The 228,717-nt window shown below is 71.3% G+C and carries 203 protein-coding genes, 6 tRNA genes, 4 pseudogenes and 1 riboswitch (1 of these 214 running past the window's edge); of the genes and pseudogenes, 106 read left to right on the top strand and 107 right to left on the bottom strand.

Translation table 11 applies throughout. From position 1 onward, the window contains the following. The 3 genes from ACIRQY_RS14625 to ACIRQY_RS14615 form a co-directional block, all read left to right on the top strand. Nucleotides 1-625: the 3' portion of a response regulator transcription factor gene (locus ACIRQY_RS14625; RefSeq protein ID WP_351783435.1), read on the top strand. It extends 35 nt beyond the left edge of the window; the window shows 625 of its 660 coding nt (coding positions 36-660); the start codon falls outside the window, past its left edge; its stop codon occupies nt 623-625. 186 nt (nt 626-811) lie between these two features. Next, on the top strand, nt 812-1,294 hold the full coding sequence (locus ACIRQY_RS14620) for a pyridoxamine 5'-phosphate oxidase family protein (RefSeq protein WP_351783433.1): 483 nt from the start codon (nt 812-814) through the stop codon (nt 1,292-1,294). Nucleotides 1,295-1,309: 15 nt separating this feature from the next. After that, nucleotides 1,310-2,389: a phosphotransferase gene (locus ACIRQY_RS14615; RefSeq protein WP_403925237.1), complete on the top strand. Its 1,080-nt coding sequence runs from the start codon at nt 1,310-1,312 to the stop codon at nt 2,387-2,389. 149 nt (nt 2,390-2,538) lie between these two features. Here the strand turns inward: ACIRQY_RS14615 and ACIRQY_RS14610 are convergent, their stop codons facing one another. Beyond that, on the bottom strand, nt 2,539-4,143 hold the full coding sequence (locus tag ACIRQY_RS14610; protein WP_403925234.1) for a protein kinase: 1,605 nt from the start codon (nt 4,141-4,143) through the stop codon (nt 2,539-2,541). Nucleotides 4,144-4,421: 278 nt separating this feature from the next. Between ACIRQY_RS14610 and ACIRQY_RS14605 the strand changes: the two genes are divergently transcribed. Next, nucleotides 4,422-6,053: a protein kinase gene (locus tag ACIRQY_RS14605; protein ID WP_403925231.1), complete on the top strand. Its 1,632-nt coding sequence runs from the start codon at nt 4,422-4,424 to the stop codon at nt 6,051-6,053. A 315-nt stretch (nt 6,054-6,368) separates the two neighbouring features. Here ACIRQY_RS14605 and ACIRQY_RS14600 read toward each other — a convergent pair whose 3' ends face one another. Continuing rightward, on the bottom strand, nt 6,369-6,803 hold the full coding sequence (locus tag ACIRQY_RS14600) for a hypothetical protein (RefSeq protein WP_403925229.1): 435 nt from the start codon (nt 6,801-6,803) through the stop codon (nt 6,369-6,371). A gap of 55 nt (nt 6,804-6,858) precedes the next feature. On the opposite strand from ACIRQY_RS14600, the gene ACIRQY_RS14595 reads away from it, so the two are divergent. From ACIRQY_RS14595 to ACIRQY_RS14575, 5 genes are all read left to right on the top strand, one after another. Continuing rightward, on the top strand, nt 6,859-7,290 hold the full coding sequence (locus ACIRQY_RS14595; protein WP_403925226.1) for a hypothetical protein: 432 nt from the start codon (nt 6,859-6,861) through the stop codon (nt 7,288-7,290). 96 nt (nt 7,291-7,386) lie between these two features. Continuing rightward, nucleotides 7,387-8,160 carry a PadR family transcriptional regulator gene (locus ACIRQY_RS14590; RefSeq protein WP_403925223.1) on the top strand — a complete coding sequence of 258 codons (774 nt, stop codon included), beginning with the start codon at nt 7,387-7,389 and terminating at the stop codon, nt 8,158-8,160. A 235-nt stretch (nt 8,161-8,395) separates the two neighbouring features. Continuing rightward, nucleotides 8,396-9,130, top strand: coding sequence for an ABC transporter ATP-binding protein (locus ACIRQY_RS14585; protein WP_351783422.1), 735 nt, complete (start codon nt 8,396-8,398; stop codon nt 9,128-9,130). Further along, the gene (locus ACIRQY_RS14580; RefSeq protein WP_403925220.1) at nt 9,127-11,991 is read left to right on the top strand and encodes an FtsX-like permease family protein; all 2,865 of its coding nucleotides are present in this window, start codon (nt 9,127-9,129) and stop codon (nt 11,989-11,991) included. The genes ACIRQY_RS14585 and ACIRQY_RS14580 overlap by 4 nt, the downstream gene beginning before the upstream one ends. Nucleotides 11,992-12,088: 97 nt before the next feature. Then, nucleotides 12,089-12,634 (top strand): bacterial proteasome activator family protein, encoded by a 546-nt coding sequence (locus ACIRQY_RS14575; protein WP_351783418.1) that lies wholly within the window; start codon nt 12,089-12,091, stop codon nt 12,632-12,634. Nucleotides 12,635-12,874: 240 nt separating this feature from the next. Here ACIRQY_RS14575 and ACIRQY_RS14570 read toward each other — a convergent pair whose 3' ends face one another. The 7 genes from ACIRQY_RS14570 to pdhA all read right to left on the bottom strand — a co-directional run bounded on the left by ACIRQY_RS14570 (nt 12,875) and on the right by pdhA (nt 21,513). After that, nucleotides 12,875-13,861, bottom strand: coding sequence for an NAD(P)H-quinone oxidoreductase (locus ACIRQY_RS14570; protein WP_403925217.1), 987 nt, complete (start codon nt 13,859-13,861; stop codon nt 12,875-12,877). A 59-nt stretch (nt 13,862-13,920) separates the two neighbouring features. Beyond that, on the bottom strand, nt 13,921-15,006 hold the full coding sequence (locus ACIRQY_RS14565) for a potassium channel family protein (RefSeq protein ID WP_403925214.1): 1,086 nt from the start codon (nt 15,004-15,006) through the stop codon (nt 13,921-13,923). Then, the gene (locus ACIRQY_RS14560; protein WP_403925211.1) at nt 15,003-16,508 is read right to left on the bottom strand and encodes a molybdopterin molybdotransferase MoeA; all 1,506 of its coding nucleotides are present in this window, start codon (nt 16,506-16,508) and stop codon (nt 15,003-15,005) included. The genes ACIRQY_RS14565 and ACIRQY_RS14560 overlap by 4 nt, the downstream gene beginning before the upstream one ends. Next, on the bottom strand, nt 16,505-17,353 hold the full coding sequence (locus ACIRQY_RS14555) for an NTP transferase domain-containing protein (RefSeq protein ID WP_403925208.1): 849 nt from the start codon (nt 17,351-17,353) through the stop codon (nt 16,505-16,507). The genes ACIRQY_RS14560 and ACIRQY_RS14555 overlap by 4 nt, the downstream gene beginning before the upstream one ends. Nucleotides 17,354-17,900: 547 nt before the next feature. Then, nucleotides 17,901-19,310: a dihydrolipoamide acetyltransferase family protein gene (locus tag ACIRQY_RS14550; RefSeq protein WP_403925205.1), complete on the bottom strand. Its 1,410-nt coding sequence runs from the start codon at nt 19,308-19,310 to the stop codon at nt 17,901-17,903. After that, nucleotides 19,310-20,356 (bottom strand): alpha-ketoacid dehydrogenase subunit beta, encoded by a 1,047-nt coding sequence (locus ACIRQY_RS14545; protein ID WP_351783407.1) that lies wholly within the window; start codon nt 20,354-20,356, stop codon nt 19,310-19,312. The genes ACIRQY_RS14550 and ACIRQY_RS14545 overlap by 1 nt, the downstream gene beginning before the upstream one ends. Continuing rightward, the gene (pdhA, locus tag ACIRQY_RS14540) at nt 20,356-21,513 is read right to left on the bottom strand and encodes a pyruvate dehydrogenase (acetyl-transferring) E1 component subunit alpha (RefSeq protein WP_403925202.1); all 1,158 of its coding nucleotides are present in this window, start codon (nt 21,511-21,513) and stop codon (nt 20,356-20,358) included. The genes ACIRQY_RS14545 and pdhA overlap by 1 nt, the downstream gene beginning before the upstream one ends. Before the next feature lie 177 nt (nt 21,514-21,690). On the opposite strand from pdhA, the gene ACIRQY_RS14535 reads away from it, so the two are divergent. After that, complete coding sequence (locus ACIRQY_RS14535; RefSeq protein WP_403925199.1) at nt 21,691-22,281, top strand: Lrp/AsnC family transcriptional regulator; 591 nt, start codon at nt 21,691-21,693, stop codon at nt 22,279-22,281. Between the two features lie 360 nt (nt 22,282-22,641). Here the strand turns inward: ACIRQY_RS14535 and ACIRQY_RS14530 are convergent, their stop codons facing one another. Next, nucleotides 22,642-23,235 (bottom strand): TetR/AcrR family transcriptional regulator, encoded by a 594-nt coding sequence (locus ACIRQY_RS14530; protein WP_351783405.1) that lies wholly within the window; start codon nt 23,233-23,235, stop codon nt 22,642-22,644. Then, on the bottom strand, nt 23,232-24,794 hold the full coding sequence (locus ACIRQY_RS14525) for a 3-hydroxyacyl-CoA dehydrogenase (protein ID WP_403925195.1): 1,563 nt from the start codon (nt 24,792-24,794) through the stop codon (nt 23,232-23,234). The genes ACIRQY_RS14530 and ACIRQY_RS14525 overlap by 4 nt, the downstream gene beginning before the upstream one ends. 124 nt (nt 24,795-24,918) lie before the next feature. Here ACIRQY_RS14525 and paaN point away from each other — a divergent pair, with 124 nt between their 5' ends. Beyond that, nucleotides 24,919-26,616 (top strand): phenylacetic acid degradation protein PaaN, encoded by a 1,698-nt coding sequence (paaN, locus tag ACIRQY_RS14520; protein ID WP_403925192.1) that lies wholly within the window; start codon nt 24,919-24,921, stop codon nt 26,614-26,616. Between the two features lie 159 nt (nt 26,617-26,775). Here paaN and ACIRQY_RS14515 read toward each other — a convergent pair whose 3' ends face one another. From ACIRQY_RS14515 to ACIRQY_RS14505, 3 genes are read right to left on the bottom strand one after another with little or no spacing between them, the layout of a single operon-like run. Next, on the bottom strand, nt 26,776-27,453 hold the full coding sequence (locus ACIRQY_RS14515) for a TrmH family RNA methyltransferase (RefSeq protein WP_403925189.1): 678 nt from the start codon (nt 27,451-27,453) through the stop codon (nt 26,776-26,778). After that, on the bottom strand, nt 27,450-28,898 hold the full coding sequence (locus ACIRQY_RS14510; protein ID WP_403925186.1) for an HTTM domain-containing protein: 1,449 nt from the start codon (nt 28,896-28,898) through the stop codon (nt 27,450-27,452). The genes ACIRQY_RS14515 and ACIRQY_RS14510 overlap by 4 nt, the downstream gene beginning before the upstream one ends. After that, a complete protein-coding gene (locus tag ACIRQY_RS14505; protein WP_403925183.1) occupies nt 28,895-29,752 on the bottom strand; it encodes a DUF5819 family protein in 858 nt (285 codons plus the stop codon). Before ACIRQY_RS14505 ends, ACIRQY_RS14510 begins: the two co-directional genes overlap by 4 nt. A gap of 150 nt (nt 29,753-29,902) precedes the next feature. Here ACIRQY_RS14505 and paaA point away from each other — a divergent pair, with 150 nt between their 5' ends. The 6 genes from paaA to ACIRQY_RS14475 all read left to right on the top strand — a co-directional run bounded on the left by paaA (nt 29,903) and on the right by ACIRQY_RS14475 (nt 35,081). Next, entirely contained in the window at nt 29,903-30,886 is a 984-nt protein-coding gene (gene paaA, locus ACIRQY_RS14500; protein WP_403925366.1) for a 1,2-phenylacetyl-CoA epoxidase subunit PaaA, read from the top strand. Beyond that, on the top strand, nt 30,883-31,170 hold the full coding sequence (paaB, locus tag ACIRQY_RS14495) for a 1,2-phenylacetyl-CoA epoxidase subunit PaaB (protein ID WP_055599070.1): 288 nt from the start codon (nt 30,883-30,885) through the stop codon (nt 31,168-31,170). Before paaA ends, paaB begins: the two co-directional genes overlap by 4 nt. Next, nucleotides 31,167-32,054, top strand: a complete 888-nt coding sequence (paaC, locus tag ACIRQY_RS14490) for a 1,2-phenylacetyl-CoA epoxidase subunit PaaC (protein WP_403925179.1) — start codon at nt 31,167-31,169, stop codon at nt 32,052-32,054. Before paaB ends, paaC begins: the two co-directional genes overlap by 4 nt. Continuing rightward, nucleotides 32,048-32,545 carry a 1,2-phenylacetyl-CoA epoxidase subunit PaaD gene (paaD, locus tag ACIRQY_RS14485; protein WP_403925176.1) on the top strand — a complete coding sequence of 166 codons (498 nt, stop codon included), beginning with the start codon at nt 32,048-32,050 and terminating at the stop codon, nt 32,543-32,545. The genes paaC and paaD overlap by 7 nt, the downstream gene beginning before the upstream one ends. After that, entirely contained in the window at nt 32,546-33,634 is a 1,089-nt protein-coding gene (locus ACIRQY_RS14480; protein ID WP_403925173.1) for a 2Fe-2S iron-sulfur cluster-binding protein, read from the top strand. A gap of 313 nt (nt 33,635-33,947) precedes the next feature. Next, nucleotides 33,948-35,081, top strand: coding sequence for an acyl-CoA dehydrogenase family protein (locus ACIRQY_RS14475; RefSeq protein WP_403925170.1), 1,134 nt, complete (start codon nt 33,948-33,950; stop codon nt 35,079-35,081). Between the two features lie 32 nt (nt 35,082-35,113). Here ACIRQY_RS14475 and ACIRQY_RS14470 read toward each other — a convergent pair whose 3' ends face one another. The 5 genes from ACIRQY_RS14470 to ACIRQY_RS14450 all read right to left on the bottom strand — a co-directional run bounded on the left by ACIRQY_RS14470 (nt 35,114) and on the right by ACIRQY_RS14450 (nt 41,555). After that, nucleotides 35,114-35,458: a rhodanese-like domain-containing protein gene (locus tag ACIRQY_RS14470; RefSeq protein ID WP_351783383.1), complete on the bottom strand. Its 345-nt coding sequence runs from the start codon at nt 35,456-35,458 to the stop codon at nt 35,114-35,116. A gap of 55 nt (nt 35,459-35,513) precedes the next feature. Then, complete coding sequence (locus tag ACIRQY_RS14465) at nt 35,514-36,551, bottom strand: hypothetical protein (RefSeq protein ID WP_403925363.1); 1,038 nt, start codon at nt 36,549-36,551, stop codon at nt 35,514-35,516. A 651-nt stretch (nt 36,552-37,202) separates the two neighbouring features. Further along, nucleotides 37,203-38,660 (bottom strand): DUF2252 domain-containing protein, encoded by a 1,458-nt coding sequence (locus ACIRQY_RS14460; RefSeq protein ID WP_403925167.1) that lies wholly within the window; start codon nt 38,658-38,660, stop codon nt 37,203-37,205. A gap of 457 nt (nt 38,661-39,117) precedes the next feature. Next, the gene (locus ACIRQY_RS14455) at nt 39,118-39,777 is read right to left on the bottom strand and encodes a response regulator transcription factor (protein ID WP_351783377.1); all 660 of its coding nucleotides are present in this window, start codon (nt 39,775-39,777) and stop codon (nt 39,118-39,120) included. Nucleotides 39,778-39,815: 38 nt separating this feature from the next. Continuing rightward, complete coding sequence (locus ACIRQY_RS14450; protein ID WP_403925163.1) at nt 39,816-41,555, bottom strand: sensor histidine kinase; 1,740 nt, start codon at nt 41,553-41,555, stop codon at nt 39,816-39,818. A 714-nt stretch (nt 41,556-42,269) separates the two neighbouring features. Here ACIRQY_RS14450 and ACIRQY_RS14445 point away from each other — a divergent pair. After that, nucleotides 42,270-44,576: a peptidoglycan recognition protein gene (locus ACIRQY_RS14445; RefSeq protein WP_403925360.1), complete on the top strand. Its 2,307-nt coding sequence runs from the start codon at nt 42,270-42,272 to the stop codon at nt 44,574-44,576. A gap of 421 nt (nt 44,577-44,997) precedes the next feature. Here the strand turns inward: ACIRQY_RS14445 and ACIRQY_RS14440 are convergent. Beyond that, nucleotides 44,998-45,081, bottom strand: a tRNA-Leu gene (locus tag ACIRQY_RS14440). A gap of 520 nt (nt 45,082-45,601) precedes the next feature. Here ACIRQY_RS14440 and ACIRQY_RS14435 point away from each other — a divergent pair. From ACIRQY_RS14435 to pknB, 6 genes are all read left to right on the top strand, one after another. Further along, nucleotides 45,602-46,459, top strand: a complete 858-nt coding sequence (locus ACIRQY_RS14435; RefSeq protein WP_403925160.1) for an FhaA domain-containing protein — start codon at nt 45,602-45,604, stop codon at nt 46,457-46,459. Between the two features lie 10 nt (nt 46,460-46,469). After that, nucleotides 46,470-46,991, top strand: a complete 522-nt coding sequence (locus ACIRQY_RS14430) for an FHA domain-containing protein (protein WP_351783371.1) — start codon at nt 46,470-46,472, stop codon at nt 46,989-46,991. A gap of 206 nt (nt 46,992-47,197) precedes the next feature. Then, nucleotides 47,198-48,682 (top strand): Stp1/IreP family PP2C-type Ser/Thr phosphatase, encoded by a 1,485-nt coding sequence (locus ACIRQY_RS14425; protein WP_351783369.1) that lies wholly within the window; start codon nt 47,198-47,200, stop codon nt 48,680-48,682. A 26-nt stretch (nt 48,683-48,708) separates the two neighbouring features. After that, nucleotides 48,709-50,148: an FtsW/RodA/SpoVE family cell cycle protein gene (locus ACIRQY_RS14420; RefSeq protein WP_351783367.1), complete on the top strand. Its 1,440-nt coding sequence runs from the start codon at nt 48,709-48,711 to the stop codon at nt 50,146-50,148. Then, complete coding sequence (locus tag ACIRQY_RS14415; protein WP_403925155.1) at nt 50,145-51,611, top strand: peptidoglycan D,D-transpeptidase FtsI family protein; 1,467 nt, start codon at nt 50,145-50,147, stop codon at nt 51,609-51,611. Before ACIRQY_RS14420 ends, ACIRQY_RS14415 begins: the two co-directional genes overlap by 4 nt. A gap of 142 nt (nt 51,612-51,753) precedes the next feature. Further along, nucleotides 51,754-53,802: a Stk1 family PASTA domain-containing Ser/Thr kinase gene (pknB, locus tag ACIRQY_RS14410; RefSeq protein WP_403925153.1), complete on the top strand. Its 2,049-nt coding sequence runs from the start codon at nt 51,754-51,756 to the stop codon at nt 53,800-53,802. 189 nt (nt 53,803-53,991) lie between these two features. On the opposite strand, the gene ACIRQY_RS14405 is transcribed toward pknB, so the two are convergent. The 6 genes from ACIRQY_RS14405 to ACIRQY_RS14380 form a co-directional block, all read right to left on the bottom strand. Next, a complete protein-coding gene (locus tag ACIRQY_RS14405; RefSeq protein WP_351783362.1) occupies nt 53,992-54,666 on the bottom strand; it encodes a class E sortase in 675 nt (224 codons plus the stop codon). A gap of 40 nt (nt 54,667-54,706) precedes the next feature. Next, on the bottom strand, nt 54,707-55,894 hold the full coding sequence (locus ACIRQY_RS14400; RefSeq protein ID WP_403925150.1) for a class E sortase: 1,188 nt from the start codon (nt 55,892-55,894) through the stop codon (nt 54,707-54,709). Then, nucleotides 55,891-56,529 carry an aminodeoxychorismate/anthranilate synthase component II gene (locus ACIRQY_RS14395; protein ID WP_351783358.1) on the bottom strand — a complete coding sequence of 213 codons (639 nt, stop codon included), beginning with the start codon at nt 56,527-56,529 and terminating at the stop codon, nt 55,891-55,893. Before ACIRQY_RS14395 ends, ACIRQY_RS14400 begins: the two co-directional genes overlap by 4 nt. Next, nucleotides 56,526-56,687 carry a hypothetical protein gene (locus tag ACIRQY_RS14390; RefSeq protein ID WP_351783356.1) on the bottom strand — a complete coding sequence of 54 codons (162 nt, stop codon included), beginning with the start codon at nt 56,685-56,687 and terminating at the stop codon, nt 56,526-56,528. Before ACIRQY_RS14390 ends, ACIRQY_RS14395 begins: the two co-directional genes overlap by 4 nt. A 64-nt stretch (nt 56,688-56,751) precedes the next feature. Further along, nucleotides 56,752-57,438 (bottom strand): class E sortase, encoded by a 687-nt coding sequence (locus ACIRQY_RS14385; RefSeq protein WP_403925147.1) that lies wholly within the window; start codon nt 57,436-57,438, stop codon nt 56,752-56,754. 64 nt (nt 57,439-57,502) lie between these two features. Further along, entirely contained in the window at nt 57,503-58,270 is a 768-nt protein-coding gene (locus tag ACIRQY_RS14380) for a DUF881 domain-containing protein (protein WP_403925144.1), read from the bottom strand. Nucleotides 58,271-58,410: 140 nt separating this feature from the next. Between ACIRQY_RS14380 and crgA the strand changes: the two genes are divergently transcribed. Further along, complete coding sequence (crgA, locus tag ACIRQY_RS14375; protein ID WP_306329356.1) at nt 58,411-58,665, top strand: cell division protein CrgA; 255 nt, start codon at nt 58,411-58,413, stop codon at nt 58,663-58,665. Between the two features lie 361 nt (nt 58,666-59,026). Here crgA and ACIRQY_RS14370 read toward each other — a convergent pair whose 3' ends face one another. Then, the gene (locus tag ACIRQY_RS14370) at nt 59,027-59,911 is read right to left on the bottom strand and encodes a rhomboid family intramembrane serine protease (RefSeq protein ID WP_351783350.1); all 885 of its coding nucleotides are present in this window, start codon (nt 59,909-59,911) and stop codon (nt 59,027-59,029) included. Nucleotides 59,912-59,934: 23 nt separating this feature from the next. Next, nucleotides 59,935-60,462, bottom strand: coding sequence for a peptidylprolyl isomerase (locus ACIRQY_RS14365; protein ID WP_384853650.1), 528 nt, complete (start codon nt 60,460-60,462; stop codon nt 59,935-59,937). Between the two features lie 208 nt (nt 60,463-60,670). Here ACIRQY_RS14365 and ACIRQY_RS14360 point away from each other — a divergent pair, with 208 nt between their 5' ends. Together ACIRQY_RS14360 and ACIRQY_RS14355 are read left to right on the top strand one after the other, a co-directional pair. After that, nucleotides 60,671-61,372, top strand: a complete 702-nt coding sequence (locus ACIRQY_RS14360) for a DUF5324 family protein (RefSeq protein WP_351783346.1) — start codon at nt 60,671-60,673, stop codon at nt 61,370-61,372. Between the two features lie 57 nt (nt 61,373-61,429). After that, nucleotides 61,430-61,597 (top strand): hypothetical protein, encoded by a 168-nt coding sequence (locus ACIRQY_RS14355; RefSeq protein WP_403925139.1) that lies wholly within the window; start codon nt 61,430-61,432, stop codon nt 61,595-61,597. 541 nt (nt 61,598-62,138) lie between these two features. On the opposite strand, the gene ACIRQY_RS14350 is transcribed toward ACIRQY_RS14355, so the two are convergent. Beyond that, entirely contained in the window at nt 62,139-62,522 is a 384-nt protein-coding gene (locus ACIRQY_RS14350) for a DUF6344 domain-containing protein (RefSeq protein WP_351783344.1), read from the bottom strand. A 178-nt stretch (nt 62,523-62,700) separates the two neighbouring features. Then, nucleotides 62,701-62,967, bottom strand: coding sequence for a GlsB/YeaQ/YmgE family stress response membrane protein (locus tag ACIRQY_RS14345; protein WP_351783342.1), 267 nt, complete (start codon nt 62,965-62,967; stop codon nt 62,701-62,703). 171 nt (nt 62,968-63,138) lie between these two features. On the opposite strand from ACIRQY_RS14345, the gene ACIRQY_RS14340 reads away from it, so the two are divergent. Further along, nucleotides 63,139-63,504 (top strand): hypothetical protein, encoded by a 366-nt coding sequence (locus ACIRQY_RS14340; protein ID WP_351783340.1) that lies wholly within the window; start codon nt 63,139-63,141, stop codon nt 63,502-63,504. Between the two features lie 375 nt (nt 63,505-63,879). Here the strand turns inward: ACIRQY_RS14340 and ACIRQY_RS14335 are convergent, their stop codons facing one another. From ACIRQY_RS14335 to ACIRQY_RS14320, 4 genes are all read right to left on the bottom strand, one after another. Next, nucleotides 63,880-64,884, bottom strand: coding sequence for a hypothetical protein (locus ACIRQY_RS14335; RefSeq protein WP_403925134.1), 1,005 nt, complete (start codon nt 64,882-64,884; stop codon nt 63,880-63,882). A 331-nt stretch (nt 64,885-65,215) separates the two neighbouring features. After that, complete coding sequence (locus ACIRQY_RS14330) at nt 65,216-65,629, bottom strand: PIN domain-containing protein (RefSeq protein WP_403925131.1); 414 nt, start codon at nt 65,627-65,629, stop codon at nt 65,216-65,218. Next, nucleotides 65,611-65,895: a hypothetical protein gene (locus tag ACIRQY_RS14325; RefSeq protein WP_351783334.1), complete on the bottom strand. Its 285-nt coding sequence runs from the start codon at nt 65,893-65,895 to the stop codon at nt 65,611-65,613. Before ACIRQY_RS14325 ends, ACIRQY_RS14330 begins: the two co-directional genes overlap by 19 nt. Before the next feature lie 207 nt (nt 65,896-66,102). Continuing rightward, nucleotides 66,103-66,175 (bottom strand) — tRNA-Ala (locus ACIRQY_RS14320). Between the two features lie 129 nt (nt 66,176-66,304). Between ACIRQY_RS14320 and ACIRQY_RS14315 the strand changes: the two genes are divergently transcribed. Together ACIRQY_RS14315 and ACIRQY_RS14310 are read left to right on the top strand one after the other, a co-directional pair. Continuing rightward, entirely contained in the window at nt 66,305-66,853 is a 549-nt protein-coding gene (locus ACIRQY_RS14315) for a DNA-binding protein (protein ID WP_351783332.1), read from the top strand. A gap of 56 nt (nt 66,854-66,909) precedes the next feature. Then, nucleotides 66,910-67,265 (top strand): annotated as a pseudogene (locus ACIRQY_RS14310) (hypothetical protein); the annotation flags it as partial. A 546-nt stretch (nt 67,266-67,811) separates the two neighbouring features. Here the strand turns inward: ACIRQY_RS14310 and ACIRQY_RS14305 are convergent. From ACIRQY_RS14305 to dnaA, 10 genes are all read right to left on the bottom strand, one after another. After that, nucleotides 67,812-67,946, bottom strand: coding sequence for a DLW-39 family protein (locus ACIRQY_RS14305; RefSeq protein ID WP_003958712.1), 135 nt, complete (start codon nt 67,944-67,946; stop codon nt 67,812-67,814). A gap of 157 nt (nt 67,947-68,103) precedes the next feature. Beyond that, nucleotides 68,104-68,177 (bottom strand) — tRNA-Ile (locus ACIRQY_RS14300). A gap of 98 nt (nt 68,178-68,275) precedes the next feature. Further along, nucleotides 68,276-68,938 carry a DUF3566 domain-containing protein gene (locus ACIRQY_RS14295; protein ID WP_403925127.1) on the bottom strand — a complete coding sequence of 221 codons (663 nt, stop codon included), beginning with the start codon at nt 68,936-68,938 and terminating at the stop codon, nt 68,276-68,278. Nucleotides 68,939-68,942: 4 nt separating this feature from the next. After that, nucleotides 68,943-71,564: a DNA gyrase subunit A gene (gene gyrA, locus ACIRQY_RS14290; protein ID WP_403925124.1), complete on the bottom strand. Its 2,622-nt coding sequence runs from the start codon at nt 71,562-71,564 to the stop codon at nt 68,943-68,945. A 41-nt stretch (nt 71,565-71,605) separates the two neighbouring features. Further along, a complete protein-coding gene (gyrB, locus tag ACIRQY_RS14285; RefSeq protein ID WP_351783326.1) occupies nt 71,606-73,633 on the bottom strand; it encodes a DNA topoisomerase (ATP-hydrolyzing) subunit B in 2,028 nt (675 codons plus the stop codon). Nucleotides 73,634-74,467: 834 nt separating this feature from the next. Further along, on the bottom strand, nt 74,468-75,019 hold the full coding sequence (locus ACIRQY_RS14280; protein WP_351783324.1) for a DciA family protein: 552 nt from the start codon (nt 75,017-75,019) through the stop codon (nt 74,468-74,470). Next, on the bottom strand, nt 75,016-76,137 hold the full coding sequence (gene recF, locus ACIRQY_RS14275) for a DNA replication/repair protein RecF (protein ID WP_351783322.1): 1,122 nt from the start codon (nt 76,135-76,137) through the stop codon (nt 75,016-75,018). Before recF ends, ACIRQY_RS14280 begins: the two co-directional genes overlap by 4 nt. A 57-nt stretch (nt 76,138-76,194) precedes the next feature. Further along, nucleotides 76,195-77,073 carry a phosphogluconate dehydrogenase (NAD(+)-dependent, decarboxylating) gene (gnd, locus tag ACIRQY_RS14270; protein WP_351783320.1) on the bottom strand — a complete coding sequence of 293 codons (879 nt, stop codon included), beginning with the start codon at nt 77,071-77,073 and terminating at the stop codon, nt 76,195-76,197. Between the two features lie 170 nt (nt 77,074-77,243). After that, entirely contained in the window at nt 77,244-78,374 is a 1,131-nt protein-coding gene (gene dnaN / locus ACIRQY_RS14265) for a DNA polymerase III subunit beta (RefSeq protein ID WP_403925118.1), read from the bottom strand. A gap of 1,180 nt (nt 78,375-79,554) precedes the next feature. Then, nucleotides 79,555-81,300 carry a chromosomal replication initiator protein DnaA gene (gene dnaA, locus ACIRQY_RS14260; protein ID WP_351783316.1) on the bottom strand — a complete coding sequence of 582 codons (1,746 nt, stop codon included), beginning with the start codon at nt 81,298-81,300 and terminating at the stop codon, nt 79,555-79,557. A 396-nt stretch (nt 81,301-81,696) separates the two neighbouring features. Between dnaA and rpmH the strand changes: the two genes are divergently transcribed. The 9 genes from rpmH (at nt 81,697) to ACIRQY_RS14215 (ending at nt 88,407) form a co-directional block, all read left to right on the top strand. Further along, nucleotides 81,697-81,834, top strand: a complete 138-nt coding sequence (gene rpmH / locus ACIRQY_RS14255) for a 50S ribosomal protein L34 (protein ID WP_006381191.1) — start codon at nt 81,697-81,699, stop codon at nt 81,832-81,834. A gap of 22 nt (nt 81,835-81,856) precedes the next feature. Further along, nucleotides 81,857-82,228, top strand: a complete 372-nt coding sequence (gene rnpA, locus ACIRQY_RS14250) for a ribonuclease P protein component (RefSeq protein WP_351783314.1) — start codon at nt 81,857-81,859, stop codon at nt 82,226-82,228. After that, entirely contained in the window at nt 82,225-82,551 is a 327-nt protein-coding gene (gene yidD, locus ACIRQY_RS14245) for a membrane protein insertion efficiency factor YidD (RefSeq protein ID WP_403925113.1), read from the top strand. Before rnpA ends, yidD begins: the two co-directional genes overlap by 4 nt. A gap of 3 nt (nt 82,552-82,554) precedes the next feature. Further along, the gene (gene yidC / locus ACIRQY_RS14240) at nt 82,555-83,865 is read left to right on the top strand and encodes a membrane protein insertase YidC (protein WP_351783310.1); all 1,311 of its coding nucleotides are present in this window, start codon (nt 82,555-82,557) and stop codon (nt 83,863-83,865) included. Nucleotides 83,866-83,894: 29 nt separating this feature from the next. Next, nucleotides 83,895-84,404 carry a R3H domain-containing nucleic acid-binding protein gene (locus ACIRQY_RS14235; RefSeq protein WP_351783308.1) on the top strand — a complete coding sequence of 170 codons (510 nt, stop codon included), beginning with the start codon at nt 83,895-83,897 and terminating at the stop codon, nt 84,402-84,404. A 117-nt stretch (nt 84,405-84,521) separates the two neighbouring features. Next, nucleotides 84,522-85,238, top strand: coding sequence for a 16S rRNA (guanine(527)-N(7))-methyltransferase RsmG (gene rsmG, locus ACIRQY_RS14230; RefSeq protein ID WP_351783306.1), 717 nt, complete (start codon nt 84,522-84,524; stop codon nt 85,236-85,238). 237 nt (nt 85,239-85,475) lie between these two features. Continuing rightward, nucleotides 85,476-86,555, top strand: a complete 1,080-nt coding sequence (locus tag ACIRQY_RS14225) for an AAA family ATPase (RefSeq protein ID WP_351783304.1) — start codon at nt 85,476-85,478, stop codon at nt 86,553-86,555. After that, on the top strand, nt 86,552-87,631 hold the full coding sequence (locus tag ACIRQY_RS14220) for a ParB/RepB/Spo0J family partition protein (RefSeq protein WP_403925108.1): 1,080 nt from the start codon (nt 86,552-86,554) through the stop codon (nt 87,629-87,631). The genes ACIRQY_RS14225 and ACIRQY_RS14220 overlap by 4 nt, the downstream gene beginning before the upstream one ends. A 158-nt stretch (nt 87,632-87,789) precedes the next feature. Then, nucleotides 87,790-88,407 carry a GNAT family N-acetyltransferase gene (locus ACIRQY_RS14215; protein WP_351783300.1) on the top strand — a complete coding sequence of 206 codons (618 nt, stop codon included), beginning with the start codon at nt 87,790-87,792 and terminating at the stop codon, nt 88,405-88,407. A gap of 129 nt (nt 88,408-88,536) precedes the next feature. On the opposite strand, the gene trxA is transcribed toward ACIRQY_RS14215, so the two are convergent. The 7 genes from trxA to ACIRQY_RS14180 form a co-directional block, all read right to left on the bottom strand. After that, complete coding sequence (gene trxA, locus ACIRQY_RS14210; RefSeq protein WP_351783298.1) at nt 88,537-88,869, bottom strand: thioredoxin; 333 nt, start codon at nt 88,867-88,869, stop codon at nt 88,537-88,539. A 47-nt stretch (nt 88,870-88,916) separates the two neighbouring features. After that, the gene (trxB, locus tag ACIRQY_RS14205) at nt 88,917-89,882 is read right to left on the bottom strand and encodes a thioredoxin-disulfide reductase (protein ID WP_351783296.1); all 966 of its coding nucleotides are present in this window, start codon (nt 89,880-89,882) and stop codon (nt 88,917-88,919) included. Nucleotides 89,883-90,020: 138 nt separating this feature from the next. Next, nucleotides 90,021-90,971: a hypothetical protein gene (locus ACIRQY_RS14200; protein ID WP_403925103.1), complete on the bottom strand. Its 951-nt coding sequence runs from the start codon at nt 90,969-90,971 to the stop codon at nt 90,021-90,023. Next, nucleotides 90,968-91,678, bottom strand: a complete 711-nt coding sequence (sigM, locus tag ACIRQY_RS14195; protein ID WP_403925100.1) for an RNA polymerase sigma factor SigM — start codon at nt 91,676-91,678, stop codon at nt 90,968-90,970. Before sigM ends, ACIRQY_RS14200 begins: the two co-directional genes overlap by 4 nt. 105 nt (nt 91,679-91,783) lie before the next feature. After that, complete coding sequence (locus ACIRQY_RS14190; protein ID WP_403925097.1) at nt 91,784-93,508, bottom strand: protein kinase family protein; 1,725 nt, start codon at nt 93,506-93,508, stop codon at nt 91,784-91,786. Between the two features lie 117 nt (nt 93,509-93,625). Then, complete coding sequence (murJ, locus tag ACIRQY_RS14185) at nt 93,626-95,980, bottom strand: murein biosynthesis integral membrane protein MurJ (protein ID WP_403925094.1); 2,355 nt, start codon at nt 95,978-95,980, stop codon at nt 93,626-93,628. Nucleotides 95,981-96,025: 45 nt separating this feature from the next. Next, nucleotides 96,026-98,437 (bottom strand): DUF6049 family protein, encoded by a 2,412-nt coding sequence (locus ACIRQY_RS14180; RefSeq protein WP_403925091.1) that lies wholly within the window; start codon nt 98,435-98,437, stop codon nt 96,026-96,028. Nucleotides 98,438-98,652: 215 nt separating this feature from the next. Here ACIRQY_RS14180 and ACIRQY_RS14175 point away from each other — a divergent pair, with 215 nt between their 5' ends. Next, nucleotides 98,653-100,119, top strand: coding sequence for a CCA tRNA nucleotidyltransferase (locus ACIRQY_RS14175; protein ID WP_403925088.1), 1,467 nt, complete (start codon nt 98,653-98,655; stop codon nt 100,117-100,119). Between the two features lie 101 nt (nt 100,120-100,220). Here ACIRQY_RS14175 and ACIRQY_RS14170 read toward each other — a convergent pair whose 3' ends face one another. The 3 genes from ACIRQY_RS14170 to ACIRQY_RS14160 all read right to left on the bottom strand — a co-directional run bounded on the left by ACIRQY_RS14170 (nt 100,221) and on the right by ACIRQY_RS14160 (nt 103,366). Next, entirely contained in the window at nt 100,221-101,480 is a 1,260-nt protein-coding gene (locus ACIRQY_RS14170) for an MFS transporter (RefSeq protein ID WP_351783281.1), read from the bottom strand. Nucleotides 101,481-101,555: 75 nt separating this feature from the next. Continuing rightward, nucleotides 101,556-102,638 carry an inositol-3-phosphate synthase gene (locus tag ACIRQY_RS14165; RefSeq protein ID WP_351783279.1) on the bottom strand — a complete coding sequence of 361 codons (1,083 nt, stop codon included), beginning with the start codon at nt 102,636-102,638 and terminating at the stop codon, nt 101,556-101,558. Between the two features lie 47 nt (nt 102,639-102,685). Further along, nucleotides 102,686-103,366 carry a helix-turn-helix transcriptional regulator gene (locus tag ACIRQY_RS14160; protein ID WP_403925085.1) on the bottom strand — a complete coding sequence of 227 codons (681 nt, stop codon included), beginning with the start codon at nt 103,364-103,366 and terminating at the stop codon, nt 102,686-102,688. Nucleotides 103,367-103,738: 372 nt separating this feature from the next. Here ACIRQY_RS14160 and ACIRQY_RS14155 point away from each other — a divergent pair, with 372 nt between their 5' ends. Both ACIRQY_RS14155 and ACIRQY_RS14150 read left to right on the top strand, forming a co-directional pair. Continuing rightward, entirely contained in the window at nt 103,739-106,492 is a 2,754-nt protein-coding gene (locus tag ACIRQY_RS14155) for a transglycosylase domain-containing protein (RefSeq protein WP_403925082.1), read from the top strand. A 118-nt stretch (nt 106,493-106,610) separates the two neighbouring features. Next, nucleotides 106,611-108,107 carry a glycosyltransferase family 87 protein gene (locus tag ACIRQY_RS14150; protein ID WP_403925079.1) on the top strand — a complete coding sequence of 499 codons (1,497 nt, stop codon included), beginning with the start codon at nt 106,611-106,613 and terminating at the stop codon, nt 108,105-108,107. A gap of 15 nt (nt 108,108-108,122) precedes the next feature. Here ACIRQY_RS14150 and ACIRQY_RS14145 read toward each other — a convergent pair whose 3' ends face one another. From ACIRQY_RS14145 to ACIRQY_RS14135, 3 genes are all read right to left on the bottom strand, one after another. Continuing rightward, nucleotides 108,123-109,154 carry an alanine racemase gene (locus ACIRQY_RS14145; protein WP_351783271.1) on the bottom strand — a complete coding sequence of 344 codons (1,032 nt, stop codon included), beginning with the start codon at nt 109,152-109,154 and terminating at the stop codon, nt 108,123-108,125. Between the two features lie 82 nt (nt 109,155-109,236). After that, the gene (locus tag ACIRQY_RS14140; RefSeq protein WP_351783269.1) at nt 109,237-110,355 is read right to left on the bottom strand and encodes a peptidoglycan bridge formation glycyltransferase FemA/FemB family protein; all 1,119 of its coding nucleotides are present in this window, start codon (nt 110,353-110,355) and stop codon (nt 109,237-109,239) included. Nucleotides 110,356-110,474: 119 nt separating this feature from the next. Continuing rightward, the gene (locus tag ACIRQY_RS14135) at nt 110,475-110,789 is read right to left on the bottom strand and encodes a hypothetical protein (RefSeq protein WP_351783267.1); all 315 of its coding nucleotides are present in this window, start codon (nt 110,787-110,789) and stop codon (nt 110,475-110,477) included. A gap of 285 nt (nt 110,790-111,074) precedes the next feature. Here ACIRQY_RS14135 and rpsF point away from each other — a divergent pair, with 285 nt between their 5' ends. The 4 genes from rpsF (at nt 111,075) to rplI (ending at nt 112,798) form a co-directional block, all read left to right on the top strand. After that, nucleotides 111,075-111,365, top strand: a complete 291-nt coding sequence (gene rpsF, locus ACIRQY_RS14130; RefSeq protein WP_015034882.1) for a 30S ribosomal protein S6 — start codon at nt 111,075-111,077, stop codon at nt 111,363-111,365. 74 nt (nt 111,366-111,439) lie between these two features. After that, complete coding sequence (locus ACIRQY_RS14125) at nt 111,440-112,039, top strand: single-stranded DNA-binding protein (protein WP_403925074.1); 600 nt, start codon at nt 111,440-111,442, stop codon at nt 112,037-112,039. Between the two features lie 57 nt (nt 112,040-112,096). Then, on the top strand, nt 112,097-112,333 hold the full coding sequence (gene rpsR / locus ACIRQY_RS14120) for a 30S ribosomal protein S18 (protein WP_003956534.1): 237 nt from the start codon (nt 112,097-112,099) through the stop codon (nt 112,331-112,333). Nucleotides 112,334-112,351: 18 nt separating this feature from the next. Continuing rightward, nucleotides 112,352-112,798 (top strand): 50S ribosomal protein L9, encoded by a 447-nt coding sequence (gene rplI, locus ACIRQY_RS14115; RefSeq protein ID WP_351783263.1) that lies wholly within the window; start codon nt 112,352-112,354, stop codon nt 112,796-112,798. Nucleotides 112,799-112,945: 147 nt separating this feature from the next. Here the strand turns inward: rplI and ACIRQY_RS14110 are convergent, their stop codons facing one another. Beyond that, nucleotides 112,946-114,283 carry an MATE family efflux transporter gene (locus tag ACIRQY_RS14110; protein WP_403925070.1) on the bottom strand — a complete coding sequence of 446 codons (1,338 nt, stop codon included), beginning with the start codon at nt 114,281-114,283 and terminating at the stop codon, nt 112,946-112,948. 422 nt (nt 114,284-114,705) lie between these two features. On the opposite strand from ACIRQY_RS14110, the gene dnaB reads away from it, so the two are divergent. Continuing rightward, nucleotides 114,706-116,187, top strand: coding sequence for a replicative DNA helicase (gene dnaB, locus ACIRQY_RS14105; protein WP_351783259.1), 1,482 nt, complete (start codon nt 114,706-114,708; stop codon nt 116,185-116,187). A gap of 84 nt (nt 116,188-116,271) precedes the next feature. After that, on the top strand, nt 116,272-117,651 hold the full coding sequence (locus ACIRQY_RS14100; protein WP_403925358.1) for a serine hydrolase domain-containing protein: 1,380 nt from the start codon (nt 116,272-116,274) through the stop codon (nt 117,649-117,651). Between the two features lie 47 nt (nt 117,652-117,698). Here the strand turns inward: ACIRQY_RS14100 and ACIRQY_RS14095 are convergent, their stop codons facing one another. From ACIRQY_RS14095 to ACIRQY_RS14085, 3 genes are all read right to left on the bottom strand, one after another. Next, nucleotides 117,699-118,151: a GNAT family N-acetyltransferase gene (locus tag ACIRQY_RS14095; protein ID WP_403925067.1), complete on the bottom strand. Its 453-nt coding sequence runs from the start codon at nt 118,149-118,151 to the stop codon at nt 117,699-117,701. Nucleotides 118,152-118,254: 103 nt separating this feature from the next. After that, the gene (locus ACIRQY_RS14090; protein WP_351783253.1) at nt 118,255-118,713 is read right to left on the bottom strand and encodes a MarR family transcriptional regulator; all 459 of its coding nucleotides are present in this window, start codon (nt 118,711-118,713) and stop codon (nt 118,255-118,257) included. Nucleotides 118,714-118,868: 155 nt separating this feature from the next. Continuing rightward, nucleotides 118,869-119,732, bottom strand: a complete 864-nt coding sequence (locus tag ACIRQY_RS14085) for a GNAT family N-acetyltransferase (protein WP_351783251.1) — start codon at nt 119,730-119,732, stop codon at nt 118,869-118,871. Between the two features lie 100 nt (nt 119,733-119,832). Here ACIRQY_RS14085 and ACIRQY_RS14080 point away from each other — a divergent pair, with 100 nt between their 5' ends. Continuing rightward, a complete protein-coding gene (locus tag ACIRQY_RS14080; RefSeq protein ID WP_403925063.1) occupies nt 119,833-120,486 on the top strand; it encodes an HAD family hydrolase in 654 nt (217 codons plus the stop codon). A 106-nt stretch (nt 120,487-120,592) separates the two neighbouring features. Continuing rightward, entirely contained in the window at nt 120,593-121,897 is a 1,305-nt protein-coding gene (locus ACIRQY_RS14075) for a globin domain-containing protein (protein ID WP_403925060.1), read from the top strand. Here the strand turns inward: ACIRQY_RS14075 and ACIRQY_RS14070 are convergent. From ACIRQY_RS14070 to ACIRQY_RS14050, 5 genes are all read right to left on the bottom strand, one after another. Further along, entirely contained in the window at nt 121,840-122,319 is a 480-nt protein-coding gene (locus ACIRQY_RS14070) for an NUDIX hydrolase (RefSeq protein ID WP_351783247.1), read from the bottom strand. The genes ACIRQY_RS14075 and ACIRQY_RS14070 overlap by 58 nt on opposite strands. A 35-nt stretch (nt 122,320-122,354) precedes the next feature. Continuing rightward, entirely contained in the window at nt 122,355-123,251 is an 897-nt protein-coding gene (locus tag ACIRQY_RS14065; RefSeq protein WP_351783245.1) for a LysR family transcriptional regulator, read from the bottom strand. Nucleotides 123,252-123,487: 236 nt separating this feature from the next. Continuing rightward, complete coding sequence (locus tag ACIRQY_RS14060; RefSeq protein WP_403925356.1) at nt 123,488-124,618, bottom strand: cystathionine gamma-lyase; 1,131 nt, start codon at nt 124,616-124,618, stop codon at nt 123,488-123,490. A gap of 11 nt (nt 124,619-124,629) precedes the next feature. Continuing rightward, nucleotides 124,630-125,121 (bottom strand): low molecular weight protein-tyrosine-phosphatase, encoded by a 492-nt coding sequence (locus ACIRQY_RS14055; RefSeq protein WP_351783243.1) that lies wholly within the window; start codon nt 125,119-125,121, stop codon nt 124,630-124,632. A 9-nt stretch (nt 125,122-125,130) separates the two neighbouring features. Further along, nucleotides 125,131-125,520, bottom strand: coding sequence for a phage holin family protein (locus tag ACIRQY_RS14050; RefSeq protein ID WP_403925056.1), 390 nt, complete (start codon nt 125,518-125,520; stop codon nt 125,131-125,133). Between the two features lie 51 nt (nt 125,521-125,571). Between ACIRQY_RS14050 and ACIRQY_RS14045 the strand changes: the two genes are divergently transcribed. From ACIRQY_RS14045 to ACIRQY_RS14030, 4 genes are all read left to right on the top strand, one after another. Then, complete coding sequence (locus tag ACIRQY_RS14045) at nt 125,572-125,889, top strand: cupin domain-containing protein (RefSeq protein ID WP_366445286.1); 318 nt, start codon at nt 125,572-125,574, stop codon at nt 125,887-125,889. 221 nt (nt 125,890-126,110) lie between these two features. Continuing rightward, nucleotides 126,111-126,323, top strand: coding sequence for a DUF5326 family protein (locus ACIRQY_RS14040; RefSeq protein WP_403925053.1), 213 nt, complete (start codon nt 126,111-126,113; stop codon nt 126,321-126,323). A 238-nt stretch (nt 126,324-126,561) separates the two neighbouring features. Then, nucleotides 126,562-127,332: a helix-turn-helix domain-containing protein gene (locus tag ACIRQY_RS14035; RefSeq protein WP_351783235.1), complete on the top strand. Its 771-nt coding sequence runs from the start codon at nt 126,562-126,564 to the stop codon at nt 127,330-127,332. A 136-nt stretch (nt 127,333-127,468) separates the two neighbouring features. Beyond that, the gene (locus tag ACIRQY_RS14030; RefSeq protein WP_351783574.1) at nt 127,469-127,912 is read left to right on the top strand and encodes an SsgA family sporulation/cell division regulator; all 444 of its coding nucleotides are present in this window, start codon (nt 127,469-127,471) and stop codon (nt 127,910-127,912) included. Between the two features lie 224 nt (nt 127,913-128,136). On the opposite strand, the gene ACIRQY_RS14025 is transcribed toward ACIRQY_RS14030, so the two are convergent. Further along, the gene (locus tag ACIRQY_RS14025) at nt 128,137-129,519 is read right to left on the bottom strand and encodes a YibE/F family protein (protein WP_403925050.1); all 1,383 of its coding nucleotides are present in this window, start codon (nt 129,517-129,519) and stop codon (nt 128,137-128,139) included. Between the two features lie 71 nt (nt 129,520-129,590). Continuing rightward, a riboswitch (TPP riboswitch) is annotated at nt 129,591-129,738 on the top strand. On the opposite strand from ACIRQY_RS14025, the gene thiC reads away from it, so the two are divergent. After that, nucleotides 129,732-131,513, top strand: coding sequence for a phosphomethylpyrimidine synthase ThiC (gene thiC / locus ACIRQY_RS14020; RefSeq protein ID WP_351783231.1), 1,782 nt, complete (start codon nt 129,732-129,734; stop codon nt 131,511-131,513). It overlaps the preceding riboswitch by 7 nt. A 54-nt stretch (nt 131,514-131,567) precedes the next feature. On the opposite strand, the gene ACIRQY_RS14015 is transcribed toward thiC, so the two are convergent. The 3 genes from ACIRQY_RS14015 to ACIRQY_RS14005 form a co-directional block, all read right to left on the bottom strand. Then, nucleotides 131,568-132,209, bottom strand: coding sequence for a hypothetical protein (locus ACIRQY_RS14015; RefSeq protein WP_403925046.1), 642 nt, complete (start codon nt 132,207-132,209; stop codon nt 131,568-131,570). A 161-nt stretch (nt 132,210-132,370) separates the two neighbouring features. Then, entirely contained in the window at nt 132,371-133,822 is a 1,452-nt protein-coding gene (locus ACIRQY_RS14010; protein ID WP_403925043.1) for a metallophosphoesterase, read from the bottom strand. Between the two features lie 298 nt (nt 133,823-134,120). Beyond that, a complete protein-coding gene (locus ACIRQY_RS14005) occupies nt 134,121-135,227 on the bottom strand; it encodes a LacI family DNA-binding transcriptional regulator (protein ID WP_351783227.1) in 1,107 nt (368 codons plus the stop codon). A gap of 415 nt (nt 135,228-135,642) precedes the next feature. On the opposite strand from ACIRQY_RS14005, the gene hisC reads away from it, so the two are divergent. The 5 genes from hisC to ACIRQY_RS13980 all read left to right on the top strand — a co-directional run bounded on the left by hisC (nt 135,643) and on the right by ACIRQY_RS13980 (nt 145,592). Continuing rightward, on the top strand, nt 135,643-136,740 hold the full coding sequence (hisC, locus tag ACIRQY_RS14000; protein ID WP_403925040.1) for a histidinol-phosphate transaminase: 1,098 nt from the start codon (nt 135,643-135,645) through the stop codon (nt 136,738-136,740). Between the two features lie 579 nt (nt 136,741-137,319). Continuing rightward, complete coding sequence (locus ACIRQY_RS13995; protein WP_351783223.1) at nt 137,320-138,828, top strand: cytochrome ubiquinol oxidase subunit I; 1,509 nt, start codon at nt 137,320-137,322, stop codon at nt 138,826-138,828. An 18-nt stretch (nt 138,829-138,846) separates the two neighbouring features. Beyond that, complete coding sequence (gene cydB / locus ACIRQY_RS13990) at nt 138,847-139,848, top strand: cytochrome d ubiquinol oxidase subunit II (RefSeq protein ID WP_403925037.1); 1,002 nt, start codon at nt 138,847-138,849, stop codon at nt 139,846-139,848. Between the two features lie 19 nt (nt 139,849-139,867). Further along, nucleotides 139,868-143,590 (top strand): thiol reductant ABC exporter subunit CydD, encoded by a 3,723-nt coding sequence (gene cydD / locus ACIRQY_RS13985; RefSeq protein WP_403925033.1) that lies wholly within the window; start codon nt 139,868-139,870, stop codon nt 143,588-143,590. 247 nt (nt 143,591-143,837) lie between these two features. Continuing rightward, a complete protein-coding gene (locus ACIRQY_RS13980) occupies nt 143,838-145,592 on the top strand; it encodes a GAF domain-containing sensor histidine kinase (RefSeq protein WP_403925030.1) in 1,755 nt (584 codons plus the stop codon). Between the two features lie 20 nt (nt 145,593-145,612). Here ACIRQY_RS13980 and ACIRQY_RS13975 read toward each other — a convergent pair whose 3' ends face one another. The 4 genes from ACIRQY_RS13975 to ACIRQY_RS13960 all read right to left on the bottom strand — a co-directional run bounded on the left by ACIRQY_RS13975 (nt 145,613) and on the right by ACIRQY_RS13960 (nt 149,405). Continuing rightward, nucleotides 145,613-146,473, bottom strand: coding sequence for an HAD family hydrolase (locus ACIRQY_RS13975; protein WP_403925027.1), 861 nt, complete (start codon nt 146,471-146,473; stop codon nt 145,613-145,615). A gap of 256 nt (nt 146,474-146,729) precedes the next feature. After that, nucleotides 146,730-147,440, bottom strand: a complete 711-nt coding sequence (locus ACIRQY_RS13970) for an NAD(P)-dependent oxidoreductase (protein WP_403925024.1) — start codon at nt 147,438-147,440, stop codon at nt 146,730-146,732. Next, nucleotides 147,437-148,495, bottom strand: a complete 1,059-nt coding sequence (locus ACIRQY_RS13965) for an SGNH/GDSL hydrolase family protein (RefSeq protein WP_403925021.1) — start codon at nt 148,493-148,495, stop codon at nt 147,437-147,439. The genes ACIRQY_RS13970 and ACIRQY_RS13965 overlap by 4 nt, the downstream gene beginning before the upstream one ends. 4 nt (nt 148,496-148,499) lie before the next feature. Continuing rightward, complete coding sequence (locus ACIRQY_RS13960) at nt 148,500-149,405, bottom strand: DUF4386 domain-containing protein (protein ID WP_403925018.1); 906 nt, start codon at nt 149,403-149,405, stop codon at nt 148,500-148,502. Nucleotides 149,406-149,473: 68 nt separating this feature from the next. Between ACIRQY_RS13960 and ACIRQY_RS13955 the strand changes: the two genes are divergently transcribed. Continuing rightward, nucleotides 149,474-149,992, top strand: a complete 519-nt coding sequence (locus ACIRQY_RS13955; RefSeq protein ID WP_351783207.1) for a MarR family transcriptional regulator — start codon at nt 149,474-149,476, stop codon at nt 149,990-149,992. A gap of 523 nt (nt 149,993-150,515) precedes the next feature. Here ACIRQY_RS13955 and ACIRQY_RS13950 read toward each other — a convergent pair. The 6 genes from ACIRQY_RS13950 to ACIRQY_RS13925 all read right to left on the bottom strand — a co-directional run bounded on the left by ACIRQY_RS13950 (nt 150,516) and on the right by ACIRQY_RS13925 (nt 156,803). Next, nucleotides 150,516-151,409: an LLM class flavin-dependent oxidoreductase gene (locus tag ACIRQY_RS13950; RefSeq protein ID WP_403925014.1), complete on the bottom strand. Its 894-nt coding sequence runs from the start codon at nt 151,407-151,409 to the stop codon at nt 150,516-150,518. Between the two features lie 420 nt (nt 151,410-151,829). Beyond that, a complete protein-coding gene (locus ACIRQY_RS13945) occupies nt 151,830-152,282 on the bottom strand; it encodes a hypothetical protein (protein WP_403925012.1) in 453 nt (150 codons plus the stop codon). Nucleotides 152,283-152,297: 15 nt separating this feature from the next. Next, nucleotides 152,298-152,873: an RNA 2'-phosphotransferase gene (locus ACIRQY_RS13940; RefSeq protein WP_403925009.1), complete on the bottom strand. Its 576-nt coding sequence runs from the start codon at nt 152,871-152,873 to the stop codon at nt 152,298-152,300. A 125-nt stretch (nt 152,874-152,998) separates the two neighbouring features. Beyond that, nucleotides 152,999-153,946, bottom strand: coding sequence for a MerR family transcriptional regulator (locus tag ACIRQY_RS13935; protein WP_403925006.1), 948 nt, complete (start codon nt 153,944-153,946; stop codon nt 152,999-153,001). Nucleotides 153,947-154,095: 149 nt separating this feature from the next. After that, entirely contained in the window at nt 154,096-155,958 is a 1,863-nt protein-coding gene (locus ACIRQY_RS13930) for an SDR family oxidoreductase (RefSeq protein WP_403925004.1), read from the bottom strand. Then, entirely contained in the window at nt 155,958-156,803 is an 846-nt protein-coding gene (locus ACIRQY_RS13925; RefSeq protein WP_403925001.1) for a M24 family metallopeptidase, read from the bottom strand. Before ACIRQY_RS13925 ends, ACIRQY_RS13930 begins: the two co-directional genes overlap by 1 nt. Before the next feature lie 283 nt (nt 156,804-157,086). Between ACIRQY_RS13925 and ACIRQY_RS13920 the strand changes: the two genes are divergently transcribed. From ACIRQY_RS13920 to ACIRQY_RS13905, 4 genes are all read left to right on the top strand, one after another. Next, complete coding sequence (locus ACIRQY_RS13920) at nt 157,087-158,052, top strand: ABC transporter ATP-binding protein (protein WP_351783570.1); 966 nt, start codon at nt 157,087-157,089, stop codon at nt 158,050-158,052. Then, nucleotides 158,049-158,960 carry an ABC transporter permease gene (locus tag ACIRQY_RS13915; protein ID WP_351783183.1) on the top strand — a complete coding sequence of 304 codons (912 nt, stop codon included), beginning with the start codon at nt 158,049-158,051 and terminating at the stop codon, nt 158,958-158,960. The genes ACIRQY_RS13920 and ACIRQY_RS13915 overlap by 4 nt, the downstream gene beginning before the upstream one ends. A 79-nt stretch (nt 158,961-159,039) precedes the next feature. Beyond that, entirely contained in the window at nt 159,040-159,951 is a 912-nt protein-coding gene (locus ACIRQY_RS13910) for an ABC transporter ATP-binding protein (protein WP_351783180.1), read from the top strand. Between the two features lie 14 nt (nt 159,952-159,965). After that, on the top strand, nt 159,966-160,685 hold the full coding sequence (locus ACIRQY_RS13905; protein ID WP_403924996.1) for an ABC transporter permease: 720 nt from the start codon (nt 159,966-159,968) through the stop codon (nt 160,683-160,685). Nucleotides 160,686-160,776: 91 nt separating this feature from the next. Here ACIRQY_RS13905 and ACIRQY_RS13900 read toward each other — a convergent pair whose 3' ends face one another. Together ACIRQY_RS13900 and ACIRQY_RS13895 are read right to left on the bottom strand one after the other, a co-directional pair. Beyond that, entirely contained in the window at nt 160,777-162,045 is a 1,269-nt protein-coding gene (locus ACIRQY_RS13900; RefSeq protein WP_403924993.1) for a CynX/NimT family MFS transporter, read from the bottom strand. Between the two features lie 200 nt (nt 162,046-162,245). Continuing rightward, nucleotides 162,246-162,926 carry a FadR/GntR family transcriptional regulator gene (locus ACIRQY_RS13895; protein WP_403924990.1) on the bottom strand — a complete coding sequence of 227 codons (681 nt, stop codon included), beginning with the start codon at nt 162,924-162,926 and terminating at the stop codon, nt 162,246-162,248. Between the two features lie 121 nt (nt 162,927-163,047). Between ACIRQY_RS13895 and lpdA the strand changes: the two genes are divergently transcribed. After that, nucleotides 163,048-164,451: a dihydrolipoyl dehydrogenase gene (gene lpdA / locus ACIRQY_RS13890; protein WP_366445316.1), complete on the top strand. Its 1,404-nt coding sequence runs from the start codon at nt 163,048-163,050 to the stop codon at nt 164,449-164,451. Nucleotides 164,452-164,590: 139 nt separating this feature from the next. Next, nucleotides 164,591-165,208, top strand: a complete 618-nt coding sequence (locus ACIRQY_RS13885; RefSeq protein ID WP_351783568.1) for a rhomboid-like protein — start codon at nt 164,591-164,593, stop codon at nt 165,206-165,208. 132 nt (nt 165,209-165,340) lie between these two features. Here ACIRQY_RS13885 and ACIRQY_RS13880 read toward each other — a convergent pair whose 3' ends face one another. The 9 genes from ACIRQY_RS13880 to ACIRQY_RS13840 form a co-directional block, all read right to left on the bottom strand. Further along, complete coding sequence (locus ACIRQY_RS13880; protein ID WP_351783165.1) at nt 165,341-166,147, bottom strand: HAD family hydrolase; 807 nt, start codon at nt 166,145-166,147, stop codon at nt 165,341-165,343. Continuing rightward, nucleotides 166,144-167,433, bottom strand: a complete 1,290-nt coding sequence (serS, locus tag ACIRQY_RS13875) for a serine--tRNA ligase (RefSeq protein ID WP_351783162.1) — start codon at nt 167,431-167,433, stop codon at nt 166,144-166,146. The genes ACIRQY_RS13880 and serS overlap by 4 nt, the downstream gene beginning before the upstream one ends. 509 nt (nt 167,434-167,942) lie before the next feature. Next, the gene (gene pheA, locus ACIRQY_RS13870) at nt 167,943-168,878 is read right to left on the bottom strand and encodes a prephenate dehydratase (protein ID WP_351783159.1); all 936 of its coding nucleotides are present in this window, start codon (nt 168,876-168,878) and stop codon (nt 167,943-167,945) included. A gap of 27 nt (nt 168,879-168,905) precedes the next feature. Further along, complete coding sequence (efeB, locus tag ACIRQY_RS13865) at nt 168,906-170,183, bottom strand: iron uptake transporter deferrochelatase/peroxidase subunit (RefSeq protein ID WP_403924985.1); 1,278 nt, start codon at nt 170,181-170,183, stop codon at nt 168,906-168,908. 3 nt (nt 170,184-170,186) lie between these two features. Continuing rightward, nucleotides 170,187-172,172: a copper resistance CopC/CopD family protein gene (locus ACIRQY_RS13860; RefSeq protein WP_403924982.1), complete on the bottom strand. Its 1,986-nt coding sequence runs from the start codon at nt 172,170-172,172 to the stop codon at nt 170,187-170,189. A gap of 44 nt (nt 172,173-172,216) precedes the next feature. Then, nucleotides 172,217-172,693 carry a copper chaperone PCu(A)C gene (locus ACIRQY_RS13855; RefSeq protein ID WP_403924979.1) on the bottom strand — a complete coding sequence of 159 codons (477 nt, stop codon included), beginning with the start codon at nt 172,691-172,693 and terminating at the stop codon, nt 172,217-172,219. Next, nucleotides 172,690-173,430 carry an SCO family protein gene (locus ACIRQY_RS13850; RefSeq protein WP_403924976.1) on the bottom strand — a complete coding sequence of 247 codons (741 nt, stop codon included), beginning with the start codon at nt 173,428-173,430 and terminating at the stop codon, nt 172,690-172,692. The genes ACIRQY_RS13855 and ACIRQY_RS13850 overlap by 4 nt, the downstream gene beginning before the upstream one ends. Before the next feature lie 48 nt (nt 173,431-173,478). Next, nucleotides 173,479-174,225 (bottom strand): YcnI family protein, encoded by a 747-nt coding sequence (locus ACIRQY_RS13845; RefSeq protein ID WP_403925353.1) that lies wholly within the window; start codon nt 174,223-174,225, stop codon nt 173,479-173,481. Nucleotides 174,226-174,434: 209 nt separating this feature from the next. After that, complete coding sequence (locus ACIRQY_RS13840) at nt 174,435-175,223, bottom strand: hypothetical protein (RefSeq protein WP_403924974.1); 789 nt, start codon at nt 175,221-175,223, stop codon at nt 174,435-174,437. Nucleotides 175,224-175,436: 213 nt separating this feature from the next. On the opposite strand from ACIRQY_RS13840, the gene ACIRQY_RS13835 reads away from it, so the two are divergent. After that, nucleotides 175,437-175,907, top strand: coding sequence for an ATP-binding protein (locus ACIRQY_RS13835; protein WP_351783141.1), 471 nt, complete (start codon nt 175,437-175,439; stop codon nt 175,905-175,907). Between the two features lie 236 nt (nt 175,908-176,143). Here ACIRQY_RS13835 and ACIRQY_RS13830 read toward each other — a convergent pair whose 3' ends face one another. Both ACIRQY_RS13830 and ACIRQY_RS13825 read right to left on the bottom strand, forming a co-directional pair. After that, complete coding sequence (locus ACIRQY_RS13830; RefSeq protein ID WP_351783138.1) at nt 176,144-177,604, bottom strand: aminopeptidase P family protein; 1,461 nt, start codon at nt 177,602-177,604, stop codon at nt 176,144-176,146. Nucleotides 177,605-177,737: 133 nt separating this feature from the next. Then, entirely contained in the window at nt 177,738-179,189 is a 1,452-nt protein-coding gene (locus ACIRQY_RS13825) for a PP2C family protein-serine/threonine phosphatase (RefSeq protein ID WP_403924970.1), read from the bottom strand. Nucleotides 179,190-180,152: 963 nt separating this feature from the next. On the opposite strand from ACIRQY_RS13825, the gene ACIRQY_RS13820 reads away from it, so the two are divergent. Both ACIRQY_RS13820 and ACIRQY_RS13815 read left to right on the top strand, forming a co-directional pair. Beyond that, nucleotides 180,153-180,719, top strand: coding sequence for a bifunctional DNA primase/polymerase (locus ACIRQY_RS13820; protein WP_403925350.1), 567 nt, complete (start codon nt 180,153-180,155; stop codon nt 180,717-180,719). Nucleotides 180,720-180,893: 174 nt separating this feature from the next. Continuing rightward, on the top strand, nt 180,894-181,640 hold the full coding sequence (locus tag ACIRQY_RS13815) for a hypothetical protein (RefSeq protein ID WP_403924967.1): 747 nt from the start codon (nt 180,894-180,896) through the stop codon (nt 181,638-181,640). Between the two features lie 220 nt (nt 181,641-181,860). On the opposite strand, the gene ACIRQY_RS13810 is transcribed toward ACIRQY_RS13815, so the two are convergent. The 3 genes from ACIRQY_RS13810 to ACIRQY_RS13800 form a co-directional block, all read right to left on the bottom strand. Further along, nucleotides 181,861-182,838 (bottom strand): DUF5926 family protein, encoded by a 978-nt coding sequence (locus ACIRQY_RS13810; protein WP_351783129.1) that lies wholly within the window; start codon nt 182,836-182,838, stop codon nt 181,861-181,863. Between the two features lie 546 nt (nt 182,839-183,384). Beyond that, a complete protein-coding gene (locus ACIRQY_RS13805; protein ID WP_403924964.1) occupies nt 183,385-183,987 on the bottom strand; it encodes an ATP-binding protein in 603 nt (200 codons plus the stop codon). 137 nt (nt 183,988-184,124) lie between these two features. Then, nucleotides 184,125-184,946 carry a glycerophosphodiester phosphodiesterase gene (locus ACIRQY_RS13800; protein ID WP_351783123.1) on the bottom strand — a complete coding sequence of 274 codons (822 nt, stop codon included), beginning with the start codon at nt 184,944-184,946 and terminating at the stop codon, nt 184,125-184,127. A gap of 208 nt (nt 184,947-185,154) precedes the next feature. Between ACIRQY_RS13800 and ACIRQY_RS13795 the strand changes: the two genes are divergently transcribed. Next, entirely contained in the window at nt 185,155-186,822 is a 1,668-nt protein-coding gene (locus ACIRQY_RS13795) for a S1C family serine protease (protein WP_403924961.1), read from the top strand. Between the two features lie 85 nt (nt 186,823-186,907). Here the strand turns inward: ACIRQY_RS13795 and ACIRQY_RS13790 are convergent, their stop codons facing one another. Next, complete coding sequence (locus ACIRQY_RS13790) at nt 186,908-187,777, bottom strand: MHYT domain-containing protein (RefSeq protein ID WP_351783118.1); 870 nt, start codon at nt 187,775-187,777, stop codon at nt 186,908-186,910. Between the two features lie 200 nt (nt 187,778-187,977). Between ACIRQY_RS13790 and ACIRQY_RS13785 the strand changes: the two genes are divergently transcribed. The 3 genes and pseudogenes from ACIRQY_RS13785 to ACIRQY_RS13775 form a co-directional block, all read left to right on the top strand. Beyond that, nucleotides 187,978-188,064, top strand: a tRNA-Ser gene (locus ACIRQY_RS13785). Nucleotides 188,065-188,231: 167 nt separating this feature from the next. Beyond that, nucleotides 188,232-188,618: a hypothetical protein gene (locus ACIRQY_RS13780; protein WP_403924958.1), complete on the top strand. Its 387-nt coding sequence runs from the start codon at nt 188,232-188,234 to the stop codon at nt 188,616-188,618. A 174-nt stretch (nt 188,619-188,792) separates the two neighbouring features. Continuing rightward, nucleotides 188,793-189,140 (top strand): annotated as a pseudogene (locus ACIRQY_RS13775) (hypothetical protein); the annotation flags it as partial. On the opposite strand, the gene ACIRQY_RS13770 reads toward ACIRQY_RS13775, so the two are convergent. Further along, nucleotides 189,110-189,643, bottom strand: a complete 534-nt coding sequence (locus ACIRQY_RS13770; RefSeq protein ID WP_403924955.1) for an NUDIX hydrolase — start codon at nt 189,641-189,643, stop codon at nt 189,110-189,112. The pseudogene ACIRQY_RS13775 and the gene ACIRQY_RS13770 sit on opposite strands and share 31 nt — an antisense overlap. A gap of 548 nt (nt 189,644-190,191) precedes the next feature. Between ACIRQY_RS13770 and ACIRQY_RS13765 the strand changes: the two genes are divergently transcribed. From ACIRQY_RS13765 to ACIRQY_RS13715, 11 genes are all read left to right on the top strand, one after another. Then, entirely contained in the window at nt 190,192-190,425 is a 234-nt protein-coding gene (locus tag ACIRQY_RS13765; RefSeq protein WP_351783115.1) for an antitoxin, read from the top strand. Nucleotides 190,426-190,775: 350 nt separating this feature from the next. Continuing rightward, a complete protein-coding gene (locus ACIRQY_RS13760; protein WP_403924952.1) occupies nt 190,776-191,300 on the top strand; it encodes an O-acetyl-ADP-ribose deacetylase in 525 nt (174 codons plus the stop codon). Nucleotides 191,301-191,705: 405 nt separating this feature from the next. Further along, nucleotides 191,706-192,011, top strand: coding sequence for a hypothetical protein (locus ACIRQY_RS13755; protein WP_351783109.1), 306 nt, complete (start codon nt 191,706-191,708; stop codon nt 192,009-192,011). A 393-nt stretch (nt 192,012-192,404) separates the two neighbouring features. Continuing rightward, on the top strand, nt 192,405-193,571 hold the full coding sequence (locus ACIRQY_RS13750; protein ID WP_403924949.1) for an acyl-CoA dehydrogenase family protein: 1,167 nt from the start codon (nt 192,405-192,407) through the stop codon (nt 193,569-193,571). Continuing rightward, nucleotides 193,568-194,626 carry a bifunctional MaoC family dehydratase N-terminal/OB-fold nucleic acid binding domain-containing protein gene (locus tag ACIRQY_RS13745; protein WP_403924946.1) on the top strand — a complete coding sequence of 353 codons (1,059 nt, stop codon included), beginning with the start codon at nt 193,568-193,570 and terminating at the stop codon, nt 194,624-194,626. Before ACIRQY_RS13750 ends, ACIRQY_RS13745 begins: the two co-directional genes overlap by 4 nt. Nucleotide 194,627: 1 nt before the next feature. Further along, the gene (locus ACIRQY_RS13740; protein ID WP_403924943.1) at nt 194,628-195,866 is read left to right on the top strand and encodes an acyl-CoA dehydrogenase family protein; all 1,239 of its coding nucleotides are present in this window, start codon (nt 194,628-194,630) and stop codon (nt 195,864-195,866) included. Further along, on the top strand, nt 195,863-196,246 hold the full coding sequence (locus ACIRQY_RS13735) for a MaoC family dehydratase (RefSeq protein ID WP_351783101.1): 384 nt from the start codon (nt 195,863-195,865) through the stop codon (nt 196,244-196,246). Before ACIRQY_RS13740 ends, ACIRQY_RS13735 begins: the two co-directional genes overlap by 4 nt. Beyond that, nucleotides 196,243-197,409 carry a lipid-transfer protein gene (locus tag ACIRQY_RS13730; RefSeq protein WP_351783098.1) on the top strand — a complete coding sequence of 389 codons (1,167 nt, stop codon included), beginning with the start codon at nt 196,243-196,245 and terminating at the stop codon, nt 197,407-197,409. The genes ACIRQY_RS13735 and ACIRQY_RS13730 overlap by 4 nt, the downstream gene beginning before the upstream one ends. A gap of 53 nt (nt 197,410-197,462) precedes the next feature. Further along, nucleotides 197,463-198,842 carry a glycoside hydrolase domain-containing protein gene (locus ACIRQY_RS13725; RefSeq protein WP_403924939.1) on the top strand — a complete coding sequence of 460 codons (1,380 nt, stop codon included), beginning with the start codon at nt 197,463-197,465 and terminating at the stop codon, nt 198,840-198,842. Between the two features lie 324 nt (nt 198,843-199,166). Then, nucleotides 199,167-199,712, top strand: a complete 546-nt coding sequence (locus ACIRQY_RS13720) for a SigE family RNA polymerase sigma factor (RefSeq protein ID WP_403924937.1) — start codon at nt 199,167-199,169, stop codon at nt 199,710-199,712. A 124-nt stretch (nt 199,713-199,836) separates the two neighbouring features. After that, a complete protein-coding gene (locus ACIRQY_RS13715; RefSeq protein WP_403924934.1) occupies nt 199,837-201,489 on the top strand; it encodes a long-chain fatty acid--CoA ligase in 1,653 nt (550 codons plus the stop codon). 227 nt (nt 201,490-201,716) lie between these two features. On the opposite strand, the gene ACIRQY_RS13710 is transcribed toward ACIRQY_RS13715, so the two are convergent. Together ACIRQY_RS13710 and ACIRQY_RS13705 are read right to left on the bottom strand one after the other, a co-directional pair. After that, complete coding sequence (locus ACIRQY_RS13710) at nt 201,717-205,688, bottom strand: PAS domain-containing protein (protein ID WP_403924931.1); 3,972 nt, start codon at nt 205,686-205,688, stop codon at nt 201,717-201,719. Nucleotides 205,689-205,890: 202 nt separating this feature from the next. Further along, on the bottom strand, nt 205,891-206,319 hold the full coding sequence (locus ACIRQY_RS13705) for an SSI family serine proteinase inhibitor (RefSeq protein ID WP_403924928.1): 429 nt from the start codon (nt 206,317-206,319) through the stop codon (nt 205,891-205,893). Nucleotides 206,320-206,608: 289 nt separating this feature from the next. On the opposite strand from ACIRQY_RS13705, the gene ACIRQY_RS13700 reads away from it, so the two are divergent. Continuing rightward, nucleotides 206,609-206,699 (top strand) — tRNA-Ser (locus ACIRQY_RS13700). A gap of 243 nt (nt 206,700-206,942) precedes the next feature. Beyond that, a tRNA-Arg gene (locus ACIRQY_RS13695) sits at nt 206,943-207,015 on the top strand. Nucleotides 207,016-207,111: 96 nt separating this feature from the next. Here ACIRQY_RS13695 and ACIRQY_RS13690 read toward each other — a convergent pair. Further along, a pseudogene (locus ACIRQY_RS13690) lies at nt 207,112-207,438 on the bottom strand (tyrosine-type recombinase/integrase); the annotation flags it as partial. Here ACIRQY_RS13690 and ACIRQY_RS13685 point away from each other — a divergent pair. The 3 genes and pseudogenes from ACIRQY_RS13685 to ACIRQY_RS13675 form a co-directional block, all read left to right on the top strand. Beyond that, nucleotides 207,431-207,556, top strand: a pseudogene (locus tag ACIRQY_RS13685) (GntR family transcriptional regulator); the annotation flags it as partial. The pseudogenes ACIRQY_RS13690 and ACIRQY_RS13685 sit on opposite strands and share 8 nt — an antisense overlap. A gap of 67 nt (nt 207,557-207,623) precedes the next feature. Beyond that, entirely contained in the window at nt 207,624-208,088 is a 465-nt protein-coding gene (locus tag ACIRQY_RS13680) for a DUF6086 family protein (protein WP_403924925.1), read from the top strand. 172 nt (nt 208,089-208,260) lie between these two features. After that, the gene (locus ACIRQY_RS13675; protein ID WP_403924922.1) at nt 208,261-208,491 is read left to right on the top strand and encodes a hypothetical protein; all 231 of its coding nucleotides are present in this window, start codon (nt 208,261-208,263) and stop codon (nt 208,489-208,491) included. 104 nt (nt 208,492-208,595) lie between these two features. On the opposite strand, the gene ACIRQY_RS13670 is transcribed toward ACIRQY_RS13675, so the two are convergent. Further along, nucleotides 208,596-209,576: a LuxR C-terminal-related transcriptional regulator gene (locus ACIRQY_RS13670; RefSeq protein ID WP_403924919.1), complete on the bottom strand. Its 981-nt coding sequence runs from the start codon at nt 209,574-209,576 to the stop codon at nt 208,596-208,598. A gap of 501 nt (nt 209,577-210,077) precedes the next feature. Between ACIRQY_RS13670 and ACIRQY_RS13665 the strand changes: the two genes are divergently transcribed. From ACIRQY_RS13665 to ACIRQY_RS13640, 6 genes are all read left to right on the top strand, one after another. Continuing rightward, a complete protein-coding gene (locus ACIRQY_RS13665; RefSeq protein ID WP_351783081.1) occupies nt 210,078-210,278 on the top strand; it encodes a hypothetical protein in 201 nt (66 codons plus the stop codon). Beyond that, nucleotides 210,275-210,553 carry a hypothetical protein gene (locus ACIRQY_RS13660; RefSeq protein ID WP_351783079.1) on the top strand — a complete coding sequence of 93 codons (279 nt, stop codon included), beginning with the start codon at nt 210,275-210,277 and terminating at the stop codon, nt 210,551-210,553. The genes ACIRQY_RS13665 and ACIRQY_RS13660 overlap by 4 nt, the downstream gene beginning before the upstream one ends. 247 nt (nt 210,554-210,800) lie before the next feature. After that, nucleotides 210,801-211,361, top strand: a complete 561-nt coding sequence (locus tag ACIRQY_RS13655) for a stress protein (protein ID WP_351783077.1) — start codon at nt 210,801-210,803, stop codon at nt 211,359-211,361. Between the two features lie 98 nt (nt 211,362-211,459). After that, nucleotides 211,460-211,972, top strand: coding sequence for a stress protein (locus tag ACIRQY_RS13650; RefSeq protein WP_403924914.1), 513 nt, complete (start codon nt 211,460-211,462; stop codon nt 211,970-211,972). Between the two features lie 256 nt (nt 211,973-212,228). Then, complete coding sequence (locus tag ACIRQY_RS13645) at nt 212,229-212,594, top strand: PH domain-containing protein (RefSeq protein WP_327163245.1); 366 nt, start codon at nt 212,229-212,231, stop codon at nt 212,592-212,594. A 127-nt stretch (nt 212,595-212,721) separates the two neighbouring features. After that, entirely contained in the window at nt 212,722-213,546 is an 825-nt protein-coding gene (locus ACIRQY_RS13640; protein ID WP_403924911.1) for a BRO family protein, read from the top strand. Between the two features lie 28 nt (nt 213,547-213,574). Here ACIRQY_RS13640 and ACIRQY_RS13635 read toward each other — a convergent pair whose 3' ends face one another. The 3 genes from ACIRQY_RS13635 to ACIRQY_RS13625 form a co-directional block, all read right to left on the bottom strand. Next, nucleotides 213,575-213,796, bottom strand: a complete 222-nt coding sequence (locus ACIRQY_RS13635) for a hypothetical protein (RefSeq protein WP_403924908.1) — start codon at nt 213,794-213,796, stop codon at nt 213,575-213,577. Nucleotides 213,797-213,886: 90 nt separating this feature from the next. Then, nucleotides 213,887-214,657 (bottom strand): transposase, encoded by a 771-nt coding sequence (locus ACIRQY_RS13630; RefSeq protein ID WP_403924905.1) that lies wholly within the window; start codon nt 214,655-214,657, stop codon nt 213,887-213,889. Nucleotides 214,658-214,697: 40 nt separating this feature from the next. Next, nucleotides 214,698-214,847, bottom strand: coding sequence for a hypothetical protein (locus ACIRQY_RS13625; RefSeq protein ID WP_403924902.1), 150 nt, complete (start codon nt 214,845-214,847; stop codon nt 214,698-214,700). A 27-nt stretch (nt 214,848-214,874) separates the two neighbouring features. On the opposite strand from ACIRQY_RS13625, the gene ACIRQY_RS13620 reads away from it, so the two are divergent. The 9 genes from ACIRQY_RS13620 to ACIRQY_RS13580 all read left to right on the top strand — a co-directional run bounded on the left by ACIRQY_RS13620 (nt 214,875) and on the right by ACIRQY_RS13580 (nt 225,833). Continuing rightward, a complete protein-coding gene (locus ACIRQY_RS13620) occupies nt 214,875-215,747 on the top strand; it encodes a DUF2797 domain-containing protein (RefSeq protein ID WP_403924899.1) in 873 nt (290 codons plus the stop codon). A 233-nt stretch (nt 215,748-215,980) separates the two neighbouring features. After that, the gene (locus tag ACIRQY_RS13615) at nt 215,981-216,322 is read left to right on the top strand and encodes an antibiotic biosynthesis monooxygenase family protein (protein ID WP_403924897.1); all 342 of its coding nucleotides are present in this window, start codon (nt 215,981-215,983) and stop codon (nt 216,320-216,322) included. Between the two features lie 190 nt (nt 216,323-216,512). Next, nucleotides 216,513-217,391: an amidohydrolase family protein gene (locus tag ACIRQY_RS13610; protein ID WP_351789916.1), complete on the top strand. Its 879-nt coding sequence runs from the start codon at nt 216,513-216,515 to the stop codon at nt 217,389-217,391. Nucleotides 217,392-217,555: 164 nt separating this feature from the next. Beyond that, complete coding sequence (locus ACIRQY_RS13605) at nt 217,556-218,311, top strand: response regulator transcription factor (protein WP_351789666.1); 756 nt, start codon at nt 217,556-217,558, stop codon at nt 218,309-218,311. Nucleotides 218,312-218,317: 6 nt separating this feature from the next. Beyond that, nucleotides 218,318-219,847 (top strand): sensor histidine kinase, encoded by a 1,530-nt coding sequence (locus ACIRQY_RS13600; protein WP_403924894.1) that lies wholly within the window; start codon nt 218,318-218,320, stop codon nt 219,845-219,847. Nucleotides 219,848-219,872: 25 nt separating this feature from the next. Next, entirely contained in the window at nt 219,873-221,144 is a 1,272-nt protein-coding gene (locus ACIRQY_RS13595; protein ID WP_403924891.1) for a glycosyltransferase, read from the top strand. Then, nucleotides 221,141-223,408 (top strand): ArnT family glycosyltransferase, encoded by a 2,268-nt coding sequence (locus ACIRQY_RS13590; RefSeq protein ID WP_403924888.1) that lies wholly within the window; start codon nt 221,141-221,143, stop codon nt 223,406-223,408. Before ACIRQY_RS13595 ends, ACIRQY_RS13590 begins: the two co-directional genes overlap by 4 nt. 77 nt (nt 223,409-223,485) lie before the next feature. Then, nucleotides 223,486-225,012, top strand: a complete 1,527-nt coding sequence (locus ACIRQY_RS13585; protein WP_351789677.1) for an MFS transporter — start codon at nt 223,486-223,488, stop codon at nt 225,010-225,012. Nucleotides 225,013-225,047: 35 nt separating this feature from the next. Next, a complete protein-coding gene (locus ACIRQY_RS13580; RefSeq protein WP_403924884.1) occupies nt 225,048-225,833 on the top strand; it encodes a TetR/AcrR family transcriptional regulator in 786 nt (261 codons plus the stop codon). Nucleotides 225,834-226,064: 231 nt separating this feature from the next. Here the strand turns inward: ACIRQY_RS13580 and ACIRQY_RS13575 are convergent, their stop codons facing one another. Beyond that, nucleotides 226,065-227,663 (bottom strand): MDR family MFS transporter, encoded by a 1,599-nt coding sequence (locus ACIRQY_RS13575; protein ID WP_403924881.1) that lies wholly within the window; start codon nt 227,661-227,663, stop codon nt 226,065-226,067. Between the two features lie 15 nt (nt 227,664-227,678). Further along, nucleotides 227,679-228,122, bottom strand: coding sequence for a MarR family winged helix-turn-helix transcriptional regulator (locus tag ACIRQY_RS13570; protein WP_351789685.1), 444 nt, complete (start codon nt 228,120-228,122; stop codon nt 227,679-227,681). A gap of 223 nt (nt 228,123-228,345) precedes the next feature. Here ACIRQY_RS13570 and ACIRQY_RS13565 point away from each other — a divergent pair, with 223 nt between their 5' ends. Then, nucleotides 228,346-228,582, top strand: coding sequence for a hypothetical protein (locus ACIRQY_RS13565; protein ID WP_351789688.1), 237 nt, complete (start codon nt 228,346-228,348; stop codon nt 228,580-228,582). The last annotated feature ends 135 nt before the right edge of the window (nt 228,583-228,717 follow it).

The following is a 228,717-nucleotide window of genomic DNA, read 5'->3' as shown; positions in this document are numbered from 1 at the left end:
GGACGACCATGAAGTCGTCCGGCGCGGCGTCCACGAGCTGCTCTCCGTGGAGGACGACATCGAGGTGGTCGGCGAGGCCGGGACGGCGGCGGACGCGCTGGTCAGGATCCCCGCGACCCGCCCGGACGTCGCGGTTCTCGACGTGCGGCTGCCGGACGGCAGCGGTGTCGAGGTGTGCCGTGAGATCCGCTCCCAGGACGAGAGCGTCAAATGCCTGATGCTGACCTCGTACGCGGACGACGAGGCGCTCTTCGACGCGATCATGGCCGGTGCCTCGGGATACGTCCTCAAGGCCATCCGCGGCAACGAGCTGCTGAACGCGGTGCGGGACGTGGCCGCGGGCAAGTCGCTGCTCGACCCGGTGGCGACCGCCCGCGTCCTGGAGCGGCTGCGCGACGGCAACAACCCCAAGCGCGACGACAAGCTCTCCAACCTCACCGACCAGGAACGCAAGATCCTGGACCTGATCGGTGAGGGCCTGACCAACCGGGTCATCGGCGAGCGGCTCCACCTCGCGGAGAAGACCATCAAGAACTACGTCTCCAGCCTGCTGTCGAAGCTGGGCATGGAGCGGCGTTCCCAGGCCGCCGCGTACGTGGCCCGGCTCCAGGCCGAACGCCGCTGACGTGACCCCGCCGCCCGGAAGCCACCGAAGGCTCCGGGCGGGACGGCGGCACCGAAGGGCCCCGGGCCCCTCAGCACGGCCGGTGGCCGCGCCGGCGGGCCCACGGCGGGTTTCGGGACCTACGTCCCCAGAAAGCGGGGCCGGGGCCCCTTTCCCGACGGGCCCCGGTGGCGGAGAGTGGTGACCATGTCCACCACCGACGAGATCCGCGCCCTAGAGCTGCTCAGCCGCGTGTCCTACGGCCGGGTGGCCACCAGCATGCGGGCGATGCCGTTCGTCGCCCCCGCCCGGCACATCGTGTCCGGCGGACGCGTCCTGTTCCGTCTGCACGAGGGGCTCGGCTACCACCGTGCCTGCAACGGCAGCGTCGTCGCGTACGGCGCGGACAACTTCAACTCCGGCGACGTACGGCTCTGGTCCGTGCAGTTCACCGGCACCGCCGAGATCGTCGAACCCACCGCGGCGGAGCTGGAGGACTTCGGCACGGCACCGGACACCGTCGACGGCGAACCCTTCGTCCCGGTCTTCATGCGGGTCGAACCGCAGTTCGTGACGATCCACGCGCTCGACTACCCCGGCGAGACCTCCATGGGCCGACCGGCCGGAGCCCTCGCCACCCGACCGGCCGCCGACCGTTCCGTACAGCGCCATCTCCACCACGTAGCGTGATCTACCATCTGGCGGGTGCCGCGCTCATCTGAAACGCTCACCCCGCCGACCGCCCACCGGGCATCCCCCGCCCGGCCCGTGGCCGCCCCGCCCCTCGGGGCCCTCATGCGACGCCACCGGCACGCAGGAGAGGCCCTCTCCTGCGTGCCCGTCACCGAGGGGCTGCTCAACCGGGGCTTCCGCCTCTCCACCAGCCGCGGCACCTACTTCCTGAAACAGCACCTGGACGCGCCCACCGCCGACCGGGCCACCATCGTCCGGCAGCACCGCGCGACCCAACGGCTGCACGCCCTCGGCCTGCCCGTCGCCCCGCCCCTCGCCGACTCCACCGGCCGCACGGTCACCGTCGTCGACGGCCACTGCTACGCCCTGCACCCCTGGATCGACGGCCGGCACCGCGACGGCGCCCAGCTCTCCACCTGCTGCTCCCAGCGCCTCGGCACCCTGCTCGGGCAGGTCCACACCGGCCTGGACCAGGTGATGGGCCACTCGGGGCAGGACGGACACCCTCCCGACCAGGAAGCCTGCGCGAGCGCGGACCTCCCGGACACCTTCCGGGAGGTCGAGGAACTGCTCCGGCTGGCCCGCGCCCACCGCCCCCGCGACGGCTTCGACGCGCTCGCCGAGCACCGCCTCAGGGAGCGGCGCAGGCTACTGGCCCGGCACGCGCACCACCGCCCGCCGCCCGCCGCCGCCACCGCCTGGGTGCACGGCGACTTCCATCCGCTGAACCTGCTCTACCAGGGCGCCGAACCCGCCGCGATCATCGACTGGGACCGGCTCGGGTTACGCCCCCGGGCCGAGGAGGCGGTCAGGGCGGCGGCCATCTTCTTCGTACGGCCGGAGGGCGAGCTGGCCCTGGACAAGGTGCGGGCCTACGCGCGCGCGTACCGGCGGGCGACGGGCGCCGGACGGGCCGAGCTGGCGGAGGCGGCCCACCGGGTGTGGTGGGAGCGGCTCAACGACTTCTGGATCCTGCACTGGCGCTACCGGCTCCACGACCGGCGGGCCGATCCGCTGTTCCCGGTGGTGTCGGCGCTGGCGGTGTGGTGGACCCGCGAGTACGAGGCGGTACGGGACGCGTTCACGGGGTGACCACGGCCCGGGCCCGTACGCTCCCGCGAAGTCCCGGCCCCGGCCCGTACGCTCTCGCGGTTCCCTGCCCCGGGCCCACCGGGGCCCGGACAGCACGAACCCCCGGCCCGCGACGGCGGGTCCGGGGGTCAGGGGGCTGGCGGGGCCGGTCAGCCCGTCTGGGAGCCGTTGCCCGGGGACTGGGTGCCCGGCTCGCCCGGCGGGGTGGTCGTCGGATCCGGGGTCTCCGGCGGCGTGGTCGTCGGCGGCTGCGTCTCCGGCGGGGTGGTCGTCGGTTCCTGGGTGTCCGGCGGGGTGGTCGTCGGATCGCCCGTCGGATCCTGGGTCTTCGGCGGCTCGGTCGTCGGGTTCTTCTTGGTCGGCGGGGTCCACGGCTGCTGCGTGGAGTCGCCGTTCGAGGAGCCCTGGTCCGTCGACCGGTGGTCGGACGGCTCCTCCGAGGGAGTGGGCTCCTCCGAGGCGGTCGGCGGTGTGCCGGTGACCGTCGGCTTGGTGTCGCCGGTCTTGCCCCCCGTGCCGCCCGTCTGGTCCAGGGCGAAGACGACCCCGGCGACGACCGCGATCAGCGCGAGCGCGGCGAACAGCCACACCTTGCCGCGCCTGCCGTTGCCACCGCCGCCCTGACCGTAGGGACCGCCCTGGCCGTAGCCCCCGGTGCCGCCCGTGCCGCCGTCGTAACCGCCGTACCCGCCGTCGTCGGGGTTCATCGGCGGAAGGATCGGGCCCTGCGCGGTCTCGCCGTGCATCGGGTGACCCATCGCGGTCGTCGCGGTCATCCCGGCGGCCGGGGTGTGCCCGCCGCTGTGCGTCTCGACCGGTCCGGTGTTCCACGTGCCGGTGTGGCCGCCCTGGTGCTGGAGCATCTGGAGGCCGTACTGGATGAGGCCGCGCATCTCCTCGGCGCTCTGGAACCGGTCGTCCGGGTCCTTCGCCAGCGAGCGCATGACCAGGCCGTCGAGCTCCGGCGGCACGGCGTGCGTCACCTCGGACGGCGGCACCGGGGCGTCCTGGACGTGCTGGTACACCACGGACAGCGGGGTCTCGCCGGTGAACGGGGGCCGCAGCGCGAGGAGCTCGTAGAGGAGGCAGCCCGTCGCGTACAGGTCGGAACGGTGGTCGACGGCCTTGCCCAGCGCCTGCTCGGGGGAGAGGTACTGAGGGGTGCCCATGACCATGCCGGTCTGCGTCATCGTCGACTGCGCGCCGTGCAGGGCACGGGCGATGCCGAAGTCCATGACCTTCACCGCGCCGCTGTTGGTGATGATCACGTTGGCGGGCTTGATGTCCCGGTGCACGATCCCGTGCTGGTGCGAGTAGGCCAGCGCCTCCAGCACCCCGGAGACGATGATGAGGGCCTGCTCGGGGCCCGGTGCCTCGGCACTGAGCAGCAGCTCACGGATGGTGCGGCCCTCGACCAGCTCCATCACGATGTACGGCACGGGACGGCCGCCGACGAAGTCCTCGCCGGAGTCGTACACGGCGACGATCGCGTGGTGGTTCAGGCCCGCGACGGACTGTGCCTCGCGGGTGAAACGGGCCTTGGAGACCGGGTCCTCGGCGAGGTCCGCGCGGAGCAGCTTGACGGCTACGGTGCGGCCGAGCCGTACGTCCTCGGCGGCGAACACCTCGGCCATGCCGCCGCGGCCCAGACGGTGGGTCAGGCGGTAGCGCCCGTCACCGACGACCCCGCCGACGCCCCAGGACTCCGCTGCCGAGTCCGGCACACCGCCGCCTGCTCCGGATTCGGGTGCCATCAGTCCTCGCCGTCGTCTGTCGTGCCGTGTCCAGTCGTCACGCTACAGGCTTCGTACGACATCACGGTCCGAGGTGGACCGGCCATCCAACCCCGTTCACGTACACCTGTGCAAATTCGGTGGGATTCCTCCGCCCCGGTGAAATCGCCCCGGGGGACCTTCCTGTGCGGAGGGTCACGGAACGGGCACCCCGCTTGACGTGGCGATGCCCTGGGGCAGACTTGGCCGGGAAATACGGGATCGACGCCGCCACGCGCGCGTAAATGGGGGAAGCACAGATGAGCCAGGACGGCGCACGGGGCCGCTACGCGGGCGGTTCGGTCGCGGGCGGCCGCTACCAGCTGCGCGACCTTCTCGGCGAGGGCGGCATGGCGTCCGTGTACCTGGCCTACGACAGCGCCCTCGACCGGCAGGTCGCGATCAAGACGCTGCACACGGAGCTGGGACGCGAGCAGTCGTTCCGCGAGCGGTTCCGGCGCGAGGCGCAGGCGGTCGCCAAGCTGTCGCACACCAACATCGTCTCGGTCTTCGACACCGGCGAGGACACCCTCGACGGCGCGGTCATGCCGTACATCGTCATGGAGTACGTGGAGGGGCAGCCGCTCGGCTCGGTCCTCGCCGACGACATCCGGCAGTACGGGGCGATGCCCGCCGACAAGGCGCTGAGTGTCACGGCCGACGTGCTCGCCGCCCTCGACGTCAGTCACGAGATGGGCCTGGTGCACCGGGACATCAAGCCGGGCAACGTGATGACGACCGGGCGGGGCGTCGTCAAGGTCATGGACTTCGGCATCGCGCGGGCCATGCAGTCCGGCGTCACGTCGATGACGCAGACCGGCATGGTCGTCGGCACCCCCCAGTACCTCTCCCCCGAGCAGGCCCTCGGCCGCCCGGTGGACGCCCGTTCCGACCTCTACTCGGTCGGCATCATGCTCTTCCAGCTGCTGACCGGCCGTCTCCCCTTCGACGCCGACTCTCCGCTGGCCATCGCCTACGCGCATGTGCAGGAGGAGCCGGTCGCACCGTCGTCCGTCAACCGTGCGGTGACGCCCGCGATGGACGCGCTCGTCGCCCGCGCGCTGCGGAAGAACCCGAACGAGCGGTTTCCGAGCGCCGCGGCCATGCGTGACGAGTGCCTGCGGGTCCTCGCGGCGGGCCGGACCGGTGCGCCGGTGATCGTCCAGGGCGGCCCGGTCAGCAGCGGCGCGGGCGTCGGTTCCGCGGTCTTCCCGCCGGTCGGCCAGACCCCGCCGCCGGGCCCCTACACCGGGCCGCAGGTCCACCAGCCGTACCTGCCGCCCGCACCGCAGCCGGGTCCCTACGGTCCCGCGACCCCGTCGCCCGCCCCGGCGTACGGCTATCCGCAGCAGGCGCCGACGCCCGCGCCGGCGTACCAGGCACCGGCCCCCGCGCCCTACGCGCCGGTGCACACGCCCGCGCCCGCCCCGGCGGGCGGCGGCCCCCGGCGGAACACCCGGGTCCTCGTGGGCGCGGTCGCCGTCGCCCTGCTCGCGGTCGGCGGCCTGCTCTACTCCCTCGACCTGATCAAGAAGGATCCGGACCCGAAGGCGGGTGACACCGGCGGCACCTCCCAGGACCGGACGGCGGCGCCGGGCCACAGGGGGCCCGATCTGAGCAAGACGATCGACCCGAAGAAGTGCACGCAGCCGACCGAGTCGAGCGACGACCCCGAGAAGTTCGAGGTCCCCAACTTCACGTACAAGAACATCCAGTCGGTGAAGGACTGCGTCCAGGCGGCGGGCTGGAAGATCATGACCCAGACCCCGGTGGACGAGGCGACCTACGGCGAGGGCACGGTCCTGGAGCAGTACCCGCCGGCCGGTGAGGACATCGCCGCCAAGGACGCCGAGTTCACGCTCAAGATCTCGACGGGCAACCCGCCGCAGTGACGGGAGCCTCGGAGGCCCCGGGCTCCGAGGTGCTTGGGGGCTCGGTCGGCGGGACACCCTGGGTCTCCGGTCGGTAGGGCGCTCTGGGCCTCTGTCGGCGGGGCCTCGGCCGCCGTTTCTCCCTTTCTCCCTCGTCATCCCCCTTCATCCCTCTTCGTGACCGGGCAGCCGATCCCCTTCGTCTCCTCGTGACCGGGCGGCCGACCCTCCTTCGTGGCGGGGCAGCCGTCCCCCCTCCGACCCGTCCCGGATGCCGGGGCCGTTTCGCCATGTGACGCTGGGCGGACCACCTCGGCGGCTCGGTACGGGAGGGGGTCACCCGGTGACTCCAGCACTCCGCAGGACGCGGGCGCGGGCCCTCGGACCCGCGCTCACCTGCGCTTTCGCCTGCGCGTGCACCTTGTACGGGGCTCCGGCCGGGTACGGAGCGGCCACGGGGGTCCCGGTACGGAGCGCGGCCGGAGCCGTCTCCCCCGGGAGCGCCTCCGCCCGGGGGATCCCGATGGGGAACTCCTCCCCCAGGAGCGTCCCCGTGGAGGACTCCTCCGCCAGGGGCGGCGCGGGACGGTCCACCGCCGTGCGCGAGGCGACCGGTGAAGGGGGCGGCTCCGCTCCCGGGAGGCTTCGGGCCGAGGCGCCCCGGGCCACCTCGACGGCCGCGGCCTCGGCGACCGCGCCAGCCGGAACCGTACCGGCGCGGCCCCACTCCACCACCGCCCGCCCGCCGTCGGCCGCACCGTCCTCGACCACGGCCACCACCGTTCCCGCCGTCCCTCCCGGGCGTACCGGGAACGCCGGAGCACCCGTGGCGCCCGCGCCCGCCGGGACCGGTTCCGCCGCGCCGAGCGCCGAGCCCACCGACGCGCCCGCCCCCAGCGGCTCCGCCTCCCTGGCCGGACGGCCCGCCGCGGAGGGGCGCGACCGGCCAGGACGCCCGCCGGCTCCGACCGTCTCCGCGAGCGCCCCGGCCGCCCCTCCCGATGTCTCCCGTACCGAAACCGCTACAGAATCGGGGCACCACCGGAGCGGCGAGGAGGAGGACGGGGCGGTACGCGAGGAGGACATGGTCCTTCCGGAGAAGCCGCCCGCCAGCCGCCCGGCCGCCGCGCCCCGACTGCTCGCCGAAACCCCCGAACCCTTGGGCGACCAGGGAGTTCCCGTGCGCACCCTGGGTGTGGGGCTCACTCTGATGGGCCTGGGGATCGGGTTCCTCGGGCTGCGGATGCGGCGGCGCTGAGCCCTCCGGAACCGCCTCGGTCCTCCTTGAGACGGACCCGCCCCTTCCGTCTCAGGACGGTTGTCGCTCTCCCCATACCCGGTATACATACTGAGTATGTCGATCCGCCATGGGCTTCTCGCCCTCCTTGAACGCGGCCCTCGCTACGGCTCCCAGCTCCGTACGGAGTTCGAGTCGCGCACCGGCTCCACCTGGCCGCTCAACGTCGGCCAGGTCTACACGACCCTCAGCCGTCTCGAGCGCGACGGCATGGTCGCCCAGGGCGGCGAGGACGCGGCCGGGCACGCGCTCTACGCGATCACCGACACCGGTCGCGCCGAGCTGCGGACCTGGTTCGGGAAGCCGGTGGACCGCACCAGCCCCGCCCGTGACGAACTGGCGATCAAGCTCGCCATGGCCGTGGGCGCCCCCTGTGTCGACATCCGTGACGTCATCCAGTCCCAGCGCCGCCACACCGTGCAGGCGATGCAGGACTACACCCGCCTCAAGGCCCAGGCGCTCGTCGCGGTCGAGAGCGGCGGGGCCCGGGAGCGGGACGACGTGGCCTGGCTGCTCGTCCTGGAGCAGCTGATCTTCCAGACCGAGGCGGAGGCCCGCTGGCTCGATCACTGCGAGTCCCGGCTGATCCGCCTGTCGACGACCGGCGGATCGGCCGCGACGGCGACCGGCACGGTGACGGGCCGGGCCACGCCCCCGCGCCCCGAGCCGCACTCGGGGACAGGGACCGGAACGGGGACAGGGACAGGAGCGGGGACGGAGTCCGGCCCGGCCGGTCCCGTCGGTCACGCAGGCCCCACTGACCCCACCAGCCCTGCGAGTCCCATCGGCCTCTCGGTCTCGGTGGCACCGTCGGCGTCACCGAGTCCATAGGCCCCGGCACCACCAGCACCACCAGCACCGCCGGGCTGTCGGCACCGGCGACACCAGCAGCACCGATACCACCCGGCCCGGTGGCCGGGCCTCCGCGTCCGGCACCGAAGCCCGGCTCCTGAGCGGGCACGCGCCGACCGTACGGTCGCGCCCCGCCCGCACCTCTTCCGCACCACCTTCCACCGCTCGCTCCCGTACCCGGCGACCGCCGCGTACGCCCAAGGGGGGACCCCTCATGTCCGCACCGCAGCCCGTGCTGCAACTCAAGAACCTGACCCGTGTCCACGGCTCGGGCGCCACCGAGGTGCACGCCCTGCGCGGCATCGACCTCGCCGTGTACCCGGGCGAACTCGTCGCCGTGATGGGTCCGTCCGGTTCCGGGAAGTCCACGCTGCTCACCATCGCGGGCGGGCTCGACGTCCCCACCTCGGGACAGGTCGTCGTCGAGGACACCGACATCACCACCGTCGGCGCCAAGCAGCTCGCCGCCCTGCGGCGGCGCAGCATCGGCTACGTCTTCCAGGACTACAACCTCATACCGGCGCTCACCGCCGCCGAGAACGTGGCCCTGCCCCGCGAGCTGGACGGCACCTCCGCCCGCAAGGCACGCGTCGAGGCCGTACGGGCCCTGGAGGAGATGGGGCTCGGCCACCTCGCCGACCGCTTCCCCGACGAGATGTCCGGCGGTCAGCAACAGCGCGTGGCCATCGCCCGCGCACTGGTCGGCGACCGTCGGCTCGTCCTCGCCGACGAGCCGACCGGTGCCCTGGACTCCGAGACCGGCGAGTCCGTGCTGGCCCTGCTCCGCAGCCGCTGCGACGCGGGCGCCGCCGGTGTCCTCGTCACCCACGAGCCCCGTTTCGCCGCCTGGGCCGACCGGGTCGTGTTCCTGCGGGACGGCGCCATCGTCGACCAGACCGTGCGCAGCGACGCCGACTCCCTGCTGTCGGGCCGGGTGGCGGAAGCGTGAAGACCTGGTTCCACTCCTGGCGGGCCGCGATCCGCATCGCCCGCCGTGACGCCTGGCGTTCCAAGGGCCGCAGCGCCCTCGTCCTCGCCATGATCGCCCTGCCGATCCTGGGCGTCAGTGCCCTGGATCTGACCTTCCGCAGCTCGGAGCTGTCCCCCGCCGAACAGGCCGGGCGCCAACTGGGCGCGGCCGAAGCCCGGTTCGTGGACCCGGACTACGACGGCGTCCCGATCCTCCAGGACCCGTCCGGCAACATGAGCGCCCCGGCCAAGGACTACAAGGACCAGATGTGGCCCAGCGGGCCCACCGACATCACCAAGGTCTTCCCCTCAGGTTCCAAGATCCTCAAGGACACCACGGGCAACGCCAAGCTGACGACGGTGCACGGTCTGCTCCCCACCGAGATCCGTGAGCTGAAGGCGTCCGACCCGATGGCCCGGGGCATCATGACGCTCCTGGAGGGGCGCCACCCCGAGAAGAACGACGAGGTCATGGTGACCTCTCAGTTCCTGGAGATCAGTGGTCTGAAGATCGGTTCGACCCTTTCCGCCCGCAACTTCGACCGCGCGTACCGGATCGTCGGCGCCTACGAGATTCCCGACTCCCTGAAAAGCCCCCAGGTCAACGCACTGCCGGGTGCTTTCCTGGCGCCGTACAAGAAGGCCTCCGACAAGGCCGGTATGCCCGGTCCGGGCAGTTCCACCACGTATCTGGTCGGCAAGTCCGGTGGTTTCACGTGGAACATGGTCCAGGAGATCAACACCAAGGGCGTGGTCGTCACCTCGCGTGCGGTGCTCATCGACCCGCCCGCCGATTCCGAGGTGCCGATCTACCAGAAGGACGGGTGGGGCAACTACAACGCCGGTGGGGCGGCCAGTGCCGTCGAACTCGCCTCCCTGGTGACCGTCGTGGGTCTGGCGATGCTGGAGATCTGTCTGCTGGCCGGTCCCGCCTTCGCGGTCGGCGCCCGTCGCTCGCGCCGTCAGCTCGGTCTGGTCGGGGCCAACGGCGGTGCCCGCAGCCACATCCGGGCCATCGTCCTCAGCGGCGGTCTGGTCATCGGTGTCGTCGCGGCGGTCCTCGGCACGAGCCTCGCCGTCGTCCTCACCCTGCTTCTCCAGCCGTTCCTGGAAGACCTCATGGGGCAGCGGTTCGGCAGTTTCGACATTCGGCCGCTCGAAATCCTCGGCATCGCGCTGCTCGCCGTACTGACCGGTGTGCTCGCCGCGATCGTCCCGGCCATCACCGCCTCCCGGCAGACCGTCCTGGCCTCGCTCACCGGTCGTCGCGGTGTCCGCCGCGGCAGCCGGGTCCTGCCCCTGATCGGACTCGGCGCCCTCCTGATCGGCGCCGCGGTGGCCCTCTTCGGTTCACTGGTCTCGCAGCAGGTCGCCCTCGTGGCGCTCGGCTCGGCCCTCGCCGAACTGGGTGTCGTCGCCATGACCCCGGCCCTGGTCGGCCTGTTCGGACGGGTCGGACGCTGGCTGCCGCTGTCGCCGCGCCTGGCCCTGCGCGACGCCGTGCGCAACCGGGGCCGTACGGCTCCCGCCGTCGCCGCCGTCCTCGCCGCCGTCGCGGGCACGGTCGCCGTCTCCACCTACATGGCCAGCCGCGAGGCCGGGAACAGGGCCATGTACGAGGCCAAGCTGCCGCACGGAGCGGTCTCCGCCACCATCATGGAGGAGGGCGGCCGGGACGTTCCCGCCGTCCGCGAGGCCATCCAGCGCTACTTCCCGGTGGCCGTGCGCGCCGATGTCGACCGCGTCTCGGTCGGCAAGCCCGGCTGCGACCCCTGGGGCCGCGCCGCGGGCTGTGGCCGCTACGAGATCGTCATTCCTCCGGCCCACGAGTGCCCCCTGTACGTGGCGAGCGCGGACGGCAGCGACCCCTCGGAGAAGTTCACGCCCGAGCAGCGCCGGAAGCTGCTCTCCGACGACTGGCGCTGCGCGCAGTCGTCCGGTGGGGGCAACGTCATCACCGACGCCGGTCTGATGATCGGTGACGCCAAGCTCCTCAAGGTCCTCGGCATCCAGGACGCAGGCGCCGAGAAGGCCCTCGCCGAAGGGAAGATCGTCAGCTTCTCCCGCACCCAGGTCGCCAAGAACGGCACCGTCGGCATCAAGCAGGTCACCGACCTCGCCGCCGCCGACAAGGCCATGGAGAAGAACCTCCCCACTCCCGGGAAGGTCAGCTCCATCCCCGCCTACCAGGTGCCCGGCAACCCGAACAGCTTCGGACTCCAGGGTCTGATGACCCCGGCCACCGCCAAGGCAGCCGGTCTCGCCACGGTCCCGCTGGGCACCTACGTCACCACCGAGCAGATGCCCGACAGCGAGGCGCGCCAGAAGCTCGCCGGCGAACTCACCAAGCTCGGCAGTGACGTCCAAATGCACCTGGAGGAGGGGTTCGTCGAGGAGTACACCCTGGTCCTCATCGCACTCTCCCTCTTCGCGGGCTTGGTCACCATCGGGGCCGCCGGGATCGCCACCGGTCTCGCGCAGGCCGACGCCGAGGCCGATCTGAAGACGCTCGCCGCCGTCGGCGCCCCGCCCCGGGTCCGCCGCACCCTCAGCGGATTCCAGTGCGGAGTCGTCGCCGCGATGGGTGTGGTCCTCGGATCGGCGGCCGGAATGCTGCCCGCGATGGGCCTCCGGCTCACCGAGCAGCGCGACCAGATGCGCTTCTACGAGATGAGCCTCGCCGAGGGCTGGGCGGGCGACACGCCCCCTCCGTACGTCCCGATCGTCGTCCCGTGGGAAACCCTTCTGGGCCTGCTCGTCGCCGTACCGCTCGGTGCCGCGCTGCTCGCCGCCCTCGTGACGCGCTCGCGCGGCGCGCTGGCCCGGCGCGAGGCGACCTGACGATCTCTGTTTCCGTCCTGTGCCCCTGTACGAGGGTGGATCACCCTCGTACAGGGGCACACCTCGTGATGACTCATGTGTACGAGAGAATGGCGGCATGGAGATGCCGAGGAATGACAGGTCGCAGGAGAGCCCCCCGATCCTCGTCGTGGGACAGGACGGGATGGCGCTCAGCGGCATTCAGGGCGACGACGAACCCCGCGAGGTCCCGGTGACGGAAATGGTCGAGCAGCCTGCGAAGGTCATGCGCATCGGCAGCATGATCAAGCAGCTCCTGGAGGAAGTACGCGCGGCACCTCTCGACGAGGCCAGCCGCGTCCGCCTCAAGAACATCCATGCCAGCTCCGTGAAGGAACTGGAGGACGGGCTCGCGCCTGAGCTGGTGGAGGAGCTGGAGCGGCTCTCGCTGCCGTTCACGGACGAGGCGATCCCCTCCGAGGCCGAGCTGCGCATCGCGCAGGCGCAGCTGGTGGGCTGGCTGGAGGGCCTCTTCCACGGCATCCAGACGGCGCTGTTCGCCCAGCAGATGGCGGCCCGCGCCCAGCTGGAGCAGATGCGCAGGGCGCTCCCGCCCGGTTCCGGTCACGACGATGACGACGACCAGGGCCACGGACACGCGGTCCGCTCGGGCCCGTACCTGTAGCGGACACGGACGTCCGGGCAGGTCTGGGGGTCAAGGCCCGGCGGGGCGGGAACCACCCGGCTCGTACGACCGGCCCCGACCCGCTCGTGTCACCGGCTCTGACCGACCCGTGCCACCCGCTCGCAGGGGTGGTGGGACCCGTGGGCTGGTGGGACCTGTAGAGCTGGTGGGCTCACAGAGGCTCATGGAAAGGGGCCCGGCATCTCGTGTGCCGGGCCCCTTCCGTCTGTCCGTTCCCCGTCAGTCCTGGGGCGCGAGCAGCAGGACCTTGCCGACATGGGCGCCGGACTCCAGTGTCCGGTGCCCTTCGGCCGCCTCCACGAGCGGCAGCGTCCGGTCGACGACCGGACGGACCGTACCGGCGGCGATCAGCGGCCAGACGTGCTCCCTGACGGCGGCGACGATCGCCGCCTTCTCGTCCGCCGGACGGGACCGCAGCGTGGTCGCCATGACGGCGGCACGCTTCGCGAGCAGTGCTCCGAGGTTCAGTTCGCCCTTCACCCCGCCCTGGAGTCCGATCACGACGAGACGGCCGTTCACGGCCAGCGCCTTCACGTTCCGCTCCAGGTACTTGGCGCCGACGATGTCCAGGATGACGTCCGCGCCCGCCCCGCCCGTCGCACCGGCCAGCTCCGCGACGAAGTCCTGCTCGCGGTAGTCGATGAGGACGTCCGCCCCGAGTTCCGCACAGCGCGCCAGCTTCTCCGGGCTTCCGGCGGTCACCGCGACCCGTGCCCCGACCGCCTTCGCCAGCTGGATCGCCATCGTCCCGATCCCGCTCGCGCCACCGTGCACCAGCAGGGTCTCCCCCGGCCGCAGGTGCGCGATCATGAAGATGTTGGACCAGACCGTGCAGGCCACCTCGGGCAGCGCGGCGGCCGTGACCAGGTCCACGCCTTCCGGCACGGGCAGCAGCTGCCCCGCCGGGACGACGACCTGCTGCGCGTATCCGCCGCCCGCGAGCAGCGCGCACACCTCGTCGCCGACCGCCCAGCCCACCACCCCGGGCCCGAGTGCGGTGATCCGCCCCGAGCACTCCAGACCGGGGTACGGGGAGCTGCCCGGCGGCGGGTCGTAGAAACCCTGCCGCTGGAGCAGATCGGCGCGGTTGACGGCACTGGCCACCACCTCGACGAGGACCTCGCCCTCGCCGGGTACGGGGTCGGGCACTTCGGCCCAGACGAGGGCCTCGGGGCCGCCGGGTTCCGGAATCGTGATCGCGTACATGGCGGCGAGGCTACTCCCGCCGCCGCGCCCCGGCACCGGACTCCCCGCTCGGTCCCCGCTCAGTCCTCGGGCGGGGTGCTGAGCGGGGTGACCGGCGCCGCGCGCACGATGGTGATCACCCGGTCGGTGAGCTGGAGCGGGCTGGCGGCGGGATCGTCGTAGCTGAGCAGCCGGTGGCCGCGCAGCACGCTCACCACCAGGTCGCCGGTCTCCCGCACGCTCTTGCCGACCTCGCTCTTGGTCACCGGTCGTTCCACCAGGTCGAGGCCGGAGCCCTGCTGGATCAGGTCCTCCATCACCGTGCCCGCGCTGGGGCTCAGTACGGAGAGGCCGAGCAGCCGCCCGGCGGCGCTGGCGCTGGTGATGACCGCGTCGGCACCGGACTGGCGCAGCAGCGGCGCGTTCTCCTCCTCGCGGACCGCCGCGACGATCTTCGCGCCCCGGTTGAGCTGGCGTGCGGTGAGGGTGACCAGGACGGCCGTGTCGTCGCGCTGGGTGGCGATGACGACCTGCCGTGCCCGCTGCACCTCGGCACGGAGCAGGACGGCGCTGCGGGTTCCGTCGCCGACGACACCGACGAACCCGTCCGCGTTCGCCGTCTCGATGACCTTGCTGGAGGGATCGACGATGACGATCTGCTCCTTGCTCAGGCCCGTCGCGCAGAGGGTCTGGATCGCGGACCGTCCCTTGGTGCCGAAGCCGACGATGACGGTGTGGTCGCGCAAGGTGGACCTCCAGCGGTTCAGCCGGAACTCCTCCCGGGTCCGCTCCGTGAGGACCTCGAGAGTGGTACCGACCAGGATGATCAGAAACAGCACGCGCAGGGGCGTGACCAGCAGGATGTTGGCGAGTCGCGCCGTGTCGCTGTACGGGACGATGTCGCCGTATCCGGTGGTGGAGAGCGTCACGGTCGCGTAGTAGGCGCAGTCGAGGAAGTCGAGCGTCTCGTTGGCGTTGTCGTGGTAACCCTCGCGGTCGATGTAGACGATCACGACCGTCACGGCGAGCACGGCGAGTGCCATGAGCAGCCGGATGGCGACCTGCCGCAACGGCCGTTCGACGACCCGGCGGGGCAGCCGGATGTTCGAACCCGCGATCCGTTCGTCCGCCCGGCGGGCCATCACGTCACGACTGGGAAGTTTCACGTGAAACACGCTCCTTGGGCCGCCGTCGCGGCCCTTTCGTCCAGGGGCCGGGGAAGGTCGAGGACGTCCAGTTCCTGGCCGACGGCCGCGCCGCCGGGCGGGACGACGGCGAGGCCGTCGGCGGCGGCGATGCCGCGGAGCATGGCGGGTCCGTTGTAGCGCAGCGGTACGGCCCGGCCGCCCCGGCGGACGACGGGGACGAGCCGGGTGTCGTAGGGATGCCCCTGCACCTCGTCCTGGACGGGCACACGGGCGGGGGTACGGGTTCCGGGGCGCTGCTGGAGACCACTGCCCGGGGCCTTCTCCGGCTCCGGGGTCGGGGTCGCCTCGGGACCGGGGACCGCCTCCCGTCCTGGGGTCGCCTCCCGTCCTGGGAGCTGCTCGGGGCCCGGGGGCGTCTCCGCGAGTGCTTCGAGAAGGGGTGCGGCGAGGGTGAGGAGGCCGGAGACCGCCGCGAGCGGGTTGCCGGGCAGTCCGACCAGGTGCCGGACGGACGTGGGGCCGTCCGGTCCGGCGCCGAGGCGGGCGAGCAGCATCGGGTGGCCCGGCCTGACCTTCACCCCGTCGACGAGCAGGGTCGCGCCCGCCCTGCCGAGCACGCCGTGGACGTGGTCGACGGGACCCGCGGCCGTTCCGCCCGTGGTCACGACCAGGTCGGCGGTGGAACCGGTGACGGCCGCGTACAGCTCCTCGGCGTCGTCGCCGATGCGACGGGTGCCGAGGACGTCGGCACCGAGCGAGGTGAGCCAGGGCCCGAGCATCGGGCCGAGGGCGTCCCGGATGAGCCCCTCACGGGGGAGTCCCGCCGTCAGCAGTTCGTCGCCGAGGACCAGGATCTCCACCCGGGGGCGGGGGAGCACGACGAGCCCGTCGTAGCCCGCCGCCGCAGCGAGACCGAGGACGGCGGGGGTCACCAGGGTGCCCGCGCGGAGCAGTTCGTCGCCGGAGCGGCACTCCTGGCCCCGGGGACGGATGTCCTGGCCGGGCACGACCTCGCGCAGGGCGCGCAGCACGGGGCTCCCGGCGCGGTCGTCCGAGCGGGGTGCCTGGGCGCGGGACGACGCCGCGTGGGGTTCCTCGGTGCGGGCGTGCTCGGTGCGGACGACCGCGGTGGTGCCGGCCGGGACGCGGGCGCCGGTGGCGATCCGTACCGCCTCGCCGTCCGCGGGCTCCGGCACCGACCCGGTCCCGGCGGCGTGCCCGGCGAGTACGGCGGTCTCCGCGCGGACCGTCCAGGGGCCGGGGCCCGCGACGGCCCAGCCGTCCATGGCCGAGGTGTCGAAGGGCGGCAGATCGGTGAGCGCCGTCAGCGGCTCCGCGAGGACCCCGCCGAGCGCCGACCCGAGCGGTACGGCCGACGCCTTTCTGGCGTCCCGCGCGTGGGCCCCGGCGCGGGCGGCGACGGCCCGCGCCTCGGGCCAGGCGGTGGCGCGGTGGGGACGCGGTACGGGCGCGCCGCCCCCGGTCCCCGGGGTCACCGGGGCGGACTCCCGCAGGCTCATCCGGCCTCGTCCTGCTCGGCCGCCCAGCGCTGGGCCAGCGCGGCGGCCTTGCGGGCGGCCTCGGCGACCGCCTCCGGTCCGCCGTCGGCGCGCGCCGCCGCGTACCCGACCAGGAAGGTGGTCAGGGGCGCGGCGGGCCGGGCCACTCCGTGGGCGGCGTCGCGGGCCAGGTCCAGCAGTACGCCGGTGTCGACGGCCAGGTCGATGCCCAGTTCGTCCTTGACTGCGGTGATCCATTCGTCCAGCACGGTCCCATGCTCCCTGATCCGGGCGCGGGCCGTGGCGATGTCCTCCCAGGTGTCGCAGTCGAAGGACGCCAGCGGGCCCGCCGGGACCCGGACGGCCCGGAGCAGCGCCGTGAGACGCCGCAACGGCAGCTGGGCGAGGGTCCCGTGGTCCCGCGCGAGGGCGTCGAGCGCCCGGCGCAGCGGGCCGGACCGGTACGCGGCGACGAGCGGCTGGTCCCGTCCACCGGCGTCGGTCAGGAGTGCGGCGTCGGCCCCGGGGTCCTCGTCGAGGGCCGCCAGGAGGTCCCGGACGGTGGTGTCGTCGAGGAACGGCAGGTCGGCGGAGAAGACCAGGAGGACTTCAGCACGGGTCTCCCGGACTCCGGCGCCGAGGGCGGCCGTCGGGCCGCCGCCGGGCGGTTCCTCCCTGGTCCAGCGGACGGGGCGGAGTGTCGGGCGGGGGTCGCCGACGACCACGGTCCGGCCCGCGTCGGGGCAGGCGGCGAGGACCCGGTCGAGCAGGGTCCGGCCCCCGATCCGTACCCCGGGTTTGTCGGAACCGCCGAGGCGCCTGGCGGCTCCTCCGGCGAGCACGACGACATCATGTGCGGTGGTCACCCCAGCAGTATGGGCCGCCGGGGTCTCCGGACGTCCGGCCCACCCACCCGGGAGACGCCCGGGGGCCGGGGACGACCGGCGGGGTTCGGGGCCGGGAACGGCCCGGCGAGGTGGTGGGACGGGCCTGACGGAGGGTCGGGACCGGCCCGGTGGAGTGCGGGGGCGTCACGGCGAAGTGCGGGGCGGGCTCGGAGGGACGCAGGGACGGACCTGACGGTGGAGGGGCGGGACGGACCTGACGGAGGGGGGCCGGGACCGCCCACGGCACGGTGGCGCGCGGGGGACGGAGCCCGGCGCCGTGCCCTGGCGATGCGCCCGAGTGCTGTCGCCCCTCACTTGGTGCTTGGGGACGGCCCCGACGGGGTGCAGGGAGCGGAATCAGCAAGGTGGAGGAGCGGGTCGGCCGGGTGCCGGAGTGCCTCCACCGAAGGGGACCCGGTGAGGTGCCGGGCCCCCTCCGGAGCGGGCCGGACGGGTGCCGGGCCCGTTCCCGTGGGGGGTCGGAAGGTGCGGAGGGGCAGCGGACCGCGCGGAGGGACGGGGGGTGTCAGAGCGTGCGGAGCAGGACGGCGGGCTGTTCGACGCAGTCCGCCACGTACCGCAGGAATCCGCCCGCTGTACCGCCGTCGCAGACCCGGTGGTCGAAGGTGAGGGAGAGCTGCACGACCTGCCTCACGGCCAGTTCGCCCCGGTGGACCCAGGGCTTCGGAACGATCCGGCCGACGCCGAGCATGGCCGCCTCGGGGTGGTTGATGATCGGTGTGGACCCGTCGACCCCGAACACCCCGTAGTTGTTGAGGGTGAACGTGCCGCCGGTCAGGTCGGCCAGGGTGAGCGCGGAGTCCCGGGCGGCCCCGGTCAGCCGGGCGAACTCGGCCGTCAGCGACTCCGCCGTGCGGGAGCCCGCGTCCTTGACCACGGGCACCACCAGGCCGCGCGGGGTCTGGGCGGCGAAGCCGAGGTGCACGTCGGGGAGCCGGACGATCTCCCGCGCGGCGGTGTCCACGGTCGAGTTGAGCTCGGGGAACCGGGCCAGGGCGTGGACACAGATCCGGGCGAGCAGCGCGAGCAGCGAGATCTTCGGCCCGCCCGCCGCGTTCATCGCCGCCCGCGCGGCCATCAGCTCGGTCGCGTCGGCGTCGACCCAGCAGGTCGCGTCGGGGATCTCCGTACGGCTGCGGGACAGCTTCTCGGCGACGGCGCCACGGACCCCGCGCAGCGGAATCCGCTCTCCGGCCCGAGCGGCGCCGACAGCGGCGGAGACGGCGGCCGGGGCGGGCATCGCGGTGACGACGGCCGGGGCGGCACCGGTGGCCGTGGCCTCGGGGGCCGCGAGGGCCCGTTCCACGTCAACGCGCAGGATCAGGCCCTCGGGCCCCGAGCCGCGGACCTCCCGCAGGTCGAGCCCCTGGTCCCTGGCCAGCTTCCGTACGAGGGGCGAGATCACCGGCACCGGCCCGTGCCCGGCGACGGCCACGGCGACCGGCAGGGGCGCCTGAGCGGGCGCAGGAGCGACGGGAGCCCGCACGGCGGAGGTCCGTGTCACCGCCGGGTTCGCGGGGCGCACCCGGCGGCGGCGGGCGGCGGGCCCCGCCGTGCCGTAGCCGACGAGCACATTGCCCGAGTACTCCGAGGAGACGGCCGCGTCGGCGGCGGTCTCACCGGGCGCGGCGGGCGTCTCGTCGCTCCCGGGGGCCTCCGTCGGCTCCGTACCGCCCACGGCGACCGTCAGGAGCGGGGCGCCGACGGGCAGTTCGGTGCCCTCCTCGCCGTACCGGGCGGTGACCACGCCACCGTACGGGCAGGGCACCTCGACCATGGCCTTGGCCGTCTCGACCTCGACGACCGGCTGGTCGACGACGACGACGTCGCCGACGGCGACCAGCCAGCGCACGATCTCCGCCTCGGTGAGTCCTTCACCGAGGTCGGGCAGCTTGAACTCAAGGACCTGGGCCATCAGTTCTCCGTCTCCCACTGGAGCCGCGCGACCGCGTCCAGGATCCGGTCCACGCCCGGCAGGTGGTGGCGTTCGAGCATCGGCGGCGGGTACGGGATGTCGAAGCCCGCGACCCGCAGCACCGGTGCCTCCAGATGGTGGAAGCAGCGCTCGGTCACCCGCGCGGCGATCTCCGCGCCGGGGCCGCCGAAGCCGGTCGACTCGTGGACCACGACCGCGCGGCCGGTGCGCCGCACCGAGGCGCAGACGGTCTCGTCGTCGAAGGGCACGAGCGAACGCAGGTCCACGACCTCCAGGTCCCAGCCCTCGGCCTGCGCGGCCTCGGCCGCCTCCAGGCAGACCGGCACGGAGGGGCCGTAGGTGATCAGGGTGGCCCCGGTGCCGGGGCGGCGGACGACGGCCCGGCCGATCGGCTCGACGGGCGCGGGCGCCTCGGGGGACCAGTCGGACTTGGACCAGTAGAGCCGCTTGGGCTCCAGGAAGACGACCGGGTCGTCGGAGGCGATGGCCGCGCGCAGCAGTCCGTAGGCGTCCTCGACGGTGGCTGGGGTGACGACGTGGAGCCCCGGCGTGGCCGTGTAGTAGGCCTCGGACGAGTCGCTGTGGTGCTCGACGCCGCCGATCCCGCCGCCGTAAGGGACCCGGATGACGATCGGCATCGGCATCGCGCCACGGGTGCGGTTGCGCATCTTCGCGACGTGCGAGATCAGCTGCTCGAACGCCGGGTAGGCGAAGGCGTCGAACTGCATCTCGACCACCGGGCGCAGCCCGTACATGGCCATGCCGACGGCCGCGCCGAGGATGCCCGCCTCGGCCAGCGGGGTGTCGGTGCAGCGGTCCTCGCCGAACTCCGCGGCGAGCCCGTCGGTGACGCGGAAGACACCGCCGAGGGTGCCGACGTCCTCGCCCATCACGTGGACGGTGGGGTCCTCGGCCATGGCATCGCGCATGGCGCGCTGGAGCGCCTGCGCCATGGTGGCCGGCTTGGCCCGTCCTGCGGCCCCGGCGGTCCTGCCCGCCGTGGGTCGGGTCGTCGCCGTCGTCATCACGCCTCACCCTCGGCTTCGAGCTCGGCGCGCAGCTGCGCCGCCTGTTCGCGCAGCTGCGCGGTCTGCTCCGCGTACACGTGGGAGAAGAGGTCCATGGGGTCGAGCACCGGGTCGGCGTTCATCCGTTCGCGCAGGTCGGCGGCCATCGTCTCGGCGGCGTCGGCCGCCGCGCGCCGGGTGTCCTCGTCGAGGAGTCCGCGCGCGTCGAGTTCCCGTTCGATGAGGAGGATCGGGTCGTGCGCCCGCCAGGTCTCGACCTCGTCGGCCGGACGGTAGCGGGTGGCGTCGTCGGCGTTGGTGTGGGCGTCGATCCGGTAGGTGACGGCCTCGACGAGGGTGGGGCCGCCGCCTCGCCGGGCGCGGGACACGGCCTCGGTGAGCACCTGGTGCACGGCGACCGCGTCGTTTCCGTCGACGAGGCGGCCGGGCATCCCGTATCCCACGGCCTTGTGGGCGAGGGAGGGGGCGGCGGTCTGCTTGGCCAGCGGGACGGAGATCGCGAAGCCGTTGTTCTGTACGAGGAAGACCACCGGCGCCTGCCAGACGGCCGCGAAGTTCAGGGCCTCGTGGAAGTCGCCCTCGCTGGTGCCGCCGTCGCCGACCATGGCGAGGGCGACGACGTCGTCGCCCTTGAGGCGGGCGGCGTGGGCCAGGCCCACCGCGTGCGGGAGCTGGGTCGCCAGTGGGGTGCAGAGCGGCGCCACGCGGTGCTCCCGCGGGTCGTACCCGGTGTGCCAGTCGCCGCGCAGCAGGGTCAGGGCCTGGACGGGGTCGAGGCCGCGGGCGACCGCCGCGAGCGTGTCGCGGTACGAGGGGAAGAGCCAGTCCCGGTCCTCCAGGGCGAGGGCGGCGGCGATCTCGCACGCCTCCTGCCCGGTGGTGGACGGGTACACGGCGAGTCGGCCCTGCTTGGTCAGGGCGGTGGCCTGCGCGTTGTACCGGCGGCCGCGGACCAGTTCCGCGTAGAGCCGGAGCAGCAGCGCGGGATCGGTGTCGGCCACGGCGTCCGTGCCGAGCACGCGCAGCGGCTCGGCGTCGGGCAGCAGCGGGGCGGGGTCGGTGCGGGGCTGCCACGCCGGGGGCGGGACGGGCCGGGTCGGGACGGCACCGGGCGGCTCTTGGACTGTCGAACTGCGCTGTTGCAACGAGTCCACCTCCTCGTGGGAGCGGGCATAAGACCCGAAGGCGGGTGGCGCGAGTGTGGCGCGCCTCACCTACCGATTGTTCGGTCGTGGAGGCATTTTGGCTACAGGCACCTCCAGCCTGTGGACAAACGGTTCTCCACAGCCTGGGATGGGTGCAGGTCGTCCACCGGAGAGAGGCGGGGGGACATGGCGGATGAACAAATGGCCGTCGGCCGGGACGGGGTCCCGGCGGACGGAGCGGGCGGCGGTCCCGGCGGGGCGGGGGGCGAGGTGCCGGGGGAGACCCTGAGCACCCCGTTCGACATGCCCCCGGCGAGCCTCCCGGCCCGGCCCCTGGACGCGATCGACCGCGACATCCTGCGGTTGCTGCAAACGGACGGGCGGGCCTCGGTGCGCTCCGTGGCCGAGCGGGTGCACGTCTCGCGGGCCAACGCGTACGCGCGCATCAACCGGCTGATCGACGACGGGGTGATCCGGGGCTTCAGCGCCCGCGTCAACCACGAGCGGGCGGGGCACGGCGCCTCCGCCTACATCACGCTCAAGATCGTCCAGAACTCCTGGCGGACGGTCCGCGAACAGCTCGGGGCCCTGCCGGGGGCCACGCACATCGCGCTGGTCAGCGGGGACTTCGACGTGCTGCTCCTGGTGCACACGCCGGACAACCGGACGCTGCGGGAGCTGGTGCTCACCCGGCTCCAGTCGATCCCGGAAGTGCTGTCCACGCGCACGTTGCTGGTCTTCGAGGAGACGGACCTGAACGCGGGCCCGGGGGCCTGACCGCCTCCTCCGGGTCCTGCCGGACACGGGATCCGGAGGGAACGGGATCCGGACGGGCCGGGATCCCGAAAGGACGGGATCCCGAAAGGACGGGCCGGATCCGGGCGCCTCGGCCGGGCCGAATCCCAGGTACCTCGGGCGGCCCCGAGCGCATCGGGCGGCCCCGGACACCTCGGCGGGGCCGGACCCGGAGGTCCCCCACCGACCCGGTCCCAGCCATCTCACTCAGCAGACGCCCCAGACGGCTCAGGCACCCCGGACAACTCAGCCGTCCCGGACTCCTCGGCCGCCCCGGGCCCAGGGGCAGACCTGGCCGACCGGCCCCCGGCGAAAACCCACCGGGCCGCTCCCTGACGGCCCTCAGCGGGCCGTCCGCAGCCCGTCGAAGGCCAGCCGGGCGACGGTCTCGGCGAGCTGCTCGCGCTCCGCCACCGCGTCCGGGTGCGGCCGGTACCACTCCACCAGCGAGTTGATCATGCCGAAGAGGAGCCGGGTCGCCAGCCGGATGTCCACGTCGGCCCGCAGGTCGCCCTCGTCCGCCGCGGCCCTGAGCAGCTCGGCCACCTTGTGGTCGAACTCGCGGCGCCGCTCCATGGCCCAGCGCTCGGTGGCCGTGTTGCCCCGCACCCGGAGCAGCAGCGTCACGTACGGCAGCTCCGCGAGCAGCACCTCGACCGTGCGGCGGGTGACGTACTCGACCCGCTCGACGGCCCTGCCGTGTTCCGCGCCCGGCTCGTCGAGGATCGCGAAGAGCCCGTCGAGCGCCCGGCTGACGGCCCGCCGCAGCAGCTCCTCCTTGCCGGACACATGGTGGTAGATCGACGACTTGGAGATGCCCGCCGCCTTGGAGAGGTGCTCCATGGAGGTGCCGTCGTAGCCGCGCTCGTTGAAGATCCGCACGGCCACGGAGAGCAGCGTCTCGGGGGTGTAAGTGTCACGCTTGGCGGTCGTCATCGGGAGTCCTCCGGGTCCTCGGCGTACGCCCGGCGCGCGGTGGCCAGGCTGGGCGCGTACCGGCCCGTGGGGCAGCGCTCGTGCAGGGCGTCGAGCAGGTCCCGTACGCGCGCGTGGCCCACTTTTCCGGCCCATTCGAGCGGCCCCACCGGATAGTTGACCCCGAGCCGCATGGCGGTGTCCACGTCCTCGGCGGTGGCGAGGCCCCGGTCGACGGCGTCGGCCGCGAGATCGGCGAGCATCGCGACCGTACGGGCCACGATCATGCCGGGTACGTCGCCGATCACGGACACCCGCTTGCCGAGGGCCTGGAAGAGGCCGACCGCTTCCGCAAGGGTCTCGTCCGAGGTGCCCTCACGGGTCGAGAGGATGATCCGGGTGGCCCGCGCGTAGTCCAGGGCGAGGTCGAAGTGGACGATCTCGTCGGTGCCGTACTCGAAGGACGTCCGGCCGTCCGCGAGGCGGAGCATGCCGCCGCCGGGCAGCAGCACATGGCCTCCGCCGCCCTTGCGCCGGACCTGGATCCCGGCCTCCTCGAAGAGCCCGACCAGGGGTTCCGCCGGGCCGAGGTCGCCCCGGACCACGATCCGCCCCGGCGCCTCGGCGGGCGGAGCGGTGTGCGGGGCGGGCCGCTCGTCGCCGTCTGCGTACGAGAACCAGCCCCGGCCCGTCTTGCGGCCCAAGCGCCCGGACTCCACGAGCCTGCGCTGGGCGAGCGAGGGCGTGAACTTGGGATCCTGGTGGAAGGACTCCCAGACGGAGCGGGTGACGGCCTCGTTGACGTCCTGGCCGATGAGGTCGGTCAGCTCGAAGGGGCCCATGCGGAAGCCGCCGCACTCGCGCAGGGCCGCGTCGACGGTGGCCGGGTCGGCGGCGCCCTCCTCGAAGACCCGCAGCGCCTCCGCGTAGAAGGGGCGGGCGATCCGGTTGACGATGAAGCCGGGGGTGTCGGCGCAGCGCACCGGGGTCTTGCCCCAGCCCTTCACCGTGCCGTACGCGCGCGTGGCGACGTCCGGGTCGGTGGCGAAGCCGCTGACGACCTCGACCAGCGGGAGCAGCGGCGCCGGGTTGAAGAAGTGCAGTCCGACGAGACGCCCCGGCAGTCTCAGGCCGCCCGCGACGGCGGTGACGGAGAGGGACGAGGTGTTGGTGGCGAGGACGGTGTCGTCGGCGACGACCTTCTCCAGGTCGGCGAAGAGCTGTCGCTTGACGGGGAGCAGCTCGACGACCGCCTCGACGACGAGCGCCGCGTCGGCGAGGTCCGCGAGGTCCCGGGCCGCGTGCAGGCGTCCGAGGGCCTCCACGCGCGCGGTGGCGTCCAGGCGGCCCTTCTCCACGAGCCGGTCGAGGCGGGCGGCGAGGGCCTTCACGGCCTCCTCGGCGCGGCCGGGGGCGCTGTCGTACAGGCGGACGGGGTGTCCGGCGACCAGGGCCACCTGGGCGATGCCCTGGCCCATGGTGCCGGTGCCGACGACGGCGACGGTGCGGTCACGTCCCACGGCGGCGGGCTCACTGGCGGTCACGTCGGCGCTCCCCCTGACGGTCACGTTGGCGCTCATTGGAGTGATCCTCCCCGATGGGTTTTCCACAGGATCGACAGGCCCCCTTGTCCCGACCGATCGTTCGGTTACTCTAACTCCGTACGCGTCTCCCTGCCCAGCTCGACGAGGAGTTGGTCCATCCATGGCCACCGCTCAGCCGACCACCGACCGTCTGGCCGAGAAGCACCGGTCCACGCTCGACCAGGCGCTCGCCACCATCCGGACCCGTGCCTACTGGTCGCCGTACCCCGAGCACCCGAAGGCGTACGGGACGGACGGCTCGCTCGACGCGGCGGCGGGGCTCGCCGCCCACCAGGCCGTCCTGAACACCCGTTTCGAGCTGGACCAGCCCGGCACGGACGGCTGGACCGGTGGCGAGACCTCGCCGTACGGCCCGGCCCTCGGCGTCGAGTACCCGCACGCCGACATCGACGTCCTGCTCCCCGCGATGCGCGCGGGCACCGGCGCCTGGCGGGACGCGGGGCCCGAGACCCGCGCCCTGGTCTGTCTGGAGATCCTCGCCCGGATCTCCGCCCGCACCCACGAGTTCGCGCACGCCGTCATGCACACCAGCGGACAGGCGTTCATGATGGCGTTCCAGGCCGGTGGCCCGCACGCGCAGGACCGCGGTCTCGAAGCCGTGGCGTACGCGTACGAGGAGCAGACCCGCACGCCCGCCGGACGGGCCGACTGGTCCAAGCCGCAGGGCAAGCGGGACCCCCTGGAGCTGAGCAAGGAGTTCACCCCGGTCGGCCGGGGCGTGGCCCTCGTCATCGGCTGCAACACCTTCCCCACGTGGAACGGCTACCCGGGCCTGTTCGCCTCCCTCGCCACCGGCAACCCGGTCCTGGTCAAGCCGCACCCGCGCGCGGTGCTGCCGCTCGCGCTCACCGTCCGCGTCGCCCGCGAGGTCCTCGCCGAGACCGGTTTCGACCCGAACCTGGTCGCGCTCGCCGTCGAGCGGCCCGGTGAGGGCATCGCCAAGACCCTCGCCGTGCGCCCCGAGGTCCGGATCATCGACTACACGGGCTCCACGGCCTTCGGCGACTGGCTGGAGGAGAACGCCCGCCAGGCGCAGGTCTACACCGAGAAGGCCGGCGTCAACACGGTCGTGATCGACTCCACCGACGACTACCGGGGGATGCTCGGGAACCTGGCGTTCTCCCTCTCCCTGTACAGCGGCCAGATGTGCACCACCCCGCAGAACCTGCTGATCCCCCGCGAGGGCATCGCCACCGACCAGGGGCCCAAGTCGTACGACGAGGTCGTCGCGGACCTCGCCTCGGCGGTCGACGGCCTGCTGGGCGACGACGCGCGGGCGAACGGGCTGCTCGGCGCCCTGGTCAACCCGGACGTGAAGGCACGCCTGGAAGCCGCCGCCGGGCTCGGCGAGGTGGCGCTCGCCTCCCGCGAGGTGGTCAATCCGGAGTATCCGGACGCCGTGGTCCGCACCCCGGTCGTCGTGAAGCTGGACGGCTCCAAGCCCGACGCCCAGGCCGCGTACTTCTCGGAGTGCTTCGGACCGGTCTCCTTCGCCGTCTCGGTGGACTCCACCGCGGACGCGCTGGAGCTGCTGCGGCGCACGGTCCGTGAGAAGGGCGCGATGACGGTCGGGGCGTACACGACCTCGGCGGAGACCGAGCGGGCGGTGGAGGAGGTCTGCCTGGAGGAGTCGGCCCAGCTCTCGCTGAACCTCACCGGAGGGGTCTTCGTGAACCAGACGGCGGCGTTCTCCGACTTCCACGGCTCGGGTGGCAATCCGGCCGCCAACGCGGCCCTGTGCGACGGCGCCTTCGTCGCCAACCGCTTCCGGGTGGTGGAGGTCCGCCGCCAGGCCTGAGACCACGCGCGGGTGGGGACCTCCGGGGGCCCCACCCGTGTCGGGCGGCACCAGCCGTGTCGGACGGCCCCGCCCTCCGGATCCACCGATGGCCCGGGCTCAGGCCGGGACGGGCTCAGGCCGGGACGGGCTCTGTCACCGACGGGTCCCCGGCCCGCGTCAGGCGCTCTCGATCTCCGCGTACCGCTGCACCCACGCGTGCATGGCGATGGCGGCGGCCGCGCCCGCGTTGATGGAGCGGGTCGAGCCGAACTGGGCGATCGAGCAGACCGTCTCCACGTGCGCGCGGGCTTCCTCGGTGAGCCCGGGGCCCTCCTGGCCGAACAGCAGCACACAGCGGCGCGGCAGCACGGTCCGCTCCAGCGGCACGGCGCCCGGCAGGTTGTCGATGCCGATGACCGGGATGCCCTCGGCCGCCGCCCACGAGGTCAGCGACGCCGTGTCGGGGTGGTGCCGGACGTGCTGGTAGCGGTCGGTGACCATGGCGCCACGGCGGTTCCAGCGGCGGCGGCCCACGATGTGGACCTCCTTCGCGAGGAAGGCGTTGGCGGTCCGCACGACCGAACCGATGTTGAAGTCGTGGCCCCAGTTCTCCACGGCCACGTGGAAGTCGTGCCGCCGGGTGTCGAGGTCGGCGACGACCGCCTCCCGCGTCCAGTACCGGTAGCGGTCCACCACATTGCGCCGGTCGCCCCCGGCCAGCAGCTCGGGGTCGTACCACTCGCCCTCGGGCCACGGCTCCGGATGCGGCCCGACGCCGATCTCGGGGCCGAAGCCCTCGTCGTACTGGACCGGCTCGGCGGACCCGGATCCGGGACTCTGTTCGGTGGTGCTCACCCGACGAGGGTACGGGGGGCGCGCTCCTCACCCGTACGGCGCTGTTCCGGCAGCTTCCCGGTGCCCGGCCGCCGCAGCAGCCGGTCCCGGCCCCGTACGGTCCGGACGCCGAGCGCCACCAGGAACGGGGTGGGCAGGAACACGGCGTCGGCGGAGATCATCGCGAGGGAGAAGACCGGCAGGCCGAGCAGGACCGCGATCCCGGCGTGCTCCAGCATCATCGCCACGAGCAGCACGTTCTTCACCTTGCGGTGGAACAGCGTGAACGGGAAGGCGACCTGCACCAGGACCGTGCCGTAGGTCAGCAGCATCACCATGGTCCCGCTGGTGCCGAGCAGCTCGGAGAGGGCCGGCCAGGGGGTGAAGTAGTCCAGGTTGAGCGGATAGAAGAGCGCGGTGCCGTCCTGCCAGCGCGAGCCCTGGATCTTGTACCAGCCCGCCGTGGCGTAGATCAGACAGACCTCGGCCATGAGCACGAGGAGGGCGGTGTTGTGGGCGAGGTTCGCCAGCGCGTCGAGCAGGGTGCGCGGCTCGTCGGGGGCCTGTCGGCAGACCAGCCACCACAGTCCGTTCCCCAGCCACAGCACCCACAGCAGCACCGGCAGCCACCACTCGCCGCTGACGCCGCTGAACCAGGTGGTGGCGAGGAGGAAGCCGCCGAGGACGGTCCACAGGAGCGGGCCGACGCGGTCCTGGCGCGGCGGCTCCCCCGCGTCTGCGGCGCGCGCCTCGCGGGCCGCCCGCCGGGCGTCGAGGGACCACACCTGGGAGCAGCGGGTGAAGACCAGGTAGATCGCGGCGAGGTGGAGGACGTTGTCGCCGCCGTCGCCGACGAACACGGACCGGTTCAGCAGCGACAGCACGCCGACCATGAAGACCACGGAGACGGCACGGGTGCGCCAGCCCAGCAGGAGCAGGAGGGCGGAGAGGACCGCGACGGCGTAGACGAACTCGAACCACGCGTTCGCGTCCGACCACAGGAGCACGGTGAAGGCCCGGTTGTCGGAGATCAGCCGGTGGGCCATCTCCCAGGACCAGGGGCTGTCGGGGCCGTACAGCTCGTGGCGGTGGGGCAGCTCGCGCAGCAGGAAGACCAGCCAGGTCAGCGCGAAGCCGATCCGGACGATCGCGCTCTGGTAGGGGCCGAGGGAGCGGCTGGTGACGGTCTGGACGGCCCGCGCGAGCCGCCGGTCGAAGGGCTCACGCGCGCGCGTGCCCCCGGCCCGGGTGGCGCTTCTCCCCAGGGGTACGACTCCGCTCGGTACGGGTCCGGGTCCGGGAGCACCGACACCCCCGGGCCCCGCCCCGCCTCCCACCTCCCCCACCGGAACGAAGGCGGGGGCGGGCTTCGAGAGGGAGACGGGGGTGGGCTCCGGGGCCGGGGCGGGGGCGGGAGTGGGCTCCGGGCCGTGCTCAGGGGCCGGTTCCGGGATCGCGCTGCTCATCGGCCCGCCTCCGTGCGGCTTCGGTCGGCCCCGGCGGGCCGGTCGGCGTCGGTGACCCGCCACCACGGAAGGTCACGGTAGGAGGGTGCGGTGTCGGTCTTCTCGGTGCTCCACGCGGGCGCGGGGACGGGCCGGGAGACGGCGCGGAGCTGGACGCGCCGCACCTCACCGCGGAGCCCCCGCCCGTCGGTGCCCGCGAGGGAGGGGAGTGCGTCGAGCCGGAACACCGCGATCCGGCGCATGTACCGCTCCGAGAGCTCGCCGCGCGCCCCCTGGGGGCGGTGGTCCTCGGCGTGTGTGCCGAAGTAGAAGTCGATGGCCCTGCGCAGCTCGTTCTGCTGGGTGTGGCTGGGCATCGGGTTGTGCCGGACGGCCTCGATGTCCTGGGCGGTGAGGTCGATCCAGCCGCTGGTGCGGAGCGTGCCGTCACCGGTGGAGATCTCGGCGCGGGCCTCGACCGAGACGTTCTGCTGGAGCGGGTTGGGCGCGAAGAGCTTCCAGTTCTGTTCGAACTCGGGGTAGATCCAGTCGTCGACGGCCTGACCGTGCTGTTTGGTCAGGGTGTTCGACGGAGCCACGTGCAGGAACACCATGGCCAGATGGACGCAGGCGAAGACCCCGGTGACGGCGAGCGCCACGGCGAGAACGACCTGGTAGGGGAGGGACAGGGCCATGATCCCCCCGGTCGCGCGCCCGGACTGCGACGGGTCCCGGCCGGTCGAGGGGCCTCCAGGATCTGCCCCGGCGGGGCCGGTCGAGGGGCCCCCGGGAAGTGCTCCGGCGGGGTCGGGGGTGAGGGGTCCCGGAGGGTGGCTGTCCACTCCGGCCGCGTCCTTCTCGACGTACGCGTCCATCCCGCCCCGATCCCGATCGGCCCACTCGGTTATCCACAGGGTTGACACCATACGGGCCGTCGACCCACCATTGAAGTCATTCAACCGAACGATCGGTCGGTAGGGGGTCCGGTGACCGCAGTAACGGCAGGGACAGCAGAGACCACGGGCGTGCCCGGCGTGTCGGAGGCGGCCACGGCCGCCGAGCAGGCCGCCCACGAGGCCGTGTTCGACGCCGCGGTGGCCGCCGACGAGCGGATCGAGCCGCGCGACTGGATGCCCGAGGCGTACCGCGCCTCGCTCGTCCGGCAGATCGCCCAGCACGCCCACTCCGAGATCATCGGCATGCAGCCCGAGGCGAACTGGATCACCCGCGCGCCCTCACTGCGGCGCAAGGCCATCCTGATGGCCAAGGTGCAGGACGAGGCGGGCCACGGCCTGTACCTCTACAGCGCGGCGGAGACCCTCGGCACCAGCCGCGACGAACTTCTCGACAAGCTCCACTCGGGCCGCCAGAAGTACTCCTCGATCTTCAACTACCCCACCCTGACCTGGGCCGACGTCGGTGCCATCGGCTGGCTGGTCGACGGCGCCGCGATCACCAACCAGGTCCCCCTCTGCCGCTGCTCCTACGGGCCGTACGCCCGCGCGATGGTCCGCGTCTGCAAGGAGGAGTCCTTCCACCAGCGCCAGGGATACGAGGCGCTGCTCGCCCTGTCGAAGGGCACCGAGGCGCAGCACGCCATGGCCCAGGACGCCGTGGACCGCTGGTGGTGGCCCTCCCTGATGATGTTCGGCCCGCCGGACGACGAGTCCACCCACACGGCCCAGGCGATGGCCTGGAAGATCAAGCGCCACTCCAACGACGAACTGCGGCAGCGTTTCGTCGACATCGCCGTGCCCCAGGCCGAGGCCCTCGGACTGACCCTCCCCGACCCCGACCTCCGGTGGAACGAGGAGCGCGGGCACCACGACTTCGGCCCGATCGACTGGACCGAGTTCTGGGACGTCCTCAAGGGGAACGGCCCGTGCAACGAGCAGCGGCTCACCAGGCGCCGCCAGGCCCACGAGGACGGCGCCTGGGTCAGGGAGGCCGCCGCCGCCCACGCGAAGAAGCACCAGCACACCGGCAAGCACGGGGAGGCACAGGGATGACGAGCGACGGTTGGCCGCTGTGGGAGGTGTTCGTGCGCTCCAGGCGCGGACTGTCCCACACCCACGCGGGCAGTCTCCACGCCCCCGACGCGGAGATGGCCCTGCGCAACGCCCGCGACCTGTACACCCGCAGGAGCGAAGGCGTGTCCATCTGGGTCGTCCCCTCGGCCGAGATCACCGCCTCCTCCCCCGACGAGAAGGACCCGTTCTTCGAACCGGCCGCCGACAAGCCCTACCGGCACCCGACGTTCTACGAGATCCCGGAGGGGGTGAAGCACCTGTGAGCACCACCGGAGCCCACGAGCACACCGCCGCACCCGGAGACCGGACCAATGGCGGCCCCGCCACCGCGACCGTCCCCGGGGAACGGACCGGCGGCCCCACCACCGTGACCACCACCGGGCAACGACCCCAGGACGGCCCTACGGTCGCCACCGGCACCCGGACGCCTCCGCCCGGCGTGCCCGTCGAAGCGGCGCTCGCCCTCGGCGACGACGCCCTCGTCCTCTCCCACCGCCTCGGGGAGTGGGCGGGCTCCGCCCCCGTCCTGGAGGAGGAGCTCGCCCTCGCCAACATCGCGCTCGACCTCCTCGGCCAGGCCCGCGTCCTGCTCTCCCTCGTCGGTGACGAGGACGAACTCGCCTACCTCCGCGAGGAACGCGCCTTCCGGAACGCCCAGCTCGTCGAGCAGCCGAACGGCGACTTCGCCCACACCATCGTCCGGCAGCTCTACTTCTCCACCTACCAGCACCTCCTGTACGGGCGGCTGGCCGCCGGCGAAGGCCCCTTCGCCGGGCTCGCCGCCAAAGCCGTCAAGGAAGTCGCCTACCACCGGGACCACGCCGAGCAGTGGACCCTGCGCCTCGGCGACGGGACCGACGAGAGCCACACCCGCGCCCAGCGGGCCTGTGACGCCCTCTGGCGGTACACCGGCGAACTCTTCCAACCCGTCGACGGCCTCGACGTGGACCACCCGGCCCTGGAGGGCGACTGGCTGGCCGCCGTCACCGACGTCCTCGGCAGAGCCACCCTCACCGTGCCCTCCGGCCCCCGCACCGGAGCCTGGGCCGCCGGGGCGGGCCGCCAGGGCCTGCACACCGAACCCTTCGGACCGATGCTCGCCGAGATGCAGCACCTGCACCGCAGCCACCCCGGAGCGACATGGTGACCGCCACCGCCCTCGAAGAGGAACTCGCCCGGATCGCCGGCGCCGTCCTCGACCCCGAGCTGCCCGTCCTCACCCTGGCCGAACTGGGCGTACTGCGCGGTGTCCACATCACAGGACCCGGCAGCGTCGAGGTCTCCCTCACCCCCACCTACACCGGCTGCCCGGCCGTCGAAGCCATGTCCTCGGACATCGAGCGCACCCTCCACGAGCACGGCGTCCCCGACGTCTCCGTCGTCACGGTCCTCAGCCCCGCCTGGTCCACCGACGACATCAGCGAGGAAGGCCGCCGGAAACTGGCCGAGTTCGGCGTCGCCCCGCCCCGCCCACAGGGCCCGGCGGGCGGCCCCGTCCTCCTCACCCTCGCGATCCGCTGTCCCCACTGCGGCTCCACCGACACCGAACTCCTCAGCCGTTTCTCCTCGACCGCGTGCAAGGCGCTCCGCCGCTGCACCGCCTGCCTCGAACCGTTCGACCACTTCAAGGAGTTGTAGATGGTGTCCCCAGGCGCCGAGCGGGCCGGGTTCCACCCGCTCACGGTGAGCGGCGTCGAGCAGCTCACCGACGACTCCGTGGCCGTCACCTTCGCCGTCCCGCCCGAGCTCCACGAGACCTACCGGCACCTCCCCGGCCAGCACCTCGCCCTGCGCCGCACGGACCGGCGGGGAGAGGACGTCCGGCGCACCTACTCGATCTGCGCCCCCGCCTCCCCGCCCGGCGAACCACCCGTGCTGCGCGTCGGCATCCGGCTCGTCGACGGCGGCGCGTTCTCCACGTACGCGCTCAAGGAACTGGCCGTCGGCGACCTCGTCGACGTCATGGAACCCCGGGGCCGCTTCACGCTCGCCCCGCGCCCCGGCCACTTCGCGGCGATCGTCGGCGGCAGCGGCATCACTCCGGTCCTGTCGATCGCGGCCACCCTGCTCGCCCGCGAGCCCGAGGCCCGGTTCTGTCTGATCCGCAGCGACCGCACCGAGGCGTCCACGATGTTCCTCGACGAGGTCGCCGACCTCAAGGACCGTCACCCCGACCGCTTCCAGCTGGTCACCGTGCTCTCCCGGGAGGAGCAGCAGTCCGGGCTGCCGTCCGGCCGTCTCGACCAGGAGCGGCTCTCCGCACTGCTGCCCGCACTGCTGCCCGTCGGCAGCGTCGCGGGCTGGTTCCTCTGCGGCCCCTTCGGACTGGTCCAGGGAGCCGAGCGGGCCCTGCACGGACTCGGCGTCGACCGCACCCGCGTCCACCAGGAGATCTTCCACGTCGACGACGGCTCCGCACCCGTCGGCGCCCCGGCGGCCGACGCCCCCGCCCACGCCACCCTGACCGCGACCCTGCACGGACGGTCCGGCAGCTGGCCTGTGGACCGGGGCGAGACCCTCCTGGACACGGTGCTCCGGGCCCGCGCGGACGCCCCGTACGCCTGCAAGGGCGGGGTGTGCGGCACCTGCCGTGCCTTCCTGGTCGGCGGCGAGGTGCGGATGGACCGCAATTTCGCCCTCGAACCGGAGGAGACGGAAGCCGGATACATCCTGGCCTGCCAGTCCCACCCGGTCACCCCGGACGTGGAACTGGACTTCGACCGCTGACCCGCACCGGACGACACCGGACCGGCGGCGGCGCCCGGGCCTCCTGGACTCCACCGCCTCCGGAAGATCCGGGCGGCCGCCCTCGGTGAGGCGCGCGCCCTCCGGGAGGCACGTGGCCCCCGAGAGATAGGTGGCCCGGGGAGATAGGTGGCCCCCAGGGGATACGTGGCCTCCGGGAAGTTCCCGCCTTCCGGAAGGTCCGGACCGCCATGCCCCCGTGAAGTACGGGCGGTGCGACGCATTCCCTTCCACTAGAACCTGTTCTATCTTGACGGACCGTCAGTCAAGAAGGCTCCAACGGGAGGGCAGGGCAGTGGACTTCACCTTCACCGAAGAACAGCGGGCGGCCGTGGAGGCGGCCGAGGCGGTCTTCTCCGATGTCGCACCCGACTCCGTACCGAGCCCCGCCCTCACTCCCGGCGCGGTCGCCGAGGACCTCGACCGGACCCTCTGGGCCCGGCTCGCCGCCGCCGACCTCCTCGCGCTCACCGTCTCCCCCCGACACGGAGGCTCGGGCCTCGACCCGGTCACCCTCTGCCTCGTGCTGCGGGAATCGGCCCGCGTCCTCGCCCGCGTCCCCCTCCTGGAGACCAGCGCCGTCGCGATGACCGTCGACCGGTACGCGTCCCCCGAGACCGCCGCACGCCTGCTCCCCCGCGTCGGCCGTGGCGAGCTGATCCTCACCGCCGCCTCCCAGGGGCGCACCGGACACGACCCCGCCGAACGGGCCGTCGCCGCGCACCGCGACGGCGAGCAGTGGATCCTCGACGGACGACAGACCGCCGTCCCCTGGGCCCATGGCGCCGACCTCCTCGCCGTACCGGCACACACCGCCGAAGGCCGTACCGTTCTCGCCCTGGTACCCCGCACCCACGAGGGCCTGAGCCTCACCGCCCAGTACTCCACCCACGGCGAACTCCTCGCCGAACTGCGCCTCGACACCGTCCGGCTCGACACCGTCGATGTCATCGACGCCGACGGCGCCTGGGAACGGCTGCGCGGACTCCTCACCACCGGCACCTGCGCGCTCGCCCTCGGTCTCGGCGAAGCCGTCCTCACCATGACGAGCCAGTACACCGGGAAACGCGAACAGTTCGGCCACCCCGTGGCCACCTTCCAGGCCGTCGCCGTCCAGGCCGCCGACCGCTACATCGACCTGCGCGCCATGGAAGCCACCCTCTGGCAGGCCGCCTGGCGCCTCGGTGTAGACACGGGAGGCCCGCTCCCCGTCACGGGCGACATCGCCGTCGCGAAGATCTGGGCCTCCGAAGGAGTACGACGGGTGGTGCAGACCGCCCAGCACCTGCACGGCGGCTTCGGCGCCGACACCGACTACCCGCTGCACCGCTACCACGCCTGGGCCAAGCACCTGGAGCTCTCACTCGGTCCCGCCGCAGCCCACGAGGAGGCACTCGGCGACCTGCTGGCCGCCCACCCCCTCGGCTGACGCACACCCGGGCGCCGCCCCGGCGCCCCCCGTCAGAGGACGAAGGCCGGGCTGTCGCCGCCGCCCACCATCGGACGCCCGGCACCGTCCCAGGCGAGCATCCCGCCGTCGATGTTCACCGCGTCGAAGCCCTGCTGGACCAGATACTGCGTGACCTGCGCCGACCGGCCCCCGACCCGGCACATCACATAAGCCCGGCCACGGTCCGCGACCGCCTCCGTCACCTCACCGAACCGGGCGACGAAGCCACTCATCGGCACGTGCAGCGCGCCCTCGACGTGCCCGGCCGCCCACTCGTCGTCCTCCCTGACGTCCAGCACCAGGGCATCGACCGGCACGGAAGCCGCGTCCACCGAGGGCAGCGGGGAGAAATTCATGGGACCGGCCTTCTCTCGTGAGTACCGCCCGAAGAACTCGGACGCACCCGAAAACCTACTGCACCAGCCCCGTCAGCTCGCCCTCACGCTCGGCGACCTGCACGAGCAGCTGCTCGGCGATCTCCTCCAGAAGACGGTCCGGATCGTCCGGCGCCATCCGCAGCATCGCACCGATCGCGCTCTCCTCCAGCTCACGCGCCAGCGCCGACAGCAGATCCTTGCGCTGCGCAAGCCACTCCAGACGCGCGTACAGCTCCTCGCTCTCGCTCAGCCGCTCCTCGGCCGGGGCCGGACCGGCCTCCCACTCGGCCAGCAACTCGCGCAGCAGCACCTCGTCACCACGGGCATAGGCGGCGTTCACCCTGGTGATGAACTCCTCGCGACGCCGGCGCTCGGCCTCCTCACGGGCCAGGTCCGGATGGGCCTTGCGGGCCAGGTCCCGGTAGAGCCTGCGGACCTCGTCACTGGGCCGAACCCGCTTGGGCGGCTGCACCGGACCTTCGGTGAGCATCGCGGCGGCCTCGGGCGACAGACCGTCGGAGTCGATCCAGCCGTGGAACAGCTCCTCCACCCCGGGCATCGGCAGGACCGCCGCCCGCGCCTCCGCGGCCTTCCGCACGTCCTCGGGGTCACCGGTACGGGCAGCCCGCGCCTCCGCGATCCGTGCGTCGAGCTCGTCGAGCCGCGCGTACATCGGACCGAGCTTCTGGTGATGCAGCCGCGAGAAGTTGTCCACCTCGACACGGAAGGTCTCGACAGCGATCTCGAACTCGATCAGCGCCTGCTCGGCCACCCGCACAGCCCGCTCAAGCCGAGCCTCAGGCCGCTCGTCCTGCCCGACCCCGACCCCGGAACGCCCATCCGCCCCGGACGCCGACCCGGCCTCGGCCTCTGACCCGGAAAGCTCGTCCGTCCCGGCCCCGAACCCGCCCTGATCAGCCTGCCCAAGCCCAGCCTCAGCCCCGTCCCCGGACCGTCCGCCTTGCTCGAACCCGGACTCAAACCCGGCCTCGGGCCCGTCAACAGGAGACTGCCCGGCCTCCGGCCGCCCGCCACCGGCCGCCTCGGGGCCCTCGTTCGCACCCTGGTGCACGCTCACGTCCACGCCCGTCCACGTCCTCGTTCCGGCTCGTCCCGGCCCAGCCTACGGGCCTCCGGGGGGCCTCCCCCCTCCCTCCCCCTCCCTCCCCTCTCCCTCCCACCCCTGCCCGCCCCTGCCCGCCCGCACAGCTCCGTCGACGCCGGTCCGGCGCCGGTCCGACGCTGACGGTCAAGCGCCGACCCCCTTCGCCGCTGCCCGGTGTCTCCTTCAGACCACCGCATTCCGGCTGCCGCCTTCAGCGCGCTGCCGCCGTCCCTCCACAGCCGTCCAGCCGCCGTCAACGGCCACCATCGCGCAGCCGCCATCACCCGAGGCTGCCTTCCGAGGGCTTCCTCCGGGCGTCGCCACCCATCGGCCAGGCCACGTCATCGCCAGGCACTCATAAGTCGGGCACTGTCGTCCGGTCGTCACCGGCCAGGCAGCTCAAACAGTCACAGGTCGGGGGCAGGAACCAGGCGGCTCACCCAGACAAACAGCCTCCCTGCGCCACCACCCACCACCCGCCGACCAGGGACCGCCAACCGCAGCCCAAGGGCCCACAGCCCACAGCCCACAGCCCACAGCCCACAGCCCACAGCCCACAGCAGCAGAACGGCATCGGCCGAACGCGGTAAGGGGAACGGCAGCCGGTGGTGGTGCCGGTCAGACGCCCGGTTCCGCCGCTATGCGGCCGGCTCGGACGGCGGTGAGCAGGTCGGCATGGTCGGCCGTGGTGCGGTCGGCGTAGGAGACGGCGAAGGCGGCGACGGCTTCGTCGAACTCCTCGTTCTTGCCGCAGTACCCGGATATCAGGCGCGGGTCCGCGCTGTGGGCATGGGCGCGGGCGAGCAGCGCGCCGGTCATCCGGCCGTAGTCGTCGACCTGGTCCGGCGTGAGCGCGGCGGGGTCGACGCTGCCCTTGCGGTTGCGGAACTGCCGCACCTGGAAAGGACGCCCCTGGACGCTGGTCCAGCCGAGCAGGATGTCGCTGACGACCTGCATCCGCTTCTGCCCGAGGACCACACGACGGCCCTCGTGGCCCGCGTCCGGCACGAAAAAGCCCGCGGTCGGCAGGTGGGGCAGCAGGGCGGACGGTCTTGCCTCCTTCACCTGGAGGACCAGGGGTTCGCCCCGGTGGTCGAGGAGCAGGACGACATAGGAGCGGGTGCCGACGCTGCCGGTGCCGACGACGCGGAAGGCGACGTCGTGGACGGTGTACCGCGCGAGGAGCGGCAGGCGGTCCTCGGACACGGTCTCCAGGTAGGCACCGAGGGAGGCTGCGACGGCCGCGGCCTCGGCGTCGGGGACCCGGCGGAGGACCGGGGGCGCGTCGACGAATCTGCGGCCACCGCCCTCGGCGTCGGTCACGGCTTCCGTGGAGCGGGCCGCGAACCGGGCGCTGGTGTTGTTGCGCGCCTTGGCGGAGACCCGTTCCAGGGTGCCGAGGAGATCGCGGGCGTCGGTGTGGGAGACGAGTTCCTCGTCGGCAATCGCGTTCCAGGCGTCGAGCGCGGGGAGACGGGAGAGGAGACGCATGGTGCGCCGGTAGGCACCCACGGTGTCGAAGGCCGCGGCGCGGCAGACGTCCTCGTCGGCGCCGACCTCCCGTCCGGCGAGGACGAGGGAGGTGGCGAGCCTCTTCAGGTCCCATTCCCAGGGTCCGACGACGGTTTCGTCGAAGTCGTTGAGGTCCATGACGAGTTGGCCCCGCGCGTCACCGTAGAGGCCGAAGTTGGCTGCGTGGGCGTCGCCGCAGAGCTGGGCGGCGATACCGGTGACCGGGGTGTCGGCGAGGTCGTGGGCCATGAGTCCCGCGGAGCCCCTGAGGAAGGTGAAGGGGCTTGCCGCCATGCGGCCGACCCTGATGGGGGCGAGGTCGGGAACACGGCCCAGGTTCGACTCCTCGACGGCACGGACCGCGTCCGGGCGGTCGGCGGCGAGGGCCGGGCGGCTGTGCGCGGAGCGGGGGACGCGGTCGCGGAGTTCCTTGCCCAGAGTTCTGGGGGAGGTGCCACCGGCTGTCCCGCGTCGGGCGAAGCCCGGGACGTGCGGGATACGAGCGCCGTCCCCGCCTCCTGGGGTATCGCGCTGTTCCGGCACCACAGCCTGGATCACGTCCATGGCATGTCCTCCCCCGATGCGAATTCCAACATCATCCGTCGTCGACGTTACCGCCGTGCCTCGGTGGCCGTCTCCCCCTGTGGACAACGCCGAGACGAAGGCGGTGGCAGCCTGTGGACAACCCTGGGAGCGGCCCGTTCCACGCAGCTCACCCCGCCACGGCTCTTCCCGCCGCGCCGCCGTCCGACCGGGACCACAGGACAGGAAGGGACCGCTTCCCCGCCCGGCCACCCACCCGTCGGGAACCGCACCCGCGCCCAGTCCGGGCCGCACCCGGCACCCGTGCCCCACCCGATCCAGGCCCCACACCCGGCACCCGCAGCCTCGCCCGCCCCGGGGCCCGGTCCGGCCACCAAACCCGGCCACCACACCCGGGCACCCTGCACCTGACACCCGGCCCCCGGCACCCGGCACCCGGCACCCGGCCCAAAACCCCCACCGGCCCGTCCCTACAGCCCTACAGCCCCGCGTCCCTGGCGAGGAGGGCGGCCTGGACCCGGTTCTCACAGCTCAGCTTGGACAGGATGCGGCTCACATACGTCTTCACCGTCGCCTCGCTCATGTGCAGCCGCCGTCCCGCGTCCGCGTTGGACAGCCCTTCGCCGAGCAGCGCCAGCACTCCGCGCTCCTTCTCGCTCAAGCCCGCCACCCGCCCCCGGGCCTCCTCGGCGCGGGACGCCTCACGGCTGGAGGCCAGCCGCTCCACCACGTGCCGGGTCGCCGCCGGGGACAGATAGGCGTCCCCCGAGGCAGCCGCCCTCACCGCGCGGATCAGCTCCGCGGGGGCCGTGTCCTTGAGCAGGAACCCCGACCCGCCGTGCTCCAGCGCCCGCAGTACGTTCTCCCGCTCCCCGAAGGTCGTCAGAACGATCACCCGGGCAGTCGGCACCGCCCGGCGCAGCTCGGGCAGTGCCGAGAGCCCGTCGAGCACCGGCATCTGGATGTCGAGCAGCACCACGTCGGCCGCGTGCGCGCGGGCCGCCTCGATCGCCTGCCGTCCGTCGGCGGCCTCGCCGACGACCTCGATCTCCTGGTCCGAGTTGAGGATCATCCTGATCCCGGCCCTGATCAGAGGCTCGTCGTCGGCGATCACGACCCTGATGGGCTGGCCTGCCACAGCTGTTCCCCCACGCTCCGGTACGAGCGGGTCCCGTCCTACCGCGACCCGATCTCGTACGACTTCTTCTCGGTCAGCTTGCCGTCCTTGAAACAGAACCGGAAGACGGGCTCCTTGTTGAAGTCGTCGCTGACCATCGAGGACATGAGCACCAGGCACTCCGCGCCCTCCGGCCGGGCAGGGCCCTTGCCGGAGAGTCCGGCCGTGGTGATCGTGTCGCCCGAGGGCAGCATGTCCCGGACCTCCTTCTCGGACATCCCGACCTTCACGGCGTCGTACTCCTCGGGATCGATCATTCCTTTCTTCATCGAGCCCATCAGGAAGTAGAGGCCGAAGCCCGCCGCGACGACGAGCACCACCACCGCGGCGAACGCTATCCCGCAGCCCAGCGCGACCGAACCGCCCGTGCTTCTGCCCCTGCCCCCATGTATCGCCATAGCGAGCTCCCGCTCCGTGAACGTCCAGTCGGCCGGTCCGACCACGACCGGACGACCATCGCCCGCCAGGGGCCTCGTGGTCTGCTGCCGGAAGTCGTCGGCCGCATCGACCAAAGGCGCCGCTTCGGCGATCGGCGCGGCCCCGTACGGCAGCATTCCCGCGACCCGGAACCCGCCCCCGTCGGCCGGGCCCGCATGGCACATGCCGCCCACCAGGCGCGCCCGCTCCGCGAGGCCGGTCAGACCCTGGCCACCACTCACCACGTCCTTCGACGGGCCTTCCGTGGGCCGTTCGTTGACGACCTCGACGACGAACGTGTCCGGCTCGTAGCGGAGTTCGACACCGATCGGAGTGCCCGGGGCGTACTTGTAGGCGTTCGTCAGCGCCTCCTGAACGATCCTGTACGCGGCATGGTCGGCGGCCGGTTCCAGCGAGCGTGCCTCGCCCGACCGTCTCAGGCCCACCTCGGTCCCGGCCGCCCGTGCCGAGTCGACAAGGCCCTCGATGCCCGCGATGCCCCGCGTGGCCCTGCCGGTCTCGTCCCCGGCCAGCGTGATCACCGCCGCGTCGCCGGAGGCGCCGCTGCCGTCCCGGAGTATTCCGACGACCTCGCGCAGCTCGTGCATCGCCGTCACCGACGCGTTCCGCAGGACACCAACCACCTCGCGCTGCCGGTCACCGAGCTCCCGGTCGACCTCCAGGGCTCCCGTGTGCACGGCGATCAGGGCCAGTTGGTGGCCGAGGCTGTCGTGCATGTCATGCGCGATGCGCTGCCGCTCCCGCTGCCGCGCCTGCCAGACCACCATGGACCGCTCCCGCAGCAGTTGCGCGTTGTGCTCCTGGAGCGCGTGCAGCAGGGTCCGGCGCTGGGTCCAGTAACGGTGCGCGAGGCCCGGCGCCAGGATGGTGCCCAGGTAGAAGAGGGCCGCCATGAAGGCGAGCGTGAGCATCCGCTGCGAGTCCCAGGCGTTCAGGAGCGTCCCGCCGACGTTCAGCACGAAGGCCGCGATGAACGCGGCGAGGGCGCGCCCGGCGCCCACCACGTACCGGCCCGACGACCAGCCCACGACCAGGAGCAGGGGGCCGAGGCCCGGTATGAAGGGCGCGAGGCCCGCGGACACGACCAGGACGCTCGTGGGGAGCCCGCGCCGGGCCAGGCAGAGCACGGCGGAACCGGCGGCGACGGCGGCGAGCCGCCAGCCCTCGCCGCCGAGGATCTCCTCGGTCCCGGCACCGAGCAGCGCGACGACGGCGGCGAGCGCCAGCTCGCCGGTGGTCCTGCGCCCCGACCACTGCCCCGGCACGGCGAACCAGGCCCACGCGGCGGCAAGCGCGTCCACGATCCCGCCACCGCGCCCCGGGCGGGGTCCCCGGCCGGGGCCGGAGCCCCCGCCGAGGCCCGGCCCGGCCGGCTCCCCGCGTGCAGCCACGGCCTCCGGCCCCCGCGAGCCGTGCTTCTCCCATTTCGACATAGCGTCCACGCTCGCACCCTAGGCAGCGGGCCCCGCAGCCGCCTTCCCTCTTTCGTCGCGCCCGGCGGCGACAAAAGTCTCGACGGAGGAGCCCTCCTCCCGCCCGCGAAGGCCGTCGGACACCCCGAGCCGAAGACCCGCGATACGACGATCAGACCGGGCGCCCCGAACCACCCTCAAATATCTCCAACCACCCTCAAAAATCCCGAACTACTCCGAACCACCCGCCCGAACCGCTCTCCCGAACCGCTCTCGTCGGAAGCGCCAGGCCCACGCCCCCTGTTCGCGGACACCGAACCCCGTACCGACGGTCCTTCCCGGTGTACCGCCCCCTTCGCACCCCTCCGCCAACGGCACCGCGCCCACCCCCACGCCGGTGGCCGACGGTGGCCGACAGACACGTCGTACGGGCCTGTACCTTTCCCACGTACGCGTCACTGCGTACATCACGACGTACATCACCACGTACATCACCTGCGGCACGCGTGTCGATCTACCGCGTGCCCTCCACGATGTTCTCGAAGGGCGGGCTGCGTGAAGCGGCGTCGAATATGGGGTACGGCCGCCACGGCGGTCGCGGTGCTGGCCGGGACGCTGGTGTTCCAGGGAGTGAACGGCAGCGGCGAGCCGCCCGCCGGGCAGGACGGCGAAGCGGCCGGTCCGGTGAGCACCCGGGAGCGCACGGCGCAGCTGGCGACGAGCACGGACAGCCGCAGCGCGTCCCTCAAGCAGGGGGACACCGCGCCGTTCAGCATGGTGGGCGTGACCTGGACCGATCCACGCGCGCGCGTGGGCGGCACGGTCGAGGTGCGGACCCGGGCCGCCGGAACCGGGAACTGGTCCGGCTGGCTCCGGCTGGCGGACGACAGCGGCCAGGGCGAGAGCGGTGCCGCCCGAGGTGGCACCGAGCCCGCCTGGGTGGGTCCGTCCGACGGCGTCGAGGTCCGCGTCACCTCGGCCGGGAAGTCCTCGGCGGGGCTGCCCGCGGGGCTGCGCCTGGACATGGTCGACCCCGGCACCGGCGCCGTGAAGGGCATGGCCCCGGCGGCGTTCGCCCTGGAGTCCACCACGGAACCCACCGCCCCGGGCACGGAGTCCACGGCCCCGGCACCGGACGGGACACCGACGACCGGCGCCTCCACCACCGGTTCGCCGTCCACCGGTTCGCCGTCCACCGCGCCGACGACGGGCGCGCCGACGACCACCGCCCCGACGCCGACGACCGGCACGCCTTCCGCGTCGCCCTCGTCCGCCTCGCCGTCCTCGACGACGTCCCCGCCCGTCTCTCCGTCCACGTCGACCTCCCCGTCCACGACGGCGAGCCCGACGCCCACCGCGCCCACCACCGCGCCCCCGAGGCCCTCGACGGCCCCCCGTCCGCCGATCACCTCACGGGCGGGCTGGGGCGCGGACGAGTCGATCAGTCCGGAGGAGCCGGGCTATCTGGCCGGTGGCCGGATCAAGGCGGTCGTGGTCCACCACACCGCCGAGTCCAACGCCTACACCTGCGCCGATGCCCCGAAGGTGGTCCGCGGCATCTACGCGTACCACGTCAAGCAGCTCGGCTGGAAGGACATCGGCTACAACTTCCTCGTCGACAAGTGCGGTGTGGTCTACGAGGGCCGCAAGGGCGGGGTGGACCAGCCCGTCCAGGGCGCCCACGCCTACGGCTTCAACGGCGAGACCACCGGCATCTCCGTCCTGGGCACCTACACCGACGCCGCTCCCTCGCCGGAGGCGATGATCTCGGTCGCCCGGATCGCCGCGTGGAAGCTGGGCCAGTACGGCGTCGATCCGGCGGGCACCACCACTCTCACCGCGGGTGACGCGGGGACCAACTACTTCCGGAAGTCCTGGGCCAAGGGCGCCCAGCTCCCGTTCCCCGTCATCCACGGCCACCGCGACGGCTTCAACACCCAGTGCCCCGGCAACGCCTTCTACGACCAGCTCGGCACCGTCCGCAGCTTTGCCGCAGGGCCCGGCACCGCACCGGCCATCAAGTCGATCACCGGCGCGAACCCGTCCGGCACGACGTACTACACCAAGGCCGCGATCACGGTGAACTGGGCGAACACCACGCCCGCCGCCCTGATCAAGCAGTACGAGCTGCTCGTCGACGGCAAGCCCGTCGGCACCGCCGCGGGGACCGCGACCTCGGCCGGGGCCACGCTGGCGCGCGGCACCCACACCGTGGCCGTACGGGCCACCCACATCTCCGGCAAGCAGATCACCGGCCCGGCGGCGACCGTGATCGCGGAGACCACCGCGCCCACGTTCACCACCAGGCCCACCCTGTCGCTGCGTACCGGGACCGTGAACACCACCGCCGTCCCGGTCACCCTGAGCTGGAAGGCCGCCGACAGCAACGCGCTGAGGGACGTACGGCTGACGGCGCCGCTCGCCGCGGTCTACGGGCCCACCGTCACCAGCGCCGCGCACACCGCCAAGTCCGGCGCCGCGACGGCCTGGAACATGACCGCGTACGACCGGGCGGGCAACACCGCCGCCGCTTCCGTATCGGGCACCCCGGTGATCCTCCAGGAGACGGCGGCCGTCAGGACCGGCACCTGGACGGCCAAATCGTCCACCAGCTACCTCGGCGGCAAGTCCCTCACCAGCTCGGCCAAGAACGCGTCCCTGACGTGGACCTTCACCGGACGGTCGGTGGCCTGGACCGTCTCCCGCGCGGCCACCTCCGGCCAGGCCCATGTCTACGTCGACGGGGTCAAGGCCGCCACGGTCGACCTGAAGTCGTCCACCACCAAGTACCGCGACGCGCTCTGGACCAAAACCTGGGCCGGCAGCGCCAAGCACACCGTGAAGATCGTCGTGGTCGGCACCACCGGACGACCCGCCGTCACCACCGACGGCCTCGTCTACCTCAAGTGACCGGAGGCGTCACCGGTGTCCGGTGACGCCTCTCCTCGACGGCCCGCCGGTCCTCACCCCGGCGGGCCGTCTCCGTTCACGGAGGCGGCCCGCCGACCCCCTGAGTGCTATCTCACAGCGCCGAGCGGGCCGGGCAGCACGGGCGAGCGGGCGGCGGGCGGCGAGCGCCGAGCATGTCCAGCGGCCAAGGCCCACAACGGACCAGCCGGACCCGACGGCCCACTCGAAACGATCGAACCGGTCGAGCAGGTAGAGCCGGCGCCAGACCAGCCGTACAAGAGCAGGGAACGGGGAACGGGGAGCGGGAAGCCGGAAACAGCAGGGCAGAAGCAACACGCACACCCCGGCCGACGAACAAAAACGGGCGACGAACAAAAAGAAGCGGTCGGCATCGTGATCACGATGCCGACCGCTTCATCTGTGCGCGAGGGGGGAGTTGAACCCCCACGCCCTTTCGGGCACTGGAACCTGAATCCAGCGCGTCTGCCTATTCCGCCACCCGCGCATTGGGTGTGCTCCGGGCTCCCTCACCTTTCGGTGTGATCGCCTGGCGACATCTGAAGATTAGCACGTCGCAGGCCGTGGATTCACATCCGTTGTTTCGGCTGGGCTCGCGCAGAACAAGGTGAAGGGGGAGAGGGGGCCACAGTGACGGAGGAGTATCGGAGGAGGAAGCGGACGGACCGTCCCAGGACCTCCCGGAACCACCCCGGAATCACCCCGGAACCCGCCCAGGACCCACCTCCGGACCCGCCCGAACCCACCCGAAGGCCGCCCGGGTACCCCCCGGGACCGCCCGGAGACTTCCGCGGCGGCCGTCCCGGACACCGCCCGGAGGGCCCTCTCGCCGTCCGCCCACAGCCGGGTGCGGGACACTGTCCACAGGCCACCTCTACGATCCCTGGGGAAAGCCTGTGAGAGGTGACACTCGTCCACAGGACGGGGAAGGGGAACCAGCCGATTTCCCGACGCGTGGATACGATCAGTAAGCAGTACCAGGACGACAACGACGGAGGAGGTGCCCCATGGGAGTCATGAAGCGTTTCGAGCAGCGTCTCGAAGGTCTGGTCAACGGCACCTTCGCCAAGGTCTTCAAGTCCGAGGTCCAGCCGGTGGAGATCGCGGGCGCGCTCCAGCGCGAGTGCGACAACAACGCGCAGATCTGGAACCGCGAGCGGACCGTCGTCCCCAACGACTTCATCGTGGAACTGAGCGCGCCGGACTACGAGCGCCTCAGCCCCTACTCGGGCCAGCTCGGCGACGAGCTCGCGGGCCTGGTCAGGGACTACGCGAAGCAGCAGCGGTACACCTTCATGGGGCCGATCAAGGTCAATCTGGAGAAGGCCGAGGACCTCGACACCGGCCTGTACCGCGTCCGCAGCCGCACGCTGGCGTCGAGCACATCCCAGCAGCAGCCTCCCGCGGGCGGACAGCCCTCCCACCAGCCCCACCAGCAGCAGGGCCCGGCGCAGGGCCGCGGCGGCTACGGGTACCCCCCGGCCGCCGCCCCGCCGATGCCCGCGTCCCCGCCCCCCGGCGCCCCCGGCCACCGGCCGTCGGCAGGGCCCCCCGGCCCCGCCGCGCAAGGCGGCGCGGGCGCCCAGACGCGCCGCTGGATCGAGATCAACGGCACCCGCCACCAGATCTCCCGCTCGACCCTGGTCCTCGGCCGCAGCACCGACGCGGACGTGAGGATCGACGATCCCGGCGTCTCCCGCCGGCACTGCGAGATCCGGACCGGAACGCCCTCGACGATCCAGGATCTGGGATCCACCAACGGCATCGTGGTGGACGGGCAGCACACCACCCGCGCTACGCTCCGCGACGGCTCGCGGATCGTCGTGGGCAGCACCACCATCGTTTACCGGCAAGCCGAAGGGTGAAGCGGGGGCAATGTCAGAGCTGACCCTGACGGTCATGCGGTTGGGTTTCCTGGCCGTTCTGTGGCTGTTCGTCATCGTGGCCGTACAGGTCATCCGCAGCGACCTCTTCGGTACGCGGGTCACCCAGCGCGGTTCGCGGCGCCAGGAGGCGCGGCCGCAGCAGCAGGCACGGCAGGCCGCCGCGCCACCGCAGCAGCGCGGCCAGCAGAGCACGGGCGGCGGGCGGCAGCGCCGCGGCGCCCCGACCAAGCTGGTCGTGTCCGAGGGCACCCTCACCGGTACGACCGTCGCCCTCCAGGGCCAGACGATCACGCTGGGCCGGGCGCACGACTCGACGATCGTCCTCGACGACGACTACGCCTCCAGCAGGCACGCCAGGATCTACCCGGACCGGGACGGCCAGTGGATCGTGGAGGACCTCGGGTCCACCAACGGCACGTATCTCGACCGGAGCCGTCTCACCACCGCGACCCCGATTCCGCTGGGCGCGCCGATCCGCATCGGCAAGACCGTCATCGAGCTGCGGAAGTAGTGCTACACCATGAATAGGCGGCAGCCGAGCGAGCGAGTCGGGACGGGCCCCTCCGGAGGCCGTTCCGCGCTCCTGACCGGAGCGACCGAAACGCCCGGGACTACCGGAGCGACTGGAGCGACCGGCGTGACCGGATCGACCGGAGGGTGGGCAGTGTGGGTCGAGACCGGCTGTACCCCGATGCAGCTTCCACAGGGCAGGTGCGCATGAGTCTGTCCCTGCGATTCGCCGCGGGCTCGCACAAGGGCATGATCCGCGAGGGGAACGAGGACTCGGGCTACGCCGGGCCCCGGCTCCTCGCCATCGCCGACGGCATGGGCGGCCAGGCCGCCGGTGAGGTCGCCTCCTCCGAGGTGATCTCCACGCTCGTCACCCTCGACGACGACGTCCCGGGCTCCGACATCCTCACCTCGCTGGGCACGGCGGTGCAGCGCGCCAACGACCAGCTCCGGATGATGGTCGAGGAGGACCCGCAGCTGGAGGGCATGGGCACCACGCTCACCGCCCTGCTGTGGACCGGCCAGCGGCTCGGTCTGGTGCACGTCGGCGACTCGCGCGCGTATCTGCTCCGCGACGGTCTGCTGACCCAGATCACCCAGGACCACACCTGGGTGCAGCGGCTGGTCGACGAGGGCCGGATCACCGAGGAGGAGGCGACGACCCACCCGCAGCGTTCGCTCCTCATGCGGGCGCTCGGCAGCGGCGACCACGTCGAGCCCGATCTGTCGATCCGTGAGGTCAGGGCAGGCGACCGCTATCTGATCTGCTCGGACGGTCTGTCGGGCGTCGTCTCGCACCAGACCCTCGAAGACACCCTCGCCAGCTACCAGGGTCCGCAGGAGACCGTGCAGGAGCTGATCCAGCTCGCGCTGCGCGGCGGCGGCCCCGACAACATCACGGTGATCGTCGCGGACGTCCTGGACGTCGACGGCGGCGACACCCTCGCCGGTCACCTCAGCGACACCCCAGTCATCGTGGGCGCGGTCGCCGAGAACCAGGCACAGCTGAACGACGGCGGGGCGATGCAGACCCCGGCGGGCCGCGCCTCCGGGCTGGGCCGCCGTGCCCCGCACCAGCAGCCGCCCGCCGGCGGTTTCGGCCCGCCCGGCAGCGGCGACGGCCACGGCTACGGCGGGATGCCCCCGCAGGGCTCCTTCGAGTCGTACGCGGACGACGACTTCGTGAAGCCGCGGACCGGCCGCAAGTGGCTGCTGCGCTCCTTCTTCCTGGTCCTGGTGCTGGCGCTCGTCGGAGGCGGTCTCTACGGCGGCTGGCGCTGGACGCAGACCCAGTACTTCGTCGGGTCCAAGGACCAGCACGTGGCGCTCTACCAGGGCATCAGCCAGGACCTGGCGTGGGTCTCGCTGTCGAAGGTCGAGAAGGACCACCCCGAGATCGAACTCAAGTACCTCCCCGCCTACCAGCGGAAGCAGGTCGAGGACACGATCACCGGCGGCAGCCTCGGCAAGGCCGAGACGAAGATCTCCGAGCTGGCCCTCCAGGCCTCGGCCTGCAAGAAGACCGAGCAGCGCCGGGACGCCGCCGAGAAGGCCGCCGACCGGGCCGCCCCCACGCCGAAGCCGGACGCCACCGGCACCCCCGAATCCAAGCCCACCACAGCCGCTCCGTCGCCGGGTCCCTCGCTCACCGCTGAGGAGCAGAAGCTGGCCTCGAACTGCGGCAAGCAGTAAGCACCCGTAGGGGGCCTTTCACCACCATGAGCGTTGTCACCAACACGACCACGATCGGCGCGATCGAGGCACCGAGCCGCCGCAACACCGAGCTGGCACTGCTCGCGTTCGCCGTCGTCATCCCGGTGTTCGCGTACCTCAACGTGGGCCTGGCGATCGACGGCAAGGTCCCGGCAGGAATGCTCGGGTACGGGCTCGGCCTGGCCCTGCTCGCCGGTGTCGCGCACCTGGTGGTGCGGAAGTGGGCGCCGTACGCGGACCCGCTGCTGCTGCCGCTGGCGACCCTGCTCAACGGCATGGGCCTGGTGCTGATCTGGCGCCTCGACCAGTCGCCGCGGCTGATCGCCACCTCCATGCGCCGGTACGGCACGTTCAGCCCGGACGCCCCGAGTCAGATGATGTACTCGGCGATCGGCATCGCCATGTTCGTGGGCGTGCTGCTGCTCCTGAAGGACCACCGCGTCCTCCAGCGCTACACGTACATCTCGATGGCGGTCTCGCTCGTCCTGCTGCTGCTGCCGCTCGTACCCGGTCTCGGCGCGGACGTCTTCGGCGCCAAGATCTGGATCCGCGTGGGCGGCTTCTCCATCCAGCCCGGTGAGTTCGCCAAGCTGGTCCTCGCGGTGTTCTTCTCCGGCTACCTGATGGTGAAGCGGGACGCGCTGGCCCTGGCCAGCCGCCGCTTCATGGGGCTCTACCTGCCGCGCGGCCGTGACCTCGGCCCGATCCTGACGATCTGGGCGGTCAGCCTCCTCATCCTGGTCTTCGAGAACGACCTCGGCACCTCGCTGCTGTTCTTCGGCATGTTCGTGATCATGCTGTACGTGGCGACGGAGCGGACCAGCTGGATCGTCATGGGTCTGCTGATGGCGGCGGGCGGAGCGGTCCTCGTCAGCTCGTTCGCCAGCCACGTCCAGTCCCGCGTGGCCGCCTGGCTCGACCCCTTCGGCTGTCTGGAGACGGCCACCGACCAGAACATGCTGAACGCCTGCGACCAGATGACGCAGGTCCTGATGTCCTTCGGCTCCGGCGGCATCCTCGGGACCGGTCTCGGCCAGGGCAACTCCGACCTCATCAGCTTCGCCGCGAACTCCGACTTCATCTTCGCCACCGTCGGCGAGGAACTCGGACTCACCGGTGTGATGGTCTTCCTGCTCCTCTACGGGCTGATCATCGAGCGCGGTGTCCGCACCGCCCTCGCCGCCCGCGACCCCTTCGGCAAGCTGCTCGCGATGGGCCTCTCCGGCGCCTTCGCGCTCCAGATCTTCGTCGTCGCCGGCGGTGTGATGGGCCTCATCCCGCTCACCGGCATGACGATGCCGTTCCTCGCGTACGGCGGCTCCTCCGTGATCGCCAACTGGGCCCTGATCGGCATCCTGATCCGGATCAGCGACACCGCACGGCGCCCCGCGCCCGCGCCCGCCCCGTCCCCCGACGCCGAGATGACCCAGGTGGTCCGTCCGTGAACAAACCGCTGCGCCGGGTCGCGATCTTCTGCGGCCTGCTGGTCCTCGCCCTGCTCCTGCGCGACAACTGGCTCCAGTTCGTCCGCGCCGACGAGCTGAACGCGCATCCCAAGAACACCCGGGTCCGGATCGAGCGTTACGCGAACGAGCGCGGCAACATCATCGTCGACGGCAAACCGATCACCGGCTCCGTGGATTCCAAAGACCCGTACTACAGGTTCAAGCGCACCTACACCGACGGCCCCATGTGGGCCCCGGTGACCGGCTTCGCCTCGCAGGCGTACGACGCCAACCAGATCGAGAAGATCGAGGACGGCATCCTCACCGGCAACGACGACCGGCTCTTCTTCGACCGCACCCTCGCCATGTTCACCGGCGAGAAGAAGAAGGGCGGCGACGTCGTCACCACCCTCAACGGTGCCGCGCAGAAGGCCGCCTTCGAGGGGCTCGGCAAGAAGACCGGCGCCGTCGTCGCCATCGACCCGAAGACCGGCAAGATCCTCGCGATGGCGTCCACCCCCTCGTACGACCCCTCCGCCTTCGCCGGCTACTCCGGCAAGGACGAGAACGCCTGGGTGGCGCTGGAGAAGGACAAGAACAAGCCGAAGCTGAACCGCGCGATCCGCGAGATCTACCCGCCCGGTTCCGTCTTCAAGGTCGTCACCGCCGCCGCCGCCCTGGAGAACGGCAAGGTCACCGACATCAACGCGGCGACCGACACCCCCGAGGGCTGGAAGATCCCCCTCTCCAACAGGGAGATGGTCAACCACTCCGGCGGCTGCGCCGACGCCAGCCTCAACCGTGCCCTCGAAGTCTCCTGCAACTCGGTCTTCGCGAAGCTCGGCGACGACGTCGGCCGCGACAAGATGGTCGAGATGGCCGAGAAGTTCGGCTTCAACGCCGAGCAGTTCACCCCGGTCCGCTCCTCCTCCTCGGTCTACGACAAGAAGGCCGACCGCGGTGGGAACGCGCTCTCGTCGATCGGCCAGTTCAACACCGCGACCACCCCGCTCCAGATGGCGATGGTCACGGCGGCCATCGCCAACGACGGCAAGCTGATGCAGCCGTACATGATCGACCAGCTGCGCGCCCCGAACCTCGACGTCATCAAGCAGACCGAGCCGAAGGAGATGAGCCGCCCGGTCTCGCCGCAGAACGCCCAGCTCCTCCAGCAGATGATGGAGAACGTCGTCACCAAGGGCACCGGCGGCAAAGCCGACCTGAAGATGGACGGCGTGAAGGTCGGCGGCAAGACGGGTACGGCCCAGCACGGCGAGAAGAACGCGAAGCGCCCGTACGCGTGGTTCATCTCGTACGCGAAGACCGCCGAGGGCTCCCCCGTCGCGGTCGCCGTCATCGTCGAGGACTCCCAGGGCACCAGCCGCGAGGACATCAGCGGTGGCGGTCTGGCCGCCCCGATCGCGAAGGCCGTCATGAAGGCGGTCCTGAAGACCCGGGGCTGATCGCGCCCATGTACCGGTCGGGTATCAGGTACCGGTCCCCGGCGGAAGGTCCGCCCGGGGCCGGTAGCGTATGCGCGAACAGCACACACCGCCGGACCACCCCAGGGTGCGGTCGGGACAGACGGAGAGGGCTGGATTAGCTATGGAAGAGCCGCGTCGCCTCGGCGGCCGGTACGAGCTGGGCTCGGTGCTCGGCCGCGGTGGCATGGCCGAGGTGTACCTCGGTCAGGACACCCGGCTCGGCCGCACCGTCGCCGTGAAGACGCTGCGGGCCGACCTGGCCCGCGACCCGTCCTTCCAGGCCCGGTTCCGCCGTGAGGCACAGTCCGCCGCCTCGCTGAACCATCCGGCGATCGTCGCGGTCTACGACACCGGCGAGGACTACGTCGACGGGGTCTCCATCCCGTACATCGTGATGGAGTACGTCGACGGGTCGACCCTGCGCGAGCTGCTGCACTCCGGGCGGAAGCTGCTGCCCGAGCGCACCCTCGAAATGACGGTCGGCATCCTCCAGGCGCTGGAGTACTCGCACCGCGCGGGCATCGTGCACCGTGACATCAAGCCGGCGAACGTCATGCTGACGCGCACCGGCCAGGTCAAGGTCATGGACTTCGGCATCGCGCGCGCCATGGGCGACGCGGGCATGACGATGACGCAGACCGCCGCGGTGATCGGCACCGCCCAGTACCTCTCCCCCGAGCAGGCCAAGGGCGAGCAGGTCGACGCCCGGTCCGACCTCTACTCCGCGGGCTGTCTGCTCTACGAGCTGCTCAGCGTCCGGCCCCCGTTCATCGGCGACTCCCCGGTCGCGGTCGCGTACCAGCACGTCCGCGAGGAGCCGCAGCCGCCGAGCAACTTCGACCCCGAGATCACGCCCGAGATGGACGCCATCGTCCTCAAGGCACTGGTCAAGGACCCCGACTACCGCTACCAGTCCGCCGACGAGATGCGCGCGGACATCGAGGCGTGCCTCGACGGGCAGCCGGTCGCGGCGGCCGCCGCGATGGGCATGGGAATGGGCATGGCGGGCACGCCCCCGTACGGCGGGGGCTACGGCGGATACCCGCCGGAGGACCAGCCGACGACGGCACTGCGCCAGGCCGACCCGGCGGGCCAGACGTCGATGATGCCCCCGATCGGCCCGGACGACGGCGGTTACGGCGGTCATGGTGGCTACGGCGGTTACGACGACCGGCCGGACCGGCGCCGGGGCGGCCCGAAGAAGTCGAACACGTCGACGATCTTCCTGGCGCTCGCGGGTGTCCTGGTACTGGTCGGCGCGATCTTCATCGGCGTCTCCCTGTTCGACAAGAACGACCGCCCCCAGCAGCTCACCGTGCCGCAGCTGGTCGGCCAGACCATGGCCCAGGCGAAGAGCGCCGAGCCCAACGCCAGGGTGAAGGTCGTCGAGGCCGGCACCGAGCGCTGCGACCAGCCCAAGGGCGCCATCTGCCGGCAGAACCCGGCCGCGGACGGCACCGCGAAGATGGACGTCGACGGCACGATCCAGGTGTACGTCTCCGAGGGCGCGCCCCTCCTGGAGGTCCCGGACGTCGTCGAGCAGTCGCAGGCGCGGGCCGAGGAGTCGCTGAAGGCCAAGGGCTTCAAGGTGAAGGTCGAGCAGGAGGAGTCCGACGAGGAGCCCGGCTCGGTCCTGCGCCAGAACCCCGACGGCGGCACCAAGGCGGAGAAGAACTCCGAGGTGACGATCACCGTCTCGAAGCAGAAGCAGAAGACGGTCCCGCTGGTGGTCGGCAACCCGCTGTCGCAGGCGGAGCAGCAGCTCAAGGGGCTGGGCTTCACCGTGGTCACGGAGTACGTCGACAGCGAGAAGCCCAAGGACGAGGTCCTGAGCCAGTCCCCGGAGGGGAACACGCCGGCAGCCCAGAACTCCGAGGTCAAGCTCCGGGTCTCGAAGGGGCCGCAGCAGACGCAGGTCCAGATCCCCGGTGACATCGGCGGCAAGAAGTTCAAGGACGTCAAGCAGCAGCTGGAGGACCTGGGTCTGGTCGTCCAGCAGCAGGGGTCGACCGACGAGAACGCCATGGTGATCAACTCGATGCCGGGTGCGGGCCAGATGGCCAACACCGGTGACACGGTGACCGTGTTCACCCTCGGCGGGAACGGGAACGGGAACGGCGGCGACAGCGGCAACGGGGACAACCCCGGTGACGGCGGCTGGTTCGGCTGACGCCCGTGAGGGTGACGGCGTGAGGTGAGGGAGGGTCCCGGTGTCCGTCAGGACGCCGGGACCCTACCCTCATGTCCTGCCCCGGTCCGGGCGGCCCCGCCCGGCCACCGAGCCGCCGGGCCGCCCGGAAGCAGATCGCCGGGGAGCGAGCCGCCGGGGACCGGATCGGCGGGTGACCGGATCATCAGGTCAGCGGAGTTCGGCCGGAGGGGTGCGGTCGCGGTCGACCTTCTCCGTGCGCTCCAGCTCGCCCCAGACGATGTACCGGTAGTCGGAGGTGTACATCGGGGTGCAGGTGGTGAGGGTGATGTACCGGCCGGGCTTGGTCTTCCCGGACTCGCGGGGCACCGGCTGGAGGACGTCCACGTTGTACTTCGTGGTCTCCGGCAGGGTCTTGTAGACCTTGTAGACGAACCAGGTGTCCCTGGTCTCGAAGACGATCGGGTCGCCGTCCTTCAACTTGTGGATGTTGTGGAACTTGGCGCCGTGTCCGTCGCGGTGGGCGGCGAGCGTGAAGTTGCCGCGCTTGTCCTGCGGGAGCGCGGACTTGACGGGGTCGGTGTAGTACCCGGCGACGCCGTGGTTGAGGACGTCGCTGCCGGTGCCTCGTTTGACCAGGACCTCACCGTTCTTCATGGCGGGCACGTGGAGGAAGCCGATGCCGTCCTTGGTGTCGAGCGCCCCGGGTCCGTCGGCCCAGCTGTCGCGGACCTGGGCGCCGTCCTGGTCGGCGGCGCGGTCGGCGAGGACGTTGGTCCACCACAGGGAGTAGACGACGAAGAGGCCGAGCACCACGCCCGCCGTGATGAGGAGTTCGCCGAAGACGCTGATGATCCCGGCGATCCGGTTGCGCGCGCGTGCCACTAGGTCGTCCCGTCGTCCCGTACGGAGGAGATGTGCGGTCTCAGCCTACGAGCGCCGGGGGCTTGCCCTTGCTCCTCGGGCGCTCCTCGACCAGCTTGCCCCACACGATCATGCGGTACGTGCTGGTGAACTCGGGGGTGCAGGTGGTCAGCGTGATGTACCGGCCGGGCCCGGTGAAGCCCGAGGCCTTCGGCACGGGGTCGATGACGGCGACGTTCGAGGGCGAGGTCTGCGGGAGGATGCTCGCCATCTCGTAGGTGTAGTACGTGTTCCGGGTCTCGACGACGATGGGGTCGCCGGGCTTCAGCCGGTTGATGTACCGGAAGGGTTCGCCGTGGGTGTTGCGGTGGCCCGCGACGGCGAAGTTGCCCTGCTTGTCGGAGGGCATGGCGGTCTTGAGGCCGCCCTCGGCGTAGTGGCCGACCATGCCCTTGTCGAGGACCTTGGCCTTGTCGATGCCCTCGGCGACGGGGACGACGACGTCCAGCTTGGGGATGTACATGATGGCGAAGCCCTGGCCGGGTTCGAAGGCGTCCGGTTCGGCGGCCCCTTCGCCGCCCCTGGACCAGGTGTCCTCGATCTGCTCCTTGGCCCGGTCGGTCTCCTGCCCGGCGAGGACGTTGGTCCACCACAGCTGGTAGGTGACGAAGAGCAGCATGACGACGCCGAAGGTGATGAACAGTTCGCCGACGACCCGGCTGGCGACGACGCCGACGCTCTCCTTGGCGGCGCGGGCGGCGCGGCGGGCCTCGACCCGGGAGAGGGGACGCCCGGGGGCGGCGGCCGGAGCCCCGGCCGGGGGGCGGTTCTCGGGGGGTCCGGTCCTGCGGTTCCTGGAGCGGCCTCCCTTGGCGGCCCGGCGCCGCTCGGCGCGACCGGGCCCGGGAAGGGGCTCCACGGCCCGCAGGGGCGCCGTGGCGTCGAGCGGGACCCGGGAGGGCTCGGGCACCTCGGGCGCCTCGTACGGGGGCGCGTAGGGCTGCTCGTAGGGGTTCCCGTAGGGAGCCTCGGGTGCGGGGGCTTCGCCGTAGCCCCGCGCGGGCACTTCGCCGTAGCCCCGGGGGGGCGGCTGCGGGGGTGCTTCTCCGTACCCCTGCGGGGGTGTGTGGCCGTGGTCCGGTGCGGGGTGCTGCCCGTAGCCGGGCGCGGGTGACCCGTAGGGGTCCGGGGGTATCGGCTCGGGGCCGGGCTCGTTCGTCGCCCGGAACCACGGAGAGCCCGTCGTCACGCGACGGCCTTGCCCACCACCGGCGCGAGCCCCGCCGACCGCTCGACCGCCCCCGTGTCGCCGCACTGTTCCAGCCAGTTGGCCAGCATCAGGTGTCCGTGCTCGGTGAGGACGGACTCCGGGTGGAACTGGACCCCTTCGACGGCCAGTTCGCGGTGGCGGAGGCCCATGATGATGCCGTCCTCGGTCCGCGCGGTGACTTCGAGCTCGGCGGGGAGGGCGGTCGGTTCGGCGGCCAGCGAGTGGTAGCGGGTCGCGGTGAACGGCGACGGCAGTCCGGTGAAGACGCCCCGGCCCTCGTGGACGACGGGGGAGGTCTTGCCGTGCAGCAGCTCGGGGGCCCGGTCGACGACCCCGCCGTACGCGACGGCCATCGACTGCATCCCGAGGCAGACGCCGAAGACGGGCACCCCGGTGTCCGCGCAGTGCCGGACCATGTCGACGCAGATGCCGGCCTGTTCGGGCGCGCCGGGTCCCGGCGAGAGCAGGACGCCGTCGAAGCCGTCCTGGGCGTGGCTCAGCGCGACCTCGTCGTTGCGCAGGACCTCGCACTCGGCGCCGAGCTGGTACAGGTACTGGACGAGGTTGAAGACGAAGCTGTCGTAGTTGTCGACGACGAGAATGCGCGCGTTCACTGGCCGTCCACCGTCACATCGTTGAACGGAAGCAGCGGCTCCGCCCAGGGGAACACGTACTGGAAGAGGGCGTAGACGATCGCGAGGACCAGCACGACCGAGAGCAGCGCCCGCACCCACGCGTTGCCCGGCAGATGCCGCCAGATCCAGCCGTACATGACGTCGACCGCCCCTTCCGTTCGTTACGGGCACCAGAGTACGGGGCGAGGGGGCCGCGGGGGGTCAGCTCTCCAAAGCCCTCGGAAGACCGTCGGCGACCGGGCGGGTGGCGTCGAGGTGGGCCCAGACGACGAGCCGGTGGCTGCTGCCCCACTCGGGGTCGCAGGTGGTGAGGGTGAGGTAGCGGCCGGGTCCCCCGTACCCCGATCTCCGGGGCACCGGGTCGACGACCCCGACATCGGTGGGGACGGTCCGGTAGGGGCCCCGGTCGATCCGGTACGTGAACCAGGTCGTCCCGTCGGTGAGGACCACCGCGTCGCCGGGACGCAGCCGGGGGAAGTCCTTGAACGGGTCCCCGTGGGTGCGCCGGTGTCCGGCGACGGAGAAGTTGCCGGTGGCGCCGAGGCGGGCGGTGGCCGCGTAGTGGCCGAGGCCCTTGCGCAGGACGGCCGGGCCGGTGCCTTCGAGGACGGGCCACTTCCAGTCCTTGCCGAGCCGGGGGACGTACATGACGGCGAGGCCCTCGCCGGGGGCGTAGGGGGGTGGCCGCACGGCGGGGGACGGTCCTCCGGGGGCGGCGGGAGCGGTCGCGGGGGCGGCGGCCCACTGGCGCTGGAGGGTGTCGATCTGCTCGCCGCCCGCGCCCCGGGCCTGGACCCCGGTCCAGTACAGGACGTACACGACGAAGAGGACGATCAGGGTGCCGACGGTGAGGCACAGCTCGCTGAAGGTCCGTACGACGAGCCGCACGCGCCCTCCCGCTCTTCCCGCCCGCGCCGTGCGGGGCCGTGCCGGGCCGGGGGCGGGGCGTGGGTCAGCTCACCGGCTTGGCCTGGTGGAGGTCCACTGTGCCCGAGTAGCCGGGCAGAGTCATCGCCTTGTGCCCGTCGACTTTCCAGCCGAGCCCGTAGGCCTTCACGTACAGCTGGTACTTCTTGATCGCTTCGGACTCGGCGAGCGCCTCGCTCAGCCTCCCCCGGTCCCCGACGGCGGTGATTCTGTACGGGGGCGAGTAGACGCGGCCCTGGAGGATCAGGGTGTTGCCGACGCAGCGGACGGCGCTGGTGGAGATGAGCCGCTGGTCCATGACCCGGATGCCCTGGGCGCCGCCCTGCCACAGGGCGTTGACGACGGCCTGGAGGTCCTGCTGGTGGATGACGAGGTCGTTGGCCTGCGGTTCGGGGTAGCCGGGGGCCGCCTGGGCGTTCGGCGGGGCGTCGTCGAGGGTGACGGTGAGGCCGGGGCCGGAGATCTCGGTGGTGCCGGCGTTCGTCTCCAGGGCGGCGAGCCTCTCGTCCTCGGCGCGGGTGGAGCCGTCGTCGCGGGCGGCGAGGGAGTCGACCTGGGCGCGCAGGGCGGCGGCGGTCTCGTCGAGGCCCTCGTTCTTGTGGCTGCGTTCCTCGATCAGGTCGGAGAGGCGCAGCAGCGAGGCGTCGGTGCGGATGTTGGTGCCCTTGGCGGTGTTGAAGCTGGTGACGAAGATGAGTCCGGCGAGGGCGAAAACGGCGAGGGTGAGGGCCCGGACGGGCCGCCATCGGGCGGTGCGGCCGGGTCCTTCGGGAGTACCGATGGAATTGCTCAACGTACCCTGATCCCCTTCGGCGCCGCGGAACCACTACGCTAACGGACGCCTGGGGGACGCAGACGTCCTCCTTCGTCACATCCCGGCGCCAGCCACAGTTCCCTGCGCGGTCACGCAGCGCATCGACAGGAGAGTCCCTCGTGCCGAAGTCACGGATCCGCAAGAAGGCCGACTTCACGCCCCCGCCCGCGAAGCAGGCGACCAACATCAAGCTGACCAATCGCAGCTGGGTGGCGCCGGTGATGCTGGCGCTGTTCGCGATCGGTCTGGTGTGGATCGTGGTCTTCTACGTAACCGACGGTTCGATGCCGATCGAGTCGATCCGGAACTGGAACATCGTGGTGGGCTTCGGCTTCATCGCGGCCGGGTTCGGCGTCTCCACCCAGTGGAAGTAGCGGGCCCGCCCGTACGCCGCCGCACCCCCGCACGGCACCGGTCCGTCGGAACGGTCCGCGCGGGGGACGACGGACGGACCGCTCCGACGGTCGCTCGTCAAGTTCTCCCCTGAGCTTATCCACAGCGTTGTGCACAGCACTGGATAACTTCAGAAGATCTGTGGATAACTCGCGCCAAGTTGACGCCGGTATGACCGGAATCACTCTCGCTCGAACGAGTGACGCCCCTCGCCTCCCTGGAAAAAGCCCAGGTCAGAGGCGAGGGGCGCGGCATTTTCCTCCACGGCGGGGATAACCCGCCACGCACTGTGGATAACTCTGGGGAAAGCTCACTGAAAAGCTCATCCAGAGCCCCCAGCACTCAGGTGAGCGCCGCCGAGCGGGCCAGCACGATCCCCAGGTCGATCAGCAGGACCAGGCCACAGGCCCCGTACTGCACGAGGTCACGGCGGGCCCGGGGCGCGTGCACGAGGGCGTACGTCACCAGGAGGCCCGCGACCAGGCCACCGACGTGCGCCTCCCAGGAGATCCCCGGTCGGGTGAATGTCACGAGGAGCGAGAGCGCCACGAAGAGGATCACCGGACGCATGTCGTGCCGACGCCTGCGGGCCAGCACCACCCAGGCGCCGATGAGCCCGTAGACGACCCCGGAGGCACCGAGCGACGGCTGGTTGGGCGCGGCGACGAGATAGGCGAGCGCCGAGCCGGAGAGCCCGGAGAGCAGACACAGCGCGGTGTACCGGATCCGGCCCAGTTCGGGCTCGACGATCCCGCCGATCACCCACAGGCCCATCACGTTGAAGAGGATGTGCCAGACCTCCTGGTGGAGGAAGGCCGAGGTGAGCAGCCGGTACCACTCGCCGTCCGCGACCCCGACGACCTCGCCGAGGAACGGGTTGTACGCGTGCCCGATGAGCACCAGCTGGTCCACCAGCCGCTCGCCGAAGACGAGCACCGCGAGGTAGACGGCGAGGTTGATCCCGATGAGGATCTTGGTGACGAACCGTCCGTCGCCCTCGATCCGGCCGCCCGCCAGCGTCCTCGGGCGGTTGGCGTCGGCGGAGTGGCCGGTGCCCGAGCCGCCGCGCACACAGTCGGGGCACTGGAAGCCGACGGCGGCGGAGATCATGCACGCGGTGCAGATCGGCTTGTCGCAGCGGGTGCAGCGGATACCGGTCTCGGCCTCCGGGTGGCGGTAGCAGCGCGCCGGACCGGCCTGCGGGTCCGTGGAGGGCCGCGGATCCATACGGGGTTCCCGTCCCTTCCGGCTCAGCGCTTCTCGATCACCACGGTGTCGACGACCACGTCCTGGAGCGGCCGCTCGGTGTGCGGGTCGGTCGGCAGGGCCACGACGGCGTCGACCACCTTGCGGCTCTCCTTGTCGACGACCTCGCCGAAGATGGTGTGCTTGCGGTTCAGCCAGGTCGCGGGGGCGACGGTGACGAAGAACTGCGAGCCGTTGGTGCCCGGTCCCGCGTTGGCCATGGCCAGCAGATAGGGCCGGTCGAAGAACAGCTCCGGGTGGAACTCGTCGGCGAAGGAGTACCCCGGGTCGCCGGTGCCGTCGCCGAGCGGGTCGCCGCCCTGGATCATGAACCCCTCGATGACCCGGTGGAAGACCGTGCCGTCGTACAGCGGGTCGGAGGAGACCTTGCCGGTCGCCGGGTGGGTCCACTCGCGCTCGCCGGAGGCGAGTTCGACGAAGTTCCGGACCGTCTTCGGGGCGTGGAACGGCATCAGCCGGACCTCGATGTCGCCCTGGCTGGTCTTGATGATCGCGTACAGCTGCTCGGCCACGGTCGCCTTCCGTCCACGTCGTGTCGTGTCTGCCACGGTCGGGCCGTGTCATGTCACGCCTGTCTCTGGCGTGTCCGATCCTCGCATGACCCGGATGCCCGCCCCACATGCCGGACCTCGCTCCTGCGGGCATGATTTCGAAAAGGATGGAAAGGTGAAAAACCGACATCGCCAGCGGGCGACATCACCACCGAGGAGGAGGAATCCCGTGACCCGCATGGACAGTGTGCGCGCCGCCACAGGTTCGGCGAAGGAGAACGTTCTGCACGCCGCGGAAGTGGTGGCGCCGTACGCAGGCACGGCGAAGGACCAGGCGGCGCACTACGCGCACGAAGCGCGCGTGCTGCTCGCGCCGAAGGTCTCGAAGGCCGCGTGCGTGGCCCGGGAGCAGGCTCGTGCGCAGTACGACGCGTACGTCGCACCGCATGTACCGCCGCGGGTCGACGCGGCCGCACACCGTGCGGCGGTCAAGACCCGCCTGGCCGCGCGACAGGCGGCCGACTACACCGTTCCCCGCGTCGAGCACGCGGTCGCCGCGACCGGTCCCGTCCTGGAGGAGGCCGGGTCGCGTTCCACCGCCGCCTGGGCCGCGCTGCGCGGTCAGGTGACGCCGGGGGACATCCAGAAGATCGTTCGGAAGCACGAGCGCCGGGCCAGGGCCGGACGCCTCGCCAAGGGCCTGGTGGTCCTGGGGCTTCTGGTCGGCGGCGCGTTCGCCGCCTGGAAGTGCTGGGACAAGCAGGCCAACCCCGACTGGCTGGTCGAACCGCCCGCTCCCACCGAGGTGGACGAGGACACCGTCCCGTCGTCGGTGGACGGCAAGGTGGCTTCCCTCGACCCGGAGGCGGAGACCGAGGCGGATGCCGTCGCCGCGGCCGAAGAGGCCGGCGAACACGACGAGCGCCGCTGAGGCCGACGCGTCTCGCGGGGCTTGCGGATCTGGCAGGGCACAGGGGTCTGACGGAGCTTGTGGGTCTGGCTGGGCTGGTGGGACTGGCTTGGCTGGGAGGACTGGACTCTGGCCTGGTGGGCCTGGTGGGCCTGGTGGGCCTGGTGGGCCTGGTGGGCCTGGTGGGCCTGGTCGGCCTGGTCGGCCTGGTCGGGCTGGTCGGGCTGGTCGGGCTGGTCGGGCTGACTGACTTGTAGGTCCGGTCCGGCGCGGTCTGTGGGTCCGGTGGGACGTGGCAGGTCCGGCTCGGTCCGTGGAGCTTGTGGGGCTGGTCGTTCCTGTGGGTCTCGTAGGGCTGAGAAGCCTCGTGGGCCGGAGACTCCTGTCGGGCTCCCGGAGCCACAGGGCTCACGGGTGTCGCAGGTCTCCCGGGTCTCACCGGTCTCGCGGTACCGACGGGTCCTGTCGCCGGGCGGGGAAAACCTGCCTGGCCCACTGGTCCTGCGGTTCCACGGGTCCTACCGAGCTACGGGTCCTACGGGCTAGCGGTCCTACGGGCTACGGAGCCACAGGTCCTGCGGGCCCCCGTGGCCGTGAGGTTCGCGGAGCGACGTACCGAGGGACGCGGCCGGAGAGCCGTACCGGCTGCCGACGGACGTACCGGGTGACGTACCGGGGTGCGTGACGTATGAGAGACGAGCCGTACGCGGAGACTTGTCGTGCGTCGTGCGGAGCAGCCGTGCGGCCGGAAGGCGCGGAAGGACGCGCGCGATCGTCGTCACCGGCGCTACGCGGCGGCGAGCGCCAGCTCGGTCAGCGCGGCGGGCTCGTCGTTCACGGCCGGGGCGCCGGCCGACGAGCGGTGCCGCGCGGCGGGCGAGGACCCGTGGGCCTCGGCGGCGATGCGCTGCTTGAGCGTGGGCGGCAGGGAACGGTCCCCCGCGAGCGTCCACCGGTGCGTCCGCTGCGCCGGTACGGAGGCCTCCGCCCGCCCGCCCGGCGCGGTGGGCGCGGTGGCGACGCGGGCCGGGGCGGTGACCGGCTCCTCGGGCTGGTGGACGGCCTGCGGCTGGGCGGCCGCGGCGGTGCCCGCCAGGCCGACGGAGGAGAGCAGGGCGAAGAGGACGGAGAGGAAGGCGGTCCAGAACTGCTTGACCTTGGCGGTGGCCATGGCCCCTCACTTTCGTGATGTTCTCGGATGGTTCATTTCGGGTTGCGCGCTTTACGTACTTTTCCCATGATGTGGATGCGCTCCCGATGTGCACGGACCGTGGCCGCCGCCGCGCAGTTCTTCCGATGAACACCACCCGTCCGGACCAGCGGGCCGGAACCCGCGGGCCCCGGCGCGGTCAGTTCCGGGAGTTGCCGAACAGGATCCGGTAGGCGATCAGCAGCACCAGGGAGCCGCCGATGGCCGCGCCCCAGGTGGCGGGGTCGTAGAACTGGGTCTGTATCGGACGGTCCAGGAAGGTCGCGGAGAGCCAGCCGCCCAGGAAGGCCCCGGCGACGCCGATGAGGGTGGTGCCGATGAGGCCCCCCGGATCACGTCCGGGCAGGAGGAATTTGGCCACGGCTCCGGCCAGGAGTCCGAGAACGATCCAGCTGATGATGCCCATGGGTGAGCTGCCTTCCGGTGGTGCGGGAGTGGACGGGACCGGGTGCGCGTGAGCACCGGCCCCCGACGCCGACCTGCCCCCGGCCCGCCGCGCGAAACCCTCCGCCGCGCCCTCTCGTACGGGCGGGGAGCCGCCCTATTCTGAGGAGGACCGACGGGGGAAGGGGAGCGGATGAACTGGGTCTGGTTGGTTCTCATCCTGTTCTGGACGGGGGGCTTCGCATGGGCGGCGGACAACGTCCGCACCGCGCTGCGCCACCGCCACGAACGCAGGATGGAGGTCCTGGAGGCGGCGAAGCAGGAGCGTCTGGCGCTGGAGGCCACCCACCGCACGCCCGAACCGGTCTGCGGATGCACCCACCACCTGGCCAAACACGACAAGCAGGGCCGGTGCCATGAGCGGGTCGAGGTGCCGACCGCCTGGGACGAGCACCGCAGGCCGGTGCGGTACGAGGCCGGACCGTGCAACTGCCAGCAGTACATCGGCCCGCAGCCGCTGTCCCAGGTGTACGCGGAGGAACTGACGGACCGCGCCTGAACACCGGCCGGGGGGGGGGGGGGGGGGGGCGCCCCCCCCCCCCCCCCCCCCCCCCCCCCCCCCCGCCGCCGCCCGCCCCCCCCCCCCCCCCCCCCCCCCCCCACGACCGTGAGCACGACCGGCGGGAAGACCGAGAAGACCCCTCCGGCCTGTGGAGAACACCGGCCGGAGGGGTCTTGTCACGTGGAGCCCAGGGGAGTCGAACCCGAGATCGTTATCTTCCTGACCTGCCATTTCAAGGAAAACTAGGGCAACTGACCCTGTTTTCATCCTTCTGAAGCCCGCTCGGCCCGCCTCCACCCAGGATTCGTGCTGACACGTCAGCACCCCCACTCAAGCCGTTGCACAGGCAACTCGTGGAGTTCAGAGGCTTACTTATCGATTCACTGAGGTGACGGCGAACTTCGTGCCGGCAAGCAACTCGCCCGCCTGTGTCTCGGCCCACCCGGCGAGGAGCCTCGGCTCTGTTGCGAGCAGGGAAAGCAGATCAGCAATATCGTCAGGGCTCGGCGTAGTGGGAAGCGCGCAGTGGAGAACGGGTTCTCCCGTGGCACTGCTGTACTCGTCCTCCCCCTCCTCATCCGGGTTGTCAGGCTCCCAACGGCAGATCTCAACGCCCCATCCACCGCCGTCTCCCTCTTCTGGATCAGGAGCGCGGACAGTCAAGAAAAGGTGGTCCTCGTCGAACGGCTCAGCGAAGACCTCGGGGTACTCGACCGAGAAGATCCCGGAATCGGCCTCCACGGCCAAACTCCGCTCGAAGGCAGTGACCAGCAGCCGCAGGTTCGCCACGGCGGCCGCGCGCTGTTCATCGGTGAGACCTTCCTCCTGCCGGTCCATCTGCCTTCGTGACCTGTTGGTAAGCAGCAGGGAGCCGCCACCATAGGGCACGAAGGGCTGCTCGTGATCCCAGCTGCGACTGTTCTCTTCCGGTACGGACACTGCCTCCGTGTAGTCGGCGAGTGCGTCGCGTAGCTCGCGTGCTTCCGTCTCGAGTTCCTTCTCGACGGCGAGCCGGACCGGCTGCGGGACGGCGGCAAGAGCGTCGTCCAGATCAGTCAGGGCCTGATGGAGCTCCAGGCAGACCGACTCGTACCACAGGCTGTGCACGCCGGTGAGAAGATCGGCACGCGCTGCTCGATCAGTGAGCGCTGCCAAGTGGTTCACGGGATAGTTGGCTACCTGGCCTTCGCGTTGATCGAAGATGCTGACCGGAACGGTGGCGAGAGCCGAGATGCGGTTGAGCGCATCGACGACCGGAGCTGCGAGATCCGGGCTCTCAAGGCTTGTCACAGTCGACGACACGACATCGTCCCCGCTCCGATGCACGGCCAGGATCTGCGTCTTGCCACGGTTGGCATGCTGACAGTAGATGGTCACAGAGGCACCTTTCGGCTACCAGGACGCAAGCGCCCCGCAGCCAAAGACTTGAACGTGGAGGGAGGCGGTGGCGAGGGTTCGTTCCGACGCTCCGTGCCCCAGAGAGATCAGCGGTTGCTCAGGTCCCGTCCCGAGCTCCATGCCTGTCTTCACGCTAGCCAAAGTCCACAGACCTCGGCAACCTAAACCTCGATGATGCACTGCAACGCCGTTCCCCTCCAGAGGAGATGGCGCGGATGTGTCCGCTGAATGCCGGTGAGCCATGGGGCATTAGGCACGGCATCTTCCAGGTATGTAATCTGCGACGAGTGACATCCATCTGGTACGCGCCTCATACTGCGACGAGCCGGACCCGGTCACCGCAGAGCTTGGTCATGTCGTCGATGTCGGATGTCAGCATGACCACTGGACGCTGTTGCCGCAGGGCGGTCTCGGCAACGGCCGCGTCAATGGCGTACTTGTGACCGTGCAGGCCGGCCCCGATCAACAGGGCCGAGGCAGCCTTCGCCTCTTCATCCCCCACCGGGATCACACGTAGGCCGGACAGCAGCCAACTCAGCCGGGCTTTGTTCGTTCGGGCATGGACGGCCTCGATGATGGTGAGCGCGCAGATCACCACCTCCATGCCACGCGAGCGCGCCTCCGCGACGAGGGCCACCACAGTCTCGTCATCGGCAAGCAACCGGGACAGTCCCTCGCTGTCCAGGACGAGTGTCCCCTCGTGAGTCAGCTTGCGGCGGGCCATTGGTCTTCCTCGGCGAACACCTCGTCGAACACCTGCCGCGCCTGCTGCCGCGCCTGCTCGGAGACCTGCCCGTTGCGGCTCTCGTAGTCGGCCAGGTACTCGTCCAGCACCTGTCCCCTCAGCTCCCGCTCTACGGCCGCGGCAATGAAAGCTGAGAACTCCCGCTTACCCACCCGGGCCCGGATCGCCTCCGCGGTCCCCTCAGGCAGAGACAGGCTGACTCGAGTCGCCGGCCCTTCACCGATGCTGTACGTCACCTCAGACATGACTCCATTGTGTCAAACGAGTAGGAAACTGGAAAGCCGTTCGCCCTCAGGGGATCAATCGGGGGAGCGAGAGCCACTCCAAGCCTCGCAACCACAGGCCACCACGGGCCACGTCAGCATCACAGCGCTGACACGTCAGCACGTTAAATAGGGACAAAAAGACCCCCCCTGGTAGCGTTTCCGCAGGCCAGAGGGGTCTTTCCGGGGTGGAGCCTAGGGGAGTCGAACCCCTGACATCTGCCATGCAAAGACAGCGCTCTACCAACTGAGCTAAGGCCCCGGAACGGGAACAGCGTACCGGGTCCCCCCCCATGTCCGGCAAAAGGATAGGACTCCCGGTCCACGACCACGCTCCGTAAGATGCTGAGCGAGGTTCGCGGTGGCGAACCGCAGGGATGGGGAGTAAGTCATGGACGCAGCGCAGCAGGAAGCCACGGCCAGAGCCAGAGAGCTTCAGCGCAGTTGGTACGGGGAGCCGCTGGGGGCGCTCTTCCGTCGGCTGATCGACGACCTCGGGCTCAATCAGGCCAGGCTCGCGGCCGTCCTGGGGCTCTCCGCGCCCATGCTGTCCCAGCTGATGAGCGGCCAGCGGGCCAAGATCGGCAACCCGGCCGTCGTCCAGCGCGTCCAGGCCCTCCAGGAACTCGCCGTCCAGGTCGCCGACGGCAGTGTCAGCGCCGCCGAGGCCGCCGACCGGATGGACGAGGTCAAGAAGTCGCAGGGCGGTTCCGTCCTCACCGGCGCCACCCAGCCCACCAACGGCTCCGGCGCGCCGACCGTGCGCCGGGTGGTCCGCGAGATCCAGTCGCTGCTGCGCTCCGTAGCGGCGGCGGGCGACATCATCGACGCCGCCGACTCCCTCGCCCCGGCCCACCCGGAACTGGCGGAGTTCCTCCGGGTGTACGGCGCGGGCCGCACGGCGGACGCCGTCGCCCACTACGAGTCGCACCAGAACTAGGACGTCCGGCGGCACCACCGACGGACGGCGCGACGGGCAGCGGGCGCAGCCCGACGGGTGAGGTCTTCGTCGGCCGGTACGAGCCGGTCGACCCGGCCGGGCGGGGGTCGTGCAGGGCCGGCGGGGGTCGAGCAGGGGGCCGGGCGGGGCAGCGCGGGCGCCGTCCGGCGCGCCTGGGACCACCGGCGCCGCCGCTGCCTGGCGGTGGCGGCCAAGGTGCCGCTCCGGACCGACGCGCAGGCGCCGCTCCGCCTCGCCGTCCGCGAGCGGGCGCTGCGGATCGACCACCCGCCACCCGTACGTCCCCGTCCCGGCCGACTGGGCCGTCGACGACGAGGTCCTGTTCACCATGGACCTCGCCGCCGGTCGCTCCCTCGCGCCCGTCGTCCGCGCTCTCGGCCCGCCGCCGCCCGCACGACCACGGCGCACCATGTCGTGGGCACGCCCGGACATCTCGCGCCCGAGCAGCGCCTCGGTGCCGGACCCCGGCTTCACCGCGCCCGGGAACGGCGAGGCGCGGTCGAGATCCGCGACCAACTGGGCCCCCGCCGCCGGGTTTCCGCCAGGAGGGCCCCGAGAGCCCCGCAGCCGCCACGACAGCGCCTCCAGCCACTCCTGCCGCCCCACAGCCTCCGTGGGCCCCACAAACCCCTGTGAAGCCCCGCGCGCCCCATGACCGCCCGACCCGACCGCCCCGCTCAGCCCGGCGCGTACCCACCCGCTCAGCTCGGGCGCGCGCCCCGGCGTGCCGGCAGGGTCCACCGCCGAGGCCGAGCAGCAGGGCCGTACTCCTCCACGACCGCCCGGTTCAGCGTGACCGCCGGGTGGCACCAGCTCGCCGAGCGCATCCCGCCGGTGACATCGACACTTCACACAAGCAACGAAAATTCGCTTGGGCAAAGCAAAGCCCCGGCCCGCTCACGCGCGGCCGGGGCTTCACCCTCAGACGTTCTTCGACTCAGACACCGGAACCTGCGGGCACGGAGTCGGTCGCCTCCGTCCACAGGTCCTGCTCGGCGCGATCCGCCTGGATCTGGCGGTACACGAGGAGCCCGCCGATGGCGGCCAGTGCGACCAGGAGAAGCTTCTTCACCGCGCGACCTCGTCCTTCGTTGGCGTAGGGGACTTCTGACGCCCACTCTACACATCGACCGATACCGATCGGTGACCTGTGCGAGGTTCAAACCTCCGACCATGCCCGGACAAACAGATCGACCCGGACGGAGTACCGTCCGGGTCGATCGTCACTGTGGGGCTAACAGGATTTGAACCTGTGGCCTCATCCTTATCAGGGATGCGCTCTAACCAACTGAGCTATAGCCCCGCCGCGCTCTGCGGAGTATGTCCCGCGCGCTGACTCCTGAAGATTAGCGCACGTGGGGGCCAGTCCCAAAATCCGTTCCCGGGCCGGCCCCGCACGCCCTACTCGTCCTCGGCGAGCGTCAGCTCCACACCGCCCACGAAGCCCGCCGACAGGTTGTAGATGAACGCTCCCAGCGTCGCCAGGGCGGTCATCAGCACCACGTCGATCACCGCGATCACCGAGGTGAACATCAGCACCCTCGGCAGCGACAGGAACGACTGCAGGTCGAAGCCGTTGGACTCGTTCGAGCCCGTCGCCTCGCTGATCGTGCCGCCGACCGTGGAGAAGACGCCCATGGCGTCCATGACCATCCACAGCACGGCCGCCGCGACGACCGTGCAGATGCCCAGCGCGATGGAGAGCAGGAAGCTCACCTTCATCACCGACCACGGATCGGCCTTCGCCACCCGCAGCCGCGCCTTGCGCGTCCGGGGCGTCGTACGCGCCCCGGTACGCGGCCGGCGCACGGCACCGGTCCCCGCCTGCTGGCCGCCCGGCGCCGAAGCGCCGTACGCCTGCGGCGGATGGTAGGGCCCCGCCGGCTGCGCACCCGTGCGCTCACCGGGCAGCGGCCCGTTGTAGGTCTCGTACGGGGGCTGCTGCCCCCGAGTGTCCGTCACCGCAACCCCCTGGGAGTCCGTGGCGGAGCCACGGGCGCCGTTCGCTCCAGCACCAGCAGAAGCTCCGGCAGCCGCCGATCCGGCGCCCGTGGCTCCACTCACGCTCTCACTCCTCGTGCTCCCCTGCCGAGGGCTCCGTGCCCTCGACTGTCCCGGTCTCGACCACCACGGTCTCGACCACCGTGTCCTCGGACGCCTCCAGGGCCTCGTCGGACTCGTCCACCTCGTCGTCACCGCTCGCCTCGGCGTTGCGCGCGATGCCGACGACGGCGTCACGCTTGCCCAGGTTGATCAGCTGGACGCCCATGGTGTCACGGCCGGTCTCCCTGACTTCGCTGACTCGCGTACGGATCACACCACCGGACAGCGTGATGGCGAGGATCTCGTCCGTCTCCTCGACCACCAGCGCGCCCACGAGCGAACCCCGGTCCTCCACGATCTTGGCAGCCTTGATGCCGAGGCCGCCACGACCCTGGACGCGGTACTCGTCGACGGCGGTGCGCTTCGCGTAGCCGCCGTCGGTCGCGGTGAAGACGAACGTACCGGGCCTGACGACATTCATCGAGAGCAGCTCGTCGTCCTCGCGGAAACTCATCCCCTTGACGCCCGAGGTGGCGCGCCCCATCGGACGCAGCGCGTCGTCCGTGGCGGTGAAGCGGATCGACTGCGCCTTCTTGCTGACGAGCAGCAGATCGTCCTCGGCGGAGACCAGCTCGGCGCCGATCAGCTCGTCGTCCGCGCCGTTCTCGGTCTCGCGCAGGTTGATCGCGATGACACCGCCGGAGCGCGGCGAGTCGTAGTCCTTCAGCGCGGTCTTCTTCACCAGACCGGCCTTGGTCGCGAGCACCAGGTACGGCGCGGCCTCGTAGTCGCGGATCGCCAGGATCTGCGCGATCTGCTCGTCCGGCTGGAAGGCCAGCAGGTTGGCGACGTGCTGGCCGCGGGCGTCCCGGCCCGCGTCGGGCAGCTCGTACGCCTTCACGCGGTAGACCCGGCCCTTGTTCGTGAAGAACAGCAGCCAGTGGTGGGTGGTGGAGACGAAGAAGTGGTCAACGATGTCGTCCTGCTTCAGCTTCGTCCCGCGCACGCCCTTGCCCCCGCGCTTCTGCGAGCGGTAGTCCTCGGTCTTCGTCCGCTTCACGTAGCCACCGCGCGAGATGGTGACGACGATGTCCTCCTCGGCGATCAGGTCCTCGATGGACATGTCACCGTCGAAGGGCACGAGCTTGGACCGGCGGTCGTCGCCGAACCTCTCGACGAGCGCGGCCAGCTCCTCGCTGACGATCGAGCGCTGGCGCTCCGGGGAGGCCAGGATCGCGTTGTACTCGTTGATCTTCGCCTGGAGCTCGTCGTGCTCGGCGACGATCTTCTGGCGCTCCAGGGCGGCGAGCCTGCGGAGCTGCATCTCCAGGATCGCGTTGGCCTGGATCTCGTCGATCCGGAGCAGCTCCATCAGGCCGCCGCGGGCGATCTCGACGGTGTCGCTGCGCCGGATGAGCGCGATGACCTCGTCGATCGCGTCGAGCGCCTTGAGCAGACCGCGCAGGATGTGGGCGCGCTCCTCGGCCTTGCGCAGCCGGAAGCGCGTCCGGCGCACGATGACCTCGATCTGGTGCGTCACCCAGTGGCGGATGAACGCGTCGAGCGAGAGGGTGCGCGGCACGCCGTCGACGAGCGCCAGCATGTTGGCGCCGAAGTTCGTCTGGAGATCGGTGTGCTTGTACAGGTTGTTGAGGACGACCTTGGCGACGGCGTCGCGCTTGAGCACGATCACCAGGCGCTGGCCGGTCCGGGACGAGGTCTCGTCGCGGACGTCGGCGATGCCGCCGACCTTGCCGTCCTTGACCAGGTCGGCGATCTTCTGCGCGAGGTTGTCCGGGTTGGTCTGGTACGGCAGCTCCGTGACCACCAGACACTGGCGGTTCTGGATCTCCTCGACCTCGACGACCGCGCGCATCGTGATGGAGCCGCGACCGGTGCGGTACGCCTCCTCGATGCCCTTGCGGCCGACGACGAGCGCGCCGGTGGGGAAGTCCGGGCCCTTGATCCGCTCGATCAGGGCGTCGAGGAGTTCCTCGTGGCTGGCCTCGGGGTGCTCCAGGGCCCACTGGGCACCGGCCGCGACCTCGCGCAGGTTGTGCGGCGGGATGTTGGTGGCCATGCCGACGGCGATGCCCGCGGAGCCGTTGACCAGCAGGTTCGGGAACCGGGCCGGGAGGACCGTGGGTTCCTTGTTGCGGCCGTCGTAGTTGTCCGTGAAGTCGACGGTCTCCTCGTCGATGTCGCGGAGCATCTCCATCGACAGCGGCGCCATCTTGCACTCGGTGTAGCGCATGGCGGCGGCCGGGTCGTTGCCCGGTGAGCCGAAGTTGCCGTTGGAGTCGACGAGCGGCATCCGCATCGACCAGGGCTGGGCGAGCCGGACGAGCGCGTCGTAGATCGAGGAGTCGCCGTGCGGGTGGTACGTACCCATGACGTCACCGACGACGCGGGCGCACTTGTAGAAGCCCTTCTCGGGCCGGTAGCCGCCGTCGTACATCGCGTACAGCACGCGCCGGTGGACGGGCTTGAGGCCGTCCCGTACGTCGGGCAGCGCGCGGGACACGATGACGGACATCGCGTAGTCGAGGTACGAGCGCTGCATCTCGGTCTCGAGCCCGACGGGCTCGATCCGCATGACGGGTTCCTGCTCTTCGGTGGTGCCGGTGGGCGTGGTTTCGTCGGCCATTGCTGGTCGTCAGTCCTTTCGTACGGTCAGCGGGGACCGACTCAGATGTCGAGGAAGCGAACGTCCTTGGCGTTGCGCTGGATGAACGAACGGCGTGCCTCGACGTCCTCACCCATGAGGACCGAGAAGAGGTCGTCGGCCTGGGCCGCGTCGTCCAGGGTGACCTGGCCGAGGACGCGGTGCTCGACGTCCATGGTGGTGACGCGCAGCTCCTCGGCGTTCATCTCGCCGAGACCCTTGAAGCGCTGGATCGAGTCTTCCTTGATCCGCTTGCCGTTCTGCTTGCCCAGCTCGACGAGCGCGTCCCGCTCCCGGTCCGAGTAGGCGTACTCGAAGTCGTCCCGGCCCCACTTGATCTTGTAGAGCGGCGGGCGGGAGAGGTAGACGTGCCCGGCCTCGACCAGCGGCCGCATGAAGCGGAAGAGGAAGGTCAGGAGCAGGGTGTTGATGTGCTGGCCGTCGACGTCGGCGTCCGCCATCAGGATGATCTTGTGATAGCGGAGCTTCTCGATGTCGAAGTCCTCGTGCACCCCGGTGCCGAAGGCGCTGATCAGCGCCTGGACCTCGGTGTTCTGCAGGATCTTGTCGATCCGCGCCTTCTCGACGTTCAGGATCTTGCCGCGGATGGGCAGGATGGCCTGGTACATCGGGTTGCGGCCGGACTTGGCCGAACCACCGGCGGAGTCGCCCTCGACGATGAAGATCTCGCACTTGGACGGGTCGTTCGACTGGCAGTCGGAGAGCTTGCCCGGCAGCGACGCCGACTCCAGGAGGCCCTTGCGGCGGGTCAGGTCGCGCGCCTTGCGCGCGGCCACGCGCGCGGTGGCGGCCTGGATCGACTTGCGGATGATGTCCGCGGCCTCGATCGGGTTGCGGTCGAGCCAGTCGTTGAGGTGCTCGTAGACCGCGCGCTGCACGAAGGTCTTGGCCTCCGTGTTGCCCAGCTTGGTCTTGGTCTGGCCCTCGAACTGCGGCTCGCTCAGCTTGACCGAGATGATCGCCGTCAGGCCCTCGCGGATGTCGTCGCCCGTGAGGTTGTCGTCCTTCTCGCGGAGCAGCTTCTTGTCGCGCGCGTACTTGTTGATCAGCGAGGTCAGCGCCGCCCGGAAGCCCTCCTCGTGCGTGCCGCCCTCGTGGGTGTGGATGATGTTGGCGAAGGAGTACACGCCCTCGCTGTAGCCGCTGTTCCACTGCATCGCGACCTCGAGGGACAGGCTCTTCTCCTTGTCCTCCGCCTCCAGGTCGATCACCGTGGGGTGGATCAGCTCGCCCTTGCGCGAGTTGAGGTACTTCACGAAGTCGACGATGCCGCCCTCGTAGTGGTACTTCACCGTGCGGGCGGCGGGCTCAGCGGCCTCCGTGCCGGGGACGTCCGCCCCGACCGTGGCCTTCGCCGACTCGCGCTCGTCCGTGAGCGTCAGGGTGAGGCCCTTGTTCAGGAAGGCCATCTCCTGGAAGCGGCGCGCGAGCGTCTCGAAGGAGTACTCGGTCGTCTCGAAGATGTCCGGGTCGGCCCAGAAGGTGACCGAGGTACCGGTCTCCTCGGTCGCCTCGTGCTGGACGAGCGGGGCGGTCGGTACGCCCATCGCGTACTCCTGCGTCCAGCGGTGACCGTCCGTCTTGATCTCGACGGCGATCCTCGTGGACAGGGCGTTCACGACCGACACACCGACACCGTGCAGACCGCCGGAGACGGCGTAACCGCCGCCGCCGAACTTGCCGCCCGCGTGCAGCACGGTCAGCACGACCTCGACGGCCGGCTTGCCCTCGGAGGCCACGATGCCCACCGGGATGCCGCGGCCGTTGTCGATCACGCGGACGCCGCCGTCGGGCAGGATCGTCACGTCGATGGTGTCGGCGTGACCGGCCAGGGCTTCGTCGACCGAGTTGTCGACGACCTCCTGCACCATGTGGTGCAGACCGCGCTCGCCGGTCGAGCCGATGTACATGCCGGGGCGCTTGCGCACGGCATCCAGGCCTTCGAGGACCTGGATGTTGTTGGCGGTGTACTGGTTGTTCTCGTTGGGGTCGCCGGAATCGGCCACGAAGCGCCCTTTCTGGCACAGCACAGGCCGATCTCCGGGCATACGGGAGCCGGCTGCGTCGTTCGACATTTCCGCGGGGTGGCGGGATTACCTTCCAGTCTACCGGTAGCGCCGACACTCATGGGGGTTTGCCGGTACCTGAGTCCGCATGTGCCGCCCTGAGTGGGAGCAAGACGACTCCCCATATCCGGACAGGGGCTCCAGAGCCCCCTGACGGCCACCCAGCGCTTCGGGCCGATGTCTCGCTGTGGGCATCCGGCCCGCCGTGTCACGGGCATGTGCCCGCAGGAGCGGAACGGACGGGCGGGGGCCCGACGGCACCGCCGGGCGGCGGGGCGGGGTGCGGCGGAATCGGGACATCCGCACGGGCGCGCGTGTACGAGCGCCCCCGCGCGGGCACGGGGGCGCGGGGGCGGACATGGGGGGCGCGAGGGCGCGGGGTCGTACGGCGGCCGGAGCCGTGGTGCCGGAGGCCGTCCGCGGAGGAGGCGGGTGCGGGCGGGGCGGACGCACGACGGCGGGCCACACGGTGGGCGCCCGCGAGGGAGGGGCGGCCCGGCGTGAGGACGGCCACGGCGTGAGGACGGCCCGAGGTGGGACCGGTCCTGGGCGACGGGCGACACGAGGTGAGGGGCACTCCGGTGGCGGCGATCCGGCGATCCGGTGGGCCTGGTCGTGCGAAGACGACTCGCCCGAAGGCGGTTCGGGTGAGGTCAGCTCGCCCGAAGGCAGTTCGGGTGACGTCAGTCCGGGCGAGGGCAGCTCGTGTGAGGGCGCACACACTGTCGGTGGGCGCGCGACGCACGCCCCCTTCGCCGCGCTCGGCGCCCCGCGCCCCCGCCTCGCGGGAGGGCGTCTCTACCCGTACGTGTCCCCGGGCCCGACGCTGCCGGGTGCCCTGAGCGGTCCGTAACCGCGCCGGGGCGCGCCGGGGCCGAGCACCTTGATCACTCGTACCGTGCCGTGTCCCAGGTCCTCGTTGAGGCGGGCGACCAGGCGGGGGGCGAGCAGCCGCAGCTGGGTCGCCCAGGCGGTCGAGTCGCACTGGACGGTCAGCACGCGCGCGTCCGGCTCGTCGTCGAACTTCAGCGGTACGCAGTGCTTGGCCAGGTCCTCGCCGACGATCTGCGGCCACCGTCCCATGACCCCGCCGACGGCGGCTGGCGTCTCCCAGCCCCGCTCGGTGATCAGCCGGTTGATCGCGGCGCCGAGCGCCATCGGGTCACGCCCGTCGGCGCGCGCGCCGGAGCGCAGTCCGCCCCCGCGCCGGGCCTGCTTCTTCTGCTGGGCGGCAGCGCCCCGCGCCTTCGCCTGTTCCTTGGCGGCCCGCAGGGCGACCCTGGCGAGGTCCACCCCGGAGGATTCGGGGACGGCGGGCCTGTCCACAGGCTGTGGGGAACCCTCACTCATGTCCGCTCGACCGTCCCGCCCGCCACCGTGTAGCGCGCCCCGGCGAGGACACCCGGCACGTCGTCGTCGACGGCCGCGGTGACGAGGACCTGCTCACCGCCCGCCACCAGTTCCGCGAGGCGTTCGCGCCGCCGGGCGTCCAGTTCGGCGAAGACGTCGTCGAGGACGAGGACCGGCTCGTTGCCCTCGCTCCGCAGCAGGTCGTACGAGGCGAGCCGGAGCGCCAGCGCGTACGACCAGGACTCGCCGTGGCTCGCGTATCCCTTGGCGGGCAGGTCGCCGAGCCTGAGGAGCAGTTCGTCGCGGTGCGGACCGACCAGGGTGACGCCCCGCTCGACCTCCTGCTTGCGCACCTCGCCCAGGGCCGCGAGCACCTGTTCGTACAGCTCCTCGCGGGTGTGCCCGGTGCCGGGCGCGGACGGCCGGTACTCCAGGAGCAGCGGTCCCCCGCCGGGTGCCAGCTGCTCGTACGCCTTGTCCGCGAGCGGCTGGAGTACGGAGATCAGGTCGAGCCGCTGGGCGAGCAGCTCGGCCCCGGCGCGGGCCAGGTGCTGGTCCCAGACGTCGAGCGTCGACAGGTCCATGCCGCGGCCGCCGTGTCTGCGGGCCATCGCCGCCGACTTCAGGAGCGTGTTGCGCTGCTTGAGCACGCGCTCGTAGTCGGAGCGCACGCCCGCCATGCGCGGCGTGCGCGCCGTGATGAGTTCGTCGAGGAAGCGCCGGCGCTCGCCCGGGTCGCCCTTCACCAGGGCCAGGTCTTCCGGCGCGAACAGCACGGTCCGCAGGATGCCGACCACGTCACGCGGTCTGACCTGCGAGGACCTGTTGATACGGGCGCGGTTGGCGCGGCCCGGGTTGAGTTCGAGCTCGATCAGCTGGGAGCGCTCGCCCTGGGTGACGGCGGCGCGCACGACGGCGCGCTCGGCGCCCATCCGCACCAGCGGGGCGTCGGAGGCGACGCGGTGGCTGGACAGGGTCGCGAGATAGCCGACGGCCTCGACCAGATTGGTCTTGCCCTGGCCGTTGGCGCCCACGAAAGCGGTGACGCCCGGGTCGAGCGGAACCTCGACCCGGGCGTACGAGCGGAAGTCGGCCAGCGAGAGATGCGTGACGTGCATGGTTGGGCGCCGACCTTCCCCCGACAGCTGTGCACCACCGGGTGCACAGCCTGTGGACTACTTCTTGGACTCGACCGCGTGGCCACCGAACTGGTTGCGCAGCGCCGCGATCATCTTCATCTGCGGGGAGTCGTCCTGCCGCGAGGCGAACCGCGCGAACAGCGAGGCGGTGATCGCCGGGAGCGGCACCGCGTTGTCGATGGCCGCCTCGACGGTCCACCGGCCTTCGCCGGAGTCCTGGGCGTAGCCCCGGAGCGCGTCCAGGTGCTCGTCCTCGTCCAGCGCGTTCACCGCGAGGTCGAGCAGCCAGGAACGGATGACCGTGCCCTCCTGCCAGGAGCGGAAGACCTCGCGCACATCGGTGACGGAGTCGACCTTCTCCAGGAGCTCCCAGCCCTCGGCGTAGGCCTGCATCATGGCGTACTCGATGCCGTTGTGGACCATCTTGGCGAAGTGGCCCGCGCCGACCTTGCCCGCGTGCACCGAGCCGAACTCGCCCTCGGGCTTGAGGGCGTCGAAGATCGGCTGGACCCTCGCCACGTCCTCGGCGGAGCCGCCGTACATCAGCGCGTAGCCGTTCTCCAGGCCCCAGACGCCGCCGGAGACACCGCAGTCGACGAAGCCGATGCCCTTGGCCGCCAGCTCCTCGGCGTGCTTCTCGTCGTCGGTCCAGCGGGAGTTGCCGCCGTCCACGACGATGTCGCCGGGGGAGAGCAGTTCGGCCAGTTCGTCGATGGTGGACTGGGTCGCGGCACCGGCCGGGACCATCACCCACACGACGCGCGGACCCTTGAGCTTGCCCACAAGCTCTTCCAGGCTGTGGACATCGGCGAGGTCCGGGTTGCGGTCGTATCCGATGACGGTGTGGCCTGCGCGGCGGATGCGCTCGCGCATGTTGCCGCCCATCTTGCCGAGACCGACGAGACCGAGCTCCATCAGAGATTCCTTAAGCGTCGTGTGCGGTTCGTACCCGTGTCCGAGCCTACGCCCGGACACGGGTGCACACCTGTGGGGTCAGCCGCTCAGGCGAAGCCCCGTACGGGGCGCCCGGCCGGAGGGCCGGGCCGGTCCACGGACGGCCTCCGGGGCGACCCCCGGGCCCGGGGTCAGCCGGAGAGGCGCACCGGCATGATCAGGTACTTGTACGCCTCGTCCGCCTCGGCGTCCACGGCCGCCCTGCCGCTGAGCAGCGCGGGCTTGGTGGAGGTCGTGAAGGAGAGCTGGGCGACCGGGGAGTCGATCGCGCTCAGACCGTCGAGCAGGAAGGTCGGGTTGAAGGCGATCGAGATGTCGTCGCCGTCCAGCTTTGCGTCGACCCGCTCCACAGCCTGTGCGTCGTCGCTGGAACCGGCCTCCAGGATCAGCACTCCCTGCTCGAAGCTCAGTCGCACCGGGGTGTTGCGCTCGGCGACCAGGGCCACGCGCTTGACGGCCTCGACGAACGGCGCGGTCTCGATCACGGCGACCGAATTGAACTCGGTCGGGAAGAGCGTCCGGTACTTCGGCAGGTCGCCCTCGAGCAGCCGGGTGGTGGTGCGGCGGCCCGCGCCCTCGAAGCCGATGAGGCCCTCGCCCTTGCCGGAGCCGGAGAGCGCCAGGGTGACCGTGTCACCGCTGGTGAGCGCCTTCGCGGTGTCCAGGAGGGTCTTCGCGGGCACCAGGGCCACGGCGGAGGCGTCCGGGGACTCCGGCTTCCACAGGAACTCGCGGACCGCGAAGCGGTAGCGGTCGGTGGAGGCCAGGGTGACGGTGTCGCCCTCGATCTCGATGCGCACACCGGTGAGGACGGGCAGCGTGTCGTCACGGCCGGCGGCGATGGCCACCTGCGCGGCGGCGGAGGCGAAGACCTCACCCGGGACGGTGCCGGTGGCGGTCGGCATCTCGGGCAGCGCCGGGTACTCCTCCACGGGCAGGGTGTGGAGGGTGAAGCGGGAGGAGCCGCAGACCACGGTCGCCCGGACGCCGTCGGTGGAGATCTCCACCGGGCGGTTGGGGAGGGCGCGGCAGATGTCGGCGAGCAGACGGCCGGAGACCAGGACGGTGCCGTCCTCCTCGACCTCCGCGCCGACGGAGACCCGGGCCGAGACCTCGTAGTCGAAGCTGGAGAAGCTCAGCGCGCCGTCCTCGGCCTTCAGCAGAAGGCCCGCGAGCACGGGCGCCGGCGGACGGGCCGGAAGGCTGCGGGCCACCCAGGCCACCGCCTCCGCGAGTACATCGCGCTCCACCCGGATCTTCACCGGAACCGCCTCCTGCTGTTGCTGGCTCTTCGTCGACTGCGAGAACCAGTCTGACGTACGCCGCCGACACTCGGCGCTGCTCGGGGTCAAGTCGGGTCGAGCAGGCGTCCGAGCTCCGGCGGTGAGTTGTGCACAGGCCCCACTTCGAAGCGGATTCCTAGCTAACTCTAAGTAGGAGTAGTAGTAGGGCCTGTGGAAACGGTGGATAACCCCGTATTCGCAGGTCAGACCCTGTTTTTTGTCCACCGCGCCTGTGGGTGGAGCCGGTGGAAAACCCGGTGTCTCTGTGGACACCCGAAAGTTCTGCACAGGCCATGCACAGGCGACGGGGAGTTCTCCCCAGCGATGTCCCCAGCTTTACCCAGGTTCCCCACAGCCCAACCGTCCACCTCGGTGTGACGGCTTTCACTCGGGGCGGTGACCATGGCCGTTTTGTTGCCGAACAGTGGACAGGGGTGTGGAGAAGCTGTGGGCAACGGGCCGCTGCCTGTGGGTTGCCGGTGGACAACCTTCGGGGCCTCCTGTGGACGAAGATTTTATCCACAGCCTGTGGAGATCTTTTATGCACAATTCCACAGGGTGCTGACCTGGTGTGATGGTCTGTCACCAGCCAGGCCTGTGGACACGATCCGGATAACTTCGTAGTCCCCACCCTGTGGACGGGAGATCATCCCCCAATCTGTGGAGAACCTGCCACCGGAACGGCCTAATCGAACAGCCCGGGGCCGCGGCGACTGTCCGTGCACACCCGCGTACGGCCCCGCAGGTGCTCCGGAAGGCTCCGAGGACGGGCTCGGAGCCTTCCGGAGAGGGCCCAGGAGGGTCTGGAACGGTTCTGGAGAGGGTGTGGGGAGGGTTCTGAGAGGGGCCTGAGAGGGTGCGGGGAGCGTCAGGGGGCGACTCGGGCACTGCTTCAGAGGCCGAACCGGGACACCTCTCGGCACGGGATCCAGGGCCCTTCGGCCGCCCGGCCTGTTCCGGCTTGTTACAGCCTGTCCCGTCCGAGCCTTCCTCTCTGAGCCTTCCCGCCCGACCCTTCCCGTCCGGGGCCGAGTGGCCCGGGCCCGGACGCTCGTCCCCTGGCTCCGACGGCGTACGGGACAAGGCCCGGGAACGGCGAAGGACGCCCCGGAACATGTCCCGGGGCGCCCTTGGGCCAGGCGGTCCTGCCGCCCGCCCGTCAGCCGTTCTTGATGCGGTTGGTCAGCTCGGTGACCTGGTTGTAGATGGAGCGGCGCTCCGCCATCAGCGCGCGGATCTTCCGGTCCGCGTGCATCACCGTCGTATGGTCACGCCCGCCGAACTGCGCGCCGATCTTCGGCAGCGACAGGTCCGTCAGCTCCCGGCACAGGTACATGGCGATCTGCCGGGCCGTCACCAGGACGCGGCTGCGCGACGATCCGCACAGGTCCTCCACCGTGAGCCCGAAGTAGTCGGCCGTGGCCGCCATGATCGCCGGTGCGGTGATCTCCGGCGACGAGTCGTCGTCGCCCGGGATGAGGTCCTTGAGGACGATCTCGGTCAGGCCCAGGTCGACCGGCTGCCGGTTGAGGCTCGCGAAGGCGGTCACCCGGATCAGCGCGCCCTCCAGTTCCCGGATGTTCCGCGAGATCCGGGAGGCGATGAACTCCAGCACCTCCGGCGGGGCGTTCAGCTGCTCCTGCACCGCCTTCTTCCGGAGGATCGCGATCCGGGTCTCCAGCTCCGGCGGCTGCACATCGGTGGTGAGGCCCCACTCGAAGCGGTTGCGGAGCCGGTCCTCCAGGGTCACCAGCTGCCGGGGCGGCCGGTCGGAGGAGAGCACGATCTGCTTGTTCGCGTTGTGCAGGGTGTTGAAGGTGTGGAAGAACTCCTCCTGCGTCGACTCCTTGCTCGCGAGGAACTGGATGTCGTCGACGAGCAGGATGTCCACATCGCGGTAGCGCTTCCGGAAAGCGTCGCCCTTGCCGTCCCGGATCGAGTTGATGAACTCGTTGGTGAACTCCTCCGAGCTCACGTACCGCACGCGCGTGCCCGGGTAGAGGCTCCGCGCGTAGTGCCCGATCGCGTGCAGCAGGTGCGTCTTGCCGAGACCCGACTCCCCGTAGATGAAAAGCGGGTTGTACGCCTTCGCCGGCGCCTCCGCGACCGCGACGGCGGCCGCGTGCGCGAACCGGTTCGAGGAACCGATCACGAAGGTGTCGAAGAGGTACCGGGGGTTCAGCCGCGCGTGCTGCTCGCCCGGCGCGCCCGTGCCCTGCCCGGTGGAGGAGGAACCCGGGCCCGGCACGGGACCGCCCTGCCGGGGGCCGGGGCGGGCGCCGTGGCCCTGCGGGTCGGGCAGCTCGGAGCGCTCGGGGCGCTGCGGCTCGTAGCCCCGGGACGGCTCGTCGTAGCGCGGCTGCCGGGACTGCTCAGGCCCGGTGTACGGGGCGCGCTCCTGGTAGCCGCCGAGCCGCGGCTGCTGCCAGGACAGGTCCTCCTGGGTCCGCGGCCAGGCGCCGGGGTCGGGCCGCTGCTGCCCGTAGTCCGGGTAGGCCGGGCGCGCGGTGGGCAGCCCGTCGTCGGGCATCGGCCGGTGCCCGTAGCCGTCGTACGTCTCCGACTGCCCGCGCTCGTCGTACCGGGACTGCTGCGGCTGCTGCGCCGGGGGAGCGGGCGGCACCGGCTCGCCGACCGACTCGTCGACGGTGATCGCGATCCGGATCGGCCTGCCGCACTCATGGCTGAGGGTCTCGCTGATCAGCGGGGCCAGACGGCCCTCCAGGACGCGCTTGCCCCATTCGTTGGGGACGGCGAGCAGCGCCGTGTCGGCGACCAGGGCGAGCGGCTGGCACCGTTCGATCCACTGCTTGTCCTTGGGCTCGATCCCCTGCTGGCCCTCGGCGAGGAGACGCTCCAGGACGCGTGGCCACACTGCGGCAAGATCGGCAGGTACGTCAGCCACAGGGCACGCTTTCTCGCAGGTCCCACGATGGTGTGGTTCTCGGGGACGGTGGGTCGGTGTCCGTGAGGACGGGTCCGTGAGGACAGGAGAGGACAGAACGGAAAAGATTGTGGAGTCTGTCCAAGGTAGTCGCGCCGCCTGACGTGGTTCAAGTTGTTGTCCACAGCCTGTGCACAATGGGAGGTGGCGACAGGTCGGTTTGACCGGATGGCGTAGCCGCGCGTACCGTGACCAGGTCGAGTTGTCGATGGCTGCTGCCGCCTGCCTCCGATGGGCAAAGATCACGGTCTTGTGATCGTGAAGCGGTGCACTCGGGCGTATTGCGAGCTACTCGTGGGCGCACGGTGACAGCCAGGCGATGTCCCGCCATCTACGAATCATTTCTGGAGCCCCCGAGTGAGCAAGCGCACCTTCCAGCCGAACAACCGTCGTCGTGCGAAGACCCACGGCTTCCGTCTGCGTATGCGCACCCGCGCCGGCCGCGCCATCCTGGCGAACCGCCGTGGCAAGGGTCGCGCGAGCCTGTCCGCCTGATCCACCTCAAACAGGTCATGACGTGCTGCCTACCGAGAATCGGCTGAGGCGGCGCGAGGACTTCGCAACTGCGGTACGACGAGGACGCAGGGCCGGGCGCCCGCTCCTCGTCGTCCACCTACGCAGCGGTGCAACGGACCCGCACGCGCCTGGGGAGAGCGCTCCCCAGACGCGTGCGGGTTTCGTCGTGAGCAAAGCCGTAGGCGGTGCGGTCGTACGCAACCAGGTGAAGCGTCGCCTCCGCCATCTCGTGCGAGACCGTCTCACCGAGCTGCCCCCCGGTAGCCTGGTGGTCGTACGGGCGTTGCCCGGTGCCGGCGACGCCGACCACGCACAGCTGGCCCGAGACCTGGACGCCGCTCTTCAGCGGCTACTGGGAGGGGGCGCGCGATGAAGTACCCGCTCCTTGCTCTCATCAAGCTGTACCAGTGGACGATCAGCCCCCTTCTGGGGCCCGTCTGCCGGTACTACCCGTCGTGTTCCCACTACGGATTCACGGCCATCGACCGGCATGGCGCGGTCAAGGGCACGGCCCTGACCGCCTGGCGCATCCTGCGGTGCAATCCGTGGTCGCCCGGCGGAGTGGACCACGTCCCCACGCGCAAGCGCCCCCGCTGGCACGAGATGCTGCGGAACGCGCTGCGTGGCGACAAGGGCGGGTCCCCCGCCGAGACGAGCCCGGCCGCCGAGACCTCGCCCAATGCTCAAGGAGCCTGATTAGTGGACACGATCGCCAGTCTGTTCAGCTTCATCACCTGGCCTGTTTCCTGGGTCATCGTCCAGTTCCACAAGGTGTACGGGGCGGTCTTCGGCCCTGACACGGGCTGGGCCTGGGGCCTGTCCATCGTGTCCCTCGTGGTGCTGATCCGTATCTGTCTGATCCCGCTGTTCGTCAAGCAGATCAAGTCGACGCGGAACATGCAGGCGCTCCAGCCGAAGATGAAGGCGATCCAGGAGCGCTACAAGAGCGACAAGCAGCGTCAGTCCGAAGAGATGATGAAGCTGTACAAGGAGACGGGTACCAACCCGCTCTCCTCGTGCCTTCCCATCCTGGCTCAGTCGCCGTTCTTCTTCGCGCTGTACCACGTGCTGTCCTCGATCGCCTCGGGCAAGGTCATCGGGGTCATCGACCAGCCGCTCCTCGAGAGCGCTCGTCAGGCCCACATCTTCGGTGCCCCGCTGGCCGCCAAGTTCACGGACAGCGCCGAGAAGGTCGCCGCGCTCGACGCCTCGCTGACCGATGTCCGCATCGTCACCGCGATCATGATCGTCCTGATGTCGGCCTCGCAGTTCTTCACCCAGCGCCAGCTGATGATGAAGAACGTCGACCTCTCGGTGAAGACGCCGTACATGCAGCAGCAGAAGATGCTCATGTACATCTTCCCGGTGATCTTCGCCGTCATGGGTGTCAACTTCCCCGTCGGTGTCCTCGTCTACTGGCTGACCACCAACGTGTGGACCATGGGCCAGCAGATGTACGTGATCAGCCAGAACCCGACCCCGGGCAGCAAGGCACAGGACTCCTACCTCCAGCGGCTCCTGAAGAACGTCACGCAGCACGGCGAGGTCCGCGGCCGTCGCCGGAAGAACGTCGTCAAGGCCATCGTGGCCAAGGGCGGCGACCGCAACGAGAACGAGCGCCGCTTCTTCGCGGGTCTCGCCAAGGCCGGTTTCGCCGCCCAGACCGACGGCAACGTGCTGAAGAGCGACACGGTCGCCGCCGAGGCCGAGGGCGGTGCCGCCAAGCGCCAGCAGCCCAAGCGCCAGACCAAGGCCCAGCGCCAGGCCGGCGCGGCCAAGGAAACGGTGGCGGACACCGAGGAGAACTCCGGACCCGCCACCGAGGACGAGGGCCCCTCGGAGGCCCTCTCGCTCGAGAAGAAGCCCACGGCCAAGGACGAGTCGAAGGACGCGGCACCGGCCGACAAGCCCGGCCGCCCGAGCCGTGCCAACTCCGGAGGCTCCCGCCAGGGCAAGTCCGGTCAGCGCAAGGGCCAGCAGCGGCCCAAGCACCCGTCCTCCAAGAAGTAAGCCGCCCAGAAGCAAGAAGGAGTCCATCCGTGACGGAAGGCACCACCACCGCCGCTGCCGAGGGCGACACCCTGACCCGCCTGGAGCAGGAGGGTGAGATCGCGGCCGACTACCTCGAAGGCCTGCTCGACATCGCCGACCTCGACGGTGACATCGACATGGACGTCGAGGCGGACCGCGCCGCGGTCTCGATCATCAGCGACTCCAACGGCCGCGAACTGCAGAAGCTCGTGGGCCGCGACGGTGAGGTCCTGGAGGCCCTTCAGGAGCTGACCCGGCTGGCCGTGCACCGTGAGACCGGTGACCGCAGCCGCCTGATGCTGGACATCGCCGGCTTCCGCGCCCAGAAGCGCGCCGAGCTCGCCGAGCTGGGCGCCAAGGCCGCGAACGAGGTGAAGACCTCGGGCCAGCCGGTCAAGCTGGACCCGATGACGCCGTTCGAGCGCAAGGTCGTGCACGACGCGATCGCCGCCGCCGGTCTGCGCAGCGAGTCCGAGGGCGAGGAGCCGCAGCGCTTCGTCGTTGTGCTTCCGGCCTGAACCCTCACGTAGTGTCGGCCCCGTCTGTTCGCAGGCGGGGCCGATCTTTGTCAGCCCGATAGTCAGCCACCACAGTGCGCCCGCACGCTGGACGTGCGGTACGGAAGGACGGTTCCCGTGACGGAGGAAGCGGAGCTCCCCGAGGCTCCGGAGCAGGCGCGGACAGTCTTCGGTGAGTACTTCCCGGAGGCCGTGCGGTACGCGGAGCTCCTGGCGGACGCGGGTGTGAAGCGCGGCCTCATCGGCCCGCGTGAGGTTCCGCGTCTCTGGGAACGCCACCTGCTGAACTGTGCCGTCCTCTCGGAGGTCGTCCCCGAGGGCGTCACGGTCTGCGATGTGGGCTCGGGCGCAGGTCTGCCCGGCATCCCGCTGGCTCTGGTCCGGCCCGATCTGAAGATCACGCTTCTTGAGCCCCTTCTGCGTCGGACGAACTTCCTCCAGGAGGTCGTCGAACTGCTCGGACTCGACCATGTGACCGTGGCCCGGGGGCGAGCGGAGGAGATGCTCGGCAAGATCACCCCCGTGCACGTGGTGACCGCCCGAGCGGTTGCCCCACTGGACCGGCTCGCGGGCTGGGGAGTTCCCCTGCTGCGCCCGTACGGCGAGATGCTCGCGCTCAAGGGCGACACCGCTGAGGAGGAGATCAGCGGAGCACGGGCCGCGCTCGCCCGTCTCGGCGTCGTGGAGACCTCGGTGCTGCACGTGGGCGAGGGGATCGTCGATCCACTGTCCACGGTCGTGCGCGTGGAGGTCGGCGAGAGCCCCGGTGGTGTGCGGTTCGCTGCCAAGCGGGCCAAGGCCGCACGGACGAGCAAGACCCGTCGCCGTCGCTGAACGTCCCCATACGTCCCATTTCGGAGTGTCGGACGGTCCTGGTGCGGCAGCAGGGGCAAGGTGTTTCACGTGAAACGTCGCTCACTGCTGCAAGGGATCATCGGCCGCGGACGCGCGGCCGCCATGCCTCGGGACCGTCGCCCCCGGGTGAATCCACCCACGAGGGTCACGGGGTTGTCCACAGAGGTGGATTCACCCACAGAACCACCGGCCTCGCTGGTTCACGACCCCGAAAGCATGACAGGCTCTTCCCATCGCGAGCCTGAAGCCGAGGAGAGTGAATCCTTGCGGTCCGACGCCAACATCGCGGGACCGATGACCGATGCGGTCCCCGGTCCCCGAATCGAATCGGCGGGGGAGGATGTTTCACGTGAAACACCGCCCCCGATGGACGACACCCCCATGGGGCACGCTGCCCAGCTGGCCGTAGAGGCCCTGGGCCGTGCCGGTGAGGGACTTCCCCGCCCCGCTCAGACGCGCGTCATGGTGGTCGCCAACCAGAAGGGCGGCGTGGGCAAGACGACCACGACGGTCAATCTCGCCGCCTCCCTGGCGCTGCACGGTGCCCGCGTCCTGGTCATCGATCTGGACCCGCAGGGCAACGCCTCCACGGCACTGGGTATCGATCACCATGCCGAGGTCCCCTCGATCTATGACGTCCTGGTGGACAGCAGGCCGCTCTCCGAAGTGGTCCAGCCCGTCAAGGACGTCGAAGGTCTCTTCTGCGCCCCCGCCACCATCGATCTCGCCGGTGCGGAGATCGAGCTGGTGTCGCTGGTGGCGCGGGAGAGCAGACTCCAGCGGGCGATCCAGGCGTACGAGCAGCCGCTCGACTACATCCTGATCGACTGTCCGCCCTCCCTCGGCCTCCTCACGGTCAACGCGATGGTGGCCGGTGCCGAGGTCCTGATCCCGATCCAGTGCGAGTACTACGCGCTGGAAGGGCTCGGTCAGCTCCTGCGGAACGTCGATCTCGTGCGGGGACACCTCAACCCCGGACTGCATGTCTCGACGATCCTGCTCACCATGTACGACGGCAGGACGAGGCTCGCCTCGCAGGTCGCCGAAGAAGTGCGCACCCACTTCGCCGAGGAAGTCCTGCGGACCAGCATCCCGCGATCGGTCCGCATCTCGGAGGCACCCAGCTACGGACAGACCGTCCTCACGTACGACCCGGGCTCCAGCGGGGCCCTGTCTTACCTCGAAGCAGCCCGTGAGATCGCCCTGCGGGGGGCCGCAGTGCACTACGACCCGCAGCACGCCCACCATGTCGGGCACCGGAACAACCAGCACAGCATGTCGGAGGGGATTCAGTGAGTGAGCGACGTAGGGGACTGGGGCGTGGGCTCGGTGCGCTGATCCCCGCTGCTTCCCAGGAACGGCAGGCGCCGGCCGACAACGGGGCCTCCCCCGCCGGAGCCCAGGTGCTCGCACCGGTCCGGGGGGTGGCCGCCGCGAAGCTGGCGAACCTCCCGCAGAGCACGCAGTCCCCGGAGGCGTGGAACGGCGCCGGGAACCAGGGTCTTCCCCAGTCTCCGGCCGGTGCCTACTTCACCGAGCTTCCGCTTGCCGACATCACCCCCAACCGGCATCAGCCGCGTGAGGTCTTCGACGAGGACGCCCTCGCGGAGCTGGTCGCCTCCATCAAGGAGGTCGGCCTCCTCCAGCCCGTCGTCGTCCGCAGGACCGATGCCGACAGCTACGAGCTCGTCATGGGTGAGCGGCGGCTCCGGGCCTCCAAGGCGGCCGGTCTGGAGACCATTCCCGCGATCGTGCGGGACACCGACGACGAGAAGATGCTCCTGGACGCCCTCCTGGAGAACCTGCACCGCGCCCAGCTGAACGCGATCGAGGAGGCGCACGCCTACGAGCAGCTCCTCAAAGACTTCGGCTGCACCCATGACCAGCTCGCGGAGCGGGTCGGACGCTCCCGGCCGCAGATCTCGAACACCCTGCGTCTGCTGCGTCTCTCGCCGACGGTACAGCGGCGGGTGGCCGCCGGAGTGCTCTCCGCCGGACACGCCCGCGCGCTGCTCGGTGTGGAGGAGTCCGAGGCCCAGGACAAGCTGGCGTACCGGATCGTCTCCGAGGGGCTCTCGGTGCGTTCCGTGGAGGAGATCGTGAGCCTCATGGGCTCCGAGGAGCCTGCCGGTGCCGTCAAGCCGAAGGGACCACGGGCGGGTGCCCGGGTGTCGCCCGCGCTCACCGATCTGGCCTCTCGTCTCTCGGACCGCTTCGAGACCCGGGTGAAGGTCGATCTGGGGCAGAAGAAGGGCAAGATCGTCGTCGAGTTCGCCTCGATGGAGGATCTGGAGCGCATCCTGTCCAGTCTCGCTCCCGGAGAGGGCCGGGTCATGGACCAGAAGAACGCGAAGGAGGGCCGGGAGGGCTGACGCCTTCCGCCGTCCCAGTGCCCTGGGCGGGCCGTGCTCCGGTCTCCACCGGAACGCGGCCCGCCCTTTGCCTGTGGTCGGTGTCGTACCGATCTCCTGATCGATACGATTCCGAGAGGCGTATCCGTACTCGTCCGCGAGGGAAACGAGGAGCAGCCGTGGGGCGTCGGCTCGTACCGCTCACGCTGGACAACCTTCCCGACCTGCCCACGCGGTGCCGCTCCTGCGTCTTCTGGGAGCTCGACCCGGTCAGCGGTGAGGCGGCGGTGAAGGCGGGTCGAGCCGAGCGGGAGAAGGAAGCCTGGATCTCGGGCGTCCTCCTGGAATGGGGTTCCTGCGGGCGCGTGGTCTACGTCGACGAGGTGCCGGTCGGCTACGTCCTCTATGCTCCCCCGGCCTATGTACCACGCTCGACGGCCTTCCCGACGAGTCCGGTGTCGGCTGACGCGGCACAGCTGATGACCGCCTGGATCATGCCCGGCTACCAGGGGCAGGGGCTGGGCAGGGTGGTGGTGCAGACGGTGGCCAAGGACCTGCTGCGGCGGGGCTTCAAGGCGATCGAGGCCTTCGGGGACGCCCGCTGGAAGGAACCGGCCTGTGTGCTGCCGGCTGATCATCTGCTCGCGGTGGGCTTCAAGACCGTACGGCCGCACCCGGCTTTCCCGAGGATGCGGCTGGAACTGCGAACGGCGCTCTCCTGGAAGGAGGACGTCGAGATGGCACTCGACCGCCTTCTCGGGGCGGTCCAGAAGGAGCCGGTCCTGCGACCGCTCTGAGAACCCTCGCCGAGCAGGGCGGGCGTGCTCCCGGTACCGGGGCACGAGAACGGCCCGCCCCCGGCAGGGGCGGGCCGTATCTGTTTCACGTGAAACGTTGCCGCTGTTTCACGTGAAACAGCGAGGGTGTCAGGCCTTGGTCGGCTCGACGAAGCCCTCCAGGTCGCGCAGGATGGCGGCCTTCGGCTTGGCGCCGACGATCGTCTTCACGACCTCGCCGTTCTGGTACACGTTCAGCGTCGGGATCGACATGACGCCGTACTTGGCGGCGGTGTCGGGGTTCTCGTCGATGTTGAGCTTCACGACCTCGATCTCACCGTGCTCGGCGGCGATGGCCTCCAGCGACGGCGCGATCTGACGGCACGGGCCGCACCAGGCAGCCCAGAAGTCCACCAGGACGGGCTTGTCGCTCTTGAGGACGTCTTCGTCGAAGGAAGCGTCGGTCACAGACTTGAGGGCCACAGCGGCCTCCTTGATCTCGCGGGGTGTAGGGGTGGGGAGAGTCGGGTTCAGACCGCGGGGGTCTCGGCCAGCTTCTCGCTGTCCGCGAGGGCGGCCAGGAAGCGCTCGGAGTCCAGGGCGGCGGAGCAGCCGGTACCGGCTGCCGTGATGGCCTGACGGTAGGTGTGGTCGACGACGTCACCGGCGCCGAAGACACCCGCGAGGTTCGTACGGGTGGAGGGGGCGGAGACCTTGAGGTAGCCCTCGTCGTCCAGGTCCAGCTGGCCCTTGAAGAGCTCGGTCCGCGGGTCGTGGCCGACAGCGATGAAGAGGCCGGTGACGGGCAGCTCGCGGGTCTCGCCGGTCTTCGTGTCGCGCAGGGTCAGACCGGTGAGCTTCTGCTCCCCGTGGATCTCGGTGACCTCGCTGTCCCAGGCGAAGGAGATCTTCGGGTCGGCGAAGGCACGCTCCTGCATCGCCTTCGAGGCGCGCAGGCTGTCCCGGCGGTGGACGATCGTGACGGACTTGGCGAAGCGCGAGAGGAAGGTGGCCTCCTCGATCGCGGTGTCGCCGCCGCCGACGACGGCGATGTCCTGGTCCTTGAAGAAGAAGCCGTCGCAGGTCGCGCACCAGGAGACACCACGGCCGGAGAGCGCGTCCTCGTTGGGCAGACCGAGCTTGCGGTGCTGGGAGCCGGTGGTGACGATGACGGCCTTGGCGCGGTGCACGGTGCCGGCGGTGTCGGTGACGGTCTTGATGTCACCGGTCAGGTCCACGGCGACGATGTCGTCGGGAACCAGCTCGGCGCCGAAACGCTCGGCCTGGGCGCGCATGTTGTCCATGAGGTCGGGACCCATGATGCCGTCACGGAATCCGGGGAAGTTCTCGACCTCGGTCGTGTTCATCAGGGCGCCACCCGCGGTGACCGCCCCCTCGAAGACCAGGGGGTTCAGCGACGCACGGGCCGTGTAGAGGGCAGCGGTGTATCCCGCGGGCCCGGAGCCGATAATGATCACGTTACGGACGTCGCTCACGGGTTTCTTCCTCGTCTCTGCAGACTGCCACTGCCTACGGGGCGATTGTCTCGGTCACTCTCACCCCACCCAACGGATACTAAGGGGCGTGCATTCCCGAGACCGCCGCACGGCACTGGAGCTGGGCGGGAGGAGGGGTCAGGAGCGGGCGTAGGTCTCGCTGAACAGGACACGGGCGCTCGTGCTTCCGGCCCCACCGGCGGATCCGTTCGCACAGGAGGCATCGAGTACGTACGCCTGGACCCGGTTGCTGTCCGCGGGGTCGGTCAGGACGAGCAGATAGGCCGGTGCCCCCTGGTACTCGCCGAGTTCCTGGCCCAGTACCGCGTCGGTGCGTCCGGTTCCTGCCAGGACGCAGCCGGGGGCGGTGGCTTCCCTGTTCTGCCGGGGGGTCGGGCCGTCGGTTCCGGTGGACATCGACCCGGGCCCGACATCCCGGGGTGTCTTGGAGGTACCACCCTCCTGCAGGAGGACCTGCACCCGGTCTTCGACCGGGGACCCGGAGAACGGGGCGAAGGCCGCTCCGGCGCGCATGTCGGCCTTCTTGGTGGCTGCTGCCGCGTTGTTCGAGGTCGGATTGTGGGCCTGGCTGAGGTACAGACCCGCTCCGAGGACGACGGCGCCGAAGGCGGCGCCGATCGTGGCCAGCAGGGTGACGCGCCGACGTCGAGGCCGAGCACCCCGTCCGGGGCCGGTGGCCGCGCCGGGACGGCCACCGGGACGGTCGACGGCGGGGGACGAGGGAGTGGAGGGGGTGGAAGGAGACGTTCTCACCAGGGTGCGCGATGTTTCACGTGAAACATCGCTGTCGCTATCGGGTCTGGTGGCGCTGAGAAGGGCCTCGGCGGCCAATGCCGCGTCGATCCGGCCCGCGATCTCGGCGGGCATGCGCGGCGGACCGGGCAGGGTGCCCAGCAGGCCTCGGATCTCCTCCAGGGAGGCCCGCACGTCGTCACAGAGCGGACAGCCCTCCAGATGCCTGCGGACGACCGTGGAGCGGCTCGGTGGAAGGAGCCCCTCAGTCAGGTCGGAGATCTCCGAGACGTCCGGGTGCTGTGTGGTGTCGGCCCTGCCGGCCGTGGAAGTCACGTGCGCCCACCTCCGCCCTTCACAGCAGCTGGATCAGTCGGTCCGATGTCCTTCGGTCCCGGCACCGTTGGGACGGATGCCCCCGGCGTCCGGTTCCTTCCCCCTTCGAGGGGCTCGTTACCCACGGTGTCGGCGCGCAGATGAGTGACCAGCGGCAGCAGGCGTGCCCGCCCGCGCGCACAGCGGCTCTTCACGGTGCCGGTGGGAACGTCGAGGATACGGGCCGCCTCCGCCACCGGATATCCCTGCATGTCGACCAGGACGAGTGCGGCGCGCTGGTCGGGGGCGAGGGTGCCGAGGGCGGCGAGGAGTTCCCGATGCAGGTCCTGACGCTCGGCCGGGGCCTCGGCGGACTCATGGGGTTCGAGGAGTTGTTCGAAGCGGGCGGTGTCGTCCACGGGCGACGTCCTGCGCGAGGCGGTCTTGCGCACCCGGTCGAGGCAGGCGTTCACGGTGATCCGATGCAGCCAGGTGGTGACGGCCGACCGGCCGCGGAAGGTGTGCGCGGACCGGAAGGCGGACACCAGGGCGTCCTGGACGGCGTCGGCGGCCTCCTCGGGGTCCCTCAGGGTCCGCAGGGCCACGGCCCACAGCCGGTCGCGGTGCCGCCGGACCAGCTCGCCGAAGGCGTCGGGGTCCCCGGCGACATGGCGGGCCAGGAGCTCCTCGTCGGCGGCGGTCCGGAGGTCGTCAGCCGCAGGAGTCACGGTTCCCCTCCTCGCTCGGCAGCCGTGCAGGCATTCAATCCGGTCCGTGCCCGGAAGTAAATGAGCGCCGGGCTGGGCCCGGCGCTCACGGTGGTGCACGGTCGGTTACCGGGGCGTGCCCTGGAACGACACGTTGGTGATGGCCTGCTTGTAACCGGCGCGGGAGTACTGGTCGCCGGTGGCGTACGGCACGGAGGTCATCCAGAGCAGCACGTAACGGGCCTTGACCGGGGTCTTCGTCTCCGGGTTCGCGGTCGATCCCGAGGTCTCGACCGTGGCGATCTTCTTCATGGAGTCCGGGGTGCCGGACGGGGAGAGCGAGTCCGCCGCGTACAGGGTGATCGCGGTCTTCGGGCCTCCGTAGCGGAGCGCTATCGAGGCGGACGAGACGTTCTGCTCGCTCCCGAGGTCGTAGACGATGCCGACGCCCTGCTTGTACGGCGCCAGGACGGGGCCGCCGACGAAGCTCTTGGTGCGCCAGTACGAGGAGCTGTCGTTGTCGTAGGTGTCGCCGACGCTCTCCGGGTTCTGCGGTTTGTCGTCGGGGGCGTACTCCTCGGCCGAGCTGATCGTCAGCGGCTTGGGCGGCTCCGGCTTCTCGTCGACGAGGGGCGGGGCCGTGGTCGGCGTGTCGACGGGGGGCTCCTTGCCGATGAGCTGGTCCGCGATCTGCCAGCTGCCGACGCCCAGGGCGGCGATCAGCAGGGCCGAGATGGTCCACTTCAGCGCCCTGCCGGTACGGCTCTGCATCGGGTGCGGAGGGACGATCACCGGCTGGGTGATCACCGCGCGGGGCTGTGGACGCCCGTAGGAGCCCTGCTGGTAGGTGGTGCGCTGGTACTCGGGCGGGGCGGTGAACTCCGGCTCCGGCGGCTTCACCCGTGGCATCGCGGCCACGGCCTTGGCCAGTTCGTCCGGGGTGGTGCAGGGCGGCTCCTGGCGCGAGGCGGTGGCCCCGTCGTTGGCCAGGGCGCGCATGGCGATCTCCGAGAGGCCCCGGTGGACCCCTGCCCGGACCTGGTCGGGCGGGAGCAGCCCGATGCCCTTGGGAAGCCCGGAGAGGCCGTAGGCGTCGCTGTCGTACGGCCAGCGCTGGGTGAGGGCGGCGTACAGGAGGGCGCCGATGGCCTCGGTGTCGCTGCGCTGCGGGCGCTCGGCGGTGATGCCGCGCAGGGCGGCGTTCACGGCCAGGCCACGGATGCGGTACTGGCCGGTGGAGCTGCGCAGGACGGCGCTCGGCGTGAGCCGGAGGTGCGAGAGGCCCTCGCGGTGGGCGGCGGCCATGGCCTGGGAGACCTGGCTGACGAGCTGGTAGGCGTCGTGGGCCTCCAGCGGACCGGCCGCGAGCAGCGCGGTCAGCTCGGTGGAGTCGGGCAGCCACTCGTGTACGACGTAGACCAGGTCGTTCTCCTCGACGGCGTCGAGGACCTGGACGAACCGGGGGTCGCCGAGCAGCGCCGAGGAACGGGCCGCCGCGAGGACCGAGCGGGCCCGGGGATGGTCCGCGGGCAGCAGGTGGACCCCGACCGCGCGCCGCAGTTTCTCGTCGACGGCCCGCCAGCTGCTGAAGCCGTCCAGACGGGTGACGCACTCCTCCAGCCGGTAGCGCCTGGCCAGCTTGTGGCCGCTGTGCAACTCGGGAGCCGTGATCGAGGGCTGTTCGCCGCTCTGTCGTTCGACCGCCTTCTTCTCCGTGGCCTCGGCGGTGCTCTCCGCCGTCTTCTGTTCCTCCGCCACCCCGTCGGTCGCGGCCGTCTCCGCCTTGGCGGTCAGCGGGTCGTCACCGCTGTTGTCGGCCACGTCGACGGCGGCCGTGCTACGTTCCGCCACCGTCGTTCCTGCCTCCCCATCCGTTGCGCCACATCCAACAGCCAAGCCAATTGTGCCCACAGTCGGACGCTATGCACGACACGCGGCTCCCCCCGATGGTTGTGCTGCCGCGCCGGATCAGCGTCCGAGTCGTCCGCGCACCATGCCGACCAGGGTGTTCAGTTCCGCGATCCGCATGCGCTTGGCGGCCAGGAAGAAGACACCGAGGAGGGCCGCTCCGCCGACGAGCAGGGCGACGAGCGAGCCCAGCGCGCCCTCACCGAGGAGCTTCAGCAGACCGAAGCCGATGGCGCCGGAGACGATCGCGGCGGGCACGGAGGCCATGCAGAGACGGGCGTAGGTCCGCAGCACGTGGGTGCCGTCCAGGTCGCCGCCGAGCCGCTTGCGGAGGCGGCGCCAGGCGATGCCGACGCCGACCGCGTAGGCGAGGCCGTACGAGGCGGCCATGCCGACGACGGCCCAGCGGGCGGGCAGGACGACGTAGCAGAGCGCCGAGGCTGCCGCGTTGACGGCGGCGACGATGACCGTGTTGTAGAACGGCGTCCGGGTGTCCTCGTACGCGTAGAAGCCACGGAGCACGACGTACTGGACGGAGTAGGGGATCAGACCGAGGCCGAAGGCCATCAGGATGAAGCCCATGCCCTGGGCGGCCTCGATGCCGCTGGAGGCGTAGAGGAGGGTGCACATCGGGACGCCCAGCGCCAGGAACGCGAAGGAGACCGGGACGATCGCGACGGCGGAGTTCCGCAGGCCCTGCGAGATGTCGTCGCGGACGGCGCCCGGGTCGTCGTCGTGGGCGGCGCGGGAGATGCGGGGCAGCAGCGCGGCCATCACGGAGACCGTGATGATGGCCTGCGGCATTCCCCAGATCAGCTGGGCGTTCGAGTAGGCGAGGAAGCCGGCGCCGTTCATCCCGGACTCCTCACCGGCGGCGGTGGCGAGCTGGGTGACGACGAGGACGCCCGCCTGGTTGGCGAGGACGAAGAGGACGGTCCACTTGGCGAGCTTGACGGTCTTGCCGAGCCCGTGGCCCTTCCAGTCGAAGCGGGGCCGGAAACGGAAGCCCGTCTCGCGCAGGTACGGGATCATCGCCAGGGCCTGGACGACGAGGCCGAGCAGGGTGCCGATGCCCAGCAGCCGGATGCCGTCGTCCGGGATGGTCTGCACGCCCATCTGGGACTCGGCGGAGGTGCCGTAGACCCAGATGAACAGACCGAAGGTGACGATCATGACGATGTTGTTGAGGACTGGGGTCCACATCATCGCGCCGAACTTGCCGCGGGCGTTGAGGATCTGGCCCATCACCACGTGTACGCCCATGAAGAAGATCGTGGGCAGGCAGTAGCGGGCGAACGTCACGGCCACGCTGTTCGCGGCGGCGTCGTCGGCGATGGTGTTGGACATCAGCCGGATGAGCAGCGGCGCGGCGAAGACGGCCGCGGCGACGATCAGACCGAGCGCCACCATGACGAGGGTGAGCAGCCGGTTGGCGTACGCCTCGCCGCCGTCCTCGTCGTTCTTCATCGAGCGGACGAGCTGTGGGACGAAGACCGAGTTGAGGCCGCCGCCGACGGTGAGGATGTAGATCATCGTCGGCAGCGTGTAGGCGATGGTGTAGGTGTCGCCGAGCAGGGCGGCACCGAGCGCGCCGGTGATGACCAGACTGCGGACGAAGCCGGTGAGCCGGGAGACCAGGGTGCCCGCGGCCATCACCGCGCTCGACTTCAGGAGCCCGGAGGCGCGGCCGGACTTCTTGGGCGCGGGGGCGGGCAGCGGGTCGGGCTCCGGTGCGGGCGGGGGCACCTGGCCGGGAGTCTGCTGGTCCCGGTAGAGGTGGGCGAAGGCGTCCGGCTCGGGGCTGTCCTCGCCGGCCCGGGTCACCAGGTCGTCGACTCCGGTGAACTGGACCGTGCGGGCGTCGTCGCCGTAGGGCAGGTGGCGGGAGGTGCCGTCGGGCTCCGGTGCCGGAGTCTGCGCCCAGACCCGGGGGTCGGGGGCGTGCTGGGGAGCGGTCGGCTGCGCGTAGAGCGGCTGGGGCTCCTGGTAGGTGCCGGGCGGCGGCGGGGGGTGCGCGGCGCGGTCGTAGAGCGCCTCGGACACGGGGTCCTGCGCGGAGAGGTCCTGGGCCCGGTAGGGGTCGTGGGTGTAGGCGTCCTGGACGTAGGGGTCCTGCGCGTACGGGTTCTGCTCGTACTGCCCCTGTGCCTGGGCGGGAGTGTACGGGCCCTGCCCTGGGGTGGGGGCGTACTGGCCCTGCCCGTGGGGCTGGAGGTACGGGCCCTGGTCATACGGGGTCTGCCCCTGGTACGGGGCGTACGGGGTCTGCGGTGGGGCACCCTGCGCGTAGGGGTTCTGTTCCTGCGGGGGCGGCACCGGCGGATGGCCGGGACCGGAGGGGGCCGCGGGCGTCCCACCGGACGGCGCGGCGCCGCCCGCGCCCTGGCCGCGGTCACCGTCGTACGGCGCGTTCATGGTTACCCCACCTCATCGTCCCCGGCCGACCGGCCACGACATCGCTCAACGGTCCACTTTCTCACCCGGGCCCGACGGGTCGCCGCTTTCGGACCCGGTGTCCGGCTCCGGGTCACTCGGCTGCTCGGCTTCGTCACCGTCCGCCCGCTCCGGCACCGTCCCGGGGACCGGGGACGTGCTGCCGTCCGGGTCGGTGTCGTCGTCCGTCCCCCGGGCGTCGGCGTTTTCGGTGCTCTCCGCCCGCGGGGTGTCCGCCTCTGCCGCTTCGGCCTCGGCATTGCGGGCGGCCACCCGCTTGCGCTGGGTGTACATCCGTACTCCGGCCAGGACGAGGAGCAGGACGCCGCCGGCGATCACCAGCATCACCGTGGCGGTGATCTCGGAGACCTTCACGATGAACGTCATCGGCTGCCCGTACGGGGTGCCGTCCTCGGTGTAGAGCTGGGCGGTCATCGGGACCTGGCCGTTGACGCTGGCGGTGGCGGTGAACTTCACGGACTGGCTGTGGCCGCCGTTGACCTTCACGGGGAGTTCGGCGACCCCTTCGTCACCGTTGAGCTTGAGCCTGCCCTTGTTGCTGGAGACGAGCCGCAGCTCCAGGTTCTCCACGCCCTGGAGCAGCTTGTTCTGGACGGTCACCGGGATGGTGGCACTGCGGCCCGAAAGAGTGAGGTCCGACTTGTCGACGAGCTGTACCCCCTCGGTGAGGGTCTGCAGATATTCCAGGACGTTGATCCGGTAGAGCGCGGCCGCCCTGGCCTGCCCCCGCCACGAGGTGGACATCTCGCGGTTGATCGCGTTGCCGAAGGGCGTCACGACACGGTCCGGCTGGGTCAGGATGACCTTGAAGTCGTCCAGCTCGTCGCGGGTGGTCTTCATGTCGCGGAAGGCCTGGACGGGCAGCTCCCGGTCGCGCAGCTTCTTGGGGTAGCGGGAGCTGCCGGGCACCCGGGTGGAGGCGTCCGGGTCGGGCTTGGCAGCGGCGGCGGCCACGAGGTCGCTCGGCTGGGTCCAGCGGCGGCCGGACAGGCCCTTCAGCGCGCTCGCCATGGTCTGCGCCTGGGAGATGCTCGGTACCCGCTGGGGGGCGACGACGATGCTGCGCTGGTCCTCCGGCTGCTCCAGGGTGATCGCGAGGGACTGGGAGAGGAACTCCTGGACCGCCCGGGTGGAGTTCTCGGTGCGGAGCATGTCCCCTTCGAACGCGGTGGACAGCAGGGCGTCGCTCACGACGGCCGTGGTGCTCCCGGTGCCGAAGGGACGGGCTGCCGTCGGTGTGTAGGAGAGCTCGTCGCGGACGCTGTCGCTGCGGGCGATCACCTTGTCGGCGCCCGCCGAGGTCGCGACGGCCACGATGGAGGGGTCCACGGCCCCGTCGGCGGGCCACGCGAAGTCGGTGGCGGCCCGGGTGTGCAGCACGGTCTCCACGGTCATCCCGGCGAGTGCGGTCGCCGACTGGAGGTGTTCGAGGGAGCCGGGGACGTCCTTGCCCCGGTGGGCCAGAGAGGCGAGGTCGGGGTCCGCGAAGGGGAGCGCGACGACCTTGCGGCCCTGGACCGCCTTCTCCAGCGCGTCCAGCCAGCTCCTGGCGACGGCCTGGTTCTTGCCGGGGACGTGCAGGGACCCCTCCTTGACCCGGTAACCGTTCGCCATGGCGTCGACGGAGGCCAGCAGGTCCGGGTCGACCACCCAGGTGACGGGGAGGTCCTTGCCGAGGGAGACGAGCTGGTCGAGGCGCCCGCCGGGCTTCAGCTCGGTGGCCAGGGCGTCGTCCTCGAAGACGGGGGTCTGCTGGTCGTCCGTGGCGGTCTCCGCGGAGACATGGGCGGAGGAGATCAACGGCCAGAGGTAGGTGAGCTGGGTCTTCTTCTCGGTGGGGTCGGGCTGGTACGGCAGGAACGTCCGCTCGATGCCGAGGACCCGGTCGTAGCGCCGGTCCGAGGTCTGCCCGGTGAGGGACACACCCAGCTGGTACACGCCCGCCTCGTCGAGCTCGAGTTCGGAGACCGGGACGGAGAACGAGAAGTCCGCGCTGAGACCGGCGGCGAGACGGGGAATCTTCACCACCGGGGCGTCTTCGAGCGGCGCCGGGTCGCTGTCGTCCCGGTAGCCGGTGCGGTCCGTCGCTTGGTCGATCTCGCTGCGGCTCGTCATCCGGGGCCCGACCCGCAGGTCGACGGTCGCGTCGGTGATCGCCCTCTTGCCCCGGTTGGTGACCGTCCCGGTGACCTTGACCGTGTCCCCCTCGACGGGCGCGCTGGGGCTCAGTGTGTCGAGGGACACGTCGACGGTCTTCGAACCGGTGGCGTCCTCGGCGGCGGACGCCGTGGACGTGGCCGCGGGCGCCTGGAGCAGTCCGGCGAGGAGCGGTGCCCCCACGGCGACGGTGATGGTGCGCCGCAGCCATCGGCGAGCAGGTGAGGGACTTGTTCCCTGGATGTCTGCCGCCTCGGCCACGCGTTCGCCCGTCCTCGTCGTTGCCCGTGATGCCCGTGGGGTGGGTGCTTCCCGGTTGCTGTGTCCAGGCATGGTAACGAGGCATCCTGGGAGCAAGTGCCGGGGAGTGCTCCAGGCGATCTTCGTCCGGCCTCCGGGCGCCCCGGTTCGCGCGCCGGTGCCCGTGGAAAAAACGGGGACAACGTCGCGAGCCGGGGCACGTACCCTTTTCTGTTGTGCCGAACGCCAACGAAGACATCCCGACCGCACTGAGCCAGGTGCAGCACCGAGCGGTCAGCGAACTGCTGCGTGTGTCCCCCGTCGCCGACGACCTCGCCCGCCGATTCCAGGAGGCCGGGTTCAGCCTCGCGCTCGTCGGCGGCTCGGTGCGCGACGCGCTGCTCGGCAGGCTCGGCAACGACCTGGACTTCACCACCGACGCCCGCCCCGAGGACGTACTGAAGATCGTCCGCCCATGGGCCGACGCCGTGTGGGAGGTCGGCATCGCCTTCGGGACGGTCGGTTGCCAGAAGGACGCCCGGGTCGGGGACGTGGAACAGCGTTTCCAGGTCGAGGTCACCACCTACCGCTCGGAGGCGTACGACCGGACCTCCCGGAAGCCCGAGGTCTCCTACGGCGATTCCATCGACGAGGACCTCGTCCGACGTGACTTCACGGTCAACGCCATGGCCGTGGCCCTCCCGGAGAAGCGGTTCATCGACCCGTACGGCGGCCTGGAGGACCTCGCTGCTCGGATGCTGCGCACGCCCGGCACGCCCGAGGAGTCCTTCTCCGACGATCCGCTGCGGATGATGAGGGCCGCGCGCTTCGCCGCGCAGCTGGACTTCGACGTCGCCCCCGAGGTCGTCACGGCGATGAAGGAGATGGCGGGCCGGATCGAGATCGTCTCCGCCGAACGCGTCCGCGAGGAGTTCAACAAGCTGCTTCTCTCCGCTCACCCCCGTAAGGGCCTCGCGCTCCTCGTGGACACCGGTCTCGCCGACCACGTCCTCCCCGAGCTGCCGGCCCTGCGGCTGGAGAGCGACGAGCACCACCGGCACAAGGACGTCTACGAGCACTCGCTGACCGTCCTCGACCAGGCGATCGACCTGGAAGAGGACGGCCCCGACCTGGTGCTGCGGATCGCGGCCCTGTTCCACGACATCGGCAAGCCGCGGACCCGTCGCTTCGAGAAGGACGGCCGGGTCTCCTTCCACCACCACGAGGTGGTGGGCGCGAAGATGACCAAGAAGCGCATGACCGCGCTCAAGTACTCCAACGAGATGATCAAGGATGTCTCGCAGCTGGTGGAGCTGCACCTGCGCTTCCACGGCTACGGGACCGGCGAGTGGACCGACTCGGCCGTGCGCCGCTACGTCCGCGATGCCGGACCGATGCTCTCCCGTCTGCACAAGCTCACCCGCTCCGACTGCACCACCCGCAACAAGCGCAAGGCGTCCGCCCTCTCCCGCGCCTACGACGGCCTGGAGGAACGCATCGCCCAGCTCCAGGAGCAGGAGGAGCTGGACTCGATCCGTCCCGACCTCGACGGCAAAGAGATCCAGGAGATCCTGAGCATCGGCCCCGGGCCTGCCATCGGCCGGGCGTACAAGTTCCTGCTGGAGCTGCGCCTCGAGAACGGTCCGATGGAGCACGCCCAGGCCGTCGCCGCGCTCAAGGAATGGTGGGCCGAGCAGAGCTGAGCCGGACGTGGTGGGGTCGATGTTTCACGTGAAACACGGGGCGTGAAACATCGACCGCAAGCAGGCTCGAAGAGCCGAGGGGTGGTGTTTCACGTGAAACGTCACCCCTTTGTGCGTCCCCCACGCAGGACCAGCGCGATCGCCGCGTAGATCACGGCCACCAGCACGATCAGCAGGGCGGACCGGCCGTCGGGTGGCAGCATCAGTGCCGCGACACCCGCGGCACTCACGAAGGCGACGTTGAACAGCACGTCGTAGAGCGAGAAGACCCGGCCCCTGTAGGCGTCGTCCACCGATGTCTGGACGACCGTGTCCGTGGCGATCTTCCCTCCCTGGGTGATGAGGCCGAGGACGAAGGCGGCGATCAGGAACGGTGCGGGGGCGAAGGTCAGGCCCAGCACCGGTTCCAGTACGGCGGCCGTCCCGGCGCACACGGCCATCCACCCGAAGGGACCGAGCCGTCCCACTGCCCACGGGGAGAGGAGGGCGGCCGCGAAGAACCCCGCGCCGGACATGGCGACGGCCAGCCCCAGGAGCTTGAGCCCTTCGGACTCCGTGGAACTCCAGGCATACCGGCAGAGCATGAGCACGGTGACGAACAGTGCGCCGTAGCAGAAACGCATGAGGGTCACCGCGATGAGGGCGCGTGCGGCGGGCCGTCGCTCGGAGAGGTGCCGCAGCCCGGCGGCGAGACCTCGGGCGGTCATGGCCAGGGACGAGCCTAGGGACTGCGGAATGCTGCCCGGATCGGGTCCGAGGAGCTCCCGGGACATGCGGAGCGAGGCGAGGGCGGCGCACAGATAGAGCAAGGCTCCGAAGGCGACCACGGCGGCGTCGGAATGACCGGCGAGCAGCTGGATACCGAAGGCGAGGCCGCCGCCCAGGGTCGCGGCGAGGGTGCCCGCGGTGGGGGAGAGCGAGTTCGCGACGACGAGCCGCTCCTCGTCGACGACACGGGGGAGCGAGGCGGAGAGCCCGGCGAGGACGAAGCGGTTGACGGCCGTGACGGAGAGCGCGGAGGCGTAGAACAGCCAGTCGGGTACGGACGCCAGGACGAGTGCGGCCGTCCCGAAGGCGAGCAGGGCACGCAGGAGGTTGCCGTACAGGAAGACCTGGCGGCGCTGCCAGCGGTCGAGGAGGACACCCGCGAAGGGACCGACGAGGGAGTACGGGAGCAGGAGGACCGCCATGGCGGAGGCGATCGCCGCGGGGGAGGTCTGTTTCTCGGGGGAGAAGACGACGTACGTGGCCAGGGCCACCTGGTAGACACCGTCGGCGCACTGGGAGAGCAGCCGGACGGTGAGCAGACGGCGGAAGTCGGTCAGGCGCAGGAGTACGCGCAGATCACGTACGACGGACATGGCAGCAAGACTCACATACGTCGAGGGCCCCCGGACACATGCTCCGGGGGCCCTCGACGGCATGAGCGGGGCGCTTTAGCGCTCGACCTCGCCCTTGATGAACTTCTCGACGTTGGCCAGGGCCTCGTCGTCGAAGTACTGGACCGGCGGGCTCTTCATGAAGTAGCTCGACGCGGAGAGGATCGGGCCGCCGATACCGCGGTCCTTGGCGATCTTCGCGGCGCGCAGGGCGTCGATGATGACACCGGCGGAGTTCGGGGAGTCCCACACCTCGAGCTTGTACTCGAGGTTCAGCGGGACGTCACCGAAGGCACGGCCCTCAAGACGGACGTACGCCCACTTGCGGTCGTCCAGCCAGGCCACGTAGTCCGACGGGCCGATGTGGACGTTCTTCTCGCCCAGCTCGCGGTCGGGGATCTGCGAGGTGACGGCCTGGGTCTTGGAGATCTTCTTGGACTCCAGGCGGTCGCGCTCCAGCATGTTCTTGAAGTCCATGTTGCCGCCGACGTTGAGCTGCATCGTGCGCTCGAGACGGACACCGCGGTCCTCGAACAGCTTGGCCATCACGCGGTGCGTGATGGTCGCGCCGACCTGCGACTTGATGTCGTCGCCGACGATCGGGACGCCCGCCTCGGTGAACTTGTCCGCCCACTCCTTGGTGCCGGCGATGAAGACCGGGAGGGCGTTGACGAAGGCGACCTTGGCGTCGATGGCGCACTGCGCGTAGAACTTCGCGGCGGCCTCCGAACCCACGGGCAGGTAGCAGATGAGGACGTCGACCTGACGGTCCTTGAGGATCTGGACGACGTCGACCGGCTCCTCGGTGGACTCCTCGATGGTCAGGCGGTAGTACTTGCCGAGACCGTCGAGGGTGTGACCGCGCTGGACCGTGACGCCGTTGCTCGGGACGTCGCAGATCTTGATGGTGTTGTTCTCGCTGGCGCCGATGGCGTCGGAGAGGTCGAGGCCGACCTTCTTCGCGTCGACATCGAAGGCGGCGACGAACTCGACGTCACCGACGTGGTAGTCGCCGAACTGGACGTGCATCAGACCGGGGACCTTGGCCGCCGGGTCGGCGTCCTTGTAGTACTCGACGCCCTGCACCAGCGAGGCGGCGCAGTTGCCCACGCCGACGATGGCTACGCGAACCGAACCCATTCCGATTGCTCCCTGTGTAATCGTGGAAGCCCTGCTGTGCGCGGGCTTCACTTGGCGGTGTCGTCGGACGGATCCGGCCGGGTACTGCCCCCGTGCCGGGGCAGGCCGCCCGTCTCTCCAGAATCGTTGTCGTGCGGAGCGGGGGTGTCGGGACCGGATCGCTGGTCCCGTCCCGCCCGTTCGCTCTCGATGAGCTCGTTCAGCCAGCGCACTTCGCGCTCCACGGATTCCATGCCGTGGCGCTGCAGCTCAAGCGTGTAGTCGTCGAGGCGCTCGCGGGTGCGGGCCAGAGAGGCGCGCATCTTCTCCAGACGCTCCTCCAGCCGGCTGCGGCGGCCCTCCAGGACGCGCATCCGCACCTCGCGCTCGGTCTGCCCGAAGAAGGCGAAGCGTGCGGCGAAGTGCTCGTCCTCCCAGGAGTCCGGGCCGGTGTGGGAGAGCAGTTCCTCGAAGTGGTCCTTGCCCGCCGGGGTCAGCCGGTAGACGATCTTGGCCCGGCGTCCCGCGAGCGAAGCGGCGAGGGCGTCCTCGAGAGCACTGCCCGGTTCCTCGATCAACCAGCCGTTCGCGACCAGCGTCTTGAGGCAGGGGTACAGCGTCCCGTAGCTGAACGCCCGGAAGACGCCCAGCGAGGTGTTGAGGCGCTTCCGCAGCTCGTATCCGTGCATGGGGGCCTCGCGCAGCAGGCCGAGAACGGCGAACTCGAGAATGCCGGAGCGTCTGCTCATTCGTCGCCTCCTCCTCCGTCCACGGGGCCCTTATGCCGTGCTGATGTATCGACTCGATACATCAGCACGATAGAACGGGCCGAGAGTCTCGACAAGTGGGGGCACCGTGACCGGCGTCACATCGTCGATTCACAGGGATCGACTTGCCTGATTTGAGGGGAAGTCCGGTCCTGGACGGGTTTTGGCCGTGCGTAGTCTGTGCGGCATGCAGACCACCGGGAACCGAGAGATGCCGCCGGGCGTCAGTGCTGCGGGTGACCGGCTGCGTCACGGAGGAGCCTCCGATGGGGTTCCGGCCGTGCGCATTTCGGGGGGACCGGAACTCAACTGCCGCTTCCAGGCGTACGCGCCTGCCCGAGGAGTAGTCGTTCGATGAGCGAGCATCGTCGCAAAATGCCGCCGCAGCAGCCGCCCACAGGCGGTCGCGCGGCGGCACGGCGCGCTGCCCAGCAGCCGGTGGGCCGCAGGTCGGCCCCGGCCCAGGACGTCGGTACGGAGGCCCCGTCGGCCTCGTACGGACCTCCCTCTCCCGCCGGAGAGGAACCGCGCCCCTACGGGGGCCGCGCGGAGGCCCGCAGGGCCGCCCAGCGCGGCAGCCGCAGGAAGGGGGCCGACACGGGCCCGGGTGGCCCCGGCGGCGGCCGACGCGGTGGGGGCGGCGGCGGAGGCCGCGGCAGTGGTCCCGGGCGGGGCTCCGGCGGACCTCCGCCGGGCAAGAAGCGGATCATCGACTATCCCCGTCACGGAAAGTACGGATGGCGTCGCTGGATGCCGTCGTGGAAACTCGTGACGGGCACGTTCCTGGTCGGGCTCGGCGTCCTGATGGGCGGCTCGGTCTTCGCGTACTACAACGTGGAGATCCCGAAGGAGGACGCGACCGCGACCTCGCAGAACAACATCTACTACTGGGCCGACGGCACCCGCATGGTCGCGACCGGCAGCGGCGCCAACCGGCAGATCATCGGCATCGAGAAGATCCCGAAGGTCATGCAGGAGGCCGTGGTCTCGGCCGAGAACAAGACCTTCTGGGACGACCTGGGCATCGACCCCATGGGCATCGGCCGCGCCGTGTGGAACATGGCCAAGGGCGGTGACACCCAGGGCGGGTCGACCATCACCCAGCAGTACGTGAAGAACAACCGGCTCAACGACCAGTCGCAGACGGTCACCCGGAAGGTGAAGGAACTCTTCATCTCCATGAAGGTCGGCAACGAGCTCGAGAAGCGCGACATCATGGCCGGATACCTGAACACCGCGTACTACGGACGAGGTGCCTACGGAATCCAGGCGGCGGCCCGCGCCTATTTCGACAAGGACGCGGAGAAGCTCAACGCCAGCGAGTCGGCGCTGCTCGCCGCCGTCCTGAAGGGCGCGACGTACTACGACCCGGCCGGCTATCCGGAGTACGACCCCGAAGCCACTCCCGAGAAGAACCTCGACCGGGCCACCAAGCGGTGGAAGTGGATCCTCGACGAGATGCTCAACGACAAGAAGATCACCGCCGAGGAGCGCGCCAAGTACACGACCTTCCCGAAGGTCCAGAAGCGCAAGCAGGACGCCCAGCTGACCGGCCAGATCGGCTACCTCGTCAGCACGGCCAAGGCGAACTTCATCAACAACAGCGACGGCTACGGTGCCAAGGAGCTGGAGCGCGGCGGCTTCGAGATCCACACCACCTTCCAGAAGCCGAAGGTGCAGGCTCTGGAGAAGTCCGTCACGAAGATCCTCGACGAGTACATCGACCCGAAGAAGCGGCCGAAGACCGACACCAACGTGCAGTTCGGCGGCGCCTCGGTCGATGTCAAGACCGGCGCGATCGTCGCGATCTACGGCGGTGTCGACGCCACCAAGCACTTCACCAACAACGCCGACACGACCGGCGCGCAGGTCGGCTCGACGTTCAAGCCCTTCGTGCTGGCCGCCGCGATGAAGTACGGCGTGCGGGATCCGAAGCTGGGCCCCGTCCAGGACGAGTCCTCCCGAAGGCTCGTCGACCCGGACAAGAGCCGCTACTCCGGCAAGGATAAGCTGCAGGTCCGACGCTACGACGGCGACATCTGGCACAACGAGAAGGGCGACGAGTGGCGCCAGACCAATGACGACGGCGCGAGCTACGGCGACATGACCCTTCGCGAGGCCATGATCCGCTCGGCGAACTCGCCGTACGTCCAGCTCGGCATGGACGTCGGGATCGACAAGGTCCGCGAGGCCTCGGTCTCCGCCGGTCTGCGCAAGGACTCGCTCGTCCAGGGCGAGGTGCCCTCGTTCTCGCTCGGCATCTCCAGCCCGAGCGCGATCCGGATGGCGGGAACCTACGCGACCTTCGCCAACAGCGGCGAGCAGAACGACCCGTTCTCGGTGACCAAGGTCCTCAAGGGCGGCACGGTCGTCTACAAGCACGAGGCGAAGTCCAACGAGGCCTTCTCCCCGGCCATCGCCAGCAACGTCACCGACATCCTCCGTGACGTCGTGGAGGACCCGAAGGGCACCGGCCGCAAGGCCGCCATCCCGGGCCGCGACGTGGCGGGCAAGACCGGTACCACCGACGGCAACAAGTCGGCCTGGTTCGTCGGCTACACCGCGCAGCTGTCGACCGCGATCGACATGTACCGCTTCGACGACGACGAGACGAAGAAGAACCGCGAGTTCGAGGAGATGTACGGCACGGGTGACCAGCCGAAGATCCACGGCTCGTCGTTCCCGTCGCGGATCTGGAAGGACTACATGACCACGGCGGTCGAGGACATGCCGAAGGTCAAGTTCCCCAAGCCCATGGACCTGGACAGCGCCGAGCCTGTCTACGGCGGCGGCGCCACCAGCCCGACCCCCTCGCCGACGCCCACGCCGACTCCCACCGAGACCGAGACGGCCACGACGACTCCCCCGGCCACCCCCACGACGACCCCCCCGGTGACCACGACGCCCAAGCCGACCAAGACGACGTGCGGTGTCTGGGACTGGGAGTGCAACAACCCGGGCAACCCCGGGGGCAACACGGGTCAGCCCACCACCACACCACCCCCGACCGAGACACCGACACCGACCGACACACCGACGGACGACAACGGGCCGGGGAACGGAAGCGGCGGACCGGGTAAACCCGGTGACGGGTCCTGGATCCCCTGATCCCGCTCCACCGGCGCACTCTCCCCGAGGGCCGTCGCGGCCGCTCCGTACCTTCCGTACGGGGCCGGCCACGGCGGCCCTCGCCGTTTTCCCTGGGACGTACGGCAGGATGTCCCCCATGCCGAGCCTCCAGAAGACGAGCGCGCCGCAGGACCGGCCGCAGGGCCGCTCGCGGACGGTCGCCCCCACCCGCCGGGACGAAGTGGCCGCCGCGGGCAGCGAACTGATCGGCGGCCCCTACGGCCGCCGGGCCGCGACCGGCACCGGACAGGTGACCCCGGTGCGGGTGATCGCCCTCGTGGCCATCGGCATGTTCGCCCTCGGCATGGTGCAGAAGCTGCCCTGCTACAACTGGGCCTGGTTCCGCGGCACGACCTCCCAGTACACCCACGCCTGCTACTCGGACATCCCGCACCTCTTCACGGGGCGGGGCTTCGCGGACGGCCTGGTCCCCTACTTCGACCGGCTGGGCGGCGACATACCGTTCCTGGAGTACCCCGTCCTCACGGGGCTGTTCATGGAGGTCGCGGCCTGGCTGACGCCGGGCGGCGGCGACACCATGCAGCGCGAGCAGGGGTACTGGCTGGCCAACGCGGGCCTCCTGATGGTCTGCGCGGCCGTTCTCGCGGTCTGTGTGGCCCGCACCCACCGGCTGCGCCCCTGGGACGGCCTGCTCGTCGCCCTGGCACCCTCGATCGCGCTCACCGCCACGATCAACTGGGACCTGCTGGCCGTCGCCCTGACCGCCGCTGCCGTCATGATGTGGTCGCGGGAGCGGCCGCTCGCCTTCGGTGTCCTGCTCGGCCTCGCGACCGCCGCCAAGTTCTATCCCGCCCTGCTCCTCTGCCCGCTGCTCCTGCTCTGCTGGCGGGCCGGGAAGTGGCGCGAGTTCGGCACCGCCGTGCTCGGCGCGGCCGGGGCGTGGCTGGTGGTGAACCTGCCCGTGATGCTGCTGGCCCCCGAGGGCTGGAAGCAGTTCTATCTCTTCAGCCGGGACCGGAACGTCGACTTCGGCTCGGTCTGGCTGCTGATCAGCCAGCGGACGGGCGAGGGGATCCCGCCGGAGCGGGCCAACCTGTACGCCCTGGTGTTCATGGTGGTGGCGGTCGTGGGCCTCGCCCACCTGGCCTTCACCGCACCCCGCAGGCCCCGCTTCGCCCAGCTGGCGTTCCTGGTCGTCGCCGCGTTCGTCCTGACCAACAAGGTCTACTCACCGCAGTACGTCCTGTGGCTGGTCCCGCTGGCGGCCCTCGCCCGGCCGCGCTGGCGCGACTTCCTGATCTGGCAGGCGTGCGAGGTCATGTACTTCGTCGGCGTCTGGATGTACCTGGCGTTCACCACCAGCGGCAACAAGCAGGGCCTGCCGGTGGACGGCTACCAGTTCGCGATCGTCCTGCACCTGCTCGGCACCCTGTACCTGTGCGTCATGGTCGTACGGGACATCCTCAAGCCCGAGAAGGACCCCGTCCGGCAGGACGGCTCGGACGATCCCTCCGGAGGCGTCCTGGACGGCGCGGAGGACGTCGTCGCCGCGGGCAGGGCCCTGCCCGCGGCTCCGGCCGGGTCACGGCGGGTGGCATGGGGAACCCCCGGGGAGGAGACCCCCCGGGGGTGAGCGGGACCGGTCGGCTCAGCGCTCGACGAGCCGGTCGAACTGCGTCGTGGTGTGGCGGAGATGCGCCACCAGTTCGTCGCCGACCCGGGGCTCCTGAGCGTCCGCGGGCACGAACAGGATCGACACCTGCATGTGCGGCGGCTCGGCGAACCAGCGCTGCTTCCCGGCCCAGACGAACGGCGACAGGTTCCGGTTCACGGTGGCCAGACCCGCCCGCGCGACGCCCTTGGCGCGCGGCATGACGCCGTGCATCGCCTTGGGAGCCTCCAGACCCACACCGTGCGAGGTGCCACCGGCGACGACGACCAGCCAGCCGTCCGACGCCGCCTTCTGCTGGCGGTAGCCGAAGCGGTCGCCCTTCGTGACCCGGGTCACGTCGAGGACGGATCCCCGGTACTCGGTCGATTCGTGGTCACCCAGCCACAGCCGGGTGCCGATCCGCGCCCGGAACCGGGTCTGCGGGAACTGCTGCTGGAGCCTGGCCTGCTCCTCGGCCCGCAGATGGCTCACGAACAGGGTGTGCAGCGGCAGCCGGGCGGCCCGCAGCCGGTCCATCCAGCCGATGACCTCCTCGACGGCGTCGGTGCCGTCCGGCCGGTCCAGCGGGAGGTGCAGCGCGAAGCCCTCCAGACGTACGTCCTCGATGGCGGCGTGGAGCTGCGGGAGCTCCTCCTCGCGGACGCCGTGCCGCTTCATCGAGCTCATGCACTCGATGACGACCCGGGCGCCCACGAGGGCGTGCACCCCGTCGACGGACGAGACGGAACGGACCACCCGGTCGGGCAGCGGAACCGGTTCCTCACCCCGTCGGAACGGGGTCAGGACCAGCAGGTCGCCACTGAACCAGTCCTTGATGCGCGCGGCTTCGTAGGTGGTGCCCACGGCGAGCATGTCGGCACCGAACCGGGCGGCCTCTTCCGAGAGGCGCTCGTGGCCGAAGCCGTATCCGTTGCCCTTGCAGACCGGGATGACCCCCGGGAACTGGTCGAGGACGCTCTTCTGATGCGCGCGCCAGCGAGCGGTGTCGACGTAGAGGGAGAGCGCCATGGCCGGCCCGGAACCTTTCTGATGGCAGCGGTGATTCAAAGGTATGTACGAGACTACGGAAACGTCAGCGGTACGACACGGGTCAGCGGCGCGACATGTAGATGTCGAGGGCCTTGTGCAGCAGCTTGTTCAGCGGGAAGTCCCACTCGCCGACGTACTCGACGGCCTCGCCGCCCGTGCCCACCTTGAACTGGATGAGACCGAAGAGGTGGTCGGTCTCATCGAGCGAGTCGGAGATGCCCCGCAGGTCGTAGACGGTCGCGCCCATCGCGTACGCGTCGCGCAGCATGCGCCACTGCATCGCGTTCGAGGGCCGGACCTCACGGCCGATGTTGTCGGAGGCACCGTAGGAGTACCAGACGTGTCCGCCGACGACGAGCATCGTCGCCGCGGAGAGGTTCACGCCGTCGTGCCGCGCGAAGTACAGCCTCATGCGGTTGGGGTCCTCGCTGTTGAGGACGGTCCACATGCGCTGGAAGTACGAGAGCGGGCGCGGCCGGAAGTGGTCGCGGACGGCCGTGATCTCGTACAGCCGCTGCCACTCGGCCAGGTCCTCGTAGCCGCCCTGGACGACCTCGACACCGGCCTTCTCGGCCTTCTTGATGTTCCGGCGCCACAGCTGGTTGAAGCCCTTGAGGACATCGTCGAGCGAGCGGTTCGCCAGCGGCACCTGGAAGACGTACCGGGGCTGTACGTCACCGAAGCCGGCCCCGCCGTCCTCGGCCTGCTGCCAGCCCATCCTCCGCAGCCGGTCCGCGACTTCGAAGGCGCGCGGCTCGATGTGGGAGGCCTCGACGTCCTTGAGGCGCTTGACGTCCGGATCCTGGATGCCGGACTTGATGGCGGCCGAGTTCCAGCGCCGGATGACGACCGGCGGGCCCATCTTCACGGAGAAGGCGCCCTGCTGCTTGAGGTGCGCCAGCATCGGCTGGAGCCAGTCGTCGAGGTTCGGAGCGTGCCAGTTGATGACCGGGCCCTCGGGCAGGTAGGCCAGATAGCGCTTGATCTTCGGGAGCTGGCGGTAGAGCACGAGACCGACGCCCACGAGCTCGCCGGTCCTGTCGAACCAGCCGAGGTTCTCCGAGCGCCACTCCGTCTTCACATCAGCCCATGCCGGGACCTGGCAGTGACTCGCGGCAGGCTGGCTCTGGATGAATGCCAGATGCTGCTCACGGCTGATGGTCCTCAGGGTCAGGCTCATGCGGGGCGCTCCTCGGCAGGTGTGTCCCCATCGGTCAGGGGCTCCGGCTCTCGCGCCGAAGCCTACTGTGACCGAGGAGCGCCCCGGAGGGGCGCGTATGCCCTGACGTGCCGCTCGGCCTAGCCGATGACGCCGCCGAAGAGTCCGCCGTGGGCCATTCCGAGGAAGAAGCCCACCGCGGACATGCCGAGGCCGACGATCAGCAGGAAGCGCTCGCGGGTGGTCACGGAGATGAACTGCCCGTAGCCGCCGGTCAGGATGCCGACCAGGCCTGACCAGGAACTCAGCAGATGCAGGCTGGAGAACTGCGCGGTGACGAAGGCGAGGACGCCCAGCGCCAGTGTCACTCCGACCAGGGTGTCCTGGATCGGATGGGGCTTGCCGTCGGTCGCGAAGAGGGAGTGGCCGGGGTCGGGTCGCATTGCCTGTGCCATGGGGCACCTCCTGGCGTGCTTGCCGGAAGGCGGCGCATCCTCGCGCCGCCGTCATCCGTTGTGTACAGATTGCGTCCCCTCACCGGTGAATTTCAACCGCAGGCCGATGTGCGGGTAGTCTGTACGGTCTGCAGCGGTGTCTGCCCTGGTCCGTCCTGGATCGGCGGTACCTCCCTCGTTCACGGGGGCGGACCGTCAGTGGTCGCCGATACCGTTGCGTACGCATCACGACCCTCCTGCCACGGAACGACCGTGGCCGCTGAGTCCAAAGGAGGTGGGTTCCACATGCGTCACTACGAAGTGATGGTCATCCTCGACCCCGATCTCGAGGAGCGCGCTGTCTCCCCGCTGATCGAGAACTTCCTTTCCGTCGTCCGTGAGGGCAACGGAAAGGTCGAGAAGGTCGACACCTGGGGCCGTCGTCGTCTCGCCTACGAGATCAAGAAGAAGCCCGAGGGCATCTACTCGGTCATCGACCTGCAGGCCGAGCCTGCGGTCGTCAAGGAGCTCGACCGCCAGCTCAACCTGAACGAGTCGGTCCTCCGGACCAAGGTCCTCCGTCCCGAGACCCACTGAGCTTCTAGCTCAGAGGTCATCGGGTCCGAGTAGCAGCAAAGCAGCCAGAAGCAATCCCGCCGAGAGGTACCCCCATGGCAGGCGAGACCGTCATCACGGTCGTCGGCAATCTTGTCGACGACCCCGAGCTGCGCTTCACCCCGTCCGGTGCGGCGGTCGCGAAGTTCCGTATCGCGTCCACCCCCCGCACCTTCGACCGTCAGACCAATGAGTGGAAGGACGGCGAAAGCCTCTTCCTGACCTGCTCGGTCTGGCGTCAGGCGGCGGAGAACGTCGCGGAGTCGCTTCAGCGAGGCATGCGCGTCGTCGTGCAGGGCCGGCTGAAGCAGCGGTCCTACGAGGACCGTGAGGGCGTCAAGCGCACGGTCTACGAGCTGGACGTCGAGGAAGTCGGCCCCAGCCTCAAGAACGCCACGGCCAAGGTCACCAAGACCACCGGTCGAGGCGGCCAGGGCGGTTACGGCGGCGGCGGTCAGCAGCAGGGCGGCGGAGGCGGCAGCTGGGGTGGAAACTCCGGCGGCGGTGGCCAGCAGGGTGGCGGCGGTGCTCCCGCCGACGACCCGTGGGCGACCGGCAGCCCTTCCGGCGGCCAGCAGCAGGCCGGCGGCGGCAGCTGGGGTGGAAACTCCGGCGGCGGCAGCGGCGGCGGCTACTCGGACGAGCCTCCCTTCTAGGGCGAAGCCCCGGAAGCAGCTCGTACCCCCACTTCTTGATCACACAGGAGAAACACCATGGCGAAGCCGCCTGTGCGCAAGCCTAAGAAGAAGGTCTGCGCGTTCTGCAAGGACAAGACCGTGTACGTGGACTACAAGGACACGAACATGCTGCGGAAGTTCATTTCCGACCGCGGCAAGATCCGTGCCCGCCGCGTGACCGGCAACTGCACGCAGCACCAGCGTGACGTCGCCACGGCCGTCAAGAACAGCCGTGAGATGGCGCTGCTGCCCTACACGTCCACCGCGCGATAAGGAAAGGGTGACCGACCAATGAAGATCATCCTGACCCACGAGGTTTCTGGCCTCGGTGCCGCTGGCGACGTCGTCGACGTCAAGGACGGCTACGCTCGCAACTACCTGGTCCCGCGTGGTTTCGCGATCCGCTGGACCAAGGGTGGCGAGAAGGACGTGGCGCAGATCCGCCGCGCCCGCAAGATCCACGAGATCGCGACCATCGAGCAGGCCAACGAGATCAAGGCCCGCCTCGAGGGTACGAAGGTGCGCCTGGCCGTTCGCTCCGGCGACGCCGGCCGTCTCTTCGGCTCCGTGACCCCGGCCGACATCGCCACGGCGATCAAGTCCGCGGGTGGCCCCGACGTCGACAAGCGTCGCGTCGAGCTCGGTTCGCCGATCAAGACCCTGGGCTCGCACCAGGTGTCCGTGCGTCTGCACCCCGAGGTTGCCGCGAAGCTCGGCGTCGAGGTCGTCGCCGCGTAACGCTGCCTCTGGCAGTCTGCGCTCAGCAGTGAGGAAGGGCCGTACCCCTCGGGGTACGGCCCTTCCGCCGTGTGGCGACCCGCTCTGTCCATCCCGTTTCACGTGAAACACTCCGATGTTCCATGAAGGGGTGTTTCACGTGAAACGTCAGCGGGTGGCGCCTGTGACGATCCAGCGGCCGGAGCGGGACCGCAGCCAGAGCGTCGCCATGCGGACCGCCATCATCAGGGTCATCGCCCACCAGAGGGCGGTCAGTCCTCCGCCAAGCACGGGAACCAGAAGGGCGACCGGAGCGAAGACGGCCAAGGTCAGCAGCATGGCCCAGGCCAGGTAGGGGCCGTCCCCGGCACCCATCAGAACGCCGTCGAGGACGAAGACGACCCCGGAGATCGGCTGGGAGACCGCGACCACGAGCAGGGCGGGGAGCAGGGTGTCCTGGACGGTGGTGTCATCGGTGAAGAGGGGGACGAAGAGGGGGCGGGCCATGATCAGCAGCGCGCCGAGCACCACTCCGGAGACCACACCCCACTGGACCATGCGGCGGCAGACCTGACGGGCGCCGTCGGTGTCGCCCGCACCGAGGTACCGCCCGATGATGGCCTGGCCCGCGATGGCGATCGCGTCGAGGGCGAAGGCCATCAGGCTCCACAGGGACAGGATGATCTGGTGGGCGGCTACTTCCGTGTCTCCCATCCGTGCCGCGACGGCTGTGGCGATCATCAGGACCGCGCGGAGCGAGAGCGTACGGACCAGGAGAGGGACGCCCGCCTGGGCGGAGGCGCGGATGCCGGCCGTGTCCGGACGGAGGGAGGCACCGTGGCGACGGGCGCCCCGGACGACCACGACGAGGTAGACGGCGGCCATGCCGTACTGGGCGATGACGGTGCCCCAGGCGGAACCGGCGATGCCGAGGCCCGCTCCGTAGACCAGTCCGAGGTTGAGGGCACCGTTGGCCATGAAACCGCCGATGGCCACGTAGAGCGGTGTGCGGGTGTTCTGGAGGCCGCGCAGGACGCCCGTGGCGGCCAGGACCACCAGCATCGCCGGGATGCCGAGGCTGGAGATCCGCAGGTAGGTGATCGCGTAGGGGGCCGAGGTGTCGGAGGCCCCGAAGGCGTCCACGAGCCAGGGTGCCGTGGGGAAGGTCAAGGCGACGACGGCGGCACCGAGGAGGATCGCGAGCCAGATGCCGTCCATGCCCTGTCGGATGGCGGCGGCGATGTCTCCCGCACCGACGCGTCGGGAGACTGCGGCGGTGGTGGCGTAGGCGAGGAAGACGAAGACGCTGACGGCGGTGGAGAGCAGAGCGGCGGCGATCGCGAGACCCGCGAGTTGCGGCGTGCCGAGGTGCCCGACGATGGCACTGTCGACCATGAGGAAGAGAGGCTCGGCGACGAGGGCGCCGAACGCGGGCAGTGCGAGGGAGACGATCTCTCGGTCGTGCTGCCGACGGACGGCTTTGGAGGTCGCGGGGGCCTGGGTCATGGGAGCAATCTAATCTTCCACAGGTAAGAGATGCAATGGTGCTTTATCCCTTACTCATCGAGGGTGAGGGGCTTCGCGTGTGGGCCGTTTGTTCTGATCTTGGTCCAGGGGGGAAAGTTTTTCTCCCCCACAGCCAGTGGATGGTGAAATTGCAGGTCAGGGCGGTGTTGAGGGGGCCCTTATGAGTTTGTCCACATGGCTGTCCCCCGCTCCGTGCACAGGTTCCGGGGAGTTCTCCACAGTATTGGGGCCTTCACCCACAGGGCCTGTGGATAACCAGATTGGCTGACGCCCCTCGCGGGCCTACCGTGGTCCGGCGCCCGACGCGCCAGAAACGGTCGCGCAGCCACTCGTCGATCAGGGTGTGGCGTAAGAAAGAGTGGCACGGCGAGGTCCGCGGAGCGGACGGGAAGAGGTGCTTGGTGAGCGTTCCCGAGCCGATGGACGACCCTTGGGCGGACGGCGGACCGAGTGACCGGCTGCCCACCCGTACCCGGGGTGAGGGGCGTGGTCGCGGACGAGGGCGTGACGACCAGCACGAGCGCGGGGGCGACGGCCCCTGGGACGGTGGGCTCTCCGGCTTCGAACGCGTTCCGCCACAGGACCTCGACGCCGAGCAGTCGGTCCTCGGCGGCATGTTGCTCTCCAAGGACGCCATCGCGGACGTCGTCGAGATCATCAAGGGCCACGACTTCTACAAGCCCGCACACGAGACCGTCTACGCGGCGATCCTCGACCTCTACGCCAAGGGCGAGCCCGCCGACCCGATCACGGTCGGCGCGGAGCTCACCAAGCGCGGTGAGATCACCCGTGTCGGCGGTGCCTCCTACCTCCACACCCTGGTCCAGTCGGTCCCGACGGCGGCCAATGCCTCGTACTACGCGGAGATCGTCCATGAGCGGGCCGTCCTGCGGCGCCTCGTGGAGGCCGGGACCAAGATCACGCAGATGGGATACGCGGCCGACGGGGATGTCGACGAGATCGTGAACTCGGCCCAGGCCGAGATCTACGCGGTCACCGAGCAGCGCACCACCGAGGACTACCTGCCGCTCGGCGACATCATGGAGGGGGCGCTCGACGAGATCGAGGCGATCGGCTCCCGCAGCGGTGAGATGACGGGTGTGCCGACCGGCTTCACCGACCTCGACTCGCTCACCAACGGTCTCCATCCCGGTCAGATGATCATCATCGCGGCCCGTCCCGCCATGGGTAAGTCGACGCTCGCCCTGGACTTCGCGCGGGCGGCGTCCATCAAGCACAACCTGCCCAGCGTCATCTTCTCCCTCGAAATGGGCCGCAACGAGATCGCGATGCGTCTGCTCTCGGCCGAGGCACGGGTCGCGCTCCACCACATGCGCTCCGGAACGATGACCGACGAGGACTGGACGCGGCTGGCCCGCCGGATGCCGGACGTCTCGCAGGCACCGCTCTTCATCGACGACTCCCCGAACCTGTCGATGATGGAGATCCGTGCGAAGTGCCGCAGGCTCAAGCAGCGCAACGGCCTCAAGCTCGTCATCATCGACTACCTCCAGCTGATGCAGTCGGGTGGCTCGAAGCGGCAGGAGAGCCGTCAGCAGGAGGTCTCCGACATGTCGCGAAACCTCAAGCTCCTCGCCAAGGAGCTGGAGCTGCCGGTGATCGCGCTCTCCCAGCTGAACCGTGGCCCCGAACAGCGCACCGACAAGAAGCCGATGGTCTCCGACCTGCGTGAGTCCGGCTCCATCGAGCAGGACGCCGACATGGTGATCCTGCTCCACCGTGAGGACGCCTACGAGAAGGAGTCCCCGCGCGCGGGCGAGGCCGACATCATCGTGGGCAAGCACCGAAACGGCCCGACGGCCACGATCACCGTCGCCTTCCAGGGCCACTACTCCCGCTTCGTGGACATGGCACAGACGTGACGGTCCATCCCCGGGAGCGATCTTCCGGACGGCCCCCGTCCGGCGTGGACCTCTCCGTGTGAGGTGGCGTTGGATGGGGTCATGATGACTTCTTCTGACGGGCTGCTGCCCGGAACCGAGCGGGCGCTGTCGCATCGGGTCGCCGTCGCGCAGGCCGAGGGGCGGGCCCCCTCGGTGGTGGGGGCCGTGGTGCGGGACGGGGCGCTGGTGTGGAGCGGGTCGCGCAGCTGTGTGGACGGGCACGCGCCGGACGCGGACACACAGTTCAGGATCGGCTCCCTCACCAAGGTGTTCACCGCCGTCCTGGTGATGCGGCTGCGGGACGAGGGGCTCCTGGGGCTCGACGATCCGCTGGAGCGGCATCTCAAGGGCACGGGCGTCGGCGAGGTGACGATCGCCCAGCTCCTCGGCCACAGTGGCGGTCTCGCCGCCGAGACGCCCGGTGCGTGGTGGGAGCGGTCCTCGGCCGCGTTGCGGCCCGAGCTCTCCGACGTGCTGGGGGACCAGCCGTTCCTGAGGACGCCCGGACGGCGCCACCACTACTCCAACCCGGGCTACACCCTCCTCGGTTCACTGGTCGAGGCCGTACGCGGGGTGCCCTGGGCGGAGGCTCTGCGAAGCGAGATCCTGGAACCCCTGGGGATGGGCCGGACGACGCCGGAGCCGGTCGCCCCGCACGCCGGTGGCTGGGCCGTGCACCCCTGGGCCGATGTGATGCTGCCCGAGCCGTCCGAGGACCTGGGCCTGATGGCCCCCGCCGGGCAGCTGTGGTCGACTGCGGCGGACCTCGCCCGGTTCGCCGCGTTCCTCGCGGCCGGGGACGAGCAGGTGCTCGCCGCCGCCTCCGTGGAGGAGATGCGGGCCCCGGGCGCGCCCGGGGCCGAGGGGGAGTGGGAGCTGAGCTACGGGCTCGGTCTCCAGCTGGCACACAGGGACGGCCGGACCTACATCGGTCACACCGGTTCGCTCCCGGGCTTCCTCGCCGCTCTGTGGGTGTGCGTGGAGGAGGGTCTGGCGGGGGTCATGCTCGCCAATGCCACCTCGGGGCCGCAGCCGGGGGTTGTGGCCGCCGATCTCATCCGGATCGTGGCGGAGGCCGAGCCGCGCTTCCCCGAGCCCTGGAGGCCGCTTCCCGAGGGCGGAGTCGACGAGGAGCTGTTGTCGCTGACCGGGCCTTGGTACTGGGGCACGTACGCCTACGGGCTGCGCGTCGGGCCTGAGCGGAGTGTCGTTTTCGAACCCCTGCGGGGCGCGGGGCGCGGGGCGAGTTTCCGGGCGCTGCCCGACGGCGGCTGGGTCGGGCTGAACGGCTACTACGAGGGGGAGACCCTCCGGGTCGTACGGCGTGCCGACGGTGGCGTCAGCCATCTCGACCTCGGCTCGTTCGTCTTCACACGGGAGCCCTACGCCCCTGCGGACGCGGTTCCGGGCGGGGTGGACGAGGCAGGCTGGCGCGGCCTCTGAGCCGGAGGGGGGTGTTTCACGTGAAACACCCCCTGTCTCGGAGTGCGTCAGAGGCTCTTCTTGAAGCCCACGTGGGAGGCCTCGAAGCCGAGACGCTCGTAGAAGCGGTGGGCGTCCGTACGGCTGACGTCGGAGGTCAGCTGGACGAGCTTGCAGCCGAGGCGCCGGGACTCTTCGACGGCCCACTCGATGAGCTGGGTTCCGAGACCACTGCCGCGCTCGTCCGCGCGGACGCGTACGGCCTCGATGATCGAGCGGATGGTGCCCTGGCGGGAGAGTCCCGGGATCACCGTCAGCTGGAGGGTTCCCACGACCTGGCCCGCGCGGACGGCCACCATGAGGTGCTGGTGGGGGTCGCCCGAGAGGATGTCGAAGGCCGCGAGGTACGGCGTGAGGTCTTCGGGGGACTCTCTCTGCGCGCCCAGCGGGTCGTCCGCGAGCATCGCGACGACGGCGGGGAGGTCCTCCGCGGTCGTGGGCCGTATCTCAAGATCGCTCATGCCCCGCAGGGTACGCGGGAGCGTCTGTCTCGGCGCCTCCGGACGGGTCTCCGCTGATTGCCGCGCCATGGGGAGGCGGGCCGATCGCAGGGAGGCTCCGTGATCACACGGAGGTGGCCTGGCCTTCCAGTACCTGGACCAGCGGTGTCAGGTCCGGGTTCTTCGCCGCCTCGTCGAGGGCTTCGCGCAGTGCGCTGTCGTTGGTGGGGCGGGCTTCGTCGAGGAGTCTCTGCCCGGTTTCGGTGACGTCCGTGTAGATGCCGCGCCGGTCGGTGGTGCAGAGGTACCGGGTGAGCAGTCCCCGGTCTTCGAGGCGGGTGACCAGCCGGGTGGTGGCGCTCTGGCTGAGGACGACCGCGTCGGCGACCTGCTTCATCTGAAGGTGCCCACCTGGCCCGTTGTGCTGGCGGCTGAGGACGTCGAGGAGGGAGTACTCGCGCACGCTCAGACCGTGACGGCTCTCCAGGGCGCGCTCGATGTGCGACTCGATCCGGCCGTGCAGCAGGCTGAGGGCGCACCAGCGCTGGGACAGCGCGGTGAGTGCGGGGTCCGTCGCGGTCATGCTCTCTCCTCGGTCTCTCCTAGGGCGTGTTTCGAAAGTCCCGCCTGTCCGGCGGCGTCTGGCACGCACGCTCTCGACGCCGGAGTGGCTTCCCGGCCCAGGGTAGACGATGGACCGCAATAGTGCGCGTGTGCAAGTAATTCGGAGGGGTGCGGCTATCCGGCTGCGACTGTCAGGGGCGCGAAGCGGCGGAGCTGGTCTCCGGGGAGGTCGGGCAGGCCGTGGACCATCACCGCGTTGTTGGCGATCGGATCGATGCCGTTCCCCTTGAGCCAGGTCAGCAGAGAGGTGTGGCGCACATCGATGTCCGTGCGGAGCGGCCGCTCGGTCGCTGCGGCCAGTGAGGCGATCAGTGCCTTGGCGGTGTCCGGGTCCTGGGCGATCAGCGGCCCGACGACATGGGTGTCCATGTTGGGCCAGGCCGCCGCGAAACCGGTGAGCCCGCCGTTCTCCTCCGAGACTCTGAGGTGGTCCGCGAACGCGGGCAGCCGGGTGATGATGTGCGTCCGGTCGAGGCCGAAGATCTCGTGGTCCAGACGCAGGATCGCCGGAAGGTCCTCCGCCGTGGCCGGCCGGACCCTGATGTCGGGGGCGGGTTCGGCGAAGGTGAAGCGGCCCCGGAGCATCTCCGACCGGCTGATCTCCGTGAAACCGAGCTGCTCGTACAGCGGCTGCCCGTTCGCCGTGGCGTACAGGGTGGCCGGGGTGTCTCCGATCTCCGTCAGGACGTGCCGCATGAGCCGACGTCCCACGCCTTGGCGCGCGTAGCGCTCGGCGACGAGCATCATGCCGATCGCCGAGAGCCCGGGACCGTAGGAGGTGACGACGGAGCAGGCGGCCAGCCCGGAGCCGTCGGGGTCGTCGATGCCGTACCCGGTTCCCGCTGTGAGCAGCAGGCCCCACTTGTGCTCTTCGCGCGGCCAGCCCCGGTTCTCGGAGAGGTCGGCGCAGGCGAGGAGGTCGTTCGAGGTGAGGTGCCGGACGGGGAGTTGGGCGAGAGCGGCGGGGGAGATCGGCATGTCGTCCAGGCTGTCCGATGGAGTGATCTTCCGTCCACCGTTTTCGGGGATCTGACCGGGAACCGGGGGGACGTTGATTCCACCCCGTGGGACGAGCACGATGTTCCACGTGAAACCCGGCAAGCGGCGCCTCCATCTCTTCGACCTCGACGGCACACTGATCCGGGGGTCGGCCGCAGCCGTGGAGATCTCCCGGCAGCTCGGTCTGGTCGAGGAGATCGCCGCGCTGGAAGAGGGCTTCCTGCGCGGGCTCACCCCGAACGAGTTCGCCGTCCGGGCCCGCGCCCTCTGGTCCGAGCTGACCGTGGCGCAGGTCACGGCCGCCTTCGAGGGGGCGCCCTGGCTCGACGGCATCCGTGAGGTCTGGGCCGACATCGGGGAGCGCGGCGACCGCTGTGCGGTGATCTCCCTCTCGCCCGATTTCTTCGTGGAGCGGCTGCTCGGCTGGGGCGCCGACGCGGCGCACGGTTCGCGCTGGCCGGCCGTCCCCTTCACCGAGCAGATCCACCGGCCCGGCATCCTCGACGCGAGAGCCAAGGTACGGATCGCACGGCGGCTCTGTGCGGAGTACGGCATCGAGGTGGCCGACTGTGTCGCCTATGGGGACTCGATGTCCGACGCGGAGCTGTTCGCGGTCGTGCCGGACACCGTGGCGGTGAACGCGGACCGCCATCTCGGCGGTCTGTCGCGGTACAGCTACACGGGAGGAGACTTGCGCGAGGCCTACGCCCTGGTCCAAAAGCGCGCAGCTTAACCAGAATCCCCGCTCCCTGGCCCGAGAACGCGGCTTTCCGTCCGGCTCGCTGCCGAAGAGTTCATGCTTCGAGCACGGAAGCCAGGCCAGCGCGAGGGCGAGGCACATGATGGATGCTCCGACCACCACGAGGGCTCCGGAGGCCTCGGACGGCCGCGGGCCCGGGGTGACGGACACGTACGGGACACCGTTACGGGACCGCCCGGGGGTAGTTCCGACGGAGGGGAGCGAGCCCCGGGCCATCGGGGGAGCGTCCGCCGACGCGGTGCTCGTACGCCGCACCCTGGCCGAGATCGCTCCGATCGCCGACCGGGTGACCTCGTACTTCTACGCCCTGCTGTTCATCGGGAACCCCGCCCTGCGCGAGATGTTCCCGGCCGCCATGGACACCCAGCGGGACCGGCTCCTCCAGGCCCTCCTGACGGCGGCGGAGCACCTCGACGACACCCCGGTGCTCACCGCGTACCTGGAGAACCTCGGCCGGGGGCACCGTAAGTACGGCACGCACTCCGGGCACTACCCGGCCGTCGGGGAGGCGCTCATCGGGGCGCTCTCGCGGTACGCGACGACGAGCTGGGACCGGGAGACCGAGGCGGCCTGGGTCCGTACGTACACGACGATCTCGCAGGTCATGATCGACGCGGCGGCGGTGGACGAGCGCTCGGAGCCCGCCTGGTGGCACGCCGAGGTCGTCTCCCACGACCTGCGCACCCCGGACATCGCCGTCGTCACGCTCCGGCCCGATCAGCCGTACCGCTTCCTGGCGGGGCAGTACACGACGCTGGAGACCCCGTGGTGGCCCCGGGTCTGGCGGCACTACTCGTTCGCCTCCGCGCCGCGGCCCGACGGGCTGATCTCCCTCCACGTGAAGGCGGTCCCGGCCGGCTGGGTGTCCAACGCGCTGGTCCACCGGGCCCGGCCGGGGGACGTCCTCCGGCTCGGCCCCCCGGCCGGTTCCATGACCGTCGACCACGCCACGGACACCGGACTGCTCTGCCTCGGAGGGGGCACCGGGATAGCACCGATCAAGGCTCTGGTCGAGGACGTGGCGGAGCACGGGGACCGGCGCCCGGTCGATGTCTTCTACGGGGCGCGCAGCGGCCATGACCTCTACGACATCGACACGATGCTGCGGCTCCAGAGGACCTTTCCGTGGCTCTCGGTCCATCCGGTCACCGAAGAACAGGGGCGGCTGCCCGAGGCGATCGGCCGCCTCGGCCCCTGGGACGAGCGCGACGCCTATCTCTCGGGTCCGCTCGGCATGGTCCGGCGGGGCGTGGACGTGCTGCGGGGCGTGGGCGTCCCCGCCGAGCGCATCCGGCACGACTTCCTCGCCGAGCTGACTCCGGTGGATCAGCCCAGGTCGGGGGCGTGCATGGCGCGAACGCCCTCGATGTTGCCGTCGAGGTAGTGACGCAGAGAGAGGGGGACGAGGTGTACGGCGGCGATGCCGACCCGGCTGAACGGGACCCGGACGATCTCGTACTCGCCGACCGGTTCCTCGATCTCGGGGCCGTGGCGCAGTGAGGTGTCCATGGAGTCCAGCCTGCACACGAAGAAGTGCTGGACCTTCACCCCGGAGACGCCGCCGTCCACGATGTGCTCGACGGTGTCGACGAAACAGGGCACCACATCGGTGATCTTGGCGCCGAGTTCCTCGTGCACCTCCCGGTGCAGGGCCTCGACGACGGTGGGGTCGGAGGGTTCCACGCCGCCGCCGGGTGTGAGCCAGTAGGGATCCATTCCCGGCTTGGTGCGCTTGATGAGGACGAGGTCGTCCCCGTCGAGCAGGATGGCGCGTGCGGTGCGCTTGATCACGGGCCGTTCGTTCATGGGAAGAAAATGGCCCGTTCGGGCGGGGCTGAAACTCACCAGGCGGCAGCGGCGCGCAGCAGGCCCTCGTGAGCGCGGGCGAGGGGTGACAGCGCGAGCGTCCCTGTCCGCACCACGAGGAAGTAGGTCCGCAGCGGAGGGACCGGGGGATCGAGCAGGGCCACGAGCCGCCCCTGAGCCAGGGCTTCCTCGCACAGATAGCGGGGGAGCACGGCCAGGCCCGCGCCCGAGGCCGCGGAGTCGCGGACGGCCCGTAGGTCGGGGGCGATGACGGTGGCGGCGACCGCCGGTCTGGTCTCGAAGACGCTCGCCCAGTAGCGCGCGACGAACGGCAGCGACTCGTGCACCTCGACCACCGGCAGCTGCTCCAGGACCAGTGCGCCCTTGGCGAGCAGGACCTCGGGGGTGAGCCGGGCGGCCCAGCGGGGCGCGGCGACCAGGACGTACTCCTCGTCGCAGAGCGGGGTGGCGACGAGCAGTCCGCCCCGGGGGCGGGCGGTGGTGACGGCGAGGTCGTGGTGACCTGCCGCGAGCCCGTCGAGGATCTCCTCCGTGTTTCCGAGGAAGGACACCCGTACGGCGAGACCCTGGCCGACCAGGGGGGTGAGGGCGGGCAGCACGCGGAGCGCGGTGAACTCCGGGGGGCCCGCGAGATGGAGGGTGCGGACGCCGCTCTCCCGGTCGAGACCGGTGTCGGCGATCTCGACGAGGGCGTCCAGATGGGGGGCGGCCCGGTGGGCGAGTTCGTCGCCGACGGTGGTGGGGGTGACTCCGCGGGCCTGCCTGAGGAAGAGCGGGCGGCCGAGCTGCCGTTCCAGGGTCCGGATCTGGCTGGTGACGGCGGGCTGGGAGAGTCCGAGGAGCGCGGCGGCACGGGTGAAGGACCCGGCCCGGTGCACCGTGACGAACGTGCGCAGCAGGGCCAGATCCATGTCCGCCCCCTCCCGGCCGTGGGCCGTTCGACTCAGGCGGTCGGCTGACTGCGCCTCAGGACCGTCCAACTATAAATAAGTCGATAGGCCTCTGTCGCTACCGTGATTGGACACCGACACACAGTCAACTAGCCTTGTTCAAGCGGTTTCCGCGCCGGAACCGGGGTGTTCCGAGCCATGAGGGGGGAGGCTCGGAACACCCCGTTCCGTGCGCCCGGCGGCGGGCGCGGACCGGATCAGGTCCCCGTCGCTCCCCCGGTCTCGTCGAGTGCCCGCAGCACGTCGGCGATCAGGTCCTCCGGGTCCTCGGCGCCGACCGAGAAGCGGATGAACCCCTCCGCGACGGCGTCCCCGCCCCAGCGCCCGCGCCGCTCCGCCGTGGAGCGCACACCGCCGAAGCTGGTGGCGTCCTCCACGAGCCGCAGTGCTCCGAGGAAGCGTTCGGCCCGCTCGCGGTCCGCCAGCTCGAAGGAGACCACGGAGCCGAAGCGGCGCATCTGACGCGCGGCGACCTGGTGGGAGGGGTCGTCCGGCAGACCGGGGTAGCGCAGCCCGGTCACGTCGGAACGCCCGGCGAGTGCCTGGGCGAGCACGAGCGCCGTGGAGCACTGCCGGTCGATCCGCAGCTGGAGGGTGGCGAGCGAGCGGTGCGCGATCCAGGCCTCCATGGGGCCGGGGATGGCACCGACGACCTTGCGCCAGCGGCGTACCTCCGCCGCGCGCCCGGGGTCGCGGCAGCTGACGTGACCGAGCAGGACATCGCCGTGCCCGGTCATGCCCTTGGTGTCGCTGGCGACGGAGAAGTCGGCGCCCAGTTCCAGCGGACGCTGGCCGAGCGGGGTGGCGAGGGTGTTGTCGACGGCGACGAGGGTTCCCCCGGAGTGCGCCGCGCGGACCAGCCGCCGGACGTCGCAGACGTCGAGCCCGGGGTTGGAGGGGGTCTCGATCCAGAGCAGATCGGCCCCGTCCAGCACGTCGAGCTGGGCGTCCCCGCCGGTCGGCGCGGTACGGACCTCGACGCCGAAGGCCCGCAGCTGCTGGTGGAGGAGCGGCAGGGCCTGGTAGCCGTCGGCCGGCATCACGACCGTGTCGCCCGCCTTCAGCTGGGAGAAGAGGACGGCGGAGATCGCGGCCATGCCGGAGGCGAAGACCAGTGTCTCGACGTCCGGCTCCCCCGGCGCCTCCAGTTCGCCGATCGCCCGCTCCAGATGGGTCCAGGTGGGGTTGTCGTCACGGCCGTAGGCGTAGGGGCCGGTCGGTTCGCCGGGCAGGTGGTAGTGCGCGGCGAAGACCGGTCCCGGCAGGGTCGGCTCGTACTTCACGGGCTCGGGCAGCCCGGCGCGCACGGCGCGTGTGCCGTCGCCCATGTCGTGCTGGTTCACGGTGTCCTGTTCTCCAGTTCTCGGCGGACGGCCGCGAGCAGTCCCTCGCTCGCGGCCTCCACCATCTCAAGGCACTCCTCGAAGCCGGCGCGGTCCCCGTAGTAGGGGTCGGGGACGTCGAGGCTGTCCCCCGCGGCCGGGTCGTAGGAGCGCAGCAGGCGTATGCGCCCGGCTTCCTCGGGCGTACGGGCGAGCCCGCGGAGCTCCCGCAGATGCCCTTCGTCCAGCGCGATCACCAGGTCGAGGGCCGGGAACCAGGAGGCCCGGAACCGACGTGCGGCGTGCGCGGAGGAGTATCCGTTCTCGTCGAGCACGGAGACGGTACGGGGATCGGCGGGGTCGCCCTGGTGCCAGCCGCCGGTGCCCGCGCTGTCGACCTCCACCGCGTCGCCGAGGCCGGCGTCCTCCAGATACCGGCGGAAGACGTGCTCGGCCATCGGCGAGCGGCAGATGTTGCCCGTGCAGACGAAGCAGACGCGGTAGGTCACGGGTCGCGCTCAGTCGCTGTCGGGGAGCACGACGTTCAGCGCCCACGACACGATGGAGATGATCAGACCGCCGAGGACGGCGGTCCAGAAGCCCTCGACGTGGAAGCTGAGGTCGAACTGCTCGGCCAGCCATGAGGTCAGCAGCAGCATCAGGGCGTTCACCACGAGGGTGATCAGGCCGAGGGTGAGAATGAAGAGCGGAAACGTCAGCAGTTTGACGACCGGCTTGACCAGGAAGTTCACGAGCCCGAAGAGCAGGGCGACGAGAATGAGGGACAGGACCTTGTTGCCGGTGGTCGCGTTCGGGTCGTCGCCGGTCAGGGTGATGTCCTGGAGCAGCCAGATGGCGACTCCCAGGGCGCCCGCGTTGGCGAGCGTCTTGACTACGAAATTCATCATGTGTCTGATCGTGGCAGACACGATCGGGCCGAGGGCAGGGGCTGACAGGCGATGAAGGCATTCCGACTGGACGAACTGGAAGCGGAGCGTGCCGCGAATCAGGGCGCCTATCTCCAGTTCCTGCGGGAGCGGAACATGTCGGTGGGCCTGTACGCGCTGGATGCCGGGGCGCTCGATCCGCAGCAGCCGCACCGTCAGGACGAGGTGTACTTCGTGGTGAGCGGCCGGGCCTCGATCACGGTGGGGACGGAGACGACCCAGGTGGCGCGGGGCAGTGTGGTCTACGTGCCGGCGGGGGTGGAGCACAAGTTCCACCACATCAGCGAGGACCTGCGGGTGCTCGTGGTCTTCTCGCCGCCGGAGGGCTGAGCGCGGGCCGTGTGTGCCCGGCAGAGCGCCGTGCTCTCCGGGGCGAGCCCTTAGGGGTCGGCCCGGAGGCAGGGGCTCCGGAGGAGGCGGGCCCCTAGGGGGCGGATCAGGGGAGAGCGGGGGCCGCAGGGCCCCCACGGGCCGCTTCCGACACCTAGCCTTGAGAGTGTTCGGCGCGGAGTGCGCGGAACGGATTTCGAGAGCGAGGTAGGACGATGGCCGTGCAGCAGATTCTCGCGGGGATGCCCTGGTGGGTGAAGTGGGTCGCCATACCGGCCCTGGTCCTGATCGTCTTCGGCGGACTGATCACCAGCGTCCTGACCTTCGTGATCGGTCTGCTCTTCAAGGTGCTGCTCTTCGTGGCCCTCGTCGCCGGACTGATCTACGTCGTCCGGAAGTTCAGCTCCTCCGGCCGCTCCAGGGAGGACTGGTAGCACACGCCACTCATCAGGGACGAAGCCGTGGGAGCGCGTTAGCCCGGCCGGGGGAACGCACCGGCTGAATCAGGACAGGGGCCCGGGGGCTGCCACTAGAGTGGAATCTCTCCGCCGCGTTGGGGACTACAGGCGTAGACCTCCGTTCTGACCGGCGGTTTCCCAGGCCCGGCGGGCGCGCGGGGGCGGCCCCCGCGGGCGGGTGCGGTGCATCCGTCGTCATGCCTGGGGGTGACCTTTGGCCACGGCTACGCAGACTACTGCGCCTACCCTGATCGGCTCGGTGCAGCGAGCGCTGAGACTGCTGGAGGCCGTGGCCTCCCACCCGGACGGCGCTCCGGCCAAACAGCTCGCCCGTGAGACGGGCCTCCCGCTGCCCACCACGTACCACCTGTTGCGCACCCTGACGCACGAGGGCTATCTGCGCCGCGAGAAGGGTGTGTTCGTCCTCGGGGAGGCAGCCGTCCGGCTCGCCGGTGGCGGAGCCGTGCAGAATCGTCGCATCAAGATCGAGGACTCCCTGGCGCGCTGGCGGGACGAGATCGGTGTGCCGGTCTACTTCGCCCTCTACCGCGACGGCGAGGTCGAACTCGTCTCGGTCGCGGACACCCCCTCCTCCCCCGCAGTGGAGGAGTGGGCCGACTTCCGGGAGACCGCGCACGCCCACGCGATCGGGCAGTGCCTGTTGAGCCAACTCGATTCGAAATCTCGTCAAGACCACCTCGACCGGCATCCGGTCGAAGCCATCACGCCGTATACGGTGCGTAACCATCACGCGCTTATGGAGCGTTTGGGTGGTTTGGGGCGAATGGAGCCCCTGGTGGAGCGTCAGGAATATGCGCTCGGCACAGTTTGTGCCGCGATCCCCATCACAGCAGGCTCCACGGCCGCCGCTGTGGCCATTTCCCTGCCGCTCCACCAGGAAGAACGGTTGCTCCCAGCAATCGAGCGGCTACGTGCAGAGATCGGAAAGCTCTTCAACTCCCTCGCTTTCTCTATCAGTATCTGAAAAATCACTCCTTGTGATCTGCTAGCGCGTACAGCACGATTGCGTCAAGAGGGCCACGGGGGATCATTCCTGGCCGTTTCGGTCACAGCTTTCAGCAGCTGTTTACACAACTGCTTCATCTACTGCGGGGTACATGATGCGAGAGTCGGTTCAGGCCGAGGTCCTGATGAGCTTCCTCGTCTCCGAGGAGCTCTCGTTCAGGATCCCGGTGGAACTGCGGTACGAGACCCGTGATCCCTACGCGGTGCGGATGACCTTCCACCTCCCCGGAGACGCTCCGGTGACCTGGGCGTTCGGCCGGGAGCTGCTGCTCGACGGGATCAACAGGCCCAGCGGGGAGGGCGATGTGCACATCGCCCCGACGGAGCCGGAGGGTCTCTCGGACGTTTCCATCAGGCTCCAGGTCGGAAGCGACCGGGCCCTGTTCCGGGCCAGCGCGCCACCGCTCGTCGCGTTCCTCGACCGCACGGACAAGCTGGTCCCACTCGGTCAGGAACGGAACCTGGGCGACTTCGAGGACAATCTGGAAGCCGCGCTCGGCCGCATCCTGGCCGAGGAGAGCGCGGGCCCGGCGGCCTGACCGGCGCCCACCACCCGGCACGGGGCACCCTCCCCGCGCCCCTGGCGTCGAGCACGACGACGCCTCCCCCGTGCCCGCACCCACCAGCACGGCGACACCTTTCCCGTACGACCCGGTGTTCGCGTACGACCCGGTGTGCGCGTACCACCCGGTTCTCCCGTACCACCCAGTGCGAACGGGCCTCCCGTCCCAGCTCTGCGCCGGTACCCGCCGTCCCGCGGCCGTCATCTGGCGCGGCGACGGCGTCCGCCCCGCGTGCCGGTGGCCCGCCGGGTGCCCGCTCCCGTACGGTCACCGGCCGCGGTCGGTCCCCCGGCACGACCGGCACCCCCGGCCCGCTCACGGTCGGCGGAGACCACCAGGGCCGCGAGCGCCGTGGTGAGCGGCACGGAGGCGACCAGGCCGATCGAGCCGACCAGCGTCCGGACGATCTCCTCGGCGACCAGCTCGCTGTTGGCCACCGTCCCCATGCTGCTCTGCGCGATCGAGAAGAGGAGAAGCAGCGGAAGGGCGGCGCCCGCGTACGCCAGCACCAGGGTGTTCACGACCGAGGCGATGTGGTCGCGGCCGATCCGGATCCCGGCCCGGTACAGCGCGCGCGGCCCCATGTCCGGGTCGGCCTGGTGCAGTTCCCAGACGGCGGAGGTCTGGGTGACCGTGACGTCGTCGAGCACACCGAGCGAGCCGATGATGATTCCGGCGAGCAGCAGACCGGACATGTCGATGTTCGGGTAGAGGCCGTGGATCAGTCCGGTGTTGTCGTCGGTGTTGCCGCTCAGCGAGGCCCAGTCGATGAAGAGCGACCCGAGCAGCCCGATCAGCAGCAGCGAGATCAGCGTCCCGAGCACCGCGACCGAGGTGCGGGCCGAGAGGCCGTGGCACAGATAGAGCGCGGCCAGCATGATCACGCTCGATCCGACCACCGCTACGACCAGCGGATTCGATCCCTCCAGGATCGCCGGGAGGATGAAGAACGTCAGCACGAGGAAGCTGATGACGAGCGCGACGAGCGCCATCAGGCCGCGCAGGCGCCCGACGAGCACCACCGCGAGCGCGAAGATCCCCGCGAGCAGGGCGATCGGGAGCTTCCGGTTGACGTCCGTCACCGAGTACTGGAGGTCGGGGGGCGCGTCGGGGGCGTACGCCACCACCACGCCCTGGCCCTGGTGGAGTTGACGGGGCGCGTCCGGCTGCACGATCTCGGTGAACCGCCGCCCCTTCTCCGGCCCGCTGGTGACCTCGACCGTCGCCTTCGCGCACTGCCCCCGCCGGGAGTCGACGGCCCCGCGCTCCTCGGGGGTGGAGGTGTCCCCGGTCGGCGGGACCTGTCCGGCGTTCACCGACGCGCAGTCGACGTACTGCACGGAGACGACCCTGCCCTGCTCCGTCTGCCGGTCGAAGCCGACCCCGGTGCGCTCGTGCGCCGGGGTGCCGCCCGGCCACAGCACCACCAGACCGACCACGACGGCGGTGGCGAACGGGATCAGGATCGCGGCGATGACCTTGCGCAGATGACGGGAGACCGGGGCGGCGGGACCGTGGCTGTGGCTGTGCCCATGGCCGTGCCCGTGGCCGTGCGGTTCGGGGGTCTGATGGGGGGAAGTCACCGACCGATCATCGCAAGAACGGCAGGGGCCCACTGTTCAGCACGCCAGGAATGGCGCTAGCGTGGTGGCACCTTTGCACACGCGGGAGCTCGGAGCACCGGGCTGAGAGGGCGCTGAATCACCGTACGCGCGTACTGATGTACGTACGGGAAAGGGCTGCGCCGACCGCCGAACCTGTTACCGGGTAATGCCGGCGTAGGGAGATCGGTCTCATGACCATTCAGGACGCACGCACGCCTGCCTCCGACCAGAACCGGACCGACGGGCAGGAGCGCACGCCCGGTTGGCACAAGGGGTACGTCCAGGGCTCGCGCCCCGACCTCCGGGTGCCGGTCCGTCAGGTGCACCTCACCAACGGCCGGGACGTCACGCTGTACGACACCTCCGGCCCGTACACCGACCCGACCGTCGACACCGATGTGCGACGGGGCCTTCCGGCCCTGCGCGAGAACTGGATCGTCGCGCGCGGCGACACCGAGGAGTACGCGGGCCGCCCGGTCCGCCCCGAGGACGACGGCATCAAGCACACCTCGCCGCGCGGCGGGCTCAAGAACCTCGACGCCGTCTTCCCCGGCCGTCCCCGGCTGCCCCGCCGGGGACGCGAGGGCCGGGCGGTGACCCAGCTCGCGTACGCCCGGCGGGGCGAGATCACCCCGGAGATGGAGTACGTGGCGATCCGGGAGAACGTCTCCCCCGAGGTCGTGCGGGAGGAGATCGCGGCGGGCCGCGCGGTGCTGCCCGCGAACGTCAACCACCCGGAGATCGAGCCGATGATCATCGGCAAGCGGTTCCTGGTGAAGGTCAACGCCAACATCGGCAACTCCGCCGTCACCTCCTCCATCGAGGAGGAGGTGGAGAAGATGACCTGGGCGACCAAGTGGGGCGCGGACACGGTCATGGATCTGTCCACCGGCCGCAACATCCACACCACCCGTGAGTGGGTCCTGCGCAACTCCCCCGTACCGATCGGCACCGTGCCGCTCTACCAGGCGCTGGAGAAGGTCGACGGCAGGGCCGAGGAACTGACCTGGGAGGTCTACAAGGACACGGTCGTCGAACAGGCCGAGCAGGGCGTGGACTACATGACCGTGCACGCCGGCGTACTCCTGCCGTACGTGCCGCTCACCGCGCGCCGCAAGACCGGCATCGTCTCGCGCGGCGGCTCGATCATGGCCGCCTGGTGCCTCGCGCACCACAAGGAGAACTTCCTCTATACGCACTTCGAGGAGCTCTGCGAGATCCTCGCGGCCTACGACGTCACGTACTCGCTCGGCGACGGACTGCGCCCCGGCTCGATCGCGGACGCCAACGACGAGGCGCAGTTCGCGGAGCTGCGTACGCTCGGCGAACTGAACACGATCGCCAAGCGGCACCACGTGCAGACGATGATCGAGGGCCCCGGGCACGTCCCGATGCACAAGATCAAGGAGAACATCGACCTCCAGCAGGAGATCTGTGAGGAGGCGCCGTTCTACACGCTCGGCCCGCTGACCACGGACGTGGCGCCCGCGTACGACCACATCACCTCCGGCATCGGCGCGGCGATGATCGCCTGGTGGGGCACGGCGATGCTCTGCTACGTCACGCCCAAGGAGCACCTGGGCCTGCCGAACCGGGACGACGTGAAGACCGGTGTCATCACGTACAAGATCGCGGCGCACGCGGCGGACCTGGCCAAGGGGCACCCGGGCGCGCAGGAGTGGGACGACGCGCTGTCCGACGCGCGGTTCGAGTTCCGCTGGGAGGACCAGTTCAACCTGGCGCTCGACCCCGACACCGCGCGTGAGTTCCATGACGAGACGCTGCCCGCGGAGCCCGCGAAGACGGCGCACTTCTGTTCCATGTGCGGGCCGAAGTTCTGTTCGATGAAGATCTCGCAGGACATCCGGCGGGAGCACGGCGGCACCCAGCGGGAGATCGAGGCGGGGATGGCCGAGAAGTCCCAGGAGTTCGCGGCGAGCGGCAACCGCGTGTACCTCCCGCTCGCGGACTGATCCACCCGCCCGCCGCCGCCGGTACTGGTGCCGGACACCGGTACCGGCGCGGTCTCAGCCGTCCGGGGTGTCGGGCACGGGGGCGGCGGCGGTGAGGACGTCGTGGAGGAAGGGCACGATCCCGCGCTCGAGGAGGGCCAGGCGCCAGGCCTCCCGGGCGCGGGACAGCTCGTCGTCCTGGTTCCCGCCCACCTCCGCGGGGCTGTTGCGCAGGGCCGTCACGAGCAGCCCCACGGCGGCGCAGAGCAGTCCCGCCGCGGCCACCGTCCCGAAGACCAGACCGGCGGTGAGCAGCGTCGCGCCGAACTCCACGGTCGGGGTGAGGGCGTGCAGGACCGCGCCCGCCAGCAGGAGGATGACGGCCGCCGCGCCCGCGAGGACGGGCACCATGACGGTGAGGACGGCGACGACACCCGCGCCGCCCGGTCCCGGCCGGTCGGCGGTCGAGGGGCGGTTGCCGAGGGCCGCGCGGTGCTGCTCGCGGACCTTCACGTAGTGCTCGTACTCGCTCGCCGCCGCGCTGGTGACCAGCGTGGTCGCGTTCAGCGTGAGGGCACGCAGCTGTACGAGGGTGAGGCGGGTGCCCGCTCCGTCGAGATCCGGACGTGCGTGGGCGGTGTTCAGTGCGTCGTCGAGGACCCGCTCGTACTCGGCGCGGTCCTCGGTCAGCAGGTGCGGAGCCACGTTCATGTGCATCCCCCGATGCTCCGTGGCCGCGGATCAGCCGTGGCGAACGGTCGGTCGAGCGGAAACGGAGGAGAGCCTGCTACCAATGGACCCCGATGGTAGGACGGGGGTGCCACGGGCTGACAGGGTGTTTCCGGAATTCGCCGTCCCCGGATGCGCAGGGTGACGCGTCAGCCGGTCAGGGGCAGTTGGACGACCAGGAGCTTTCCGGCCATGGTCACTCCGCCGTCCATGGCGATGGCGAGGCCCTCGGCGTAGACGTGCGGTCCGTCGACGACCGGTCCCGTGTCGTCCTCGCCGTCCTCCGCGCCGACCTGGCCGAGGAGGTACGGGATGGGGCTGTGGCCGTGCACGATCCGTCGGCCGCCGTAGGTGGAGAGCAACTCCCGTACGGCCTGCGGGCCGCCTTCGTCGCGGAAGGCGAAGCGCTTGGTCAACTTGCGGAAGAGGTCCCAGACCTCGTCGGCGTCGTTCCGGTTGAGGAGTTCATGGACGGTGTCGTTGACGTCCTCGATGGTCTCGCCGTACTCCAGGTACGCGGTGGTGTCGGAGTGCAGCAGGAGGTGGTCGTCCTCCCACACCACGGCGTCGAGCCGGGACATCCACTGGAGGTGGACGTCCTGGAGACGGTCCATGTCGTGCTTCTGCCCGCCGTTGAGCAGCCAGGCGGCCTGGAAGGTGGCGGTGCCCGCGCCGGAGTTGACCGGGGTGTCGCCGAACCGCTTGGCGCCGATGAGCAGCAGTTCGTGGTTGCCCATGAGGGCCTTGCAGTAGCCGCCGGCGGCGGCGGCCTCGGCGGACAGGCGCATGACGAGGTCGATGACGCCGATGCCGTCGGGGCCCCGGTCGGTGAAGTCGCCGAGGAACCAGAGACGGGCGTTCCCGGCGGACCAGTCGCCGTTCTCGTCGATGAGGCCCTGGGCGTGGAGGGCGGAGGTCAGTTCGTCCAGGTAGCCGTGGACGTCACCGACGACGAAGAGCGGGCCGGGTCCCTCGTCGTTCCCGGAGACGGGTCCGGTCGAGGGGACGGCCTCGGGGGTGACGGGGAGCCGGAGGGTGTCGCCGGGGCCGATGACGGGCAGGTCGCGCTCGGTCGGCGTGTATCCCTCGGGGAGTTCGCCGTCGGGGAAGGCGTTGCCGGGGTGGCCGGTGGCGACGGAGACGATCGCGGAGGCGGCCGGGGCGGGGTACGCGGGCTGGGCGCGGTGGCCGAGGAGCAGGGTCGGCTCGGAGGGCTGGGGGGCGCTGGGCGGGGGCCCCGCGGGGTGCCGGGGCGGCTCGGACGGGTACGCGGGGTGGAGGTGTCCGGCGGCCGGGTCCTGCTGCCCCGGGGCGGCCTGCTGTCCCGGGTGCCACGGCTGTTCGGGCGCGGTGGTGGGCATCGGCGGGGCCGTACGGGGGGTGTGGTCGACCGGGCGCGGGGGGGCCGGGGGGCGCTCGGGCGCCGTGTGGTGCGGCTGCTCGGCGGGCGGGGCCTCGACCGGTGGTGGGACCGGCAGAGGTTCCCCGGAGGTCGGCTCGGAGGCGTGGCCCTGTACGGGCACGCGCGCGTACGGCGGTACTCGGAAGTCACGCAATGTCGCCGTGCGCGCCTCGGGCTCCTGCCCGGCCCCCTGAGTCATGGACCCCTCCACCACCGTCGCGATGCCCTGCACAGCGCGGACCGGCCTGGTGGGGGTGGTCCGCGATGTCGTGCGCCCATCATAGGAATGAGGGTCGTGCTGTGTGACGCACCAGGGGTGGTGAATCCGGGTCCACTCCGGGTTGACCGGCTGATTCGCCCGATTTAGGAAGGTCTAGTCCAGGGTGGAGACCGGTGCGTCGGCCGGTTTGGCCGTCCCGGCCCACGGGCAGGGACGGGACGGCGGTGCGGTGACGCCCCGTCGGAGGTTCCGGTGCGGGGCGTTCCGTCGGGACTTCTCAGTCCTTCGAGGGCGAGCGCGGCGGGCTGACCGTCGTACGGGGCGAGCGGCGCTGCGAGGAGGTGCGGACGATGAGTTCGGTCGGTATCACCTGCTCGACCGGGCCGTCGGTCTCGATCCCCTCGATGGCGTCGATGAGGAGCTGGACGACGGCGGTGCCGATCCGGCGTGGCTTGAGCGAGAGCGTCGTGATGGGCGGTTCGGTGGTGGCGTAGACGGTCGACTCGCTGCAGCAGACCAGCAGCAGGTCGTCCGGGACGCGGAGTCCGTAGCGGCGCGCGGCCGCGAGGAGGTCGGTGCCGTTGGGGTCGAAGAGGCCGTAGACGGCGTCCGGCCGGTCCGGGCGGGCGAGCAGCCGGTCGGCCGCGACGGCGCCCGCGCACGGGTCGTGCGCCGGATAGGCCTCGTAGACGGGGTCCTGGCCCACCCGCTCGCACCAGTTCAGGTACGCGGTGGTGGACAGGCGGGTGTACGTGTCGGTGGTGGTTCCGGTGAGGAGGCCGATGCGGCGGGCACCGGCGTCGGCGAGGTGGTCGAGCAGGTCGAGGACGGCGGCTTCGTGGTCGTTGTCGACCCAGGCGGTGACCGGAAGGGTGCCGGCGGGGCGTCCGTCGGAGACGACGGGCAGGCCCTGGCGGACCAGTTCGGTGACGACCGGGTCGTGGTCGGAGGGGTCGATGACGACGGTGCCGTCGAGGGCGACGTTCGACCAGACGTCATGGCGGGAGGTGGCGGGGAGGATGACCAGGGCGTAGCCCCGGGCGAGTGCGGCCGATGTGGCGGCTCTGGCCATCTCCGCGAAATACGCGAATTCGGTGAAGGTGAAAGGTTCATCCCCGTACGTGGTCACGGTCAGGCCGATGAGTCCCGACTTGCCGGTGCGGAGCGTGCGGGCCGCCGCGGAGGGGCGGTACCCCAGCCGGTCGGCGACCTCGCGTACATGTCGCCGGGTGGCGTCGGGGAGTCGGCCCTTGCCGTTGAGCGCGTCGGAGACAGTCGTGATGGAGACCCCGGCGGCGGCGGCCACGTCCCGGATGCCTGCTCGGCCCTGCCGGCTTCCCCGGGTCTGTGCCCGGCTCACCTGGTGCTTCCCTGCTGCTGTCATGGCGAGCCGATAGTAGGGCGACAGAGGGTGGTTGGGCCGGTCGCACATACAGGCGTTGACAGGCACGTTTCTGCATGATCGAAAAGCGCCAAGGATCAATAAATCAAAGGTAGTTAGAGAGATTTTTGTGGGTTCCATCGGTATCGGACCACGTCGACCTGGCGAGGGTGCGAGGTCTCGAAGAGGTCTCAACTCACCTCTACGGGGGATGCGCGCCACGGCGCTCGCCACCGGCGTGCGCTACCCGAGCGTGCGCCCCCTGGTCTGTCGGCCGCGAAGGGCGAAGGGTCCGCGGCGTACCCCTCCGGTGTCCGGGGCCCATTCGCAGTGGGTTGTCCACAGGCCATTCGCAGCGGGGGCGAATCCTCTTAAGGTGAGGAGCATTGGCGGTACGTACGGTCGAGGAGGCCACACTGTGAGCGAGACCAGCGGGACGAGCACCGGCAGCCCGAAGCTGCGCGCCGAGCTGGACGGCGTTCCCACCTACAAGCCGGGCAGGCCCGCGGCCGCGGGCGGCCCCGTGGCCTTCAAGCTGTCCTCCAACGAGAACCCGTACCCGCCGCTGCCCGGTGTCCTGGAGAGCACGCTGGCCGCCGCCGCGAACTTCAACCGGTACCCGGACATGGCCTGTGCGGGCCTCACCGAGGAGCTGGCCGCCCGCTTCGGCGTCCCCGTCTCGCACCTGGCCACCGGCACCGGCTCGGTCGGCGTCGCCCAGTCGCTGCTCCAGGCGACCTCGGGCCCCGGCGACGAGGTGATCTACGCCTGGCGCTCCTTCGAGGCGTACCCGATCATCACCCAGATCAGCGGGGCGACCTCGGTGCAGGTGCCGCTGACCGAGGGGGAGGTGCACGACCTCGACGCGATGGCCGGGGCGATCACCGACCGGACCCGGCTGATCTTCGTCTGCAACCCCAACAACCCCACGGGCACCGCTGTGCGCCGGGCCGAGCTGGAGCGCTTCCTCGACCGGGTCCCCTCCGACGTCCTGGTCGTGATCGACGAGGCCTACCGCGAGTTCGTCCGCGACACCGAGATCCCGGACGGCATCGAGCTGTACCGCGACCGGCCGAACGTCGCCGTGCTGCGCACCTTCTCCAAGGCGTACGGCCTGGCGGGGCTGCGGGTCGGTTTCGCGGTCGCCCACGAGCCGGTCGCGGCGGCGCTGCGCAAGACGGCGGTGCCGTTCGGGGTGAGCCAGCTGGCGCAGGACGCGGCGGTGGCGTCGCTGCGGGCCGAGGACGAGCTGCTCGGACGGGTCGGCTCCCTGGTCGCGGAGCGCGAGCGGGTCCACGCCGGGCTCGTGGCCCAGGGCTGGACGGTGCCGGACACCCAGGCCAACTTCGTCTGGCTGCGGCTCGGCGAGCGGACCGCGGACTTCGCGGCGGAGTGCGAGCGCCACGGTGTGATGGTGCGGCCGTTCGCGGGGGAGGGCGTGCGCGTCACGATCGGTGAGACCGAGGCGAACGACCTGTTCCTGAAGGCGGCGGAGGGCTTCCGCCGGGAGGGCTGACCGGCTGCCGGTGGGCCGCGGGGCCGGTCACTGGCGTGCAGCGGGGCCGGTCACCGGTGGGTCCGGTGGTCGGCCCCGTGCGCGTTCCACCGGATCGGGCCGTACGGGTTCCACCCGGACCGGGCCGCCGTCGAGGACGGTGGTCTGGGGTCTGGGGTCTGGGGTCTGGGGTCCGGGGTCCGGGGTGCGGAGGGCCCGGGCGCCGAAGTAGCTCCTCGTTCCGGGCGCGGGTGGTGGATGAGGGGAGCGGGAGGGACCTCGTGAGCGCCGTGCTCGCGGGGGTCTCCGCCGGGGTCGCCGTGATGTGTCCGGCGGGCCGGACGATGTGTACCCGGCGGGCCGTGCCCTGGGTGTCGACAAGACGGTGAAGCCGTGGGGGAGCCGTCGACCGGGGACGAAACGACCGGCCGACCGGGGTGGCCTTCAGGAGGGACCCCCGGTCGAAGATACGGATTTCGTATGGTCCATAATGCTTGTGAATGTGAACGCGTTCACAAGCGTGTCCTGGTTCATCCCGTAATTCATGGGATTAGCAGGGCAAACTGCCGGTGTGACCACGGCGATGTAAGGAGAAACGACGTGGACCTCGCTCTTGCGCCAGAGACCCTGGCGCGTTGGCAGTTCGGCATCACTACCGTCTACCACTTCCTCTTCGTCCCCCTGACGATCTCCCTCGCCGCGCTCACCGCCGGACTCCAGACCGCCTGGGTGCGGACGGAGAAGGAGAAGTACCTCCGGGCGACGAAGTTCTGGGGCAAGCTCTTCCTGATCAACATCGCCATGGGTGTCGTCACCGGCATCGTCCAGGAGTTCCAGTTCGGTATGAACTGGTCCGACTACTCCCGGTTCGTCGGCGACATCTTCGGGGCGCCGCTCGCCTTCGAGGCCCTCATCGCCTTCTTCTTCGAGTCGACCTTCATCGGTCTGTGGATCTTCGGCTGGGACAAGCTGCCAAAGCGCATCCACCTCGCCTGCATCTGGATGGTGTCGATCGGCACCGTCCTCTCCGCGTACTTCATCCTCGCGGCCAACTCCTGGATGCAGCACCCCGTCGGCTACCGCATCAACGAGGAGCGCGGCCGGGCGGAGCTCACCGACTTCTGGCGCGTGCTCACCCAGGACACCGCCCTCACCCAGTTCTTCCACACCATGACGGCCGCCTTCCTGGTCGGCGGCGCGTTCATGGTCGGCATCTCCGCCTACCACCTGGCCCGCAAGAAGCACATCCCGGTGATGCGGACCTCGCTTCGGGTCGGCCTGGTCACCCTGATCATCGCCGGTCTCGGCACCGCCATCAGCGGTGACCTGCTCGGCAAGGTCATGTTCAAGCAGCAGCCGATGAAGATGGCCGCCGCCGAGGCCCTCTGGGACGGCGAGGCCCCGGCCCCCTTCTCGATCTTCGCCTACGGAGACGTCGACGAGGGGCACAACAAGGTCGCCATAGAGATCCCCGGCCTGCTGTCCTTCCTCGCCAACGGTGACTTCGACTCCTTCGTCCCCGGCATCAACGACATCAACAAGGCCGAGCAGGAGAAGTTCGGGCCCGGCGACTACCGGCCCAACATCCCCGTCGCCTACTGGGGCTTCCGCTGGATGATCGGCTTCGGCATGGCCTCGCTGACCCTCGGGCTGATCGGCTTCTGGCTGACCCGCAGGAAGTTCCTGCTGGCACCCGGCCTGAGGACCGGTGAGGACGAAGTGCCGAATCTGGTCCTGTTCCGGCGGAAGGCGCTCAACCCCCGAGTGGGCAAGTGGTACTGGATCATCGCCCTCTGGACCATGGCGTTCCCGCTCATCGCCAACTCCTGGGGCTGGATCTTCACCGAGATGGGCCGTCAGCCCTGGGTCGTCTACGGCGTGCTCCGCACCCGGGACGCGGTCTCCCCCGGCGTCTCCCAGGGTGAGGTCCTCACCTCGATGATCATCTTCACGACGCTCTACGCGATCCTCGCCGTGATCGAGGTCAAGCTGCTCGTGAAGTACGTCAAGGCGGGCCCGCCGGAGCTCACCGAGGACGACCTCAACCCGCCCACCAAGATCGGCGGGGACTCTCGTGACCCCGACCGCCCCATGGCCTTCTCGTACTGAGGCTCAGGAGATCGAGGCATGGAACTCCACGACGTCTGGTTCGTACTCATCGCCGTCCTCTGGATCGGCTACTTCTTCCTCGAAGGCTTCGACTTCGGGGTCGGCATCCTCACCAAGCTGCTCGCCCGTGGCAGGCCCGAGAAGCGGGTCCTCATCAACACCATCGGACCCGTCTGGGACGGCAACGAGGTGTGGCTGCTCACCGCCGGAGGCGCGACCTTCGCCGCGTTCCCCGAGTGGTACGCGACGCTCTTCTCCGGGTTCTATCTGCCCCTGCTGATCATCCTGGTCTGCCTGATCATCCGGGGCGTCGCCTTTGAGTACCGGGTGAAGCGGCCCGAGGAGAACTGGCAGCGCAACTGGGAACGGGCCATCTTCTGGACCTCGCTGATCCCCGCGTTCCTCTGGGGCGTGGCCTTCGGCAACATCGTCCGGGGAGTGAAGATCGACGCGGAGATGGAGTACGTCGGCAACTTCTGGGACCTGCTCAACCCCTACGCGCTCCTCGGCGGTCTGGTCACGCTCACCCTCTTCACCTTCCACGGCGCGGTCTTCGTCTCGCTCAAGACGGTCGGTGACATCCGCACCCGGGCGCGGGCGCTCGCGCTCAAGCTGGGGCTCGGTACGGCGGTGCTCGCACTCGGCTTTCTGATCTGGACCCAGGTCGACACGGGTGACAGCTGGAGCCTCGCGGCGATGCTGATCGCCGTGGTGGCCCTGGTCGGAGCGATCGTCGCGATCAAGGCGGGGCGCGAGGGATGGTCGTTCGCGCTCTCCGGCGTCACCATCGCCGCCGCCGTGGCGATGCTCTTCCTGGCTCTCTTCCCGGACGTCATGCCTTCCTCGCTGAACCCCGCGTGGAGCCTCACCGTGACGAACGCGTCGTCGAGCCCGTACACGCTCAAGATCATGACCTGGTGCGCGGGGATCGCGACCCCGCTGGTGCTGCTCTACCAGAGCTGGACCTACTGGGTGTTCCGCAAGCGGATCGGCACCCAGCACCTCGCCGACGCCCACTGACCAGCCCTCTCCAGGGAGCATGTTTCACGTGAAACCGATCGATCCGCGTCTGCTCCGGTACGCCAGGGCCACCCGTGTCTTCCTGATCGCGGTGGTCGTGCTCGGTCTCGTCGGAGCGGCGCTGGTCATCGCCCAGGCGATGCTCATCGCCGAGATCGTGGTGGGGTCCTTTCAACAGGACCGGTCGGTCTCCGACCTGACCACGCCCCTGCTGCTGCTCGCCGGAGTGGCGCTGGCACGGGCGCTGGTCTCCTGGCTGACCGAACTCGCCGCCCACCGGGCGAGCGCGGCGGTCAAGTCCGAACTGCGCGGCCGTCTGCTCGACCGGGCGGCCGCCCTCGGACCCGGCTGGCTGAGCGGGCAGCGGACGGGCTCGCTGATCGCCCTCGCCACACGGGGCGTGGACGCCCTGGACGACTACTTCGCCCGCTACCTCCCCCAGCTGGGACTCGCGGTGGTCGTCCCGGTGGCCGTCCTGGCCCGGGTCGTCACCGAGGACTGGGTCTCGGCGGCGATCATCGTCGGCACCCTGCCGCTCATCCCGCTCTTCATGGTCCTGATCGGCTGGTACACCCAGGCCCGCATGGACCGTCAGTGGAAGCTGCTCTCCCGGCTCTCCGGCCACTTCCTGGACGTCGTCGCCGGACTTCCCACCCTCAAGATCTTCGGCCGGGCGAAGGCCCAGGCCGAGTCGATCCGCGCGATCACCTCGGAGTACCGCCGGGCGACGATGCGCACCCTGCGGATCGCCTTCCTCTCCTCCTTCGCGCTGGAACTCCTCGCGACCCTGTCGGTCGCGCTCGTCGCCGTGACCATCGGTATGCGGCTCGTCCACGGCGACCTCGATCTGTACACCGGACTCGTCATCCTCGTGCTCGCCCCGGAGGCGTACCTCCCGCTGCGTCAGGTCGGTGCCCAGTTCCACGCGGCTGCGGAGGGCCTCGCGGCGGCGGAGGAGATCTTCGACGTCCTGGAGCACCCGGTACGGGCCGGCGGCTCGGGCGCGGTCCCGGACTCGGTGCGCCTGGAGCTGGACGGCGTGACCGTACGCCACCCCGGACGCGCCGAGCCCTCGCTCGACGTGACGACGCTGACCGTCGAGCCCGGTGAGACGGTGGCCCTGGTGGGGCCGAGCGGGGCCGGGAAGTCGACGCTGCTCGATGTCGTGCTCGGGTTCGCCGTGCCGGAGCGGGGCGGTTCCGTCCGCGTCGGCGGCGAGGACCTCGGCACGATCGACCTGGAGGCCTGGCGGTCGCGGATCGCCTGGGTTCCACAGCGCCCGTACCTGTTCGCGGGCACGGTCGCCGAGAACGTACGGCTGGCCCGACCGGACGCCTCCGAGGAGGAGGTGCGGCGGGCGCTGCGGGACGCCGGTGCGGACGGCTTCGTCGCGGGACTCCCGCAGGGGAGCGAGACCCCGCTCGGCGAGGACGGCGCCGGGCTGTCGGCGGGGCAGCGACAGCGCCTCGCGCTCGCCCGCGCGTTCCTCGCGGACCGGCCCCTGCTGCTGCTCGACGAGCCGACGGCCGCGCTGGACGGCGAGACGGAGGCGGGTGTGGTCGAGGCGGTCCGCCGCCTCGCCGCCGGCCGGACGGTGCTCCTCGTCGTCCACCGACCGGCACTGCTCGCGGTGGCCGACCGGGTGGTACGGATCGCCCAGGCGGCGCCCGTCCCGGCGGGGGCCCGGGTGGGAGCGGCTCTCGAAGGCGCCGGGGTCGGAGGTACGGGCCTGACCGGTGCCGGTGCAAGCGCCGGTCCCGGTGCTGATGTCGATGCTCCGGCCGGTGTCTTCGGCGGGGCCGGGTCCGGGGCCGAGTTCGAGTCTCAGGCCGGGTCTCAGGCTGGGGCTCAGGCCGCGTCCGGACCTGGGACTGCGGTCCGTCCTGGTGTCGGGTCCGTCCCCGGGGCCACCGGTGGGTCCGTGCTCGGACGGGTGCGGGGCATGGCCGGGGAGCTCAGGGGGCGGATGGCGCTCGCCCTGTTGCTCGGCAGCCTCGCCCTCGGCTCCGCCGTCGGGCTCATGGCAGTGTCCGGCTGGCTCATCTCCCGCGCTTCCGAACAGCCTCCCGTGCTCTATCTGATGATGGCCGTCACCGCCACCCGTGCCTTCGGCATCGGGCGGGCCTTCTTCCGGTACACCGAGCGGCTCGTCTCGCACGACGCCGTGCTGCGGATGCTCGCCGAGCTGCGGGTGTCCGTCTACCGGCGCCTGGAACGGATCGCCCCCGCCGGACTGGCCCGTACCCGCAGGGGCGATCTGCTCGCCCGGCTCGTCCAGGACGTCGACGCGCTCCAGGACTACTGGCTGCGCTGGCTGCTCCCGGCGGGCGCCGCGCTACTGGTGGGCCTCGGCTCCGTCGGCTTCACCGCCTGGCTGCTGCCCGAGGCCGGCGCGGTCCTCGCTGTCGGACTGCTGGTCGCCGGCGTCCTCGTGCCCCTGGCGAGCGGAGCCCTGGCCCGCCGAGCCGAACGTCGGCTCGCCCCCGCGCGCGGCGCCCTCGCGACCGCCGTGGCCGACCTGCTCAGGGGCTGCGCCGAGCTGACCGTGGCCGGTGCGCTGCGCGGCAGGATCGAGCGGGCCAGGAGCGCGGACCGGACCCTGACAGGTATCGCCTCCCGGCAGGCCGCCGCCGCCGCCCTCGGCGCGGGTCTCTCCGCCCTGGTGTGCGGTCTGACCGTGGTGGCCGCCGCGGTCGTCGGTGTCCAGGCGGTGGCGGACGGGCGGCTCGGCGGGGTGTCCCTCGCCGTGGTCGTCCTGACGCCGCTCGCCGCCTTCGAGGCGGTCACCGGACTGCCCCTCGCCGTCCAGTACCGGCAGCGCGTCAAGCACAGTTCCGAGCGGGTCTTCGAGGTGCTGGACGCCCCCGTGCCCGTACGGGAGCCGGTACGGCCCGAGACGCCCCCGGAGAGCCCCTTCCCGGTGGAGCTCGACGCGCTCTCCGCCCGACACGCCGGTCAGGAGCGGGCCGCGCTCGCCGATTTCCGGCTGACCCTGGACGCCGGGCGCCGGGTCGCCGTCGTCGGCGCCTCCGGCTCCGGCAAGACCACGCTCGCCCAGGTGCTGCTGCGCTTCCTGGACGTGGAGCACGGCGCGTACCGGATCGGCGGGGTGCCCGCGGGCGCGCTCGACGGCGACCAGGTACGGCGGTTCGTCGGCCTCTGCGCCCAGGACGCGCACCTCTTCGACAGTTCCGTCCGCGAGAACCTGCGCCTCGCCCGTACCGACGCCGACGACGCCGAACTGCGCGAGGCACTGCGCGGGGCCCGGCTGCTCGACTGGGTGGACGAGCTGCCGGAAGGGCTCGACACCCTCGTGGGTGAACACGGCTCCCGGCTCTCCGGCGGGCAGCGGCAGCGGCTCGCGCTGGCCCGCGCGCTCCTCGCGGACTTCCCCGTCCTCGTCCTCGACGAGCCCGCCGAGCACCTGGACCTGCCCACCGCCGACGCGCTCACCGACGATCTGCTGCGGGCCACCGAGGGCCGTACGACCGTCCTCATCACCCATCGGCTGCACGGGCTCGACGCGGTCGACGAGGTCATCGTCCTGGACGAGGGCCGGACCGTGCAGCACGGCCCGTACGCGGAGCTGGCATCGGTGGACGGCCCGTTGCGCCGGATGCTGGAGCAGGAACGCGCTACCGATCTGCTCGTCGTCGGGGCGGAGGCCTCGGAGACAGCGGAGGACGCGGAGGACGTGGAGGCCGCAAGGATCGCGGAAGGCACGGAGGCCGTCCCGGCCTGAGCACCGGCTGCTGTTCCCGGCCCCTGTATACGCACCTGGGGCCGGGCCGGGCCGGGCTGGGCCGGGCCCGGATCTCGGTCCCGGGCGAGTGATCCGTATCGGCGCGCGGAGGCCGTTCGGCCCGGTCCCGACCCGGCCCGGTGGGCGCTCGGACCAGCCCCGGACCAGCCCCGGACCGGGTCCGGAGGCCGTCCCGGGACCGGCGGTCGACTTTTCTCGCCAAATGGGACTTACTAGGCTCAACCCCATGACCGCCGCAGCGTCCGACGCCCCGGACCCCCTGGAACACGACCCGGACACCTCGGAAGCAGTCCAGGACCCCCTGGAGGCAGCCACCCGGGCCACCCGCAGCCTCCAGGGGCTGTCCACGGAGCTCACCGCACGCGTGCCCCAGCTCCTGGAGGCCATGCGCTCGGTCGGCACCGGGCTCGAACTCCACACGACGCTCGACCGCATCTGCGAGACCGCCGCCGAACTCGCCGACGCCCGTTACGCGGCGATCGGAGTCGTCGACGACGAGGGCGAGGGCCTCTCCGACTTCGTGACCTTCGGCGTCGACGAGGAAGTGGCCCGCCGCATCGGGCGCCGTCCGGACGGGCACGCGGGGCTGCTCGGCGCGCTGATCCGGGACCCCCGGACGATCCGCCTCGCCGATCTGTCCACCGACCCCCGCTCGGCGGGCTTCCCGCCGGGCCACCCCCCGATGCGGACCTTCCTCGGCGTCCCGATCCGCGTCCAGGGCGAGATCTTCGGCAATCTCTACCTGGCCGAAAAGCACGGCGGCGGCGAGTTCAACGACTACGACGTGCACATGGTCAGGGTGCTCGCCACCGAGGCGGGCATCGCCATCGGCAACGCCCGGCTGTACGAGGCGGCCCGGCAGCGCGAGCGGTGGATCGACGGCTCGGTCGCCGTCACCACCGCGCTGCTCTCCGGCGGTGACGCCGACGACGCCCTCTCCGTCGTCGCCGAGCAGGCCAGGCGCCTTGCGGACGCGGACGCGGGGATCGTGCTGCTGCCCGCCGAGGACGGCGGGCTGGAGATCGTCGCCGTCTCCTCGCCGAGGTCCACCAGATCGCTGGGCGTGGTGATCCCGGCGGAGAGCGCGGTGGCACGGCTGCTGCTGGACGGCGAGCCCGTCTTCGTGGCGGACGCGTCGACGGACCCGCGCATGATCACCCGGCTGAACTCCTCGTACGGGCCGAGCATGATGCTGCCGCTGCAGAGCGGCGGGCGGGTACTGGGCGCGCTCGCCACCCCCCGGGTGCGCGGCGGGCGCCAGTTCACCGAGGCCGAGCGGACGCTCGCGACCCAGTTCGCCTCGCAGGCGGCGCTGGCCCTGATGATGGCGGACGCCCAGCGGGACCGGGAGCGCCTCGCCGTCTACGAGGACCGCGACCGGATCGCCCGTGACCTGCACGATCTCGTCATCCAACGGCTCTTCGCGACCGGCATGATGCTGGAGAGCGCCCAGCGCAGGTCGATCGTCCCGGCCGTGCGCGAGGGTGTCGGCAAGGCCGTGGACGAGCTGGACGTGACCATCCAGGAGATCCGTACGGCGATCTTCGCGCTCCAGCAGGGGCCCGCCGAGGCCCCGTCGGGGCTGCGCACCCGGGTGCTGCGGGAGATCAACATGGCGGCGGTGCCGCTGGGCTTCAAGCCCGCCCACCGTTTCCTGGGAGCGATCGACGCGACGGTCGGCGAGCTCACCGGCAAGAACCTGATCGCGGCGCTGCGCGAGGCGCTCTCCAATGCCTTCCGGCACGCGCGGGCGAGCAGGATCGAGGTGGTCGTGGACGCCGGTGTCACCCTGCCCGACGGTTCCTCGGGGGTGCGGCTCTCGGTCGCGGACGACGGGATCGGCCTCCCCGAGGGCGGCCGGCGCAGCGGTCTGCGCAATCTGGCGCGCCGGGCCGAGTCGCTCGGCGGCGCGAGCTGGTGCGGGCCGGGCCTCGGCGAGGACGGCGGCGGCACGACGGTGGTGTGGGAGGCCCCACTGTAGGGGCCTCCCACACCACCGGGTCAGTGGGCGGCGGCCACTTCGGCCACCAGTCGTTCGATGACGGCGGCCACACCGTCCTCGTCGTTGGCGGCGGTGCGGTCGGTGGCGGCGGCGATCACGTCGGGGTGGGCGTTGCCCATCGCGTACGAGCGGCCCGCCCAGCTCAGCATCTCGATGTCGTTGGGCATGTCGCCGAACGCGACGACCTCCTCGGCGGTGATCCCGCGTTCGGCGCAGCACCGGGCCAGGGTGGAGGCCTTGGAGACACCGGGGCCGCTGATCTCGATGAGGGCGGTGGGACTGGACCGGGTGAACGCGGCCAGGTGCCCGGCGGCCTTCCGCGCCACCGCGAGGAACTCGTCGGGGTCGAGTTCGGGATGCTTCGCGAGCAGCTTGAGCACGGGGGCGGCGGCGCCCGGCGCCTCTTCGAAGAGGAGCTTCTCTGCGGTGGCGATGGTCGCGCCGGGGTCGAGGTAGAACGGCGGGTACAGCGGCTCGTAGTGGATGCCGGTGGTCTGTTCGACCGCGAAGGAGATGCCGGGCGCGGCCTCCCGCAGGGCCCGTACGACATCGAGGGCGACCGGCCGCTCCAGCGGGCGCACCTCCAGGAAGGTGCCTCCCGCGCGGAGGTCGACGACGGCGGCGCCGTTCGCGCAGATCGCCAGACCGTGGCCGTGGACGTGCTCGCTCACGACGTCCATCCAGCGGGCCGGGCGGCCGGTGACGAAGAAGACCTCGATGCCCGCCCGTTCGGCGGCGGCGAGGGCGGCGACCGTGCGCGCGGAGACAGTCTTGTCGTCGCGCAGCAGGGTGCCGTCGAGGTCGGTGGCGATCAGCCGGGGCGCCGGGGCGGAGGTGCGCGGAGCACGGGGAGAGGTCACCGCCCCATTCTTCCGCACCGGACGCACGGGCGTGCGGGGAGCCGCACATATGAGTGGATTCCATTGTCCGGTTTCGGCCGGTCGGATGGCAGTCGCCGGATGCCGCCTGTCGGATGCCGGACAGCAGTCACCGGATGCCGGATGACGGCTGCCGTTCCCCGGCCCCTCCTGCCCCCTGCTCTCGGGTTTCGGTTCGTGTTCGCCGCCGGTGGCCTCCCTTCCCGGTCCTCGGTGCCCCGGTCGCCGGGCGGCTGGTTCAGTACGCGGCCTCCACCACGGTCCGATGGGTGCGGGGGTCTTCGACGAGGCCGAGCAGACAGTGCGCGAGATCGGCGCGGGAGAGGGACTTCGGGCGCTCCAGATGTCCGCCGATGACGGTCCGGTAGCGGCCGGTTCGCGGGCCGTCGGTGAGCATCGGGGGTCGTACCACCGTCCAGAGCGTCCCCTCCGCGACGGCCGAGGACAGGAGGCCCTCCATCCGGGCCATGTCCGCGTATCCGTGCCGGTAGAGCCGCTGGATCACATGGCGGGTGACGAGCCGCTGCGGCAGCGGGAGATCGGGGGTGGCGTCGAGGCCGGCCGAGGAGAGACAGAGCAGCCGCCGCACCCCGGACGCGCGCATCGCCTCGACGAGGTGCCGGGTGCCCTGCGAGTAGACGGTCGTCGGGTGCCTGCGGTCGGTGCTGCCCAGGCAGGACACGACGGCGTTGTGACCGGCGACGGCCTCCCGCCAGCCCTCGGGGGCCAGCGCGTCCCCGCGCAGGACCGTCAGCCGGGCCTCGGGACTCCCGCACCCGCGCGGTGGCCCGGCCCCGGGGCCTCCGGCCAGGGGCCCGCCCTTCGGGTCGGCCGTCCGTACCCGGGCGGGGTCGCGGGCGACGGCGGTGACCCGGTGTCCGGCGGCGAGCGCCTGGGAGAGCAGTTGCGCCCCCGTCCCGCCGGTGACGCCGAAGAGCAGCAGCCTCATGACGCCACCGCCCGGGAAGGGACGGGTTCCACGGGGGCAACGAGCGCGGTCCGGCCCGTGGCGGCGTCGGGTGGGGTGCGTTCCGTGGTGACGCCGGACGAGGTGTGGTCTGTGGCGGCGTCGGGTGGGGTGTGGTCCGTGGTGACGCCGGGAGGGGTGTGGTCCGTGAGCGTGTCGACCAGGGCGACGGCGATGGCCCGCTGGCCCTCCGGCGTGAGGTGGACCCCGTCGTCGATGTGCAGACCGGCCGTCACCGGCCGGGTGTCGACGGTGGGTTCGGGGCGGCCGAGGAGGAAGTCGGCGATGCCGTCGGTGTCCTCGGCCGCCCAGCCGATCCCCGCCCGGAGGAAGTGCGGGTAGGAGTCGGCACGTGCCTGGTCCACCCCGCTCGGGGTGAGCCAGACCCAGCGGTCGGCCGCGTCCGGGGCGGCGAGCGCGCGCAGGGCGTGCAGATTGCGCTCGGTCTCCGCCGCGCTGACCAGCCGGGTGCCGGGTGCCCCCGGGGAGCGGCCGAGGCGCTGGGTGTCGTTCGCGCCGATCATGCACAGGATCCAGTCGGGGCGGAAGCGGGACAGCTGGGGCAGTTGGGCGAGGGCCTGGGTGGTGGTCAGTCCGGAGACCGCGAGGTTCACGAGCCGTACGTCCTCCGGGAGGAGGTGGCGCAGGACCTCGCACCAGGACAGCCGGTCGGCGGTGGTGCTCTCGCCGAGGGCGACGACCAGTTGGCCGGGCCGGAAGGGCAGTCGGCCCACACGTTCGGCGAAGGAGGGGTCCTCCAGGAGTCCGGCGGCCGTCTCGCGGACCTGGTCGTCGTACGCGCGCAGTCGGGCGCGGTAGGTGTCGCCGTCCAGGCCGAAGAGCCCGGCGAGCCGGTCGTCGGAGAGTTCCCCGAGGTAGCGCAGGGTCTTCTCCGGCTGCTGGAAACGCAGGAGCTTGGCGGCCGGTGACGGTTCGCCGGTTCGGTTGCTCTGCCGGGCCGGGGCGGTGGGGTCGGCCGGGCCGGTCGGCTCGGACCTGTCGGTGTCGTTCGCGGGTTCGTTCGCGGGCTCGGGCATGGGCTCAGACCTCCTCGTGGTCGGGACCGGCGGTGGCGTCGGTGGTGCTCGTGGTGCTCGTGGTGACGCTGGCGCGGGTGGGACCACCGGTGTTTCCCGTACGAGAGGGATCACCGGTGCTCGTGGCGCGTACGGGGCCGTCGGTGCTCCCCGTATGTACGGCTCCACCGGCGCTTCCCCTACGGGCTGCGGCACGGGCGTGGGCGCGGTGGCGCGGCAGCAGGAATCCGGCGGCGATCAGCCAGCCGAGGCAGGTGAACCGGGCCAGCGGCAGCAGGAGCGCGGCGCCGTCGAGGAGCAGGGTGAGGGTGGACAGTTCGGCGACGGCCGCGAGGACCAGGCCGGTCAGCGCCAGGGCGCGCGGGAGCAGTCCCGCGAGGAGTCCGGGTACGGCGATCCCGGCCACGAGGAGGCCGAGCGTGACCACGTGTCCGGGGCCTCCGGTGGCGAAGGCCAGGTGCTGGAGGGCGCGGACGAGCTGCGGCAGTTCGAGGACCTCCGTACGGGACAGGGTCCAGCCGATCAGGCCGCAGCAGGCCAGGAACCCGGAGGCGAGCAGGCCACCGGCCAGGGCGATGGTCGCGCCGGGGGCGCGGACGCCGAGCCGGTGCAGCCGGGCCGAGACGGTGGCGGCGTAGACGGCCAGCGGGATCGAGGCGGCGAACTGGAGTGCGCCGGAGACCTGGACGGCGTCGGGGTGGGCGCGGAACCAGGCCACGATCCCGGCGGTGTCGCCGAAGGGGGAGGGGAACGGCTCGCCGCCCGCGAGCACGGTGCTGAGCACGAGCCCTGCCAGGAAGAGCGCGGTGAACACCACGGCGAGCACGCCCGGCGGGGGTCCTCCCTGGGCATCCCCGCGCTCGCGGTGGACCTCGGTCGGCCGGGGGGTGCTCCAGCTCTCTGTGGACACGGCACTATCCGTTCTCTTTGAGGAATAGTTCACAATGGAGAATCATTCTTTTCGCGTACCCTAACTCCGTGAGCAGCGACCGGCAAGCAGCGGAAGATCCCGGAACGGCGCCCCCGCCGCCACGCGGAGGGGCGTTCCTGCTGGCCCAGCTCGGGGCGCACGCGGCCGGGCGTTTCGGTGAGCGCGTCGGCGAACTCGGCCTGGCGCCGCCGGACGTCGGCCTGCTGCGGATGATCGCCACGGAACCCGGCAGGAGTCAGCGCTCCCTCGCGTCGGACCTCGGTGTCGTGCCGAGCCGGGTCGTCGCGCTCATCGACAACCTGGAGCGCAAGGGGTTCGTGGAGCGCCGCCGCAGCGTCGAGGACCGTCGCCACCACGAGCTGTACGTGTCCGAGGGCGGCCGACGGGCCCTTGAGGGCGTACGGGAGGTGGCCGCCGCGCACGAGGACGACCTCTTCGCTGCGCTGGACGCGGAGGACCGGGCCCGGCTGACCGAGCTGCTGGGCCGGGTCGCGGAGCAGCAGGGGCTCACGCCCGGGGTGCACCCCGGCTACCGAGGTCTGCCGAAGCGGCCGGGGCGCGGCTGAGCGGCGCAGGGCCCTGAGCTGCGGGATCCCGGACCGTGGGCATCCGGCGCCGTGGGAGGTGCACCGGTCTGTCCCTACGTGGCCGTAAACATCCGTTCGTTTTCGCCGTGACGGGGAAGACCTCTGGGAACGGGAGGCTTCTCAGGGGGGCGGGGGTATGGACTCGGGATGGTCGAGTGACATGTGCGACTCCTGCGGCGCCCCGTACGGGAGGTGGGTCGGGAGCCTCGGCATGGTGCTCTGCCCGGAGTGCGAGGGGTCGGGCGCGGGTCATCCCGCCCGTGAACCGGTGCTGGTCGGCGATGTCCTGGCGAGTCTGGTCGATGTCGTGGGTCATGGAAGGCCGCGGTCCTCACCGGGCCCGTCCGGTCCCGGCACCACGCGCGCCGGCTCACCCGAAGCGCCGGGCGCCGGGTGAGGAACGAGGGGACCGCCGGGCGGGCGTGATGACACGCGTACGAGCCGCCGGGTGGGCGTGACCTGCGTACGAGCCGCCGGGCGGTCCGGCCCCGTGTGCCGTGGATCAGCCCAGTTGGGCGAGGGCCTCGGTGGCGATCCGCTCGAACACGGCCTGGTCGGCGGCGAAGTCGGAGTCGGGGATCGGCCAGTGGATCACGATCTCGGTGAAGCCGATCTCACGGTGCCGACCGGCGAAGTCGACGAAGGCGTCGAGGGATTCCAGCGGCTGGTTGCGGTCCGGGGTGAACCCGGTCAGCAGCACCTTGTCGAGCGCGGTCACCTCGCGGCCGGTCTCGGCGCAGGCCTTGCCGAGCTTCTCGATCTGGCCGCGCAGGGCCGCCACCGACTGCTCCGGGGTGCCCTCCTCGAAGATCTTCGGGTCGCCGGTCGTCACCCATGCCTGCCCGTACCGCGCGGCCAGCCTCAGCCCGCGCGGCCCGGTCGCCGCGACCGCGAACGGCAGGCGGGGGCGCTGGACGCAGCCGGGGATGCTCCGGGCCTCGTCGGCCGAGTAGAACGTGCCGCGCTCGGTGACCGACTCCTCGGTGAGCAGCCGGTCGAGCAGGGCCACGAACTCGGCGAAGCGGTCGGCCCGTTCCTTCGGCGTCCACGGCTCCTGGCCCAGCGCGGTCGCGTCGAAGCCGTTGCCGCCCGCGCCGATGCCGAGCGTGACCCGGCCGTCGGAGATGTCGTCGAGCGACATCAGCTCCTTGGCGAGGGTCACCGGGTGCCGGAAGTTCGGTGAGGTGACGAGCGTGCCGAGCCGGATCCGCTCGGTGGCCGTCGCCGCCGCGGTGAGCGTGGGCAGGGCACCGAACCAGGGGCCGTCCCGGAAGGTCCGCCAGGAGAGGTGGTCGTAGGTGTACGCGGCATGGAATCCGAGGTCCTCGGCCCGCCGCCAGGTCTTCTGTCCCTCGCTCCACCGGTGGATGGGGAGGATCACCGTACTCAAGCGCATGCCCCCGACGATACGGGCTTCTCGCCGCCGCGCAGGCGCCGATCGGGGAGACCGGGGAAACCATCCGATCTGCCCTTCGCCACCACGGTCCTTGGCGGCGAGGTGACGGTGCACGGCATCGGCCTCGCGTCCGGCGGCGGATGCGTCGCCCTGCGCTTGGCCGAGGTGCGTCCGGTCACGGAGGAGATCGCATGTGCGACGAGCGCACTGCCCGGTGGCCGTCGCGCCGAGGTGATCTTGGGCAGGGTGCCGAACCAGGGGCCGTGCCGGAAGCTCCGTCGGGGGAGGTGGACGTAGGCGTACGCGGCATGGAACCCGAGGTGTCCACGGGCACGGGCCCCTGGGCTCCGGTTCGTGGGACCGGGTCAGCGGGTTCGTGTCCGGGGGCCGGATCAGCGGGTCCGGGCCCGTGGGTCCGGGTCAGCGGGTCCGGCTGTTCATCCACGGGGTCCTTGCGACACCAGGGACGAGTTCCTTGTACGTCTCGTCGCCGGGCAGCGGCACGACCAGCCACCAGCCGGGCGGGAAGAGACGGCCCTTCACATGGGCGAGGCCGCCGTGGACGGAGCGGACGAAGGCGGGGACGGCGTCGCGCGGCACATCGGCGAACTCGATGCCGTCCACGGTGATCCGGGCGTCGTCCTCGGGATAGATCTGGACGTCGACCGAGGGGGAGCCGCCCAGTTCGACGAAGGCCTCGTGGGGCAGCGAACCGTCGGTGTCGAGGACGGAGAAGGCGCCGGCCGAGGTGCGCCGGGACGTCTGGTCGGCGCCGATGTCGTCGGTCACGTTCATCTCCAGGCCGAACTCCCGGGCGATGTCCCGGAGCGCGACGACGGCGGCCTCTGTGCTGGGCAGGTGCGGATGTGCCATGGGCACGATCCTGCCTCAGGCCGGGAGGCGGAGGAACTCCGGTGGGACGGCGTCGGTCAGCCAGACCCCGTTGGCGCTGACGTGGAAGACGTGTCCGGCCCGGTGCATGGCACCCGCGTCGACGCCGAGGACCACCGGCCGGCCCCGACGGGCGCCGACCCGGGTCGCGGTCTCGCGGTCGGAGGAGAGGTGCACATGGTGGCGGGCCATGGGGCGCAGCCCTTCGGCCCGGATCGAGGGCATCCGGTCCGCGACCGTGCCGTGGTAGAGGTACGCGGGCGGTTCCGAGGGCGGCAGGTCCAGGTCCACGGCGACGGTGTGTCCCTGGTTGGCCCGGATGCGGGTGCCCTCGATCGCGAAGCGCTTCTTCTCGTCGGCGGCGATGACATGGTCGAGTTCCTCGCGGCTGACCGGGAAGCGGTTCCGCTCGGTTGCCCGGAGCAGTGCGTCGATCTCGGTCCAGCCGTGGGCGTCGAGGACGAGACCGATGCGCTCGGGCTGGTGGCGCAGATGCTTGGACAGGTACTTGGAGACCTTCACCCTGCGGCGCTCGTCCGGTGAGTGCTCTCGGTCCTTCCGGTGGGGATGCATCCCGTCAGGATGCCGGAGCCGGATCGCCTCGATCCATCAATTTTCGCCCGATCAGGTTTGGTCCACAGCCAACCCGACTTATCCACAGCCAAGTTGGCTTTTCTGTGGACAACGAGCCTTGCTTTTCAGTGTATTTGCCTAACTTCTTCGCTTTTAGGATGCATTGAGCACAGTGTGTCCAATGTTCTTTTCTGTACTTCTTGTTCGGCGGCGGCGGCGACGAAGGCGGCGACCCCGTCGGGGCCCGTCAGATCCTGAACGGCTCTGATGACGGCGGCCGGAAGCGGTACGGAACGCGGTTCGTCGTCCTTCGCGGGAGGCGCTTCGGGCGACAGATGGATCTGAAGATGACGGGTCGCCAGAATCTGCATGGCGCGGGCGAGTTCGGCGTCCACGGTCTGCTGGGCGAGCGGACGGAGCCGTCGCACCATCGCCGCCGCCTCGACCGCGTCCGCGTCCGTCGGGGGCCGGTGCTCCAGATAGCGCGCGAACACGTACTCCGTCGTGAACTCCAGGAAACGCGAGGCGATGTGCTCCACCTGGTCCCGAAGTTCCCTCAGGTGGCCGGTGATCGCGGGCAGCGGAACCCCGGCCGCATACAACTCCACCGCCACCGCGAGCTCCTGGGGGCTCGGTACGAGGTACTCCTCGGTCTCCCGGTCCGCGATCCGCTCCAGGACCCCGAGCTCGACCGCCTCCCGGATGGCCGCCTCGTCCGGGGCGCCGCCGAAGCGGGCGTCCAGCTCCGCGCGGGAGATACGGGCCGCCTCCTCGTCCGTCCAGGGGCCGTGGACCTCCGCGACGAGACCGAGGACCCCGCCGAGACCCCGGCCGGTGTCCCAGGCCTCCAGGAGTTCCTTGATCGAGGCCAGGGTGTAGCCCCGGTCGAGGAGGTCGGCGATCTGCCGGAGCCGCGCGAGGTGGGCGTCCCCGTACACGTTCGACCTGCCCCGCCGCTCCGGACGGGGCAACAGGCCACGGTCCTGGTAGGCGCGGATCGTCCGGACCGTGGCCCCGCTGTGATGGGCGAGATCCTCGATCCGGTACTCCGGCTGTGCTGACTGCTCGGACAAACCCGCTCCCACCGACCGCTCGCTCCACCCCGCCGTCGCGGGGCCCTCCCGCAAGGGATCGTACGACCGTGCCACCACCTCCGACCCCGCGCGGAGGCGCCCCGGCCCCGGCCCGTGCGCGACCGCGCTCCCCGGCCCGCGTCCCTCCCCTACGTCGGCGGCTGCCACCGGGCGAGGGCCCGCAGCACTCCCGGGCTCAGCCGGGACAGGAGGTGCACGCCCCGCGCCTCGGGGGTCACCGGGACCACCGCCCGGTCGTGCAGGACCGCCCCCAGGACCGCGTCCGCGACCTTCTCCGGCGGATAGTTCCGCAGGCCGTACAGCCGGGACGCCTTCTTCTGGCGCCTCTTCTCCTCCGCCTCGTCCGTGACCCCGGCGAACCGTGTGGTCGCCGTGATGCCGGTGTTGACGATCCCGGGACAGATCGCGGACACCCCGATGCCCTGGTCGGCCAGTTCGGCGCGCAGGCACTCGCTGAGCATCAGCACCGCGGCCTTCGACGTGCTGTACGCGGGCAGCGCCCGGGACGGCTGGAACGCGGCGGCGGACGCGGTGTTCACGATGTGACCGCCCTGCCCGCGCGCCTTCATCTGGGCGCCGAAGACCCGGCAACCGTGGATCACGCCCCACAGGTTGACGTCGAGGACCCGCTGCCACTCCTCGCTCGTCGTGTCGAAGAAGGAGCCGGTGAGCCCGATCCCCGCGTTGTTGACGAGGACATCGACGATGCCGTACTCGCTCGCCACCTTCACGGCCAGCTTCTCCATCGCCTGCTCGTCGGAGACGTCGACCGTCTCGCCCCAGGCGTCGGGCGCGCCGATCAGCCGGGCCATCTCGGCCGTGCGGCCCGCACCCTCGGCGTCCCGGTCGACGGCGACGACCCGGGCACCGGCCTCCGCGAAGGCGAAGGCGGTGGCCCGGCCGATGCCCCCGGCCGCCCCCGTGACCAGGACCAGCTGGCCGCCGAACCGCTCCGCGTACTCCGGCTTCGCCCCGCCCCTGGCCGCCGTCGCCGCGAGCGGCTCGGCCGCCCGCCCCGCCGGGCCCTCGTTGGCCCGGACGAACGCGCCGATCCAGGCGGACAGCTGGTCCGGCCGGGTACGCGGTACCCAGTGCTTCGCGGGCAGCGTGCGCCGGGTCAGGTCCGGCACCCAGGTGCCCAGATCGTCGTAGAGCCGCTCGGAGAGGAAGGCGTCCCCGGTCGGTGTGATCAGCTGCACGGGCGCGTGGGCGTACGCGTCGGGGCGGGGCCTGCCGAGACGGGCCCGGACGTTGTCCCGGTAGAGCCAGGCGCCGTGCGCCGCGTCGCTCGGCAGCGAAGGCGTCGGATAGTCACCGGCGGGCACCTTCTCGACCCGCTCCAGGACCTTCGGCCAGCGCCTGCCGAGCGGCCCTCGCCAGGCCAGCTCCGGCAGATAGGGAGTGTGCAGCAGGTACACGTACCAGGACTTGGCGCCCTGGCCGAGGAGCTGGCCGACCCGGCGCGGAGTCGGGCGGGTCATCCGGCGCTTGATCCAGTGCCCGAAGTGGTCCAGGGAGGGCCCGGACATCGAGGTGAAGGAGGCGATGCGGCCCTCGGTGCGCGCGACGGTGACGAACTCCCAGGACTGCACGGAACCCCAGTCGTGCCCGACTAGATGGACCGGCCGGTCCGGGCTGACGGCGTCGGCGACCGCCAGGAAGTCGTCCGTCAGCTTCTCCAGGGTGAAGCCGCCGCGCAGCGGCGCCGGAGCCGTGGACCGGCCGTGGCCCCGGACGTCGTAGAGCACCACGTGGAAGTCCTCGGCGAGCCGGACCGCGACCTCCGACCAGACCTCCTTGGAGTCCGGGTAGCCGTGGACGAGGAGGACGGTGGGCCGGTCCGCGTCGCCGAGCTCGGCGACGCACAGCTCGATCCCGCCGGTCCGCACCCACCGCTCCCGCGCCTCCGCCGGACCGCCGGATCCGGACGCGGGGCTCCGGGCCCCGGTCGTGCCGCCGCCGCTCCCCGCCGTCAGGTCGTCGCGCCCCATCAGACCGCCCCCTCGTTCCAGCGCCGCACGTGCGGCAGATCGTCGTCCAGCCAGAAAGCGCTCTGCTCGGGGTCACTGGAGTCGGTGACGACCAGGATCTCCTCGAACTTCGCGCCCGTACCCCGGAACCCGAGGTGCGGTTCGACCGCCCACAGACCGGGCTGCGGAGGATGGTCGGAGAACCTGTACGGCGACCAGAGCGGCGACCAGCCGTCCCGGTGCCCGTGCAGGGCGTCGCCCGCGAGGCCCTTGAGCGCCTGGGCGCCGAACCCGAAGACCGTCGGCGACCAGCGGCGCTCCCGCACCCGGTCGATCTTGTGGGCGATGACGCCGAAGGGATAGGCCCGGTGCCGGTTCGCGTACCCCTGGCGGACCATCAGCCGGTCGACGTCCTGGTAGATCTCGCGGAGCGTGCGGCGCTCACGGACCTCCCGCAGGATCAGCTCGCGGTGGTCCCTGAGGTCGGCGAGCAGTCTGTCGTGCAGCGGGTTGAGGCCCAGACAGCCGCTGTAACCGATGTCGGCCGTGTACCCCCGGTGGACCGGCGCCATGTCGAGGATGAACGGCATCCCCGCCTCCAGCGGCCGGTTCGTCGGGAAGAACTGCAGCGGCACCTTGAAGCCGACGAAGGCCGTGCGGTCCCCGAACCAGGCGAAGGGCCGGTGGAACCAGTCCCGCACCCCTCTCGCGTACAGCCACTCGCGCTGCATCCGGGCGGCCTCGCGCTCGGTCACCCCGGGCCGGAGCTGCGCCGCGACGGCCTCCGCGCACTCGTAGGAGAGCCGCTGCACTTCCCTGAACCCCCGCAGCTCCGCCGCGAGTTCCCCTGTCAACGCTGAGGCCATGCCATCCGCCGTCCCGTGTGAGCGCCTGACTGCGCTACGCGTCCGTAACTTGACATCGATGAATGTGACAATGCCCGGCGGCTGCGTCAAGGGGTCGGACGGCGGCCTGTGGAAAACCCTCGGAAAGGCGGCCGGAAGCAGCACCCCCGCCGCCCGAAACCCCGGAAACGAGAGACTTTCGTCGCGACCTCCCCTACTGGCTTGTACTCCTCTGGTCGGAGAAGGATCGAGCCGTTGGGCTGACGACTCCTGTGGCGCACGCCACTACCTTCGAACCGTGACTGTGATCGCGACCGAAAGCCTCAGCAAGCGGTTCCCCCGGGTGACCGCTCTTGACCGGCTCTCCCTGGACATCGGGCCCGGTGTGACCGGACTCGTGGGTGCCAACGGGGCCGGCAAGTCCACCATGATCAAGATCCTGCTCGGACTCTCCCCCGCCACGGAGGGCCGCGCGGAGGTGCTCGGACTGGACGTCCGGACCTCCGGCGCCCAGATCCGCGAGCGCGTGGGATACATGCCCGAGCACGACTGCCTCCCCCCGGACGTCTCGGCCACCGAGTTCGTCGTCCACATGGCGCGGATGTCCGGGCTGCCCGCGACCGCCGCCCGCGAGCGGACCGCAGACACCCTGCGTCACGTCGGCCTGTACGAGGAGCGCTACCGCCCCATGGGCGGCTACTCGACGGGCATGAAGCAGCGGGTGAAACTCGCCCAGGCGCTGGTCCACGACCCGAAACTGGTCCTCCTCGACGAGCCGACGAACGGCCTCGACCCGGTCGGCCGCGACGAGATGCTGGGCCTGATCCGCCGCGTCTGGACGGACTTCGGCATCTCCGTCCTCGTCACCTCGCACCTCCTCGGCGAACTGGAGCGCACCTGCGACCACGTCGTCGTCATCGACGGCGGACGCCTCCTGCGCTCCAGCTCCACCAGCGACTTCACCCGGCAGACCACGACCCTCGCGGTCGAGGTCACCGACTCCGACACCCACCCCGACGGCACGGCGGCGCTCCGCGCGGCCCTCACCGCCGCCGGAGCGACCCTCCACGCGGGAGTGGAGGAGGGCCTGCCCGGCGCGGGCCACATCCTGCTCCTGGAGGCCCCCGGCGAGGAGACGTACGACCTGGTGCGGGACACCGTCGCGGGTCTCGGCCTCGGCCTGGTCCGCATGGAGCAGCGCCGCCACCACATCGCCGAGGTCTTCCGCCCCGACGCGGCCCCGCAGCACGAGGAGGTGCCGGCCCGATGAGCACCCAGCTCCCCCAGCCCGCCCAGGGCGCTCCCGACACGACCCGCATCCACAACATCGGATACCGGTCCTACGACGGCCCGCGCCTCGGCCGGGCGTACGCGCGCAGGTCGCTGTTCTCGCAGTCGCTGCGCGGCGCCTACGGACTGGGCCGCAGCGCCAAGTCGAAGGTCCTGCCGATGCTGCTCGCGGGGGTGATGTGCGTGCCCGCGCTGATCATCGTCGCGGTCGCGGTCGCCACCAAGCAGAGCAAGCTGTCGCTGGAGTACACGCAGTACGCGATCTTCCTCCAGCTCGTCATCGGCATCTACCTGGCCTCGCAGGCGCCGCAGTCGGTCTCCCGGGACCTGCGGTTCCGGACGGTCCCGCTGTACTTCTGCCGTCCGATCGAGCGCGGGGACTACGTGCTCGCGAAGTTCGCCGCGATGGCCTCGGCGCTGTTCCTGCTGACCTCCGTGCCGCTGGTGATCCTCTGGATCGGTTCGCTGCTGGCCAAGATGGACTTCGGCACCCAGACGCAGATGTTCGGCCAGGGCCTGGTGTCCGTGACGCTGCTCTCGCTGCTCTTCGGCGGCATCGGACTGGTCATGGCGGCCCTGACCCCGCGCCGGGGCTTCGGCGTCGCCGCCGTGATCGCCGCGCTGACCATCTCGTACGGGGCGGTCTCGACCCTCCAGGGCATCGCGTACGGCACGGACAACCCGGACGCCATCACCTGGCTCGGTCTGTTCTCGCCGATCACCCTCATCGACGGGGTGCAGACCGCCTTCCTCGGGGCGCCCTCCTCCTTCCCCGGAGGGGAGGGACCGGGTGCCGGGGCCGGCGCGGTCTATCTGCTGGTCGTCCTCGGGCTCATCGCCGGGACCTACGGCATCCTGATGCGCCGCTACCGAAAGGTCGGCCTGTGACCGCCCTCCCGTCGAACGGGCCGGGCCCGACCCGCGTCCCGCCGCCCGCCACCACCCTTCCACGGATTGGGCCGCGCCCATGAGCATCCTCACCATCGACCACGTGTCCCGCTGGTTCGGGAACGTCGTGGCCGTGAACGACGTCACGATGACGGTGGGTCCGGGCGTCACCGGCCTCCTCGGGCCCAACGGCGCCGGGAAGTCCACGCTGATCAACATGATGGGAGGCTTCCTCGACCCCTCCACCGGCAGCGTCACGCTCGACGGCCGGTCGATCTGGGGGAACGAGTCGGTCTACCGCGAGATAGGCGTGGTGCCCGAGCGGGAGGCGATGTACGACTTCCTGACGGGACGCGAGTTCGTCCTGGCCAACGCGGAGCTGCAGGGCCTCGGCGCCGAGGAGGCGCAGCGGGCGCTGGCCACCGTCGAGATGGAGTACGCGCAGGACCGCAAGATCTCCACGTACAGCAAGGGAATGCGGCAGCGCGTGAAGATGGCCTCGGCCCTCGTGCACGAGCCTTCGGTGCTGCTGCTCGACGAGCCGTTCAACGGCATGGACCCGCGCCAGCGGATGCAGCTGATGGACCTGCTGCGGCGGATGGGGGCGGACGGGCGCACGGTCCTGTTCTCCTCGCACATCCTGGAGGAGGTCGAGCAGCTGGCCTCGCACATCGAGGTGATCGTGGCCGGACGGCACGCGGCCTCCGGTGACTTCCGCAAGATCCGACGGCTGATGACGGACCGGCCGCACCGCTATCTGGTCCGCTCCAGCGACGACCGGGCGCTCGCCGCCGCGCTGATCGCCGACCCGTCCACGGCGGGCATCGAGGTGGATCTGTCGGACGGCGGCCTGCGGGTGCAGGCGGTGGACTTCGGACGGTTCACGGAGCTGCTGCCGAGGGTGGCACGGGAGCGGGACATCCGGCTCCTGACGGTCTCGCCCTCGGACGAGTCCCTCGAATCGGTCTTCTCGTACCTCGTCGCGGCCTGAAAGGAGCCTGACCGATGTACAACCCCACAGTCGCCCGGCTCACCTACCGGGCCCTCCTCGGCCGCCGCAGGGCCCTGATCCTCTTCCTGCTGCCCGCCGTCCTGCTGCTGATCGCGGTGGCGGTCCGCCTCTTCAACGGGGCGGACGACCAGGTGGCGGCCGATGTCCTCGGCGGGTTCGCCCTGGCCACGATGGTGCCGCTGATCGGTGTCATCGCGGGCACGGGGGCGATCGGGCCCGAGATCGACGACGGTTCGATCGTCTATCTGCTGTCGAAGCCGGTGAAGAGGCACTCGATCATCTTCACCAAGCTGATCGTGGCGGTCGCGGTGACGATGGTCTTCTCGGCGGTGCCGACGTTCCTCGCCGGGTTCATCCTCAACGGCAACGGCCAGCAGGTGGCCGTGGCGTACACGGTGGCGGCGCTCGTGTCCTCCATCACGTACAGCGCGGTGTTCCTGCTGCTCGGCACGGTCAGCAGGCACGCGGTCGTCATCGGCCTGGTCTACGCCCTGGTGTGGGAGGCCCTGTTCGGCTCCCTGATCGCGGGCGCGAAGACCCTCAGCGTGCAGCAGTGGGCGCTGGCCCTGGCCGAGAAGGTCACGGGTGAGGGGCTGGTCAGCTCCGAGGTCGGCCTTCCGACGGCGGTCGCGCTCCTCGCGGCGGTCACGGTCGCGGCGACCTGGTTCGCCGGTCACAAGCTCAGCAGACTGACCCTCGCGGGCGAGGAGTAGGCCCCGGGGGAAGAGACGGAAGCGGTACGGCTCCGAGCCTCCGGGTCACCACCCCGGCAGGCCCCACCGGCAGCCGCACCGCTCCCCTCTCTCACACCACCCGATCCCGCGCGGCGAGCAGTCCGACACCGAGGGCGGCCGCGCAGACCACCAGGACCACACAGATCGGCAGGGTCCAGGAGCCGGTGGCCTGATGGAGGACACCGGCGGCGAGCGGCCCCGCGGCGGCGAGCAGATAGCCGACCGTCTGCGCCATCCCGGAGAGCCGGGCGGCGGTGGCCGCGTCCCCGGAGCGCAGCACGATCAGGGTCAGGGCGAGCCCGACGGCGCCGCCCTGGCCGACCCCGAGGACCGCCGACCAGAGCCAGGCCCCCTCCACCGGGGCCACCAGCAGACCGGCGTATCCGGCCGCGACGAGCGTGGTGACGAGGACGACCAGCGGGCGCTGGCTCCGCATCCGCCCGGCGAGCAGCGGCACGACGAAGGCGCCCGCGACCTGGATCAGGTTGTTGAAGGCGAAGACGACACCCGCCGTGGAGCGGCTCATCCCGTGATCGGTGAAGATCGTCGGCATCCAGGCGATCAGCACGTACGACCAGAGCGACTGAAGCCCCATGAACAGCGTGACCTGCCAGGCGAGGGCCGAGCGCCAGACGCTCACCGGGCGGGCGGCGGTCCCGGTGGCGGGGACGGCCCGCACCGCACGGCCCGTCCGGCCCCGGGCGATCAGGACCTGGGGCAGCCAGGCGACCGCCGCGACCACGGCGAGCAGGGACCAGAAGCCGAGCGAGGCCTGCCAGCCACCGCCCAGGGCCTTCTCCAGGGGCACGGCGGCGGCCGCGGCGACCGTCGCTCCGGCGATCATCGCGCCCGTGTAGACGGAGGTCATCGCCGCGGCCCGGTCGGGGAAGTCCCGCTTGATCAGCCCCGGCATGAGCACGTTGAGCAGCGCGATGGCGGTGCCGACGAGGACACCGCCGCCGTACAGCGCGGTGGCGGAGGGCAGCAGCCGCACGAGGATGCCCACGGCGAGCAGGAGCAGCGCCGTGAAGAGGACGCGCTCGGACCCGAAGCGGCGGCCCAGCCACGGAGCCACCAGGGCACCGACGCCGAGGAAGAGCACCGGCACCGAGGTGACGAGGGAACTCGCCGTCGCGGAGAGGCCGAAGGCGTCGGACACCTCGCCGACCAGGGGCGCCACGCTCGCGAGCGCGACCCGCATGTTCAGCGAGGCGAGCACGATGCCGACGAGCAGCAGTGCCGGGTGGGCGAGCGGGGACCGCCGGGTGGCGGCGCCCGCCGCGGTCTCCGGTGTCCCGGCCCCGGGGTCCACGAGCGGCGACGGCACGCCGGCACCCATCGCCCCGGCATCCATCGCACCCGCACCCATCGCGCTGGTACCCACAGCACCGGCACCCACCGCACCGGCAGCGACCCCGCCGATACCGACACCCCCGCCGACGGACCCGGCACCGACGACGTCCGGCCCGCCCGTACCCGTATGCGTGCCCGTGCCCATGCCCGTATCGAGTCCCGGTCCCGTTGTCGGGGTTCCCGTGCTCATCGGGAGTGGTCCGTCAGTGCCGTGACCGTCTCCATCGGGAGCCGGAGCAGTTCGCGGGCCTGGCGTTCCGCCGCCTCCGGGTCGCCCGCCTCGATCGCGGCGACCAGCGCCTCGTGGGCGTCGATGTCGACCGGGGGCATCTCCTGGTCGCCGAGCGCCTCCACCAGGACCTCGTGGACCTGGGCCGAGAAGAAGCGGTAGACCTCGACGAAGGCCGTGTTGTGGGTGGCGCCGACGACCGCGAGGTGGAAGGCGAGGTCCGCGTCGGCGTCCCGGTCGCCCTCCTCGCGCAGGGTGGTCAGGGCAGCCCGCAGCCGCAGCAGGTCATGGGTGTCCCGGCGGGCCGCGGCCAGCCGGGCGGCCTCGGCCTCCAGGGCGGTCCGCAGTTCGAGGACGTCGGAGGCGCCCGCGTGCCGGACCCCGCGCAGCACGGCGGCCGGATCGGCGTGCGACCTGACGAAGGTGCCGTTGCCCTGACGGGACTCCAGGAGACCGGCGTGGACCAGGACGCGGACGGCCTCCCGGACCGTGTTGCGGCCCACGCCGAGCTGTTGCGCCAGCTCGTGCTCGGTCGGGACGCGGTCGCCCACCGCCCACTCCCCGCCCGCGAGCTGGGCCCGCAGCTGCTCCACCACGGAGTCCACCAGCGAGGTCCGTCCCGCCGCCTTCAGAGCCATGCCGCCCCACCCTTCATTTGCCCGGTTGTCCAGTCATCCTACAACTGACTGGACGGGGCACTCCCGACTACTGTGGGGCCGTACGCGGACCGAACACCCTCACCACCCTCGGGAGTCAGCCATGTCAGACCGCTTCGACGTCGTCGTACTCGGAGCTGGCCCCGGCGGCTACGTCGCCGCCATCCGCGCCGCCCAGCTGGGCAAGCGGGTCGCGGTCGTCGAGGAGAAGTACTGGGGCGGGGTCTGCCTGAACGTCGGCTGCATCCCCACCAAGGCGCTGCTGCGCAACGCCGAACTCGCCCACATCTTCCAGCACGAGGCCAAGACCTTCGGCATCAAGGTCGACGGCACCGTCTCCTTCGACTACACGGAGGCGTTCCGCCGCAGCCGTTCGGTCGCGGACGGCCGCGTCAAGGGCGTCCACTTCCTCATGAAGAAGAACGGGATCACCGAGTTCGACGGCCGGGGCACCTTCCTCGACGCGCACACCCTCCAGGTGGCCAAGTCCGACGGCACCTCGGAGACGATCACCTTCGACAACTGCGTCATCGCGACCGGCGCCACCCCCCGGCTGCTCCCCGGCACCGCCCGCAGCGAGCGCGTCGTGTCGTACGAGGAGCAGATCCTCGCCGAGGACGCCCCGAAGTCGATCGTCATCGCCGGCGCCGGTGCCATCGGCATCGAGTTCGCGTACGTCCTCAGCAACTACGGCACCAAGGTCACGATCGTCGAGTTCCTCGACCGGATCGCGCCGCTGGAGGACGAAGAGGTCTCCAAGGAGCTGGCGAAGCAGTACCGCAAGCTCGGCATCGACGTCCTGACCTCGACCCGCGTCGAGGCCATCGACGAGTCGGGCCCGCAGGTCCGCGTCACGGTCACCGGCAAGGACGGCGTCAGCAAGGTCCTGGAGGCCGACAAGGTCCTGCAGGCCATCGGCTTCGCGCCGAACGTCACCGGTTACGGCCTGGAGGCCACCGGTGTGGCCCTCACCGAGCGCGGCGCGATCGACGTGGACGGCCGCTGCCGCACCTCCGTGCCGCACATCTACGCCATCGGCGACGTCACCGCGAAGCTGATGCTCGCGCACACCGCCGAGGCCATGGGCGTGATCGCCGCCGAGACCATCGGGGACGCCGAGACGATGGAACTCGACTACCCGATGATCCCGCGCGCGACCTACTGCCAGCCGCAGATCGCCAGCTTCGGCTGGACCGAGGCGCAGGCCCGCGAGAAGGGCTTCGACGTCAAGGTCGCCAAGTTCCCGTTCGTGGCGAACGGCAAGGCGCACGGTCTGGGCGACGCCACCGGCTTCGTCAAGATCATCGCGGACGGCACGCACGGCGAGATCATCGGCGCCCACCTGATCGGCCCGGACGTCACCGAGCTGCTGCCCGAGCTGACCCTGGCCCAGCAGTGGGACCTCACCGTCCACGAGGTCGCGCGGAACGTCCACGCCCACCCGACGCTGGGTGAGGCCGTGAAGGAAGCGATCCACGGCATTTCCGGACACATGATCAATTTCTGAGTTTCTCCCGGCTCCGGGTGATAGGCACTGAAGGGTGCCGACCGAAGCCAGCGGAACCAGTGGAGCCGACGGAAACGACGGAGTCCACGTAAGCAGCGGAACGAGCCGATCCGCACCGGGTGGCGAACCGTCCCGACCGATCAGGTCGTGGGTGCGTTCGTCACCCGGCACCCACGTCTGGCTCCTGATCATCGCGATCACCAGCCTCGTCATCGCCCTCGCGCCACAGGGCCTGGAGACCTACCTCCTCCACCGCAACAGCAGCAATCTGCACCAGCTGTCCCACCATCCGGTGCGCGCCCTGCTCGGCAGCGCCTTCTGGATCGAGAACCCGGCCGACCTGCTGCTGTACGCGGTGCTGTTCGAGCTGCTCCACGCCCCTGTGGAGCGCTGGCTCGGGACCCCCCGATGGCTCTTCACCGTCGGTACCGCGCACATCGCGGCGACCCTGATCAGCCAGCAGGTCGTGCTGGCCGCCATCCGTCACCACGACGTCCCGCGCAGCATGGCGCACGTCGTGGACATCGGGGTCAGTTACGGGCTCGCCGCCGCCGCGGGCGTCCTCACCTACCGGCTGGCCCGGCCCTGGCGCTGGTTCTACCTGCTGGGGGCGGTGGCCTTCTTCGTCGTACCGTTCGTCACCGACCGCACGTACACCGACCTCGGGCATCTGATCTCGCTCGCGATCGGCCTCGCCTGCTATCCGCTCACCCGCGGAAAACCGGTCGCCCGCGAACACGGTCTCATCGCACACTAGTTGTGCGGGAGGAACGGGGGATCTCCCGGAGGGAGGGGCGGCCGCTTCGAGCGCGCGGACCTGGTCCGCGCGAGGCCGCCCCTCCCCTTCTCCGCTCTTCCGCGGCGGGTTCCGGAGGTGTCCGGCGGGCCGTCAGCCCGCCAGCAGACGCTCCAGGACGACGGCGATGCCGTCCTCCTCGTTCGACGCGGTCACCTCGTCCGCGACCGCGCGCAGTTCCTCGTGCGCGTTGCCCATGGCGACGCCGTGGGCCGCCCAGCCGAACATCGGGATGTCGTTCGGCATGTCGCCGAAGGCGATCGTCTCCGCCGCCTTCACACCGAGCCGACGCGCCGCGAGCGAGAGCCCGGTCGCCTTGCTCAGTCCGAGCGGCAGGATCTCCACGATGCCGGGACCGGCCATGACGACGTCCACGAGACCGCCGACGCTCTCCCGGGCGGCCCGGGTCAGCTCGTCGTCCGTCAGGGTCGGGTGCTGGAGGTAGAGCTTGGTCAGCGGGGCCGCCCACAGCTCCGCCGGGTCCTCGTACGGGACGTACGGCAGCGGGCCTTCCTGCACCTGGTAGCCGGGGCCCATCAGGACCTCGCCCTCCAGACCGTCCCGGCTGGCCGCCAGTGCCACCGGGCCGACCTCCGCCTCGATCTTGGAGAGCGCGAGCCCGGCGAGCTGCCGGTCCAGGGTCAGCGAGGTCAGCAGCCGGTGCTCGCCCGCGTGGTAGACCTGCGCGCCCTGGCCGCACACCGCGATCCCCTCGTAGCCGAGGTCGTCGAGGATGTGCCGGGTCCAGGGCACCGCCCGGCCGGTGACGACGATGTGCGCGGCGCCCGCCGCCGTCGCGGCGGCGAGCGCTTCCCGCGTGCGGTCGGAGACGGACTCGTCGGCGCGCAGCAGCGTGCCGTCGAGGTCCGTCGCGACCAGGCGGTAGGGGAAGGAACTCACTTGGCGATCGGCTCCAGGACCTCACGGCCGCCGAGGTACGGCCTGAGCACCTCGGGCACCCGCACGGAGCCGTCGGCGAGCTGGTGGTTCTCCAGGATCGCCACGATCGTGCGCGGTACGGCGCACAGCGTGCCGTTCAGGGTGGCCAGCGGCTGCACGGTCTTCTTGCCGCCCTGCTCGTCCCGCATGCGGACGGAGAGCCGGCGGGCCTGGAAGCTGTCGCAGTTCGAGGCGGAGGTCAGCTCGCGGTACTTGCCCTGGGTCGGGATCCACGCCTCGCAGTCGTACTTGCGGGAGGCGGAGGCGCCGAGGTCGCCGGTGGCGACGTCGATGACCTGGAAGGGCAGCCCGAGGCCGGTCAGCCACTGCTTCTCCCAGTCCAGGAGACGCTGGTGCTCGGCCTCGGCGTCCTCCGGAGCGACGTACGAGAACATCTCGACCTTGTCGAACTGGTGGACGCGGAAGATGCCCCGGGTGTCCTTGCCGTACGTGCCCGCCTCGCGGCGGAAGCAGGGCGAGAAGCCCGCGTAGCGCAGCGGCAGCTTGTCGGCGTCGATGATCTCGTCCATGTGGTACGCGGCGAGGGGGACCTCGGAGGTGCCGACGAGGTAGTAGTCGTCCTTCTCCAGGTGGTACACGTTCTCCGCGGCCTGGCCGAGGAAACCGGTGCCCTCCATGGCGCGCGGACGGACCAGCGCGGGGGTCAGCATCGGGATGAAACCGGCCTCGGTGGCCTGCGCGATCGCCGCGTTGACCAGGGCGAGCTCCAGGAGGGCGCCCACGCCGGTCAGGTAGTAGAAGCGCGAGCCGGAGACCTTGGCGCCCCGCTCCATGTCGATGGCGCCGAGCGCCTCGCCCAGTTCCAGGTGGTCCTTGGGCTCGAAGCCCTCGGCCGCGAAGTCGCGGATGGTGCCGTGGGTCTCCAGGACGACGAAGTCCTCCTCGCCGCCGACCGGGACATCCGTGTGGACGATGTTCCCGAGCTTGAGCAGCAGCGACTTGGCCGTCTCGTCGGCCTCGTTCTGCTCGGCGTCGGCGGCCTTGACGTCGGCCTTGAGCTGCTCGGCCCTCTGGAGCAGCTCGGCGCGCTCCTCGGGAGAGGCCTTGGGGATCAGCTTGCCGAGCGCCTTCTGCTCGGAGCGGAGTTCGTCGAAGCGGACGCCGGACGACCTGCGCCGCTCATCGGCGGAGAGCAGGGCGTCGACGAGGCCGACGTCCTCTCCACGGGCGCGCTGGGAGGCGCGAACACGGTCGGGGTCCTCACGGAGCAGGCGAAGGTCAATCACCCCACCAGGCTACCGGTGCGTGTTCGCGGGCCCCTACCGGATAACGTCACGCGTGTTGTCACACGGGATGCCCTGTGTACCGTTTCATCCCTTTTGGCGCCCGTGGAAATGCCGGGACCCTGGCTGATGCATTTAGTTATCCACAGGCTGTGCGGAAGATCTGTGGATGGCGGAGAACATCATGGGGATTTCCCGCTCCGGGCCTGGGAATTCCGTGATCAAACGCCATTGAGCCACTCATTCGGGTGGGAACTCCTCGCTCCAACGAGTTGGCGTGATGAGGAGTGCTGACGAAGGCGCGCGTGAGGGGCTGTGGACAGATGCCCCTGCCATGGATGTGGCTAGGGCGATTTGTCGACCTTGTCGGGGTGAGCTGTCGACTTGTCCCCAGGTTGAAGGCGGGGCCTGTGGATAACTGCTGCGGGTAACTGAAAATACGCAGGTAGGACTAGTGGTTCGCACCTGTGGACGAACGCTCCCGCCTTCGGGAGCGTTCGTCCATCATCGGATCAAGCCCGACCGTCCTGGGCCCTCGCCAACCAGTCGGAGGCCGCGGTGAACTCCTCGTCCGACGTACCGCGCCGCAGCGGCGGCACCTGCTCGACCGAGACCCCCGCCCTCGGGTACGAGCCGAGGAAGCGCACCTGGGGGCAGATCCGCTTCAGCCCCATCAGCGCCTCGCTCACCCGGCGGTCCGAGATATGGCCCTCGGCGTCCACGGCGAAGCAGTAGTTCCCGATCCCCGCCCCCGTGGGCCGGGACTGGATCAGCATCAGGTTCACCCCGCGCACCGCGAATTCCTGGAGCAGTTCGAGGAGGGCACCCGCGTGATCGTCACCCTGCCACAGCACCACCGAGGTCTTGTCCGCGCCGGTCGGAGCCGCCGGACGGGCGGGCCTGCCCACCAGCACGAAGCGCGTCTCGGCGTTCTGAGCGTCGTGGATCTCCGTCACCAGCGCTTCGAGGCCGTACGTCGCCGCCGCGAACTCGCCCGCGAAGGCCGCGTCGAACCGGCCCTCCTGCACCAGCCGCGCGCCGTCCGCGTTGGACGCGGCCGACTCCCACACGGCCGTGGGCAGATGCGCCCGCAGCCAGTTCCGCACCTGCGGCTGCGCCACCGGATGACCGGTGACGGTCTTGATGTCCGAGAGCTTGGTCCCCGGCCGTACGAGCAGGGCGAAGGCGATCGGCAGCAGCACCTCGCGGTAGATCATCAGCGGCCGGCCGGAGGCCAGCTCGTCGAGGGTGGACGTCACCCCGCCCTCGACCGAGTTCTCGATCGGTACGAGCGCGGCGGCGGCCTCCCCGTTCCGTACGGCGTCGAGCGCGGCCGGGACCGAGACCATGGGGACGAGTTCCCGTGTCGCGGCCTCGGGCAGCGTACGCAGCGCGGCCTCGGTGAAGGTGCCCTCGGGGCCGAGATACGTGTACCGGGTGGCGGACATACCGTCACCCTAATGGGCCCGGGACGCTCAGGACTCCAGGAGGCGCTGCCCCACGTACTCGCCCTGGGCGGGGCCGCCGGGGACCGCGAAGAGGCCACTGGACTCGTGGCGGATGAACGCGGACAGGGCGTCGCCCCGGTCGAGCTTGCGCTGTACGGGGACGAAGCCCCTGAGCGGGTCCGCCTGCCAGCAGACGAAGAGGAGCCCGGCGTCCGGCGCCCCGTCCGGACCGATGCCGTCATGGAAGGAGAACGGCCTGCGCAGCATCGCCGCCCCGCCGTTCTGTTCGGGGGCGGAGATCCGGGAGTGGGCGTTGTCCGGGATGACGAGCTGTCCGTCGGGACCGAACTTGTTCAGGTCCAGCGCGGTGGTCTCGGAGCCTCCGGTGAGCGGGGCCCCGTCGGACTTCCGGCGCCCGATCACCTTCTCCTGCCCGTCGAGCGGCAGCTTCTCCCAGTCGTCGAGGAGCATGCGGATGCGGCGCACCACCGCGTACGAGCCCCCGGCCATCCACTCCTCGGCCCCGGTGGCCCCGCCCGCTCCGGTCGGCACGAAGATCCGCCGGTCGAAGTCGGGGTCGGTGGGCTTCGGGTTGGCGGTGCCGTCGACCTGACCCATCAGGTTCCGGGCGGTCATCGGCTTCGGGGTGGCCCCGGCCGAGCGGTTGAAGCCGTTCATCTGCCAGCGGACCCGGGCGGCTTCGCCCGCGTCCTTCTGGACGGCACGCAGCGCGTGGAAGGCGACCAGGGCGTCATCGGCACCGATCTGCACCCACAGATCGCCCTCCGAGCGCCGGGGGTCCAGGGCGTCGGCGGAGAAGGCGGGCAGCGGGTCGAGGGCACCGGGCCGTCGGGAGACGAGCCCGGTGCGATCGAAGAACGTCCGGCCGAAGCCGAAGGTGACCGTGAGGGAGGACGGGCCCGCGTCGAGGGCGATCCCGGTGTCCCCGGTCGGGGCCTTCCCCGCCATCAGCGCCTTCGCCGTCGCCGACCAGCGGCGCAGCAGGGCGACGGCCTCCTTGCGCCCGGCGCCCGGCGCCAGGTCGAAGGCGACCAGATGGCCCCGGGACTGGAGCGGTGTGGTGATGCCCGCCTGATGTTTCCCGTGAAACATCACCTCGGTCGCCCCGACGGAGGTCAGCGCCGGGGAGCCGCCGGGGCCGTTGGCGCCCGTGTCGTCGTCCGGCCCGGACGCGGAGATCCCGACGCCACCGGCCGCACCGATGACGAGTCCGGCCGCGCCCGCCGCGCCGACGGTGCCCAGCAGCCGCCGCCGGGAGATCTCAAGGTTGTCGTTCTCGGTCACGGGTCAGCCGATCTTCACGTTCTTCTCGACGGTGGTCTGGTCGATCTCGGAGGTACGGACGGTCACCTGGATCCGCCAGTCGCCGGAGATCGGGATCTGCACGCCGCTCGCGCTCCAGTGTCCGGTCTGGATGCGGTCGGGGGCGACGGGCAGCGGGCCGATGTCCTTCGCTTCCAGGGTGAGGGCGACCTTGACCTCGGGGACGTCGAGCGGCTTGCCGTTGGGGCGCTCGACGTAGAGGTGGAGCGCGTTGGCGCCGGTGCGGCCGGGGTCGAGGCTGAGCCGGACGATGCCCTTGCCCTCGGCGCCGCCGGTGTCGAAGGGCAGCCGGATGTCGACGGGCCGGTCGGGCACGGCGGCGGGGCCGGAGGAGGCGTTGCCGCCGCGCGCGGCCTCCTCCTCGGTGCGGCCGGGTTCGGTCGAGGTGAGCACGGTGGTCACGGCGAGGAGGACGACGGCGACGGCCGCCTCGGTGAGCACCGAGCGGCGCAGTCCGGCCCGCTCGGGGTCGGCGTCCCGCTCGCGCTTGCGCCGCGCGGTGGCGACGGCGACCCGCTGCCGGGCGAGCTGCGCGGCCCGCTCGGGATCGGTGGCGGCTTCGTCCGTCGCGGGGCCGCCCGCGTCCGCCGTCGTGCCGTCGGCGGTCTTCTCGGTTGTTTCCTGGGTCTCCCCGGAGCCCTCGGCCGTACCGGCTTCACCGGCTTCACCGGTCTCGTCGGCCTCATGGGGTGCTTCCCCGGTGGGCTTGGCGTCGGCCAGGCGGCGGGTCCAGCGGCGCGAGATCCAGGCGATGCCGATGAGCACGCACACCAGACCGATCTTGACGAGCAGCAGCTGCCCGTAACGGGTCCCGGTGAGCGCGGACCAGGAGCCGACCTGGCGCCAGGACTGGTAGAGCCCGGTGGCCGCGAGCACCAGCACGGCGCCGAAGGCGACCCGGGAGAACCGTTCGACCGCCGAGCGGTCGACGTACGGCGTGCGGTAGAGGGAGACCAGAAGCACGGTCAGACCGCCGAACCAGGCGGCGACCGCGAGCAGGTGCAGGATGTCGACCGGCATGGCGATGCCGGGCTGGATGCCGGTCGAGGCATGCTCGGCCAGCGCCCAGGTGCCGGCGATGCCCGCCGCGACGACCGTGCCGCCGAGGGCCAGGCCGAAGGAGAGGTCCTTCTTCTCCTTCGGGTCGGTGCGCCGGGCGTAGGAGCCGAAGAGGACCGCCACGAAGAGCGCGGCCGCGCCGAGCAGCAGCAGCCGGGAGGTGAGCGCGGCCCCGGTCTTGGTCTCCAGGACGGTCTTCAGACCGGCCAGGTCGAAGGCGTCGGAGAGTTCGCCGGAGCCGGTGTAGGGATTGCGCAGCAGCAGCATGACGAGCGTGGCGCCGGTGAGGGTGAGCCAGCCCCGTACGACGGTCTGCTGGACCGGCCGGACGCTCGCGCCGCGCGGCCAGCAGGCCAGGACGAAGGCTCCGCCGCCGACGAGGACGGCGAAACCGGCGTAGGAGAGGTAGCGGGCGAGACCGTAGAGGGTCCCGACGATCCCGCCGCCCGCCGACCGGTCGGGCAGGGCGACGGAGGTGGTGGAGGGGGCGCCGATGGAGAAGGTGAAGGCGCCGGAGATGGGGTGGCTGTCGGCGGAGACGGTCTGCCAGGCCACGGTGTAGGTGCCGTCGGGCAGGCCCGCGCGGAGCCCCACTCCGTATCGGACGATGGCGCCGCTGCACAGGTCGCGTATCTCGCCGGTGTCGGCCCGGCGGCCCGCCGGGTCGAGGACCCGGATCGAGTCGGTGCTCATGGCGACCTGCTCGGAGAAGGTCAGGTTGACCTCCTTGGGCGCGGTGGCGACCACCGCCCCGTCCTTCGGGTCGCTTCCGGTCAGCGCCGCGTGCGCGGACGCGGGGGCGGCGCCGGCGAGCAGCGTGCCGAGGAGCGCGGCCGCCAGGATCAGCAGCCGGGCCAGGGCGGTGCCGAGGCGCGGGGCGGTGGTTGTCATCTCTGGGTCACTCCGTCAGTTCTGTCTGAACCACGTCAACTCGCTCAGTGCTGCTGCGGGTTGTGGCCGGCGGATTCGACGGGAAGGTCGACCTTGATGGGGTCGGACTTCTCGAAGTGGAGCTCGATGCTGACCTTCTCGCCCTGCTTGGGCCGCTGCTTCAGCTCCATGAACATGATGTGGTTGCCACCACGGGAGAGCTTCAGTTCGCCGTTCGCGGGGATGTCGAAGGACTTCACCTCCAGCATCTTCTGGTTCTTGGTCTCGTGGATCGTGACGTCGTCCGAGATGGGGCTGGTGACCGACGTCAGCTTGTCGGCGGTGGCGCCCGTGTTCTTGACGGTGAGGAAGCCGCCGGCCATGTCCATCACGGGCTGGGGCATGAACGCGCCGCTGACCTCCAGCTTCGGCTTGCCGCCGGAGGCGCCGTCGGAGCCGTCGGACGAGGACGAGCACCCGGTCAGCGCGAGAGCGGCGGCGAGCGCCACGGCGGCGGACAGGGTGGTGGTGCGGCGGATCACGGGTTCTCCCCCTTGATGAGCTTCGGCAGGTCCTTGGCGTAGTCGTCGATGGAGGTGTCCTCGCCGTACAGGACGTAGCCCTGGTCGGTGGTGGGCGAGAAGGCGACCACCTGGGCCCCGTGCATGGAGACGACCTTGTTGCCCGGCAGCTTCTTCGGCGGATCGATGCCGATGCCGATCTGGCGGGCACCCGCCTGGATGGTGGAGAAGTCGCCGGTGAGACCGGTGAAGGAAGCGTCGCCCGCGGCCGGGAGCCACTTGGCGAGGGAGGCCGGGGTGTCCCGCTCGGGGTCGGTGGTGACGAAGACGACCTGGAGCTTCTCCTGGTCGGCCGGGGGGAGCTTCTTCATGGCGATGGCGATGTTGCTCATCGTCATGGGGCAGACGTCGGGGCAGTGGGTGTAGCCGAAGTAGATCAGCGTCGGCTTGCCCTTGGTCCGCTCCCGCAGGTCGTACGGCTTGCCCTCGGTGTCGGTGAGGACCAGGTCGGGCTTGGTGAACGGCCGGTCCAGGACGGTGGCCGCCTTGGTGGAGTCGGAGCCGCCGGAGACCACGGCGACCGAGCCGGGGCCCGCGCCGGGCGCCTTGTCGCCGTCGCCGCCGAGGCCGACCGCCGCGGTGACGCCGATCGCCGCGACGATCGCGACCGCGGCGACGATCAGCGGGGTGCGGCGGCCGGGGCGGGCGGCCCCGTCGGCGTCACCGGACTTCGGGGTGGATGTCTTCTCTGCGGACATGCTGGTTCTTTCCGCTTCTTTCCGGGTGTTCGGGATGAGGGGCGGCCGTCAGGCCGAGCGGCGGCGACCGGCGAGGACGCCGAAGGCGGCACCGGCCACACCGACGAGGATGCCGATGACGCCCAGGATCCGGGCCGTGGTGTCGGAGGAGTCGGCGGCGGCCGTCTCCTCGGCGCCGTGACCGGCCTTGCCGTCGTGGCCGTCCTTCTTGTCCGCGCCGGCGGACGCGGACGGGGCGGCGCCGCCGTGGTGGTCCTCGGAGGCGGCGGAGAGCTTCAGGACGGGGGCGGGGCTCTGCGGCTCCTCCGCGCCCTCCTTCTGCTCCTCGATCCAGCGCACGACCTCCTTGTTGTCGTACGTCTGGATCGCCTTGAGGACGAGCTGGTCGGCGTCCTCGGGCAGCTGGCCGAGGGAGAGCGGGAACTGCTGGAACTGGCCGGGGCCGATCTTCGAACCGTCGGCGGTCCAGGTCACCTTGGACACGGCCTCGTTGATCTTCTTGCCGTGCAGCTCCAGCGGCTTGCTGAGCTTGCTCCTGGTCACCTCGGCCTTCCAGCCGGGGACGGGCTGCGGCATGACGGAGGCCAGGGGGTGGTCGAGCGGGAAGCTGACCTCCAGCTTCACGGTGGAGGCGTCGTCGCGCTCGTTCGGGACCTTGATGTTGACGGTCGCGTAACCGCCCTTGGCGGCCTCGCCCTGCGGCTGCACGCTCACATGGGCGAACGCCGGGCCGGACAGCAGCACGACGGAGGAGAGGGCGATGCCACCGGCGAGGGCGGCCCGGGAGGCGGAGATCCGGGGGCCGGAGGCGCGGGAGGCGGAGACCCGGGAAACGGAGGAGGCGCGGAGAACGGTCATGGCGGAAACACTCCAGCGAGGAGAGAAGGGGTGGCGCCCGGCGCGCCGGGCGGAGGCGGAAGCCTCCACGGGCGTGCGGACGATCGCGGTCGCGCTCGTGCCGAGCGGTCGCGGTGGGACGGTGTCAGGCTGCCGGGACGCAGACGTCAGGCTGCGAGGACGCAGTCGGCGGCCGGGGGGCCGCGCCTGATCACCGTGTGCTGGAGGGCCTCGGCCACCGGCGGCGGCGAGGAGTCGAAGGCGGTGCGGACGGCCCGCGCCGGACCCGCGGCCGGGGTGACCGACAGACCGCGCAGCAGGGTCCGTACGAGCCGGAGCGCGGCCCGCAGGGAGCGGACCGTGGCGCATTCGGCGAGTTCCGTGGCGCCCTGCTCGGAGAGTTCCACGAGCCGGACGAGGGCGCGGTCGCCGCGCCGCAGCAGCCAGCCCGTGGCGAGGGCGGCGAGCAGGTGCCCGAGGAGCATCGGCAGACCGGGCACCAGTTCCCCGGCGGGGGAGGCGGCGGCCGTGTGCCCGAGATGGGCCCCGGCGCCCGCTCCCGCGGTGGCGGGGTCGATCCCGGCGTCGCGGACGATCCGGGTGGCGTCGGCCGGGTCGAGGGCCGCGGCGCCCGCCCCGCAGACGAACCGGGCGGCCATCCGGACGAGGGCGTCGTCGGCCTCGGGGCCGAGCGTGAGCCGGCGCTGTCCGAGACCGAAGAGGACGTGCAGGCCGAGCTGTCCGCAGGTGAGGGCGGCGACGACGAAACCGAGCGAGCGCTCGCGCCCGGTGAAGAGGACCGTGACCCCGAAGACCCCGAGGAAGCCCGCCACGAGCGTCCACAGGGCGATGCCCGCACAGGCGGCGAGGGCGTGCCCGAGCGCGGACAGCACGACACAGACCGCGGTGAACACCGCGGCCCTCAGCAGCCGTGGAGCGAGTGCGGGGGCAGTCATGGCGGGCCCATCATCGCACCACGGCCCCCACCGGCAGGAGGCAGGTCCGTAAGGTCGTTCTTGGGGCGCTTGGAGCTCTTCGGGGCGACATACACCGGCTCACCGGTGCGGTGCATCCGCCGAACGAGCGCTCTTGACGCCTTTCGGCGCTTACGAAGGGTCCCGCCCGGCAATAGGTATCGGTATGTCGAGCCGCTGCCGGGAGGCTGGAGCATGAGCATCTGGTGGTCACTCCATCTGCGGCGTGAGGCCGCCAGCGTGCCGTTGGCCAGGCGGCTGCTGCTGGGCACGATGGAGACGGCGGGGGTCGACCCCGACGTGTCCTACGAGTTGTCGGTCGCGCTGACCGAGGCGTGCGCCAACGCGGTGGAGCACGGCGGGGGCGGTACGGACGGGAGCGGCGCCGGGGGCAGGGCCTACCGGGTGACGGCGTACCTGGACGGCGAGACCTGCCGCATCGAGGTGGCGGATTCCGGTCCTGGTTTCCCCGGCCAGGGCGGGGAACCGGGACCCGCCGGGGTTCCGGCGGCCCCGGCGGACGCCGAGCACGGCCGGGGGCTGCGGCTGATCGCGGAGCTGGCGGACCATGTGCACTTCGGCAACCGCTCGGGCCGGGGCGGCGCGGTGGTCAGCTTCGACAAGATCCTGAAGTGGAAGGACAGCCCTTCGCTGCTCCTGGCCTGACGGCGCCGCAGCGGGCCGGGCGACCGGGCGGCCGGAGGGCCGTACTGGACCAGCCGGACGGGACCAGCCGGACGGGACCGGGCGGACGTACGAGGCGGTCGGCACGGCACCGGACCGGACCGGCCGCGTGGGATCACGACGAAGGCGCGCCGGACCACGGCGAGGGCGCGCCGGACCACGGCGAGGGGCCCCGCCGGTCGGTCGGCGGGGCCCCTCGGATCCAACGTACGCGGAGATCAGCCCTTCAGCGCGGCCATCCACGCCTCGACCTCGTCGGAGCGGCGCGGCAGCGCGTCCGAGAGGTTCCGGTTGCCGTCCTCGGTGACGAGGATGTCGTCCTCGATCCGGACGCCGATGCCCCGGTACTCCTCCGGCACGGTCAGGTCGTCGGCCTGGAAGTACAGGCCCGGCTCCACGGTCAGGCACATGCCCGGTGCGAGAGTGGTCTCGACGTACGCCTCGGTGCGCGCGGCGGCGCAGTCGTGGACGTCCATGCCGAGCATGTGGCCGGTGCCGTGCAGGGTCCAGCGGCGCTGGAGACCGAGCTCCAGGACGCGCTCGACCGGGCCCTCGACGAGGCCCCACTCGACGAGCTTCTCGGCGAGGACGCGCTGGGCGGCGTCGTGGAAGTCGCGGTAGGCGGCGCCGGGCTTCACCGCGGCGATGCCCGCCTCCTGCGCCTCGTACACGGCGTCGTAGATCTTGCGCTGGAGCTCGGTGTACCGGCCGTTGATCGGCAGGGTGCGGGTGATGTCGGCGGTGTAGAGCTCGGTGGTCTCCACGCCCGCGTCGAGCAGCAGCAGGTCGCCGGAGCGCACGTCGCCGTCGTTGCGGACCCAGTGCAGGGTGGTGGCGTGGGGACCGGCGGCGCAGATGGAGCCGTAGCCGATGTCGTTGCCGTCGACGCGGGCGCGCAGGAAGAACGTTCCCTCGATGTAGCGCTCGCTGGTGGCCTCGGCCTTGTCGAGGACCTTCACGACGTCCTCGAAGCCACGGGCGGTGGCGGCGCAGGCCTTCTCCAGCTCGGAGACCTCGAAGGCGTCCTTGATCAGACGGGCCTCGGAGAGGAAGACGCGGAGCTCCTCGTCGCGCTCGGCGGTGACCTTGTCGGTCAGGGCCGCCTCGATGCCCGCGTCGTGGCCGCGCACCGCGCGGACGGGCCCGGTGGCCTCGCGCAGCGCGCCGGCCAGCTCGCGGACGTCCTTCGCGGGGACACCGAGGAGCTGCTCGGCCTCGGTGAGGGAGTGGCGGCGGCCGACCCACAGCTCGCCCTGGCCGTCGAGCCAGAACTCGCCGTTCTCCCGGTCGGAGCGCGGCAGCAGGTAGACGGTGGCCTCGTGGCCGTCGGCGGCCGGCTCCAGGACGAGGACGCCGTCCGGGGTCTGGTCGCCGGTGAGGTACGCGTACTCGGTGGAGGCGCGGAAGGCGTACTCGGTGTCGTTCGACCGGGTCCGCAGGTTGCCCGCGGGGACCACCAGGCGCTCGCCGGGGAAGCGGGCGGAGAGCGCGGCGCGGCGCTCGGCGGTGCGGTCGGCCTGGGCGATCGGCTCCAGACCGTGCAGCTCGGTGTCGGCCCAGCCGGACTTCATGTTCTCGGCCAGCTCGTCGGAGACGCCCGGGTACAGGCCGTTCTTCCGCTGCTTGATCGCCTGCTCTTCGGTCTCTTCCGGGGTCTCCGGCGTGAGCTCCTCGGCCACGGGTCTGCCTCCTCTGGTACGACACTGAACCCCCACCATCGTACGGTCGTACGGAAGGGGTCCCAGGGCCGGAAGGCCCATTACCGGAATGTCACTCTCCGGTTCTGCTCCGACACGGCCCGGACCGGGGGCGTCAGGCGAAGCGGGCGGCGAGCAGGACCACGTCCTCCCCGTCCGCGCCGGTGTCGAGACCGTCCGGGAGGAGCGTCCGCAGGACGTGGTCGGCGAGCGCCCCGGGGTCGTCCCGATCCGCCTTCGGCACGCTCGCGGCGGCCGCGCGCAGCCGGGCGAAGGCGCGGTCCATGGGCTCGCCGGTACGGCGCAGCAGCCCGTCGGTGTAGAGAAGCACCGTTTCTCCGGGTGCCGGGGACAGCTCCACGCTGGGCGCCTCCCAGCAGGAGAGCATCCCGAGCGGGGCTGAGAGCGAGGTCTCGACGAACTCGGTGCGCCGCTCGCCCACGATCAGCGGCGGGGCGTGCCCGGCCCCGGCGAGGACGATCCGGCGCCGGTCCGGTTCGGCGTAGGCGAAGAGGGCGGTCGCGGAGCGTGCGGGTTCGGTGAGCCTGAGCAGGAGTTCCAGGTCGGAGAGGACGGCGACGGGGTCCTCGCCCTCCATCACCGCGTACGCCCGCAGCGAGGCGCGCAGCCGTCCCATGGCGGCGAGCGCGCTGGGGCCGGTCCCGGTGACGGAGCCGACGGAGAGCCCGAGGGCGCCCTCGGGCAGCGGCAGCGCGTCGTACCAGTCGCCGCCGCCCCGGGGGCCGGTGTGGTGGCGGACGGCGAGCAGGACGCCGGGGACGCGGGGCAGCCGGCTGGGCAGCAGCTCCTCGGCGACGGTGCCGAGCCGGACGCGGGCCCGTTCGACCTGGAGGAGCCGGGCGAGGTGCTCGGTGGCGAAGCGCCCGTAGAGCCCGACGAGGTGGCGTCTGCGGGTGTCGGGTTCGGCGGGCTCGTCGTAGAACCAGACGGCCGCGCCGAGCCGTCCGGTCTCCTCGGTGGCGAGGGGCAGGGCGTAGCTGGCGGCGAAGCCGAGCCGGGCGGCGACCTCGCGGTGGCGCGGGTCGAGGCCCTCCTCGGTGCGCAGGTCGCGGATGGTGATCGGGTCGGGGACCCGTTCGGGGCGGGCGGGGTCGGGGAGGCCGTCGAGGAGGCGCCCGTAGCTGCTGGTGGCGCGGGGGACGGTCTCGATGATCCCGAGGTCGGCGTGGGCGAGGCCGAGGCCGAGGGTGGCGGTGGGGCCGAGTCCGTCGGCCGGTTCGAGGACGCCCATGCCGCGGCGGGCCCCGACGAGGGCGGCGCCCGCGTCGAGCACCTCGCGGAGGGCCTCGTCGAGGGAGGAGGTCCTGATGAGGCGCTCGGTGAGTTCGTGCAGGGTGGTGAGGTCGGAGACCCAGGCGGCCAGCCGGTCCTGGATCAGCGCGCCGGGCGGCGGGACCGGATCGGAGGGCGCCGCGGCCGGGGGGACCCCGGGGAGGGGCGACGTAGTGTGCGGGGGGCCGGGAACGGTGGAATTGATTCCGGCCACTTTCGGCGAGTGCGGGGCACTCATGGCAGTCGGCTTTCCGACCGGTCCGTTTGGCGCCATAGCATCGCAAACCCCCATGTCATCATGAGCCGCTCAATGCATCCACATGTACACGCACAAGACGAACGATGTCCAGCATTGTCCCCCCGGGACTTGTGGTGTCCGTGAGGTCGTGCACAGGGGTTGAAGTCCATGGGAACTTGGCTGAAAATTGCCCCCAGTGTGCACCTTTTGCGGTCGACTGGCGTCGTTTGAAAGCGCGTCATTCTGAGCGTGCTGGGTACGTAGTCGATGACAGGCAGGGGCAGTTGACGCTGTCCCGGAACGCGAAGCGGGACCCCGGCGTCTTTCATGCCGCAGGCCGCAGCCCGTCACCGAGTGGCGGGGAACCTGTTCCGACCCGCCCCTGGTGCTGACCCGGCTCCACCTCGTTCTGACCTGGCGCCACCTGGATCCGACCCCTGCTCCACCCGGTTCCACGTGGTCCACCTGGACACGGCCCGGACGGCCCCGCATCGACGGGGCCGGCGCCCCGCCGACCCGGTACGCGCTGATACGCACAGTGAAGTGTCCTGCACATGGTGTCATGTGGATTCGGCGTTCAACGGAAAGGAACGAGCGCTCATGCGCGAGATCCTCGGAATGCGACGCAGGCTCCGGTCCCGGCGCAAGGCGAGGACCGCCCGGCTCGAAGCGGCGGTCGCCTTCGGCGTCGAATGGGGCTGGCCCGTCCTGCCGGGAGCGGGTCTGGGAGCGACCTCCCGCACGGCCGCGCGCGGGGTCGCGGGCCGGGGCGCGGGCCGGACGACGGGCAGTGCCCCCGGCCCGTCGGGCACCGCGGGAGGTGCCCCCTGCCCGTCGGGCAGCGCGAGCGGCACCCCGGGCTCGCCGAAGCCCGCGGGCGGCGCCCCCAGCACGTCGGGCACCGCGGACGGTCCCGGTGGAACGGTCGGCGGCCCTTCCGCCGAGACCCCGGAACCGAACCCGGCGGACGGCCCGACGGCGGTGGCCCCCGTGGCCCCCATGACCTCTGTGGCCCCCGTGCCCCTGACGCCCCCGGTCCGGTCCTGCGCCTGCCCCGACGCCGACTGCGTGGTGCCGGGCGCCCACCCCCACGAACCGGTCCTCCTCGCGGCCACCACCGACGAGCGGATGATCCGCTGGTGGTGGACCACGCGCCCGGACGCCCCGGTGCTCCTGGCCACCGGCGGCGGCGCGCCCTGCGCGGTCAGCCTGCCCGCGATGGCGGGCGCGCGGGCGCTCGCCGCGCTCGACGCGACGGGGATGCGCCTCGGCCCGGTCGTGGCGACCACGACCCGGTGGTCGATCCTCGTCGCCCCCTACGGGCTCGAACGGCTCGGGGAGCTGCTGTACGCGAAGGACAGCGTGCCCGGTTCGCTGCGGTTCCACAGCGAGGGCGGCTATCTGGTGCTGCCGCCCTCGGTCACCGGGACCGGCCAGGTCCGGTGGGAACGCGCCCCGCTCGCGGGCTCGGCCCGGCCGTGGCTGCCGGACGTGGAGGCGGTGGTCGACGCCCTGGTGGAGGCGAGCACCGGCGCCCCGGGCGGCGGGAGCCGGCTGACGTACTGATCGGGCAGGGCTCCGGAGGGGCCCGGGGCGTTCACCCGAACGGGTGCGTCCGGGGCCGACTTCCCGGGAAAACGGGCGTGCGCCCGGCGGGACGACCGCCGGGCGCCGCTATGTTCGCCCCACCGTTCAGGATCTCCGGCCGCGGTCTCCGGCCGAGCAGGGCAGGTGGAGCGCATGAGCCCGGTGAACCTTCGTGTGGTCGGACTGGGTGCCGCCGTCACGGCCGCCGTCCTGCTGCCGCTCGTCGCGATGGCGGCCCGGACGGGCGAACCGGGCGAACCGAGCGGTCGGACGAGCGCGAGGGGAGCCGCCGGCTGGACTGGTGGGGCTGCTGAAGCCGTCGAGTCCGGTGGGACCAGTGGGGCTGACAGGGACGGTGGGGCCGACGCGAAGCCCGGGGGACTGCTGACGGGACTCGGTCTGGTCCCCCGTACGAGCGGCTCCCCCGATTCACCCGAGGCATTCGGGTCCCCCGGCTCCCCCGGCTCCCCCGGCTCTTCCGGCTCCTCCGGCTCCTCCGCTCCGGGAGGGGCCGCGGCCTCGGGGGCTTCCGTCGCGGAGGTGCCGGAGCGGGTCACCCGCTGCGGACCGGAACTCGCCTCCCCGGACGGGGTCGAGGCGCAGACCTGCGTGCTGACGGAGGGGCCCGACCTCTGGGCGCGTACGTACTACCGGAACGCCTCCGGACAGGATCTCGACGCGTTTCTGACCCTCATGACCCCCGGCGGGCGGACCGTGCGGGTCCACTGCGAGGTCCCGGCGCAGGACGAACCCGGGAGCTGCGAGACGCCGAGGGAGCGGGGGCGCGGTGCGGCGACGGCCCATACGGCGGTCGCGGAATTCGCCGGTGCGGGCGAGGGGGGCAACACCCCGCTGCTGTTGCGGGTGGGCAGCAACGCGGCGGACGGCCAAGGGAGTTGAGTCCGTGCCCGGCCGGAGAGGCTGGAAGAGGGCATGGAAACGCCCGATCGCTGGCGACGGGGGATGCACCAGCGACCGGGCTTCCAGAACGGTAACAAGAGATCTGCTGTTCGCAAATTCGATCTCGGTTATTCGGACAGGGATTTACCCGTGCCACCGCCGTGTTGTGGCGGAAGTCACCGACTGGCCGGTCTGTCAGTGACCGATACCGCCCGGGGTATCAGCTGAGAGTGACCTGACGGTTCGTGAGGCCGCCCCGGGCGCGCCGCTCCTCGGCGGTCAGCGGGGCGTCCGAGGCGAGCGCCCCGGCGAGCCGCTCGGCGAACTCGGCGGCGGGCTTCTCGCACTCCTCCGCCGTCATCGACGTCGGCAGGTCCCACACCGGCACCATCAGACCGTGGGCGCGGAACGAGCCGACGAGACGGGTGTCCTCGCCGATCGAGGTGCCGCCGGCCGCCTGGAGGCGGGCCAGCGCGTCGAGGAGCTTCTCCTCCGGGTGCGGCATGACCCAGCGCAGGTGGTTCTTGTCCGGGGTCTCGCACCAGTACGCCGAGTCGACGCCGGTCAGCTTGACGGTCGGGATCGCGGCGGCGTTGGCCCGCTCCAGGGAGGCGGTGACCTCCGGGTCGGCGCCGTCGGCGGACTGCGGGATCCAGAACTCGAACCCGGAGTGGACCTCGGGGGCGAACTCGGCGTCCGCGTCGAGCAGGTCCTGGAGGCGGGGACCCTCGGCGGGCACGCGGCGGCCGGGGACCGGGGTGCCCGGCTCGGCGACCAGGGCGCGCTGGAGCGTGTCGGCGAGGTCGCGGGCGAGGTCGCCGGAGGTGGAGTCGTTCTGCAGGGCGAGCAGCACCGAGCCGTCGTCGCGGCGCAGCGCGGGCCACGCCATCGGCAGCACGGTCGCGAGCGTCACGGACGGGACGCCCTCCGGCAGGCCGTCCTTCAGGGTGAGCGGGACGGTCGCGGCGGGCACCAGCTCGCGCAGCGCGACCCAGTCGCACTCGCCGGGCAGGCCCTCGAAGGGGCGCTGGACGAGCTCGGTCACGGCGTGCGAGGCGGTCCGGCCGTGACACGCCTTGTACCGGCGGCCCGAACCGCACGGACACGGCTCCCGCGCGCCGACGACCGGGATCTCCCCGCTCGTGACCTGTGCCTGGCCGGTCTTGCCGGCCTTCGTCTGGGGGCGCTTCTTGGCCATGGTGTGGCTTTCTCCCGATCGCGGCGGTGCGGTGGCTGTTCCGGCCGCGAGCCTAGCCGTACGGGACACCGCCACCTCTCAGGCGGGCCGCCGCCCGCGCCACGGGGGCGGCGGCGAGGGGCGGTCCCGGACGGGCCGGTGACCGGAGCCGTACGGCGCCCGGCGCCGGAGCGCACACGGTGCGCGGTCTCGCCCGGCGCCGGAGCTCGCACGATGCCTGATCTCGTACGGCAGGCATGCGGTCGGTCGGTCCGTCGCACGGTCGGTCCGTCGTACGGTCCGCGTCGCCGTCGCCCGTCGCGGGGCGCCCGGCCGCTCGGCCTGGACCGCTTCGGTCCGGCAGCGCTGTCCAGATCGTCCGGTCCGGACCGCTGTTCCAGTCGGGACCGCTCTGTCCGGCGCTCTGTCCGGACAGCTCCGCCCGACTGACCGGCCGCCGGATCCAGTCCGACCGACCGTATGACCGGCCGCCTGATCCGGACCGACCGACCGTATGACCGGCCGCCTGATCCGGACCGTCCGGGTCCGACCGCCCGGTCCGGGCCGTCAGTCCAGATCCTCGTACGCGTCCAGGAAGTCGAAGCCCGAGCCGCCGCCGACGCGCGTAGCGAAGTCCTCGCGGCGGTGCCCTTCGGTGACGACCACCCAGACCGTGACCTCGCCGCTCGCGCTGTCCCGTACGCCCCAGTCCTGTGCCAGCGTGCTGATGATGTTCAGCCCGCGTCCGCCCCGTGCGGTGACCGACGGGGTCGACGGGACGGGTCGTGTGGGACCGCCCCCGTCGGTGACCTCGACCCTGAGGCCGCCCGAGCGGTCGACCCGCCAGGCCGCCCGTACGTCCCCGTCGCCCCGGTCCGCCCGCCCCAGCGGTCTGCCGTACCGGCACGCGTTGCTGAGCAGTTCGGAAAGGATCAGGACCGCGTCGTCCACGACCGCGTCGGACACCCCGCTGCGGTACAGCTCGTCCCGCATCCGGTGCCGCGCTTCTCCCACGCCCGCAGGGCCATGGGGTACGGCCATGCTCGACGACGTGGGCACCTCTTGTGCCACCACCAACGCCACCCCCGAGACCTCCTTTGCCCCACGCCACCGTGTGGATGCCCCATTGGACTGGACCGGAAACCGGCCAATCCGCGTGGGATGAGGCACTCGTGACGATCGCGTACGTACGGAACGCGCCGGTGCACACCCCCGCACGGGCTCCGCCCCTTGCGGCACAAGGGGAAGAAGGGTACGGAGGCGCCTCGGGAGGGGGCGCGCGGGGACGGTGGGGAAGGGGGCGGGAGTCAGCCGCGGCCCAGCTGTGACAGCACCTGCTTGGGACGGTTGGTGATGATCGCGTCCACCCCGAGGCGCTCGCAGAGCTCCACGTCCTCCTCCTCGTCCACCGTCCACACGTGCACCTGGTGCCCCGCCTTCCGGAGCCGCAGGATCACGGCGGGGTGGTGCCGCACGATCCGGATCGAGGGGCCCGCGATGCGCGCGCCCGCCGGGAGCCTTCCGTCCCTCATGCGCGGCGAGACGAACTGGGCGAGGGAGACGGTCGGCAGGGTCGGCGCGGCGGCGGCGATCCGGTGCAGGGAGCGGGCCGAGAAGCTCATGACCCGTACCGGGGACTCCTCGGGGGACGCGGGTGCGTCGAGCCCGAACCGGCCGAGGAGCTGGAGCAGCTTCTCCTCGACCTGGCCCGCCCAGCGGGTGGGGTGCTTGGTCTCGACGGCCAGTTCGACCCGGCGCCCGGCGTCGGAGACCAGCTCCAGGAGGCGCTCCAGGGTGAGGACGGAGGTGGAGCCGGGGTCGCGCCGGTCGGGGCTCTCCCCGGAGTCCTCGCGGCCCTTCCAGGTGCCGAAGTCGAGCGTGGCGAGATCGGCGAGTTCGAGGGCGGAGACGGCCCCGCGGCCGTTCGAGGTGCGGTCCACGCGCCGGTCGTGGACGCAGACGAGGTGTCCGTCGGCGGTGAGGCGTACGTCGCACTCCAGGGCGTCGGCGCCGTCCTCGATGGCCTTCACATAGGCGGCCAGGGTGTGTTCCGGTGCGTCCTCGGATGCTCCACGGTGGGCGACGACCTGGAGGGGGACGCGGGGCGGGTGCTGCCGTGCGTGAGTCACGGCGTCATGGTGCCATTGGCGGGGCGGGACGGGCACCCCGGAGGCTGTCCGTTCTGTCCGTATGTAAAAGTGGGGGTGCGGACGCACAGCTACGGCTTACGGTGGCCTGACGTCCTGTGGGAAAAGCTGGTGCAGCACCCTGGAGCCAGCAGGTGGCCCCGCAGGTACCACCCACCCGACCCCGCGCAGTCAACGAGGAGAGCGAGCTGTGAGCACCGAGAACGAGGGCACGGCGGTTCCGGCGGACCAGGCTGCCCCGTCCGCCCCTCAGCCGCCCCCCTCGGCGGCGGACCCGGACCTGACCAAGCCCCTCCCGACGACCCCTGACCCGGCCACGGAGACGTTCCCGGCGAGCCGGTCGACCTCTGACCCGGACGCCCGGACCATCCCGTCGGGCCCGGAGCCGGTCACCACCCAGGCGTTCCCCGCGGGTCCGCCGGACGCGGAGCCGACGCGGCCCCTGCCGACGCCTCCGCAGCCCACCCAGCCCCCGCCGGCCCACCCGGCGGGTGAGCGGGAGCGGACCAGTCCCCTGCCGACGACCCCGGCCTCCTCCTCGGCCCCGGTCCCCCCGGCGGCGGCGCCCTCCCCGGCCCCCGCTCCCGCCCCGGCCGCCCCGGCCCCCGAACCGGTCGCTGTGGGGGCGCCGGGCACGGTGGCCGGAGCGGCGGCCGGCGGCTGGCCCCCGCCCCCGCCGGCCGTACCGGCCTGGGGCGCTCCGCTCCCGCCCGGTCCCCCGGCCCCCTCGGGACCGCGCAGGCGGACCGGCGGCCTCGTGGCGGCGGTCCTCGTCGCGGCGCTCGTCGCGGGCGGTGTCGGCGGCGGCATCGGCTACTGGGCGGCCGAGCGCGGTGACAACGGCCCCAGGTCGACGACGGTCTCCTCCGGTGACGCCCCGGCGGCCTTCAAGCGGGACCCGGGCACGGTCGCGGCGGTCGCGGCGCAGGCGCTGCCGAGCGTGGTCACCATCCAGGCGAAGTCCGGCGGCACCCAGGGCGAGGGCGGTACGGGCACCGGCTTCGTGTACGACCAGGAGGGCCACATCGTCACCAACAACCACGTGGTGGCGTCGGCGGCGGAGGGCGGCACGCTCTCCGTGACCTTCCCGGACGGCAAGCGGTACGACGCCGAGGTCGTCGGCCGGGCCCAGGGCTACGACGTGGCCGTACTGAAGCTGACGAACGCGCCGAAGGGCCTGAAGCCGCTGCCGCTGGGCGACTCGGACAAGGTCGCGGTCGGCGACTCGACGATCGCGATCGGCGCGCCGTTCGGCCTTTCCAACACGGTGACGACGGGCATCATCAGCGCCAAGAACCGTCCGGTGGCCTCGGGCGACGGGAACGGCGGCGGCAACTCGTACATGAGCGCGCTGCAGACGGACGCGTCGATCAACCCGGGCAACTCGGGCGGCCCGCTGCTCGACGCGAGCGGCGCGGTGATCGGGATCAACTCGGCGATCCAGTCCACCGGCAGCGGCTTCGGCCAGGCGCAGGCGGGCTCGATCGGCCTCGGCTTCGCGATCCCGGTCAACCAGGCGAAGAACGTGGCCCAGCAGCTGATCAGGACGGGCAAGCCGGTCTACCCGGTGATCGGTGCGACGGTCACGATGAACGAGAAGGGCGAGGGCGCCACGATCGCGCCCCAGGGCTCCGGCGGCACCCCCTCGGTCACCGCCGGCGGCCCGGCGGCGAAGGCCGGTCTGAAGGCGGGCGATGTGATCACGGGCTTCGGCGGGCACCAGATCGACAGCGGTCCCACGCTGATCAGCGAGATCTGGACGCACAAGCCGGGCGACTCGGTGAAGGTCACCTACGAGCGGGACGGCAGGACGTCCACGGCGACGGTGGTCCTGGGCGAGCGCACCGGCGACAGCTGAGCGGTTCGCACGCGGGCGCGTGCGGAGCGCGTACGGGAACGGGAAGGCACCGGGCGGGTCCCGGTGCCTTCCCGTTCGGCGTCGCCTATCGGCCGGGCTGCTGCTGTTGTCCCGTGGACGAGTACGGGCCGGGGGCGCCCCAGTTGTTGTCGGCGTTCAGGGTGGACTGGAGGTCGCCGATGTCGAGGCGCTGGACGGGCCGCGCGCCGGGCTCGTCGTCGCCCATGATGAGCATCGGGTCGAGCATGACGACGGCCGCGGCGAACACCAGGAAGATCAGCGGCCCGACGAGCAGCGGCAGCACGTCGAAGGCGGTGGTGCCGGTGGGCGCGATGGTGGCGTGGGAGCCGTGGTCGACCCGGACGTCCATGGCGGCCATGCCGGTGTAGTGCATCCCGGTGACGGCGACGCCCATGATGACGCTGGCGCCGAGGCTGGCGGCGAAGCCCCGTACCGAGACGGCGGCCCAGAGGGCGGCGGTCGCGGCGACGACGGCGATGAGGATCGACAGGGCGACGACGCCGGGGGCGTACGACACGGCGCCGTTCATCCGCATGGCGGCCATGCCCAGGTAGTGCATGCCCGCGACGCCGAGCCCGGTGAAGAGACCGGCGGCCCCCAGCGGCAGCGGCCGGGTGCCCCGGTAGCCGACGGTGAAGACACCCGCGCCGACGACGAGCACGGCGACGAGCAGGCTGAGGAAGGTCAGCGTCCCGTCGTACGTGATGCGCGTCTCGCGCACCTGGAAGCCCAGCATGGCGATGAAGTGCATGGTCCAGATCCCGCACCCGATGGACGCGGCCCCGAGCGCGAGCCACCCGGGCTTCCGGGTCCGCCCGTGCGCCAGCGACCGCACGGTGCAGCGCAGTCCCAGTGCGCTGCCCAGGCAGGCCATCACATAGCCCACGAGGGGTGTGACCATGCCGTAGCTGAACCCGTCGATCGTGCCCTGCACCCTGGGAACCTCAGTTCTTCTCAAGAAACGCGGAGATGTGGCGAACGGGACTCTAACCCGGCGTTTCAGTTGATCTTCACGCACCCAGGACATGCGGGACGCGACCGCCGGAACCACCGCAAGACCTCCCCGCCCGCCCCCGCCCCGTCCCCCCACCCGGTACGCTGTATCCCGCTCCGTCCCAAGCGGCCGGAAGCGAAGGTGGGTTGCCCGAGCGGCCTAAGGGAACGGTCTTGAAAACCGTCGTGGCAGCGATGTCACCGTGGGTTCAAATCCCACACCCACCGCGCACGGCGAAGGCCCCCGACCGATTTTGCCGGTCGGGGGCCTTCGCCGTGCGCGGTGCCTGTTGGTGACCGCTGCTCTCCGTGAGTCCCGATCTATCGGACACGGATGGGGCACGGCTGCTCTGAGCCCCCTCCCGTCGTCCGGAGGCGCGTGGCAAGATCAGGCGATGGCAGACGAGTATGTGCGGTTCCAGTCGGCCACGTCCGACGAACGAGGTCAGTTCAAGGGCGTGTTCGGTTTGGTCAACAACCTCGCCCGCGACGGACGGCTGACGGCTGAGCAGAATCGGTTCCGGAGCGAGAACAATGCCTGGTACGACGCCGCATATACGGACCCATCCACCGTTGACCCGAGCGTGTACGACCCAGCTGTCAACGCTGGAGCCACGGCCTGGTTCAAGCCTTCGGCTACCCATCTAGTCGAGCGCGTGGCGGGCTACCTGGAGATCCTCGGAGCGCACGGTGTGGATTGCCACGCGGTGAAGTCGACTGACCCCGGGCGGGTGATCTACGAAGACGATGTGCAGATCGTCGTTGTCCCTCACGTGTGCTGATGCGGCAGGCGCACGCCCTGTGCGGCTCGCCTGAGAACCCAACCGCAACCCACCACTCAACCCCGGCTCCCATTCCGTCTGCCGTCGACCCACACACCGTGGAGTCGGCGCGGTGCCGGGCGTTTACTCCCCGCGTTCGTTGATCGAGGACTACTGGCGTCGCGACGACGAGCGGGCATCGCGCACGGCCGTCTCGGCGAGGCGTCGATCGCCGAACCGTTGATCGCGGACGCGCTGGAGCGGGAGGACCCCGTGAATCAGCGCGGCAGGGCGTTCCATGCCTTCTGGTTGGCCCGTACGCAGCTCCAGCGGGGCAAGCTCGACCAGGCGTGCCACACGGCGACGGATGCACTGGTGCCTGCCGCAGCCGTGTCGTCCGAGCGGGTGACCGGGCACCTTCGCGAGTTCTACGAGCAGCTTGCGCCGTATCGCGAGGTGCCGGCCGCAGTCGCCTTCGAGGCACGCCTACGAGCGATGTTTCCGCCGCAGGGTCAGCGAACCCCTTCGTCCATCAGGACGTAGAGCAGGCCGACGAGGGAGCCGCTGCTGACGATCTCGCGGCGGTCGATCATGCCCCGGATGTTCACCAGCGGGATCCACTCGATCCGGTCCGACTCGTTCTTCTCGGTCGGCGGCCCGTCGTACGTGGCGCCGTCGGCGCGGAACAGGTGGTGCTGGGAGTCTGTGATGCCGTTCGCCGGTTCGGCGTAGATCAGCGGCTTCATCGGGCCTGGACGCCAGCCGGTCTCTTCGAGGACTTCACGGGCGGCAGCCTCGCCGGGGGTCTCGTCCGCTTCCACCAGGCCCATGGGCAGTTCCCAGGCCCACGCATCCGTGATGAAGCGGTGGCGCCACATCATCAGGACCTCTTGGCGCTCGTTGATGACGGCGGCCACGGCCAGGTGGCGGAGCTTGACGACGTGGTGCTCCCAGCGGTGCCCGTCCGGCGTCTCGACATCGGTGAGCCACAGGTTCACCCATGGGTTCTCGTAGATCGGACGTTCCCCGTGGATCTTCCACTGCATTTCTGCGGCCCCTCTCGATCGGCCTCCAGCATCGCAGAACTGGGCTGAACTGCGGCCGGGTACAGGCCAATTCATGTCATAGTGACGAATACTGCGGCGCTTTCGAGGTCCGTTCGGGGTCAGTGGACCGGGCGGGGACCGCCGAGGGCTCACAGGGCTCCGGAGGCACAGGAACATGCAGCTCAGCCACGGGGTAGGCGTCTTCGGCGGCGCCCTTTCGAGAACCGTCGTGGCAGCGATGGCACCGTGGGTTCACATCCCACACCCACCGCAGTGGGTCAGCCGTCGTGCTGACCGGAAGGGGCACCCCGGGGACGGGGTGCCCCTTCGTCGTGGGGTCTGGGGCATTCGACCGGTCAGCGGTTGTTCGAGTTCTCCTGGGCTTCTGCGTGCCGTCGGGGTGGGTTCCGGCTTCTCGGGGGTCGCGGCTCGGGCCTCATGTGTGAGGTGGGGGTTTCCGGTGGTTCGTGGGTGTCCTGCGGATGCGGTATCCGTGGGGGAAGGCGATGCTGGGAGGGTTCGAGCCGCTGAAGCAGGAGGGCCGGAGGATGTCTGTGCTGGACAAGCTCAAGGGGTTGCTGAAGGGCCACGAGGACAAGGCCTCTCAGGGCATCGACAAGGCCGGTGACTTCGTCGACCAGAAGACGCAGGGCAAGTACAGCAGCCAGGTCGACACCGCCCAGGAGAAGCTCAAGGAGCAGCTCGGCGGGACCGGCACCCCGCAGCAGGAACCCCCGTCGCCGCCCCCGCCTCCTCCGCCGCCCACCTCCCCGCAGCCGTAGCGGGAGCGCGGTCGGTCGCTCTCTCGTCGGGCTGTGGCTGTGGCTGTGGCTGTGGCTGTGGTCGTGGCTGTGGTCGTGGTCGGCGTGCCAGTTCCGCCTTCCGGCCGTTTCTGCCCGCTGCCCGCTGCCCGCTGCCCGCTGCCCGCTGCCCGCTGCCCGCTGCCCGTGGCTGCCGTCGGTCGTTTTCGTGCGTGGCCTGCGTCGTCGTGTCGTGGCGTCGTTCTCAGGGGTGTCCCCGAGGTGAAATCCGGGGGCGCCCCTGAGGGGTCTCCGGGTTCAATGGGCGCTCGGGCGGGGTGCGGTGGGGCCCTCGTGAGGGCGAAGTCGGAAGAGAAGGCGGGGGTTTCGTCGTGGTGCGGATCGTGCTCGTGCGCGGGGACATCACCCGTGAGACCGTCGACGTCATCGTCAACGCCGCCAACTCCTCCCTGCTCGGCGGGGGAGGAGTCGACGGTGCCATCCACCGCGCGGGCGGGCCCGAGATCCTCGAAGCCTGCCGGGGCCTCCGTCGCTCCCACTACGGGAAGGGCCTGAGGACCGGTCGGGCGGTGGCGACCACGGCGGGCCGGCTCCCGGCCCGGCACGTGATCCACACGGTCGGTCCCGTCTGGTCGCGGGACGAGGACCGTTCCGAGCTGCTGGCCTCCTGCTACCGGGAATCGCTCCGGGTCGCGGACGCGTCGGGCGACCGGACCGTCGCGTTCCCCGCCATCTCCACCGGGATCTACGGCTGGCCCCTGGACGACGGGGCCCGGATCGCGGTCGAGACGGTCCTGGCGGCCCGTACCGATGTGGAAGAGGTCCGCTTCGTGCTCTTCGACGCTCCGGCGTACGCCGTTTTCGAGGCCACCGTCCTTCAGGCGGGTCAGAAGTAGGAGTTCTTTCGGATTCCGCAGATCCGTTTGATTTTTCTGGACCCGGGACTCGCTGTCACATTCCGCCGAATCGGCGGTTGGCGGGAAATCTGCCGAAACGCTTCCTCCCCTGCGACGCAAAGGCCGTGCCCACACTCGGACTCCTCCATTCCGGTGAGCCGGGCTTTTCTTGTGCTGACCTGGTTTATCGACTTGTCCTCACGCTTGCGGGGGAATGGGGCGCTCCGGGGTGGTTCGCCAGGGATTCGGTGGGCAACTCTGGATTCGCGACGTCGAGCAGAAAACACCGGGGTGGTCGGCCAACTGCCTTGGGAACGGCCGTACTTCAAAGTTCCAAGCAGCTCCACAGCAGTTCCGCGCAGTTCCGTGCATCAGCACCCGCTTTCAGTTCCCGGAGGAACAGACATGGCAAGCATCCGTACCGTCCGCGTTCTCGCCGCCACCGCCGCCCTGCCCCTCGCCGCCGCGCTCTTCACCGGGGTGGCCCAGGCCGACAACGGCGGGTTCGCGAACGACGGATCGAACACGAGCGTCGCCAGCATCATCGGCAGCGGCGTGGGCGGGAACAACCACGGCAACTCCACCACGACACAGCAGGTGGCGACCGGTGCCGGCGCCTCCAACCAGAACAACACGGCCAGCGTGAACGGCTCCGCCTTCACCCACATCTCCCAGACCAACGCGGTGGTCAACTTCCACCCGTGGTGGTGACCAGCGGCACGGAGTCCGGCCCGACGGGGGGCGTGACCGTGGCGTGAACGGCGGCCCGCACGAAGGTACTTCGGTACCGGAGTGCGGGCCGCCGTGCTGTCGTCGGCCACCTCCGGGAAGCCCGCTCGGCCCACCGCCGGATTCCGGCGCCGCGAGGCCCTTCGCGCCCGCCCTTCGCGCCCCGGCGGCGCCCCCGCCCCGCACCTGGGCCCCTCCACCACGCCCCGCACCCGGGCACCCTCCACCCCGCCCGCATCCAAAGCGCGCCCCGGCCCCGTCCGAGCGGCCCCGCCCGGCCGCCCGGCACCCACACCCCCGGTCCCCGGCCTTGACACGACGAGGGAATCTGACGGACAGTCAGAAACCTCAGTCGTCCCACGGGAGGCCGTCTCCGTGCACCTCGCCCCGACCGGGCGGCAGCTGCGGCTGCGCGCCGAACTCCGCGCGTACTTCCGGGACCTGATGCCCGAAGGGCCGCCCCCCGCCGACGACATCGCCGCCCAGCGCCGACTGCTCCGCCGGATCGGCGCCGACGGCCGTCTCGGGCTCGGCTGGCCCGAGGAGTACGGGGGCGGGGGCCGGGGCCCCGACGAGCAGTTCGTCTTCTTCGACGAGGCCTACCGCGCGGGCGCACCCGTCTCCATGGTCACCCTGAACACCGTCGGCCCCACCCTGATGGCCTACGGGACCGAGGCGCAGAAGAGCCGCTTCCTGCCCGGCATCCTGCGCGGCGAGACCGTCTTCGCCATCGGTTACAGCGAGCCCGGGGCCGGTACCGACCTCGCCTCCCTCCGGACCCGGGCGGTCCGCGACGGGGACTTCTGGCGGATCGACGGCCAGAAGATCTTCACCTCCAACGCCCAGAACGCGGACTGGATCTGGCTCGCCTGCCGTACGGACCCCGACGCGCCCCCGCACCGGGGCATCTCCATCGTCCTCGTCCCCACCGACGCGCCCGGCTTCTCCTGGACGCCGATCACGACCGTGGGCGGACTGACCACCACCGCCACCTACTACGACGGGATACGCGTCCCCGCCGGGAACCTCGTCGGGCCCGAGCACGGCGGCTGGGGGCTGATCACCAACCAGCTCAACCACGAACGGGTCGCGCTCGCCGCGATCGGGATGCAGGCCGAGGACTTCTTCGCCGCCGCGCTCGACCGCGCCCGCGTCCCCGACCCGGTGACCGGCCGCCGCCGGATCGACGAACCCTGGGTACGGCTGCGCGCCGCCGAGGCGCACGCCCGGCTGGCCGCGACCCGGCTGCTCAACTGGCGGCTGGTGGGGGACGTCGGCGCGGGCCGCCTCGCCCCCGGGGACGCGAGCGGAGTGAAGTTCGCGGGGACGGAGTCGGCGGTCGAGGTCTACCGGATCTGCCAGGAGATCGCGGGCGGCGCGGGGACGGTCCGGGCGGGCTCGCCCGGAGCGCTCGACGGCGGTGAACTGGAGCGGATGAACCGGGCCGCGCAGATCAACACCTTCGGAGGAGGCGTGAGCGAGGTGCAGCGCGAGATCGTCGCCATGATGCGGCTCGGGATGAAGGGGAGGAGCCGCCGGTGACCCGGGAGACGGAACGGGACCCCGACCCCCTCCACCCCCTCCTCCTGGCGTTCGAGGGGCGGGCCGCCGCCGTCGGCGGGACCGGGAAGGACCCCGTCAACCTGCCGATGATCAGGCACTGGTGCGAGGCCGTGGGGGACGAGCACCCCGCCTACCGGGGCCCCGGGGCCGTCGCGCCGCCGACCATGCTCCAGGCCTGGACGATGGGAGGTCTCTCCGGGCACACCGGTCCTTCCGGGCAGCACACCGGCACCTCGGGTCAGCACACCGGTCCTTCCGGGCAGCCCACCGGCCACTCCGGGCCGACCGGCCGCGCGTCCGCCCACGACGAGCTGTTCGCGCTCCTCGACGGCGCCGGGTGCACCTCGGTCGTCGCGACCGACTGCGAGCAGGAGTACCTGCGCCCGCTGCGGCCCGGCGACGACATCACCTTCGACACGGTCATCGAGTCCGTGTCCGGGCGCAAGACGACGAAGCTCGGGACCGGGTACTTCGTCACCACCCGGACCGATGTGCGCGCCGCCGGAGAACTCGCGGGCACCCATCGCTTCCGCATCCTCAAGTACGCGCCCGCCGCCCGGCCCCCCGAACCGGAACCGAAGCCCCGGCGGCCCCGGCCCGTGATCAACCGGGACAACGCCGGTTTCTGGGCGGGCGTGGCCGAGCACCGGCTGCTCGTCCAGCGCTGCGGCGGCTGCGCGGCCCTCCGCCTGCCCTGGCTGCCCGGCTGCGCCGACTGCGGCTCGCGGGAGTGGGACACGGTCGAGGCGAGCGGCGCGGGGACGGTCTTCTCGTACGTGGTGATGCACCACCCGCCGTTCCCCGCCTTCGATCCGCCGTACGCGGTCGGTCTGATCGAACTCGTCGAAGGCGTACGGATCATCAGCAACGTGGTGGGGGTTCCCCACGACGAGGTGCGGATCGGGATGCCGGTGCGGCTGGAGTTCCTGCGGGTCGACGAGGACCTGGAACTGCCCGTCTTCCGCCCGGAAACGGAAGCGGAGACGGAAGCGGACGCGGACACCGAAGGGGATGAAGGGGAAGGGGAGCGCTGACATGGACTTCACCCCCGGCGAGGAACAGTCGGCCGTACGGGAGCTCGCCGCCCGGATCTTCACCGACCTCTCCACCCACGAACGGCTCAGGGCGGCGGGCACCGGCACGGACCCCGAGCTGTGGAAGGCGCTGTGCGCCGCCGGGCTCCCGGCCGCCGTCGAGGAGACCGGGCTGCTGGGCCTGGTCCTGCTCCTGGAGGAGCAGGGGCGGGTGACGGCCCAGGTGCCACTGGCCGTGACCTGCGCGTACGGGATCCTCGCGGTCGCCCGGCACGGGACCGGGGCACAGCGCGCCCGGCTGCTGCCGGGACTGCGCGACGGTACGACGGTGGTGACGGGCGCGTTCCCGGCACCCGGCACGGTCACCGCACGAGACGGGAGCGCGGACGGTCCGCCGACCGGAGAGAGGGGCGGGTGCACGGACGGTCCGCCGGCCGGAGAGCAGGGCGGACCGCTCGACGGAAGCCCCGCCGGGCGACGGGGCGACGGAAGCTCCGCCGCGCGGCGGCCCGACGAGGGACCGCACGGACGGCCCGACACGCGGCCCCCCGGACTCCCCGGCGCACCTCCGCAGCCGTACGCGCACGCGCTGCTCGACGGCACCGTGCCGTGGGTCCCCTGGCTCGGGGACGCCACCCATGTCCTCGTACCGGACCGGGAGCACGCCCTGTGGCTGGTCCGCGTCGAGGACGCGGCCGGGACCGAACCCGTCGAGCTCACCGCGCCCTGGTCGGCGGGGCGGCTCGTCCTCGAAGGGACTCCGGGGGAGCGGCTCGGCGGCCCCGGCGCGTACGCGGACGTGCTCGCCGCCGCCCGGACCGCGTTCGCCGGTCTCCAGGCGGGCGTCTGCGCCGGATCGCTGGCCAGAGCCGTCGAGTACACGGGCGTACGGGAACAGTTCGGCCGCCCGCTCTCCACCCATCAGGCCGTCCAACTGCGGGCCGCCGACGCGTACATGGACACCGAGGCCATCCGGGTCACCGCCTACGAGGCCGCCTGGCGCTTCGACGAGGGGCTGGCCGCGGCCGGGGCGGCCCTCACCGCCGCCTGGTGGGCCTCCGAGGCGGGCAAGAGGGTCGTGCACGCCGGGCAGCACCTGCACGGCGGCACCGGCGCGGACCTCGACCACCCCGTCCACCGCCACTTCCTGTGGGGCCGGCAGCTCGACGCGTACCTGGGCTGCGGCACCGAACTCCTCGCCGAACTCGGCGACCTGCTCGCGGAAGGAGAGCCGTCGTGAAACCCGGGGACGAACTGGAGCCGCTGACGGTGCCGATCACCCGCACCCTGATCGTCGCCGGGGCCGTGGCCTCCCGCGACTACCAGGACGTGCACCACGACGCCGAACTGGCCCGGGAGAAGGGCTCCCCGGACATCTTCATGAACATCCTCACGACCAACGGCCTCGTCGGCCGGTACATCACCGACCGTCTCGGCCCCCGCGCGGTCCTCCGCAAGGTCGCCATCCGTCTCGGCGCCCCCAACTACCCCGGCGACACCATGGTCCTCACCGGCACCGTGGTGGAGGTGGACGGGGACACTGCCCGGATCAGCGTCGCCGGGGCCAACGGACTCGGGCACCACGTCACCGGCACGGTCACCGTGGAGGTGCCGGAATGAGCGTCCGCCACCGGGACGGGCTCGGCGGGCGGGCGGCCGTCGTCGGCATCGGGGCCACCGCGTTCTCCAAGGACTCGGGGCGCAGCGAACTGTCCCTCGCCGCCGAGGCGGTCGGCGCGGCCCTCGCCGACGCCGGGCTCACCCCCGCCGACGTCGACGGCCTGGTCACCTTCACCATGGACACCAGCCCCGAGATCACCGTCGCCCAGGCGTCCGGCATCGGTGAGCTGTCCTTCTTCTCCCGCGTCCACTACGGCGGCGGGGCCGCCTGCGCCACCGTCCAGCAGGCCGCGCTCGCCGTCGCCACCGGGATCGCCGAGGTCGTCGTCTGCTACCGGGCGTTCAACGAGCGCTCCGGGCGCCGCTTCGGCTCCGGCGTCCAGCGGCGGGAGCCCTCGGCCGAGGGCGTCGCCCTGGGCTGGCAGCTGCCGTTCGGGCTGCTCACCCCGGCCTCCTGGGTCGCCATGGCCGCCCAACGGTACTTGTACGCCTACGGGTTGACCCCGGAGGTGTTCGGGCACGTCGCCGTCACGGACCGGCGGCACGCGGCCCGCAACCCGGCCGCGTACTTCCACGGCAAGCCGATCACCCTCGCCGACCACGCGGCCTCCCGCTGGATCGCCGAACCGCTGCGGCTCCTGGACTGCTGCCAGGAGACCGACGGCGGGCAGGCGGTCGTCGTCACCTCCGTGGAGCGCGCCCGCGACCTGCCGAACCCGCCCGCCGTGATCATCGCGGCGGCCCAGGGCGCCGGACGGAAGCAGGAGGCCATGACCAGTTTCCACCGGGACGGCCTCACCGGGCTGCCGGAGATGGGCGTGGTCGCCCGGCAGCTCTGGCGTACGTCCGGACTCGCCCCCTCCGACATCGACGTGGGCATCCTCTACGACCACTTCACCCCGTTCGTCCTGATGCAGCTGGAGGAGTTCGGCTTCTGCGGGCCCGGCGAGGCGGCCGGTTTCGTCGCGGCGGACGCGCTGCCCCTGAACACCCACGGGGGGCAGCTCGGCGAGGCGTACCTGCACGGCATGAACGGCATCGCGGAGGCGGTGCGGCAACTGCGCGGGACCTCGGTGAACCAGGTGCCGGGGGCGGCACGGAGCCTCGTGACGGCCGGTACGGGCGTTCCTACGTCCGGGTTGATCCTGGGCACGGACGGCTGAGGCGAGGGCCTCCGGAGTGGCCGGGCGGCGGCAGGGGTCCTTTTACTCGCGCCATGGACGACGAGCCGCCCCGTACCGAGAACGCCGACCCGACCCGCGCCCCGGGCCCCGATGGTCCCTCCGGGGCCCCGGGCGCCGCCCCGCCCCGCTCGCGGGACGCCGCCCCGCCCCGCACCTCGCACTTCGACGAGATCCGTTCGGGGAGTGCCGGTCCGGCCCGCGCCGGGAGTGCCGAAGCCCGCCCTACGGGGAACCCCGACCCGGCCCGCGTCTCGGACCCCGACCCGGCCCCCGTCCCGGACCCCGCGCGGACCGGCGTCCCGGGCCCCGGAGCGCCACCGCCCGACCGCACCCGGCCCCCGACACCCCCGGCGCCCACGCGCCCGCCCCCCGGCCGTCCGGCGTCCTCCCGCGTGCGGGCCCTCGCCGCCGCGCTCGTGGCCGCCCTGGCGGGGGCGGCGCTGCTCTCCGGACCCGTCCCGGCCTCGGCCGTACGGGAAGAGGCGGGCGCCGGTCCGGCCCGGCCCCCGGTCGTCCCCCCGGTGTACGACGCCCGAGCCGCACCCGCTTCCCCGGCGCACGGCGTACCCGCCTCCCCCGCGCGGGGCGCGGCCGTCGCCGAGTACTACACCGGGCGCGCCTTCGACACCTGCGAGGCGCCGTCCCTCGCCACGATGAGGGCCTGGCAGGACTCCCCCTACGGGGCCGTCGGCATCTACTTCGGGGGCCGGGGCCGGGGCTGTCCCGGCCAGCGGGAGCTGAACCGGACGTGGGTCGACGAGGTCCACACCATGGGCTGGCGGCTGCTGCCGATCTTCGTGGGCTCCCAGGCGCCGTGCGTGATCTCCACCGCCAAGCGGCCCTTCGCCCTCGGCTCCGACCCCTGGGGCCAGGGCACCCGGGAGGCGGGTGACGCGGTGCGGGCCGCGCGGGCCCTGGGCCTGGGCGAGGGCAGCCCGCTGTACCTCGACATCGAGGCGTACCGCTCCGGCGACGCCGCCTGCGCCGCGACCACCCTCTCCTTCGTACGGGCCTGGAACCGGGAGGTGCGGCGGCTCGGCCACCTGGCCGGGTTCTACAGCAGCGCCGACTCGGGCGTACGGGACATCGAGGCGCAGCGGCGGGCGGGCACGGCCGATCTGCCGGACGTGATCTGGTTCGCGCGCTGGCGGGGCGGGCCCGCGCTGTACACGGAGAGCGTCCTCGACCCGCACGCGTGGCCGCACGCGCGGATCCACCAGTACGAGGGCGAGGTGGCGGAGACGTACGGCGGGCACCGGCTCGTCATCGACCGGGACTCGGTGGACGCGCCGGTCGCCCGGATCGACCCGGCCGCGCGCCTGACGTTCCGGGAACGCCCGGCCGGTCCCGGCCGGGACCGTGAGCACGCGGGGTCCGCACCCGGCCGGGACCGTGGAGCAGGGGCAGGGTAAGACCGGTCCCGGCCGTCCCCGTGAGGGGGCTGCCACCGGTCGTCCCGGTGAGAGAGCTGTCACCGGTCGTCCCCGCGAGGGAGCCGGCCCGGCCCGGGGCGGGAATGGCCTGGCCCAGGGCGGGAACGGACCGGGCCGGGGCGGGAACGGGCCGGTCCGGGCTCCCCCGGGCCCCCGTCCCGCCGGGTTCCGACCCTGACGCGGCCCCGACGGCTCTCCACCCAGAGGAGGTGGAGCCCTCCCCACCCCTACAACCTGAGGCGGACGACGGGTCGGGACCTGGGGCCGATCCGCCGGAGGCCCCTCCCCTCCTAGCGTGGAGCCATGACTCCGCCACCTCCTGGCCCCGTCTGCGCCGGTGCCTCGCAGTACGCGTCGTACCCGACCTTCTCCTCGTACGTCAGGGCGCGCGGGCCCGTGCTGCTGCGCACCGCGCGCTCCCTGACGGCGAACCCGTGCGACGCCGAGGACCTGCTCCAGACGGCGCTCACCAAGACCTTCGTGGCCTGGGAGCGCATCGAGGACCACCGCGCCCTGGACGGCTACGTACGCCGGGCGCTCCTGAACACGCGCACCTCGCAGTGGCGCAAGCGCAAGGTCGACGAGTTCGCCTGCGAGGAGCTGCCCGAGCCCACCGGGCTGCCCGAACCGGACCCGGCCGAGCGGCAGGCACTGCACGACGCGATGTGGCGCGCGGTCCTGAAGCTCCCGGAGCGCCAGCGGCAGATGGTCGTCCTGAGGTACTACGAGGACCTGAGCGAGGCGCAGACGGCCGAGGTGCTCGGGGTGTCGGTCGGGACGGTGAAGAGCGCGGTGTCGCGGGCGCTGGGCAAGCTCCGTGAGGACCCCGAGCTGGCTCCCGTACGGTAGCGCTCCCACTGCTGCCAGTGATCACTGGCAATTTCCGTACTCCCAGGTAGTGACATACCGCGCGGTACGTGCGCAGAATCTGCACACCCCTACTGCCACGTAGCGCCCACCGGGAGGACGCCCCGTGTACAGCACCATGCAGGACGTACCGCTGACCGTGAGCCGCATCCTCAAGCACGGGATGACGATCCACGGGAAGTCCACCATCACCACCTGGACGGGCGAGCCCGAACCGCAGCGCCGCACGTTCGCGGAGGCCGGAGCGCGCGCCCATCAGCTGGCCAACGCCCTGCGGGACGAACTCGGCGTCACCGGCGACCAGCGGGTCGCCACCCTGATGTGGAACAACGCGGAGCACGTCGAGGCGTACTTCGCGATCCCCTCCATGGGCGCGGTCCTGCACACCCTGAACCTGCGTCTGCCCCCCGAGCAGCTGGTGTGGATCGTCAACCACGCCGCCGACCGGGTCGTCCTCGTCAACGGCTCCCTGCTGCCCCTCCTGGCCCCGCTGCTGCCGCACCTGCCGACGGTCCGGCACGTCGTCGTCGCCGGACCCGGCGACCGGTCGGTCCTGGACGGCGTCGTGCCGCGCGTCCACGACTACGAGGAGCTGATCGCGGGCCGCGCCACCACGTACGACTGGCCCGAGCTGGACGAGCGGACCGCCGCCGCCATGTGCTACACCTCCGGCACCACCGGCGACCCCAAGGGCGTCGTCTACTCCCACCGGTCGATCTACCTGCACTCCATGCAGGTCAACATGGCCGAGTCGATGGGCCTGACCGACCGGGACACCACCCTCGTGGTCGTGCCCCAGTTCCATGTGAACGCCTGGGGCCTGCCGCACGCCACCTTCATGACCGGCATCAACATGCTCATGCCGGACCGGTTCCTCCAGCCCGCCCCGCTCGCCGACATGATCGAGCGGGAGCGCCCGACCCACGCGGCGGCCGTTCCCACCATCTGGCAGGGCCTGCTCGCCGAGGTCACCGCCCGCCCCCGCGACCTGTCCTCGATGGCCCAGGTCACCATCGGCGGCGCGGCCTGTCCGCCGTCCCTGATGGAGGCGTACGACCGGCTCGGCGTCCGGCTCTGCCACGCCTGGGGCATGACGGAGACCTCCCCGCTGGGCACGATGGCGCACCCGCCCGCCGGGCTCACCCCCGAGGAGGAGTGGCCCTACCGGGTCACCCAGGGCCGCTTCCCCACCGGTGTCGAGGCCCGGCTCGTCGGGCCCGGCGGCGACCACCTGCCCTGGGACGGCGAGTCGGCCGGTGAGTTGGAGGTGCGCGGGGCCTGGATCGCGGGCGCGTACTACAACGGCGTCGACGGCGAACCGCTCCGCCCCGAGGACAAGTTCAGCGCGGACGGCTGGCTCAAGACCGGTGACGTCGGCGTGATCGGTCCGGACGGCTTCCTCACCCTCACCGACCGCGCCAAGGACGTCATCAAGTCCGGCGGCGAATGGATATCCAGCGTCGAACTGGAGAACGCCCTGATGGCCCACCCGGCGGTGGCCGAGGCGGCCGTCGTCGCCGTCCCGGACGAGAAGTGGGGCGAGCGCCCGCTCGCGACCGTCGTCCTCAAGGAGGGCGCGAGCGCCGACTACGAGACGCTGCGGGCCTTCCTCGGCGCCGAGGGCGGCATCGCGAAGTGGCAGCTCCCGGAGCGCTGGGCGACCGTCCCTGCGGTACCGAAGACGAGCGTCGGAAAATTCGACAAGAAGGTCATCCGCAAGCAGTACGCGGACGGGGAACTGGACGTGACGGAGCTGTAGGCCGGGCGGCTGGGCCGGGAGCCGGGCCGGGACTCGGGCCGGGACTCGGGCCGAGGCCTGGGCCTGTGCCCGGGACCTGGCTGACGCCGGGACCCGGACCCGGCGGCGGGACCGGCCGTGGGCGGACGGACGCGGGGAGGACTTCGTGGTGACGAAGCCCTCCCCGCGTCCGCGTCCACGCCGACATCCGCGTCCACGCCGACATCCGCGTCCGCGTGGGGGGAAAGTCAGTTGGTGCCTATCTTCGCCAGCAGATCCACGATCCGGGCCTGAACCTCGGTGCTGTTCGAGCGCTCCGCGAGGAACAGCACCGTCTCGCCCGAGGACAGCCCCGGCAGCTCCTGCGCGGCGAGGTCGGCCGAGGTGTAGACGACCAGCGGGGTGCGGTTGAGCTGCCCGTTCGCCCGCAGCCAGTCGATGATCCCGGCCCGTCGGCGGCGCACCTGCATCAGGTCCATCACCACCAGGTTCGGCCGGGTCCGGGCGGCCAGGGTGACCGCGTCGGTGTCCGAGGCGGCCCGTGCCACCTGCATCCCGCGCCGCTCAAGGGTGGCAGCGAGCGCCTCCGCGATGTCCTCGTTCTCCTCGATCAGCAGCACCCTGGACGGGTGCTGTTCGCTGTCGCGGGGCGCGAGCGCCTTGAGGAGCACGGCGGGATCGGCGCCGTACGCCGCCTCCCGGGTCGCCTGCCCCAGCCCGGCCGCGAGCAGCACCGGCACCTCAGCGGCGACGGCCGCCTGACGCAGCGACTGCAGCGCGGTACGGGTGATGGGGCCGGTCAGCGGGTCCACGAAGAGCGCGGCGGGGAAGGCGGCGATCTGCGCGTCGACCTCCTCGCGGGAGTGCACGATCACCGGCCGGTAGCCCCGGTCGCTCAGCGCCTGCTGGGTGGAGACGTCGGGCGCGGGCCAGACGAGCAGCCGCCGGGGGTTGTCCAGCGGCTCCGGCGGAAGTTCGTCGTCGACCGGGTGCGGCGCGGGCCGGTTGGCGACCTCGACGGCGCCACCGGGCCCGTCCAGCGGCTCGGGACCCTCGGCGGAACCCTCGGCGGGCGCCCCTATGGCGTAGGAACGCCCCTCGGAGACCGGCGCGGCGAGCGCCGAGGACCCCGGCCGGGCCCCGCCGACGGCCGGGAGGGCCGCCGCCGGGACCGGCGGGTCGACCTCCGGCGGAGTGGCGAGCCTGCGCCGCCGCCCCGAACCGTTGGAGGCGGGCGCCGGGGAGCCGACAGCCGCCGGAACGGCCCCGGACGGCGGAGCGGACGGGGGAGACGGGGGCGCCACGGGCCCGGCCGGGGCCCCGGGCGCCGATGGCGGCACGGGCCCGGTCGGGCGGGCGGCGGGCACGCCCTGCCCGAGCGCGCGGACGCTGAACGCCCTTCCCTGCGTGGACTCCTGCGGCATCGGCAGCTCGGGAGGCAGCGGTACGGAACCGGTGCCCGTCGCGGACCCGGCACCGTTCCCCGGCTCCTGGCCCGCCCCGGGCTGCGGATACGGCTCCGAACGCGGATACGGCTCCGGCAGCGGCGGCGCCACGGCCCGGCGGTGACCGCCCGGTCCGGCCTCCTGGGCCCGGTCCGGCAGCGGCCCCTGCGGCTGGACGTGCGGATGGGGCTGCGGAGGCGTGTGGTCCGCGCCGGGGACCCCTCGTACGGCCTCGTGCCGCTCCTCGTCGGAGAGCGGCGGCGGACCGGCGAACGCGTCCCCGGTCCCCGGGGCGGGCACGGGACGGCCCGGCCCGGCGATCCGCTCGGCGTCGGCCGGACGGCCGGTGTCGGCGGGACTGCCGGTGCCGGAGGGAGGGCCGGTGTCGGCGGGCGGGAGCGCGAACGGCGTCCGGGGCCCGGAGTCGGCCGCCGCCGCCCGCTCCTGCGCGGCGGCGAGGGCACGGCGACGGCGCCCGCTCGGCTGCGCCTCGGACGGGGCGGGCGCGGAGGCCACGGCGGGCAGTGCGAGGGCGGAAGCGGGAGCGTGGCCGGGCGCGGCCGGAGGTTCCAGGGCGAGGCCCGACGGCCCCGGGGCCATGCCCTGGGGCTCGACCGGGACGCCCTGCGGCGGCACGGCGGCACCGAGCGCGGCCCGGCCCTGCGCGCCCTCGGCGGCGGTCACCACGGCGCCCTCGGCGGGCCGCCCGCGCCGCCGCCCGGTGGGCTCGGCGCCCGGACCGGGGGGAGCGGTGTTCTGCTGGGCCGGGATCAGCTCGGCGGCGTCACCCGTACGGCCCCGGCGACGGCCACTGGGCCCGGCGGCGCCCTCGGGCACGACCGGGCTCTCCAGGAAGGCGTCGGTGGAGCCGCGCCGGGCGCGCCGCCGCCCCCCACCGGGCGCCTCGGCCTCGGACGCCTCAGATGCCTCAGACGGATCGACGGCGAGCGCGACGGCACCGGGCGCCGGGCCCGTACCCGACATGGCAGCCGTCCCCGGGCCCGTACCCGTACCCGACAGCGCGTCAGAGGTGGTCGCCCCGGGGGAGATTCCCGGCCCGCCGGGGGCGGAGTTCCGGGCGGTGTCCCGAGGGACCGGCGGGGAAGCCTGCGCGGGCAGGGCGAGGGCCTCGCGCCGCCCCGGCTGCGGGCCCGCCCCAGGCGGTCCCGACGGCCCCGACGGCCCCGACGGCCCCGAAGGTCCCGGTGGCGGGGTGACCGTGCCCCGGCCCGAGCCGAGCGGTACCTCCACGACGTACGCGCCGCCGCTCGTCCCCGGCACCTCGTGGCTCTGCACGACACCGCCGTGCAGGGCCACGATCCCCCGCACGACCGGACCGTGGACCGGATCGCCGCCCGCGTACGGACCGCGGACCTCGACGCGGACCACGTCACCGCGCTGCGCCGCCGCGACGACGATGGTGGAGTCGGCGGGGGCGGAACCCCCCGAGGCGGCCCGGCTCCGGCCGGTCGCGTCGACCCCGGCGACATCCGCGACGAGGTGCGCGAGCGCCGTCGCGAGCCGGACGGCGTCGACCTCGGCCTCGATCGGCGGCGCGTGCACGGCGAACTGGGCCCGGCCGGGCCCGATCAGCTCCACGGCCCTGTCGATGCCCGCCGTGACGACCCCGTCGAGGAGCACGACGTGCTTGTCCAGCTTCTCGGCGCCCGCGTCGAGCCGCTGGTAGCCGAGGACGTTGTCGACCAGCGAGGTCATCCGCGCGTATCCGGCGGCCAGATGGTGCAGGACCTGGTTGGCCTCGGGCCAGAGCTGCCCGGCGTCGTCGGCGGCGAGGGTCCCGAGCTGGCTGCGCAGCTCCTCCAGGGGCCCGCGCAGCGAATGCGCGAGGACGGCCGTCAGCTGCTCGTGCCGGGCTTCGAGGGACGCGTACCGCTCCTGCCGCGCCTCCCGCTCGGCGGCGGCGCGCTCGGCCCGGTCGGCGAGTTCGGCGGTGTGCTCCTCGACGAGCTGCTCGTACGGCCTGCGGTCGGTGAAGGTCATGACGGCGCCGACGAGCTGGTCGCCGTCCCGCACCGGGGCGGTCGTCAGGTCGACCGGCACCCGGTCGCCCTTCTTCGCCCACAGGACCTGCCCCCGCACCCGGTGCTTGCGCCCCGACTTGAGAGTGTCCGCGAGCGGCGACTCCTCGTACGGGAAGGGGTCGCCGTCCGACCGCTTGGCCAGGATCAGCGGGTGCAGCTCCTGGCCGCCCAGCTCGCCCGCGCGGTAGCCGAGGATCTGCGCGGCGGCGGGGTTGACCAGCACGACCCGGCCGTCGGTGTCGGTGCCGACGACCCCCTCGGAGGCTGCGCGCAGGATCATCTCGGTCTGCCGCTGCGAACGGGCCAGTTCGGCCTCGGTGTCGAGGGTGCCGGTGAGGTCGCGGACGACCAGCATGAGCAGTTCGTCGCCGGTGTAGCCGCCGTACGAGTCGTAGGCCTCCCGGCCGTCCTCCAGGCTGGCGCTGGTCACCTCGGCGGGGAACTCGCTGCCGTCGGTGCGCCGGGCGACCATCCGGGCGGGCCTGGTACGGCCCCGCTCGTCGGCGGCCTCGGGCAGTCGCATCGAACCGGGGATGAGCCGCGAGTCGAAGGCGGGCAGCAGATCGAGGAGCCCGCGCCCGACGAGCGCGGTGCCCGGCGTCTCGAACATGCCGAGGGCGATGGTGTTGGCGTTGACGACCGTGCCGTTGCAGTTGACGAGCACCAGGCCGTCGGGGAGGGCGTCGAGTATGGCTGCGAGGCGAGCAGCGCCTCGGGATGGCCTGCTGCTCACGACGACGCTTCCTCCCTGACGCACTGCTACGTGCTTGCCGATCGACCGGCCGGCCCCATCTTGCCCCTCGGGCCGCGGCCTGTCACTGAGGGGAGTCTAAGGGAGCCCGGGGGCGGGCCTTCTGACACGGCCCCCGATCCCCGCCCATCCACCCGCCCATCCACCCGCTCGTCCCTCCGCCCGTCCCCGGCTCGTCCCCCGCTCATCCCCGCACGAGCGGAAGGACCGGCTCCAGGTTCTCCCAGCGGTCGATCTCGCAGCCGTTGGCACGGGAGAACCTGGCGTCGACGTCGCGGCCCTGCCAGGTTCCGGTGATGTGCGCGAGGGCGGGACCGCCGTACACCTGGGTGCACATCTGGTCCGCGGGCACCGCCCTGAACGGATCCGCGCCCTCTTCGGCGAGGCGTCCGAGGCGCGCACAGGCGTCCTCGCGGGCCGGGTGGTTCCCGCTTGCCCGCTCGTCGCACGCCAGGTCGAAGGTGCCGTCGGCGCTCGGATTCCCGCTCTGGGAGACGGTCACGGTCAGCGAGTCCGGCGCGGAGAACAGCGACAGCGGCGGCAGCGGACCGAGCACGGAGGTCCCGGCGGCGGCGGTGGCGAGAGTGGCGAGGGTGGCGAAGCTGCGCAGCATGGGGTCTCCAGTGACGAAGGGTGCGGCGTGGACGACGACGGCGGGGCACACGCGTGCCCACCCCGTCTAACGCTCCGGAAGCCGGGGCGTTGCGCAACCGGGGATGCGCCGCGGCTGCGCCGGGCGGGCGCCGGGGATGCGCCGGGCGGGCGCCACGACGGGCGCCACGAGGGGCCCGCGGGGCTTTGCCCTCGACCCCGGAGGACTAGTACGGTGAGAATCGATTGGTGGCGCACGGTTCGCCTGTGTCATCATCTGCACGCAACGCACGCGTCAGCGCGCGATGCATGGAGGCGTCGCCTAGTCCGGTCTATGGCGCCGCACTGCTAATGCGGTTTGGGTCTTAAAGCCCATCGAGGGTTCAAATCCCTCCGCCTCCGCCCCACCCGAAGCCCCGGCCCCACCAGGCCGGGGCTTCGCTCGTTCCCAGCCGTTTCCCGTCCGGTTCCGGCCTCTCGGGCCCCCGCGCCACGCCGTCTCACCCCTCGGCGAAGCTCGACGTTTGCCCAGCTCACAAGGGGTGGACCCAATGGATTTCACATGACGGCGGCAGTCATGTAATGTTCTTCCTGTCGCCGCGAACGGGCCGAAAGGCCGGAGAGCGAAGACAGAAAACAGAACAAGCACTCGTAGCTTAACGGATAGAGCATCTGACTACGGATCAGAAGGTTGCAGGTTCGAATCCTGCCGAGTGCACACAGGTAAGAGGCCCGGACGAGAGTCCGGGCCTCTTGCGTTTCCGGGCCGTACGGCAGCGGAGTACAGCAACCACGCCGATCGCTGTCGGCTTCGTCAGCCGGTGGCGGTCCCGCCCATGGCATCGGACAGCTTGTCGATCGCGGCACGCACCTGTTCCTCGCTCGCTTCCGCGTAGACCTCCATCGTCATGGCGATCTGCGAGTGCCGCAGGATCCGCTGTGCCACCTTCGGGTGGACCTTGAGCGCGACCAGGAGCGAGCTGCACGTGTGCCGGGTGTTCCGGAGCGGGATCACACGGAGCCCGGCGCGACGGGCCCGCAAGGCGAACATCCGGGTGAGGTTCCCCGGCTCGATGGGAGTCCCGTACTTCGTGGTGAAGACGAGTCCGCGGCTGTCCTGCCACAGCTCCCCGGCCGCCTTCGTCACGCACATCCGGCGCACGTACTACAGCGAAGAAGGACGGCCCGTCGAGACGGCGGATATCGTCGTACCCGCAGCGCTGTGCGAGATCGTCTATGAGGTCCCGGTGGGCCGGTAGTTGCCGCAGTTGCGGTGGGTTCCCCCCGGCCACCTTGAGGCTGATACGAAGATGGGGAGAAGGCAGGTTGGGTTACCCGTATGAGCTGAACGGGGAGACGCTGTGGGACGCGGGTTCCCACAGCGGGCAGCTCTATCTGTCTCTTGCGCAAGGCGCAGCGGAGTATCTGGAGCTGCCGACCGGCTTGTTGCGCAACGACCGGTTGGGCGGCTGCGACGTCGATCTCCCGACGTTCCGAGAGTTCGTGGAGGGCCTGTACGAGTCTTACGCCTCGACCCACAACCCGGTGTTGCACGGACTCTCGCGCGGCTTGCTGGTCACATCGCTCGTACTCCTGGACATGGCAGAAGCTCCGCTCCCTCTGAAGGCCGAGCACGATGAAGCCTTCAGAGGCGAGAAGGCCACCTTCGCGCGTTCCATGGGGTCAGCAGACTGGAAGCGGTACAGCAACGCCGTACCGCAACCCCAGCAGCCGGGCCCGTCCTGCACCGACTCTGTGGGGCCCCATAGCGGCCGGTATGACTGCCGCTGACCGATCCGGCTAGAGCTACGGATCAGAAGGTTGCAGGTTCGAATCCTGCCGGGTGCACATAGATCAGAGGCCCCCTGGACATCGTCCAGGGGGCCTCTGCCGTCAATGGGTGATATCAACGTTCTCGTCGGCTGAGGACTGCCTGGTCGACGCTTCCCGGGGGAGACCGTGCATGGGTGACTGGATACCGCTCTTGTTGCCGCTGGCGTTCAGCGTCGGTGCGCTCCTCATCGCGTTCGACTACCGCAACCTTGGGCTGAGGGCCTACGACCTGGTGGCACGGCGAGCGCCCGGTGACGGGTTGGATCCGAGGTTCACCCCGGATGCGCTGAGGCTCATCGCAGGTTTTCTGGGGGCGGTCTTCCTGGTTGTCGTCGGCGTTCAGTCGGTCGACCTGTTCTAGCCTTCCGGCGGATGCTCCTCTCCCAGGGCGTCGTCCCTTCGATCGGCTGCGGCCCTCAGTGGCCCGTCCGGCGGTTTTCTCGGGGCTTCGTGGGCGGCCCGGTCTCACGGGCCCGTCGATGCCTCCGGGGGTGTGTGGGCGGGGTCCCGGGAGCGGAGGGCCAGGAGGTAGCCCGCCTGGAAGCGGCTCTCGGCGCCCAGTTCCTCCATCAGCTGGGCGATGTGGCGGCGGCAGGTGCGCAGGGACATGCCCAGTCTGCGGGCGATCTGTTCGTCCTTCGCGCCGGTGACCAGACGGGCCGCGATCGTGTCCCGCAGCTGGATCGACGTCGTCGTCGAGTACGAGGTCGAGAACGGCTCCGCCAGGTTCCAGGCGTGGGTGAAGACCGAGCAGAGGAACGCGACCGCCGACGGCTCGCGCAGGACGACGGCCGCGTCCGGGTCGTCCCAGACCGGCAGGAACGCCAGCGCCCGGTCGAACACGACCATCTTGCCGAAGAGTTCGCCCAGCGTCCGCACCTCCGCGCCCGCCTCGATCACCGCCGCCACGTACTCCTGCGTCCCGGGGCTGTAGCGGGCCGTGTGCTGGTAGAGCGTGCGCAGCCGCACGCCCCTGCGCAGCATCTCCAGATCCCTGGGCAGCGCCCGCTCCAGGTGTCCCACCGGGCGTCCGCCGCCGGGCTGGACGGTGAGCACCTCCTTCGTGCAGCGGGCCGCCGCGTCGGCGATCAGGAGCATCACCCGGTCCCGTGACGACACCGTCTCGACCGCCGCCGAGTCCCCGCCGCCCCGCCGGGCGTCCTCGTACAGCGGAGCGAGGGAGTCGAGCCGCGCCCGCGCGCGTTCCAGGGCCTCCAGCCGACGGCGCAGCCTGCTCTCCTCCGGGCCGACGAGTTCGGCGGCGGCCGCGTACGGGCTGATGGCGTGCCAGGGGCCCTCCGGCTCCTCCTCCGCGTGGGTGAGGAGGCGGTGGCGGGCCAGTACCGCCGCCGCCTCCCCCGTCCGCTGCGGCGACAGGCCGAGGGCGCCCGCCAGGGCGGTCAGCGGCGCGGGGCCGTGACGCAGCAGGTGGGAGTAGAGCCCCACTGTCGTGGTGTCGAAGCCGTCCGTGAGGGTGAAGTCCTCGGGCGGCGATTTCGGAGGGGGAGGGGGAGAGGGGGAGGGGGACAAGGGAGGGGGTTCGGATGGGGACGGTGGTGGGGGCGGAGGTGTGGCCGTGCCCATGTCCGTGCCCGGGGCTGGGGTCGCGCCTGCGCCCGCGTCCGGGGCCGTCTTCGCGTCCGTGCCCGGGTACGTGGTCGTGCTCCTCGTCCCGTTCTTCTCTCCTGGGTCCGGCCGCTCCGTGTCCTTTTGCTGTCGGCCCGGCCGTCGCTCGGGTGGATTCGGGGATTCCGGGGTCGGGGGCCCGCTGTCCGGGCCGTCCAGGGCATCGGTTTCCATCGGTTTGGTCATGTTTACCCCCCTCTCTTTGGTGCCAGGCACGTTGATGACGCCTCGACGCACTGGTCCCGCCATTACTTCCGGGCGATTCTTGAATCACCGAAGAGGGAAACCCCGGGAAACCGGAACCAGACCAGGGAGAACACCATGAAGCTCATGCGATTCATGTGCGCCGCCGCTCTGACGGTGAGCATGGTCGGCGCCGGTGCCGGCGCCGTGTCCTCCGCTCTGGGTTCCGCCGGGGAATCCGGTCGGATCTCCGCCCAGGCCGTCGAGAAATGCAAGAACAATCCCGACGACACCGAGTGGAGCAGCCCCGCCACCACCTGCCCGAAAGTCCTCACGTGACCAATGGAACAACCGGGGTCCACCGCTCGCGCCGGATCTCACGCCCCCCGTACGCCCCGGGCGGGAGCCGCCTCGTCGCCTCGTGCGGCAGCGGTACGGCAGCCACGGGAAGGTCCCTGCGGCTGGCGGCGCTCCTGGGGATCGGGGCCGGATTCGCCCTGGCCCTCGCGGTCGGACGGCTGACGGACCGCAGGACTTCCGAGGCCCCCCGGCCCGGCCGTCCCCGTAGCTCGTCCCCCGACGACGTACTCGATCACCTCACCACCTCCTGGTGACGTGGCATCCCGGTTTCCCGGACGGCACCATGGTTCCGCGAATTGTCCGAAGCTCGATATTCGCTTCCCATCATCGGGGTCTGTCGCATCGAGCGGCATGACCGAAAGGGCACTCCTCGCTGCCCGAAAGAACATCTTCCTTCCGGCGAATCCCGTCCGTCCGAAATTCGTCCGGGATCTGTCCGAAGTTCGTCCGAAATTCGTTCGAATCCACTTCATGAGAACACCGAGAGAAAGAGAATCCGAGATGAAGAACCGTAAGCGCGCCGCCCTCACCGTCATCAGCGCCGTCGTCGCCGCCGGTGTCCTGCTGCCCTCGACCGCCTCGTACGCCGCCTCCGTGTCCGCCGCCCCGGCCCCGGCCTCGTACGCCGCTCCCGGTCCGGTCGTGAACACGGCGGCGCTCAAGGGCCAGCTCGCCCCGCCGAAGACGCAGGGCTTCGCGGTCGCCGTCGAGGTCATCGTCGCGGTCATCGGTCTCGCGGAGAAGGTCTACAACATCACCGTGGCGTCCCTGGAGAAGAAGCAGAACCGCGAGGGCTACGTGAAGTCCCTCATGGAGGGTGCCTTCTACGACGCCGGCCAGCGCTACAACGTCATGGTCATCAACAACGCCAACTCGATCTCGACGAACCTCCACGGCGTGCAGTTCGACGCCCGGATCAAGAGCGACTACGGCACCTACCGGGTCATCGTCTTCGAGTCCGGCACCTTCACCAACCACGGCGACGGCGGCTGGATCAACTGGGCCTTCAGGGGCTGGTTCGACCGCAACGGCGGCAACGTGACCTTCCACCGGTCCTGGTGACGCCGCACCACCCCGAGCCTTCCCCCCTCCCCTCCCCGTTTCTCTTCCGCACCCCACCCTTCCCTTTCACTCGAACAGGAGTTCGCATCATGCGCCGTATGACCTCTCTCGCCGGTGTCACCCTCGCCTCCCTCGCCATGACCGCCGTCGCCGCGCTCCCGGCCCAGGCCGCCGACAAGGGGCCCGAGAAGGCCCGCACCTCGACCTCCGCCCCCGCCGCGGCGCAGGCCGCCCAGCCCGGCGAGGTGAACGCCCTCGGTATCGCCCCGATCGTCACGATGCACGGCGACGCCCCGTACAAGGCGGCCGTCGAGAGCGCGATCAAGAGCATCAACACCGACGACCGCGGCACTTTCGTCCAGCAGGCGGTCGACAAGGTCTTCGACGCGGCGGGCGGGCAGTACAACGTGATGGTCTTCAACCTGAGCCAGGGGTACGAGGACAGCCTCGGCAGCGTCAAGCTCTACGCCAACGTCAAGTTCGGCAGCGTCTACTACGGCGTCTGGATCTTCGGTGCGGGCGGCACCTTCAAGAACACCGGTGACGGCGGCTGGATCAACTGGGGCTTCAAGGGCTGGTTCAACCGCAACGGCGGCACCGTGACCTTCTGATCCGACCCGATCCGAAGCGACGATCAGATCGGATCAGAGCTGACTCGATCTGGCTCGTACTGACCTGATCCGACCCGCAAGCGCACGCCAGGGCACGTCCCGGGACCCCGTCCTCCACCAGGAGGCCGGGGTCGCTCGGCATTCCGGGGCATCCGTGGGCGGGCCGTCGTGCCGACACGCGGTGTGGCCGATCTCTTGCCCTCATACCGGTTCGGATCGGATGATCGTTCTTTCTCATCCATATGGGGGTAGGGGCATGGCACTCTTCGGGAACGCGCACGCGATCGATCCGGCGCAGGCGCAGCAGGACTACGCGCGGCTGCTCGGGCCGGGGGAGCAGGTGCACGCCGCGTACCTGCTGATCCGCGACACCATCTTCTTCACCGACCGGCGGCTCGTGCTGGTCGACAAGCAGGGCATCACCGGCAAGAAGGTCGAATACCACTCGATCCCGTACCGGAGCATCACGCACTTCGCGGTCGAGACCGCCGGTACCTTCGACCTGGACGCCGAGCTGAAGATCTGGATCTCGGGCAGCCAGCTGCCCGTGCAGAAGACCTTCACCAAGGGCGTCGACATCTACGAGGTGCAGGCGATCCTCACGCAGTTCGTCGCCAAGTAAGGCGCCTCGGCGGTGGGGAGGTCTCCTGGGAATCCTCGGGAGGCCTCCCCTTTTGGGTGAACCTGTCTGATTTGCATGTCAGTTGAATATGCCCTCGGCCTACCTTGCGTGGCGGAGGTGATGAGCGATGGACGCGATCGACATCGACGACTTGGCGCACGTCGCCACCGGCGGGCCCCTGCGGCGGCTGACCGCGCCCGGCGGCGGCCATTGGTTCCCGGTGGTGGACGTGGCGAAGAGGCTCGGCTACGGGGGGAGCCGGGAGGTGCTGCGGACCGTGGCGCTTCCTCCGGAGTGCCTGGCGTCGGCGCGGGAGCTCACCGACGGCGTGGACCATCTCGGCCGGACGGGGATCAGGGCGTCGACGCGGATGGTGAACCTCCGGGGACTCGTGCAGCTCGTCGGGGCGTGCCGGAAGCCTCAGGCGGCGGCGTTCCGGGCGTGGACGGCGGAGGTGGTGGCCTCGGTGCAGCGGACCGGCGGTTACGGACTCCAGCCCTCGCCCGTGTACGCCGGGTTCGTCCTGCCGCGGGAACTGCTCGACGTCCTCGTCCGGCTGGAGGGCCGCTTCGACGAGCGGGCCGCCGCCCATGTCGAGCACGCCGAGTACGCGGAGCTGCTGCGCGAGACGCGGCGCAGCCTCTCAAGGGTCGCCGACTCCCTTGGGCGGCTTGCCGTGCCCCGCCAGCGCACCGGCGCCGTCGTCATGCTCGACCCCCAGGAGCTCGTGGAGTCCTGGGCGATCACCGGGGACGTGCGGACGGTCGCCAGCTGCCTGGCGCCCGCGCTCGTCCGGGGCGGGGTCCGCTACCGGCCGCAGGACGTCACGAGCCGCACCGGGCTCTCCTGCGAGCGCGTACGGGACTGTGTACGGCTCCTGATCGAGCGGGGCTGCATGAGGGAGGTGGGCGAACCGGACCCGGACGGGGCCCGGATCTACGTCCTGCCCTGAACGGTCGGTCCGGCGTCCGGCCCCGGCTCTACGTCCCGCCGCCGCCGCGTGGCGCCACCGCCACCACCTGGTATCCGTCCGCGTAGACGATCCGGCCCGGGTCCGCCGACTCCAGACGTACGCAGGGCACCCCGTGGTCCCGCAGGATGCGCAGGTACGGGGCGACCCGGGCCAGGGCCTCGGTCGCCGTCGGGAGGAACCAGGCGGCGGCACCCGGGTTCACCCCCGGGTCGTAGACCGCCGGGTCCACCGTCGACGGGTTCGGGACGTGCGTGTCGTACTAAAGGCTGTTGCAGAAGGTTCGGCTTGGGTAGGCCGAGGCGGTGTCTGATCTGCTGTTTCACTGTGTCATGGCGAGGTTGTGCATGGCGGCGACGGCCTGGACGGCATGGTGAAGTCCGTCGCCTCGCTGCCGGCAGTCGCGCAGGATCTTCCAGTTCTTCATCCGGGCGAAGGTGTGCTCGACACGGGCTCGCACCCTTCGGTGCCCGGCGTTGTCCTCCTCCTGCCCGCGCAGGAGGGGACGGCCGGCTCTCTTGCGGTGCGGGACGATCAGACCGGTGCCGAGGTAGGCGCCGTCCGCGATGACCGTCGTGCCCGCCGCCAGGGCGGGCAGGTCCGACTCCCGCCAGACGTGCGCGTCGGCCTTGTTGCCCGGCGCCGGCCTGGCCGCCGCGATGACCAGGCGGGTGTCCGCGTCGATGATGACCTGCACGTTCGCGGAGTACCGGTAGTTGCGGGACGAGGCGCCGGCCTTACGGTCGCGGACCGGAATGAGAGTGCCGTCCACGATCCACAGCCGTTCGGTGTCCGCCGGCGGCCGCGGAGCCCGCTCGAGCGCCAGCAGCGGACGGAGCCGCCGGACGACCCTGCACACCGTCGCCGGCGAGACACCGAACAGCGGCCCGAGCTGCCGCATCGTGAGGTTCGTGCGGTAGTACACGGCCACCAGCAGCACCCGGTCCGCCAGCGGAAGACACCACGGCCGACCGCCACCCGGTCCGTTCCCGCCCCGCTCCTTGACCACTCTCACCAGCTTCGCGAACCGGTCGATCCGCAAACCCGTGAATGTCTCCACCCACACCGGCTCAGCCCGCAGCACCCCACCCATACAGGGAAAATGCCCAGAACTGAGCCTTCTGCAACACCCTTTAGTCGTTCGAGGCCCGCCAGACCGCGTACTCGTCGGCGGAGAGCAGGCCCTCGCGGGCCAGCGCGTTGGCCAGGCCGAAGACGCCGGGCCGGTGGCCCCGCGGGCTCCTCGTCGGGGACTGGAAGCGGATGTGCCGGAGACTGGGCATCCGGGGAGCTTAGGAGGAGCGGGCGTCGTGGAGTGGTGGTGCCGGGGGATCGGCTGGGCCGGGGGGACCCCCGGCCTCCGGTGGCGGGGCGGGCGGGTCAGCCCCCTCGTCCAGGGGCGTCGGCTGGCCTTCCGGGCCGTGGGGGTACGGCGCTGTCCGGGCGCCCGGGAGAACCCGTGTCCCCTGGGGGCGGCCGTGGCAGGACGGTCCACCGGCGGCCGGTGCCCCGAGTGCGCCCGGCTCGACCGGGCCCGTTCCGTCGCCGCCGACACCTTCCTGGACGATCCGCGGCCGTACCGCGTGTACCTGGCCTGGTTCGGGCCCGGCATGACCAAGGTGGGGATCACCGCCGAGGCGCGGGGCGCGACCCGGCTCCTCGAACAGGGCGCCGTCACGTTCGGCTGGCTGGGGCGGGGGCCGCTGATGGCCGCACGGCGCACCGAGGAGGTGCTGCGGCAGGCCCTGGGCGTGCCCGACCGGGTCGCGTACGAGCGGAAGCGGGCGGTCAGACACGCGTTGCCGCCCGCTCCCGAGCGTGTGGCGGAGGTCCTGGAGCTGTACCGGCGGGCGCGGGAGGTCGGCGGCTGGTCGGAGACCCTGGAGCCCCTGGAGTGCGCGCCGCACGACCACGCGGGGGCCTTCGGGCTCGACGGTCTGCCGCCGCTCGCGGGCACGGTCACCGAGCTGGCCGACGGAGGTGTCGTCACCGGACGGCTGCTGGCCGCCGCCGGGCCCGATCTGCATCTGCTCGTTCCCGACGGCCGCTGTCTCGCCCTGGACACACGGCTGATGGGCGGGTGGGCGCTCCGGAGCGCCGGGGACGACGAGGGCCTCTCGGTTCCGGTATCGCCGGTCGCGGTCCCGGCCACCGACCCGGGTGCCCAGGGAGAGCTGTTCTGACGGTCCCGCCGGACCACCAGGCCCGCCGGACCACCAGTCCTGCTGCGAACCACCAGCCCCGTCGGACCACCAGCCCCGTCAGACCAACAGGCCCCGGGACCGTGCTTCTCGGACGCCTGGCGGTCCGACGGCCCGGCGGCCGGCTCCACCGCCGCGTCCTCCTTCGTAAAGTCTTGGATCCCTTTCCCGGGGCGGCGTGGACATCCGCGTCCCGGCCCGGCGAGGGTGATCACATGACTCCCCAGCTGGTGGCGGGCCTCGAACCGCCCTACTACACCGCCGTGTTCACTTCCGTCCGGCCCGACGCCCCCGAGGGGTACGCCGAGACCGCCTCCCGGCTCAAGGAGGTCGTCAGCGCGGTCCCCGGCTTCCTCGGCTACGAGTCCGCCCGTACGCCCGGGGGCATCGGCATCGGCATCACCGTCGCCTACTTCCGCGATCTGGAGTCGCTGGACGCCTGGCGCCTCGACGCCGAGCACAGGGCCGCCAAGGAACACGGGCGGGAGCACTGGTACGCGAGCTACAGCGTCCACATCGGCAGGGTCGAGCGGAGCTACGGCTTTGAGCGCGAGTAGCGGCACCGCCGGGGGCGACGACCCCCGGACCTCCGACAGCTCCGGGCCCCCCACCCCTGCCCCCACCCCTGCCCCGGGCACGGGCACGGACCACACCCTCACTCCGGACCCGCACCACCATCTCGCCCCGGCCCCGGGCCCGGTCCGGGACCGTAACCCCGTCCCCCCACCGGGACCCGCTCTCACCGACATCCCCGCCCTCGTCGAGCGGCTCGGGATTCCTGGGCTCGTCGATGTGCACACGCACTTCATGCCGCAGAACGTCCTCGACAAGGTCTGGGCCTACTTCGACGGCGTCGGCCCGCTCACCGGTATCGAGTGGCCCATCACCTACCGCGAGGAGGAGGACCGCAGGCTCGCGCTCCTGCGCGGCTTCGGCACGGTCGCCTTCACCGCGATGCTCTACCCGCACAAGCCCGGCATGGCGGAGTGGCTGAACGCCTGGGGCGCGGACTTCGCCGCCCGCACTCCCGACTGTCTGCACACCGCGACCTTCTTCCCCGAGCCGGGTGTCCACCGTTACGTGCGCCGGGCGCTCGACGCCGGGGCCCGGGTCTTCAAGGCGCACCTCCAGGTCGGCGGCTTCGACCCGACGGACAGCCGGCTGGACGCCGTCTGGGGAACCCTCGCCGACAACGGCACCCCGACCGTCGTCCACTGCGGCTCCGGTCCCGCTCCGGGCCCGTTCACCGGTCCCGGTCCCATGGCGCGGCTGCTCGCCCGGCACCCCCGGCTGCGGGTGATCGTCGCCCACATGGGGATGCCGGAGTACGGGGACTTCCTCGATCTCGCGCAGCGGTACGAGGGCGTGTTCCTGGACACCACCATGGCCTTCACCGACTTCAGCGAGCGGCTCGCGCCCTTCCCCGAGGGGGAGCTGAAGCGGCTCGTGCACTTCGGCGACCGCATCCTGCTTGGCTCCGACTTCCCGAACATCCCGTATCCGTACGCGCATCAGATCCGGGCCCTGGAACGTCTCGGGTTCGGCGACGACTGGCTCCGGGGCGTCCTGTACGAGAACGGGGCCGCGCTGTTCGAGCTCACGCCAGGGGCCCACCGCTCTCCCTGACGTCGAGGGCCCGCCGTCGCAGGGGCCGCGGGTCCGCCGTTTCACGTGAAACAAGCACGTGAAACAAGGCGCCCGTCGTTTCACGTGAAACCTCAGGGGTGTTTCTCAGGCAATTCACAGGAAAGGGCAAGGGGCCTCTCAGCGGCGGCCGAGAGCGTGGGCCCATGACCGTCACCACATCCCGCACGAGCACCCGAAGCGGCACCCGTGCCGATCTGCTCCGCGCCGACGGAACCGCCGTCCGTGTGCTCGTCGTCGACGACGAGGCGTCACTGGCCGAACTGCTCTCGATGGCCCTGCGGTACGAGGGCTGGCAGGTGCGCAGCGCCGGGGACGGTACCGCCGCCCTGCGCACCGCGCGTGAGTTCCGGCCGGATGCCGTGATCCTCGACGTCATGCTGCCCGATGTCGACGGGCTGAGCCTGCTCGGGCGCATCCGGCGGGAGCTGCCCGATGTGCCGGTGCTGTTCCTGACCGCGAAGGACGCCGTGGAGGACCGGATCGCCGGGCTCACGGCGGGCGGCGACGACTATGTCACCAAGCCCTTCAGCCTGGAGGAGGTCGTGGCCCGGCTGCGGGGACTCGTCCGCAGGTCGGGGGCGGTGCTCGCGCGCAGCGAGTCGGTGCTCGTCGTCGGGGACCTCACGCTGGACGAGGACAGTCACGAGGTCACCCGGGGTGGGGTCTCCATCCATCTCACCGCGACCGAGTTCGAGTTGCTGCGCTACCTCATGCGCAATCCGCGCCGGGTCCTGAGCAAGGCGCAGATCCTCGACCGCGTCTGGTCGTACGACTTCGGTGGCCAGGCCAATGTCGTCGAGCTGTACATCTCCTATCTGCGGCGGAAGATCGACGCGGGCCGGACGCCGATGATCCACACCCGGCGCGGGGCCGGATATCTCATCAAGCCGGGCGAGTAGTCAGCGGTGTCCGCCAGGGCGGGGCGGCGGCCGTGGTCGCTGCGGACCCGGCTGGTCGTCGCCGCCGTCGCCCTGATCGCGGTCGTCGCGGCCGTGATCGGCACGGTCACGGCGATCGCGTTCCGCTCGTACCTCTACGCCCAGGCCGACGAGCAGATCGACGGTCTGGCCCAGCGGGCCGCGGGACCGCCGATGGTCATGCCGACGCCCGGCCCCGCCCCTGAGCGGGAGCCGCTCGCCTTCCTCGGCGGGCCGGGTGTCCCGATCGGGAGCCTCGGCGCCGTGCTGAGCGACGACGGCGTCTCCTCCGCCGGGTATTCGACGGAGGTCGCGGGGAGCGGCGGGACGGAGGGCCCGCGCTTCCCGATCAAGGGGCTCGACGGGGCCCAGCGGGCCGCGCTCGACGCCGTCCCGCGCGACGGCGAGCCGCACACCGTGGAGCTGCCCGGCGGGCTCGGCTCGTACCGGGTCGTCTTCGCGGAGGGCGGCCGTGGTGCCTTCCTCGCCGGTATTCCGCTCGCCGGGGTCGAGGACGCCCTCTCCACCCTGGTCGTCGTCGAGTTGAGCGTCACCGGCGCGGGCCTCGTCGCGGCCTCGCTCGCCGGGAGCGTGCTCGTCGGGGTCGCCCTGCGCCCGCTGCGGCGGGTCGCCGTCACCGCCCGTCAGGTCGCCCGGCTGCCGCTGCACAGCGGTGAGGTGGCGCTGCACCAGCGCGTCCCGGAGGCGGAGGCCGATCCGAGGACCGAGGTCGGTCAGGTCGGCGCGGCACTCAACCGGATGCTGGACCACGTCCACTCGGCGCTCGACGCCCGTCAGCAGAGCGAGACCCGGGTGCGGCAGTTCGTCGCGGACGCCAGCCATGAACTGCGGACCCCGCTCGCCTCGATCCGTGGGTACGCGGAGCTGACCCGGCGTGGCCGGGAGGAGTGCGGGCCCGACACCCGGCACGCGCTCGGCCGGATCGAGTCGGAGGCGACCCGGATGACGGGTCTGGTGGAGGATCTGCTGCTGCTGGCCCGGCTGGACGCCGGACGCCCCCTCTCGTACGGGCCGACCGACCTCGTGCCGCTGGTCGTGGACGCGGTGAGCGACGCCCGCGCCGCCGGTCCCGAGCACCACTGGATCCTCGAACTGCCCGAGGACGGCGGGCCTTCCGTCCCCGCCGACGGAGCCCGGCTCCACCAGGTCCTCGTCAACCTGCTCGCCAACGCCCGTACCCACACTCCGGCCGGGACCCGGGTCACCGCACGGGTCCGTCCCGGGACCGACACCGTCGCCGTCCAGATCGAGGACGACGGCCCCGGCATCCCGCCCGCCCTGCTGCCCACCGTCTTCGAGCGGTTCGCGCGCGGCGACGCCTCCCGCTCCCGCACCGCCGGGTCCACCGGGCTAGGGCTCGCCATCGTCCGCGCGGTGGTCGTCGCGCACGACGGGGAGGTGAGCGTCGAGAGCGCCCCGGGCCGGACCGTGTTCACCGTTCTGCTCCCGGGCGCCACCCGCTCACAGGCGGGCCACAGGCTGATCACACAGCCGTGACAGCGGGCCCCGCGAGGGTCCCCGTATGCGTACCCCAACGATCGCGGGGCCCCTGTCCGGCACGCTTCCCGCCCGGGAGCACCTGCCGGTGCATCCGGCCGGACGGCCCGTCCTGGACGTGGTGATCCCCGTCTACAACGAGGAGAAGGACCTGGAGCCCTGTGTCCGGGGGCTCCACGAACACCTCTCCCGGACCTTCCCGTACGGCTTCCGCATCACGGTCGCCGACAACGCCTCCACCGACTCCACCCCGGTCCTCGCCGCCGCCCTCGCCGCCGAAGTGCCCGAGGTGCGCTCCGTACGCCTCGAGCGGAAGGGGCGCGGGCGGGCGCTGCGTACGGTGTGGTCGGACTCCGACGCACCGGTCCTGGCGTACATGGACGTCGATCTGTCCACCGATCTCAACGCTCTGCTGCCGCTGGTCGCGCCGCTCATCTCCGGCCACTCCGACCTGGCCATCGGCTCCCGGCTGGCCCGTTCCTCGCGGGTGGTGCGCGGGCCGAAGCGGGAGCTGATCTCGCGCGCCTACAACCTGATCCTGCGCGGTTCGCTGGCCGCCCGGTTCTCTGACGCGCAGTGCGGGTTCAAGGCGATACGGCGGGACGTCGCCGAACGGCTGCTGCCGATGGTCGAGGACACCGGCTGGTTCTTCGACACCGAGCTGCTCGTCCTCGCCGAGCGGGCCGGGCTGCGCATCCACGAGGTGCCGGTCGACTGGGTCGACGACCCCGAGTCGACCGTGCGCATCGTGCGGACGGCCACCGACGACCTGAAGGGCGTGTGGCGGGTGGGGCGGGCCCTCGCCACGGGTTCGCTGCCGCTCGACCGGCTCGCCCGGCCCTTCGGGGACGACCCCCGGGACCGTGAGCTGAACGGTGTGCCCGGCGGTCTCGCCCGGCAGCTGGTGGGCTTCTGCGTGGTCGGGGCGCTGTCCACGCTCTGCTATCTGGCCCTGTACTCGGCATTCCGGCTGGGGCTCGGCCCGCAGCTCGCCAACGCCGCCGCCCTCCTCGTCTCCGCCGTCGCCAACACGGCGGCCAACCGGCGGCTCACCTTCGGGGTGCGGGGCCGGGACCGGGCGGTCCGCCACCAGGCGCAGGGCCTCGTGGTCTTCGCCATCGGCCTCGCCCTGACCAGTGGATCGCTGGCCGCCCTCGACACGGCGACCGGTGATCCCGGGCACTCGACCGAACTCGCCGTGCTGGTCGTCGCCAATCTCGCGGCGACGGTGCTGCGCTTCCTCCTCTTCCGGCTCTGGGTCTTCCCCGAGCGGTCCACCGCAAGGAACGGCCGATGACGACGACACCCCTCCCGGCTCCGGGCGCCGGCATCCCACCCGTGATCCCGCCGTCCGCCGGGGCTCCCGCCCCCGGACGGGCCGCCCGGCTCTGGCGGGGCCGGGCCGAGGACGCGCCCTGGGCCCGGCCCGCCCTCCTCGGGCTGCTCGCCGTGACCACGGTCCTGTACCTGTGGAACCTGAGCGCCTCCGGTTACGCCAACTCCTTCTACTCGGCGGCGGTCCAGGCGGGCGGCGCGAGCTGGAAGGCCTTCTTCTTCGGCTCGCTCGACGCGGCCAACGCGATCACCGTCGACAAGCCGCCGGCCGCGCTCTGGCCGATGGCCCTCTCGGTCCGCCTCTTCGGGCTGGGGTCCTGGCAGATCCTGGTGCCCGAGGTCCTCATGGGCGTCGCCACCGTGGGCGTGCTCCACGCGGCGGTTCGGCGCCGGTTCGGCGCGGCGGCGGGGCTTCTCGCGGGCACGGTCCTGGCGCTCACCCCGGTGGCCGCGCTGATGTTCCGCTTCAACAACCCGGACGCGCTGCTCGCCCTCCTGACCACGGTGGCGGTGTACGCGGTGCTGCGCGCCCTCGAAGAGGACCGGGGCGCGACGAAGTGGCTCGTGGCGGCGGGGGTCGCGCTGGGCTTCGCGTTCCTCGCGAAGACCCTCCAGGCCTTTCTGGTCCTGCCGCCGCTCGCCCTGGTCTATCTGGTGTGCGCGCCGGGCGGGTTCGGGCGCAGGCTGGGGCGGCTGGCGCTCGGCGGGCTCGCGCTGCTGGTGTCGGCGGGCTGGTGGGTGGCGCTCGTCGAGCGGTGGCCCGCGTCCTCCCGGCCGTACGTCGGAGGCTCGCAGAACAACAGCTTCCTGGAGCTGACCTTCGGCTACAACGGTCTCGGCCGCATCAACGGCGAGGAGACCGGCAGCGTCGGCGGCGGTCCGGGCGGCGCGGGCGGCGGCCGCTGGGGCGAGACCGGGATCGGCCGGATGTTCAATGACTCGGTCGGCGGCCAGATCTCCTGGCTCCTGCCCGCCGCGCTCATCCTGCTCGTCGCGGGGCTCGTCGTGACCCGGCGGGCGTCCCGGACGGACACGGCCCGGTCCGCGTTCCTGGTGTGGGGCGGCTGTCTGCTGGTCACGCTGGCCGTGTTCAGCTTCATGGCGGGCATCTTCCACGAGTACTACACGGTGGCCCTGGCCCCGTACCTCGCGGCGCTCGTCGGCATGGGCGCGGTGGTGCTCTGGGAGGAGCGCACCGGGCTGTTCGCCCCGGTGACCCTCGCGGTGACGGCGGGGGCGACCGCGTACTGGGGCTGGGTGCTCCTGGGCCGTACGCCGGAGTGGCTGCCGTGGCTGCGCTGGGCGGTGCTGACGGTGGGTCTGGTGGCGGCGCTCGGGCTGCTGCTCGCCGGACGCGTGGACCGGCGGATCGGCCTCGGCGCGGCGGGGCTCGGCCTCGCGGCGGGGCTCGCGGGGCCGTTCGCGTACACCCTGGCGACGGTGGACACCGGGCACCGGGGCTCGATCGTGACGGCGGGTCCTGCGGGGGCCGGGTTCGGCGGGATGCGGGGGCCGGGCGGCCGGGGCACGGCGATGCCGTACGGGTTCCCGGGGCTGCCGGGCCAGAGCCAGGGTGCGCAGGGGCAGGCGCCGGGCGGTGGCGGAGGGCCGCAGGGGATGCCGCCGGGCATGTCCCCGGGAATGCTTCCCGGGGCGCCCGGGGGCGAGGGCCCCGGCGGCGGCATGGGCGGTCTCCTCGACGGTGTGAGCGTCGGCGCGGAGGCGAAGTCCGCCCTGCTCGTGGACGCCGACTCCTACACCTGGGTCGCGGCCACGGTCGGTGCGCAGAACGCGGCCGGCTATCAGCTCGCCACCGAGAAACCGGTGATGGCGATCGGCGGCTTCAACGGCAGCGACCCGTCCCCGACGCTCGCCCGGTTCAAGGAGTACGTGGCCCAGGGAGAGATCCACTACTTCATCGGCGGTGGCGAGAGCGGCCCGGGCGGCCGAAGCGGAGAGACCGGCCAGGGCGGCCAGACCGGCCAGGGAGGGCAGAGCCGCCAGAGCAGCCAGAGCAGCCAGAGCAGTCGGGGAAGCCAGGCGGATCAGGGAGATCAGACAGATCAGGGTGGCCAAGTCGGCCAGAGCGACGGCGCACGGACCCGGGCCGGTGGCTTCGGCGGAGGTCCCGGCGGCAACGCGGAGATCTCCTCGTGGGTCGCGGAGAACTTCGAGAAGGTCACGGTCGGCGGTGCCACCTTCTACGACCTGACCCGGCCGAAGTAAATCCCTGTACGCCGTAAGAGAGACTCTTGTACGGTGTACGAGCCCTGGCCTCGTACACCGTACAAGGAGTCCTGCCCATGACGGCGACCACCGCCGCGACCTCACAGCCGCCCACCGGCGGTAGCCATCCGCAGCGCTGGCTGATCCTCGGCGTCATCTGCCTCGCCCAGCTCACCGTGCTGCTCGACAACACCGTGCTCAGCGTCGCCATCCCGTCGCTGACCTCGGAACTCCACGCGACCACCACCGACATCCAGTGGATGATCAACGCGTACTCGCTCGTCCAGTCGGGACTGCTGCTGACGGCGGGCAACGCGGCCGACCGCTACGGACGCAAGAAGCTGCTCGCGATCGGCCTCGCGCTCTTCGGCCTCGGCTCGCTCGCCGCCGGACTCGCCGACTCCACGGGCCAGCTGATCGCCGCCCGCGCGGGCATGGGCGTCGGCGGCGCGATCCTGATGACCACCACCCTCGCCGTGATCATGCAGATCTTCGACGACTCCGAGCGGGTCAAGGCCATCGCGCTCTGGTCGACGGTCTCCTCGCTCGGGTTCGCGGGCGGGCCGCTGATCGGCGGAGTCATCCTCAACCACTTCTGGTGGGGAATGATCTTCCTGATCAACATCCCGATCGCGGTGCTGGCCCTGGTCGCCGTCCTCAGGCTCGTACCGGAGTCGAAGAATCCGCAGGGCGAGCGGCCCGACGTGCCCGGCGCGCTGCTCTCCACCCTCGGCATGACCGGTGTCGTCTACGCGATCATCACCGGCCCCGAGCACGGCTGGACCTCCGTCGAGGTGCTGGTCCCCGCCGCCGTCGGGCTCGGCTCCCTCACCGCCTTCGCGCTGTGGGAGCTGCGCACCCCGTACCCCATGCTCGACATGCACTTCTTCCGGAACCAGAAGTTCATCGGTGCCATCGGCGGCTCGCTCCTGGTCGTCTTCGGCATGGGCGGCTCGCTCTTCCTGCTCACCCAGCACCTCCAGTTCGTGCTCGGCTACGAGCCCCTGGAGGCGGGTCTGCGGATGGCGCCGCTCGCGCTGACCATCGTCGGCCTCAACCTGACCGGCATCGGCCCGAGGATCGTCATGAAGCTGGGCACCCCGCCCACCGTCGTCCTCGGCATGACCCTGGTGGCCGGTGGCCTCGCCTCGATCGCCCTGCTCGGCGGCGGCACCGACGGCGGTTACGCCGGGATGCTGCTCGGTCTGGTCCTGATGGGCGGCGGCATCGCCGTCTCCTCCCCGGCCATGGCCAACGCGATCATGAGCTCGATCCCGCCGGAGAAGGCGGGCGTGGGCGCCGGGATCAACGGCACGCTGGCCGAGTTCGGCAACGGTCTCGGCGTCGCCGTCCTCGGCGCGGTCCTGAACGCCCGCTTCGCCGCCCTCGTCGCGGTCACCGCCGCCTCCCTCCCGGCCGCGCTGGCCGCCGCCGGGTCCGAGGCCGAGCGGCGGCAGATCTCCGACGCCTTCGCCTCCGGTCTCCAGACCAGCCAGCTGGTCGGCGCCGTCGCCGTTCTCGCGGGCGGTCTGGTCTCGGCGGCGCTGCTCCGGCGCGCGGAACGCAACGAGGCGGGGGCGGAGCGGTCGGCGGTCGCTGCATAGCATGGTGACCGAGCGCTGACAGACGGAGGAACGCGATGGTCAAGGCAGCGGACCGGGCCAGGAACCCGGCGCGTTCCAGCGTCTGGCTGGAGGAACGGGCACCCCGCGCGGGCGGGGGCCCGGCCGGGCTCGACCGCGACCGGATCGTCGGCGCGGCGGTCCGGATGCTCGACGAGGACGGCCTGGCGAAGCTGTCGATGCGCAGGCTCGCCGCCGAGCTGGGCGTCACCGCGATGTCGCTCTACTGGTACGTGGACACCAAGGACGACATCATCGAGTTCGCGGTCGACATGGTGTACGGGGAGATCGACCTGGCCGCGATCGACGCGGCCGGGGACTGGCGGGAACGCGTCCGGGCGCTCGCCCTGGACTACCGCCGGATGCTGGTCCGCCACCCGTGGATGTCGCCGCTCGCCGGCCAGTACCTGAACATCGGACCCGCCGCGATCGCCGTCGGCTCCAAGATCCATGGATCGATCCGGGACACCGGGCTCCCGATCGCCCGTCAGCCGAGCGCGACCTCGGCGGTCTTCCAGTTCGTCTACGGCTACGGGACCATCGAGTCCCAGTTCGAACGCCGGGCGGCGGAGGCGGGGATGTCCCAGGACGACTTCTACGGGCAGTCGGTCAGGGCCTTCCGTGACGACCCGGCGTTCGTCGAGGCGCTGGCGCCGATGGCGGACATCCTCGACGAGCGCGCCTCGCACGGGAGCGTCACCGCCATCTGGGACCGCGACTTCGACTACGCCCTGGAGGTGCTGATCGCGGGCATCGAGGTCATGGTCGAACGGGGCCGTACGGAGGCCTCCGTCGAGGAGTGACGGGCGGGGCCACACGGAAGGCCTCTACCGAGCGGTGACGGGCGGAGCCGTACGGGAGGACTCCGTACGGCCCGCGGAGCCGGGACCCTGAGAAGGCCCCGGAGAACCACGGAGCCGGGGACCCCATGAGAAGACTCCGGAGAACGTGACGGAGCGGCGGGCCGTCCCCTGCCCGCCGCTCCGTACCCGACCCGGCCGTGCCTCCGCTCGAAGCGCGGCCGGGAGCTTCTGTCAGGCCTCCTCGGCGGCCTTCACCGTGCTGTTGCTCTTCAGCGCGACTTCCTTGATGAACAGCGTCACCACGAAGGCCAGCAGCGCGAACGGCGCGGAGTAGAGGAAGACGTCCGCGACGCCGTGCCCGTACGCGCTCTCCATGACCGTGCGGATCGGGGGCGGCAACGCGTCCATGTCGGGGATGCCACCGCCGCCCTGGCCCATCGCACCGGCCGCCTTCGGACCCAGCTCGGCCAGGCCCTCCTTGACGTAGTCCGTGACCCGGTGGGCCATGACCGCGCCCAGCGCCGAGACACCGACCGCGCCGCCGAGGGAGCGGAAGAACGTGACGACGGAGGAGGCGACGCCGAGGTCGGCGGGGGCCACCTGGTTCTGGGTGCAGAGCACCAGGTTCTGCATCATCATGCCGATGCCCAGGCCGAGCACCGCCATGAAGAGCGCGATGTGCCAGTACGCCGTGTCGTAGCGGATCGTGCCGAGCAGGCCCAGACCGCCGGTCGCGAGGGCGCCGCCGGAGACCAGCCACGCCTTCCACCGGCCGGTCCTGGTGATGACCAGACCGGAGACCGTGGAGGAGACGAACAGGCCCGCGATCATCGGGATGGTCAGGACGCCGGACATCGTCGGCGACTCGTTCCGCGCCAGCTGGAAGTACTGGCTGAAGAAGACCGTGCCCGCGAACATCGCGACGCCCACGAAGAGCGAGGCCAGCGAGGCGAGGGTGATGGTGCGGTTGCGGAAGAGACGGAGCGGGATGATCGGCTCGCTCGCCCGGGACTCGACGAACACGAAGACCGCGCCGAGCGCGACCGCTCCGAGCACCATGACGGCCGTCTGCCAGGACATCCAGTCGTACTTGTCACCGGCGAAGGTGACCCAGACGAGGAGCAGCGACACGGCGGCGCTGATGAAGAACGCACCCGCCCAGTCGACCTTGACCTGACGCTTCACGACCGGCAGCTTCAGGGTCTTCTGCAGGACGAACAGGGCGATGAGCGCGAAGGGCACGCCGACGTAGAAGCACCAGCGCCAGCCGAGCCAGTCGGTGTCGGTGATCACGCCGCCGAGCAGCGGACCGCCGACGGTCGCCACGGCGAAGGTCGCGCCGAGGTAGCCGCTGTACCGGCCGCGTTCGCGCGGGGCGATCATCGCGGCCAGGATGATCTGGGAGAGGGCGGTCAGACCGCCGACGCCGATGCCCTGCACGACACGGCAGGCGATGAGCATCCCGGTGCTCTGCGAGAGACCCGCGACGACCGAGCCCGCGACGTAGATGAGCAGGGCTATCTGGACGAGCAGCTTCTTGGAGAAGAGATCCGAGAGCTTGCCCCAGAGCGGGGTGGTCGCGGTCATCGCCAGGAGGGCCGCGGTGACGACCCAGGTGTAGGCGGACTGGCCACCACCCAGATCGGTGATGATCTGCGGAAGGGCGTTGGAGACGATCGTCGAGGACAGGATGGCGACGAACATGCCGAGCAGCAGCCCGGACAGCGCCTCCATGATCTGCTTGTGCGTCATCGGGGCGCCGCCGGTGGCGGAGTCCCCTTCCTGGGCGCTCCCGCCGCGCACACCGGTGTCAGGTGTGGTGGTAGCCATCAACTTCCTTCGTTCTCAAGCGTGGTGGGCCCGGCAGTCTCCGAAGGCGTCGCGGAGGCGGGCGAGCAGGACGGTGAGCAGCTCGACGTCTTCGTCGGACCACTCCGCGAGGGTGCGGGCGAGCATGGCGGTCAGCCGTCGGTCGAGGGTGGCGAGCATTTCGTCGCCCGCGGGGGTCAGATGGAGGATGCGGGAGCGCTTGTCGGCGGGATCGGGCAGTCGCTCCACCCAGCCCCGGTCCACGGTGTGGGCCACGTGCCTGCTGCTGACCGACATGTCGACGGCCATCAGTTCGGACACCCGGCCGATCCGCATGTCGCCGTGGTGGTGCAGCAGGGCGAGGACGATCGCGGATCCGCCGGGACATTCGGCGGGCAGGGTCCGCGAGAGTCCGCGTTTCACGGCACCGATGGCGCTCACCTGGCGGGCGAGGTTCTCGTACAGATTGCCTCGGTCCATCGGCCACCCCATCGATGTTGTTGCTTAGGGCAACGATAGAGATTGATGGTTGCTTCAGGCAAACTAAATCGGTCAAACAGCGCTAAAGAATGGGCAAAGGCGGGGTCCGGGCGCCTCGCACACCCGTTGGGCCGGGCTGGGCCGTGTGCTCCTCGCCCCCGTCCGACCGGGGTGGGGGGACGGGGCTTGGGCCCGCCACCGGTCCTTCGCTAGGGTCCTGGCCATGGCACACAACCCCCAAGCACCGTACGGCCAGGGCCAGGGTCAGGGCCCCGAGGGCTCCTACGACTCCGCCGGCAGCACCCAGATGTTCCGCGCCTTCGTCGACGAGGGCACCCCGCAGCGACAGCAGCCGCAGGCGGCGGCCGCCGCGTCGAGCGGCCCGAAGGTCGGGCTGATCGTGGGCGTGGTCGCGGTGATCGTCGTCCTGGCGGCCGTCGCCTGGCTGGCCCTGAGCTGACCCGCCCGTCCCTCCCGAACCCCGAGGTGGGGCGGGGGCGCGCGGCGCGGCCCCGCCCCCCCATGACCGCCACACCCCCCCCCCGGCCCCCCAAAAAGGGGGCGCACCCCCCAAAAAGGGGGCCCCACGGGCCGC

This window comes from Streptomyces sp. NPDC101490, from assembly GCF_044767145.1.
Lineage (GTDB): Bacteria > Actinomycetota > Actinomycetes > Streptomycetales > Streptomycetaceae > Streptomyces.
Note: the sequence above shows the minus strand (reverse complement) of the source record. Positions and strands in the feature narration are given on the sequence as shown.

Excerpts from the sequence above, each read along its gene's own strand:
- ACIRQY_RS14620 (WP_351783433.1), top strand. The coding sequence starts at position 812 with ATGTCCACCACCGACGAGATCCGCGCCCTAGAGCTGCTCAGCCGCGTG.
- ACIRQY_RS14610 (WP_403925234.1), bottom strand. The coding sequence starts at position 4,143 with ATGGCACCCGAATCCGGAGCAGGCGGCGGTGTGCCGGACTCGGCAGCG.
- ACIRQY_RS14605 (WP_403925231.1), top strand. The coding sequence starts at position 4,422 with ATGAGCCAGGACGGCGCACGGGGCCGCTACGCGGGCGGTTCGGTCGCG.
- ACIRQY_RS14590 (WP_403925223.1), top strand. The coding sequence starts at position 7,387 with ATGTCGATCCGCCATGGGCTTCTCGCCCTCCTTGAACGCGGCCCTCGC.
- ACIRQY_RS14585 (WP_351783422.1), top strand. The coding sequence starts at position 8,396 with ATGTCCGCACCGCAGCCCGTGCTGCAACTCAAGAACCTGACCCGTGTC.
- ACIRQY_RS14575 (WP_351783418.1), top strand. The coding sequence starts at position 12,089 with ATGGAGATGCCGAGGAATGACAGGTCGCAGGAGAGCCCCCCGATCCTC.
- ACIRQY_RS14570 (WP_403925217.1), bottom strand. The coding sequence starts at position 13,861 with ATGTACGCGATCACGATTCCGGAACCCGGCGGCCCCGAGGCCCTCGTC.
- ACIRQY_RS14560 (WP_403925211.1), bottom strand. The coding sequence starts at position 16,508 with ATGAGCCTGCGGGAGTCCGCCCCGGTGACCCCGGGGACCGGGGGCGGC.
- ACIRQY_RS14550 (WP_403925205.1), bottom strand. The coding sequence starts at position 19,310 with ATGGCCCAGGTCCTTGAGTTCAAGCTGCCCGACCTCGGTGAAGGACTC.
- ACIRQY_RS14545 (WP_351783407.1), bottom strand. The coding sequence starts at position 20,356 with ATGACGACGGCGACGACCCGACCCACGGCGGGCAGGACCGCCGGGGCC.
- ACIRQY_RS14535 (WP_403925199.1), top strand. The coding sequence starts at position 21,691 with ATGGCGGATGAACAAATGGCCGTCGGCCGGGACGGGGTCCCGGCGGAC.
- ACIRQY_RS14530 (WP_351783405.1), bottom strand. The coding sequence starts at position 23,235 with ATGACGACCGCCAAGCGTGACACTTACACCCCCGAGACGCTGCTCTCC.
- ACIRQY_RS14525 (WP_403925195.1), bottom strand. The coding sequence starts at position 24,794 with ATGAGCGCCAACGTGACCGTCAGGGGGAGCGCCGACGTGACCGCCAGT.
- paaN (WP_403925192.1), top strand. The coding sequence starts at position 24,919 with ATGGCCACCGCTCAGCCGACCACCGACCGTCTGGCCGAGAAGCACCGG.
- ACIRQY_RS14510 (WP_403925186.1), bottom strand. The coding sequence starts at position 28,898 with ATGAGCAGCGCGATCCCGGAACCGGCCCCTGAGCACGGCCCGGAGCCC.
- ACIRQY_RS14505 (WP_403925183.1), bottom strand. The coding sequence starts at position 29,752 with ATGGACGCGTACGTCGAGAAGGACGCGGCCGGAGTGGACAGCCACCCT.
- paaB (WP_055599070.1), top strand. The coding sequence starts at position 30,883 with ATGACGAGCGACGGTTGGCCGCTGTGGGAGGTGTTCGTGCGCTCCAGG.
- paaD (WP_403925176.1), top strand. The coding sequence starts at position 32,048 with ATGGTGACCGCCACCGCCCTCGAAGAGGAACTCGCCCGGATCGCCGGC.
- ACIRQY_RS14480 (WP_403925173.1), top strand. The coding sequence starts at position 32,546 with ATGGTGTCCCCAGGCGCCGAGCGGGCCGGGTTCCACCCGCTCACGGTG.
- ACIRQY_RS14470 (WP_351783383.1), bottom strand. The coding sequence starts at position 35,458 with ATGAATTTCTCCCCGCTGCCCTCGGTGGACGCGGCTTCCGTGCCGGTC.
- ACIRQY_RS14460 (WP_403925167.1), bottom strand. The coding sequence starts at position 38,660 with ATGGACGTGATCCAGGCTGTGGTGCCGGAACAGCGCGATACCCCAGGA.
- ACIRQY_RS14435 (WP_403925160.1), top strand. The coding sequence starts at position 45,602 with ATGGGAGTCATGAAGCGTTTCGAGCAGCGTCTCGAAGGTCTGGTCAAC.
- ACIRQY_RS14430 (WP_351783371.1), top strand. The coding sequence starts at position 46,470 with ATGTCAGAGCTGACCCTGACGGTCATGCGGTTGGGTTTCCTGGCCGTT.
- ACIRQY_RS14425 (WP_351783369.1), top strand. The coding sequence starts at position 47,198 with ATGAGTCTGTCCCTGCGATTCGCCGCGGGCTCGCACAAGGGCATGATC.
- ACIRQY_RS14420 (WP_351783367.1), top strand. The coding sequence starts at position 48,709 with ATGAGCGTTGTCACCAACACGACCACGATCGGCGCGATCGAGGCACCG.
- pknB (WP_403925153.1), top strand. The coding sequence starts at position 51,754 with ATGGAAGAGCCGCGTCGCCTCGGCGGCCGGTACGAGCTGGGCTCGGTG.
- ACIRQY_RS14390 (WP_351783356.1), bottom strand. The coding sequence starts at position 56,687 with ATGTACGGCTGGATCTGGCGGCATCTGCCGGGCAACGCGTGGGTGCGG.
- ACIRQY_RS14370 (WP_351783350.1), bottom strand. The coding sequence starts at position 59,911 with ATGGATCCGCGGCCCTCCACGGACCCGCAGGCCGGTCCGGCGCGCTGC.
- ACIRQY_RS14350 (WP_351783344.1), bottom strand. The coding sequence starts at position 62,522 with ATGGCCACCGCCAAGGTCAAGCAGTTCTGGACCGCCTTCCTCTCCGTC.
- ACIRQY_RS14345 (WP_351783342.1), bottom strand. The coding sequence starts at position 62,967 with ATGGGCATCATCAGCTGGATCGTTCTCGGACTCCTGGCCGGAGCCGTG.
- ACIRQY_RS14340 (WP_351783340.1), top strand. The coding sequence starts at position 63,139 with ATGAACTGGGTCTGGTTGGTTCTCATCCTGTTCTGGACGGGGGGCTTC.
- ACIRQY_RS14330 (WP_403925131.1), bottom strand. The coding sequence starts at position 65,629 with ATGGCCCGCCGCAAGCTGACTCACGAGGGGACACTCGTCCTGGACAGC.
- ACIRQY_RS14325 (WP_351783334.1), bottom strand. The coding sequence starts at position 65,895 with ATGTCTGAGGTGACGTACAGCATCGGTGAAGGGCCGGCGACTCGAGTC.
- ACIRQY_RS14315 (WP_351783332.1), top strand. The coding sequence starts at position 66,305 with ATGGACGCAGCGCAGCAGGAAGCCACGGCCAGAGCCAGAGAGCTTCAG.
- gyrA (WP_403925124.1), bottom strand. The coding sequence starts at position 71,564 with ATGGCCGACGAAACCACGCCCACCGGCACCACCGAAGAGCAGGAACCC.
- ACIRQY_RS14280 (WP_351783324.1), bottom strand. The coding sequence starts at position 75,019 with ATGAGTGAGGGTTCCCCACAGCCTGTGGACAGGCCCGCCGTCCCCGAA.
- recF (WP_351783322.1), bottom strand. The coding sequence starts at position 76,137 with ATGCACGTCACGCATCTCTCGCTGGCCGACTTCCGCTCGTACGCCCGG.
- gnd (WP_351783320.1), bottom strand. The coding sequence starts at position 77,073 with ATGGAGCTCGGTCTCGTCGGTCTCGGCAAGATGGGCGGCAACATGCGC.
- yidD (WP_403925113.1), top strand. The coding sequence starts at position 82,225 with ATGAAGTACCCGCTCCTTGCTCTCATCAAGCTGTACCAGTGGACGATC.
- ACIRQY_RS14225 (WP_351783304.1), top strand. The coding sequence starts at position 85,476 with ATGACAGGCTCTTCCCATCGCGAGCCTGAAGCCGAGGAGAGTGAATCC.
- murJ (WP_403925094.1), bottom strand. The coding sequence starts at position 95,980 with ATGAACGCGCCGTACGACGGTGACCGCGGCCAGGGCGCGGGCGGCGCC.
- ACIRQY_RS14170 (WP_351783281.1), bottom strand. The coding sequence starts at position 101,480 with ATGTCCGTCGTACGTGATCTGCGCGTACTCCTGCGCCTGACCGACTTC.
- ACIRQY_RS14165 (WP_351783279.1), bottom strand. The coding sequence starts at position 102,638 with ATGGGTTCGGTTCGCGTAGCCATCGTCGGCGTGGGCAACTGCGCCGCC.
- ACIRQY_RS14160 (WP_403925085.1), bottom strand. The coding sequence starts at position 103,366 with ATGAGCAGACGCTCCGGCATTCTCGAGTTCGCCGTTCTCGGCCTGCTG.
- ACIRQY_RS14155 (WP_403925082.1), top strand. The coding sequence starts at position 103,739 with ATGAGCGAGCATCGTCGCAAAATGCCGCCGCAGCAGCCGCCCACAGGC.
- ACIRQY_RS14150 (WP_403925079.1), top strand. The coding sequence starts at position 106,611 with ATGCCGAGCCTCCAGAAGACGAGCGCGCCGCAGGACCGGCCGCAGGGC.
- ACIRQY_RS14145 (WP_351783271.1), bottom strand. The coding sequence starts at position 109,154 with ATGGCGCTCTCCCTCTACGTCGACACCGCTCGCTGGCGCGCGCATCAG.
- ACIRQY_RS14140 (WP_351783269.1), bottom strand. The coding sequence starts at position 110,355 with ATGAGCCTGACCCTGAGGACCATCAGCCGTGAGCAGCATCTGGCATTC.
- ACIRQY_RS14135 (WP_351783267.1), bottom strand. The coding sequence starts at position 110,789 with ATGGCACAGGCAATGCGACCCGACCCCGGCCACTCCCTCTTCGCGACC.
- rpsF (WP_015034882.1), top strand. The coding sequence starts at position 111,075 with ATGCGTCACTACGAAGTGATGGTCATCCTCGACCCCGATCTCGAGGAG.
- ACIRQY_RS14125 (WP_403925074.1), top strand. The coding sequence starts at position 111,440 with ATGGCAGGCGAGACCGTCATCACGGTCGTCGGCAATCTTGTCGACGAC.
- rpsR (WP_003956534.1), top strand. The coding sequence starts at position 112,097 with ATGGCGAAGCCGCCTGTGCGCAAGCCTAAGAAGAAGGTCTGCGCGTTC.
- rplI (WP_351783263.1), top strand. The coding sequence starts at position 112,352 with ATGAAGATCATCCTGACCCACGAGGTTTCTGGCCTCGGTGCCGCTGGC.
- ACIRQY_RS14110 (WP_403925070.1), bottom strand. The coding sequence starts at position 114,283 with ATGACCCAGGCCCCCGCGACCTCCAAAGCCGTCCGTCGGCAGCACGAC.
- ACIRQY_RS14100 (WP_403925358.1), top strand. The coding sequence starts at position 116,272 with ATGACTTCTTCTGACGGGCTGCTGCCCGGAACCGAGCGGGCGCTGTCG.
- ACIRQY_RS14095 (WP_403925067.1), bottom strand. The coding sequence starts at position 118,151 with ATGAGCGATCTTGAGATACGGCCCACGACCGCGGAGGACCTCCCCGCC.
- ACIRQY_RS14090 (WP_351783253.1), bottom strand. The coding sequence starts at position 118,713 with ATGACCGCGACGGACCCCGCACTCACCGCGCTGTCCCAGCGCTGGTGC.
- ACIRQY_RS14085 (WP_351783251.1), bottom strand. The coding sequence starts at position 119,732 with ATGCCGATCTCCCCCGCCGCTCTCGCCCAACTCCCCGTCCGGCACCTC.
- ACIRQY_RS14080 (WP_403925063.1), top strand. The coding sequence starts at position 119,833 with ATGTTCCACGTGAAACCCGGCAAGCGGCGCCTCCATCTCTTCGACCTC.
- ACIRQY_RS14075 (WP_403925060.1), top strand. The coding sequence starts at position 120,593 with ATGATGGATGCTCCGACCACCACGAGGGCTCCGGAGGCCTCGGACGGC.
- ACIRQY_RS14070 (WP_351783247.1), bottom strand. The coding sequence starts at position 122,319 with ATGAACGAACGGCCCGTGATCAAGCGCACCGCACGCGCCATCCTGCTC.
- ACIRQY_RS14065 (WP_351783245.1), bottom strand. The coding sequence starts at position 123,251 with ATGGATCTGGCCCTGCTGCGCACGTTCGTCACGGTGCACCGGGCCGGG.
- ACIRQY_RS14060 (WP_403925356.1), bottom strand. The coding sequence starts at position 124,618 with ATGGGCGACGGCACACGCGCCGTGCGCGCCGGGCTGCCCGAGCCCGTG.
- ACIRQY_RS14050 (WP_403925056.1), bottom strand. The coding sequence starts at position 125,520 with ATGATGAATTTCGTAGTCAAGACGCTCGCCAACGCGGGCGCCCTGGGA.
- ACIRQY_RS14045 (WP_366445286.1), top strand. The coding sequence starts at position 125,572 with ATGAAGGCATTCCGACTGGACGAACTGGAAGCGGAGCGTGCCGCGAAT.
- ACIRQY_RS14030 (WP_351783574.1), top strand. The coding sequence starts at position 127,469 with ATGCGAGAGTCGGTTCAGGCCGAGGTCCTGATGAGCTTCCTCGTCTCC.
- thiC (WP_351783231.1), top strand. The coding sequence starts at position 129,732 with ATGACCATTCAGGACGCACGCACGCCTGCCTCCGACCAGAACCGGACC.
- ACIRQY_RS14015 (WP_403925046.1), bottom strand. The coding sequence starts at position 132,209 with ATGCACATGAACGTGGCTCCGCACCTGCTGACCGAGGACCGCGCCGAG.
- ACIRQY_RS14010 (WP_403925043.1), bottom strand. The coding sequence starts at position 133,822 with ATGACTCAGGGGGCCGGGCAGGAGCCCGAGGCGCGCACGGCGACATTG.
- ACIRQY_RS14005 (WP_351783227.1), bottom strand. The coding sequence starts at position 135,227 with ATGACAGCAGCAGGGAAGCACCAGGTGAGCCGGGCACAGACCCGGGGA.
- cydB (WP_403925037.1), top strand. The coding sequence starts at position 138,847 with ATGGAACTCCACGACGTCTGGTTCGTACTCATCGCCGTCCTCTGGATC.
- cydD (WP_403925033.1), top strand. The coding sequence starts at position 139,868 with ATGTTTCACGTGAAACCGATCGATCCGCGTCTGCTCCGGTACGCCAGG.
- ACIRQY_RS13980 (WP_403925030.1), top strand. The coding sequence starts at position 143,838 with ATGACCGCCGCAGCGTCCGACGCCCCGGACCCCCTGGAACACGACCCG.
- ACIRQY_RS13970 (WP_403925024.1), bottom strand. The coding sequence starts at position 147,440 with ATGAGGCTGCTGCTCTTCGGCGTCACCGGCGGGACGGGGGCGCAACTG.
- ACIRQY_RS13965 (WP_403925021.1), bottom strand. The coding sequence starts at position 148,495 with ATGCCCGAGCCCGCGAACGAACCCGCGAACGACACCGACAGGTCCGAG.
- ACIRQY_RS13950 (WP_403925014.1), bottom strand. The coding sequence starts at position 151,409 with ATGCGCTTGAGTACGGTGATCCTCCCCATCCACCGGTGGAGCGAGGGA.
- ACIRQY_RS13945 (WP_403925012.1), bottom strand. The coding sequence starts at position 152,282 with ATGGCACATCCGCACCTGCCCAGCACAGAGGCCGCCGTCGTCGCGCTC.
- ACIRQY_RS13940 (WP_403925009.1), bottom strand. The coding sequence starts at position 152,873 with ATGCATCCCCACCGGAAGGACCGAGAGCACTCACCGGACGAGCGCCGC.
- ACIRQY_RS13930 (WP_403925004.1), bottom strand. The coding sequence starts at position 155,958 with ATGGGGCGCGACGACCTGACGGCGGGGAGCGGCGGCGGCACGACCGGG.
- ACIRQY_RS13925 (WP_403925001.1), bottom strand. The coding sequence starts at position 156,803 with ATGGCCTCAGCGTTGACAGGGGAACTCGCGGCGGAGCTGCGGGGGTTC.
- ACIRQY_RS13915 (WP_351783183.1), top strand. The coding sequence starts at position 158,049 with ATGAGCACCCAGCTCCCCCAGCCCGCCCAGGGCGCTCCCGACACGACC.
- ACIRQY_RS13910 (WP_351783180.1), top strand. The coding sequence starts at position 159,040 with ATGAGCATCCTCACCATCGACCACGTGTCCCGCTGGTTCGGGAACGTC.
- ACIRQY_RS13905 (WP_403924996.1), top strand. The coding sequence starts at position 159,966 with ATGTACAACCCCACAGTCGCCCGGCTCACCTACCGGGCCCTCCTCGGC.
- ACIRQY_RS13900 (WP_403924993.1), bottom strand. The coding sequence starts at position 162,045 with ATGGGTGCCGGCGTGCCGTCGCCGCTCGTGGACCCCGGGGCCGGGACA.
- ACIRQY_RS13895 (WP_403924990.1), bottom strand. The coding sequence starts at position 162,926 with ATGGCTCTGAAGGCGGCGGGACGGACCTCGCTGGTGGACTCCGTGGTG.
- lpdA (WP_366445316.1), top strand. The coding sequence starts at position 163,048 with ATGTCAGACCGCTTCGACGTCGTCGTACTCGGAGCTGGCCCCGGCGGC.
- pheA (WP_351783159.1), bottom strand. The coding sequence starts at position 168,878 with ATGTCCGCCACCCGGTACACGTATCTCGGCCCCGAGGGCACCTTCACC.
- ACIRQY_RS13860 (WP_403924982.1), bottom strand. The coding sequence starts at position 172,172 with ATGACAACCACCGCCCCGCGCCTCGGCACCGCCCTGGCCCGGCTGCTG.
- ACIRQY_RS13850 (WP_403924976.1), bottom strand. The coding sequence starts at position 173,430 with ATGTCCGCAGAGAAGACATCCACCCCGAAGTCCGGTGACGCCGACGGG.
- ACIRQY_RS13840 (WP_403924974.1), bottom strand. The coding sequence starts at position 175,223 with ATGACTGCCCCCGCACTCGCTCCACGGCTGCTGAGGGCCGCGGTGTTC.
- ACIRQY_RS13835 (WP_351783141.1), top strand. The coding sequence starts at position 175,437 with ATGAGCATCTGGTGGTCACTCCATCTGCGGCGTGAGGCCGCCAGCGTG.
- ACIRQY_RS13825 (WP_403924970.1), bottom strand. The coding sequence starts at position 179,189 with ATGGCGCCAAACGGACCGGTCGGAAAGCCGACTGCCATGAGTGCCCCG.
- ACIRQY_RS13820 (WP_403925350.1), top strand. The coding sequence starts at position 180,153 with ATGACCTCTGTGGCCCCCGTGCCCCTGACGCCCCCGGTCCGGTCCTGC.
- ACIRQY_RS13815 (WP_403924967.1), top strand. The coding sequence starts at position 180,894 with ATGAGCCCGGTGAACCTTCGTGTGGTCGGACTGGGTGCCGCCGTCACG.
- ACIRQY_RS13810 (WP_351783129.1), bottom strand. The coding sequence starts at position 182,838 with ATGGCCAAGAAGCGCCCCCAGACGAAGGCCGGCAAGACCGGCCAGGCA.
- ACIRQY_RS13780 (WP_403924958.1), top strand. The coding sequence starts at position 188,232 with ATGGCAGACGAGTATGTGCGGTTCCAGTCGGCCACGTCCGACGAACGA.
- ACIRQY_RS13770 (WP_403924955.1), bottom strand. The coding sequence starts at position 189,643 with ATGCAGTGGAAGATCCACGGGGAACGTCCGATCTACGAGAACCCATGG.
- ACIRQY_RS13765 (WP_351783115.1), top strand. The coding sequence starts at position 190,192 with ATGTCTGTGCTGGACAAGCTCAAGGGGTTGCTGAAGGGCCACGAGGAC.
- ACIRQY_RS13755 (WP_351783109.1), top strand. The coding sequence starts at position 191,706 with ATGGCAAGCATCCGTACCGTCCGCGTTCTCGCCGCCACCGCCGCCCTG.
- ACIRQY_RS13740 (WP_403924943.1), top strand. The coding sequence starts at position 194,628 with ATGGACTTCACCCCCGGCGAGGAACAGTCGGCCGTACGGGAGCTCGCC.
- ACIRQY_RS13730 (WP_351783098.1), top strand. The coding sequence starts at position 196,243 with ATGAGCGTCCGCCACCGGGACGGGCTCGGCGGGCGGGCGGCCGTCGTC.
- ACIRQY_RS13725 (WP_403924939.1), top strand. The coding sequence starts at position 197,463 with ATGGACGACGAGCCGCCCCGTACCGAGAACGCCGACCCGACCCGCGCC.
- ACIRQY_RS13720 (WP_403924937.1), top strand. The coding sequence starts at position 199,167 with ATGACTCCGCCACCTCCTGGCCCCGTCTGCGCCGGTGCCTCGCAGTAC.
- ACIRQY_RS13705 (WP_403924928.1), bottom strand. The coding sequence starts at position 206,319 with ATGCTGCGCAGCTTCGCCACCCTCGCCACTCTCGCCACCGCCGCCGCC.
- ACIRQY_RS13675 (WP_403924922.1), top strand. The coding sequence starts at position 208,261 with ATGGGTGACTGGATACCGCTCTTGTTGCCGCTGGCGTTCAGCGTCGGT.
- ACIRQY_RS13665 (WP_351783081.1), top strand. The coding sequence starts at position 210,078 with ATGAAGCTCATGCGATTCATGTGCGCCGCCGCTCTGACGGTGAGCATG.
- ACIRQY_RS13655 (WP_351783077.1), top strand. The coding sequence starts at position 210,801 with ATGAAGAACCGTAAGCGCGCCGCCCTCACCGTCATCAGCGCCGTCGTC.
- ACIRQY_RS13650 (WP_403924914.1), top strand. The coding sequence starts at position 211,460 with ATGACCTCTCTCGCCGGTGTCACCCTCGCCTCCCTCGCCATGACCGCC.
- ACIRQY_RS13645 (WP_327163245.1), top strand. The coding sequence starts at position 212,229 with ATGGCACTCTTCGGGAACGCGCACGCGATCGATCCGGCGCAGGCGCAG.
- ACIRQY_RS13640 (WP_403924911.1), top strand. The coding sequence starts at position 212,722 with ATGGACGCGATCGACATCGACGACTTGGCGCACGTCGCCACCGGCGGG.
- ACIRQY_RS13630 (WP_403924905.1), bottom strand. The coding sequence starts at position 214,657 with ATGGGTGGGGTGCTGCGGGCTGAGCCGGTGTGGGTGGAGACATTCACG.
- ACIRQY_RS13625 (WP_403924902.1), bottom strand. The coding sequence starts at position 214,847 with ATGCCCAGTCTCCGGCACATCCGCTTCCAGTCCCCGACGAGGAGCCCG.
- ACIRQY_RS13615 (WP_403924897.1), top strand. The coding sequence starts at position 215,981 with ATGACTCCCCAGCTGGTGGCGGGCCTCGAACCGCCCTACTACACCGCC.
- ACIRQY_RS13605 (WP_351789666.1), top strand. The coding sequence starts at position 217,556 with ATGACCGTCACCACATCCCGCACGAGCACCCGAAGCGGCACCCGTGCC.
- ACIRQY_RS13595 (WP_403924891.1), top strand. The coding sequence starts at position 219,873 with ATGCGTACCCCAACGATCGCGGGGCCCCTGTCCGGCACGCTTCCCGCC.
- ACIRQY_RS13590 (WP_403924888.1), top strand. The coding sequence starts at position 221,141 with ATGACGACGACACCCCTCCCGGCTCCGGGCGCCGGCATCCCACCCGTG.
- ACIRQY_RS13585 (WP_351789677.1), top strand. The coding sequence starts at position 223,486 with ATGACGGCGACCACCGCCGCGACCTCACAGCCGCCCACCGGCGGTAGC.
- ACIRQY_RS13580 (WP_403924884.1), top strand. The coding sequence starts at position 225,048 with ATGGTCAAGGCAGCGGACCGGGCCAGGAACCCGGCGCGTTCCAGCGTC.
- ACIRQY_RS13575 (WP_403924881.1), bottom strand. The coding sequence starts at position 227,663 with ATGGCTACCACCACACCTGACACCGGTGTGCGCGGCGGGAGCGCCCAG.
- ACIRQY_RS13570 (WP_351789685.1), bottom strand. The coding sequence starts at position 228,122 with ATGGACCGAGGCAATCTGTACGAGAACCTCGCCCGCCAGGTGAGCGCC.
- ACIRQY_RS13565 (WP_351789688.1), top strand. The coding sequence starts at position 228,346 with ATGGCACACAACCCCCAAGCACCGTACGGCCAGGGCCAGGGTCAGGGC.